Raw genomic sequence first — 161617 nt, 5'->3', positions numbered from 1 at the left:
AACGCCGCAGGGGTTGGCCGTCTTGCCACACCACCAGGTCCACTGGCTGTTCCAGTATATCCGCCGCTTGTACGTCCGGGTCCGTACTGGCCAGGTGCAAACGGCCCTGAAACAGCTTGGAGAGGCTTTCGGTCAGCGCGAAGCTGACAACTGCGAAGTGATCTGAGGGGAATTCGCCTACACGGGCGGTGAACTGCAATCCGCTTGCCTGGGGCATGACTTCGGTCCCTGAAGAATGAACATTTCCGTTTCAGCCGGCACCATCCAGGTGCAGGCTCCGGTCAAACCGGGCATTTAAGCCCGGGCGACGGGGAACAGTTTAATACAGGCTGCGGGGTATGCGGTACCCCGAGAGCAGCTGCTGTGTGAACGGGTTGATATTACTGGCCGCATGCAGGCGATATCGCATCTCGCCATCGTCCACGGTGAACTTCACATCCACTGCATTGCTGCTGACGCCGGCAATCTCCGCTTTATCCAGCAACCTGAACAGCGCCCAGGGGCCGCTTTCGGAGATACTTCTGGGTGAGCGGTTCACCTGAATCGGCACCAGAGTGATGCGACTTTCCACAGAGTCCCGCAGGGTGTTGGGCCACACCAGCGGTATGCTCTGGCGTGGGCCGTGGGAAAACTCCACCAGCTGGCCGTCGATATTCACCACCGCCCGGCGTTTGTTGTTCGTCAGGTTCAGGGGCTCCAGGGCGAATTCTACGTCCAGAGTGCCGCTGCGGGTGAAGAAGGCCTGGCGAATCTGCCTGGCGCGATCCAGAGACGCCACCACGTCGCGGCGCACCAGGCTGGCCCGGCGGGCATCGCCCACGTGTTCCGGGTGGTCTTCCAGGAACAGTTTCAGATTATCGTTGTAGAAGGTTTCCAGGATGCCATCCGGCGCAAAGAAGCGCTCGAAATCCTGCAGGGCAGCATCACGACCGGCGCCTGAGGTGAACGGGTAATGGCGGGCCAGGGTCTGCTGGAACGGCTGGTAAACTTCCCGGTACCACTCTCGCTCTAACTGAGCCACTGCACGGTCCAGCACCACCCGCCAGCTTTCCGTGGCCAGCCGGTTGAGCACGCGGTTCAGCGGCTCAGGCTGGTGGTTGGCCATGCGCTGCAGGGTGAAGATGGGGTCGGCACCCTGCAGGCCCATGCGGGCACGGGCGGCGCCGAGCGAGGCTTTGCCGGCATCCGGGGATTCCTGAATGTTGCGCAGGTATTCATGAAGTTCACCCACCACCTGCATGATTTCATCCAGGCCAGAGGGCTGATCACCCTGTTTGCGGGTCAGCCGGTTCAGGTCGGCGAACTGGCGCTCGATGTCCTGCAGCATACGGAAATGCGGCGACTGCTCCAGCAGTTTGCGGGCTGCTTCAGCTTCACCGTCACCCACCGGAATCAGGCGGGTATTACTCTGGACCTGGCCAAGGAACCGGGCCAGGGGTTCGTGGCCGCTGGTCAGGCTTTCCAGAATGCGTACACCGTGGTTCAGGTCTTCAAACCGGTGGACATCCAACCGGCTGATTGCCGTGCGCCACGCTTCGGCATAGTTCTCGGCGTACAGCGTTTGCAGGCTGGCCAGCAACTCCGCTTCGTCTGCCTTGCTGAAATCCACATCATTGCGCCGGCCCAGCACCCAGGCATCCACCAACGCCAGTTCGGTTACCGAACCGGATTTGAGCAGGAACCACTTCTCCAGGCCTTCGCGGGTCAGCAAGGCTGGGATGGACAGCGGATCGTCTGCGGACGGTAATTCATCACCCAGCGGTTCGCCGTAGGCGTCCATGCGGGTGAACACGGTGGCGAAGGCCGGCCCGGAACTGCGCGCCAGCTCCAGCGGTGCCTGGAATTCCCGGTTGGCTTCCCCCTCCAGATCGCGGTAGACACGATCTGGCGTGCTGATCCGGCCCAGCTCGTGCTGCGCCCACTGCACGCTGCTGCGGAACGGTGCCAGTGCCATGGTGGCGGTTTGGTCGCCCTCGGCCGCCATGCCGGCCAGGTTGGTATGGGCCATGGCGTATTGCAGGTGGCCATAGAGTCGTTTCTGCACCTCCCGCTGGCCGGGGAAACGGTTCTGCCAGTAGCTGCGCATATAAGCGGCGACAAGGTCACTGCGCCGGCCGCTGGCGTCGTACAGCATACGCAGCACCCGCAGGTGTTCCAGGCGTTCGGTGCTGTTGTCCGGTGCCCGGCCCATTTCTTCCATCACGCCAAACATCAAGGTTGGCAGGTACTGATACGCCAGCATATCGAGGTAGGCGGCATCCACTTCCGGCCCCACTTTGTGGCCCTGATAAAGGCCCATATCGGCCACCAGGCTCCACTCGTTACGGTAGTCACCAAAGGCCATGGTGGCCTCGCGCAATTCATCCAGTGGTTGCAGCAGGTTACGGCCGGTGCTGTCAGGCTCATAGCCCACCGGCTGCCAGTTGTTGATAAAGGCGTTTACCCGGTTTTCCACCTGGGCTGCGGCATCTGCGTTCTTGATGAAATAGTGCTGCCAGCCGGCAGTCATGCCGGCACCGGCACACACTGCCACGGCGGCGGCCACGGCCACTTTGCGACGGCGTTTGCTGACCACCTTGCGGTTATCGCCGGCCAGGCCCGCCTCTGGATAAATCACCTCCGCGAACAGCCCTTTGGTAAACAGGCTGACCGACTGACCACCTCGCTGGGCCGGTTGGATGGGGCTGGTCATCCGGTAATTGTGGGCAGCGGCAGAGACAAAGGCATCTTCCGGCACACCTTCCTGCAGCACCGAGGTGAAATAGGTCCCACGGACCAGGGCAGGCGTGGAGAAGGCATCGGCCGACAGCAGGTCGGTCAGGAATTGCTCCATGGTGGTTTTCAGGCCCGCCAGCTGACGGGTGAATGAATAGGCCGCGGCCCGCTCTTCGTTATCGCGGGTGTCCGCGAGCACATCAGGCAGGCGCTGGCTCAGCTCATCCACCATCTCGTTGTAGCGGTCTGCGAACTGCTCCAGCCACTGATCGTGATCCTGCTGGCCATCCAGTCGGAAGGTGAAGCCCAGCGCCTTGTCTTTCTCGGCTTTTGACAGGGTACGCACGAACGGTGCGAAGCCGTACATCAGGTCCATTTTGGTGAAGGTGACATACACCGGCAGACGCGAACCCAGCTGTTCCATCAGTTCCCGCAGGCGGGTGCGCAGCAGGATGGCGTGGGCTTCCCGCTGTTGGTCACTGGCGGTGCTCAGGCGGGCCAGATCCACGGCCAGAATCACGCCGTTCAGCGGGCGCTGGGGACGGCTGCGCTCAAGCCAGCCGATAAAATGGTTCCACAGCCGGTTCTGGATTTCGCCGGTGGCGCCTTCGCCCTGGTTCTGGCTCAGCAGTTCGCCGTCCGGGTCGATCAGTACACCGTTATCGCCAATCCACCAGTCAAAACCGAAAGGATTGCGGTCGCCCCGGTTATTTCGGGTAACGTTGGTGAGGGTATAGGTTTGCCCTGCCCGCTGAATCAGGCTGGTCTTACCGGCATCCTCCAGGCCCATCACCAGGTACCAGGGCAGACGGTACAGGCCTTTGCGGCCGGGCAGATTGCTTTTCAGGGCCTGCAACTGGCGGTCCAGCAAGCGCTGCTGCCGGCGTTCCATGGGCAGAATCGGATCTTCCTGTTCCCGCTGTTCCTCGGCCTTGGCTTTGTTCACCTTGCCCAGCCGGCGCGCCAGGGCCATACCCCAGAACACCACCACCAGCAAAATCACACCAAGCGTCACCAGGGCCCGCATCTGCCAGGCCATCAATGGGTATTCTCCGCCAATTTCCAGGCGAGGGCCGAGCCACCAGGTGGCCACCAGCAAGGCGATGACCGCCAGCGCCAGGGTGACCGGTGCGGCGTTACGAAGATGAGGCAGTAGCCAACGACCAATGAGTAAGGCTTTTCTCCACATGGTTTCCATTCCTGCGTTTAATGCGTGCGGGCGTTACGCCAGTCGTTCCAGTTGTTTGATCAGGCCGGGTTCCCAGTCTTCCAGAACCAGGCCACGGACCTGCCCCTGCAGGTCCTGAATCTGTTGCGCGGCCATGGCTTTCAGGCCGGTTTCTTTCAGCAGCTTGGCACTGGCCAGGCGCCAGTACAGCCGTTCCCGGGGCTCCCGGGCATCGGCCAGGCCTTGTTCAAGCAGCTCCAGTGCCGCGGGCAGTTTGCTCTGCCTTGCCAGTTCAACCGCGCTGTCCAGCGCCTGCTCCCAGGGATTGGCGCCACTTCCGTTGCCTTTGACCGTCGCGGGTGCGGTGTGCATCCAGTCCGCGGCATCGTCACTGAGAAAGGCGGTGCCGTCATTGAAGGTCAGCTCTGCCAGTTCCGGCAGCCTTTCCACAAAGGCTTTCAGGGCTTCCCGGATGGCTTCGGCGCAATCGCTATGGCCCAACGCCAGCGCCGCCCGGGCACTGAGCCAGTGGCCATCCAGCCAGAACGGGCTGACCGACAGGCTCTGTTCGATGCGCTGCCAGAGTTCGTTATCCGGGGTTTTATCCAGACTTTCCTTGTACTCTGCCACCCGGTCTGCACTCACAGCAGCCAGGTCTGTTCGCTTGCCATCCCGGGTGGGCGGCAGGCTGGTGATGCTTTGCCAGATGGCGTGGCGGCGCATCTGGTAACCCAAGGGGTTTTCCGGCTCAGCGCCGGTGAGCAGCTCAGCCACTTTCAACAGGCTCTGGCGGGTTGCCCGCTCATTACTCGGGTCCAGGGTCAGGTTGCCCAGTGAGGCGCTTGCGGGAGTCGTTGTCGCCGGCCTGTTCGGTGCCGCCGCTGCCGGCTGGCTCGGGGCGGCTTGCGACTCCCCGGCACTGGCCTGGCTGCCCGGCTGGTCTGGCCTAGGCAGTTTCTCTGCCGCCCGCTTCAGATCAAACAAGGCGTCACCCGGCAGGTATTTGGCTTTGGCCTGGTCATCCAGCTTGTCGATCAGGTCCAGGCAGTACTGGCGGCCATCACCCACGCTGGCATCAAAACTCAGGCTCTCCACACCTTTGAGCGCGCGTTGCAGCATCTGGGTAAACAGCATCTTTCGGGCACGCTGGCCCTTGGCGCCGGGGTAGGGCCAGGCGTGCTCCCACCAGCCATCCAACACCCGATGCAGCAGGTACAGTGACAAGGCAAAGCGTTCGCCGTCACCGCTGCGCTGCAGGCTGAGCATCAGAAAACCCAGCACCTTGATGTCTTTGCTGCGGTCTGCCAGCAGCTTGAGGGCCTCGCTCTCAACCTTGTTCCAATCGATGTCGTTGTGGGCCAGAGAACCCACTTTCATCACTTCGTCTTCCAGGAACTCCAGGACCGGGTCCTCGGCCAGGCTGTCGCCGGTACAGCTTTCCCCCGGAATCGCACCGAGTACCTGTTCAACGTATGGGTGTTGTTCAATAACCTGCATCGTTGCCCCCTTACCAGCCACAGGCCTGACGCAGTGGCCGGATCGCTTCTGCATAACCGGAAAGATCAAACAGCAAACCATCCAGCTCCCGGGCTTCGGCGTGAATGCGGGCGTCCGGCTGCCCGACGATTTGCTGCACGATGCGGATTGCCGGCAAGCCCCGGCCGGCACTGACCACCAGGCCTTCATCCCGTACCCGCCAGTAGGCTCGCTCAGTGCCCAGTGCCACCTCCACCCGCTCCCGGTTGATGGGTTCCGGCAGCATGACGGTCAGTTCGGTGATGTTGTTGTGGCACTGCAGCGCCAGCACCGGGCGCGGCGGCTGAACCCCCATGGCAGACACGGTGACCAGATGGCCCGCCGCGGCGCCGGTATCCCGATAGGTCACCCCGGACGCATCCTCACCACTGGCCTGGGCAAAGGCTCGGCGCCAGCGTTCGGACTGGTTGACCTCCGGCACCCGCCGACCCTGCCCGTAACGGGCCAGTGGGGTAGCGAATACTTCATCAAAGCAGGCCAGCCGTTCCAGCCGGTTGGCTTCTGCCGTGCAGGCCTCGGCTTCCGCCAGGCGGGTGTCGGCGAGCGTGACGGTGCTGGCCAGCAGCATGGCCAGGCCAAACAGCCCGGGTTGGATTCGGTCTTTCAGGGTCATACGTCAGTTACCTGATACTTCAGACATTTATGGGCCAGGGTACGTTTGGGCAGACCCAGGCTTTCAGCAGCCTGGGCACGGTTGCCGCCGTACTGGCGCAGTCGTTCACGAATAATGGCGGCCTCGAAGGCCTGGGCGGCGGCTTTCAGGTCGCGGATGTCATCCGCCACCGGCACCCCCAACATGGTTTTCGGTTCAACACTGGCATCCATGGCGGGGCCCGCATCAGCAAACAGGTCATCCAGGCGTAACACTTCCGGCTGGATGTCATCGCCGGCGGGAGTTTGCAGGCAGGCCAGCTCGACGATGTTGCGCAGTTCGCGCACGTTGCCGGGGAAGTTGTACCCGGCCAGGGTGTGCAGCGCATGACTGCTGATGCCCAATGGGCCACTGCCTTCGCGTTCGGTGTACAGGCGAATGAAGTGCCGGCTCAGGGCTTCCAGATCTTCCGTGCGTTCGCGCAGCGGAATAACCCGCAATGGAAACTGGCTAAGGCGGTAGAACAGGTCACGGCGAAAGCGGCCGTCTTCGATGCCTTCCTGCAGGGGTTGGTGGGTGGCCGCCACCAGCCGGAAGTCGGAGTGCTGTTCATCCCGGGCGCCCAAGGGGCGGAACTGGCGGCTTTCCAGAACCCGCAGCAGCTTGGATTGCAGGGCCATGGGCATGTCGCCGATTTCATCCAGGAACAGGGTGCCGCCATTGGCCTGGGCCAGCAGGCCTTCTTTGGCCTGGTCGGCGCCGGAGAAGGCACCTTTGGTATGGCCGAACAGTTCGCTTTCCAGCAGGGTGTCCGGAATGGCAGCACAGTTGACCACCACCATAGGACCATTTGCCCGGTCGGACATGTCGTGGATGCCCCGGGCCACCACGTCTTTGCCGCAGCCGGTTTCACCCTGGACAAGCACAGACAGCTGGCTGCCGGCGGCACGCACCAGCTGGGCCCGGAGGTTTGCCATGGCTTCGGAGTTGCCGACCAGGGTATGGGCCAGTTGTTCACAGCGCTGGCGCAGGGTTTCGGCATCGTGCAGGTGGTCCAGGGAGCGTTTGAGCAGGCGCCGTTGCCAGACCTGGTCGCGGGTTTGCAGTTGGCTGATCCACTGATGCACCAACAGTTGTTTGATGCCGGCATACAAGGGCTGGCCGACGATGCCTTGCCAGTCGGGGTGGTCGCCGCAGAGAACGAGGATGCCCAGGGTGCGGCCGTCTTCACCGGCGAGGGGTTCAAGCCAGAGGCTGCTTGGGCGATCGCTGGCATCGAACAGGGTCTGGAAGCCGGGGTGATCCAGGCGGTAGCTGGCCGCGCGGGTTAGCTCTCTGGGCTGGCCGGTTTGCAGCACGTGGGCGAAGGGGTGGCTGAAGTCGCTGCAGTCGAATTCGATGGTGTCGCCCAGTTGGCCACAGTGGAGGGTTCGGCCGCTGAGGTCGAGTTCGAGGGCCCAGCATTTGGTGAGGCCGAAGGCTTTTTGGAGCTGGCTGGTGGCGGTGTTCAGCAACGCAGGCAGGGTGTCCTGTTTGATGAGTGCCACCGCCAGGTCTATGCCGGTGTGCAGTTCCTTCTGCATTCTTCCCATGCTTTCCATCCCAAAATAATCACTATGGAGATTGTCGCCCGCGCATCCTGCGGGATGGCTTTCCAAAACACGCTGTGAATCCCCCTTCGGGGTCCAGCCAGCAATCACAGATTGCTGTCGTTCATCTATCGCATGAAGCTTCGCTTCATAATCGCTCTGATTCACCCCTGTACGCTCCGCTCCGCCATCCATGGCTCCGCAGGGTTTTGGAAAGCCACCCCGCAGGCTACGCTCCGTTCGAGTTAGATGTCAGTCAACTATGCCTGTGAACTTGTTGTCGCTCACACCCAAGGTGACCTTGGCCACCGGCTCCCTTGCCGCCAGTTTTTCCAGCAGCGCCAGGGACACCGGTGGCAACAGCTCGCCTTCGATGATCGACTCCAGCATCCTTGCGCCGTTTTCACTTCTGGTGGCGCGGCTGCGGATGGCTTCTACCAGGCCATCTTCCAGTTCCACGTCGGTGTGGTAACGGGCTTTGATCTGGTCGGCCAGGCGCTGGAGTTTGTCGCCGACGATGCGGTTGAGGGTGTCTTCTCCCAGCGGCAGGTAGGGCACCACTTCCATTCGCGCCAGCAACGCGGGTTTGAAGAAGTTGGCCAGTTCCGGGTACAGGGCTTCTTCGATCTTTTCCGGTGCTTCGGCGTGGTTGACGATGGTCTGGTAGCCGAGGTTGGAGGTGAGGAAGAAGACGACGTTTTTGCAGTCGATCAACCGACCTTCACCGTCCGCCAGTTCGCCTTTGTCGAAGGCCTGGTAGAACAGGTTGAGGACTTCCGGGTGGGCTTTTTCGACTTCGTCGAGCAGCACAACCGAGTAGGGCTTCTGGCGGATGGCTTCGGTGAGGATGCCGCCTTCGCCGAAGCCGACGTAGCCTGGGGGTGAACCGATCAGGCGGGAGACGGTGTGCTTCTCCTGGTATTCGGACATGTTGATGGTGGTGAGGAACTGGCGGCCGCCGTAGAGCAGTTCGGCCAGTTGCACCACGGTTTCGGTTTTGCCAACGCCGCTGGGGCCTACCAGCAGGAAGGCCCCCATGGGGCGGCCCGGCTGGCGCAGGTCAGCGCGTGCGGTGAGCAGATGCTGGTGCAGGCAGTCGATGGCGGTGTCCTGGCCTTTGATGTGGGCCTGCAGGTACGCCGGCAAGTGGGTGATTTTCTCCAGCTCGTCGGTGGTCATGCGGTTGACCGGGATGCCGGTCCAGTCGGCGATGACTTCGGCCACCTGGCGGGCGTCCACGCGGGCGTGGACCAGAGGTTCATCAGCTTGCAGCTCGGCCAGTTCCTGTTCGATGGCAGCGGCTTCGCTTTTCAGGTCCGGGCGTTCTTCGTGCTCGGTCTCGGCCAACTCAACAGCAGCGTCATCGGCGGTTTCGGCTTCGGCATCACCCAGCAGCAATTGTTCGCGGATGTCGACCAGTCGGGCCACCAGGTCGCGCTGGTCGTTCCAGCTTTGTTCCAGGGCTTCGGCTTCGGCGGTCAGGTCAGCAATCTGCTGTTCCAGGGCCTGTTCACGTTCGGAATCCACGGTCTGGCCCAGGGAGTGTTCCCGGCTCAGCAGGTCCTGCTCCATGGCCAGTTGGTGCAACTCGCTGCGCACGTGGCTGAGACGGCGCGGCGGTGTGCTCAGGTTCAGACTGACCCGGGCGCAGGCGGTGTCCAGTACGTCGATGGCTTTGTCCGGCAGCTGGCGGCCGGCCAGGTATCGCGCGGACATTTCCGAGGCGGCTTTCAGGGCGCTGTCAGCGACCAGTACCTGATGGGCTTTTTCGTAGACGGTGCGCAGGCCACGAAGGATGTGGACGGCTTCGCCCGGGGTCGGCTCGTCCAGGGCGACCGGCTGGAAGCGGCGGCTCAAGGCCGGGTCTTTTTCGAAGTATTTCTTGTACTCGCGCCAGGTGGTGGCGGCGATGGTGCGCAGCTCGCCCCGGGCCAGCGCTGGCTTCAACAGGTTGGCGGCGTCGGAGCCTCCTTCGCTGTTGCCGGCACCAATCAGGGTGTGGGCTTCGTCGATGAACAGGATGATTGGCGTAACAGAACCTTTAACAGCTTCGATAACGCCCTTCAGGCGCTTCTCGAATTCGCCTTTGACCGAGGCACCGGCCTGCAAGGCACCCATGTCCAGGGTCCAGAGTTCAACGGTTTTCAGGCGGTCCGGCACGTCACCGTTGACGATCCGCAGGGCCAGGCCTTCCACCAGGGCGCTTTTGCCCACGCCGGCATCACCCACCACAATAGGGTTGTTCTTGCGGCGGCGGCAGAGGATGTCGATCATCTGGTCGATTTCGGCATCCCGGCACACCACCGGGTCCAGCTTTTCTTCCCGGGCCAGCTTGGTGAAGTCGGTGGCGTAGCGTTTGAGCGGGTCCATATCGGCTTCGACGGCAGGCTTGGTGGCGCCGTTCTCGGTCAGCTGCGGGCGCTCGACGGAACCTTCGGTGAGGCGGTCGAATTGTTTGCGCAGCTGTTCCCGGTTGATGTCCACCAGGGCCTGGGCCACCCGGGGCATCAGGTAGCGGTCAGCGTTCATCAGCAGGGCCAGGAACACGGCGCCGGAGCGCAGTTCGGTGTGGCCCAGCTCGGTGGAGGCCAGCAGCCAGGCGTCCTGCATCAGCTCTACCAACAGCGGCGAGAACGAAGGGTAAGGCTCGGCGGTTTGCGGCTCGCCGTTCAGGCTGTCGCCCACCAGTGGCTGCAGTTGCTGATGATTGATGCCGGTGTGTTCCAGAATCTGGCGCACGTCAGAGAACGGCGTTTCCAGCAGTTTGAACAGCAAATGGGCCGGGGTAATCTCGGCGCCCTGGCGGCTGATGCACTGGGCGGCGGAGGATTCCAGGGCCTGGCGTGAGATGTCGTTAAGGCGCCCGATCAGCGCCGGCAGTTCTACCCGAATCACAGTAATGTCCTTATTTCGGTAGTTGGTCCAGTACGCTGAGCACATCCCTGATGCGTTCGTTCAGCGCGACGTTGTACAAGTGGTAAATGCCCGCCATGGCGGCAATAAACAGGCCGCCAATACCCCACAGGGGCAGGCCACTGCGCAGTCGGTTGTGGGCTGGAGCTACGTTCTCCGTGGCGTCGGCCAGAGGCTGCGGGTCCCGGTCGGCGCGCAGTTCACGGAGTTGCTCATAGAGGCCGCGAACAATCCGGTCGTACTCATCCCGGCCGTTCTCCATTACCTTGTAACGGCCTTCAAAACCGAGGCACAGGCACAGGTAAATGAAGCCCAGCATATCGCGGTAGCGGGTCGGCTCTTTCTCCATCCGGGCGAGGATGGCAAACACCTTTTCCCCGCCCCAGGTTTCATTGTGGAAACGGGACAGCAGGGAGTGCTGTGACCACACACTGTGGGCCCCCCAATCGGTACCCAGCACCGCTTCGTCGATAAACGAGCAGAGCACGTAGCGATAGGCCACCACCGTCGGGCGCTCATAGCCCTGCTCGATCAGCTCCCGGTCGATGGCCGCCACTTCGTCGACCACTTGCTGGTACAGGTTTTCCACGTCCCGGAAATCCGCCAGCCGGCGTACCCGGATCACCAGGCCCAGCAGTGGCGTGGCGGCGTCGATCAGGCGGTTTTCTTCCAGCCCTCGCAGCTGGAAGCCGGCGTTGTCGAATTCGGTTCGGGAGCCACTGTTGCCGGCGTCCGCAAACAGAAGATCACTGAATGCACTGTCACCCGAATCCCTGGTGTTGTCTGGCCTGTCCATTACCGGTGCATCTGCCATGGTTTAGCTCCTGATTGCCCAGAATTGCATTTCCAGCCCGGGGAAGCTGCCGGCCACGTGGAAGGCAAAGCCACTGGCGTTGTCGAGCATTTGCCAGGCCTGGCTCTGGTCGTCCAGCCGGAAGTAGACAAAGCCGGCGTGGTACGGCAGCTGGCGCGGCGCCACCGGCAGGGCCGACAACGGAATACCTGGCAACTGCAGGCTGATGAGGTCGCGAATCTTCTCCACCGACGCCACTTTGCACTGCTGGGTGAACTGCTTGCGCAGGTCGTCCAGCGGCATGTCGGCCTTCACCGCCAGGATGAATTCGGCATCCTTGATGATCTGTACATCCTGCACCGGTGCCACCGTCAGGCCGTACTGGCGCTGCTGCAGCGTGATCGACAGGGCTCTCGGTTCCAGCACGGTACTCAGGGCCTGACGCAGCACCTGCATCAGCGGGCTGAAGCAGGCTTCCGGCAGGTCGTGGTCATAGGGGGTGAATTCCTTGGGCAGCCGGCTTTCGTCGGTAAAGGTCACCAGCTCACCACACAGTTCCAGCAGGGCTTCGTACAGGCGCTCCGGATGCAGCTGGCGCAGCCGGGCCAAGTGCATGAATTTCGGGTGCGCCCGGTTCAGCATCTGCAGCAGCATGAAGTCAGACACATCCGCCACACCGCCCTGCCCTGGCGCACCTACGCGCTCGGCGATGTTGCGGGCCCGCTCCTGCATCAGGCCAGCCATTTCGCCGACGAACCGCTGCAAGCGCGGGGCTGAACGGACGCTGAGCATGGTGGGCAGGAAGTTGGGGTCCATCACCAGGCTGCCATCCGGGCGTTTTTCCAGAATCCGGCCGATGGCCACCGAGGCATAGGCACTGCGATCGTCCCGCTCCAGCATCAGGCGCGGCGCAACCCGGCCCACGTCAATGCTGTGGGCGTCGCCATCAATGGAATGCAGATCCCGGATTTCCACGGTCTGGGCACGAAAACGCCCGGCCACCGGGGCATCCGGCCACTCCACTTCCGCCAGGGTATCGCTGCCCAGCGGCAGCGCCAGATACACCACCTGATTGGCCACCGACGCATCGGTGATTTCCAGGGGCTCCGGCATCACATCGTCCTGGGGCAGGTTGAACCGGGTACCATCCGGAAACAACCCGGAAGCCCGCACCAGGCCAACCCGGCCAAAGCTCAGGTACTCGCCGTTCAGCTCCAGATCACTGAAGCCATACAGGTAGTCCGAGACCGCCAGCGCCCGCTCGTTGATCTGGTGTTCCAGATATCGTTGCTGCTGCTGGAAGTGCTGGGGCTTGATAAACAGCCCATCACTCCAGACGACTCGATTGGTAGCTGCCATCAGGTATCTTCCGAACGTCTGAGTTGTACTTCCCGCTCACGCAGGTTGACCAGCAGGTGGTAGGTGTCGCCGATCGGATCCACCCGGATGACCTTTTTCCACTGGGACAGGTTCGGGTACGCATAGAAGGCGATAACGCCAATAAACCGGGTGTCCTTGCTGATCTCGAACGGCGCTACGTACTTGAACTGGCCCGGCACCAGGGTGTAATCGCTGTGGTCCACGTAGTTGCGGCCCAGGGATTTTTCCAGGTCGTTCAACAGTTGATCAAAGTCGCCGGCCATCAGCAGGGAGCTGTCCCGCAGCTCGATGATCTGATAGGCAATCGGCGTGGGCGCCAGGGATTCGTTGGGGTTCACATCCGGCTCGGCCAGCATGGTCAGCGCCACTTTGCTGGGCAGCTCTTCCGGATAGCCCACGGGAATATCGGGGTCCCACAACACCTTGGCGGTTTTGGTCACCGCGTTGTACGGGGTGCTGCACCCCACCATCAGCATGACAATAGCCAGCAAGCTCCATTTGCAGTACTTCATGAAAGGCTCTCCCTCTGTAATTGGCGCAAGTGTTGGTCGTAGGCCTGGTCGAACACCTCCTGAAAGAGGCGTTCAAATCCCTGCTGACGACTGGATCTGAGTTCCTGGTAATAGTGTTGGTACATGTTCCAGGCCCAACGGCCTTCGTCTTCGTTGTCTTGCAGGCCACGGCGGTAGCCGTGGAACCGGCGTAACAGGGCCTCCGGTGAGAAGGCATAAAGAATTGCTTCCAAAGCTTCCCGAATGGCTTCGCGAGTGGCCTGCTGGTGATGGTTCAGGCTCTCCAGGCTCTCCCGAACCGCAGCAGGAGCAGACAGATGCACCGGGCTGCGCTCGGCGGCAAACAGGGTCTGCATGGTGCCGGTGTAGTCGTCACCCAAGCGCAACGGGTTGTCTTCAATCGGCTGCAGACGGGTGCGCAGGGCACGGTGCCGTGAATCTTCACCCTGATGCAAGGCCAGCAGGCCTTCGACCGTGGCTTTCAGGGTCTGTCCGGCTTCCTCCAGGAACAGACGCATTTCATCGCTGTCGGCAAAATCGATGTCGGCTTCCATACCACGCATCAGGGGGGCACCGCTGATGTGTTGCCGGCTGGTGTCTTTGGCTTCCCGGCTGTGTTCCCTGAACTCTGACATTCCCTGTCGCTCCTGTGTGTCGTGCCCGTGCTTGCGGGCGTTACGGTTCATTGGCAGGCCCATGGCCACATCCCGGTTTTCCCGGTATTCATCGCTGACCTCGGCCGAGCGGGCAAACCAGGACTGGTCACTGGCCAACAGCTCGGCGGCTTCTTCCGCAGGCTGACGGGCCGTTTCCTGCCAGGGCGCCAGCGGGTCGTCGCTCATCGCTTCTCCCGCCGGAGTATGCAGTCCCTCGAGAGGCTCCCGGCCATCCGGCATCCTCTGTCCGGTTTCTGCCCGCAACAGTGACTCTTCCTCCACATCCACCAGCTGCCGGTCCTGCCCGGAGCCTTCTTCCAGCTCTGAGCGGTCAACCGCGTCAGCGTTCAGCTCTGCCCGCATCCGGTAACGGCCGATGATGAGGGTGTCACCATGATTCAGCCGCGCCCTGCGGCCCCGGCCCACAGGCTGGCTGCTGCTGTTGATGTAGGTGCGGCCACTGCGGTCAATCAGGCAGAAGCCACCATCCAAGAAGCGAACCTCGGCATGGCCGGCTACGGCGCCGGTGCGATGGGGCGACAACCGCCAGGTGTCGTTGGCCGCCGTGCCAATCGACCCGCCACCGGTACCAAAACTGTGTTCAATGCTGGCACCACCGCCGGTTTCGGTCGGGTTGATGATCACCAGGGTTAATGCTGTCCGGTTTGACACCTGTCTGGCTCCTTGCCTTATCGTCGTATCTGGATGCGCACCGCCGGCCGCTCACGGGCCCGGTCCGGTGTCACAAAGGAATTCCAGCCCAGGCGCACATCCTCACCCAGCTGCATGGGCCGGATATCCTTGGGCCGCATTTGCAGCTCCAGGTCGTAGGCCAGTTGCTCCCGGGTGGTGAATTCCACCAGCTTCACCAGTCGCTCATGGTCCCGGCCGTTGGGCAGGAAATCCGCAAAGCGCTGCCGGCTCAGGTTGCGCAGGCGCAGGATGAACTTGCCGCTGCGGTCCCGGATGCTGGAGCCAACCGAGGTGTCCTGGCCCAGGCTGGCATTGGCCTGGCCCAACCGCGTTTGCTGGTCTTGCCCGATGGCCACCTTGCGCAACACCCACTGCTCGATGCTGACTTCTTCCAGGTCGAAACAGTGTGCGACAATGCCACTGACCACTTCCGGCGACCGGCTGCGGCCCGCCATCTGGCCGGCGTAGGCCAACATCTTGGACCAGTTGACCGGTGTGGCTTCCCGCAGGCGGCTGTCACCCAGACCGACCAGGGAAAACACCAGCTCGGAAAAACCGTCGCTGGCGCCGGGCTGAAACCGCACGTAATACCGGTACTTGCGCCAGGCCCGGTGGAACAGAGTGACCAGTCGGTGATTGAAAAAATCCAGAAAGTGCCGGCGCACTCCCAGGTTCTGGCCCGCTTCCCAGGCCAGATCCTCCAGGTAGTAACCGGGCAGCGGTGACTGGGAACCGTGCAGGCCCAGAAAGCTGACTTCCATCTGATAAGGCGCGTGCTCGTGTTCCGGCGACAAGGCCGAGACCACATCGCTGCCCGGAAAGCCCAGGCCGGCCGAGGCCGAAAACCGGATACGCTCCTGCCGGGGCTCGCCACTGCCGGAGCTCTCCAGATCGTCACCATGGTGCCGGTGAATCAGATCCACCAGCTGGAAAAAACTGTAACGCCGCGCGTTGCCGAGGACAGGTTCCAGCCCGGCTACATCAGCGGCTGCTGACCTTGCTGTAACGTCCATGTATACCGTTCCTGATTGTCTGTATTCACCACTTCCAGCTGGTGAAAGGCATTGATACTCGCGTATAGCGCAAAAAACTGGCTCAGTACCGTGCCGAACAGGTACAGATCCCCTTCACTGCCGAAATTCTGCTGATCCAGCTTCAGCACCGAACGAATGCCACGCACCGGCAAGCCGCGAACCATGCGGTCCACCGGCTGAGTGATGATCTCACTGATGCCCGCCAACCGTTTCTGGGACACCCGCTCGGCCTGCCGGTCAACCAGCGCACGGAAGTCGTATACCCGCAGCACCGTGCGCAGAGCATCCACATTCAGCATCGACAGGTAGTTCAGGGACAGATTGGAAATCAGCGTCCACAACAGGCTGCCGTCCAGCGTTGGCCGCAGCGTGGCCGTGGGCCGGGTAATGTTGCTGAACGAGGCAAACGCCGGGGTAGTCTCAGTGGCCATGCAGATCTCCCCCACGGCCAGTTGCTGGGGCAGCTGCCGGTTGGTGCAGGTCAGCGTCAACGACACCGCTTCCTGGCGGTTCATGCATTCGGACTCGTCGCCCCGGACAAACGAGATGTAGTGATCAAAACCATCACCGCGAACGCTTTCACGGGTCCCCACCCGGTAATACAGCGCCGTGCGGCCACGGTCCCGCTCCACCTCGTGCTGGAAACTCTCGAACGCGGTGTACAGCCGCGGTTCACCCCGGCCGGAACGCCCCTCTAGCCAGCCTTCCACTTGCTCGATGCTGAACACTTCAAAGTGCTCCGGGCAACGGCTGGACGGGGAAATACGGTACTCGGTCTGCCGGCCATTCAGGTCCACCGGCTCGCCTTCGTGGCTGAACAGGTTCACCGCCGGGGTGCAGTAGAGCTGCAGGGAGTCCCGGGTGACCCGAACATCGGGCGGCAAAATCCGGCTGAAATGGAAACGCAGGCTGATCTCATCGGCCTGCACCGCCGGCAATCGGGACTTGAGGCCCGCGATATCGATAAACCGGAACGCCTCAGGAAAGCTCAGGTATTCCTGGATGATGCGGTACCCGGCGTAGGCGTTCTTCGGATACGGCAGAATCGCTTCATCTGCCGCGAACCCCACCGGCTGCAATAGCGACGATGGCAGGTTGTAAACATTCTCACCCACCACCAGTTCCATGCGGCTGAGGTAGTGGTTCAGCCACAGATACAGGGTTTCGGCGGTGTGGTTATCACCTCCTAGATAAAACCGCAGGCTGTCCAAACCCAGGGCATTCAGCGGCTGATCCGTGTGCAGGGCCAGGTCGACGCTGACGGAAGACACTTCCCGGGAGTGCTCGGCGTGAGCATCGGCCACGCTGACCGGGAAGATATCGACCGCCCGGCAGGTACGGAACCGGCATTGGGTCTGGCGGCTGGCCTCACCCAAGGGGCGGCTTTTGATTTCAGTATGGCGCTCAACGGTTTGCCGCTCGCTGATGGCGTGCAGTTGCGGGTCAAAGCGCATGATGGTGCAGCTGGGCACCGGCCGCAGGTAATTGGGCCAGAGCATGTTCAGCAGCGAATGGGTCAGCTCTGGAAACTCGTCCTCAACCTTTTCCCGCAATTTGCCGGTCAGGAAGGCAAAGCCTTCCATCAACCGCTCCACATCCGGGTCGGTGCTTTGTTCGGACAAAAAGCGGGTAAGCTGCGGATGTGCCTCGGCAAATTCCCTGCCTTGCAACCGCAGAAAGCTCAACTCATCCCTGTAGAACCTGTTCAACTTCATTTTTTTACTGCGCCTTGTCTGTGCTTTGTCTAGCTCCGAGCCAGCGTTTGGATAGTCTTTCCAAAAGACGCTTCAAGCCTATTCATGGGACGCTTGGGCTCCGCTCCTCAATGCTAATTGCTCCTGCGTCGCATTGAGGATCCAGTGCCAGCCATCCCTGGCTGGCCCGTGAAGAGCTTTCGCTCTTCACCCATGGCTCCGCACACTGTTGGAAAGACTATCCAAACCCTGTCTCTCATCCCTGTATTCAAAGCCTTTACAGCCTTCACCGTCACCGGAACCACCTAAGCGAGAGTTTGCCGGAGGGGGTGGGGGACAATTTTCTGGCGGGAAAAAAGATGTCTGAGCAAAGCGAGTTGTTTTTTCCCAGAAGAAAATTGTCCCCCACCCCCTCCAGCCCCCACGGGCTAAAGCAACCAAGCCTAAACCACCCGGTAATACCGCTTGTCATCCAAAACCAGGTCAATGGTGGTCCGGTCGTCACTCCCGGCAACCTGCAAGTAAACGGTCACCTGAAACTTCAACTGCAGCGGGTCCGGGCCCGGCGGCAACGCCACCACATCCACCCGCTTGACCCGCGGCTCAAACTTCTCGATGCACTGACGAATCGCCCCGCGAATCTGGATACTCAGATCCTGGGTCCCCAGAGTGGCATCATTGAAATCCAGCAGGCCAAGGTCCGGTACGCTAGCGCTGTTGCCCGGATGAGCATTCAGCAGGCGTACCAGGTGGCGCTTGATGGATTCCACCACATGGGTCACTTCACCCATGCTCTGCCCCGCCGGGGCGGCGGCCTGTTCGAGTCGTTCAAACAGGCTGCCGGTATTGCGAACGCCGTCAGTGCCGGTGTCGCCGAACACGGATTAATCCTTGTCCAGGCGGCCAACCAGCGAGAGTTCGAAGTTAGCCCCCATGTACTTGAAGTGCGGGCGCACCGCCAGCGATACCTGGTACCAGCCCGGATCGCCTTCCACCTCAGATACTTCTACCCGGGCGGCGCGCAGTGGGCGACGGCTGCGAACTTCCGCCGGCGGGTTTTCCTGGTCGGCCACGTACTGGCGAATCCAGGTGTTCAGTTCCCGCTCCAGGTCCTGGCGTTCTTTCCAAGAGCCGATCTGCTCGCGCTGCAGCACTTTAATGTAGTGAGCCAGGCGGTTCACGATCATCATGTACGGCAACTGGGTACCCAACTTGTAGTTGGTTTCCGCTTCCTTGCCTTCTTTGGTGTTCGGGAACTGCTTGGGCTTCTGCACCGAGTTGGCGGAGAAGAAGGCGGCGTTGTCGCTACCCTTGCGCATGGTCAGGGCGATGAAGCCTTCTTCCGCCAGCTCGTATTCGCGGCGGTCGGTGATCAGCACTTCGGTGGGAATCTTGGCTTCCAGCTGGCCGAAGGACTCAAAGGTGTGCACCGGCAGGTCTTCCACTGCGCCACCGCTTTGCGGGCCGATGATGTTCGGGCACCAGCGGTACTTGGCGAAGCTCTCGGTCAGGCGGGTGGCCAGCAGGTAGGCGGTGTTGCCCCACAGGTAATGCTCGTGGTCGCCTGAAACCTCTTCCTTGTAGTTGAAGCTGCGCACCGGGTTTTCGGTGGGATCGTAGGGTACCCGCAGCAGGAAGCGCGGTGCGGTAAGGCCCAGGTAGCGGGCGTCTTCGGATTCCCGCAGGGAGCGCCACTTGGCATACTTGGGACCTTCGAAAACGGCGCTCAGTTCCTTGATCGCGGGCAGTTCCTGGTAGCTGTCGACACCAAAGAACGAGGGCGCAACCGAAGACAGGAAAGGCGCGTGGGACATGGCGCCCACGGACGACACATACTGCAGCAGCTTCATGTCTGGCGTTGATGGACTGAAGGCGTAGTTGCCGACAATGGCGCCCACCGGCTCACCACCGAACTGGCCGTATTCTGCGGCATAAATGTGCTTGTAGAAGCCGGTCTGAGTCACATCCGGCGCAAACTCGAAGTCTTCCAGCAGTTCCTGCTTGGTGGCGTGCAGGATATCGACCTTGATGTTCTCGCGGAATTCGGTGCGGTCGACCATCAGCTTCAGGCCGCGCCAGGACGATTCCAGTTCCTGCAGCTTGGGTGCATGCAGGATTTCATCCATCTGGGCGCTGATCTTGCGATCCAGCTCGACCACCATCTGGTCGACCAGGGCTTTGTTGACCGGCTGGCCTTTTTCGTCGCTTCTCAGCAAATTGGCAATAAACGTTGCCACCCCTTTGCGAGCCACATCGTAGCCTTCGTCGGCCGGCGCCATACGGCTATTGGCCATGACCTGGTCCAGCAAGGACCCTTCTGCTACGGATTCGGAGGCAGCAGATTGCTGCACAGCAGTATCAGACATACCACATCCCTTCAGTACGTGATTGATAATCGGTGTTGGTTACCGGATTCCGGTGGTGCGCTTACTCGCCGCCTTCGGTGGCCAGTTCGAGCTCGGCCAGCAGTTTTTCCCGGGCGCTGTCGTTGTCCAGCAGTTCCTGCAGCTTGGAACGGAACGAGGGCACGTTGCCCAGCGGGCCCTTGAGGGCAACCAGGGCTTCACGCAGCTCGATCAGTTTTTTCAGCTCGGGTACCTGGCGGGCAATGCTGTCCGGAGAAAAGTCGTCCAAACCCTGGAATTCCAGATTGACCGGCAGGTCATCGGCATTCTCTTCGAGCTTGTTGGAGACCGAGGTAGACAAGGTCAGACCGGCTTCCTTCATGACAGAACGGAAGTTGTTCTTGTCAACGGAAATGGCTTTGCGGTCTTCGATGGGGGTTTCTTCAGCATGGCCCTTGAAATCGCCAACCACAAACATCTTCAGCGGCAGCTCGGTTTCAGCCTGCTGGTCGCCGGTGGCGGGGACATACTTGATATTGATGCGCTCTTTCGGCGCGACGGAACCGTCTTTGGCAGACATGGCGTGCTCCCTGTGCAATTCATTTGCAGTGTTGTTCAGTCCTTGATGCCTGCCGTCCTGGCAGACAACGCGTCAAACTGTACACAGGTGACCTGGCATTCTCAAGCAAAAACTGGCCAGCAATGGCCCAAACTGTGCTATCGGGCAAACTTTTGCCAGGTAGCCCTGTTGCCGGACCGAATGCAGTTTCAGTCAATGACGGCGCTCCCGGCCAAGGCTATACTCGCAATATCCTTCCAGGAGACAACCATTTACACCAAGGAGACACACCATGAGCGACCTGAAGGCGAAGTTTGATGAAGCGGTAAACTATATCCAGACCGCCGAGGGCGATTTCAAACCGTCCAACGAGCTGAAACTGGAGTTCTACGCCCTGTATAAACAAGCCACCGAAGGCGATGTCTCCGGCAAGCGCCCGGGCATGATGGACTTTGTAGGCCGCGCCAAATACGACGCCTGGGAGAAGCTGAAAGGAACCTCCAGCGATCAGGCTATGCAGCAGTACATCGATAAGCTCGACTCACTGAAGTAATACCCCTGGGCTGTGCCCGCCCCTTTGGCGCGCGCAGCCCTAAGCCGCAGGAAAATACCGCCTTCGGTTTTGCGCCGTTCAAACGTTTGTCATATGATGCGCGCAACATAACAACAACAAACTTTCCGAAGAGTACACACCATGGATATTACCCAGGCGCTCGAGCAGTCACGGCCCAGTATGGTCGGAGATGTACAGGCCGCCATCCGCAAACGCCAGCTGAATCAGCGGGCCGAGCAAACCTACCTGCACTGGATCAGCCGTTTTGTGCTGTTTCACGATCTAAAAGACCCGGCTCACCTGGCGGCAGAAGATCAACTGCTGTTTCTGGATTATCTGAGCAACAAGATCCGCGTATCTCGGGCTAGGCTTAACCAGGCCACCCAGGCGCTGACCTTCTTTTACGAGGATGTACTTGGTAAGACAGCCACCCCGAACGCAGCAGTCGCCTGAACGGGCTCGAAGTGGCGCCGGGGGCATCAGCGCCCGGTCATATTGACGTTCAGAGTATCGTAGGTGCGATTCTCCGGTGGCCGGATCGAGTAGGTGTTGCTGTGGGTCTGGCCCGGGATGAGCTTGGGGTTGCTGAACCGGATATCCACCGGAATTTCGGAGCGCCCGAGATCGGTGCGGCTGTCTCTGGGCTGCAACGCCAGAGGATCAAGATAGAAATCGTCGTCACTGGCGGTTTGCACGGGAACGCCTGCGGCCGGCGCTTCCAGCCCGCCCTCAATGACCGTATTGGCCAGGGTTTCCTCTTCGATGGAGTGGAACGGAATGGTATCAATGGTGGAACGCTGCTCCAGTTCAAACACCGGCGTTGCGTTGCTGGCGCTTTGACCGTGTGCAGTGGCAGACATCAGCCCCAGAGATAGCACCATGGCAGCCATGGCTACCGGGCATGCCCATTTTGAACCGGTGTGAGACTCTGACGAATTCATCGCATCAACCCTGAATGATCTTCCATTGCCCTTTCGGGTGACAATTTTTGATCAGTCTATCGCCATTGGTGACGCTTTGCTCAACCAAAAGACGATTCTGTGACGATTTTCACTTGCCAGTGCCTGCCGGCTGATACCGAATCCCAGTGATGACCACCGTCTTCCAGCCCTCTGGCGTTTTCACCGACACCTCATCGTCCAGGTGCTTGCCAATCAACGCCCGGGCAAGCGGGGCATTGATACTGAGATAGCCCTTGGCCAGGTCAAACTCGTCGGCCCCGACCAGCCGGTAGGTCTGCTCTTCACCATCCTCATCCTCGATGGTGACCCAGGCCCCGAAGAACACCCGGCTCTGGTCGTCCGGCAGCCGGTCGACCACGGTGAGCTCGTCCAGGCGTTTGCTGAGAAAACGTACCCGCCGGTCAATCTCCCGCAACTGCTTCTTGCCGTAGATGTATTCCGCATTCTCCGAGCGATCCCCCAGGGCCGCGGCTTCCCTCACGGCCTGGGTGACCTCCGGGCGCTTATTCTTCCACAGGTACTGCAACTCCTCCCGTAACGCCTGCTCGCCGTCCGGTGTGATATAGCGCGGTCTTGGAGCCGTCGAACCTTCGGTCTTGCTCATCAGATCAGGGATTCCGGGTTAAACAGAAAATTCAGGGCAAAAAAAACCCCGTGGGTCACGGGGTATAAGGCTAGCGCTGTGCTGGAGGGAGAAGCAAGCAACTTTCTACCTGCTTCTGCATCTACAAACTCCATTCTACAGAGCGGGCATTACCCGGCGGTGGCCACGAAATTACCTTTTCGCAAGGCTGAAACCTGGCTGATCGGCTGAAATTAGGTTGTACACTCTAGGCGCCGGAGATAGCGTGCGAGTTAATCAACACTGACTTTTCGTTTGGAGACAAATCCATGAACACCAAGAAACTCATGAACCTGGCCCTGGAAGGTATCGATAGCCTGGGCTTTCGCCTGGACAGCCTGGGCATCACCAGCAAACTGAATCGCCACAACATCGCGGCCTTTCTGATGGCTGAGCAGAAGCATCTGGAAGGGGAATGGGACAGCATTCAGGCCAAAGTGGACCGCCGCCGCTCCCAGTTCGAGCATATCAGCGGCCTGGTCGAAGCCCGCGCTGGTGCACTGATCAGTCCGGTGGTTAACCGTTTTCGCGCCAGTCAGTAAGACTCAGGCGCTACTGGTTTCGGTAGAGGACGACCTATCGTTCTGGGTTTCCTCTGCCTGCTCGGCCGGTGCTGCCTTGATCCGCTTGCGGATCCCGGTATAGGCGGGCATCCGCACGGTGACCGTCAAGCCAGGCGGTTCCTCTCCCTCATGGGTATCACTGAGCAAAATCTGGCCCTGGTGGATTTCCGCCACCGCACTGACCAGGCTCAATCCCAGGCCGTTGCCCGGCAGTGACCGACTCTTGCCCACCCGATAGAAGCGCTGGAACACCTGGCCTTTTTCGTCGTCCGGTATACCGATACCGGAATCCTGCACCTCAAACACCGCGCCCGCGCCATCGCGGCGAACCACAACCTCGATGGAACCGTGCTCCGGTGTGTATTTGATCGCATTGTCGATCAGGTTACTGATCATCTGGAACAGCAGGTCCCGATCACCCTCGATCATCACGCCCTGCTCCAGCGACTGGGCGAAGGATTGCTCCTTGTCTTCCGCCAGGGCTTCGTACAATTCACAGGCATCACTGACCAGCTCGTCCAGGGACACCACTTTCATATCCGCTGAATTCCCCCGGGTTTCCAGCCGGGCAATGCGCAACAATGCATTGAAGGTTGCCAGCAGCTGGTCCGCCTCAGCCACTGCTCTGCCTACCTGTTCCCGGGCCTCATCGTTGTCCACGGCAATCAGGGTGTTCTCAAGCTGGTTGCGCAGGCGGGTCAGCGGGGTGCGAAGGTCGTGGGCGATGCTGTCTGACACATGGCGAATGCCTTCCATCAGGTAAACAATGCGGTCGAGCATCTGGTTCAGGTTTTCGGCAAGCTGGTCAAAATCGTCTTCGGTACCCCGGGTGGGTATGCGCAGCGACAGATGGCCATTCATGATTCGCCGGGAGGTGTTATTGATCACTTCAATACGGCGCGTGGTACCGCGGCTCATCAAAAAGCCGCCCAGCAACGCCAGTGCCAGGGTGATGCCCATGCCCCAGTTGATGGCGGTTTCGATCACCCGCTTGAGGTTGGTGAGTTCTTCAACATCCCGTCCCACCAATAACTTCAACCCGCCCTGGACCTCAAAAATCCGGGCGCGGGCAAGCCGCTCCGGCCCCTGCCAGCCCACGGAGGAATCCAGGGTAAAGTTGATCCAGCCGGTGTCAGACGAGCGACTGCCCCCTGGCCAGGTTTCAATGTTACCGGCCAGTTTGAGGAAGTCGTCTGTGGTGAGAAGGTAGATGGATTTGGCGTTGGGGTCGCGGGCGACGCGCTCACGGATGATGGTGATCAGTCCGTTCACGCCACGCCCACGGTACTGCTCCGCCAGACCGGCAATTTCCGCTTCGATGGTTTCATCGGTCTGGGCGGTCATGAAGCCGGCCGTGCGCCAGTAGATGAATGCCAGCAACAGGAATACCGATGTGGCAAACACCACCATGTACAGCAGGGCCAGCTGAAAAGAGGATGTCCTGAGCTGACTAAGCAGTTTCACGCAGCATGTATCCCGCACCCCGAACCGTCTGCAGCAGGGGCGTGTCGAATTCCTTATCGATCTTGGCCCGCAGGCGGCTGATGTGCACGTCAATCACGTTGGTCTGGGGGTCAAAGTGATAATCCCAGACTTTTTCCAGCAGCATGGTCCGGGTGACCACCTGGCCGGCGTTACGCATGAGATATTCCAGCAGACGGAATTCCCGCGGCTGAACATCAATGTTCTGACCGGCACGCTTGACGGTCCTGGCCAGCAGGTCCATCTCCAGATCGGCAACCCTCAGCACGGTTTCCGTTTCCGCCGCCTGGCGATTGCGTCGAATCAGAGATTCGATACGGGCCAGCAGTTCGGTAAACGAAAAGGGTTTGGTGAGGTAGTCGTCACCGCCGCCACGCAGCCCTTCTACCCGGTCATCCACATCGCCCAGGGCGCTGAGGATAAGTACCGGGGTCTGATTTCCCGTTGCCCGCACAGTCTTGATGATGGACAGGCCATCCATGCCAGGCAGCATGCGGTCCACAATCATGATGTCGTACTCTTCACTGGCCGCCATCATCATGCCTTCCTTGCCGTCGGCCGCATGATCCACCACGAAGTCGGATTCTCTCAGTCCCTTCAGCAGATAATTTGCTACATCCCGATCGTCTTCGATTACCAGCGCTTTCACCGGTGCTCCTCCTGATAGCGGATTACATTAACTCTTAGGGTACGAAGAACTCCGGAAACCAGCCAGTTACCATCTTGTAAGAGGGTGTCGCCTATGACGACGGTCAATTTGCCGACCTGAACCAGCTCAGAGTGTCCTCCGTTTCCAACGATGGCCGGTATTCCGCACTCACCCAGCCGTGATAGCCCATTCGATCCAGCGCTGCGAAAACATTCGAAAAGTTAATCTCTCCGGTACCGGGCTCATGCCGGCCCGGATTATCGGCAAACTGGATGTGGCCAATCCACGGCAGCAGGCACTCCATGGTACGAATCACATCGCCTTCCATAATCTGCATATGATAGACGTCATACTGCAACCGCACATTGTCCGCATCGAGTTCTTCAATCAATGCCATCACCTTGCCCGTGGTGTCCAGCATGAACCCCGGCATATCCACCCGGCTGTTAATCGCCTCAAGGCACAGGGTCAGGCCCGCCTCGGCAAAGCGATCAGCGGCATACTGCACGTTCGCCACCAGCGTCTCCCAGGCGGTCTGCTCATCCAGCTCTGCCGGCTTCAGCCCTGTCAGGCAGTTCATCTGGCGATTACCCAGCGCCCGGGCATAGGCTATGCCCTGATCCACCCCGGCACGAAATTCCGCAACACGATCCGGCAGACAGGCAATGCCCCGCTCACCGGCCTGCCAGTCGCCGGGCGGCAGATTGAACAACACCTGAGTCAGGCCATGCTTCTGCAACTGCTGCGCCAGTTCTTCGGCCGGCCAGTCATAGGGAAACAGATACTCTACTGCAGTGAAGCCCGCCGCCCGCGCCCGGGCAAAACGCTCAAGAAACGGGACCTCGGTAAACAACATCGACAGATTGGCAACAAACCGTGGCATTGTCCGCTCCTTAGTTCTTTGAGTTTGAAGTGTCTTCCTTCGGGCCCCGGCCCAGCGACCCCAACAAGGTGCCGTTCAGGTGCTCCAGCTCCAGCAACAGGCCACTGTGGTCCACATCACTGTGGCCATTGGCCGCCAGTGACAGATACTCATTATGGGTCTGTTGTGCCAACGGCAACGTCAGCCCCTCGGCCCGCGCCTCATCCAGAATCATCCGCATATCCTTCAACTGAATCCGCGCCGGCGCCCCAGGCGCAAAATCCCGGTCAATCATCCGCTGGCCATGCAATTCGAGAATCCGACTACCGGCAAACCCACCCATCAGCGCCTCCCGCACCGCGGCTGGGTCTGCCCCACCCTTGGCCGCCAGCAACAACGCCTCGGAAACCGCACCAATGGTAATCCCCACAATCGCCTGATTCGCCAACTTCGCCAACTGCCCGGCCCCCACCGGCCCGATGCGGGTACACTTACCCAACACCTCAAACACCGGCCGGGCCCGCTCCACATCCGCCTCAGACCCACCGGCCATAATACTCAACCGGGCCTCAGCCGCGCCCAGGGTACCGCCCGACACCGGCGCATCCACAAACCCCGCCCCCTGCTCCGCCGCCAACCCGGCCAACCGCCGCGCCAGCGACGGCTGCACCGAACTCATATCAATCACCAACGCCCCGGATTTCAGGGCCGTCAGAGCGCCCTGGACCACCAACACGTCTTCCACCACCGAGCCGTTTTCCAGCATGGTGATCACCACGTCAGTACCGGCAACTGCCTCAGCCGGAGTCCCGGCAATCGTCGCCTCGCCGGCAAAAGGCTCACACTTGCTCGCGGTGCGGTTCCACAGGGTCATGGGGTAACCGGCCGTCAGCAGGTTACGGGTCATCGGCGCGCCCATTAGGCCGATGCCGAGGAAGGCGATACGCGGAAGGTTGTTAGTCATGTTGAGAATTCCACTCCAAAGTCGGAAGAAGCGTGTGGGTGGTTTGCTCCAAAACCTTGCGGAGCCATGGATGGCGGAGCAGAGCGCACAGGGACGTATTCACAGCGTGTTTTGGGGCAAGCCACCCACACGCTTCCGCCCGAATGTTCGATAACTTGAATGTGAAGCCATTATACAAACAAAAACGCCACCAACCGCGAACGGTGGTGGCGTTTCAAGCCAAGCCAGGTGGCGTCAATCAAGCCGCTTCGATCATCTGCGCCTTGATCTTCTTCATGGCATTCTTCTCCAACTGCCGAATGCGCTCCGCCGACACGCCATACTTGTCTGCCAACTCATGCAGCGTCGACTTGCCATCGGTCAGCCAGCGCTCTCGCAGAATATCCTGGCTGCGCTCATCCAACGCCGACAACGCCTGCATCAACCGGCCATTGGAGTCTTCAGACCAATCGGCGTTCTCCAGCTGCACCGCAGGATCACTGCGACGATCTTCCAGATAGTAAGCAGGCGCCTGGTAGCTGCTGTCATCGTCGTCATCCATCGGCCCTTCGAACGAAGTGTCGTGGGACGCCAACCGGCCTTCCATCTCGCGCACCACCCGGGGCTCTACCCCCAGATCCTTGGCGACCGCGTTCAACTCATCGTGGTTCAGCCAAGCCAGCTTCTTCTTCTGACTGCGAAGGTTGAAAAACAGCTTACGCTGGGCCTTGGTCGTCGCGACCTTCACAATACGCCAGTTGCGCAGAATGAACTCATGGATCTCGGCTTTTATCCAGTGCACCGCAAACGACACCAGACGCACGCCATACTCAGGATTGAAGCGCTTGACGGCCTTCATCAGGCCCACATTACCTTCCTGGATCAAATCCGCCTGAGCCAGGCCATAGCCGGAATAGCTCCGGGCAATGTGAATCACAAAGCGCAGGTGAGACAACACCAACTGACGGGCGGCTTCCACATCGCCATCGTAATGGAGTCGTTCCGCCAGCTTACGCTCCTCATCCACTGAGAGAACCGGAATGCGGCTCGCCGCCTGAATATAAGACTCGAGATTGGCACCCGGAACCAGTCTGTCAGCCAGCTGTAAACTCGTACCCATGCATTAACCTCCGAACCTGACAGCCGTAAAATATAACAACTTTTAATTAGACCGCCAAGAACTTGATTAGTTCCCGAACTTTCCAGTAAAACGTTACAAAACAACAACCTGAAAAATTCGCCGTGGCTGTTCTGACTACCAAACTACGCCAGAACAAGCTCTTTTTTCAATACGGTTTTCCCGTTACCCGGATCACCCGCCAGCAATATCGCCCGGTTCAATGTCATCCAGATGACGCTTCACCGCAAGCCAAGCGCCTAGCCAGCCTAGCAGCATTGCGATGATAATCAATGCCAATGCACCGTCAAAGCCCGGCCCCTGCAGCGAGAATTCGCTGCGGTAAAGGCCTGCCAGGCGTTCAATGGGCCCGTTCAGCCACCACAAAGAGAGCTGGATCAACAACCAGGCAACCACCCCACCTCCGAGGCCAAACCAGGCCCCGGTGTACAGGAACGGCCGGCGGACAAAGGCATCGGTTCCACCCACCAGCTTGGCTACCAGAATTTCATCCCGCCGGTTTTCAATCGCCAGGCGCACGGTATTGCCAATCACCAGAATGACCGCCGAGCCAAGCAACAGTGCCAGGGCCCATACCGCCCGGGCCAGAATGTCGGTCATGGCATTGAGCCGCTGCAACCAGCCAAGATCCACCTGCACCTGCTCAATGCCATCCATTCCATCAACAAACCGCACCAAAGCCTGCACGCCATCAGCGGAGCGGGCACTGTCCTGGGGGGTGATCAACAAGGTATGGGGCAACGGATTGTCATCCAGAAAATCCAGGGCATTGTCCAGGCCGGACGATGCGCGAAACTCCTCCAGGGCCTGATCCCGGTCCACCAGCTGAACCGACAGCACCCGGCCATCGTCCCGAACCTCTTCCGCCAGCTCCCCGGCTCGCTCCAGTGCGACATCCATGGCCAGGTAGGCGGTAACCCTGGCGCTGCTCTCCCAGCCGGCACTGACACCCTGCAAGCTGCCTAGCAGCAGCAACAGTGCGACGGGCAGGGCAAGGGCCACGCCCATCACAGTCCAGGTCATCATACTGGCCACCGGTGTTTGCCAAAGACGCCGGGCGGAATCCCGTGCCACCTTCCGGTGATGCTCCAGATAGCTGCGGGCCTGGGCGTTCACCGGAGACTTCCCCCGATTGGCAGCCCCGCGCCGGTTATCCTGCTTGTGCCGGGGTTCAGTAGCCACTGACACCTCCCGCTGCCGGGGCATGCCCACCGGCAATCAGCTGACCATGATCCAGGGTCAGCTTTCGCCGTCCCATCTCATTGATCAGGGCAATGTCGTGGGTGGCGATCAGCACGGTCACGCCCACCTGGCTGAACTCGGTGAAGAGGTGCATGATGTCTGCGGATAGCTCCGGGTCCAGGTTACCGGTGGGCTCATCCGCCAGCAACACGGGCGGTTTGTTCACCACAGCCCTGGCAATGCCGACACGCTGTTGTTCACCGCCGGATAACTGCAGCGGGTTCATTTTCTCCTTGTTCAGCAGCCCCACCTTATCCAAGGCCGCCCGCACACGACGGCCGATATCATTGGGCGAGGCGCCCATCACTTCCAGTGGCATCGCGACGTTATCGAACACCGTGCGATCAAACAGCAACTGGTGATTCTGGAACACCACGCCGATATGCCGGCGGATGTAGGGGATCTGGCGCCGTGGCAAACTATTCAGGCGCTGGCCACCGACGATCAGCTCACCGGCCGTCGGCCGCTCCATGACCATGATCAGCTTCAGCAGGGTACTTTTGCCCGCGCCGGAGTGCCCGGTCAGAAACGCCAGCTCCCCCCGGTCCAGGTGAAAATTCACCTGGCGCAAAGCGGTGTGGTCGCTGTCATAGCGTTTGGTAACTTGGCGAAACTCGATCATTTCGGGCGCGGGCTCCGTAGCCGGTGCTTCAGTCGTCGAACAGGGCGTCGACAAAGGTTTCCGCATCAAAACTGCGCAGGTCTTCGGCCTGCTCGCCCACTCCGATAAAGCGGATAGGCAGCTGCAGCTGGCGGGCAATGGCAAATACAATACCGCCTTTTGCGGTGCCGTCCAGCTTCGTCAAGGTAATACCGCTGACGCCCACCGCCTGCTGGAAGACCTGGGCCTGGCTCAGGGCATTCTGGCCGGTACCGGCGTCCAGCACCAGCATCACTTCGTGGGGCGCCGATTCATCCAGCTTTTTCATCACCCGGACAACTTTGCTCAATTCGTTCATCAGGTTGTCTTTGTTCTGCAGGCGCCCGGCGGTATCGGCTATCACCACATCGGTACCCCGGGCCTGGGCAGACTGGATAGCGTCAAAGATCACCGACGCACTATCGGCACCGGTGTGCTGGGCCACCACCGGCACGTTATTGCGCTCTCCCCACACCTGCAACTGCTCCACCGCCGCCGCACGGAAGGTATCACCGGCCGCGAGCATGACGGATTTGCCTTCCGCCTGGAACTTCCGGGTGAGCTTGCCAATGGTGGTGGTCTTGCCAACGCCGTTCACGCCGACCATCAGGATGACGTAAGGCTTGTTGTCGGTGTTGACGTCCAGTGGTTTGGTGACGTCCTTCAGCAGGCCGTGCAGCTCGTCGCGCAGGGCCTTGCGCAAAGCTGCACCGTCCCTGAGCTGGTTGCGTTCCAGCTTGTCGGTGAGCGACTCAATGATTTCGGAGGTGGCCGTGACGCCCACATCGGCCATTAACAGGGTGGTTTCGATTTCTTCCAGCAAGTCCTCATCGATCTTTTTGCCCACTGAGAACAAATCCGCCAGACCGCCGGTCAGACTGGCACGGGTCTTACCCAGGCCTTTCCTGATTCGCTCGAAAACGCTGATCTGGGGTTCGGGCTCCGGTGTCGGCTCCGGCTCCGGGGCCAACTCGGCGGTCGGGGCTGCCATAGCGGGCACTGCCTCAGCCGCAGGTGCCTCGGGCTGCACTTCGGCGACCGGCTCTGCCGGAGCAGCTTCCGGCTCTTCCCGGGCGGGTTCCGGTTCCGCTGGAGCCGGGCCCCGGGCTACCTCTGGCTTGCGCTGGACCACCGCTTTCGGCCGGGGGGCACGCTTGCGGTTGCCGGCGATGTCCAGCACAAAGAACAGAACAAGAAGGGCCAACAGGCCGATTGAAATCCACTCTGCCGTCATAGTCTTACCATCTGTCTGAAAAGGGCGGGCGAAAATAAAGCGCACATTCTAGCAGACCTGCAGGCCTAAGTGAGGAGCTGGCCCATTATCCCCTGACGGCCGCTTTCCGGTACCATAATCGCCCACGATTCAACCTGTTCAGAACTCCGGAGCACAGCCATGGCCAGACGCAAACCGGCAAACCGCAAAACCGGCCCGACGCCAGCGGGGCGCGCGCCTTCCGGCGGTACCGGGGAGCTGCGCATTATCGGGGGTGATTGGCGCAGCCGAAAACTGCGATTTCCGGATGCCGGCGGTGTTCGCCCAAGCCCCGCCCGCACCCGCGAAACCCTGTTTAACTGGCTCAACTTCCAGATTGCCGGCAGTGATTGCCTGGACCTGTTTGCCGGTTCCGGGGCCCTCGGCCTGGAGGCGCTTTCCCGTGGCGCGGCCAGCGCCACGCTGGTCGACCATACCCCGGCACTGGCCACCGCCTTGCGGGACAACCTGCGGTTACTGAGGTCCGACAAAGGCGTGGTGGTGTGTCAGGATGCCGAAAGCTATCTTGCCAACCGGCAACGACCACCGTTCGACATCGTGTTTATGGACCCGCCCTTTCGCCAGGGTTGGCTGGAACGATTGTTTCCGCTACTGGAGACCGGCCAATGGATCAAGCCGGGTGGCTGGGTGTACGTGGAGCATGAGAGTGAACGGGCAACGCCGCCAGTACCCGACGGCTGGCAGTTACACAGGCAGAAGACCGCCGGCCAGGTGACCTACAGTCTGTATCGGGTTAACCCGGACGCGGATTAGATCCGCGGCAGCAAAACAAAAAAGCCAGATGAGCAAACCCATCTGGCTTTTGGGGTGCCTGAACGGCGATGCGTCAGGCGACCGGGCGCAGCGAATAGGCCCGCAAATGCGCCGCGAACTCTTCCAGATAGCGAATGCCGCTGGCTTCCGCCTCTTTGCACCATTCCATCAACGCCTGCAGTTTGTCCTGGGGTTTCAGCCCACGCTGACGCCACAGCCGTTGCAGCTCGTGGCTCTTCTCGTAGATCTGCCGCAGAATTTCGTGGCGCTCCAATACCGTTTCCAGCTGTTCTTTGTCCTTGGGCTTGATCAGCGTGACTTCCCGGGACAACAGCTGCCTGAGCTTGCGGTAACGGGGACGAATCTCGTCATCCATCAGCGACCGCTGCTGGCGCAAAACCGGTTCCATGACCCGCTTGCGGTACTGACGCATGATATCGAAGCGGCTGTTGGTAATGGCCTGAACGGTTTCCACATCCACCTCCTGCTTGCCCGGAACGTAATGAGCAATCGGCCGGTAGCCCTTCGGCTTGGCAAGACCAAACAACTGGAACAGGCGAATATAGCCCCAGCCGATGTCCACCTCGTACCAGCGGCGGGACAGCTTGGCCGAGTTTGGATAGGTGTGGTGGTTGTTGTGCAGTTCTTCACCGCCGATCAGGATGCCCCAAGGCGAGATATTGCGGGCATTATCGGCACATTCGAAATTGCGGTAACCCAGATAGTGGCCAACGCCATTAACCACCCCTGCGGCCCATACCGGAATCCACATCATCTGTACCGCCCAGATCCAGATCCCGTGGACCCCAAACAGTGCCAGATTGAGTACCGCCATCAGCACAATACCCAGCATTTTGTAGCGGCTATAGACGTTGCGCTCGATCCAGTCTTCCGGGGTGCGCTGACCGTAACGCTCGAGAGTTTCCGGCGTAGCCGCCTCGGCGTAGAGCTCCGCGCCCTCCAGCAGCACCTTGCGAATACCCAGAACCACCGGGCTGTGGGGGTCTTCCTCGGTTTCACACTTGGCGTGGTGTTTACGGTGGATGGCGGTCCACTCCTTGGTATTCTGCGCGGTGGTCATCCACAACCAGAAACGGAAAAAATGCCTGAGCACCGGATGCAGATCCAGGGCGTTATGAGCCGAATGGCGATGCAGATAAAGCGTAACGCTAACGATGGTGATATGGGTGAGCACCAGGGTGACTGCAATCAACTGCCATACCGAGAGGTCAAGGAGACCGTTAAACCACATAAATTATCCTCAAGAATTCATCAACTTCGAAAGGCGATACTGCGGGGGGAGATTCGCAAACACTCGAAGGGAACGTATAACGATAACTTTAGCGTACAGCTGTACGCATCAACAACACCGTTTGGCGGCTTTTTTGTTACTGTTTACACTTATGGCCCTGAAACACGTCTGCCAGTGGAGGCTTCGTGCCCGAATTACCCGAAGTAGAAACCACCCGCCAGGGCATTGCGCCCCACTGTGAAGGCCAGGCCATAACCCGGGTGGTCATTCGCAACGCCCGGCTACGCTGGCCGATTCCCGAAGATCTGCCCGAGCGCCTGCAAGGCCAGATCATCCGGGCCGTCGACCGCCGGGCCAAGTACCTGTTTCTGCACCTGGATGCTGGCACCGTCATTGTCCACCTGGGCATGTCCGGCAGCCTGCGGGTGATCACCGACAACAGCCCGGCCGCCACCCACGACCATGTTGATGTCTGCCTTGGCAATGGCCGCACCCTGCGCTTCAACGACCCCCGGCGCTTTGGCTGCTGGCTGTGGGCCGACGACTGCACCCTGCACCCGCTGATCCGGGATCTTGGCCCGGAACCGCTGTCGCCGGAATTTGGTGGTGCCTGGCTATTCCGGCTGTCCCGGGGCAAACAGAGCCCGATCAAATCCTTCATCATGGACAATCATGTGGTGGTCGGGGTTGGCAACATCTACGCCAACGAAGCCCTGTTCAAAGCCGGTATACACCCGAAACGAAAGGCGGGCCGAATCAGCCTGGACCGCTATCACCGGCTGGCTGAAGCCATAAAGGAAACCCTGAGCGCAGCCATCCTGATGGGCGGCACCACCTTGCGGGATTTCGTTAACAGCGACGGAAAGCCGGGGTATTTTGCCCAGTCATTACTGGTATACGGGCGTGGTGGTGCCCCCTGCCCGGAATGTAACACCGTGCTGAAGGAAATCCGAATGAACAATCGCTCCACCGTGTACTGCCCTCGTTGCCAGCGCTGAAACTGCAAACCAACATCACACAACTCACACAATACAAACAAAAACCGTTTGAAATTCAGGCAATATGATTCATAGTTAACAGAGAATTAACAGGAGAGAACCGTCATGACCCGCAAGATTTCCCGCACTCTGGTTGCAACGGTGGCAGCCTGTCTGCTGGCTTTTTCATCATTGGGCCACGCCAGAACAGTCGATGAGAGCCCCTCAGCGCTGGCCATGACGGCCGATGCGGTTCTGCTGCGACCTGCCCTGCTGGCCACCACCATTGTTGGCAGTGCCGTCTATCTGGTATCTCTGCCATTCTCTGCCCTCGGCGGCAACGCCGGTGAGGCTGGCGAGGTGCTGGTTGTTGGCCCGGCCAAGGCGACCTTCGTTCGCTGCCTGGGCTGCTCACGCACCGGCCGCAAGTCCGAAACGGTTGAACAAGCCGCTGACTGAGCCTACTCCGGCGATCAGTAGAATCCCGGCTTGCCAGCCGCCGGAATCTGAGGCAGCCTGAGGGAAACCCTTCAGGCTGTTTTTGTTTATGGTGGATTGGTCAACCCTCGATACCGTGTTCCTGGATATGGATGGAACACTGCTGGATCTTCACTTCGACTCGCACTTCTGGCTTGAGCACTTGCCCAGACGTTACGCCGAGCAGTACGACCTGCACCCCCAACAGGCGAAAGATACCCTGCTGGCCATGATCATGGCGGAACGGGGCTCACTGAACTGGTACTGCACCGACTACTGGAGCGAACGACTCTCGGTGAATATCAACCAACTGAAGGCGGAAGTCAGTGATCGCATCGGCTACCGCCCGCACGTGCCCGACTTTCTGTCTTCGTTGCGCCAAGCCGGCCTGCGCTCGGTGATTGTGACCAACTGCCACCCGGACCCCCTGGCACTGAAACTGGAACGCACCGGACTGGACAAACACGTGGATGCCATCGTTTCCAGCCATGAATTCGGCAAACCCAAGGAAGATCGTGATTTCTGGCGAGACCTCGGCAGAAAAATCCCGTACCGGCGAGACAAAACCCTGATGGTGGACGACAGTTTTCCCGTGCTGGAGAGTGCCTGCCAGGCAGGCATCGGCCAATGCCTGGCCATTCTTGAGCCCGACAGCACCCAGGCACCCAATGCCCAACACCCTGAGATCCCCGGCATTCGCCATTTTGATGAAGTGCTGCCATCACTGCGTTCGCAACAGCCCCTGCCATCCCGATGACGAGCCGGTTATAATCTGGTTAACACAATGCCCGACGGCAGGTGCCAACCCGGTGAGGAGATATGACGGCAACCAGCGCTGACGAACAAAAGGTGCGGCTCGACAAATGGCTCTGGGCCGCGCGCTTCTACAAGACCCGTTCCCTGGCGAAAGAAGCCATCGAAGGCGGCAAGGTGCATTACAATAGCCAGCGAGCAAAGCCCGGCAAGATTGTCGAAGCTGGCGCCAGGGTTACCTTGCGCCTGGGCTGGCAGGAAAAAATCGTGATCGTGGATGAGATAAGCGACCGGCGCAAGGGCGCTCCAGAGGCCCAGAAGCTTTACCACGAAACCAGTGACAGCGTGAAAAAACGCGAAGAACTGGCCTGGCAGCGCAAGACCATGCAGGCCGCCCAATTGCCACCCGCCCGCCGGCCGAGCAAGAAAGACCGCCGGGACATTCAGCGGTTCCGGGACCAGAACGGCCTGTAAAACCGGATCACACCAAAGCTCGTAAAGAGTACGCCCGCCTCAATGACCCTCCGCGCGGGCAGCACCATCAACCCCACAGACAGCGTCAGGAGACACCATGGCATCCCGAGATCAATTCCAGCGTTTTATTTTCGAACACAGCCAGGTTCGGGGTGCCTGGGTTCAACTGGGTAACAGTTTCAGTGACATCAGCACCCAGGCCCCTTACCCCGAATCCGTTCGCCGTTTACTGGGCGAATCGCTGGTGGCCAGCGTGTTGATGAGCAGCAGCCTGAAGTTCAAGGGCACCCTGTCCTTGCAGGCGGCCGGCGAAGGCTCGTTGCGCACACTGATGGCCGAGTGCAGCCACGACCGCCATATCCGGGGCCTGGCCCGCCATGACGATCAGGCCGTTACCGGCGATACCCTGAACGAACTTCTGGGCGCCGGCCGCATGGCCATCACCATCACCCCGGACCAGGGCCAGCGCTATCAGGGTGTGGTGCCCAGGGAAGCCGATACCCTGGCCGGCTGCCTGGAAGAGTATTTCGAGCGGTCCGAGCAGATTGCCACCAGCCTGTTCCTGTTCGCCAACGAAGACACCGCCGCCGGCCTGATGCTGCAGCGGTTGCCGGGTCATACCGAAGAAGACGATGATTTGTGGAACCGGGTCAATCACCTGGCGCGCACTGTCGAGGCCGAAGAGTTGCTGACGCTCGACAGCGAAACCCTGCTGCACCGGCTGTTCCACGAGGAAACCGTGCGGCTGTTCGACCCCGAGCCGGTGGCCTTTCACTGCAGCTGCTCCCGGGAGCGCACCCTCGCCGCCCTCGAGGCCATCGGCAAAGACGAGTGTTACAGCATCCTCGACGAGCAGGGCAGCATCAACATGGACTGCCAGTTCTGTCACGCAAACTATCGCTTCAATAGGAATGACATTGATCACCTTTTCACCGGCCATACGTTACACTAAGCAGTCACTCAACTTGCCCGGAAGCCGCATCTGGCGCGGCTTTCAGGGCAGTCGTTTTTTACCGGCGTCTCTGGCATAATAGCGCGCCTGAATTGACCCGATTGCTCAGATTTCCGTCAATTTTTTCGGGGGGACGGCCTGAGCAATCACGAAGACATCCCGAGGGCGAGGTCGAAGTGAGCAACACTTATAATGATCTGAGTACAGCAAGACTGGTTGAAGTGGCACTGGCCAGAAATGAGGGACAACTGGCAGCCAACGGTTCCCTGGTGGTCACCACCGGCGAACGTACCGGCCGGTCTCCCATGGACCGTTTTATCGTCGAGGAGCCCAGCACCGCTGACGACATCCATTGGGGCCCGATCAACCGCCCGTTCGACGCCGACAAGTTCGACGCCCTCTGGGATCGTGTTGAAGCCTACATTGCTGAAAAAGACAGTTTTGTCTCCCACGTTCACGTCGGCTCTGACCCCGAACACTATCTGCCGGTCAAAATGACCACGGAAACCGCCTGGCAGAACCTGTTTGGCCGCAACCTGTTTATCCGCCCGGATGACTACAACCCGGCCGACAAACAGGAATGGCAGATCCTCAACGCCGCCAACTTCGAGTGTGTGCCCGAGCGTGACGGCACCAACTCCAACGGCTGCGTGATCATCAACTTTGCCAAGCGCAAAGTATTGCTGGCAGGCATGCACTATGCCGGCGAAATGAAAAAAGCCATGTTCTCTGTACAGAACTTCCTGCTGCCGGAAAAAGACGTGCTGCCGATGCACTGCTCCGCCAACGTCAGCGAGAATGGCGAAACCTGTCTGTTCTTCGGCCTGTCCGGCACCGGCAAGACCACCCTGTCTGCCGATCCGCACCGCTTCCTGATCGGTGACGACGAGCACGGCTGGGGCCCCGGCACCGTATTCAACATTGAAGGTGGCTGCTACGCCAAGTGCATCGATCTGAGTCAGAAGAACGAGCCCATCATCTGGGACGCCATCCGTTTTGGTGCCATCGTTGAAAACGTGATGATCGATCCGGAAACCCGTGAGCCGGATTACACCGACGTATCCCTCACCGAGAACTCCCGCTGCGCCTACCCGCTGGAGCATGTGGAAAAGCGGGTTCTGGAGAACCGCGCCGGCGAGCCGTCGCACATTATCTTCCTGACCTGCGACATGACTGGCGTTCTGCCCCCGGTATCCATCCTGAGCCGTGAAGCCGCCGCTTACCACTTCCTGAGTGGTTACACCGCACTGGTTGGCTCAACCGAGATGGGCTCGTCGTCCAAGCTGAAGTCTACCTTCTCAACCTGCTTTGGTGCCCCCTTCTTCCCGCGTCCGGCCGGTGTATACGCCGAACTGCTGATGAAGCGGATCGACGAGTTCGGCAGCAAGGTATTCCTGGTCAATACTGGCTGGACCGGCGGCCCCTACGGCGAAGGCAAGCGTTTCAGCATTCCGACCACGCGCGCTATCATTGCCGCCATCCAGAATGGCGACCTGGACGACGTGGAAACCGAGTATCTGGACACCCTGAACCTGGACGTGCCCAAGCACATCCCTGGTGTCGACACCGAGCTGCTGAACCCACGCAACACCTGGACCAGCCCGGAATACTATGACGGCAAGGCCCAGGAGCTGATTGCCCAGTTCGTGGAAAACTTCAAGAAGTTCGATGTGGCAGATGCCATCGTCGAGGCCGGCCCGAAACTGAGCTGAGCCTGACCCGAAAAAAAAGCGCCCTGCGAGAGCACGGCGCTTTTTTTGTCGCCTGAAACCGAAGGGACGGATGCCCCCGGAGATCAGGTGGCGTAGAACAACAGTGGCACAAAGGCTACCAGCAGCAGCGAAATCCCCATGGCAATCAACGGCATGATGATACGTTCATGGCGCTGGTAGAAGGTTCCACCCTCACGCTGAGCAGCCAGCACCTCGGCCTCGCCCACCACCTGGCGGGTCAGCAGGTGATTGAGTGCCACCGGCGGGCTCAGGTAACCCAGTTCGAAGGCCACCAGCGTCACCATCCAGAAGTGTATCGGGTGAATACCACTGGAATAGGCAATGGTGGCTACGGTAGCAGTGACCAGAATCACGGCACCGAAAGCATCCATGATCATGCCCAGGATCACCAGAATCACCACCATCAGCAACATCGCGGACCAGGCGCTATCGAAGGCCTGCGGGAAGGCTTCCATGATGTGGGAACGCTCGATGACACCACCAATGCTGACCGAAAGGCCAAGGAGCAACAGCAGTGCTCCGATTTCGGCGGTGGTGTCGTTGGTTGCGCCACGGATGCTGCGCTCCAGCCCCGGGTGGCGAGCCTGCCCCGGTTCCGGGCTGGTCCGCTTCTTCAGACTGACATGCTCATAGACCAGAATCGCCAACATGATCACCGGCAGCAACCGGGGCGCGGAGAACTCATCCATCTTCACGTCCAGGGCGAAGCGGTATAGCAGAACGACACCGGCGATCACCAGTGCGTAGGGCAACAGTGGCCGGAGCGCCCGGAATGAGGCCGGGAAAGCCTGAGCGGTCGGCGCCAGGTCGAATTTGCTCTGGCGGTTGACCGACATCGCCACCAGACCAAACATGGTCGCGGTCAGGACAAATACCCAGATACCCCAACCGAACAGTTCGTCGGTCGTCACTTCCCGGTTCAGGTAGGCGATCACCACCACCAGCAGACATGGCCTCAGAACCACGCCCAACGAACCGGACATGGCCGTCGCCGCCAGGGCCAGGTGTCGCCTGGCGCCCGCGGCCCTCAGTTCGCTGTAAATCACAGCACCGGCGGCGATAACAAAGATCCCTGAAGCACCGGTATAGGCCGTCGGCACAGCAGCAACCAATACGGCAACAACCGCCAGCATTTCCGGGGGCATTCGCCAGGGCCGGAACACATTGAACACGAGGGTCGCCAGACGAGTCTGCTTGAGCATCATGCCAACCCAAACGTACAGGCCGACGTTCAGAAACATGTCCGACAGCTCCATCATCTTACCCAGGTAGATACCAATACCCGAGGAGTGGCCGATCATCGCAAAGTAGGTGCCGGAGATCAGGCACATGACGGTATACAATGGCACCGCAAGGAAGGCCTGCCCGAGCCGACCACCCTCCTGTAGATTGGAGGGCACCCGGAACAGCCGATACAGGCTGGCCAAGGTGAGACAGGCAAAACCAACAATCCACAAGTTGTGGAGCATCAGCTCCTCGCCTGAAACCGCGGTACTGCTGCCCAGGCTGGATTGCCGGAAAATGGCACTGGAGCCCAGCAGCATGGCGTTGGCAATGGTCTGCAGGGTATGGGAAACGATGTAATCCAGCCGGGTTTCCATCGCCCGCATGGCGATGTGGTGTCGGGTCAGGGTTGCTGTAACCGCACACAGCATCACCAGAATCACCAGGATATAACGCTGGCCCGCCAAGCCGAAGGCGATCAGATCGGCCACGAACAATTCCACCGCACGATAGGCTTTCACCCCGGGCGTCAATTGATCCTGCAACTCCAGATAGCTGGCATGGGACGCCTGACACTCACCAACCGATCGCTCGATGGCCAGCCGGACATCCGCCGGATTTTTCTCATGGGCACCAAGTAAAGCCGCCATGGGATCGTCGTCCGGAGGTGCCGCAGCCATTTCCTCAGCCACGGCTGCATCGATATCCCGGTCGGGATTACACTCCGGTTGCACCGGATCCATGCGGAGTTTGTAGTAACCACTCCAGAGCTGCTCACCGCCGCGCAGCATCTGGTTATGGATATCACTACTGGTCGAGAACAACACCACAGCCAGCAGCAACAGACACGCCGGCAAGGAAGAGAACCATTCCAGCCCGGAACGTTGCAGACCACCCTTAGTCATAAAACTTACCCTGGAATTTGAAGGAGTTACAGCAGATCATCCAGATCCATGGTTTCGACCGGCGCCCGCTGATCATCCCAGAAGCTGCCGAATTGACCGATGGGGGTTCGGTGGCCGGTGTTCTCAACCCACAAACGATCAGAAATGGCCACCAGCATGTTGCTGGCCATGGCATCAACAAACCGCCATTGTTCGCTGGACGCGTCATTCTTCAACGATTCGGCGTGGTCCCGGATCACCGATTTGATCAAGGCTTCGTCGTTCTTGTTTACTGCGGCGATCGCGTGGAAAACGTGGCCGAGCCTGACGCCCGCCTCTTCGCCCTGCTTGCTGGCGATAGCCAGTCGTTCAAAGGCGTCTTCACCTTCCGGCTGGGTGCCCGGAATCATGGCCCAGACCGTTGCCCGCAGCCCCATCGGTGCGCCCCACCATTTCTTGTTGTCCAGGCATTGGGTCGCCCGGCCAACCACGGAACCGGTGTTGAACGGCACACCAATTGAGGACGATGCCTGTATCTGGGCATTCAATGCCTGCAACCCGGACAACAAGCCGGCCAGGTAAATAAATTCATCCAGATCGTCTTTGAATTTGGGGCATTCCCCGCCATCCGGATCACCGTAATGGGCGTGGTGATGCTGCCAGCCCTTCAGGTAACGCTTCGCCGCCTGGGTATGGGCCCGTTTCTGCCGGATCATCGCATCCTGGGCCTCACCGGCGTTCATGGAATACATTGCCCGCGCCGCAGCCAGTTCATGCTCCCGGGCCTGCTCCTCCGCACAACCGCCCGCCGAGAGGTACAACATAACCGCCAGCTGGTCCGGTTCGCGGGTCACGCGGCCAAACGACATCAGCAGTGGGGCTGTCGCCTCACTCATGGAGCAACCCATGGCCAGGTCATCCGATTCCAGCAGGTAAGGCACCGTGTGATTGCGCGAGAACCCTTGCATCACATCACCGGTGGTTTTGTAGATCATGTGGTTGACGGCACCACAACCGGTGAGCACCAGGCTGGCACCAACAGCGGCCACCAGCCCACGAATTCCGGAACCGGCTTTGCGGAAATCATTCATAGCATCAACACCCTTTTATTCTTGTGTTATTCAGAAAACATCAGCGCCTGGCGCCGCCAGAATCGTTTTGTTACATCCTGTAACCGGCCATGCATTATGACCAAACCGGGCTCCGGTTTATGAGACCAACCCCGCAAATGACGCCTGCGGCCACAGTTCGTAACCGAACAGGGTTTGCACATTTCGGCCAAAGCCACTATAGATTGCTTCGATCGCAGGGACTGCCTTGCGGTCAAACACAATAATCAGAACGAAATCAAACAGGAGTATCCGATGCGCAAACCAGAGCTTGCCGCCGCCATTGCCGATAAAACCGGCCTGACCCGGGAAAAAGCCAGCGAAGTTATCAACGCGTTTACCGATCAGCTGTCTGCGGCAGCGGCCCGGGGTGAAGACACCACGCTCATTGGCTTCGGCACCTTCAGCATTCGCTCCCGCGAGGCTCGCACAGGCCGCAACCCGCAAACCGGCGCCACCATCCAGATCCCCGCCAGCAAGACCGTCGGGTTCAAGGCCGGCAAAGCCCTGAAAGACGCGATCCGTTAACCGGATCCGGCCCGCCAACCGGCGGGCCAGCTTCTGCCTGACAGGCCCAGCAACGCCCTTCAGACTTAAGACGCACACTCCGAACGCGAACCGTCCACCCGGCAACGAATGGCACGCATCAGTTTGATCGCACGCTCGTCATACACGCCATCCTCCAGCAGAGACAGCCTCACCTGGCGCAGCATCCGGTCGTACTCGGCCACATCTTCCTGGGGCGGGTGCATCCATACCTCTTCGGGAATGCCAGCTTCTGCCTCAGCGATGATCTCGTAGGCCTGATCAATCCGTTTGATCGATTCATCACGCACCATCTGGCCGGCATCATCCGGGAAACGGTCGGTATGGATAATCACCTGAAAGTTCATATATGCCAAGGCGTACTTGAAAACACCGCCCTTTTCGTTGACGCCCTTGTACAACTCCAATGGCTGATAGGCCACGGCAGGCGCATAGGCCAGATCGACACTGCCATTGTTGAACTTGCCAGCGAAATTGGCGGAATTGGAGCCCACCACTGACGCACCTACATGGCGAACCATGCGCACCGACGCACTGTCATAATCCAGGGTGGCGATGCGCTTGCCCTGGAGCTTTTCAACCGAGTCGACGTTGCGATCACGGGTGTGGAGGTAGATGGCACCACCGGGGAATACACCGGCCACCTCGTAGGGTCCTTCAACCAGGAACTGGCGCGCCTGGGGTTGGCTCAGGGTGTTGTACAGCAGGCGCATTTCCTGCTCGCCAGGGACGGCACCCATGGCCTCCAGGCTGCCGGTAAATTTATTGAACTCTCGGGCGCGGGTGCCCGTGAGCAGCACCGCGTCGCACTGGCCTGCCTTGAAGTCTTCGGCGGCAACCTTTTCATCGGTGTAAGCCCGCAGGTTCAGCCTGATGCCTCGCTGCATGGCGACCGGCTGGAACTCTTTGGTAATGGCAAACAGCGGGCCGTTGGCGCCCACGGGATCGAACACGCAAAAGCTGCGCTCGAGAATCTCGGTTTCGGCTTTCGCCAAAGCAGGGGTTACCAGGGTGGCGCACAAAGCAGCCGCCATGGCAATACGGCGGGATAGACTGACTGATTTCACGGGATGACTCCTGAATTATTATTGTCGGACACCGCCACAGCGGGCCGCCGGCATTTTTCGTCGTCCTTTTAATGACCATAAGTGGCCGAGCCATAGAATACGTTGGCTCAGGTGCCTCCCTTCAAGGGTTTTTCAGCAAAAACAGGGCAATCTGTGATGGCATCGACAGAGGTTGGCTAACCTCTGCCGCATTTTCCGCAGTGTCACTACTGCCAGGCGGTCCGTCCGCCAACCAGCGTCAGCTTCATTAACCCCGGCAGCTCACATCCGAATCGAGGGGCATGGTGTCCGGCTGACACCAGGGTAGATGGGGACGGCACCCAATGGCCTTTGGGGTCGAAAATGCACAGATCTGCAGCCAAACCCTCAGCCAGCGCCCATTCCCGGCCCAAAACCCGGGATGGACCAAGGGTCAGCGCAGACAGCAGATCCGTCATCTCAAGCTCACCAGCCGCCACCAACCCCAACCCCAGGGACAACACGCTCTCGATACCGGACAGACCAGGTTCGGTCGCCGGCAGTGGCGCCTGCTTGGCGGCGCTGTCGTGGGGCTGATGCTGGCTGACGATGGCATCAATCACACCCTCGCGAACGCCTGCCAGCAGCGCCCGGCGATCAGTCTCGGAACGCAGCGGCGGGCGTACGTGAAAACGGCTATCAAAGCCCGCCAGTGCGTCTTCGGTATAAACCAGCTGATGCATGGCGACATCGGCAGTCACCTGGATTCCCCTTTTCCGGGCCTCCGCCAGCATCTCGACGCTGCGGCCACAGGACAACTGGCTCAGGTGCAGTTGTACCCCGGTCTCCTCCGCCAGCAACAGCATTTCCATAACCGCAGCCGTCTCCGCTACTTCCGGGATGCCCAGCAGGCCCAGGCGAGTCGCTACCTGACCGTCGTGAGCGTAGCCGTCCGCGGCCAGAGCCTGGTTCTCCGGACTGAACATCACTGTCAGGTCAAAGGTCTGGGCATAGGCCATGCACCGGCGCAGAATCCGGGCATTGCGCACCCCACGGGAACCGTTCCCCACTGCCACGCAACCGGCGTTCTTCAGGCCCGCCATATCACTGAGCAAGTCACCTTCCAGGCCACGGGTAATCGCTCCAACGGGCAACACATTCACCACACCACGGGTTGCAGCACCTTCACGAATCAGATGGGTCACGGCGCTGGAATCATTGACCGGAGAGGTTTCTGGGCTGGCGCAAACCGTGGTGAAACCACCGTGGGCGGCTGCCCGGGTTTCCGAGGCAATATTGCCCTTCTGACCATTACCGGGTTCCCGAAGGTTGCAACACAAATCCACAAACCCCGGAGAAATCACACAGCCACTGGCGTCAAAGCTCTGGGCCGCTCCGGGCTGCTCAGCATCCGACCCGACTGCAGCAATCTTGCCATCACGAACGAGTAGCCCGGGATTGTCGGTCAGTCGCCCATTAGCGTCGAACAGGGTGCCACCGGTAATCACCAGACTGGTGCTGTTGTCTTGCTGGCTGCCATTCATGCCCGGGTTCCCTCTCTGTCGATCTGTCTTTGCTGTCGCTCTGCCATTTGCCCGCCCATTGCCATGGACATGACCGCCATCCGTATGGCGATGCCGTTGGTCACCTGGTTCAGAATCACCGATTGGGGACCATCCGCCACCGCCGACTCGATCTCCACACCCCGGTTGATGGGGCCCGGATGCATCACAATGCAGTCGGGCCTGGCCAGTGCCAGCTTCTCCTGATTCAGGCCATACAGTCGGTAGAACTCCCGCTCGCTGGGCAGCAGTGCCCCTTCCATACGTTCCTTTTGCAGCCTCAGCATGATCACCACGTCCAGGTCTTTCATACCACGGGCCATGTCATATTCCACGGTGCAGCCGAGATCTTCCACATCCCTGGGCAACAGGGTACCGGGGGCAATCACCCGCACCTCTTCTGCGCCCAGTTCGTTCAGGGCTCGAATCTGGGAGCGGGCCACCCGGGAGTGTAATACGTCGCCAACAATCGCCACTTTCAGGCCTTCAAAACGCCCCTTGTGCTGACGAATGGTGAGCATGTCGAGCATCGCCTGGGTTGGGTGGGCATGCCTGCCATCGCCCGCATTGATGATGGCCACGCCCGGGGTCACGCTTTCGGCAATAAAGTGCGGCGCCCCGCTCTGGGAATGCCGCACCACGAACATGTCGCTGGCCATGGCCTCCAGATTGAGCAGGGTGTCAGACAGGGATTCCCCCTTAGAGGTGGCCGAGGTGTTGATGTCCAGGTTCAGCACATCAGCAGACAGACGCTTGGCGGCAAGCTCGAAGGTGCTGCGGGTGCGGGTACTGGATTCGAAGAACAGGTTAACGACCGTGCGGCCCCGCAACAGCGGTACCTTCTTGATACTGCGTTCGCCCACCTCGATGAAGGAATCGGCGGTATCCAATATGTCGGTCAGCAGCTCCCGGCCCAGGCCGTCCAGGGTGAGAAAATGCCGCAACTGACCATCCCGGGTCAGCTGCAAGTGGTTCGGGGAGGGATCGTTTGCGGTCATGGCTCGCCTGTCGTCAATTGGGGTGTTACTGCCTGGAGTCCTGAAGTTCGATACGCAACGGGTCGGGGCCGCGCAACTTGATGCGCTGATGCGCTTCCAGCGCCAGGGAGTGGCCGACCACATCGGGCTGAATCGGCAGTTCCCGGGCACCCAGGTCAATCAAGGTGGCCAGTATGATACTGGCAGGACGGCCGTAATCGAAGATCTCATTCATCGCGGCACGAATGGTCCGCCCGCTCATGATCACATCATCGATCAGGATAATGTCCCGGCCTTCAGTGTCGAACGGCAGGCTGGACGGCTTGACCTTCGGGTTCAGGCCAATGCGGCTGAAGTCATCCCGATAGAAAGAAATATCCAGCTCACCAAACGGCTGTTCAATACCCAGGCGTTTGCCAATGACATCGGCCAGCCAGACGCCACCGGTGCGAATACCAATCAGCACGGGGTTGTCGATACCACGCTGCTCCAGAATCCGGCGTAATCCGGTTTCCAGTTCATCGAGCAACTGGTTGATATCCATCAGTGCGGTCATCAGAGCCTCATCATTCAGGTCAGCCGGCCTGTTCCCGGCACCAGGTTTCCAGTATCAGTACCGCGGCACGGTCATCTACCCCGCGGCGACCAAAATCCCGGCTGCCACCGGCAGCCATCACCTCACCCTTGGCTTCAAAGCTGGTCAGTCGCTCATCCACCATGTCGACGGGCACATGAAAACGACCGTGCAGGCGCTTGCCGAATTTGCGGGCCCGCGCGCACATGTCGTTCTCGGTGTCATCCATATTCAACGGCAACCCTACCAGCACCACATCCGGTTGCCATTCTGCCAGAAGTTTCTCAATCTGCTGCCAGTCCGGGATGCCGTCCCGAGCCGGGATCATGGCCAGGGGCTGGCCGGTACCGAGCAATTCCTGGCCGGAAGCAACACCAATGCGACGGGTTCCAAAATCAAAGGCCAGCAGCCTGCGATTACCTTGCTCAGGCATGGCCCACCGAATCGCTGAGCTGGTTCAGATCAACACCGATCAACCGGAGTACCGCCTCATAGCGCTTGCTGACTGGCGTCCGAAACAGGATATCGGTGCTGGCCGGGCAGGTCAGCCAGGCGTTGCTGCCCAACTCTTCTTCCAACTGCCCTTCACCCCAGCCCGAATAGCCCAGGGCCACCAGAAACTCGTCCGGCCCCTCATCGCGACCGATACTCTCCAGGATATCCCGGGAGGTGGTGAGCAGAACGTCATCGGTCACCAGTGCGGTACTCTGCCATTGCCGGCCCGGCGAGTGGAGCACAAAGCCCCGTTCCGGCTGCACCGGGCCACCGGTGAACACCGGCAGGTCCAGCTCGCCGCCATGCATATCCAGCTGTTCCAGAACTTCCCCCAGATGGATATCCAGCGGCTGATTGATCATCAGCCCCAGGGCCCCTTCTTCGGAATGCTCACAGAGGTAAATAACACCGCCATGGAAACGGGGGTCGGCGAGCCACGGTGACGCCACCAGAAAGTGGTGCCTGAGATTACCGTCGGTTTGCTTGGACGCTGTCATCCGGATGTAAGCCCCCGCTGCTGGAACGACCAGGTACGTATGATCTCCAGTTCGTCCACTTCCTGCTGCATCTCTTCCGGGAAGGGTGCAAAGGGCGCGGCCATGCGCACAATGCGAATGGCGGCATCATCAAGTACCGTGCTGCCGGACGACTGGAGTATCGCTACTTCCTTGATTGTGCCATCTTTGCGCAGAGAAACCAGCATACGCAGATTTCCGTAGATTCCGGCCTGCCTCGCTTCAGTCGGATAATTGATGTTACCCACCCGGGTAACCTTGTTTACCCAGTTCTGAACGTACCAGGCATTGCTTGACCTGAGGGTGGAGGCCGCCGTCACCCGCATGACCCTGGGCTTGCGGGCATAGGCTTGCTGCTGGGCATCAAACCGGGCTTCCAGGCTGGCAATTTCCAGGCTCCGCTCCATCAGGCTTTTGCGCTCACTGCGCGGCAACGGTTCCGGCTCGGGTTCTGACCGGTCTTCGGGCTGCTCTACCTGCCGGCTCGCGGTCGTTTCGGTCTGGACCACCGCACGCTCTTCCCGGGGTTGCGGTTGCGTGGTGGTCTGGGGCTCAGGCTGCACCTGGGCCATTTCAGGCTGGCTGATTTCGGCTGGTTCCGGCGTGGTCATCTCCATGGCCTCTTCTTCCGTGCCACTGCCCCGCTGGCTGGTCTGGGCCAGAAAATCCGCCTCATCCGGAGCCTGCTCATCATCAAACTGCGAGAGCGTAATCTCCATGGTCTGGGCAGACGAACGGGGAGACTCCGGAGCAAAGGTAATGCCCAGAACCACAATGGCATGCACCGCCAGCGCCATGAAGAGCGTGAAGGACAACCGGTCGAAATCGCTTACCTGAACTGCCATTACCTTTCCTGAAAGTTTATCTGCACGTGCCTGGAGGAAGTCTGACTCAGCTCCGGCCCAGGCGCCGATCAATGGCATCCATCAGCATGCCGGCAATGTCTATGCCAAAGGCCGCATCCAGCTCACGGATACAGGTTGGGCTGGTGACATTGATTTCGGTGAGGTAGTCGCCGATCACATCCAGCCCGACAAACATCAGCCCTTTTTCCTTGATCACCGGCGCTACCCGGGCGCAGATTTCCCGATCCCGCGCGGTCAGTTCGCGCCCCTCTCCGCGCCCCCCAGCTGCCAGGTTGCCGCGATTTTCACCCTGGGATGGAATTCGCGCAAGGGCGTAAGGCACCGGCTCGCCCTCAATCAGCAGAATCCGCTTGTCGCCGTCGGTGATTTCCGGAATGAATTTCTGCGCCATGGCCTGGTGGGCGCCATGATTGGTCAGGGTTTCAATGATCACCCCAAGGTTCGCATCGTTTTCCTTGACCCGGAAAATCGACCGGCCGCCCATGCCATCCACAGGTTTCATGATGATGTCGCCATGCTCAGCATAGAACTCCCGGAAACGCTGGGAGGAACGGGTGACGATCAACGGCGGCGTGAGGTCCTCGAACTGGGTGGCAAACAGCTTCTCGTTGCAATCCCGCAGCGTGGCCGCCGGATTGACCACCAGCGCACCCTGTTGCTCAGCAGCCCCCAGTATATAAGTAGCCATCAGGAACTCGCGATCCACCGGCGGATCCTTGCGCATCAGAATCACATCCAAATCACCCAGAGCCCGATCCTGGCTGGCGCCAAAGCTGAACCAGTTTTCCGGGTCCATATGCACAGTGAGATCGCGGGTGTGGGCACGGGCCTGGCCGCCCGCCAGATACAGATCGTGCTGTTCCATATACTCGATCTGCCAACCGCGTTTCTGCGCCGCCAGTAACATGGCCAGCGAACTGTCTTTCTTGAAGCTGATGTCTTCGATAGGATCCATCACGATCCCGAGCCGGACTGTCATCAGAGTCTCCTGGAATTTCGATGTGAAAACACGAACCGGTCAGCAGAGCGAACCAGCGATAAAGTGCTATGCTGGAAATGGTATTGTACCCGAGCCTTGATTGCACCCGGTGAAATCCACAGTTAAATCCGTGACGGCACAGGCAGAAGTACATTTGGTCACAAACTAATACTTTTTAACCGGCCATCGATACTCTATAAATGAGCGGGGTTTATAGAACAACCTTAAGGTTTGTGTTAAAACCCCCGTTTGAAAATAACGACAGTCGCTAGAGCGCAAGGCAGTTGGACAATGGATGACAACTTCGAGAATCTGAAGATTATGGTGATTGACGACAGCAAAACCATTCGTCGCACCGCAGAAACCCTTCTCAAAAAGGTCGGTTGTGAGGTCATCACCGCCACTGACGGCTTTGACGCTCTGGCCAAGATTGCCGATTCCCAGCCGGACATCATTTTTGTTGATATCATGATGCCCCGACTGGATGGCTACCAGACCTGCGCACTTATCAAGAACAATTCCTCTTTCAAAAAGACGCCGGTTATCATGCTCTCGAGCAAGGACGGCCTTTTCGACAAGGCAAAAGGCCGGATCGTTGGCTCGGACCAGTATCTGACCAAACCGTTCAGCAAAGATGAGCTGCTCAATACTATTCGCCAGTACATTCCACAGGCGCAACAGTAAACCTGCTGACACCAGTAATTATCGAGGAAAACATGGCCCGCATTCTGATTGTTGACGACTCGCCAACAGAAGTTAAAAAGATTTCCACTATCCTGGAAAAGCACAAGCACGAAGTGCTGACCGCCGACAACGGTGCAGACGGCGTGGCCAAAGCCCGCGCAGAAACTCCGGACCTGGTTCTGATGGACGTGGTCATGCCTGGCCTCAATGGCTTTCAGGCCACCCGCCAGCTGACCCGCGCGCCAGAAACCGCGTCCATTCCGGTTGTGATTGTCACCACCAAGGATCAGGAAACCGACCGCGTGTGGGGAACCCGCCAGGGCGCCAAGGGTTACCTGGTCAAGCCGGTTAACGAAGATGACCTGATCAAAACAATCAACAGCCTGATTGCCTGATCCCTAACCGTGGAGTAAGCATGTCCGCCCAGGCCGCCCCTTTCGCCGTTCTGACGGATATCGCCCAGCGCAGCCGGTCATTAGCCGCCGGCCTTCCGGAACAACAGGAAGCCGTTGAACTCTGGAACGGCATCGGTTTTGTTCTGGCGGGTGAGCGCTATGTCGCACCCATGGGTGAAGTCACCGAAATCCTGCACGTCCCCCGGTTTACTCATATTCCGGGGGTTCGCTCGTTTTTGATGGGTGCTGCCAATGTTCGCGGCCGCCTTTTGCCCCTGGTTGATCTCGCCGGCTTCTTCGATGTTCCCCGATCCTCCCGCAATATGCGCGAGCGTCGGGTTCTGGTCATTGAGGAAGGCGACGTATTCAGCGGCCTGGTGGTCGATTCCGTGCTGGGCATGCAGTACTTTGCAAAAGACAGTTTCAGGGCGACTCCCGAGGGAGTACCCGACAGCATTCGTCCGTTCGTAACCGGTGGTTACGAACGCAACGAGGAGGTCTGGAAAGTGTTCTCTGCCGCCGACCTGGTGGAAGATGAGCGTTTTCTCGATGTCGCACAGTGGTAAGGGTGTGAGCACTGGCAGGAACATCACCCTGACCGTCTGAAACCCGTTACAAAAACTTGCCATTTCCAGAAAGAAAGAGGCCGGGAGCCAGAAAATGAAAAACAGAGCCGGAAGACTCAGCATGGGACAGGGGGGCAACAGACTGGTTGCCGGCCTGATCGCTGCGCTGATTGCACTCACCGTCCTGCTCGTTGTGGTCCTGTTCATTATTAACAGGGATAGCCAGAACGACCAGGAATACATCGCCAACACCGCCGAAATGCGGGTGCTCTCCCAGGAGATCGCGAAGAACGCCACCGAGGCCGCCGGCGGTACCGCCGAAGCCTTTGACCAGCTTCGTCGCTCCCGGGATGACTTCCAGCAGCTCTGGTCATTCGTCTCAGAAGGTAATCCGGCCACCGGCCTGCCTGCCAGTGAAATGGCCCAGCGCAGTGGCGTTCAGCAGAACTGGAACACGGTTCGGGACAACGCTGACAGCATCCTGTCTACCCGGGATGCGGTACTCGGTCTGCACGAAGTAGCCCGGACCCTGAACGAAACCATTCCCCAGTTGCAGGTGGAGTACGATGACATCGTACAGATCCTGCTGGACAACAACGCTCCGGCGGAACAGATCGCCCTGGCCCAGCGCCAGTCGCTGCTGGCAGAGCGTATCGTGCGTTCTGTTAACAACGTACTGTCCGGTGACGAAGACGCGGTTATCGCCGCTGACCGTTTCGGCCGTGACGCCAGCCTGTTTGGCCGGGTACTGGACGGTCAGCTTAACGGCAACCCCGCCATGGGCATCTCCCGGGTAGCCGATGAAGACGCCATCTACGGCCTGGAGGCGGTAGACGAACTGTTCGAATTCGTTTCCCAGAACGTTGATGCGATCCTTGAAGCCTCTCCCGACCTCTTCAAGGTTCGTACCGCTGCCAGCGATATCTTCCAGAACTCCGAGATCCTGCTGTCTGAACTCTCCGCTCTGGCCGACGGTTTCGCCCGTCAGTCCAGCTCCCGCTTCATCAGCCCGACCCTGGCCTTCTTCCTGCTGGCAGCCATGGTTGCCATCGTAGTGGTCATCGGTGTGGCTCTGTATCGCGATGCCCAGGCTCGACTGTCTGCGACTCAGGAGCAGAATGAACAGAACCAGAACGCGATCCTGCGACTGCTGGACGAACTCGCCGACCTGGCGGATGGTGACCTGACCACCGAGGCCACGGTAACTGAGGACTTCACCGGTGCCATCGCGGACTCCATCAACTACGCGATCGACCAGATGCGTGGACTGGTCCAGGCGATTCGTGGCACGGCGGTACGGGTAGCGTCAGCCGCGCAGGAAACCCAGGCCACGGCCATGCACCTGGCCGATGCTTCCGAGCACCAGGCACAGGAAATTGCCGGCGCCTCTGCCGCGGTTAACGAGATGGCGGTATCCATCGACCAGGTATCGTCCAACGCCGCCGAATCCTCAGCGGTTGCGGAGCGGTCGGTTGCGATCGCCAAGAAAGGCGCGGAAGTGGTACAGAACACCATCCGCGGCATGGACAACATCCGTGAGCAGATCCAGGAAACTTCCAAGCGGATCAAGCGACTGGGTGAGTCCTCCCAGGAAATCGGTGACATCGTATCGTTGATCAACGACATCGCCGACCAGACCAACATTCTGTCCCTGAACGCCGCCATCCAGGCCTCCATGGCCGGTGACGCGGGCCGGGGCTTCGCGGTGGTTGCGGACGAAGTTCAGCGACTGGCGGAACGCTCCTCTGCAGCAACCAAGCAGATCGAAGCGCTGGTTAAGACGATCCAGTCTGACACCAACGAAGCCGTTATCTCCATGGAACACACCACCGCCGAGGTGGTCCGTGGTGCTCGCCTGGCACAGGATGCGGGTATCGCCCTCGAGGAAATCGAGAACGTATCCATGTCTCTAGCGGAACTGATCCAGAACATCTCCAACGCGGCACGTCAGCAGTCGTCCTCTGCGGCGCACATTTCCAACACGATGAACGTCATCCAGGAAATCACCTCTCAGACCTCGTCCGGTACCAACGCAACCGCGAAGTCTATCGGTAATCTGGCCGAGATGGCGTCTGAACTGCGGTCCTCCGTTGCCGGCTTCACGCTGCCAGACGAAGAGCTTGCAGATCAGGAGCAAGAGGAAGACAACGACGTTCCGGTGATCAGCTGATCACCGGCCCGGGGCGAATGACGGTTTATGGCTCAGATGCATAACCAGCTGTCACCCGCCGAAGGTATTTGGGCACTGCGCCGACTCCCGGATATGGACGAGGCGCAGTTCAGCCAGTGGCAAACCCTGCTGGAGCATCGCACCGGCATCACCCTGACGGCCGAACGCCGTTCGTTCCTGGAAACCAATCTGGGCATACGAATGCGGGAAATCGGCTGCAGCAGCTACCAGGCCTACTACGAGAAAATCGTCAACGGCCCGGATGCCGTCAGGGAATGGGCAACACTGGTTGACCGTCTGACCGTTCAGGAAACCCGGTTTTTCCGGGATCCTGACGCCTTCCGGCTGGTAGCAGACTATGTTCTGACCCGCCCCAGGGAACAGTTCAGAAAGCGCGCCCTGGAAGCTTGGAGTGTTGGCTGTTCAACCGGCGAAGAGCCCTACACCCTGGCGATGATCCTGAACGAGTGCATGGGGCAGCTGGCGCTGCAGCCTCTGTTTGGCGTCACCGGCTCCGACATCAGCCAGCCCGCCATCGAAAAGGCACGCCAGGGCCAGTTCAATGCCCGCAAGCTGCTGGGCATGGACGAAGACATGAAAGCCCGGTATTTCCGTCCATCAGAGAGGAATACCGTTGAGATTGTGAACAGCATCCGTGACCGCGTCTGTTTTACCAGGCTCAATGTCCTGGACCTGGACAAGGCACCGATGCACGGCATGAACATTATCTTCTGCCAGAACCTGCTGATCTACTTCCGCCGCTGGCGCCGGCGGGAAATTGTCAAACGGCTCGCAGAGCGTCTGGCACCGGGGGGGTTACTGGTGCTTGGCCAGGGTGAACTGACCGACTGGCAGCCACCGGGCCTGCAGAGGGTTCCCTCGGAACATGTGCTGGCGTGGATCAAACGTCAGTCCGATGAAGAATAACCGGAGTGGTTATGGGCAATCACCATGACAGTATCGCCCTCGACTGGGTTCGGGGCGAAATACAGGACACGCTGACCCAAGGCCAGCATGCACTTGAAGCGTACGTCGATAATCGTGACGATACCGCGCGCCTGCGCTTCTGCCTGAACTACCTCCATCAGGTACACGGTACCCTGCAGATGGTGGAGCTCTACGGTGCGGCATTGCTCACCGAAGAGATGGAAAAGCTGACCCAGGCCGTCCTGAACGAAACCGTCACCAATGTGGACGACGCCGTTGAAGTACTGATGCAGGCCATCCTGCAGTTGCCCCAGTACCTCGAACACCTCGGCAGCAGTCGTGACGATTTTCCGATGGTGTTGCTGCCGCTATTGAATGATCTCCGGGCCGCCCGTGGCGAAGCCCTTCTGTCGGACACCTCACTGTTCAAGCCGGACCTCAGCCCATCCCGAATCCGGGTCAGCAGCAAAGTCTCCGAACGGCTGCATGACCCCAAGGTGCTTGGCCATCTGCGCAAACTGCGGCAGATGTACCAGTTTGCCCTTGCCGGCGTGGTGCGGGAGGCCGACCTGGCCGCCCATTTCGATTACATGCAGAAGGTCATCCAGCGACTGATCCGCCTATGCCAGAAAACTCCCCGCGGTGAACTCTGGAAAGCCGCGAGCGCTTTTGTCGAGACCCTTCGGGCCAACGTGAACCCGGTCAATACCGCCGTTAAATCCCTGTTGCGGGAGCTGGACGCCGAGATTCGACGGCTGACCGACGAGCACGCCGATATTCTGCAGCAGCCAGTACCGGAAGCCCTGTTCAAGCACCTGCTGTACTACGTGGCACGGGCCCGTGACCTGGACAGCCCGCAGGTCAATGCACTCCGGGACGCCTATCAGCTAACCAGCGCGTTGCCGTCCGAAGACGACGTTGACGCTGCCCGCACTCGCGTGTCCGGCCCGGGCCGCGATGCCATTCATTCTGTTGTCAGCGCCCTGAACGAGGAGCTGGCCCGCCTGAAAGATCAGCTCGACCTGTTCGTGCGCGCCGAACTGCGCCAGAACACCGAGCTTGACGAACTGCTGCCGGGCCTTCGCCAGGTTGCCAACACCCTGGCCGTTCTGGGCCTCGGCATCCCCCGCAAGGTGGTAACCGAACAGGTTGAACTGGTCGAGAAACTATGTCGCCAGGCCGAGCCCGCCGACGATGGCACCCTGATGGACATCGCCGGGGCTCTGCTCTATGTAGAAGCCAGCCTTGCCGGCCTGGACAGTGACCGGCGGACTGACGTTGAGTCGGGCAGCCAGGATGACGAACGCCCCAACATGGGCAGTCTCGAGTTGGGCGACGCCAGTGAAGCCCTGCTCCGGGAGTCGCGCAACACCCTCGAGCAGGTCAAGTCGGCCATCGTCAACTTCATTGCCTCGCAATGGGATACCCGGGAAATCGACCATGTTCCCAGCCTGTTGCACAGCATTCGCGGCGGGCTCAGCCTGGTACCGCTGGATCGCGTGGCAGACATGCTGGCCTCGGCTGAGCGTTACGTTTCCGATGTCTTGCTGAGTAACAAACAGGTGCCTGACTGGAAACAGCTAGACACCCTGGCCGATGCCGTCACCAGTATCGAATACTATCTTGAGCGCCTGGCGGAAGGCATCAGCGACAACGATTCCATTCTGAGAGTGGCCGAAGACAGCCTGGCCGGGCTTGGCTTCCCGGTAGGACAGGAGCCAACCTGGAACCTCGACCAGCAGGCGTCTGAATCCACCTCCGTGCCGGTTGTGGAAGTTCAGGAGCCGGGAGAAACGCCGGATGCGGCCAAGGCATCAGATGACGAGCTGGTTGATGACGAAATTCTGGGCATTTTCGTGGAGGAGGCCGAAGAGGTTCTCCAGACCATCCATGAATTCTACCCCCGCCTGCGCCAGAGCCACGACGATCGCGAGGCACTGACCGAAGTGCGCCGCGCCTTCCATACGCTTAAAGGCAGTGGCCGTCTGGTAGGTGCCTCCAGTATCGGCGAACTGGCCTGGTCGGTTGAGAACCTGCTGAACCGGGTGATCGATCAGACCATCAAGCCAAGTGACGACCTGTTTGCACTGGTTGATGAAGTTAACAGCCGTATTCCATCACTGATTAACGAATTCAGGGATGGCCACAGCAGCGGTGACGTTGCCGAACTGATCGAACGGGCCGAAGCCCTGGCCACCACTCGCCGGGCCGATGCTGAGGAAGCCCCTGCACCAGCTGAGTCATCAGAAGCTGCCGAAGCCAGTGCCGGACCTGAAACAGCACAACCGGATGAACCGGTGACGGAAGAGTTTGCGGAGCCCGCAGCCACCGGGGCCAGTGACAGTGATGACCTGATCGACGATGAGATTCTGGAAATCTTCATCGAAGAAGCCGGGGAGGTGCTCGACACCATCCGCGAATACCTGCCGATGCTGCTGCGCCAGCACGACGACCGTACCGCCCTGGCGGAAGTGCGCCGCGCCTACCACACCCTGAAGGGCAGTGGCCGGATGGTTGGCGCCGAGGTGATCGGTGAATTGGCCTGGTCTGTGGAAAACATGCTCAACCGGGTTATCGACGGCAGCATTTTCATGAACGACGACGTTGCCCAACTGGTACAGGACGTGACCGATGCCGTCCCGGCGCTGGTTACTGACTTCGAGCAACGTCGCCCCGCCAGCGTCGATACCTCGCTCATGCAGGCCCGGGCAACCGCCCTGGCCAACGGCGAGATTCCGGACGCCACCTCCATGCCCCCGGCGGAAGCCGAGATAGGTGATGAAGGGCAAACAGCCCAGGATACCGGTCTGGAACACGCCGAGCCCGAATTCGATGCGGTCGCCGGTGAACCAGATCAGGACGTCGATCCCGTTCTTCTTGAGATTTTCGAGAACGAGACCGAAACCCATCTGCAAACCCTCAAGGATTATCTGGTCGCAGCCGGTGACAAGACTTCGGCTGCCTACACCGATGACCTTTCCCGGGCCCTCCACACCCTCAAGGGCAGCGCCCATACCGCCGGTATCGCCCCGATTGCCGAGGTTATTACGCCGCTGGAACGCTTTGTTAAAGAGTCCAGGGCCCAGAACAAACGTGCGGACCGGGACGTGCTGGAGCTGATCGAACAGGCCAGCCGCTACCTGACCGAGGGCCTGGCCCAACTCAGAAGCAACCCGCAAGGGTCGCTCGAGGGTACCGATGAATACCTGGCAAGACTGCAACAGATCAGCCAGCAAACCCTGCTTTCACATGCCATGTCTGACGACGATCAGCAGTCTGAGCAGGCGCCGACGCAACTGGTTCAGCTGTTCCTCGGTGAAGGTCTGGACATTGTTCTGGACGCAGAATCGATCCTCGACGACTGGGCACAGCACCCGGAGCGCACAGACTCACTGGCCACCTTGCGTGAGGAACTGGAACAACTGGCCCGGGGAGCCTCGGATGCCGGTCTGACAGACGTAGCCAACCTGGCCGCTGCCCTGACCCGCACCTACACCGCGTTCGCAGAAAACCAGCTGACACCGGGCGATGACTTCTTCGCCACCGTTCGCCCAGCCCAGGAACAACTGATCAACCTGATGGATCAAGTGGCTGCCGGTCTCGCCACCGAACCCAGCGACGGTTTGATCGAAGAGCTCGACGAACTGGCCAGCGCATCATCGCAAGCCAGTCAGGAACCAAGCGAATTCGACCAGCAGTTCACCGAGGATCTGGAAGAAATCGACCTCAGCCTCGAACTGGAAGAGCTGGACCAGGGCGCGCCCGAATCCACCGGGAGCGAGCAGCCACCGCTGCCGGAACTGTCCTCGGATGACAGCGATATTGACGAGGAACTGGCGGAAATCTTCCTCGAGGAAGCCCGCGACCTGATCAACAGCACCGCCGATGCCTTGCAGAGCTGGAGCGAAGATACCGGCAACCTGGACATCCTGCGACTGCTGCAGCGTGACTTGCATACCCTTAAGGGCGGAGCACGGCTTGCCGACATCCCCTCGGTAGGCGACCTGTCCCATGAACTTGAAAACCTGTTCGAGGGGCTGACCGAGCAGAAGTTTGCCGTCACCGACACACTGTCTGATCTGCTGTTCCGCTGCCATGACCGTCTGGCAAGCATGGTAGAGGCCCTGGAAACCCAGGAGCCACCACGGCCGGCACCGGATCTTATTGCCGAGATCCACGCCTACATCGATACCGCGCGGGGCTCACGGCCGGTCACCGACGTCAGCCTCTCTGACACCGCAGAGGTGTCCGAAGACCAGGAGTTGCCGCAGCCCGAAGCTGACGAGGCACCCGAAGAGACCACTGCGGAAGACGAATTACAGGCCACAGACCTTTCACACCTTGATCCTGAGTTGGTGGGCATTTTCCTCGAGGAAGCCTATGACCTGATCAACTCCACCGGCAGTTCGTTACATGCCTGGAGCGAAGATCCATCGGATCGTGAGGTTGCCGCTGTCCTCCAACGGGAAGTACACACCCTCAAGGGTGGCGCCCGCATGGCCGGTGTCGACGCCATCGGTGACCTGACTCACGTGCTGGAAGACCTTTTCGAGAAAGTGGCGGAAGGCCAGCTCGACGCCAGCGGCGAAATGACCGACCTGCTGTTTGCCTGCCACGATCGTCTGGCTCAGATGGTTGAACAGGTCGCCACTCAGAAGCCCTGCCCGCCGGCCGATGAATTGGTTCAGCAGGTGGAAGCGATTCTGCGGGGCGAGACCCCGGCGCCAGTACAAACCTTACCTGCCGAAGAGGTGGAGGAGACGGCAGAGCCAGGCGCCGAGTACTGGAGTCCTGAAGCCATCGCCGAGCCCGGCACTGACAGCCATGAAGATCCTACAGGTGCGCTGGCAGCGGCCTCCGACGACGACCTGATTGGCATTTTCCTGGACGAAGGCCTGGAGATCCACGAAGCCATCACCGAATGCCTCGACCAATGGCGTGAAGAACCGGACGAACTGGCCGGCATCACCCGATTGCAGCAGGAACTGCATACCCTCAAGGGTGGCGCCCGCCTGTCTGATGTCGACCCGATTGCCGACCTTGCCGAGGCCTGGTCGGACGCGCTGGATACGCTGGTCTCCGGCGGTAACGATCAGCAAGCTCTGCTGACGCTCAGCGACCGGGCCCTGGCCAGCCTCAAGTCCATGCTGGATACCATTGAAGCAGGCCAGAAACCGAAGTCTGCCAGCGACCTGATTGCCGACTTCCAGGCCGCCGGCCAGGTTTCTGACGACCTGGCGGAGGCCCCGGAGGCATCCACCGAGGCCGACTCGGAAGTGGTCGATCCGGAAGTGTTGGAGATCTTCCTGGAGGAAGCCGGCGAGATCATGGACCAGCTTGAGCAGCTGCTGGATGACTGGCGCAAAGAGCCGGCCAACCATCATTTTAACCAGGAAGCGCAGCGCGCCCTGCACACCCTCAAGGGTGGTGCCCGGTTGTCGCAGCTCAGCGAATTGGGAGACAAGGCCCACGCCTTTGAAACCCGTCTGATTGACCTGGGTGGAAATGCTCCGGACGACAGCCAGTGGCAGGCGATTACCGAAGACCACGACGCTATTATTGGTTTGGTGTCGGCTATCCGCACTCGCTTTGAGTCGGGTGCACCGGTTATTGCACCGTCACAGACACAGCCCGATTCACCGCAGCCAGAGCCGGCATCTGAGCCGCCAGCCGAGGTACCGGCCCCGCAACCAGAAACGCCCGCCAAACCGACCCCGGAGCAGCCCAAGCCAGCAAAAGCAGCGGCCAAGATCCGTAACAAGGCGGCAGAAGCCCAGCGAGCGGCCCAGGAAACCATCCGGGTGTCTGCGCCATTGCTGGACGAACTGGTTAACCTGGCCGGCGAGACCAGTATTACCCGGGGCCGCCTGGAGCAGCAGACCAGCGATTTCAGCCACACCCTGGATGAAATGGCCGCCACCATCGAACGTTTGCGTGAACAGCTGCGCCGGATGGATATCGAAACCGAGGCCCAGATTCTGTTCCGGGCCGAACAGGAACACGGCCCAGACTACGGCGACGACTTCGATCCGCTGGAGATGGACCGTTACTCCTCCATCCAACAGCTGTCCCGGGCACTGTCCGAGTCATCCTCTGACCTTGCCGACCTGAGGGAAACCCTGGCCGACCGGGTACGGGATACCGAAACCCTGCTGGTGCAGCAGTCCCGGATCAACACGGAACTCCAGGAAGGTCTGATGAAGACCCGGATGATTCCGTTCGCCTCGATGGTGCCACGCCTGCGTCGTATCGTGCGCCAGATCAGCGGCGAGCTGGGCAAAAAAGTGGACTTTGACGTTCGCAACGCCGAAGGCGAAATGGACCGCAATATCCTGGAGCGCATGATTGCGCCCCTGGAGCATATGCTGCGTAACGCCCTGGACCACGGCATCGAAACTCCGGAAGAGCGCAAGAAAGCCGGCAAGCCTGCCACCGGTGAAGTGACATTGTCACTGACCCGGGAAGGCGGCGATGTGGTTCTGCGGATGATCGATGACGGCAAGGGTATCCCGGCCGATGTCATCCGCGACAAAGCCGTCCGTCAGGGGCTGATGCGGGCCGATGAAGACCTGTCAGAGCGGGAAATCCTGCAGTTTATCCTGCAACCCGGCTTCTCCACCGCGCAACAGGTTACCCAGATCTCTGGCCGTGGCGTGGGTATGGATGTGGTCGGTAGCGAGATCAAGCAGCTGGGCGGCAGCCTGGATATTGACTCGGCCCTGGGCCGCGGCACCACCTTTACCGTGCGCCTGCCGTTTACCGTGTCGGTCAACCGCGCCCTGATGGTGGCTACCGGCGAAGACTTCTATGCCATCCCGCTCAACACCATTGAAGGTATCGTGCGGGTCAGCACCTACGAGCTGGAAGAGTATTACAAGCCGGATGCACCGATGTACGAGTACGCCGGCCAGCAATACCGCCTGCAGTACCTGGGCAGCCTGCTGAACAGTGACCACCATCCGAAACTGCAGGGCCAGGCCTTGCCGTTACCGGTGATTCTGGTGCGAGGTGCCGAACAGCCCATGGCCTTGCAGGTGGACCACCTGATGGGCAGCCGGGAAATCGTTGTTAAATCCCTGGGCCCGCAGTTCAGTACGGTGCGCGGTGTGTCCGGTGCCACCATTCTGGGTGACGGTAACGTGGTGGTGATTCTTGACCTGCCAGCGATGATCCGTTCCGACATTCTGTCCGAACGGCAACGCCTGGCGAACCTTGAAAAAGCTCGGGAAACCAGCCGCTACGAAGAGAAGATCACCACGGTTATGGTGGTGGACGACTCGGTGACCGTGCGCAAGGTTACCTCTCGATTGCTGGAACGAAACGGCATGGAAGTCATCACCGCGAAGGACGGTCTGGATGCAGTGGCCCAGCTTCAGGATCATCGCCCGGACATCATTCTACTGGACATCGAAATGCCGCGGATGGACGGTTTCGAAGTGGCCAGTTTCGTGCGCCACGACGACAACCTGAAGGAAACGCCGATCTGCATGATCACCTCCCGGACCGGGGAGAAACACCGCGAGCGGGCATTGTCGATCGGGGTCAACGAGTATCTGGGCAAACCGTTCCAGGAAGCCGAGCTGCTTGACACCATCAAGCGGCTGACCGGGAATCAGTGATGGCCGGCCAATCTGGCCGGCCCGGGGTCGGGATTGTTTCCGATGTGGTCCTGCAACGCCATCGGTTGCAGGCCGCCACCGGTAAATTCGGTCTGGAAGTGTCATTTTCCGGCGATCCGTCCCGACTGATGGACTATCCGGAATTCCCGGATGCGTGCCTGTGGCTGGTCACCCTGGAAGACGAGGCAGACCATCCAGCGCTGTTTGATCATTTGCTGGAAAATACCGACGCTCCGGTACTTTTCGGGGTTGATCAGGCGCCTAAACCCGGCAGTACCGACTATTTCCGTTGGGAACGACGGCTTGTGGACAAGCTGGAGCAGCAACTTGGCCACCTGGAGGCACTGGACACCGCCAGCGATCTGGAAGAATTGGTCGAGACCACACCGGCGCCTCATTCGGCACCGGAACTGCCTCGTTGGATTGCCCCGGCGGTGCCAGGCTCATTGGCAGAGGATGTCTGGGTGCTGGGCGCTTCCCTGGGCGGACCCGCTGCCGTCAAAACGTTTCTGGACAATCTGCCACCGGGATTGCCGGTGGGCTTTGTGTACGCGCAGCATATTGATGGCAACTTCACCGAGGTACTGACCCGGGTTCTTGGGCGACATGCCCACTACCAGCTCAAGCGGGCGGAACAAGGCTACCGGGTACGAAACGGTGATGTGGTGCTGTTGCCGGTTGAGCGGGAATGGACGTTCGACACGCAGGGCCAACTGACAGAACGCAACACTCCCTGGCCTGGTCCCTATGGCCCGTCCATCGACCAGGTCTTGCTTAACGTCGCCGATTACTACGGCAAGCGTTGCCACGCCATCCTGTTTTCCGGCATGGGCAACGATGGCGCCATTGCAGCGCCCATGCTTAAAGCCTACGGCAGTCGCATCTGGGTGCAGGAAAGCAAGAGTTGTGGCAACAGTTCGATGCCGGATTCGGTCGCCGCTACCGGCTGCAGCAGCTTCTGCGGCACACCGGAGCAACTGGCGAAGGAACTGGTGAAAACCATTGAGAACAACTGCCTGCTCAAAGGCCGGCAGAAACGGGATTCCGCCTGAGGTAACACGTCATGAAAGAGAACAGCCAGTCCCTCTCCTGTGTCATGATTCCGGTCAGTGACCGGCAACTATTGCTACCCAACGTGTCGATCGCGGAAGTGGTGGACTTTAACAGCACCGACGCCGGCGCCAGTACCCCGGAATGGCTGGTAGGCTTTCTGGACTGGCGTGGCCTTACCCTGCCGGTCATATCCTATGACGCGGCCAACGGCGGGATCCTGACCGTACCCGGAGACAACCGGGGCAGAATCATTGTGCTCAACACCATCGGTGATGGCCATCAGCAGGCCCCGTTCATGGCGTTGGTCACCCAGGGCATTCCCAGCCAGGCCCGACTGGTGGAAGAGCAAGTCCGGAAACTGGACGGCGAAGCCGGACCGGCCGATCTCATGCAGGTGGAAGTCGACGGCGAAGCCGCCTGGATTCCCAACCTCGAGTACCTGGAGTCACTGGCGCTAACCGCCAGACACTGATGACCACCTGGTCACAGCCGTAGCAGTACAGCCTGCAAATGTTATAATGTTGCAAACTTTGCAGGATCCAGACTATGCCCGAACGCGCGCTTCCTTATCGCCCGCACAACCACGAGGCCTGTGTCAGCCAGGCCCTGGCGGATGCCCGGGCCATTTGCCGACAACAGAATGCCCGCCTCACCCCCATCCGTGAACGGGTTCTGGAACTGATCTGGCAATCTCACAAGCCCCTCGGGGCCTATGACATTCTCGCCATGCTGGGCACCGAGGGCCACAACGCCGCCCCACCCACCGTGTATCGGGCCCTGGATTTCCTGTTGCAATACGGTCTGGTGCACCGGATTGCCTCCCTGAACGCATTTACCGGCTGCACCCATGCCGGTGAACACCACCGGGGCACTTTCCTGATCTGCCGGGAATGCGGAAACGTGCTTGAGCTGGATGCACCGGACGTCACTCGCGCGGTAGAAGCCGCGGCGGCTGACGTAGCCTTCCGGCCCGAAGAAATCACCATGGAAGTGGCCGGTCGTTGCCCCCGGTGTCAGGGAGAACCCGACCATGCCTGATGCCCTGGTGCGCCTGCATCAGCTGACCGTACAGTTCGACGACCGCCCGGTGGTGGACCGTGTTGAGATGGCTGTTCGCAGGGGCGACATCATCACCATTATCGGCCCCAATGGTGCCGGGAAGACCACCCTGATCAAAGCCGTTCTGGGTATCCAGAAACCCAGTTCCGGCAAGGTCTCACTCGCTAAGGAGCTGGTCATTGGTTATGTGCCCCAGCATCTTTCACTGGAGGCGACCCTGCCCCTGAGCGTGCGCCGGTTCATGCTGTTGAGCGGCCGCTCCGGCGCAGAATGCGAAGCTGCGCTGCAGCGCACCGGTGTCCGGCACCTGCTGGATGCCTCCGTGCATCACCTGTCAGGCGGCGAAAAACAGCGTTTGTTGCTGGCTCGGGCACTGGCACGGCGACCGGACCTTCTGGTGCTGGACGAACCCGCCCAGGGCGTCGATATCAACGGCCAGGCGGCCCTGTATGACCTGATCCGCCAACTCCGTGATGAGCTGAATTGCGGCGTGATCATGATTTCCCATGACTTACACCTGGTCATGGCGGCCACCGACAAGGTTATCTGCCTGAACCAGCACGTGTGTTGCAGCGGTTACCCGGCCGACATTTCTCACGATCCGGCGTTTATCGAGACCTTTGGCCACCAGGTGGCAGAATCTCTCGCGGTCTATCACCACCATCACAACCACCGCCATAACCTGCACGGTGACATTGTGACCAGCACAGACGTTCAGGGAGCCTGTGACCATGAGCATCATTGATTCTGTGCTCGGGGATTTTTTCTGGCGGGCACTGCTGGGTGGACTGGGTGTTGCACTGGTAGCCGGCCCCCTGGGCTGCTTCGTGGTCTGGCGGCGAATGGCGTATTTTGGCGACACCCTTGCCCATTCCGCGTTACTCGGCATCGCCCTGAGTTTCCTGATCAGTGTCCCACTGAACCTGGGCGTAATCATTACCTGCGTCACCATTGCTGTCGCTCTGGTCTTGCTCTCGCGTACTCGGGCCTTGGCCACCGACACCTTGCTGGGCATTCTCGCCCACAGTGCACTGGCCATCGGCCTGGTTACCCTGAGTTTCATGCCAGATGTGCGGGTTGACCTGACTGGCCTGCTGTTCGGTGACCTGCTGGCCATGAGCCGCCAAGACCTGCTGTGGATCTACGGCGGCGCGGCTTTCGTGTTGACCCTACTGGCAATACTCTGGCGCGGGCTGTTGATGAGCACCATCCACGAGGAGTTGGCCCGGGTGGAGGGAATACCCGTGGAGCGTTTGCGGTTGGCGCTGATGCTGATGTTCTCCCTGGTGATTGCCGTAGCGATGAAGATTGTCGGGGTGCTGCTGATTACTGCCCTGTTAATCATTCCTGCGGCCACCGCCAGACGCCTGGCCAGAAATCCCGAACACATGATGGCGCTGGCGGTGGTATTCGGCTTTATCGCTGTGACCGGCGGCCTGACGCTGTCCTGGCACCTGGACTCTCCAGCAGGGCCATCGGTGGTGGTGACAGCCTTCCTGGCTTTTTTGCTGGTGTACGGTACCGCCCGGAGTGCCAGCCGATAAACGATTCTGTCTTTCGAAAGCACCGGAGCTGGTCTAGAGTAATCTGGACACACTTTAGGTAACAGCTCCAGAGGCTTTCAGCATGGACAGCGACCTCTCTGACATCCCTGATCCGGGCCCACGCCGGCGAGGCCTCTGGCCCGGGCTCTGGGGCCCGGTGGTCATTCTGGTCTGCGGCGTTATTCTGAGCTTCCTGACGGCCCGCCTTGCCTCAGACATGGCTCATCAGCTTGCCCACCAGCATTATCAGGCCCTGCACCAATCCCTGGTCAGCCAGGTGGTCGTCCATCTTGCCCGGCAATCGCAGGCAGACGACCAGCTTCAAAAGCTCCGGGATACCCTGGCAACCGGACTTCATGACGGCATCAGTCTCAGGATCGATACCCTGGAGCGCCACACCAAGAAACCACTGATAAAGCTGGGCAGCACCCGACATCCGGCGGGTAATGACGCCCTGAGAACCGAATTGCAGACCAACGGCAGGCACTGGATGGTGACCACCTGGCCGGATTCCCGGTTGCTGGCTTCGCCGGCACGGCGTATGGGGTGGCTCGTTGGCGCCAGTGGCGGGATGATTACCGCCGTGGCAACGCTGCTCGCCCTGGCCCTCTGCCGGCAGGCTGCCCGGAAAGACGACAACGGTCATCGGTTGGCCGGGCTGAACAGGATCGCTGATCAACGGATCACCAACTTGCAGGTCGAGAAAAACGTGCTGCGCCAGGCACTGAATGATAGCGAATCCCGCAGTCGGGACCTGGTCGCGCTGTCGGGAGCCATTGTCAGCGAACTGGATGAACAGGGGCAGATAGGATTCGTATCGGCACAGGTAGCAGATGTGCTGGGACTGGCGCCGTCAGATCTTATCAACCGGCCGTTCAGCGAACTTTTAGCCGAGCCCGACCGTGAACGGTTCTACCAATGCCTGGCCGCAGCCCGGCAAGAGACCACCCTGGCCAGGGTAGATGTGAATCTGTTGCACCGCAGCGCTGAGCGAACGGTCCCGGCGGTGGTGCGGGTGATGGTACTGAAGGACCCGATCCACGGAGTGACAGGCTTCAGACTGAGCGCACTCAATATTGCCAATGGCTACAATGGCTGAACCTGATCCAGCAGGCGCCCGCTCTCCACAAGTTCGAGAAACTCTTCCCCCAGCCGGTCACTCTCAGCAATGGATGCGCGCCAGGATCGTTCACGGCCTGAGTCGTCACCAAGGTACTTTTCGAAGTCTTTACGGTCTGGCAGTTTGCGGTCCGGCAGGCTGTCCAGATACGCCCGGGACGGAGAGACCAGCAGCACATCCTGCAATCGGGTGGCATCGCCCCGGCGCCACGGCAAGGTCTTGTCAAACCAACCCGGCACTACCTTGTCGGTAAAGTGCGGGTACAGGATGATGCCCGGTTGCTGGTAGGGCAGATCTAGGTGGTAGTCCAGCAACCCGCCATCCCGGTAGACGCCATCCGGGGCTCCGGGAATATTCCGAACACCGGACATAACCAGCGGAATCGAGGCTGAGGCCAGTAGCGCAGGCAGCAGATTGTCCGAGGACAGCGCCACTTCATGGCTGGGAAAATCCACCAGCTTGGACACCGGCGTCCTGATGCGGGCATCGTGCACGATACCTCGCTCCATGAATCGGCCAAGGTGGCGACGACTGACCATGTTGGCGCTGATTGCACTCATCAGGCCCAGACCCAGGCGGCCCCTGGCGTCGTGTTCCAGCAAGCCCAGGCTGCGCACAACCACCACATTAAGCCGGTACCAGGGGTGGTTGAGGATGAACTCCTCCCGACCGCCCAGCAACTCTTCCAGAAACAGAACGCTTTTTCGAGATACCTCGGCGGCACCGACACCTTTGGCAAAACGCTGGCTGGTATAGAGTTCCGCCAGCCTGGCCAGTTGGCCTTTCGGATCGTCGGATGAAGCAATCGCCGCGAACCGCCAGCTGCCGATGGACGAGCCGATCAGCACCCGCTCTTGCGGTGCCCGGGGTAACCAGTCACCGAAGATGGCCTTGTCCAGACCGCTGATTCCCAGGGCTTTCGGGCCACCGGCGGCACCGGGTATCACGTGGACATCAGCCGGTGTTAACGGCTTGTCCCTCAGGCGCTGAAGGGCCCGTCGCCCAGCCCGGATGGTCAGCGCCGGTGTTCGGATCTGGATTGCGGTCATCACGTGTTCCTGCTTACGGTTCTGGTCGGAGTCCCGGGAGTTTATCGAAACCTGCAGTGGCCAGCCAATAACTCCGTGCTAGACTTGAGCCATCAGTGTTTCAGGGAAGTATGCCAGCCATGAGCTGCAGGAGTAGGCTGTGAACCTTTTTGCCTCGCCGGATACCATGGCGACCAATCCAACCATTGCAGTATTGGGTTTCAAACGTCAGCTGGTGTATCACCTGCACATCTGGGCCTTTATCGCCGTGGCACCGCTGGTGATGGTGCAATGGCAACACGGTAACTTTCTGCTGTCTGCCCTGCTGATTCTGTTCTGTGTCAACGCAGCGATGGTGATCCTGTTCCTGCGCTTACGCAGCGTCTATTTTCTGAAAGGGCGACTGTTTCCGATTCTGGCCGTGGTCTGCGCGGCCTACTCGACGTCCATTAACGGTCACGCCGGTCTTTACTGGGCCTATCCGGCAGCTATCGCACTGTTTTTCCTGTTACCGCTGAAAGAAGCCATTGTCTGCAATATCATTTTTGTCAGCGTCATGGCCGTGGTGTCATTCCTTCAGTTTCCCGAAGCCGATTTCTGGCGGATCACCTTCTCCCTGGGGCTGAACTGCCTGTTTGCCATGATCTTCGCCTGGCTGGTGGGCAGGCTCCAGCAGGAGCTGACCCGGCTGGCCACGACTGACCCGCTCACCGGCTGCCTGAACCGGTCTCAGCTGGCCGACATCCTGAACAGCCAGATTCAGCTGCGGGAGCGCTATGAGAGGGTGTCCAGCCTTGTGCTGATTGATCTGGATTATTTCAAGACCATCAATGACCGCTGGGGGCACCTGGCCGGCGACCGGGTGCTTAAGGAAATGACCATCCGGCTGCGCAAGCGACTGCGGGAAAGTGATCAGCTGTTCCGCATTGGCGGCGAAGAGTTCATGGTCGTGTTGCCGGAAACCCGCCAGAAAGATGCCGACACCCTGGCCCATCAGTTACTGACCAGTATCAGTGCCCGGCCATTTCTGGATGACATCAAACTGACCGCCAGTGCCAGCGTTGCGGAGGTGTGCCGTGGTGAGACCTGGTCGGTATGGCTGAACCGTGCGGATCAGGCACTCTATGACGCCAAGGCAAAAGGGCGCAATCAGGTGGTCAATGCGCCCGGCTATCGAACGAACCGGCCCACGCCTCGGGACCATCAACCCCGACCAGCGACACCAGCACTGCGATTTGAGCAATATCAGGTTTCTACTAGCCCGGCACGGAAATCCCGGTAAGCGCTGAACACGTCCCAGGGCGATTCAAAGTGCGGGTAATGGCCGACGTTCCGGAGGCTGATGACGTCCGGGTTCCGAATCAATTCCCGGTAACGCCTCACGGTGGCCGCGCCTGAGACCGGATCAGCAGCGCCGGAGATCAGCCGCATCGGCTGCCGGGCATTCTGCAATGCCCCCACCCAGCGATTGCGATGGCAACGCCGTTCCTCCATGAACTGTATCAGTTCGTGCAGGATTCCACGGCCATTATTATAAGTGAGAAGGTACCAGAAATCTTCCAGATCCTGCTGGGCCGGAGGATTCCGGTCGCCAAACAGCCGGCGGAAATTCCGTTCGAAGCTCCCCCGGGTAAGCCCCCGGCTGATCAGCCCACCCAGGGGGCTCTTCAGAATCTTTTGAATAAACAGCGGGCTATGCACCTCGGGGAACAGACCACCGTTCAACAAACACACGCTGGTGATTTCGAAAGACAGTGCCCCTTCCTGGTCCCTGGCCAGCAGCTCCTGAGCAACCGATGAGCCGTAATCGTGGGCGAACAGGTGCACCGAATCCAACCCCAGCCCTTCAATCCAGCCCTGGATCAGGTCCGCCTGGTCCTCGATACTGTAGACATAATCGCGAGGCTTGTCGGAAAACCCGAAGCCGAGCATATCGACAGCCAGCAGCTGATGGCCGGACGCCAGCATCGGCCATAGCCGGCTCCAGTCCCAGCTCGCGGTCGGAAACCCGTGCAGGAGCACCAGTGGCGAACCTGTGCCGGCCATGCGACTGAAGATGGCATGGCCATCGTAGCTGAACCATTTACCAGCCTGCTGCCAGGCCTCGAGGGTGTAGATATCCTGACGGCCGTCCGCCCTGATTTCTGATCCGGGTATCACCTGTTCCATTCGCTCATCCCGACATACTTGCGGAACCAATCACTTTAGTGCAAAGCCGGACTGGCTGCCAGATGGCTGAACAGCTGCCGTGAACTGGTCCATAATGGGTGCACGGACGTAAATCGTGGCGATGGCCCGAGAATTCCCTTAAGCTTGCGCTCTTTATCAGACACAAACCGGAAACGATTATGACCTTACCTCTGGACGACCTTGCTGGTCACTACCGCGCCATCATCGAAGGCCTCGGCGAAAATGCCGACCGCGAAGGTCTTCAGGACACTCCTATGCGGGCCGCCAAGGCCATGCAGTTCCTGACCCGGGGTTACCAGCAGGATCTTGGCGACCTGGTCAACAACGCAGTGTTCGAATCCGCCATGGACGAAATGGTGGTGGTCCAGGACATCGAGCTGTACAGCATGTGTGAACATCACATGCTGCCGTTCATCGGCAAATGCCACATCGCCTATCTGCCCCAGGGCAGGGTATTGGGCTTGTCCAAGTTCGCCCGCATTGTGGACATGTATGCTCGCCGTTTGCAGATTCAGGAGAACCTGACCCGCCAGATTGCAGAAGCGGTAGAAAGCGTTACCAATGCCAAAGGCGTAGCGGTGGTTATCGAGGCCCAGCACATGTGCATGATGATGCGGGGCGTGGAGAAACAGAATTCCCGCATGAAAACCTCGATGATGCTGGGACAGTTCCGGAAATCCCAGGCCACGCGCACCGAATTCCTAACCCTGATTGGCAACAATCGCTGAACCAGACGCCAACTAAGGAGGCATCATGACAACCATGACTGGTGATCACCTGGCCCGTGTCAGGATCAAGAACCTTCTGCTCCGCGCCTACATCGGCATCAAGGAAGAAGAGATCAATAACCAGCAGGATGTGGTGATCAACGTCACCCTTCGCTACGATGCCTCCGCCGCGATCGATCAGAACGAAATTTCCGCTGCCCTGAACTATCGCACCATCACCAAGCAGATCATCGGGCATGTTGACGGTAACAGCTTTGCCCTATTAGAGCGCCTGACCCACGAAGTTCTCGAAATCGTGATGGAACATCAGGCCGTGCAGTGGGCACAGGTAGAAATCGACAAGCCCCACGCGTTACGCTATTCGGAATCGGTCTCTATCTGTCTCGAGGCCCACCGTTAATTCTTCGAGGTCAGCCCCGATGCCCAGCAATGCCCCTGACCAGATCCGGGATATTCTCAAATCTGTGCGCACCATTGCGTTGGTTGGTGCCAGCGAGAAAACCAACCGCCCCTCCCACGAAGTGATGGAATACCTGCAGCGCCAAGGCTACCGTGTGATCCCGGTAAATCCGCGCCTGTCCGGCCAGCAAGTGCTCGGTGAGACAGTGTATGCTGACCTGGCAGCACTCCCGGAACCAGTAGACATGGCTGAGCTGTTCCTGGCCCCGCAACGTACCGATGCAATGATTGACCAGGCTATTGAACAGAAGATTCCGGTACTCTGGCTGCAGATCGGCGTGATTAATGAGTCCGGTGCCGCCCGCGCCGAAGCCGCCGGGCTGAAGGTGGTCATGGACCGCTGCCCGAAACAGGAGATCCCGAAGCTTGGCATTAGGCCCATCGTCGAACAAGCCTGACTCCGCGGACCCGCAATCACCGCTGCTCCAACCCGCTTCCGGAGTACCAGACCCAATGGGGCATGGCCAAACAGGATAACTATGGCTCATAATCAAGCGCGATTGGCCGTTAAACCTGTTCAGCCTGTCTTTTAACGATCTGGAGTACACTTTGGCAAAACCCGAAACCGGTACCAGCCTTGTTGTGCGATGGCTTATGAGCCCGGTGTTTGTACTGGTCATTTTTCTGGTTTTTCTTGCCATTGCCGCAGGCCTCCGAGAGGGGCTTATCCAGCAGGACAACCGTCAGATCGAAGCCAACCTCCGTAATGAAGCCAGGGCGCTGACGGATAACCTGGAGCGGGAGTTCCTGGTACACGTTCAGGCCATCGGGCGCATGGCCTATCGACTGTATGCCCAGCCCGACACCCCGGAATCTCGCTGGCGCGTGGACGCACGTAACTACCTGGAAGATTTTGGCGTTTACCAGGCCATCGAGTGGATTGATTCCAATTACATCATCCGATGGCTGGAACCGCTGGCTGGCAATCAGGACGTGGTGGGTTATAACGTGGCGTTCAACGACCAGCGCCGCGAAGCACTGTATAAAGCAGCAGCCACCGGTGACTATGACCTGTCCGGTATCATCGATCTTCGCCAGGGCGGCAAGGGCATGGTGATTTATTACCCCGTGGGCGCTGGAGACACCAATAACGGCTACATGGCGGGTGTGTTCAGGATGGAAGTTCTGGCCGAGCAGTTGCTGACCAGCCGGGTACTGGAACACTTCCAGATAGAAATCCGGGACTCCGGAGAGCCTGCCTACGTTCTCAATTCAGATACCGAGATTGCCCGGAGCTTCAGTTTCACCGTGCCCGTGCAGTTCCCCACTCTGGATTGGACCCTGACGTTACGCCCCAATCAGTCCTGGGTAGACAGCCAACGCAGCTCCTGGCCGATGCTTACCTTCGCAAGCCTGGTGTTTATGGGCCTGCTTACCAGCCTGACCACGTTGCTTGTCCAGTTGATCCTCAAGCGTAACCAGGCGCTTTTGAAAACCCGCAGGGAGCTGGAGCGGGAGATTGACCAGCGTATCGCCATGCAGGTGGACCTGGAGCGACTGGAATCCACCGATACCCTCACTGGCCTGGCCAATCGCCGGTTCTTCATGGAAGACCTGGCCCATACCCTGAACATTGCGGACCGGCAAATGCGCCAGGTGGGGCTGGTAATGATTGACCTGGACCGGTTCCAGATGCTCAACGATTCCCTCGGCCATCAGTTTGGCGACGAACTGCTGATAGAAGTCTCTGAGCGGCTGAACAGCCTGAGCAATGAGCGGATTCTGGTGGCCTACTCAGGCGGCGACGAGTTCATGATCTGCCAGCAACACGTCGACGACATTGACGATGTGATCCACCTGCTTGGCCAGATCAAGCAGTGCTTTGCAGAACCATTCGAGGTTCAGGGCGATGCCCACAGCATTACCGCCACCATGGGTGTCGCCGTGTATCCCCAGAGCGGACTGGACGCCGACACCCTGCTCCGGAATGCCGATATTGCCCTTTACCGTGCCAAGGAGCAGGGCCGCAATACTTACCAGTTCTACACCGAAGGCATGCAGGACCGTGAGGTGATGCGCCTGGAGCTGGACAAGGATCTGAGCCAGGCCCTGGCCAACGACGAGTTTGTGCTGTTTTATCAACCCCAGCTGAACCTGCAAACCGGTGAGATCAACAGTGTGGAGGCCTTGATCCGCTGGCAGCATCCCCGCCGCGGGCTTTTGGCACCCATCGAGTTCATCCCCCTGGCGGAAGAGAGCGGTCGGATTACCGAGATCGGCCGATGGGTGGTGCTTGCCGCCTGTCGCCAGCTCGCCAATTGGCGTGGCACAGCTTGCGAGCAATTGAGGATCGCGGTGAATCTTTCAGGCCGGGAGCTGGATGATGAATCTTTGGTGGAACATGTACGGGATGCCCTGTTATCGGAAGAAGTGGACCCGAACATGCTGGAAGTGGAGCTGACGGAAGAGATCTTCATCCAGAACATTGAACACAACCTGAATCAGTTGTTGCGTCTGCATCAGCTGGGGGTTCACCTGGCCATTGATGATTTCGGCGTGGGCTATTCGTCCCTCGGCTATTTGCGGGATTTCCCGGTAGATCTGCTGAAAATTGACCGGTCGTTTATCACCGATGTGACCGAGCGCCATGACGACGCGGTCATCACCCGGGCCGTGATCAATCTTGCCCACAACCTCGGCATTCAGGTGGTGGCCGAGGGCGTGGAAACCGAGGAGCAACTGAACTTCCTCAAGACGCACCGGTGCAACCTGGCCCAGGGCTATCTGATCAGTCGGCCGATTCCGGCTGAAGACCTGGAAACGGCCCTTGCGGAGGGCATTCTGTTTACCGGCCAGACAGTTAAATCGGGTTTGTAATTGCGGCTTCTGATCCCCAAACTTCTCTTTAACTTTTTCTTTGAGTGATGTTTATGTCTGCCAGATATCTGACTCCGGAGCAGGATGCCAGGCTGCGCCGCTGGGAGCGTTGGAACAAGAATTATTTTATCTTTGCGTTTGTCGCACTGATTGTGGTGTTGGTGTTCAGCAGTCAACTGGGCATTTCCAGCGGCGATGATTGGGGTTCGCTCGGGTTTTTGCTGGTGTTGCTGGTGGCTCCGATTGTGGTGTTGCAGTTGCGGCTTCAATGCCCGGCCTGTGGCGTTAAGATTGGCTGGCAGGCGAAGCTGATGGCGCCTGATCAGTGTAAGTCTTGTGGTGTGTTTCTTCGCTCTAAAAACCCCTCTTCCTGATATTCTGCCTGAAAACCTTTGACCTGTGAGTTGGTCCAAGGTTTTAGTCTACCCTCAATGTAGCGAGTGAGCCGCGCTGGCACGGGGGTAGCCCTTCCGAAAACCGCTGCAAGTACATCCCTGTACGCTTGCTCTCCGCCATCCATGGCTACGAGCATTTTCGGAAGGGCTACCCCCGCACCAGCACTCCGCCAACTTTAGTCGTGGATTCTTTGTGCATCTGCGAATTTGGGTGAGTGATCTGCCATGAAAGTCAAAGAACTGGCCAACGCCGCCAACGTAAACCCCGATACTGTCCGGTTCTACACCCGGGAGGGTCTGTTACAACCCACCCGCAACCCGGACAACAATTACCAGCAGTACGATGCCGAAGATCTGCGCCGGCTGCGGTTTGCCCGTAAAGCCCGGCAGTTGGGGTTTTCACTGCCGGAGATTCGGCAGATTCTGGCCCGGGCCGATGATCATCATTCGCCCTGCCCGATGGTCCGGGATGTGTTTCAGCAGCGGTTGATGGCGGTGGAGCGGGAGATTGCGGAGTTGCAGCAGTTGCGCGCGCGGATGATTTCGGCGTTGTCGGCCTGGCAGGAGATGCCGGACGGGACGCCGGATGGGCATACCATTTGTCGGTTGATTGAGCACTGGGACGATCCCTCTGCCGAGTCTTGTTGCGAGGAGTCAGAATCATGAGTGATGCACCTGAGTTGAAACCGGCGCTGTCAATTTCCGGGGCGACCTGCCAGGGCTGTGCCAGGAAGATTCGTAATGCCCTGGAGCCGTTGACCGGCAGTACCGAGCTGGTTGAGGTCGATATTGACGCGCAAACGGTGGCCTTGCCTGACGGAGTGGATCTGGTCGAGGCGGCGCGGGTTGTAACGGAAACGGGGTATCCGGCAGAGCCTCTGGCGAGTTCAGAGCCTGCGTCTTGTTGCGCTTCAAGAACAGCCTCTTCGCACAACCGCACTTCCGGCGCTGACCAAGCGCCCGCCGAGTCGGCAACTGAACCTGGTCAGGCAGCCGAAGCAGCGAAGGATGATCAGACTGCGCTGTCGGTTTCAGGGGCAACCTGCGCATCCTGTGTTGCCAGTATCGAGAAGGCGTTGCTGTCTGTGCCGGGGGTGACCCATGCTCATATGAACCTGGCGGATAACACGGCCACGGCCAGCGGCAAGGCGGAGCCGGATGCGCTCATCAAGGCGGTGGAATGTGCCGGCTATGGCGCCAGTGTGATTGAAGATGCCGACACCGCTGATGATCGCCGACAGGCGGAGGATAAAAAGCAGTACAAGGTGCTGCTGGTGAAGATGGCCATCAGTCTGGGCCTCGGCTTGGTGTTGATGATCTGGGGTATGGGTTTCGACACCATGATGGTGACGGAGGCCAATCAGCTTACCTGGATCAATTTCGGCATTCTGACGCTCGGTGTGATGGTCGCCACCGGCGGGCATTTCTTTACCGGGGCCTGGAAAGCGTTCAAGCACCACAATGCCAATATGGATACCCTGATTGCCCTGGGCACGGGTACGGCCTGGCTGTATTCCATGGTGGTGTCGAGCGTGCCGGAGCTGCTGCCGGAGATGGCACGGCATGTGTATTTTGAGGCCTCAGCCATGATCATCGGCCTGATCAACCTGGGCCAGGCATTGGAGCTGCGGGCCAAGGGCAAAACCTCCGAGGCGGTGCGGCGGTTGCTGGACCTCAGGGCGAAGACCGCCCGGGTGATTCGCAACGGCGAGGAGCAGGATCTTCCCGTTGAGCAGGTTCGCAAGGGCGACCACATACGGGTTCGGCCTGGAGAGAAGTTGCCTGTCGACGGGGTGATCGTGGAAGGCAGCACCCGCATCGACGAAAGCATGCTCACCGGCGAACCCATGCCGGTGAGCAAGGCGAAGGATGATGAGGTGTCGGCGGGCACCCTGAACACCCACGGTTCGATCATTTACGAAGCTACCCGTGTCGGCAGCGAGACGGCGCTGGCGCAGATCATCAAGCTGGTGAAAAAGGCCCAGGGCTCGAAACCGGCCATTGGCCGGCTGGCCGACAAGATTTCCTCGGTGTTCGTGCCCACGGTCATGCTGGTTGCCATCGCCGCGGCACTGGTCTGGTACAACGTGGGGCCGGAGCCGGCGGTGGTTCATATGATGATAGCGGCCACCACCGTGCTGATCATTGCCTGCCCCTGTGCTCTGGGCCTGGCTACGCCAATGTCGGTGATGGTGGGCGTCGGCAAGGCTGCCGAGCATGGCGCGCTGATTCGCCAAGGGGATGCGTTGCAGACCGCCGGCAAGATCGATCTGGTGATTCTGGACAAGACCGGCACCATCACCGAGGGCCACCCGGCCGTCACACGGATGACCGCCGTTGATGATAACGATAACACCCTGTTGGCGCTGGCAGCCGGGCTGGAACGCCACTCCGAACACCCTCTGGCAGAGGCGATACTGAAGCGGGCCAGCGAAGATGGCGTAGAGCCTGAAACCGTGACGGATTTTGAAGCGCTCAACGGCAAGGGCGTGCAAGGCCAGTTCGATGGCCAGACGGTGCGCCTCGGCAACCGGCGCTGGCTGGAGGCAGAGGGCATCGACGTGACCAATCTGGATTCGGCTGCCAACACCATTACCGAAGAAGCCGGTACGCCGTTGTTTCTGGCACTGGGCGCTAAGGTGCTTGGCGTAATCGGGGTAGCCGACGCCATCAAGCCGGATTCCGAAGCCGCCATCCGACGCCTGCATGACGCGGGCATCAAGGTGATGATGGTCACCGGGGACGTTGATGCCACCGCCAAGGCCATCGCCGCCAAAACCGGTATTGATGACTACCGGGCCGAAGTACTGCCCGAGAACAAGGCCGAAGTGGTCAGCGAGATGCGCGGTAAAGGCTACACCGTGGCCATGGTCGGCGATGGCATCAACGACGCCCCGGCCCTGGCGGCCGCAGATGTCGGTTTTGCCATTGGCACCGGCACCGATGTCGCCATTGAAAGCGCAGCCATAACCCTGATGCGCGGCTCCCTGCACGGCGTGCCGGATGCCATCGAGATTTCCCGGGCGACAGTCACCAACATCAAACAGAACCTGTTCGGGGCGTTTGTCTACAACACAATGGGTATTCCCGTGGCTGCCGGCCTGCTCTACCCTGTCTGGGGCATTCTGATGAGTCCGATCCTGGCCGGGGCTGCCATGTCCTTGTCGTCGGTGACGGTGGTATCCAACGCCAATCGACTGCGCCTGTTCAAAACCAGCCACGTCCCGGCTCAGCAAGAGGAGCGGAACTGATGGAGACAATTCTGGTCAACGCCGCAGGGCTGGCCCTGATGGCTGCCGTGGTCTGGTGGTTCTGGTTATCTGACAGCAACTCCGGCCCGAACAAATGATTCTGTTTACACATGCATGACTGAGGTAACCGCCATGAAAAAACACACCTTAGCCCTTGGCCTGGTGGCCGCCCTGGGGTTCAGTACCACAGCCGTCGCCGGCGGAGCCGCCCACAGCATTCACGTCTATAAATCGCCCACCTGCGGCTGCTGTGGCGACTGGATCGACCATCTGGAAGAAAACGGGTTTGATGTCACGGCCACCGACACCAACGACATGGGCAAGATCAAGGCGGAGGCCGGATTGATTCCGGGCCTGGGCAGCTGTCATACCGCCTTCGTAGGCGACTATGTGGTAGAAGGGCATGTACCGGCGGATGACATCAAGCGCCTGCTGAGTGAAGCGCCGAAAGCCACCGGAATCAGCGTTCCCGGCATGCCCATCGGCTCACCCGGTATGGAAATGGGTGATCGCAAGGACCACTACAAGGTCATCCTGTTCAACAAGGAAGGTCAGACCCGGATATTTTCCGAGCACAACTGATATCGCTCAACCAGAGATCAGGATATGGGCGCGCAGCTGATCCGGCTACGCGCCCATGAACCTTGCGGGTCTGTCTGTTTTTTCTACACTGTCGCCCTGGGCTGTTCTATTATGGGAGTCAGCGTCAGAAACAAACACTCGCAGGGATTCAGCTTGAGCCTCAAAACCCGCCTTCTCGGCCTCGCATCGTTACTGATCATTCTCGCGGCATCGGCCTCTTGGCTGGCTTACCGGGAGTTGTCGGAAGACATCATCGAACGCTGGGGTAAGCAGGTTACTGAAATTCAGGTGCGTTACGACAGCGCCCGACTGTTGCAGTCCCTGGAACGGGAAATCGGCCTGGCCCGGCAAATGGCGCAATCCTCTACCCTGCTGCAATGGGCCGCCAGCCCGGACAACCCCGAGCTAACCTCCGCTGCCATCCGCCAGATGGAAAGCTTCCGCAATAACTTTCGGGACAACAGTTACTTTGTTGCCCTGCGGGAGAATGGTCACTATTACTACAACAATGCTGACAATCAGTATGCCGGTGACCAGTTCCGTTACGTACTGGACCCGGAGAAACCGGATGATGCCTGGTTCTTCCAGCTGATCGAAGAAGGCCGGGATTTTCACCTGAACGTGAACCCGGACCAGGAACTCGGGGTTACCAAATTGTGGATAGATGTGCTGATGCGTGATGAGAGCAACGAGATTCTCGGCATGGTCGGTACTGGTCTCAATCTCGATACCTTCCTGCAAGACATTGTCGACATTGGCCAAGAAGGCATCACCACGTTGTTTGTGGACTACAACGGCGCCATTCAACTGTACCGCGACCGCAATTACATCGACTTCGCCAGCATTATCAAACCCGAAGGCCAGAAGAACACCGTGGACCTTCTGTTTGAGGATCGCCAGGACAAACAGCAGATCCTGGGCATGCTGCAGATGCTCAAACAACGCAACGGTGAGGACGGCGCGGTGGAAAGCGGGTTTGTCACCATTGATGGCCGCAAGCACCTGGCCGGGGTGGCCTTCCTGCCGGCCATAGGCTGGTTCGAAATCACCTTGCTGGATCTGAACGCCCTGGTGCCAACCAGCTACCTGTGGCCTCTGGTGGCCGTCTTCCTGGTGGCGCTGCTGGTCTCGCTGATCGCGTTCCACCTGATCATTCAGTCACGCATTCTCAAACCGGTATTGAGCCTGGAGTCTGCGGTAATGCGCCTGCGGGAGGGGCGGTTTGACCTGCCCTACCTGCCCAAACCGGATAACGAAATCGGCCGGCTGGTGGACCACTTTGAAAAGATGACCCGCACGATGCGGGATACCACCGCCGAGTTGGAGCACAAAGTCGCGAAACGCACGAAAGAACTGCATCGGCTGGCCCGGGTGGATGCCCTCACGGGCCTGAAAAACCGCCGCGGCCTGGATGAAGTCATCGAGCAGGAAATCCAGCGGGCCGAACGCGAGGGTAAGGGATTCGGGCTGATCTGGCTGGACATCGACCATTTCAAAATCATCAACGACACCCGTGGCCATCAGGCCGGCGACGACATTCTGTGCCGGGTGGCGCTCTGGCTGAAAGCTGCCGTTCGCCCCTACGACCACCCGGGCCGCTGGGGTGGCGACGAGTTTGTGGTACTGCTGTCCCCCTGCGACAAAGACACCCTTGAACAGATCGCCAACCGGGTGAGAACCAGCGTGGAGCAGGAAAGCCAGCGTACAGGTACATCGGTCACCATCAGCGTAGGTGGCTATTTCAGCCAGCCTGGCGATGACATGGACACCTTGCTCCGTAACGCCGATCATGCCCTGTATCAGGCCAAACGAGGGGGGCGTAACCGGGTTTGTATCCACGCTGCCACCGGCGAAGAGACACACCCGGCCTGACAGATCTGACTCCCACCTGCATAACCGTTATACTCCGCTGCATCACCCATTTTATAGCCAGGTCTTTTCTACATGCTCAATGCCGACGCTCTCAATCAGTTGCGCCAGCTGAAAACCGATATCAAGCAGAACAAGGTGGTCTTCCCGGGCACGGTCAAGCCCACCAACGGGCGCTTTGGCTTTGTGGCTCTGGATGAAGGGCGGGATGTGTTCCTGCCACCGGAAGAAATGCAGAAGGTGCTGCCCGGAGATCGGGTGAACGTCACCGAGCAGGAAGTGGAAAAAGGCAAAACCCAGGGCGTGGTGGACGAGCTTCTGGAATCGCACCTGACCACCTTTGTTGGCCGCTACCTGATCAAGGGTAAAGGCCACTTTGTGGCGCCGGAAACCCCGGGCATTAACCGCTGGATCTTCATTCCACCGAAAGAGCGCATGGGTGCCGAGCCCGACGACTTTATTTACTGCCAGATCCATCGCCACCCGATCAAGGACGGTAAAGGTCAGGCAAAAGTCCTGCGAGTCATCGGCAAGGCCGGCCAACCGGGCATCGAACGGGCGTTCACCCTGGCCAATTTTGACCTGGCGGACGCCTGGCCGGACGAGGTTCAGAAACAAGCCGATGCCGTGAGTGAAGAATCCGTCGCGGCCCACACCGAGGGCCGGGAAGACCGTACCGAGCAACCCTATGTGACCATCGACAGTCCGGGCACCCAGGACATGGACGATGCCCTGATGGCCACGCCCAACGCCACTGGCTGGACGCTGTCCATTGCCATTGCCGACCCAACGGCGATGATCGAACCGGGCAGTCCGGCCGAGGACGAAGCCTTCAACCGGGCCACCGCCATCTATTTCCCGGGCGAGCCCCTGCCCATGCTGCCCGACAGCATCAGTACCCGGCTATGTTCGCTGATGCCGGATGTACCCAGGCTGGCTTTGGTGTGTGACCTGCAGGTAAATAACGACGGCAGCCTGGGCGATTACAGCTTCCGTCAGGCCATGATCCGCTCCAAGGGCAAGCTGAGCTACGAACTGGTCTCCCACCTGATCGAAGGCCGGGAAGACGACGAGATCAAGGCTCTGCCAGACGAGGTCGCCAACAGCCTCGACCAGCTGCATCAGGCCGCCACTGCCCTGCGTAAATGGCGCGCCGAACACGCACTGCTGAGCCAGGACCGGCCGGAATTCCGCCTGCGCCTGGATGAAAACAAGCGTATTCGGGTGATTGAACCCTCGGTGCAAAACGAAGCCCACCGGCTGGTGGAGGAATGCATGGTGGCCGCAAACCGCTGTGCCGCAGACTTCCTGACCCAGCAGGGCAAAGGCCTGTTTATCCAGCACCCGGGCCTGCGTGACGACCGCGCCGACAACATCCGGAAATTGCTGGAAAGTCATGCGCCGCACCTGGCGGAGCACGACGCCAGCACCGCCGAAGGCTTCAAGGCGTTGATGAAACACAGCGATCAGCCACAGGCCGAGGTACCGGTGAAAGCCATCCTGTCCCGCCAACTGGCCCGGGCCGAGCTGGGCTTTGACGCCGCGCCCCACCAGGGTATGGGGCTGGACGCCTACACCACCTTTACCTCGCCGCTGCGCAAGTTCTCGGACTTCTACGTGCACCGGCTGATCAAAGCGGCGCTCTGGAACACTCCGATCAAGCCCCTGAACAGCCAGCAACTGGAAGCCCTGCAAGCCACCCAGATCCGCGCCCGCCAGGCCGCCAACACACTGGAAACCTGGCTCAAGGCCGACTACGCCAAGACCCTGCCGGAAGACCCCATGGAAGGCACCATCAGCCGCACAATGCCCTCCGGTTTCTTCGTGCGGCTGGACAGCAACGGGCTGGAAGGCTTTGTCAGCTGCAAGGATCTGGAGGGCAAGTACGGTTTTGACCCGGTCACCCTGCGACTGGTGCATAACAAGAACGGCCGTATCTTTCAGCTGGAGCAACGGGTTACCGTCAGCTTCGCAGGAGTGGACGACGAACGCCGGCAAATCAATTTCAAGCTGATCAAAGCTGAAGAAATCACTGGCGCCCAGGAAACCACAGGCGGCTGATCCATCCAAGCAGCGACCGCGCCGTGCGTTGCAGACTATCCAGACGCACGGTGTTTTCTTTCTGGAAAAGTGCTGAACAGCAGGGATAATCAGCGCTCAATTCAATATTTTACGATATTTTACAAAGTCACCCGTTCTTGATTTTCGTTATTAATTCAAAGCAATAATCTACCACAGCCCTCCGTTTCACCTGCTATCCCCCTGTTGGCCTGAAAAGCTCTATTCCAATATTCGCATCATGAAGTATTTGTAACCTGAAATGTCGACCGCGTCACATCCGGCGACAGTCGATAGATCAGGCGCGTCACCGAAGGAGGCGCGCCATTACAGTCAGGGCCTGAACAATGAAGAAATTCCTAGACCGGGGGCGGCTAACTGCAGCAACGTTGGTACTGGCAACGTTCGCGTTACCTGGCTGCATGGTCTATCAGATTGACCAAAGCTCGCTTGATAGGGACGCCCGCGCTTACCAGCAGCTCGCGCCTTTCCAGACCGAATCACCGGTTCTTACCCCCTGGCTCACACCGGCATCGGACGATCTTCCAACCGTGGAGGTGGTGCAATCCCAGGCAACCCAATACAACGATATGTCGGGGCTGAATTTCGTTGCGAGCATTTTGACGCTCACATTGATCCCCGCCGTTGGATCCTATGACTACACCGATACGCTGACCGTCGCCTGGGAAGGCGAGACACTGGCCAATAGTTCGGCGAACTATGCGGTCAAGGAATATATGAGTTTGTACTTTCCGACCCCCATGCTGTTTATGGGGTCACTGTATGGCATGGGCGGCCTTGACCTGGAAGACACGCAGAACACCATTGGTGTCATACATGCACGCAATATAGCCGATGCCATTGCTCGTCAGCAGCCGTTGTACGAGCGAGTACCCCAGAACGATCCAGAGGCCCTGGCCAACTTCGTGCAGTCTCGTACCGCTCCGTTATTCCACCCCCGCGCAACCGCTCAAATTGCTGCCCTGGCTCCAGCAGACAACCCCATGGAATATCACCAGCAATACGCAGACCTGTCAGGGTACGTCAATCTGCTTCCCTTGGAGTGGCAGGCCTGGCTGATCGGCCCGGATGGTCTGAAAGGCTGGCAGATTAAAGCCGCTTTGGACAACGGTGAGGACGAATCTGAGATGTTACGCAAAGTGGTCAGCAGTTACCCGGAGGAGCTGGCCGAATGGAATCGTACCGCCCGTCAAACCGAAGCCCGATACCGTGAATGGTTCAGCCACACCAACCCAGCACTGGTCTCGAACCTGCTGGAAGCACAGTCACAGCAAAGAGCCCAGTGGCCCTATTACGCCAATATGACCGAAGAACATCATCAAATACTGATCGAAAACGGTGTTCCAGACAGCATCGTGGCCTACATGAGCAACGCAGAACGCTCCTCCGAACTCGTCGCAGCAGCAAAAACCGGCCCATTGCAGGATGCCCAGGGCCGCATGCTAACCGAAGAACAACTACTGGAACGCCTGGTGCGCAACGACAACAACGGACGTTTTATGAGCCCCTACACCAGCGACGGAGTGCTGGCCGAATGGGTCAATCTGGCTAACAATGCAAACATGGGCGCAACCGCTGGCTCTGCTGTTGGCGCCGTAGCCGGGGCCTACGCCGCCAACAAGGCGCTGGACTTTGTTCCTTTCGGGCTGGGCGGATTGGTTGGCGGAGCCGTCGGTGCCGAAGTGGGTAAGGAAGTTGGGCGGGAGAGCGCCATCTCCGCCTCCGGCGGCTGGGAAGCTATCAAGGCCTCCTCTGACCTCAGTTTCGATTCACTGACCGATATGGCCCGCTACCTCAAGCGGAAGTATGGCAGCACCGCAAACTTTACGGATGCAATGCGGGCCGCCACACAGATTTACCCGGAGCTCAGTTCCGTACTGGCTTCCACTAATTAACCGGAGACGTTTTATGATGAAGGGAACCACCAAGGCACTGTTCACCGGCATGGCAGCTGCCTCTCTGTTGCTGGTTGGCTGCGCGAGCCAGATTGATAACACCCGCGGTAAAGCCACGGTTTACGAAGATGCCTCAACCACCGGTCGAGTGGGTGGCGTGGGTATTGAAAGCCAGGACATTGTCGCCATTACCGATCAGATGATGCGGGACATGCTGGCCAACCGCATGCTCGCCGGGCGCGACATTCCGCCCCGGATCATCATCGACAACGCATACATGCGTAACGAGAGCTCCTCGGTGGTCAACACCAACATGCTTACCGATCGGCTGCGCATTGAGCTGAACCGGGCCTCCAATGGCCGGATGGTCTTCGTTGGCCGGGAATACGCCGGCATGGTTCAGCAGGAACGTGACCTGAAACGCGACGGCGCGGTGGATGGCGGCACCATTCGCTCCACCGTAGCCCAAGCCGGTGCGGATTATCGCCTGGCGGGCCGCATCACCTCCCTGGACGCCTCCGATCGCAGCGACGGCACCCAGTCTCGCTATAGCCAGATCAGTTTCGAGATGGTGGATATGGAACTGGGCACCATTGTCTGGAGTGGCCTGTATGAAATGCGTAAGGCGGGCCGAGACGATGTGGTTTATCGCTGAGTTCAAACCAGCCGTTCTGGCCACGGCGGTGCTGTCGGTCGGACTGGCCGGCTGCGCCACCGGGCCGAAGACCTTCGACCGCGCCGGCCTAACCAGCGAGCAGGCCGCGATCGTGGCCAGCAAGTCGACGGTCATCCGGCAGGATTACCAGAATCTGTATGAGGAAGGGCGCCGTAACGAGGTCCTGAACCTGATGGAGATCGGCCTGAAGGCGTACCGGGCAGGTGACGTGAACGAGGCCCGGCGCAGCCTGGACCGGGCCCGGGTGATCATCGAAAGCGTGTACGCCGACGATGAATCTGCCCGTAAAGCCCGCAGTATCTGGTACGAAGAGGCGGAAAAAGACTTCAAGGGCGAACCCTACGAACGGGCCATGGTGTATCTTTACCTAGGGCTGATTTTTCTGGAACAGGGCGATTACGGCAACGCCCGGGCCAGTTTCATCGGTGGCCTGCTGCAGGATGCCTTTGCCGAGGAAGAGCAGTTCAGCTCTGACTTTGCAGCGCTGATTTACCTGGCGGGCTGGGCGGCCCTACAGATGGACAGCCAGCAGCTGGCGCAACAGCACTTCACCGAACTGCAGGCCTTCCGCCCGGATGCGCCTGTCCCCAATGGCGAGCACAATGCGCTGCTGATTGTCGAAACCGGTACCTCGCCCCGCAAGCTGGGTGATGGCGTCGGCCACTATCAATTGGTGTACCGCCGCGGTCGAAACTTCAGTGATGTAGGCGCACAGTGGCAGCACGGCGATCAGTGGGAAACGGTGTACCCGATGGAAGACATTTACTTCCAGGCATCCACCCGGGGCGGCCGCGCCATTGACCGTATTGTGGAAGGCCAGGTGCAGTACAAGGAAACCACCCGCGATATCGGCACCAACCTGAGCGATATCAGCCAGAACAGCCTGTTGGCCGGCGCCAGTGCCTCCGCCGGGGGCGTACTGGGCGCAGGCTTTGCTGCAATCAGCCTGGTCAGCGTAGCCGCACAGGGTATGTCTGCTTCCGCCAACGTGCGGGCCGATATCCGTTACTGGCAGTCGCTGCCCGACACCCTGCACATCATCCCGGTGTCGGCCGAGCCCGGCCAGCGAGTGACCGTGCGCTTCCTGGATGCCAATGGCGACGCCATTCCAGGCATGACCGATACCACCGAATTCAGATTCGACGGACGGGGGCGAGGACTGGCCCTTGCGACGTCCCAACGGCCATAACCCGGCCGCCAAAAGGAGAGAGACCATGTTTCGAAACTTGATTGCTGTAGCCGCCGCCGGCTTGATCGTTGCAGGCTGCAATACCTTACCTGCGGATTCGACCGATATCGCGGAACGCACGGCACCGCTGGAATACAACACCGTGGTGTTCACCGATTACAACCTCAGCCGCACCTGGGACGACGGCATTCGGGACGCCGGGCGCGTTTACCGTTTGTCGGTTGAAAACCACGGCCAACGCCCTACCGAAACAGGGACCACCGAGGTATTCGCGGTGCTGCGTAACCACACCGATTTCGACTACCAGATCGAGGTTCGCACCCAGTTTTTTGACGACTATGGCGTACCGGTGGATGCCCGCCCAACCTGGCAACGCTCGACCATTCCGGCCAACAGCGTCAGTGCCTACAAAACCTTGTCCACTACGACCCAGCCACTGAAATATCGCATTGAAGTCCGGGAGATCAACTGATGAACCGCTCACTGGTTGCGGGCTTGTTGCTTGGGGCGATGCCCATGGTGGCGCTGGCGGCTAACGATCACCCGGCTGCGCCCATGAAGGCGCCGCATCAGAAACCCCTGACCGAGCAGGATCTGCGGGCCGAGGCCAACGCCTCCCAACGCACCGAATCGGCCGAGGCGATTATTGAGCGCTTCCGGGCAGGTCTGGGCAATTCCAATCCAAGGATCGCTGTTTTCTGGAACCGGGCCTTTAACGATCAGGTCAGCGACTGGGCCAGCCAGCGCCGGGTTGTGGTCTCAGAGCAAGGCAGTCTGCACGGCAGCATTCCGGACGGCAACGTGAACCTGGACGGCAAAGCCCGTGGTGCAGCCCAGGTGGAAACCCGGGGCGCACGGCGTTCTGCCCCCATGGCACCGGCGTTTGATCTGCAGGCCGGATTGGTCTCCCAGCTGACCCGAGCCGGCGCCACCATTGTCGACCGCGATGCCATCATGCGCATTACCGACAATGCCCTGGAGAACGGCGATTTCTCACGTCTGTCCCCTGACCAGGCGCGACTTGAAATGCGGGCGCTCAGCCAGCACGCAGACTACCTGATGGAGCTCAGCCAGGTTGCCGGCAATGAATTCACGATTCGCGTTCTCAACGTCACTAACGGCGCTATCCAGGCCATGGTCAGTTCTAATGGCGTGCCCCCAGCTACCGACGCCGATCGTCGGTGGATTGCCACAGACCGGGGTTTTGAGAAGCGGGAGCGACAGGTTTCCCTTAGGGATGTGGGCCAGGAACTGGCGCTGCAAACCCTGGCAGAACTTTAAAACCGGGGACGTTGGCACCACGTATATCTAAAGAGGATAGAATAAGGGAGGTGCACCATGACCATCAGCCCCCAGGAATTTCTGAAGAAATACGGCTTCGACAAAGACAAGGAAGAGCGTGATCACAGTCTTCGTGAAAATGCGATGGATCACGCCAAACACCTGAAGCGCCCCCATGCCGGGACGCCTCACGATTGGGAAGAATGGGAGCGCTACAAGCGCGAACATCCGGATGAGGTGGAAGACGAAGACGAGTCCTGACCCGTTTCGTTCACGTGCTCTCAGCCAGCGCCTGACTCAGGCGCTGGTCCTTGCTTTGCCACAACTCTCCCAGCCATTCCTTCACATTCCGACGATGTTCGGCATCGCTGGAATAATCTCGACCTTTCAAGTGCTCCGGAATTAACTGGGTGCTGATATCCAGCTGGACCTCCGGCACCCGGCCACACATGAAATCCCAGAAGGTAGGCGCGCCGTTGGGGTAGGCAATGGTTACGTCTACCAGGGTGTCGATGGAATCGCCCATGGCATCCAGCACAAAGGCGACGCCGCCGGCTTTCGGCAGCAACAGGTTCTGGTAGGGTGATTTCTGCTTGTCGTGTTTGGCTTTGGTAAAGCGTGTGCCTTCGACAAAGTTCATGACGCTTACCGGGGTGTAGCGGAATTTTTCACAGGCCTTGCGGGTGGCTTTCAGGTCTTCACCGCGTTTTTCCGGGTGTTTGATCAGGTACTCCCGGGTGTAGCGTTTCATGAATGGGAAATCCAGGCCCCACCAGGCCAGACCAATCACCGGCACCCAGATCAATTGTTGCTTGAGGAAGAACTTGAGGAATGGCGCCCGGCGGTTAAACACCCGCTGCATGGCAAAGATATCCACCCAGCTCTGGTGATTACTGAGCACCAGATACCAGCTTTCCCGTTTCAGGTTGTCTGCACCGGTCACCTGCCAGCGGGTGCCGTGGGTCAGTTTCATCCAGCCGGTGTTGCAAGCCACCCAGGATTCTGAGATCCAGATAATGACCTTGGTGCACAGCACCCGGAACCCCTTGTGCGGGATGATCAGTTTCAGCACCGCCGGAATGTACAGCAGCAGGCACCAGAACAGGGTGTTGAGCCCCAACAGAATGGAGTTGAGCACGCCAATGATCGGGGCAGGCAAGAAACTGAGCATGAGGATCCTGTTTTCATTGTAGTTACGGGAAGGCCGATATCATAACAATGAGATACAGGATTGGGCAGTGGCCTGAAGTGACCAATATGCCGGCCAGATGTGACGGTTTTGCCATGGTACCCGAGCAACCGCCCGCCTATCCTGTCGGGAACAGTGACTGACGCACCAACGGAAACACACATGCTTAACCCCGTGAAAACTGCCCTCAACCTGACCTCTGACCTGGCTCGCCAGGGCACCCTCTATGCCGGCAACGCCTTTGACCGGGTGTTTCGTGCCGCCAGCCTGGTGCAGGCGGGCCAGACCTCGTTTGAAACCCTCTATTCGGACGGATTGGTCAGCCTGCGTTACTACCCGCCACTGAAAGAGGATTTCATTGAGCTGGACGATCTGGTGATTCCGGTGGAACGCACAACCCATCGCACACCGATTGTGATCATCCCGCCCCTGGCAGTGAACATGCTGATCTACGATCTGTTCCCCCAGCGCAGTCTGGTGCGTTTTTTGAGGGCGAAGGGATTCGAGGTGTATCTGATTGACTGGGGCATTCCCAAGCGGGAGCACACCCACTACAACATGCATACCTATGTGGCGGAGTTGCTGCCGGCCTATCTGAACCGGGTGCGGGAGCACAGCGGCGAGCAGGAACTGTCGCTGCACGGCTGGAGCATGGGCGGCATGTTCACGCTGTTCTACTCTGCCCTGAGCAAAGATCAGCACATTCGCAATGCCATTGTGCTGGGCCTGCCGATCGACAGCCATGCCTCCGGTGCCATCGGCTGGATGTACCAGCGCATTGCGGATGTTGCCGGTGTCGTACGCAAACGCACGGGGTTTCAGTTGCACAGTATGAAGCCGCACTGGTTTCACACCCCGGGCTGGGCCAATACCATCGGTTTCAAGCTGAGTAATCCGATTGGCAGTGTGATGGGTTACTGGGAGCTGATTGTGCGCCTGGGTGACCGTGAGTTCGTCACCAACCATGCCACTACGTCGGCGTTTCTGGACCGGATGGTGGCTTACCCCGGCGGGGTGATTCAGGACACGGTGGTGCGGGTGTGGATTGATAATCAGCTGGCGAAGGGGCAGATCCAGATCGGCGAGGACTTCGCACGGCTGGAGAATGTGAATGCCAACTTACTGGCGATTGCCGGCCAGGAGGACACCTTGGCGACGCCGGGGGCGGCGAAGCGGGTGATGGACCATGTCAGCTCTACTGACAAAACCTTTCGGGTGGCGCCAGGTGGGCATATGGGGATTCTGGCCGGCAGCAAGGCGCCCAAGGCTTCCTGGCTGGAGCTGGCGGATTGGCTGGCTGCTCGGTCTGGCTGACCCGTTATCGGAGTCTGTCGGCAGGGGTTGGAGAGAGGTTCCAAAACGGAAAACGTGGTTTTCCTGATGGTTTTGGAACCCCTCTCCAACCACTGCCTTCGCTGACTGTTTGATATGCCTATTGAAAGCTGCTTTCAGGTATTGAGAGCCTTGAGACTCTCTGGAAGTTGAGAAAGGCTTTGGATTACTGCTGACGGCTCTATGTCCCAGTCTTCGAAAACCCTGTTTTCATCCCGCTTTACCCAAATCGCTGACAACCCGGCCGCTCTGGCACCGATCACATCCCAAGCGTTGCTGGATACCAGGCACAGGGGGCTATCCCAGGCGCCGGTGGCGCGGCGGGCGAAGGTGTAGACGGCGGGGTCTGGTTTGAAGCTTTTGATGTCATCTACAGAGACCAGGCTATCAAACTGGTCCAGCAGGTTGTTGTGGCCGAGGACCTTTTCCAGGGCGGGGTAGCTTCCGTTGGAGAAGGCAAACAGCGGGTACTGGCCTTTCAGGGCCTGCAGGGCTGGCAAGGCATCGTCAAACGCGGGGAGGGACAGGTAGGCGGCCATGAGTTGGTCTTCCCGCGCCTTGCTCAGCTCCAACTGGTGCACGGCCATGGCATAGCGCAGCGCCTGGCGGGTGCATACGCCGAAGTCTTCGTAAACTCGCATTAGCCCCTTCCGGAACGAAAACTCCAGCTGTTTCTCCCGCCAGAGCCCGGCAACCGCCGCTGCCTGCTCGCACGCATCCTGCTCAAGCAGCCGGGACATGCCCATCGGATCTACTAAGGTTCCATAAACATCAAACGCCAAAGTGGTTTTCATGTTTGCTCCTGTCCCGGGGAAGTGCGCCTCAATATTGAACGATTACTCAACTTAGACCAACCGGACTTTAGTGGCAAAACCGATCAACCAGGCCCGACTCTCTGGTGACTTGGCCTTTGCTCTCGCCTAAACTGCCAACCATGAAGCCCGTTGATATGTTGAACCTGGACCTGAGATCACTCGCCACCTTCGTTGCTGTACTCGACGAGGGCGGAGTGTCGCGCGCGGCAGTTCGGTTGGGCGTTACCCAATCGGCGGTAAGCCATACTCTGGAGCGTTTGCGCCAGGCCTTCGGCGACCCGCTGTTTGTGAAATCCGGGCGGGGCATTGTGCCAACCGACTATGCCTTGCGCACCGGGCCCCATATTCGCCAGCTCCTGGACGACCTGCGCACCCTGCCCTCCGGGCCGCCGTTTGAGCCGGCGACGGCGGAATTTACATTTACCATCGCGGCCAACGACTACCAGCGGGATCTTTTGTTACCAGGTTTGGTGAAGACGCTCCGGGAGCAGGCGCCGGGTATTCACTTGCAGGTCATTCCTTCCGGTATTCCCAATGCCGATCTGCTGCGCAAAGAAGCTTGTGATCTGGTGATCAGTCCGTTTGCGCCGGAAACCACAGATATCATGCAACGGGGTTTGATGGCGGACCGGATGGTGGTGTTTTACGACCAAAACAAACGGCAAGCACCGTCAGACCTGAAGGATTACATGAACGCCGACCACATCACCGTGCTATTCGCCACTGGCGAGAAGCCCGGGCTGGACAGCACCATGGAGGCACGGGGGCTGAAACGGCGCAGCGTGGTGACGGTCTCCAACTTCTCCGGCCTGCCGGAGTTTCTGCGCGGCACTACCCTGCTCGCGTCTGCCCCTGAACGCATGAGCACCCAGCTGATGCGCGACTTTGCCTACGTACCTTTACCCTTTGAATACAACCCCTTCACTCTGCTCATGCTCTGGCACCGCCGCCACCAGACAGACCCCGCCCACCGTTGGGTTCGCAACCAGGTGAACTCCGTGGCCGCCACCATGAACGGTCTTCACGATTAATCAATCGATCTCATTCATGTATGACATGAAAGGTTGAGCCGTTATTTTTATCGCCTTGTCGGCCTAGACTTCACGTTAGCAGCAGGTCGGCAGGTGTGGGGGTGTCCTTCCGAAACACGCTCCTTCGGCACGTCCATGTGACGCTTGGGCTCCGCCATCCATGGCTCCGCACAGTTCCGGAAGGACACCCCCACACCTGCCACGCAACCATCATCCTGGCCGTCAGAATCTTAATGCTCGCACTCACCAGTATTTGGACAACCATTCTATTAGCCTCAGCCGTTGCTCTGGGTCCAATGGCTATCGATATGTACCTGCCTGCGCTGCCTCAGATTGGTGCCGACTTTAATGCCGGTACTGATCAGGTTCAGTTCACGCTGAGTGTTTATCTGATTGGTTTTGCCCTTGCCCAGCTTGTTTGTGGACCTTTGGCAGACCGGTTTGGACGCAAACCCGTCATGATCGGCGGAATGCTGCTGTTTGCACTTGCAAGCATTGGTTGTGCCCTGGCCAGCAATATCGAAACCCTGCAACTATTCCGATTCCTGCAAGCACTCGGCGGTTCCGCTGGCCCAGTTCTGGCGCGCGCCATTGTCCGCGACGTCTACATCCCCAGAGACGCAGCGAAAATCCTCGCCCTGCTCGCGGGCATGATGGCTCTGGCACCGGCAGTGGCACCCACCTTCGGAGGTTTGATTGTGGCCACCATGGACTGGCACTGGATCTTCATCGTCATGGCCGTGTATGCCTTGGTCATGGTCGCCGTCATCGCCTTTGGCATCCCCGAACCCCTGCGCCCGGAACACCGCCAGCCGTTCCGATTCTGCCACCTCATGCGCAACTACCGCCGCATCAGCACCGACATGACCTTCATCGGCTACACCCTCACCAGCGCGGCTATTTATGGTGGCCTATTCGCCTTCCTGTCCGGCTCCGCCTTCGTGCTGATCGACGTTCTGGGCGTCGCCCCCGAACACTTCGGCCTGTACACCGCCATCACCGCCGGCGGATACCTGCTCGGCAACATGGCCTCCATCCGCCTGGCAAGACGTTACCTGCCAGACCAGATCCTGCTCTACGGCCTGGCCACCACCCTCACCGCCGGCGCCACCATGGCCTTACTCGCCTACCACAACGTCTACAGCCCCTGGGCCGTGGTGCTACCGCAAGCCCTGTTCATGGCCGGCACCGGCATGGTTCTCCCACAAACCATGGCCGGCGCGTTAGCCAACCACCCCACCATGGCCGGCTCCGCCTCCGCCCTCCTCGGCTTCGTCCAAATGGCCGCAGCGGCCGCCGCCGGCGCCCTCGTCGGCATCCTCCACGACGGCACCCCACTGGTCATGGCCACGATTATTGCGATATGCGCCGGGCTCGGCTTGATTGGTTACCTGTTTCTAGTGCAGCGATACCCTGCACCAGGTTTTGAAGCTCAGAGTGCTGGATCAAACTAACAAAGCCTTTTGGACAAAGTATTCGGGAATCTTCAATGACCTGAATACCCGCAAGAAAGTCGAGGGTTCGGGTAGGGGATTGCCTTCCAAAACCTTGCGGAGCCATGGGTGGAGCGCGGAAGCGCTTCATGGGCTGGCCATGGATGGCCAGCCCAGGACCCTCAGCGCGACGCAGGAGCAATTAGCGCTGAGGGGCGGAGCAGAGCGTACATGGATGTATTCACAGCGTGTTTTGGAAACAAGCCCCCTACCCGGACCTGCACCGAGGTTAAAGCTATGCACGGATTACGGAAAGGGGATGAAAACTCATCCAAAGTAAGCTACACAGAGTAGATTGCAGAGATCCAAAACCAAAAGACAAGGAGCACACCATGAGCAACGTCACCCTGGACGGCAACCCCATCGACGTCAGCGGCGAATTCCCCCAAGCCGGTGAAAACGCCGCCCCGTTCACCCTCACCAACAGCGGCCTGGAAGAAGTAAAACTCGACAGCTGGCCCGGCAAACGCAAAATCCTCAACATCATCCCCAGCATCGACACCGGCGTCTGCGCCGCCAGCACCCGAAAATTCAACGAAAAAGCCGGCAGCCTGGACAACACCGTCGTCCTCGTCGTCTCCGCCGACCTCCCCTTCGCCGCCGCCCGCTTCTGCGGAGCCGAAGGCCTGAACAACGTTGAAACCCTCTCCACCTTCCGCAACTACAGCTTCCAGCAAGACTACGGCGTAGCCATTCAAGACGGCCCCCTTGCCGGTCTGTGCGCCCGTGCGGTGGTGGTCCTCGACGAGAACAACAAAGTGCTGCACAGCGAACTGGTCAACGAAATCAAAAACGAGCCGAATTATGAAGCGGCGCTGAAGGTACTGTAAGCCTCTCCATCAGGGGCCCACTGCATAACTTACGCCTAGACTCTCGACTACCCCTTCAGAGTTTGGGCTGAGTGTGCGGGCAGGTCTTTCTCAAACCTTGCGGAGCCATGGATGGCGGAGCAGAGCGTACAGGGACGTATTCACAGCGTGTTTGAGAAAGACCTGCCCGCACACTCAGCACGCACCAAAAGCCAGAGCTGTTAGAATCCACGCCCAGAATCCAAAACCCAAGGCACCGACCCCCAAGTGCAGAACCAACCCCAAAGCCCAAGCCTGGCCCGCCAGCTCTACCAAATGACCTGGCCCATGCTGTTCGGCGTGCTCTCCCTGATGACCTTCCAGCTCACCGACAGTGCCTTCGTCGGCCAGCTTGGCCGTGACCCCCTCGCCGCCCTGGGCTTCACCGTGCCCATGCAACAACTGGTCAGCGGCATGTACGTGGGCCTCGGCATCGCCACCACCGCCATCATCTCCAGAACCCTGGGCCAGGGCGACAACCTCCGCGCCCAACGCCTTGGCGGCCTCGTCGTCAGCATCGGAGCTAGCCTGGCGCTGATCCTGTGCCTCTCAGTCTGGCTATTACAAACCGAGATACTCAACTTCCTCGGCGCCGAAGACCAACTCCGGCCAACCATCCGGGAATACTGGGTGCCCTGGCTTATGTCCGCCTGGCTTGGCGCCTTGCTCTACTTCGGCTACGCCGTCTGCCGGGCCAACGGCGACACCAAGTTACCCGGCTACATGATGATCGCCACCAGCCTGCTCAACATTGCCCTGGACCCACTGTATATCTTTGTCTTCGGCTGGGGCCTGCCCGGGGCCGCCTGGGCCACCATCACCGCCTTCGGGATCGGTGCCCTGGTGGTTTTCCCGGCATTGGTCAGGCGCCAATGGCTGCGCTTTGACCTGCTGCAACTGCAACTGGCGAACGCAACCCGGCAGCTCGGTGGTATCATGGCACCGGCCATGGTCAGCCAGCTGATGCCGCCCCTGTCCGCCATGCTGGCCACCTCGCTGGTGGCCGGGTTTGGCTCCGCCGCCGTCGCCGCCTGGGGGCTGGGTACCCGGCTCGAGTTTTTCTCCATCGTGGTGGTACTCGCACTGACCATGTCCATGCCGCCGATGATCGGCCGCATGCTCGGGGCCGGCGAGCTGGACAATATCCGCAAACTGGTGCGCATTGCCGTTCGCTTTGTAGTGGTCTGGCAACTGGTGCTGGGGCTGCTGTGGCTGGCGGCATCCGGGCTGGTCTCCACCCTGTTCAGCCGGGATGCGGATGTTCAGGTCATCCTGCTGAGCTATCTGCTCAGGGTGCCTCTGAGTTATAGCGGCCTGGGGGTCTGTATGCTGATGGTTTCGATCAACAATGCCCTGGGATTACCCATGCGGGCACTGTTGATCTCAACCCTGCGGCTGTTCGCCTGTTACCTGCCCCTGCTTTGGCTGGGCGCTCAGGTGTCCGGGCTCACCGGATTGATGACCGGGGCCCTGATCGGCAACCTGGCAGCCGGACTGTTGGCGTACAGTCTGTACCGCCAAGGAATGACCCGTTTGCGACAAAAGTACCCGGCCACTTGACGGTTAACAATGAATTAATGTGCTAGTCTTCGGTAATCTGTTTTAGCTATCACGCCCGAGCCTGATCGCTGCGGGCGGATGAACAATTAACCCAAATATTCCTTCCGGGCTACCGGCCTCGCTATGGTACCAGGACTCATCATTTTGCTGCCGGTGCTGGGAGCGTTTGCTTCCTGGTTACTGAGCCGCCTCTCTGCCGGCACCAGCGTCCGTGCTCACGCACTTCTGGCTGCCGTTGCACCCTTTACCGGCGTCCTTTTGCTGGCAAGCCATTGGCCGCAGGCTTCAGACCAGAACGCGCTGGTCACCACCGTGCAGTGGATTCCACAACTGGGGCTCAACCTGTCGTTCCGGCTGGACGGCCTGAGCTGGCTGTTTGCCACCCTGATCACCGCCATTGGCTGCCTGATCATTCTTTACGCCCGTTACTACTTCGATGGCAAAGCCACTGCCCCGCGTTTCTTTATCCTGATCCAGCTGTTCATGACCGCCATGCTGGGCATCGTACTGTCTGAGAACCTGCTGTTCATGTTGGTGTTCTGGGAGCTGACCAGCCTGGTGTCGTTCCTGCTGATCGGCTTTAACTGGTCCAGCCGGGGCGCCCGCCGGGGTGCCCGAATGTCACTGGTGATTACCGGTGGCGGCGGCCTGGCCCTGCTGGCCGGTATTCTGTTGCTGGGCAACATGGCCGGCAGCTTCCAGTTGTCCGATATCCTCTCTCAGGGCGAGACCCTCAAGCAGCATAGCCTGTACCCGCTGATGCTGAGTCTGGTGCTGCTGGGGGCGTTCACCAAATCCGCCCAGGCGCCTTTCCACCTGTGGTTGCCCCACGCCATGGCTGCCCCCACGCCGGTCTCCGCGTATCTACATTCAGCCACCATGGTCAAGGCCGGGCTGTTCCTGATGGCGCGATTGCACCCGGCCCTGGGCGATACCGAGCTCTGGTTTGCCCTGATCACCGTCACCGGCATGGTCACCCTGATGGTGGGTGCCTTTGTCGCGATGTTCATGCACGACATCAAGGGCCTGCTGGCCTATTCCACCATTTCCCATCTGGGCCTGATCACTCTGCTGATTGGCATGGGCAGTGAAATGGCTATGGCGGCGGCCCTGTTCCATCTGGTCTGCCATGCCCTGTTCAAAGCCCCGCTGTTTATGATGGCAGGCTATGTGGATCAAGCCACCGGTAGCCGAGATATGCAATTGATCAACGGCCTGTGGCGCTGGATGCCGGCACTGATGATTGTCACCATCGTGCCCGCTGCCGCGATGGCTGGTTTACCGCTGATGAGCGGCTATCTGAGCAAGAAAATGCTGTTTTCCGAAAGCCTGCTGGTGACCGCACCCCACTGGGCGGATGTGGTCATCCCGGCCTGGGTCACCGTGGCGGGTCTGTTTTCGGTGGCCTATTCGGTGCGCATCTTCCACAACGTTTTCTTTAATGGCCAGCCACGGGATCTGCCGGTGTGGCCGCCAAAGCGTAAGCCTGCCGCCGCATTGTTGCCGTTGGCCATTCTGGCGACATTATCGTTGCTGGTTGGCCTGATTCCCCAGTGGATCTACGACCACCTGGTGCATCTGGCGGTGCTGCAGACCACCGTGTCTCATTTACCAGCCTATGATTTCAGTGCCCTGTCCGACGCCCACACCCCTGCCATGATGAGTCTCGTCGCTATGCTGGGCGGGCTGGCGGTTTACAGTGCCCGCAAGCCGTTGTTCGCCATTCATGCCCGGTTACCGGAGGTGGACGCCAAGGACATTTTTGAAACCGCCATGCAGCTCACTATTCGCTTCTCGCAAACGCTGGTTTATCGTCTGGAAAACGGCTCCCTCCAGCGCTACCTGGCACTCATCCTGTTAACCACCGTCGCCCTGGTGGCCCGGAGCCTGAGCGGCCTGGAACGGTGGCGCGGGCCTGTGCCAATGACCGCCCTGGACCCACTGGTGGTGTTTGGCATCAGCATCCTTTGCCTGTCTGCCGTGGGCGTTGTGCTGTGTCATCGTCACCGCCTGCCGGCCCTGTTGCTGCTGTCGGTCACCGGCCTGTTTGTCACCCTCGCCTTTGCCTGGTTCTCCGCGCCGGACCTCGCCCTGACGCAACTGTCGGTTGAAGTGATGGCGGTGGTGATCATGATGCTGGCCCTGTCGTTCTTACCCCAGAGCTCACCCAAGGAATCCCGCTTTCCCCGAATTGCCCGTGATCTTTTTGTGGCCCTGGCCGCCGGCGGCGGTGTGGCCGCGTTCACCTTTGCCGTGCTGACCCGCCCGGTAAACTCCATTTCCGACTTTTTCCTGGCCAACAGTGTGCCCGGAGGCGGCGGCACCAACGTGGTGAATGTGATCCTGGTGGATTTCCGGGGGTTCGATACCCTGGGTGAGATCACGGTACTGGGCATTGCCGCCGTGGCGGTTTTCGCCTTTACCCGCAACCTGAACCTGAAAAAACGGGTGGCGGAATCCGGCCACTCCCATTGGGTAGCCGAGCCCCATCCGGTCATCCTGCAGATGGTGGCGCACATGGCTTTGCCCATTGCCCTGCTGGTATCGGCGTATATTTTCCTGCGCGGCCACAACATGCCAGGGGGCGGTTTCATTGCGGGATTGGTCACGGCCGTTGCGCTCACCCTGCAATACATGGCCGGTGGCCTGGTCTGGGCCCAGGCGCGCATGCGTACGCACTTCCGCTCGCTCATTGGTGCGGGGCTGCTGATCGCCCTGCTGACCGGTGTTGCCAGCTGGGTGCTCGGTTATCCGTTCCTGACCACCACCTTTGTCCACCTGCACTGGCCGCTGATTGGCGAGTTTGAACTGGCCAGCGCCCTGCTATTTGATCTGGGTGTTTACACCACCGTGGTGGGTGCAACCCTGCTGATTCTCGCGAACCTGGGCAAACTGATGACCATTGCCGGCCCAGGCAAGGAGGTGGGCTGATGGAACTGATGATCGCAGCCGCCCTGGGGATCCTGACCACCTGTGGGGTATTCCTGGTTCTGCGTGCCCGCACCTTTTCCGTGGTGCTGGGCCTGACCTTGTTATCCCATGCCGTCAACCTGTTCCTGTTCAGTATGGGCCGGCTCACCACCGGCGCCCCGGCCATTGTCGGCCTGACCGAATCCAGTGCAGACCCGCTGCCCCAGGCACTGGTGCTGACCGCCATTGTGATCAGTTTCGCGATGACCGCCTTCGTGGTGGTGTTGTCCCTGAAAGCCGCTGTGGAACTGCGCAATGATCACGTAGACGGCGAAAACCCGAACGAGGACCGGCAATGACCCACCTGATGATTCTGCCGGTCGTCATACCCATGCTGGCCGCCGCCTGGTTGCTGGTAAACCACCGGGCCAGTATCGGCCGCCAGCGGGTGTGGAGCATTCTGTCCACCAGTTTGCTGGTGGCGCTGGGCGTGTGGGCGGTTATTGCGGCTCAAATCGATTACCACACCTACTGGCTGGGCAACTGGCAGCCGCCCTTCGGCATTGTGCTGGTGCTGGACCGGCTGAGTGCCATGATGCTGCTATTGGCCGCCTTACTGGCCCTGTTCTGCGTACTCTATGCCAGCCGGGGCAGCGACCGGGAGGGTTCCCATTTCCATGCCCTGTTCCAGTTCCAACTGATGGGCATTAACGGTGCCTTCCTGACCGGTGATCTGTTCAACCTGTTCGTATTTTTCGAGATCCTGCTGCTGGCTTCCTACGCCCTGTTGCTGCACGGCGGCGGCCGGGCCAGAAGCCGGGCGGGCTTGCACTATGTAATCATCAACCTGCTCGGCTCTGCCCTGTTCCTGCTGGCCCTTGGCATTCTTTACGGCCTGACCGGCACCCTTAACATGGCCGACCTGGCGGTGCGGATTGCCGCCGCCAGCCCCGATGACCAAATCCTGCTGAAAGGTGCCGCACTGCTGCTGATGGTGGTGTTCGGTATCAAGGCCGCGATCCTGCCACTGCTGTTCTGGCTGCCCAGGGCCTATTCGGCCTCCAGCGCACCGGTGGCGGCATTGTTCGCCATCATGACCAAGGTGGGCTTTTACGCCATGGTGCGGGTGCTTCTGATTGTGTTCGGGCTGGACCCGGCACAGCCCCTGAATGCCGGGGTGTTCCTCTGGCTCTGGCCCCTGGCGCTGGCCACCCTGGGCCTCGGCGCCATTGGCGTGCTTGGGGCGGCCAGCCTGCGTACCATGGCCGCCTACCTGGTGATTATGTCCAGCGGCTTGCTGATGGCCAGTTTTGCCATGGCCGAAACCACCGTATTGGCCGCCAGCCTGTTCTACCTGCTGCACAGCACCTGCCTGGCGGCGGTCTTTTTCCTGCTGGCCGACCTCATCGGCCGGCAGCGGGCCGACGGCTACGATCTGCTTTCGGTGACCGCTCCCTTGACCCATCGCTGGACCCTGGGCACGCTGTTTCTGGTGGCAGCGGTCAGCATGGCGGGGCTGCCGCCCTTCTCTGGGTTTGTTAGTAAAGCCTGGCTGCTGCAGAACGCCATCACGCACCCGCACTACCTTTGGCTCTGGGGCATTACCCTGATTGCCGGGTTATTCATGATTGCCGCACTCAGCCGAGCCGGCTCCGGCTGGTTCTGGAAACCGGAGCCGTTCACCGGCCGCCAGCGCCGCAAGCTGGACCCGGCGCGCGTGGCCACGGTATCCGTGCTTATTGGTATCAGTGGCGCCCTGGCCCTGTTTGCCGCGCCGGTGATGGAGTATATGACTGCAACCGCAGGCCAGCTCTATCATCCGTCGGCCTATGTTGAGGCGGTGCTTGGTGAGCCTGCCACGATGACGGGAGGGCGAGCCCCATGAACTGGTTACAGCGCTGGGTGCCACACCCCCTGTTCGCAGGCTTTCTGCTGCTGTTATGGCTGTTGATGAACGAGTTCAGCTTTGCCCACCTGTTGCTGGGCGCGGTGCTGGCGGTGGTGATATCCCGGGTGACCCAGCCGTTCTGGCCGGAGCGTTCAAAGGTCAAGCATCCGGGTAAGTTGCTGCGCTACCTTGGCCGGTTGTTGATAGATATCCTGAAATCCAACCTGATTGTCGCCCGGCGCATTCTATTCTATTCGCGGCAGCTGGAGCCTGGGTTCTTCACTTACCCCCTTGCACTGACCGACGATTTTGCCGTAACCATGCTGGCCAGCACCATTTCGCTGACCCCGGGCACGGTCAGCGCTCACTACAATCGCGAAGGCCGCTGCCTGTTGATCCACTGTCTGCATCTGGAGGATGAAGCAGCGCTGATCAAGGACATCCGCGAGCGTTACGAGCTGCCGTTACAGGAGATTTTCGATGATTGAATGGGCGGTTAACCTGGCGATCACTGTGTTTGCGATTGCCATCCTGCTGAACCTTTACCGGTTGGCCATCGGGCCCGACATCGTGGACCGGATCCTGGCGTTAGACACCCTGATGATCAACAGCATTGCGTTGATTGTGCTGTTTGATATCCGGCTGTCGCTGGGCATTCTGTTTGAAGCCGCCATGCTGATTGCCCTGATGGGGTTTGTCGGAACAGTGGCGATGACCAAGTATCTGTTACGGGGGGATGTGATCGAATGACTGCGTCAACCATGCCGTTCGTTCTTGAATTGGTGATTTCGCTGTTCCTGGTGGCCGGCGCCTTGTTTGCGCTGATTGGCTCTGTTGGCCTGGCCCGCTTGCGGGATTTCTTTATGCGGCTGCATGGGCCCACCAAGGCCAGCACCCTTGGACTGGGCTGTTTGCTGATCGGCTCGTTGCTGTTTTTCAGTTTCCAGCGCGGCGCGCTTTCTGTGCATGAGGCGATTGTGACCGTTTTCCTGTTTGTGACTGCGCCAGTCAGCGCCCATATGATGGCGAAGGCCGCCCTGTTCCGGGGTGTGGATAAGGGCGGCCCAAGCCGGAATTACCCGGACCGTTAGCCGGCAAACCTGGACCGGAAGCTCTCGGGCATGGGGGTGACTTCCCGGGTTTTGTAGTTGAAGAATACGAAGCCGTACTTGGCCATAGCCACCGATTGGCCGGTGTCGGCTTTGGTAACCCGGAACACGAAATCGCCGCCGTATTTGTTGAAATCCATCAGGCCCACTTCGAAGCGGAGCATGTCCGGGTAGAAGGATTCGCCCTGGTACATGGTGGCCAGGTCGGTGACGATAATGCCAGTGCCGTTCTGGTCGGCTTCTTCGATGCCGTGTTCGACCAGGAATTGGGCGCGGGCCTCGGAGAGCATGGAGATCAGGGCGTCGTTGCCGAGGTGGTTGGCGCCGTTGATGTCGGTGATTCTGACGGGCATTCGGGTTTCGAAGCTGAAGGCGTTGTCCGGGAATTCGAGTTTGATTCTTGCCACGGGGGTGTCCTGATCGAGTTCAAGTTTGGTCTGGGCCGGATGATACGCTTTCAGTTGTGACTTCTCATCTTGTGTTGCTATCGGGTATCTTGCTTCTAGTTCCTGCGCTTTTTGTTTCGGAGTAAGCGGCGCTTGGGGCTGGGCTTTCCAGAACACGCTCCTTCGGCACATCCTTGTGACGCTTGGGCTCCGCCATCCATGGCTCCGCACAGTTCTGGAAAGCCCAGCCCCAAGCCCCGCCCAGACTTCCTGCGTGCACCCAATAAAACGTCATAATAAGAGTTACTTATGGATATTCGCCCGGCTGCCACTCTGGTTCTTACCCGCGATACCGAAAACGGCATTGAAGTGCTTCTGCTGCAACGCACCTGGGAGGCCATTTTCCTGCCCGGTTACTATGTGTTCCCCGGCGGAGCGGTGAACGAGCAGGAGTCGGAGGCGCAGCCGCACGCCGTGGGTGTTGAAGACGGGGATATCAGTCAGACCATGAGTCTGGACGAAGGCGGTGCCGACTATATGCTGGCTGCAGTACGGGAATGCTTTGAGGAGGCGGGGATTCTGGTGGCTCAGGACGGCAGCGGTCAGCTCATCAGGGCGGATCATCCGGTTCTTGGTGAGCGTGAAGCATTGTTCCGGGATGAGGTGTCGCTGGCGCAGTTGTGTGAGAAGCATGGGCTGGTGGTGCCCCTGGATCGGTTGGCGTATTTGAGCCATTGGGTGACGCCGCCGGGGCCGCCTCGGCGGTTTGATACGCGGTTTTTTGTGGCAGTGGCGCCGGAAGGCCAGGTGGCCGGGCACGATGGTCAGGAGACGATTGATCATGTGTGGATTTCACCGGCGCAGGCGTTGGAGGAGCATCGGGCGGGGCAGCGGTTGTTGGGGTTGCCGACGATCCGTACCTTGCGGGTGTTGTGTGATTTCAGTTCCACCGCCGAGTTGATGCGCTATGCCCACGCCAATCCGCCGGAGGCGTTCCCGACCGATCCCTGGCCGGCGCTTCGCAAGGGTAAGCCGGTGATGCTGGAACCCAACGCGCCGGCTTACGATGAGGCAGTGAAGCTGGACCCGGAGGGGGAAGGCACTACCTGGGCGGAAATCGTGCCGGGGCAACCAGTGGAGGTGGCAGCCGGTGTGATGCGGTTGACGGCCCCGAACCCGGGGATGATGACCGGGCCGGGCACGAATACCTATATTCTGGGCTTTGAGCGGTTTACGGTGATTGATCCCGGGCCGGCCAATGACGCCCATATTGACGCGATCCTGGACGTAACCGGCGGGGTAGTGGATCAGGTGCTGGTGACCCATACCCACCTGGACCACTCACCGGCAGTGTCGGTGCTGAAGGAGCGAACGGGATGCCGGGTGTTTGGCTGGCCGGCCCCGGAAGGCGCCGGGCAGGACAAGTCCTTCAAGGCGGACGATGAGCCGGAGCATGGCGACCTGATTGTCAGTGAAGCGGGCATCCTGAAGGTGATCCACACACCCGGACACGCCTCGAACCATCTGTGTTACCTGCTGACGGACCAGGAGCTGCTGTTCTCAGGCGATCACATCATGCAGGGGTCGACGGTGGTGATTAATCCGCCGGACGGCGACATGAAGGCCTATGTGGAATCCCTGTACGAGCTATTGGAGGAGCCTGTGCGCTTTATCGCGCCCGCCCACGGCTTTCTGATGGGGCAACCGGAGGCGGTGATTGATTACCTGATCACCCATCGGTTATCGCGGGAGCACAAGATCTTCCGGGCACTGGAAGCCCTGGCACCGGTTTCGCTGAAAGACCTTACTGCGAAAGCCTACGACGACGTGCCCGCGGCCATCCATGGACTGGCTGCGCGATCAGCCCTGGCGCACCTCCTCAAACTTGAGGCGGAACACCGGGCCTATCAGTCAGACAACCTCTGGCATACTCACTAAGCCGGATACCGGGCTACTTCTTGGCGATGATCCACACCGCGTGCACGATGCCAGGAATGTAGCCCAGGATGGTCAACAGTATGTTGATCCAGAAATGCTTGCCCAGCCCCACCTGTAAAAAAACACCTAATGGCGGTAACAGAATCGCAACCAGAATTCGCAAAAGGTCCATTTAGTTCTATCCTCGTGGCACGTATAACAGTCATATCTCTGAAAGATAGCAGTGTTATTACATTCAACCACATCGGGCCATTACAGATGGGCCCGTGATCATGAAAGTGGCATTAAACCTCTGTCACAGCGGTATTCATGAACCATACAGGGCCCTATCCTTGGGGCCACTGGACAGGTACTCGAGGACTTATGCTGTTTCAAAGGCCCAGACACTCCACAATCCGACATTTTCCGATCTGGCTTTTCGCTGCCACCCTGCCAATGGTCACCTTGGCCGACACCAACGATTCGTCTGTGCTGGTGGCCCAACTCGCAGAGGATGAAAACGTTGAGGATGTGGTGCGCTCTGAACCCCGCCGCAGTCCAGGCGAAGATAGCGACGCCAGCGACGACGAACAGGAACCATCGGCGCCAGACACCGACCAGCAGACACAAAAGGTCAACACCGTGGTGGTGCCCGTTACCCGCAAGATTGCCCCCAATATCGACCTGAAAGAGGTGGCCCCGCTGCCGGAACCCGAGCCGGAACCGGAAACCCTGCCGGGGGCGGAACTGTCTGCAGAGGAACTTCAGGTAGTTCAGGATACTGCACAAGGGGAAACGTCTGCCCCTGAAGACGAGGCCGACGCGCCGGTAGAACCCCGGCCGGCCGAAAGTTTCACCCTGCTTGGCAAGGAAGTGCTGCCCGGCACCTCGACGCGGCTGGCCTGGTCCCCCCAGATCCAGATTGCCGGCCTGTCACAAATTACCCCTGTTCTGGTGGTCAACGGCGTGAATGCTGGGCCAACCCTGTGCCTGACTGGCGCCTTACATGGCGATGAGCTTAACGGCATCGAGATTATTCGCCGCACCATGTACGACCTGAACCCCGAGAAGCTCAGCGGTCGGGTGATCGGTGTGCCGATCGTCAATCTCACCGGCTTCCAGCAGGGCAGCCGGTACCTGCCGGACCGTCGGGATCTGAACCGCTTTTTCCCGGGCCGCAAGGACGGCAACCTTGCCGACCGGGTGGCCTACTCGTTGTTTGAGAATGTTATTCGGCACTGCGACATGCTGGTGGACATTCACACCGGTTCCCTCAAGCGCACCAACCTGCCCCAGCTGCGGGCCGACATGAACAATCCAGACGTGGCGGAATTCACCCGTGGGTTTGACCGCATGGCGGTGGTGCACAGCTCCGGCTCCCCGGGCATGCTGCGCACGGCAGCCGTGCAGGCAGGTATCCGTGCCGTGACCATGGAAGCCGGGGAGTCGTTGCGGATTCAGGAACATCAGATTGAAGCCGGGGTGAACAGCCTGAATAGCCTGCTGGAAAAACACAGCATGATTTCAAGGATGTTTGTCTGGGGCGATCCGGAACCGGTCTATTACAATTCCACCTGGGTGCGCGCCGAGCATGGCGGCATTCTGTTCAGCGAAATTGATCTGGGTGCCAACGTATCCGAAGGCGAGGTACTAGGTTATGTGGCGGACCCAATTACCAATGAGCAACACCCGATACGTTCCACCTCCAACGGCCGGATCATCGGCATGGCGGTGGATCAGGTGGTGATGGCCGGCTTTGCCGCCTACCACATTGGTACGGAGGCAGAAGTGCCGGGAGAGTAGTATGCTAGGGGTTTTACTCGACAGCATCTGATCCACAGGAGCCCATTTGTCTTCGGAAAACTCCGGCATTGTGTCCCGAATTCCCGGCCTGGCCTATGTGGGCCTGGTGCTTACACCGCTGTTCTGGGCCGGCAATGCCGTGGTGGCTCGGGGCACGGTTGAGCATATACCGCCCCTGTCCATGTCATTCTGGCGTTGGGTGATTGCCCTCGCCATCCTGATGCCCTTCGGGCTTCCAGGCATGTGGCATCATCGCCGGGTCATCCGCGCACGCCTCGGTTCCATGCTGGCGCTGGCCACCTTCAGTGTGGCGGCGTTCAACTCGCTGCTGTACTACGCCGCCATCACCACCACCGCCACCAACATTGCCCTGATTAACGCCACCATCCCCATTTTCGTGGCCCTGCTGGCGTGGATTCTTCTGGGCGACCGCACCCGGCCGGTGCAGGCCCTGGGCATCGCCCTGGCCATCGCCGGCATTCTGACCGTGGTGGCCCGAGGCGAGCTCTCGGTTCTGACCGGCCTTCAAGCCCAGCCAGGCGACCTGATTATGGTGGCGGCTGTATTCAGCTGGGGTCTGTTCTCGGTTTTGCTCAGGCGGCAGGCGGTGCCGTTACCGGCCCTCACTTTCCTGTCCACCCAAATTCTTCTGGGCACGCTGGTGATCCTGCCGTTTTACCTGATGGAGTTGTTTTTCTTTGCCGGCGGCTTCGATCTGACCCGAAATACGGCCATGCCGCTACTGTATTTCGCCATATTCCCCGGTATCCTTGCCTACGCATTTTGGAATCACGGCGTGCATGCAATCGGCCCGGCCAGGGCCGCCATATTCATGTACCTGACACCGGTATTCGCATCGATACTTGCCGGCATGTTTCTGGGTGAGTCGCTCGGCGTATTTCATCTGATAGGGGGCCTGCTGATTCTCGCGGGCCTGGTACTGGCCACGCAAACCGGGCGCCGACATGCTACGTACCCACTTCAGAGTCAGGAACAAAACGGGAGAAACACATGATGAATGCCACCACCAGCATCAGGCGAACTCGTATCATTTATGGTCTGTTGTTGATGATCTTGGCGCTCGGCATGCCTGCATTGGCGTCTGCCGAGGCCTGTGATCCGGAAGACCATGAATGGGTGCCCAGCCGCTATTACCCGGCGGGGTCTGTGGTGTTTCACAACGACAACTGGTACGAGTCCCGTGAAATCCATGAAGGTATGGAACCTGGCATCACCTTCGACTGGAAACGCCTGCACTCAGTACCCGATTGCGGCGGCGACAACCCACCGCCGCAACCTATAGAGCCATCTGACGTGGAAGAAGGCGTTACCCAGACGGACAGCGACACGGAGTACTGCGAGCGCCCGGAACAATGGCTGTTTGCTGAGAGTTATTCGGTCGGCAGCCAGGTGAGCCATGGCGGCAAGATCTGGGAAGCCATCCGGGATACCAAGGGCGACATGCCGGGTATCAAGGAGCCACCGCACTGGAAGCTGGTAGAAGACCACTGCGCCATCCAGTCGCAACCGGCGTTATAAGCCAGCCAGCGCTGCCTCGATCCGGACAATGACCTGTTCCAACACGGATCGGGGGCAGCCGATGTTCAGTCGCATGAAGCCACTGCCTGGTTGCCCAAAGGACAACCCCGGGTTCATGCCCACGCCGGCGTCCTGCACGAAAAATCGTTTTAGGCCAGCATCATCCAACCCCAGGCTGCGGCAGTCGAGCCACATCAGATACGTACCTTCCGGCGCAGCCACCTCAATACCCGGCAATCGCTGTGACACCGCGTTGGCCACAAAATCCCGATTGGCCTGCAGATAGCTAATCAGTTCATCCAGCCAGCCGGCACCATGACGATAGCCCGCTTCAAAACCGGCAATGCTGAACGGGTTGCACTGGGGCAGGTGCATGGACTCAAACACCGCTTTCATAGCCTTGCGCCGTTCCGGGTCTGCAATCACCAGAGCAGACAGACCAAGACCCGGCATGTTGAAGCTCTTGCTCGGAGCCACCGCCGTGACCAGCGCATCGTCTTTTCCGGTCAATCTGCCCAGGACGGTATGTGGAGTAGCATCCGAATAAGTCAGATCGCAATGTATCTCGTCTGAGAGCACCACCAGGTTGTGGCGCCGGGCAACTGCAAGAAGCTCGTTCAGCTCCGCTTCCTTCCAGACCCGGCCGACCGGATTGTGGGGGGAACACAACAACAGCACCCTGGCGTCCGGCCGGGCAGCGCATTGCTCGAGATGCTCCAGATCCATCCGGTACTGCCCGGTCTGAGAGTCTTGAACCAACGGGCTTTCGATCACTTCACGACCGCTCTGACGTACTGAGCTGAAGAAAGGCGGATACACCGGCGGCTGGATAATTACACCCTCGCCGGGTTCGGCATAGGCCATGCAGGCGGCGTTCAGGGATGGCACCACCCCCGGCGCCATCAGTATCCACTCCCGGCGAATGTGCCAGTCATGGCGCTCCGCAAACCAGTCGATCATTGCCTGGTACAGGCTGTCAGGAAACAGGGTATAGCCGTAAACCGGGTGCTGTGCCCGCTCTGTCAGAGCGCGGGTGACCGCCTCGGGTGCGGCAAAGTCCATATCCGCCACCCACACGGGAATGACATCGTCCCGGCCAAACACCGCCTGGCGGGCATCAAATTTGACCGCGCAGGTATTTTCACGGCAAACAGGCTGATCAAACGCACTGGCCACAAACGAACTCCCCGACAGGTTGAAAGGCTACCGAAAGCTATTGTGGTGGCCCGGGCCAGCCACCGCAACCAACAGTGACCGTTGGCATGGCTGGCGTCTCCCGCTTTGGTCGAACCCCGGCAATTTTTGCTTGCCGAAACCGCCCGATACTTGCGAACCTAACCGTTTATTGACGGTTGTCGTCCCGAACGTTTGTCGGAGCTCTCCCCATGATCGGCCAGATCCTAGCTACCATGCTGCCGGTGTTCCTGATTGCAGGCTGTGGCGCCCTGTATGGCCGCTACCGCACGCCAGACATTCAGGGCCTGAATGTTCTGAACATGGAACTGTTCGTGCCCATGCTGGTGTTTGCCGTACTGGCCGACCAGCAGGCGCCCCTGCAGGACTACGGCTGGCTGGCCCTGGCGGCAACGGTGGTGGTGCTAGGCTCCGGCATCCTGCTGTACCCGGTTGCACGGGTGCTGAATCTGAACCTGAAAACCTTCCTGCCACCGATGATGTTCAACAATTCCGGCAACATGGGGATTCCGCTGCTGGTACTGGCGTTCGGCGAGGCGGCCCTGCCGGCCGCGATCGTGCTGTTCATCGTCGAGATGCTGCTGCACTTTTCGGTTGGCCTGTACATGCTGGACCCTCACACCTCAATCATCCGGCGATTACGGCTACCGATCGTGTTCGCCAGTATTGCCGGGCTAACGGTTAACTTCAGCGGCGTTGCCCTGCCCGGCTGGCTGCTGGAAACGCTGAACATGCTGGGTGGTGTGTGCATCCCGCTGATGCTGTTTGCCCTGGGGGTACGGATGCTGGATGTGGACTTCCGGGACTGGAAACTGGGGCTGATTGGCGCTATTACCTGCCCGGTAAGCGGTTTGCTCCTGGCCTGGCCAATGATTGCCCTGCTTGACCTGCCGGGGTTACAGGTGGCCTGCCTGTGGGTCTTTGCGGCCCTCCCGCCTGCCGTGCTGAACTACATGGTAGCGGAACAGTATCAGCAGGAACCCCATGCGGTGGCATCGCTGGTATTATTGAGCAACCTGGGTAGTTTGGTGGTCATGCCCATTGTGCTGGGCCTCGTGTTTTCCGCCGGCTACATCTGAACGGCTCACCACTCCACATGGATGAATAACCGATGTCTGAAACGGTTGCGGTAGTGCGCGCTGCCCGCCCGAACTTTCTCCTGCTGGCACCACTGTGCGTGGGGCTGGGCCTGGCCGTTGCCTGGCAACAGGGCCAGCCTCCGGCACTGATCGACACCCTACTGGTGTTTGTGGGTGCCTTGCTGGCCCATGCAGCGGTCAACCTGCTCAATGAGTATGACGATTTCCAGTCCGGGCTGGACCTGATCACCCGGCGTACCCCTTTCTCCGGAGGCAGTGGCGCACTGCCCGAAGTCCCCTCCGCAGCGCGGCGGGTATTGTGGGCAGGGCTCGGCACCCTGGGGTTGGTGGTCGCCATCGGCGTGTATTTCCTGTGGCTTCGAGGTTTGCCCATGTTCGTTCTGGGTGCCGCCGGGGTGGTACTGGTGCTTACCTACACCCGCTGGATAACCCGTTCGCCGCTGTTATGCCTTTTAGCACCGGGCGTTGGCTTTGGCCCGGTGATGGTACTGGGCACCCTGGTGGCTCTGGGTGCCCAGCTGGACGCTGCCGCCCTGATCTGCGCGGCCGTCACCCTGCTGCTGGTCAGCGAGCTGCTGTTAATCAACCAGATCCCGGACGCGAATGCCGACCGGCAGGTTGGCCGCCGGCATCTGGTTATCACGCTCGGGCCGGAAACCGCCAGTAAGGTGGTGGCAGGCCTGCTTGCCGGCAGCTATCTGCTGGTTTTAAGCGGCATCCTGACCGGTATTTTACCGCCCCCCACACTGATCGCCCTGTTGCCGATGCCGGTTGCCCTCTGGATCAGCGTGCGCTTACCTTACAGCCTGAATAACACAGGCGAACTTAACCGCCTGCTTGGTGCCAATGTGGCCACCCTGCTGTCTACCCTGGCGTTACTGATGGCCGGGCTCAGCCTTTGAACCGGAACACGCTGACCCTAGAGCGCAGCTGGCCCGCCAGTACAGCAAGATCCCGGCTGGCACCGGCCACCTGATCCGATCCGGCGGACGTTTCGATGGTGGCGTCGTGAATTCTCGCGATTTTACGGTTCACTTCTTCCGCCACTGAGCTCTGTTCTTCCGCGGCACTGGCGATCTGGGCATTCATGTCGTTGATCGACGCCACTTCTTCCTGAAACCGCCCCAGGGATGTTTCGGCTTCGGCGGTCTTTTCTACCATCACGCGGGCCAGCTCCCGGCTCCGCTCCATTTCACCGGAAGCCTCACCGGTGCCCGCCTGCAACCGGCCAATCATGTCCTGAATTTCCCGGGTTATTGGTTAAGTGGAGAGACTTAAGATTGACAAAATGAATGGCCTTATTACTTTTGCAAGATTTTGTAAATTATTTCACAACCTGTTAACGCCTCCTCTACTGAACCGCCCGTTTTGCTTGCAACTGTCTGGACTTTGGCCGATGGTTAGAGGTAAATCTGCCTGTTTTGGTAATGATATGGAGGTCTGCCCATGAGCGTTCTGTTTCTTGTTATCAGTGCCCTGGTGCTGATCTATTTCAGCATCGGAGGCAAAACCGCCGCGATTGTGATGTCGGTTGCCACCCTTGTAGGGGTCGCCAATGACGGCTGGCACATCCTCAGCTTTCTGATTGGCGGTGTGTTGCTGGCACTGGCATTGCTGATCACCCTCCCCGGAGACCTGCGCCTGGACAAGTTCAGCCGGCCCTTGCTGGGTTGGGTACGCAGCCGTCTGCCCAAGCTCTCACCAACAGAACAGGAAGCGCTGAATTCAGGCTCCGTTGACTGGGATGGAGAACTATTTTCCGGCAAACCGGAATGGAACAAGTTGCTGGACGCCGCACCGGCCCACCTGACCAGCGAGGAGCAGGCGTTTCTCGACGGTCCGGTGGAGGAACTGTGCAAGATGCTGGATGACTGGCAGATCACCCACGAACACTACGACCTGCCGGACAAAGTTTGGAAGTTCATCCGTGACAAGGGCTTCTTTGGCCTGGTCATTCCCAAGGAAGACGGCGGCCTGGGCTTCTCCAACACCGCCCACTCCGAAATCGTGATGAAGATCTCCACCCGAAGCGTGTCTGCGGCGGTGACCGTGATGGTGCCCAACTCCCTGGGTCCGGGTGAGCTGCTGATGCACTACGGCACCGACGACCAGAAGCAACATTACTTGCCGCGCCTGGCCAAAGGTAAGGAGATTCCCTGTTTTGCCCTGACCTCTCCGGTAGCCGGCTCCGACGCCGGTGCCATTCCGGACAAAGGCATCGTCTGCAAAGGCGAATGGGACGGCAAGGAAGTGCTCGGCCTGAAGGTCACCTGGAACAAGCGCTATATCACACTGGCCCCGGTGGCTACGCTGATTGGCCTGGCCATCAAGGTCTATGATCCGGACAAACTGCTGGGCGGCAACGACGACATAGGCGTCACCTGTGTGTTGGTGCCGCGGGATACCGACGGCGTGAATGCCGGCGCCCGCCACCTGCCGATGAACACCGTGTTCATGAACGGCCCAACCTGGGGTACCGAGGTATTCATCCCCATGGAGCAGGTGATCGGCGGCCAGGACATGCTGGGCAAAGGCTGGAAAATGCTGCTGGAGTGCCTGTCTATCGGCCGCTCCATCTCCCTGCCGGCTCTCGGCACCGGCGCAGGCAAACTGGCCAGCCTGGCCACCGGCTCCTACGCCTATACCCGGGAACAGTTCGGCCGCACCATCAGCCAGTTTGAAGGCGTTCAGGAAGCCCTGGAGCCCATCGCCGGCTACACCTACATGATGGACGCCGCCCGCCTGCTGACCGCCGGCATGCTGGACCGGGGCGTACGGCCTTCCGTGCCATCCGCCGTACTGAAGTACCGCAATACCGACCTGATGCGGGAGGTGATCAACCACGCCATGGATGTAGTCGCTGGCCGGGGCGTGATCACCGGCCCCCGCAACTTCCTGGCCCGGGCCTACCAGGCAGTGCCCATCGGCATTACAGTGGAAGGCGCCAACATCCTGACCCGCAGCCTGATGATCTTCGGCCAGGGCGCCATTCGCTGCCATCCGTTTATCGTGGAAGAAATCGAAGCCGCGGGCATGGAAGATGAAGACAAAGCAGCAAAACAATTCGATGGCATCTTCTACCGCCACCTAGCCCACACCACCCGCAATGCCCTGCGGGCGTTCGTACTCGGCCTGAGCAAGGGCTGGCTGGAAACCGCGCCACGCCAGGGCGACATCCAGAAATACTACCGCCAGCTGGGCCGATTCTCCGCTGCCTTCGCATTAATGACCGACGTCACCCTGCTGACCGTCGGCGGCGGCCTGAAAGCCCGCCAGCGCTTGTCTGGCCGCATGGCCGACTGCCTGGTCCAGCTCTATTACGCCACCGCCGTAATCAAGCAATGGCATGAGGAAGGCTACCCGGACGACCAGCGAGACCTGGTGGAATGGTGCCTGCAAACCTGCCTGCACGACCTGCAGGATTCCATGCGCGATGCCATCATCAACTTCCCGGTCCCGGCCCTGCGCTGGCCGCTGCGTTTGCTGGTGTTCCCCCTCGGCGCCACCGGCCTGAACGGCCCGGACGACAAGCTGGGCGCGAAAGTGGCCGCGACCATCGTGAACGACACCCCGGTGCGCCAACGCATCAGCCGCGGCACCTTTATCAACATGGATCCCGACGACCCGCTGGGCCGCGTACTGAATGCCTATAACCTGGCCAACGAAACCGCCGAGATGCGCCAGCGCCTGCACGAAGCCATCCGCACCCGTGACGAAGACGAGCTGGACGGCATCGCCCTGCTGATGGGCCACCAACGCAAGGAACTGGTGGACTGGGCCTGCGCCCAGGGCATCATCAAGGCGGACGAGTGCCCGAAAATGGAAGAAGCGCTCACAGCCCTGTATGACGTTATCCGGGTAGATGCCTTCGACGCCGATGGCCTGAAAGCCCTGGCCAAGGGCGCCAAAGGCAAACGCAAAGTCGTCGAACGACCCTCGAAAGACTGATCATCATTGAGGGGCGATTACTCGCCCCTCAATCCTCCACGAATCGCCTCATCCACCAACCACCGCCGCAACGTTTGAATCCCACGCTCCCGCCGGCGACTGGTCTTCCAGGCAAAGTAGAACTTGTCACCTGTCACCACCGAATGCGCGGGCAACCGAACAAAATCCGCCGAATCCTTGCGGGTACTGAGCATGTAGTCATTCGTCAACGCGATGCCCTGATGAAAGCGCGCCGCCTCCAGCGACAACAGCATATGGCTGGAATGCAGCAGCCGACTGGACGCAGGCAGCTTCATACCGGCCTCCTGAAACCAGGCCTCCCAGTCACCGCCCTGCCTGTCGTAAATACTGTGAGTCGACAGCAACGGAAACCGGGCCATCTGTTCCGGCTCTATCGGCTGCTCATCCCGCCGCTCTGGCTCCGTATCCCGCCCCAACTCCCGCCGTATACGCTGCCAATAATCCTGACTGCACACCGGGAACAACCGCTCCTCATACAGCAGATCGTAACTGTAGGCCCGCGAATCCCGGTGAATCGTAATAAAACAATCCGCCACCCGATCCGACAACACCGGATTCTCACTACTCATCTCCAGAGCCAGATCAATCTGCGGATGCAAACGCTGCAAATCCGGCAACCTCGGCGCCAGCCAGCGCACCGCAAACGAACTGAACACCGACAACCGCAACCGCGACTCCTCATGCCCCAACAGTTGCTCACTGGCCCGCTCGATCTGCAACAGTGCCGTACCAATCGCATCCAGATACTGCCGCCCCTCATCCGTCAGCGTCACCTTCCGTCCGGAACGCCAGAACAACCGCTCGCCCAGGTAGGTCTCCAGCTGTTTGATCTGGTGACTGACCGCACTCTGGGTGATCGACAGTTCCTCGGCAGCCGCCGAAAAGCTGTTAAGCCGGGCAGCGGCTTCGAATACAGGGAGGGCTTTGAGGGGCGGGAGTCTCATTGTGGCTCACTATCGAATTTTCTAATAGATGGGGAATATTGATCATTTTATCGGATAGTTAAGCACGCCTAGAATCCACTTCCAAGGTACGAGAGTGGGTAGGCGGTAGGGCTTCCGAAAATGCTTGTAGCCACGGATGGCGGAAAGCAAGCGTACATGGATGTACTCGCAGCGGTTTTCGGAAGCCCTACCGCCTACCCACTCCTGCACCAAACCAGCGGAATTCAGGTAGGAAAAGGAGCACCAACGTGTCAGGCAAAACCGTCAACAGCGCCATTCTGCTGCTGGTCATCGGCAACGCCATGGCCATCCTCTCCGATGTATTTATCAAAATGCTGGAACCCGGCGCCCCCGTCTTCCAGTTCGCCTTCCTGCGCTGCCTCCTGACCCTGGCCTTCCTGATCCCCCTGGCCCGCAAACTCGACCGCCAGAACCTCTTCGGCGGCCTGAAAATCCACGCCATCCGCGCCCACATCCACCTGGTCGGCATCGTCTGCATGGTAATCGCTCTCACCAACTTGCCGCTGGCCACCGCCAACGCCCTGTTTTACGCCGCCCCGATACTGGTGATGGTGCTCTCCGCCTTCTTTTTCCGGGAACAACTCACACCCCTGAGCGTCACCGCCGTCTTCAGTGGCTTTGCCGGCATCATCGTCATCCTGCGCCCGGTGGAATTCAACTGGGCCGTGATTGCGGCCTTGGGCTCTGCCTTTGCCCTGGCCATCAACGCCGTAATGGTGCGCCAGCTGCCCAAAGAGCAGACCACCGTCCACAAGCTGTTCCTGAACTACCTGCTGATTGTGCCGGCCGCAGCCGCCCTGGCGTTCTGGGAAGGCGCCGCCTGGAACCCGCAGATCCTGATCAGCGCTGCCGGTTCCGCCCTGTTCATCCTGGGGTACAACATCACGGTATTGCTGGCCTACCGGCAGGTGGATGCCAATCAGGTCACCAGCGCCGAATATACCGGGCTGATCTGGGCGGTTGCCATTGGCTGGATCTGGTTTGGCGAGGTGCCGGACCTGTGGTTCCTGGCCGGCAGTCTGATGATTGTGGTGCCGCTGGTACTGATCGGCCTGCGGCACCGGCGCCGCTCCCCGGCACGGGGCTTCAACCCCGCGACTCGGGAATCAACTTCGGAAAGACTGATTGCCGAACCTACCGGCGGGTCTGGTCAATAAGGATGTGTGTATCACGAATGATCCGGGCGGCCCGATACTCTGCCGGCATCCGGTCGTTGTACCCCAGGGATGACCGGTAGCCACTGTGATCATTGCGGTACTTCGGCTTGTAACGGTAATGGGAGTGCTTTTTGCCATAGTCCCGGCGGTCATACCGATGCTTGTGGCGATTATCCCGATAACGGTTGTCGCGGTGGCGATCATGGTACGACCGGCGGTGCTCGGCCCGCAGCATTTTCTTTTGATGCCCCGGTGGCAGCGCCTTGCCCCGATCCAAATGCTTCTGAATACCCGGCGGATGTCCGTGACCACGGTAGCCGTCTGCCTGGGCAATACCGGCAAAGCCCAGGGCGACAATCAGGGTACTGCTGATCAGAAATCGTTTCATAGTGACTCTCCCGTCCATACCGACTGGCACCATGCTAAACGGAAACATTCCGTGAAGCCTTGCCACCAGATTAATGATAGGAAGGGAGATGTCAGTGCCCAACGGCCTGTTTTGCACAAGCTTTACATGGGTTGACGTTTAACTGTCCAAAGCCTCGACAGGCCCGGAACGAGTGAGGTGAGATTCAATTGAAAAGGTATGGCGGCAGTCATCCCCCAACGCCCGCAGGGACTCCGCCAGCCTGAGCAGATATTCGGAATTTGGCCCACTGGGGCCAACCGCTGCGGCAATCTGGGCGGCAATGTCGGCTTCCGGGGCCTCGCCCAGAAACGCCTCGTTATCCTCGGTGGCGATATACACCAAGCCCTCGGCATGGCTGCCATCATCAAAGGTCATGGTGGTGCTGAAGCGCAGGTAGCCGTTCTTTTCCCGTACATCCAGATACTCGAAAACATTGGGTGATACCCGGAATGCCATGCCCCGGCAGACCGCTCCGGGTTGCTCGATCAGCGTGACCACCCGGCCAGGGGCCTCGGGCGTACCACGATGGTCATGGGACCCCTGCCAGAACCGGCGTGCCCAACCGCGAATGGATGCCGGCCGCTGTTCCAGGAACGGGAAATCCACCTTGTAGATCAAAGAGCCGTAACCGAACAACCAGACAGAGTCGATGCCGTCAAAGTTGTAGCGGGTACGATTGTGATCAATGGTGTTGGCGGGCATAACAAACCTGCAGAGGATACAAAAGCCTGATTCTGTCAGGCGCCTTGAGTGCTTGCAATAAAGCCGGCGATACCGGTCAGCACGATTTCCGCCGCCATGGCAGAGAGTATCAGGCCACTGATTTTCGACATGATGTTCAGGCCGGTTTTACCCAGCACTTTCTCCAGGTAGCCCGACAACCGCAGCAACACCGCCAGAATCAGCAAACCGGACACCAGGCCCAGCAAGCCGCCAGCCACTTCGTGCACGGCTTTCAGTTCAGCACCGTAGACCATGATGGCACCGATGGTGGCCGGGCCGATCATCACCGGAATGGCCAGGGGCACCACAGCGATATCGTCGCGGTCTTCTTCCGGCAGGCCGGTGGCATGGTTGCGGGTGCCGCTGGTGACCAGGCTGATGGCGGTGAGGAACAGCAGGCTGCCGGCGCCAATACGGAACGAGTTCAGGGTAATACCAATGGCGCTGAACAACAGCGGCCCGGCAAAGAACAGCACCACACCCAAAATGAACGCCGAAACACAGGCCCTGCGAATGATCGACGCCTTCTCCGCCGCCGGTAGGCCGCGGGTCAGCGCCAGGAACATGGTGACCACAAAGAACGGTGCCAGCAGGAACAGGAAACGGATGGTACTGCTGAGGTAAGTGGCAAAAAACGTTTCAAACATTAAAGCAAATCCGGCCAGGGGTTAAAGCCGGTAAGCATAGCGCCTGTGGGCAGATTCTGCCGTAAGGAAGAGAACCTATTGGCCGGCGGAGCGGATCAACGCTTCTTGATGGAGGGCTTGCGCGGCTTGCCGGGTTTGCCCTTCGGGCCGGTCGTGTGCCCACTGGCCTTCGGGCCACGGCCAGGTTTACCTGCGGGCGGTTTGCCGGTGCCTTTGCCAGTTCCTTTTCCACCTCGACCGGGGGAAGGTTTACCTGACGGTTTTGCGCCAGCCCTGGCCGGTTTACCACCGGCACCCGGGCGGGCACCTTTGGGACCGGCGGGTTTCTTGCGGGGCTTGCTGGCCGCCGGCTGCGTTGCTTCCGAAGACGAATCCCGGATGGCATCAAACAGTACCGCCAGTTCCTTCTCCGTCAGATCCCGCCAGGCGCCTACCGGCAAACCCTGCAGGCTGACGTTCATAATCCGCACCCGCTCGAGCTTGGTCACCTCATAGCCAAAGTATTCCGCCATCCGGCGGATCTGACGGTTCAGGCCCTGCACCAATATGATCCGGAAGACAAGCCGGGAGACTTTCTCCACCTTGCAACGCTTGGTCATGGTCCCCAGAATCGGCACGCCGTTGCTCATGCCTTCCACAAACTCCCGGGTTACCGGCTTGTCGACGGTCACCAGGTATTCTTTCTCGTGGTTGTTGCCAGCCCGTAGAATCTTGTTCACCAGGTCACCATTGCTGGTGAGGAAAATCAGGCCCTGGGAATCCTTGTCTAGGCGGCCAATGGGGAAAATGCGCTCGCTGTGGCCGACAAAGCGCTGGATATTGTCTTTCTCCGCGCTGTCGGTAGTGCTGACAATGCCCACCGGTTTGTTCAGGGCAATGAAGACCAGATCTTCCTCGTCCCGGGGCTCCACCACCTGGCCGTTCACCTTCACCACATCGCCCGGCAACACCTGATCACCCACCTGGGCCCGCCGACCGTTGATGTGCACGTTGCCCTGTTCGATGTAGCGGTCAGCATCCCGGCGCGAACACATGCCGCTCTCGCTGATGTATTTGTTCAGTCGGGTGGATGTCCTGTTGACCATGAAGCCCTGCCAGATGCGGATGATGAACGGATAGCGTGCAATGCAATCCGCGCATCATCCCATCGGGATTGGACGACGGCAACTATCGTTGGCCGCAACCCAAGGTTCAGCACCATGCCAGGAACAACCACTCCTTGCAACCTACCCAATTAGGGTATAATTTTGCCCAATATGGGTATTAAATTGCATGGGCGCCTCGATGATCTCAACAAACCCCGGCCATTATGAAGACACCAGCATTGCCGACGCACTTTTTTCCAGTACCCGTCAGAAAGTGCTACGTCTGTTTTTTTTGCAACCTGACAGAAGTTTTACGATGGGTGAACTGATTGAGCAAGCCAAAGCCGGCTCAGGAGCAGTCCAAAGAGAAGTCGCCCGACTGACCGAAAGTGGACTTGTGAACGTCCAGTATCGGGGACGACAAAAGAGCTATCATGCCAACATGGCGTCGCCAATATTTGGCGAGCTGAGCGCATTGATTGTTAAAACCCTGGGGCCAACGGAGATTATCAAGAAAGCCCTTCAACCGGTTGCCCATGAGATTGAACTGGCTTTTATCTATGGGTCCGTAGCCAAACAAACCGACCGAGCTGATAGCGATATTGACGTATTTTTGGTGTCTGACACACTCTCACTCGAAGATATCTTCAGCGCTTTTGAAGGAGCAGAAGGTGAATTGTCCAGACCAATTAACCCGACACTCTATTCAAGGGATGAATTTGAAAAGCGCCGCAAACAGGACAACCCATTCATCAGAAAGGTATTGAACGGGCCAGTTTTATTATTGAAGGGAATCATCGATGAACAAGGAAGCATTGGACAACCTGGTCCAGATCAGAAAACTTCACCACGAAACACCTGATACCGAAGAGATCAGTGGCTTGGTTCAATCCGGCTCCATCCGGCTCAAAGACGCTGCACTGGAATCACTCAGTCTGGAGAGCCGCTTCGATCTCGCCTACAACGCTGCGCATGCCTTGGCGTTGGCAGCTTTGCGGTATCACGGGTATCGATCAGATAGTCGTTACCTGGTGTTCCAATGCCTGCAGCACACACTCGACCTGCCCTCGGCAAAGTGGAGAGTTCTTGATCAGGCCCACCGCAAACGAAATCTAGCCGAGTACGAGGGTGTCATCGACGTGGATAAGAATCTCGTTCTGGGGCTTCTCAAGGTAGCGGAAGAAATTCACGCCTTGGTTAATTCTCTGGATATTCGTCGCTGACAGAGACTGAACGCTTTAGGACCTGGCCACCGGCGATAGCACCCTCCGGTGGCCAGGAAGTGGTCAACCCGCCAATGCCGGCTCGCCACCCTGCTCCATTACCTCCGCCGCTTCACACACATACTGCTCGGCATCAAAACGCTTGGTCTGCTGCCGGAACTGCCAGGTAAAGCCCGGCCACAGGGTGGTGTTCTTACCATTCTCGTTCACGTACCAGCTCTTGCAGCCGGTCTGCCACACCGAATCGCCAAGCTTGGCGTGAATCGAGGCGTTGTACTGGCTGACGGCGTCTTCCCTCACTTCCACCGTCTTCCAGCCCCGGTGCTGCATTTTTTTCAGGGCATCCAGCACGTACTGAACCTGGGATTCGATCATGTACACCATGGAGCTGTGCCCCAGCCCGGTGTTCGGGCCCATCAGCATGAAGAAATTGGGGAAGCCGGCTACCGTGGTGCCCTTGTAGGCTTCCGCCCCTTCGCGCCAGGCATCGAGCAGGTCCTGGCCGCCACGGCCAAAGATCATGCCCCGGGGAATCGGCTCCTGGGCCTTGAAGCCGGTGCCATAAACGATGCAGTCCACCTGGCGCTCCGTGCCATTGCTATCCACGATGGTGTTGCCTTTCACCTCACGGATGCCATCGGTGAGCACGTCCACATGATCCTGATCCAGCGCCGGATAGTAATTATTGGAGATCAGCACCCGCTTGCAGCCGAAATGGAAATCCGGCGTCACCTTCTTGCGCAGTTCCTTGTCTTTGATCTGACTGCGAATATGGCGCCGGGCCTGCAGCTCACCGATTTTCAGTATGCGCGGGTTACCGACAAAGCCCAGCACCCGGGCTTCCAGCGTCCAGTAGATGCTCTGACGAAACGCATTCAGGGTCTGCGGCACCTTACGGAACATCATCCGCTCCAGCGGGCGGATTTCCCGGTCCGGCTTGGGCATAATCCACGGTGGCGTGCGCTGGTACAGATCCAGATGGGCGGCATCCTTGGCGATCTCCGGAACAAACTGGATGGCCGAGGCTCCGGTGCCGATCACCGCCACTCGCTTGCCACGGAAATCATAGTCGTGGTCCCAGTTCTGGGAGTGGAAGCTGGTGCCGGTGAAGGTGTCCATGCCCTTGATATCCGGGTAGGCAGGTGTACTCAGGCCACCCATACCGGATACCAGCACCTGGGCGTGCAGCTTGCGGAACCTGGGCAGGGTTTTGTCGCTGCGATCCAGGACATCCCCGGGCTTCAGGTTGCTGGTTTGCATATAGGCCCAGAGCTTGGGGCTGTCGCAGGTTTCGATGGTCCAGGCCCCGGTTTTGTCATTCCAGCGGGCACCAGCCACGTGGGTATTGAGCTGGATGTGTTCGAGCAGGCCGTACTTTTCCGCGCAGTGGCGCAGGTAGGCTTTGATTTCCGGCTGGGGCGCGAACATCCTGGTCCAGTTGGGGTTCTGTTCGAATGAGAAGGAGTACAGCGCAGATTGCACGTCGCAGGCGCAACCGGGGTAGTGGTTTTCGTGCCAGGTGCCGCCGATGTCGTCGCTTTGTTCGAGGATAACGAAGTCGTTGAAGCCGGCTTCTTTGAGTTTGATGGCCATGCCGAGGCCGGAGAAGCCGGTGCCGATGATGGCGATCTGTGCGGTTTGTGTCATTGCTGCACTCCTGTGTGGCCTGTTTGGCCTTGCCTGTTGTTGTCTGGGTGGTCATTATTGACCGGTAGACACATGTATACTCCCACAGGTAGACACTTGTATACTCTGGTTCGGGTGTTTGGCCCTGGGTGACAGATTGTTGGCCTGTGTGGCCTTTAGTTGGGTGCCTGGTTTCGTGTGGCCTCCGGTCTGGGGGGCAGTTGGTTTGGGGCACGCTTTCCAAAAACCGCTACGAGCACATCCATGTGCGCTTCTCTCAGGCCATCCTTGGCCTTCGAAATTTTTGGAAAGCGTGCCCCAAACCAACTTTCAGACTGTTATGACGGCCGTCTCCCAAACTTGGCTGTTAGAGCCGCATGCATACTCAAGCGTTTGATAGGCAGGCACCAAGGCGGTCTTACTCCGCAACAGAAGAGGAAGATATGAACACACTGGCCGGCGGAAAACTGAAACTGGTACAGGCCGCTCTGCGGTTGATTACCGAAACACGGAGCCTGACATCACTCGGGCTGCGGGAGCTAGCCCGTGAGGCTGGGTTGAATCCGAATACCTTTTACCGGCACTTCAAGAGTCTGGACGAGTTCGGGCTGCAGGTACTGGGGTATATCGCCGAGGACATGAAAACCGGAGTGCGGCAACTGCGGCAGATGGCGGACTCATCCGAGCAGGCATCCCACGACACCGTCACCTTTGTGTACCACTACTTCCTCGCCAATCCCGCCGCCACCACGGTCGCCGTCCGCGAACTGCACGGGCCCTCGCCGGTGTTACGCCGGGCGCTGGAGGCGCAGCTGGATGCCAGTGCCCGGGAGATGGCGGAGGATATTCTTGAGCGGGGATTGGTGCCGGGTGTGGAGGCCGCTGTGGTGCATGAGGTTTCCCACATGACCATCCGCTATATCCTGTTCCGGGCCATGGATTACATTGAGAAGCCCGAGCAGCGGGAAAAGATTCAGCAGGAAACCGAACGGTTTATCAACCGGCAGTTCCGGGGGGCGCTGGTTGAGTCCCAATCTGAGGAAGACATTATCAACTTCGCCAAGTCCCGATAATTTAGAAGGTTTGAGACCTGGCCAAACCCGCCTTCGTGCACTAAAGCACATCGTACAATAAGTAACACAGTATCGCTTTCTGTCTGTATGGGGTGTATCTATCTTCCGTCACCATAGCTCGTCACATGGAAGATATTACTTATGATTCGGAAATTCTCAGCGCTTTGCGCCGCCGGTTTACTGCTTTCAGGATGCGGCGGATCCGATTCCGATGAGTCCTCTGCCAACCTGCCCACAATAACCAACGCACCCCAAATGGCCGTCGCCGGCTTACCGTTCCAGTTTCAACCGGCCCTCTCGGGCAACGCCTCCGCTATCCGGTTCTCGGCCAAAGGCCTGCCAGACTGGGCGTCACTGGACAGAACCAGCGGTGTGATCACCGGCACCCCCGAGACCGGCGATGTCACCGCCTACCATCCGTTCCAGCTGGTGATCACAAAGGATGGCCACAGTCAGTCATTTGATGCCGCTCTGACCGTCGCCCACACTGCCGAATTTCAGCCTCGGCAGGCAGTGGATTTCCGGGCAACGGATTACGATGGCGATCTGCGGCCCCTGCGCAACGATCTGAGCAACGGAAACCTGGCCGGTGAAGTCATGTTCGCGCAGTCCCACACCGTCAAACCCAATGGTAATTATGACCGGGACGCCGGTGACGAAACTCGCAGCCACTACAAGCCTCGGCTGGTGGCCTTGCGCGAGGCCTTGCTGATGTTCACACCGGAGGCGTCAGAAACACCAGTAACGGTGCATGCCCAACTTCACCAAAATGGAGCCCCCATTGGAGAGTTGGCCCTTGTTCATCCAAATGATCTGCCAGCCTCAGACCACGAAGGCAGGCATCGAATCGAGTATTCAACGCGGGCCTGGAGCACCACGCTGCCGTGGAACCTGGTCCGCAACGGCTTGTCGGTAACTTTTATCGTCAACAAGGGTGCACCCGATGAGCGTTCCGGTACCCTTGCTGCTGCGGATATCGATATCGGCGAAGCCAGTCAGATCGTATTTCAGTCGATTCGGCTGGGCATGCTTACCCATGTTGATCACAATAACGGCCATTTCACCCTGCGCGATCCGGTAATGGCGGCCACCGATTATTTCCAGACCATGCCGGTTTCCAAGATGATCATGGCCAGTTACGCCGATATGGAACTGGACCGGGTAATCATCGCCAACGGCAAGATCTACGATTCTGTCAGCGACAGCGAGGGCGGCGTATACAGCGGTGATATGCGTGAGAACGTGGCGAAATCACAAGTCAGTGTTGGCATCAATCAGGCCAATTACGGCGTAACCAGCAGCAACATGAGCCAGCGCTATGGCCACGTGTTCAAGCAAATTACCAATCACCATGCCTGGGGCAACTATCAGAATGGCCGTCAGGGACATGGCCTCAGCGGTGGTAACGGCATTGGCACCCTCTATGACAGCTGGGGTAATGAGGCAAGCCATGAGTGGGGCCATGCCTACGGCCTGGGCCATTATCCGGGCGCCAACCTGACCGAAGACGGCCGATGGCAGCGGCATCATGCTGATAGCGGCTGGGGCTTTATTGCCCACCGGAACCGGATGCGAGACAACCTGTCCCACAACAGCTGGTCAGAGGATAAGCTGCCTCACGGTTCCCACTTCCTGGGACGGATTCCCTACCGTTACGACTCCATGTCTGGCGGTGGCGGTGGAAATCGTTTCTCCCACTACACTCATTACACCGGCTATACCGCCAGAATAATCCAGAACGATCTGGCGCAGTTCCCGATTCCGGATACCAGCTACGCCACTGGTTATAAAATGTGGAACACGGAAACCGGCCAGTATGAACCCCATATGTTTACAGATGGAATACAGCCCCGGGTGCCCTTGCAGGTGGGTGTGCCAGTAGCCACGTTATTAGGTGGGTATGATCCGGATGGCAGCAATGCGGTGATCTACCCGGTGTTCCACGGAAACTACGGCAACGTGTTCGAGTTACCAAAGCCCACGCCAACGGGCGACAGCTGCTGGCTTACCGTCCGCAACGGGGCAAACCAGCAGAAACAGATCGCCCTGGCAGCCGGCCGGCATACCAACGCCACCATCAACCAGTTCCATGTGAACCTGGAAGCCGACTTCCGGCCAACGGAAGCCACACTGAACTGCCGCCGCAATGGCTCAGTGGCTGAGCTTGCCCGCACCAGCTTTGATGGCCAGATTCCTGAGCTGCCCCCGGCTGCGATCGTGGGCCAGGAACGCGGTTTCAAACAACTGGCAGCGCGGGAAATCGCCACGCTTAACGAGACGCTCGGAAATCTGGCAGACGACGCCTTCCCGCTTGTCGATGCCAACACTCAGGTGCTGCTTGCCAGCTATGACAGCGCTGAACTCATCAACGCCCTGAGTAATCAAGCCAAACAGGTGTTTCAGGCGCTTCAACAGCGCCAGAAGCACGTATCCTCAGCGCGGGCTCTGATCACCAGGCTGGAACACGGCAATGCCAGCCAGACGGAAATACGAGGCAAATTGACCGATTTCCTGATTCAAAAGGGCTACATAAGGACGGCAGAGGATATGGAGCTTGAAGGAACCGTGCTCCGCAACGGCAACCAGCAGATAGGCCTCATCCCTGATGAAGACGGTTATCTGCCCGTGTTTAACGATGCAGATGAGCACCCGGACGCCGCCCGTTGGCTGATGTCGGCCCGCGGTAGCCTGCACCCGGTTGATAAGCCATGGCTCTGCCTGGCGCCCACCAGTGGGCGGCTCGGCCTTGCCCAGTGCGAGCCTTCGCAAGAGAACCAGCAGTGGCGGCACCGGGAAGACACCACCTTGCAGAACCTTGGCTCAGGGCAATGCATCGATTACGCCTGGCACAATCAGACCGTCCTGATGTACGGATGCCATGGCAACGGCAACCAGCACTGGCATGGTGTTACCGTATCCGGAATCCCGCTGCTCGCGGCGCTACCGGGCCATATTCTCCAGACGCTTTACCAACACTAAGACAGATAAAGGGCCTGCTCGCCAGGCCCTCTACTTCGATTACTCTGTGGTATTAAACACGTAGGATGACACAGTACCATCGCTGTTGAACCGCACCACCAGGTCCGTCGTTTCTGCATCACCAAAGGCAGACCAGCGATACTTGCCATAAGTCCAGGTGCGCTTGCCGTCTTCCACCCCGGTGCGCCAGGGCTCGCCGAACATATCCTGAATGTCCGCCCGGGTGGTTTCACCAATGCGGATCTGGTCCACATTGTGGGTCGCAAAATCGCGGCCTACCGTCGCGCAGCCCACCAGGGTCGCCAACAACAAGGCCATGCCAGCCAGTTTCAGATGTCGAGCCACTGCCATATACAACTCCTTTTTCGATGGTTGAGTCATTACTGAACACAGCATAGCGGTTCTGTAAAACTGTGCGATTAACAACCGGATAACTTTCACCCACAAAAAAGCCGCGGGGCCTGAACAGGCGCCGCGGCAAGCAGGATCGAAGGGATACGTCGATCAGTACAGCTTGGCGAGGGATTTCTTGGCGAAGGCTTCCACTTCGTTCAGCCGGCCTTCTTTCACTTTCACCAGCCACTCCGGGTCTTGCAGCAGGGCCCGGCCAACCGCAATCAAGTCGAACTCGCCGTTGTTCATTCGCTCTACCAGCTCGTCGATGCCGGACTGCTCCACGGCTTCCTGCTTGCTGGCGAAGGTGCCGCTGATGAAGTCTTCGGTCAGGCCCACGCTGCCAACAGACATGGTCGGCTTGCCGGAAAGTTTCTGGGTCCAGCCAGCCAGGTTCAGGTTGGAGCCTTCGAATTCCGGTTCCCAGAAGCGGCGTGTGGAGGCGTGGAAAATATCGACGCCGGCCTCAACCAACGGCTTCAGGAAGCGTTCGAGCTCTTCCGGGCTGTTCACCAGTTTCGCTTCGTAGGCCTGCTGCTTCCACTGGGAGAAACGCAGCATGATCGGGTAATCCGGGCCGACGCGGTGGCGCACTTCTTCGACGATTTCCACCACAAAGCGCAGACGGTTTTCCAGGCTGCCGCCGTATTCGTCGTCACGCTGGTTGGTGCCTTCCCACAGGAACTGGTCCAGCAGGTAGCCGTGGGCACCGTGGATTTCCACACCATCAAAACCCAATGCTTTGGCGTCCTGGGCGGCGTCGCCGAAGGCTTTGATCACGGCCTGGATGTCTTCTTTGGTCATAGCCTTGCCGTTGGGCTTGCCTGGGGCGAACAGGCCAGACGGGCTGTATCCGGGGACGGACGGATCCGGCTCGGTGCCTTCTTTACGCACGGCACCCACGTGCCACAACTGCGGGAAAATGGCACCGCCAGCTTCGTGAACAGCATCGACCACTTTCTTCCAGCCGGCCAGGGCTTCGTCACCGTAGAAAGCCGGTACATTCGGGTAACCGTTGGCCGCCGCGTGGTTCACAATGGTGCCCTCGGTGATGATCAGGCCAACGCCGGCTTCGGCGCGGCGGCGGTAGTAGTCCACCACGTTCTGGCCGGGGACGCCCTTGGGCGAGAAGTTACGGGTCATCGGAGCCATGGCTACGCGGTTACGCAGCTTGAGGTTGTGAAGTTCAAACGGCTCAAACATAGGACCAAGATTCATACTCATGTGATGTGCAACCTCATTAATTTGGTTTCGTTAAGCAACCCTATTAAATCCGGTTTCAAAATGCAACCCTATTCGGTACACTCCCTCACATGGCCAGAAAACGTTTTGATGACTCCAATTGCTCCGTCGCCCGTGCCCTGAATGAAGTGGGGGACTGGTGGTCCCTGCTGATTGTGCTGCACGCCATGTACGGCACCCGCCGGTTTGTGGATTTTCAACAGCAGTTGGGCATTGCCAAAAACATTCTGTGCGACCGCCTGGCACGCCTGGTTGATAACGAAGTGCTTCGCAAAGTAGACGTTGGCGAGCACGGCTCCCGCTTCGAATACCGCCTGACAGAGAAAGGCCGGGATCTGTTCCCGGTGGTGGTGGCCCTGCGCCAGTGGGGCGACAAATGGAACCCGGCACCTGATGGGCAGCCGCTGGACCTGCGCGATCGTGATACCGGTAAGCCGGTGCAACCGGTTACCGTGCGCAATGCCGAAGGCCAACCACTGTCAATCCGTGATGTGTTCGTTCCAGACAATGCTGAAAGCGACAGCAAAACGGCCTGACCATAAGGGCAAACCGCATTCTCCGGAATCTCCCCGATTTTTTTTGAGCTGAATCAAGAGCCACACCAAACCAGATCCGCTGCCCGCCATTTCTTGCGCTAAATCAAGTTTCCCCGGCCCCGCTCCATTACATTGAGTCCATCGAGTTTTAATGGATAAGGAGATGGCTATGTCTCGTAGTTTCAAATTGGGTGTTCTGGCAGCGGCCGTGATGGCAACTGCACCGGCCGTTCAGGCTTTCGAAGCGGGTGATTTCATTCTGCGTGCGGGTGTTGTGCATGTGGCGCCGGATGATTCCAGTGACCCACTTTTAGTGACAGGTTTTGGCCCACTGGCTGGCAACCGCGATCTGCTGGCTGGCACTGAGGTTGGCGTTGATGCCAATACCCAGTTGGGTATTCGCGCAACCTACATGTTTACTAATAGTTTTGGTTTAGGCGTCTTGGGTGCAACGCCTTTCAAACACGACATTAAAGGTGAGAGCTCTCTGGCTGGCGCGGGCAAACTGGGTGAGACCAAACATCTCCCGCCAACGATTACGCTCCAGTACTTCCCGATGCCCAGCTCATCAGCCTTCCAGCCGTTTGTCGGTGTGGGCGTTAACTACACGACTTTCTTTGAAGAGAAGACAACCGACACGCTGACAGGTTTCGTCGACAGCACCGCCAACGCCGCCTACGGAACGCCCCAAGGAACGGTTACCAGTACCAAGCTCGACCTTGATGACAGCGTAGGTGTCGCATTTGAGATTGGTATGGACTACATGCTGAGCAAAAACTTTGGTTTGAACGCCGCAATCTGGTGGGCAGACATTAATACGGATGCAACCGTGTCAGCTTTTGCCGGCGATACCAAAGTAGCCGAAGCCACTACCGAAGTCGAAATCGACCCCATGGTCTACATGGTCGGTTTCACCTACAAGTTCTGATCCCACGTACCCCTGGCAGCCTTCTGGTCTGTGGGCTGCCAGCTGGTGCGTTCTCCTGTGCGGGGCTGTTTTGCAGCCCCGCTTTTTTATGTCTGGAGAAGAACCGGGGAGATCAGGCGCTCTGGCGCTGAGCCGGGCGGCCCGTTCTGCCCTGCCCCTGGCCACGTCCTTGTCCTTCGCCCTGACCACCGCGACCACGGCCACCACTGCGACCGGCCGGTTTCGGGCCAAAGCTCTTGCCGTTACCACCCTGCGGGCGGCGGCTGCGGGCCTTGCTCGGATCCGCCTTGGCTTTGGGCTTCAACGGCAGGTTGTTCTTCGGCTCAAAACCTTCGATTTCCTTGCGCGGCAGCTGCTTTTTGATCAGCCGCTCAATGCCTGCCAGCATCTTGCCTTCATCGGCGCTCACCAGAGACAACGCATGACCACTTTCGCCGGCGCGGCCAGTACGGCCGATGCGGTGCACGTAGTCTTCCGGCACGTTGGGCAATTCAAAGTTCACCACCTGGGGCAGCTGCTTGATGTCCAGGCCGCGGGCGGCGATGTCGGTAGCAACCAGCACACGCACTTCGCCGGCCTTGAAGTCTGCCAAAGCACGGGTACGGGCACCCTGGGACTTGTTGCCGTGGATAGCGGCAGCGGTAATGCCGTCTTTTTCCAGCTTCTGGGTCAGGCGGTTGGCACCGTGCTTGGTGCGGGTGAATACCAGTACCTGTTCCCAGCCATTGTCACGTACCAGCTTGCTCAGTAGCGCTGTTTTCTGGCTCTGATCCACCGGGTAAATCGACTGAATAATGCTTTCAGCCGAGGTGTTTCGGGCAGCCACTTCCACCTGTACCGGATTGTTCAGCAGGCCTTCGGCCAGGCCGCGGATCTCGTTAGAGAAGGTGGCAGAGAACAACAGGTTCTGACGCTTGGCCGGCAGCAATGCAAGAATCTTGCGAATGTCACGGATAAAGCCCATGTCCAGCATGCGGTCGGCTTCGTCCAGCACTAGGATTTCCACTTCGTTGAAGCGCACGGCGTTCTGCTGGTAAAGATCCATCAGGCGGCCCGGCGTCGCCACCAGTACATCAACGCCTTTGCGCAGCTTCATCATCTGCGGATTGATTTTCACGCCACCAAACACTACGGCAGCTTTGGTAGGAACGTATTTGCTGTACAGGTTCACGCTGTCGTGCACCTGCGCTGCCAGCTCCCGGGTGGGCGTCAGAATCAACGCACGGGGGCCTTTGCCATTGCGCGGGTTATCCGCCAGGCGCTGCAAAAGAGGCAGGGTAAAGCCGGCGGTTTTGCCGGTACCCGTCTGGGCCGCAGCCATCACATCCTTGCCAGACAACACGGCAGGAATCGCCTGCAGCTGAATCGGAGAAGGGGTGTCATAACCCTGATCGGAAGTGGCACGGACCAGCTGCTCGGACAAACCGAGGGAAGAAAAACTCATATAAAATATACTCTTGATTGATTCTGCCTCCACGAACACCGGATGCGGCGAATGCGGGCAGATGCCATGAACATTCATGGAATAAAAGACGACTACGGTCACACGCCGATATCGGGGTGACGTCCTCTCAAAGGTCGTATGGAGGTTCGCAAAGCGGCAAAGAGCCAGAAACTGCGGAATCCCTAGAGGCAGGATGCAGGCACGGTAACAGAGGGCTGGTGAAATAGCTATAGGTGGTTTTGATTAGCAGGCTTGTATTTTCTGGCGGAGAAACGGAACTCTCCCGAAGGCCACCGGTCACTAGCTGCCGTGCGCATTTAAAAACCTTTCGGAATCCGGAGATACCATGCTCAGTGTTGGCGTTGGCCCTGTCAGTTTTTCCATCGGGCACCTGTTGCTGGTCCTGGCTTTTATTGTTGCCCTGATTGTCGGGGGCATCACCGGCCGCAAACATGGAACACCCATCGCCGGCACTCTGGCGGATATCTTCGTGGTCGCCATGCTCAGTGCCCGCATCGGGTTCGTGATTCGCTATTACGAGCACTACCAGGGCGACTGGCTGGGCATGATTGATATCCGCGACGGTGGCTTTGATATGGTCACAGGCCTGGTCGCTGCCCTGGTGTTTGCCGGCTTCCTGATGTGGCGCCGGGCCAGCAGCCGCCGGGCGTTGGGCACAGCCATGGCGGCCGGCCTGCTGACCTGGGGCCTGACTGGCGGCGCCATTCAGCTGATCAACCAGCAACTGAAAGGCCTGCCCGAGGTGGCCCTGACCGACCTCAACGAGCAACCGGTCGATTTGAGCGCGATCGCCAATGGCCAGCCTACCGTTGTAAACCTCTGGGCCACCTGGTGCCCACCCTGCATCCGGGAAATGCCGGTGCTGGAGGAGGCCCAGAAGCGTTACCCAAGCATCAATTTCGTTTTTGCTAATCAAGGCGAGCATCCGGAAACCATCCAGAGATTCCTGTCTGAACAGAACCTTGAGTTGCACCATGTGCTGAGCGACCGGCAGGGCCAGTTCGGTCGGGTGACCGGCAGCCACGGCCTGCCCACCACCCTGTTCTATAACGCCGAAGGCAACCTGGTAGACAGCCACATGGGTGAATTGTCCCGCGCCAGTCTGGCCCGCGGCCTTGAGCGCTTCGACTCCCGCTTTCTGACACCTGCAACTGAGGTTTCTTCCAATAATTGAATGAATCCCTGAACCGTACCGTTGATCAGGCCAGCCAGACGGTCAGGCCAACGGCTATAACGCTGGCGGTGGACAAAGCGATTAATGACAACGCCAGGCTCCAGCGCAACGACGCATCCCGGGCGCGGTAGCCGGTCAAACGCTCCATGATCAGGGCGTTGGCCGCAAACGGGGTGCCGAAGGCCGTGATACCCCAGCCGGTGACCATGGCAAAGCCCAGCCCAAGGACTGCGCCAGGTGGCCACGCAGGCCCCAGGATACCGCCAATCAGGGTACCGGTGAGGATCGGGTTGGCACCGCCCAGCCCCGCAATGAAGAAGCTCCAGGGCACCAGTGCCGCCAGTACCGGCCACGCCCAGCCCGGCAAGCCCATATCGCCGGCCACCTGCCCCAGCACCACAGCACTGATCACCGAACCAATAAAAGCGGAACCACCGACAATAGCCAGTTCATTACTGACGTTGGCCATTGTCGGCGGGCGAGGCGCCCGGCCGCCAGACCAGGACAGCGCCCAGCCGATGATGACCGCCGCCAGGCAGCTCAGGGTAACCGAACGGGCGTAACTGAATTCATAGACATGGCTGAACAGGAATACTCCGACACAGATACCCAGGATAATCCCGCCAAACCGTAACCAGGCTGCAGCCCCGGCGGTGTCTGCGGCTGCACCCGTTTCAAGCTGCGGTTCCGGCTCGCGCCAGAGAAAACCCGCCAGAAGCACCAGCATGGCGAACGGCAGTGAAAGGCCAATGAGCTGAGCACCGCCAAGGGTAGGCAGAAGCGTCAATGTCAGTGCTACGGAGATGGATAACGGAGACCAGATTGGTGATACGCCAAAGCCCCGAAGCACCGCCCGGGTGCTGTTGCGGGTGGCCGCCGAATCGCCGGAACGGCGGATTCGCTCGGAGATCAGGCTACCAACTACCGCCACGGAGCCGAAGTTGAGTGGTACCGACACCAGCGCCGTGCCGAACGCCAGGCTCGCATACCGGGTACCCGGCTTGCCGCTGAACAGACTGATGGAGATTCGCTGCAGATCCCGGGAACCGGCCAATACCGACGACAACAACATCACCGACAGAATCAGCCCGGCCAAACGGGTCATGTTCCCGGCCGCCCCTTCCACCAATCCGGGGTCACGGCCAAAAGCAAAGGCCATCGCCAGCACCGCCACCGCAAAGACCGCACGAGGCACCCGGCGCATGTCCTGCCAGCCAAGACTGACCGCCAGGCTCACCGCCACCGCACCCAGAAATGCCATACCCGGCAGAGTCGCCAGAACAGCAGAGAGTAAAGCAACATAGGCTAACGCGGAGCGAAGTGGCAGCACGACCGTCTTCCCGAACAGATCAAAGGAACCTGAAAAGACGATCTATGTTAAGGAAGCTACCTTCACCGCGCTATCAGCAATTATGAGGATGGCCATCAAGCCAGCCCATGCTCCCGGGCACTGGCCTCCAGGCGAGCCTGCTCCTGTTTCAAAAGTTCTCTGACCGCCGTTAACTCGGCAATCCGGGCATCCACCAGGGCCCCCTTGCGCGCCATTACCGCCGCGCCCTGCAGACAGTCGATCCGGTCTGAACGAACGGCATCCAGCAACTCGCGGATTTCACTCAACGAAAAGCCCAGTCTCTTGAGCTGCCGTACCATCGATACGCGTGCTACTGCCTGCTCCGGATAATCCCGATAATTGTTGCCGCTGCGGCCGACCTCGCGAATCAAACCCTGCTTTTCATAGTAGCGCAACGTATCGCGGCTCACGCCAGTGCGCCGTTCCAGTTCCGATATTCTCATGCCAAGCACTCTCCCTGTTGACCCTGGAGCATACTCCATACTTTAGGCTGCGTTCGGCTCAATGAACAAGGAACGCACCATGACCATCCTGATCACCGGCGCCAACGGTTTTATTGGCAAATACCTGTGCCTCTCCCTGTTGCAGCAGGGGCATGAAGTCCAGGCACTGATCCGCTCCAAATCCAGCCTGAACCAGCTCACCGGCTTTCTTCAACAACAGGGCGCCACCATGGAGCGGTTTTCCGCACTGGAAGGCGACCTCGAAAAGCCTGATCTGGGGCTGGTCGCCTTGCCGGACCGGATCGAATGCCTTGTGCACCTGGCCGCCCGGTTCGCCTGGAACCTGCCCGAGCAGGAGGCCCGGCACACCAACGTTACCGGCAGCCTCCGGGTGGCGGAGCTGGCCCGTCAACTGCGCTGCCGGTTGGTGTTTATCAGTGGCTTCATGCTGGCAAACACCGGGCATCTGTCACGGCTTGGAATCAATCGGAGCCATCCGGAGCAGACTGACTGGAGCCGGGTGTACCGGCGGGCCGGTGGTTATGAGGCCAGCAAACTGGAATCCGCCTTCCGGTTGCGGGAATTCGTCGCAAGACAGGGCATGGATGCGGTCGAGGTACAGCCGGCGACCGTTGCCGGCCACTGTTCAACCGGGGAACTCGACCCGGCCCAACCGCTATATGGTTTACTGGAAAACCTCTACCACGGACGACTGGCCATGATCCCGGGGTCGCCCGAGCACTGGTTGCCTTTGATTCCGGTGGACAGCCTGGCCCAAGTGATTGCGGCAGCCTGCGTGGCCAATCATGTGCCCGACACGCTGTTGGCGCTGGACCAGAACACGCCAAACCTGGCAGCGCTTTTACAGGCAGCGGCGCACTCTCTGGGCAAGCCGGGGCCCCGCAGGCATCTTCCGATCGGCGTGATGAAAGCGTTGCTGACCATTCCGGGCCTGCCCGGCCTGCTGAAAGTTGCCCCGGAATCGCTGGCCTTTATTCAGACCTGCCGATTCGATACAACCGTGACAGAGCGATTTCTGGCACAACAGCAGGTGACTCTGCCCCCGTTCCGGCAATATCTCGAATCAAGCTGCCGTCACTACCTGAAGAGTGAGGTTGGCTCCGGGAAGCTGACAACCCACGGAGCCTGACTCAGGCCCCGAACAACGCCGAGCGCAGCGGTTTCAGGAAGCCCGCCTTCTCCGGGCTGGCCTGCTGGCTGCGCCGGCCATCAAACTCCAGGTAGCCGTCTTCGATGGGTTCGAAGCGCAGGATTTTCACATCCTGCAGGTAATTCTGGGACGCCTTCCAGGGCCCGTGAGTGCCCTGGCGCGGCAGCCGGTCTTCGGCACGCTTGATGTAACCGGCATCCAGCGAGCCCAGAATGGTGTCGTTGCCCAAGCTGTTTTCGGTGTCTCGCGGCACCACCACCTGATAACCCTTGCGATCCATATGGTTGATCAAACGGCACAGGTATTCACTGGCGATATCGGCCTTGAGGGTCCAGGAGATGTTGGTGTACCCGAAGATCATGGCGGAATTGGGCATGCCTTCCACCATCACGTTCTTGTAGATCACCTTTTCCTTCAAGACCACACCCTGGCCGTCCACCCTGGGCTGAATACCACCCAGCATCTGGATGTCCAGGCCGGTGGCCGGAATGATGATATCCGCTTCCAGCTCCTCACCGGATTTCAGGCGAATGCCCGTGTCGGTGAAGCGTTCAATATGGTCGGTTTTGATCGAGGCAGTACCCGCCTTGATGGCATCAAACAGGTCGCCGTCTTTCACCACGCACAGGCGCTGATCCCAGGGGTTGTAGTCGGGGGTAAAGTGGCGCATATCCGCCTTACCCTTCAGCTGGCTCTTGATCACCGACAGGAACAATCGGCGCATGGCCTTCGGGCTCTTGCGGGAACGCTCGTAGAGCAAGCGCGAGATGGAGATATTCCGGGCCCGGGTCAGCCGGTAAGCGGCTTTCTCTGGCAGCACCTTCTGCAGCGCCAGAGTGACCTTGTCGGTCGATGGCAACGGCATCAGGTAGGTGGGCGAACGCTGCAGCATGGTCACATGGGCGGCTTTTTCCGCCATGGTGGGGACCAGGGTAATCGCGGTCGCACCACTGCCAATCACCACCACCTTCTTGCCGGTGTAATCCAGATTCTCCGGCCAGTGCTGCGGGTGCACCACCTGGCCTTTGAAGTCTTTTTCGCCTGGGAAATCAGGCTTATAGCCCTGATCGTAGTTGTAGTAACCAGTGCAGCCCACCAGGAAACTGGCCGTGTAGGTCTCCGCCTCGCCGGTTTTTTCGTTCACCGCCGTCAGATTCCAGCATTTTTCCTCACTGGACCAATCGGCGGTTTTCACCGCCACACCGTAGCGGATGTTCCTTTCCACATCGTTTTCCCGGGCGGTATCGGCCACGTACTGCTTGATAGAAGCACCATCCGCCAGCACCTTGCCACCGGTCCAGGGCCGGAAGTTGTAGCCAAAGGTGAACATGTCGGAATCGGAGCGAATGCCGGGGTAACGAAACAGATCCCAGGTACCGCCCAGAGACTGTCTGCGCTCCAGAATGGCGAAACGCTTGCCAGGACATTCCCGTTTCAGATGGCAGGCCATGCCAATGCCGGAAACCCCGGCGCCAATGATCAGGACGTCATAGTGTTGCTTACCCATAACCTGCTCCCTCGGATTCGGATCCGTTTATTGTTGGTCACGTCAGTCCGATCACGATAGCCCAGCGTAGTGCACCCGGAAATTGGCCATCAAGGTCCGAAATCATGGTTGTTTGAGTCAGTCGCTGTTCGGGCATCCTCCCCCAGCTTGAACTTCAGGGTTGAGGGGCCGGAACGAGGCACACCAGGAATCAGCGGCTTAAACTGGGTCGAATTCATCCACCGGGGCCCCCACATGCCATCATCCATAGTGATCCTTGGCGGAACGTCGCTCGATACCATCATCCACCTGAACCAACTTCCCGAACCGGTACCCCAGACCATCTGGCCTCAACGGGCATATCGAAGTGTGGGCAGCACCGGCGCCGGCAAAAGCCTGAATCTGGCCGCCCTGGGGCATCGGATAATCCTGCACACGTTGCTGGGCCGGGATGCAGAAGCAGAGACGATCCGCCAGCAGTTGGCAAAGCCCGGAATACGCTTGCTGGTGGAGACCACCGACACCTCAACGGAACAACACGTCAACCTGATGACCGCCGCCGGCGAGCGCATCTCACTTTTCGTGCAGCCACCCGCAGAGCCAGAAACCGTAGACTGGCAGCCGGTGCAGAAGCGGCTGCCCGAAACCGACCTGGTAGTGGCCAACATCCTTGCTTACGTCAAACCCGCTCTGGGCTGGCTGCGCGAATCCGGCCGGCCGGTTTGGACAGACCTTCACGACTACGATGATTCGGACTCATACCATCAACCGTTCATTGACGCCGCGGACGTCATCTTCCTGGCCAGTGACAAGCTCCCGGATTACCGGCGCACCATGGAGCAGCTGATTCGAGGTGGTAAATCGTTTGTGGTTTGCACCCACGGTTCCGCCGGAGCCACCCTTCTTAGCAGCGACGGAAGATGGCTGGAGCAGGCGGCTATCAGGGTGCCTGACGTGATTGATACCAACGGTGCCGGCGATGCCTTTTTCAGCGGCTTTCTACACCGTTACCTGCAGGGCGGAAACCTGAAGACGTGCCTTCGTGCCGGGGCCATGGCCGGAGCCTTGTGCGTAACCAGCCAGGACCTTGTGAGCAACAGACTGACCCCGGAAGCACTGGCCTGAGCCACGCTGCGCTCAATCTCCAGGCCTGAAATCCGGATACTTCTTCTGCAACTGGTACAGCCGGATGATCGTAATGATGTTGGTGACCAGCACCATGCCCTCAGCCAAGGTGCCTCCAACAGAACCAATCACAATGTTATTCAGCATCCAGCAGAACGCCGCCAGCCCCAGCACAATGCGCAGTGGAATGCCCCTGAGCAGGAACATGCCGATGGTGCCCAGTACGGCCGCCGCCAGCGGGAATACATCGGTCGCAGTTCGCCAGGTCGCCCAGGCCACCAGGGCATTAACCGTCAACATCGCCGCCAAGATCGCCCAGTTGCCCTTATACTTCCTGGCCAGGGCGATGCGCACAATCACCAGCACCGTCAACGCGGCAGCGGTCCAGCTTTCAAAGAAGGCAAACATCAGGGCGAAGGCGACGTTGGCGGAGATCAGCAGCACCATCAGCCGGTCGTCGTTCTTGTTGGCGAAGCCGGCAATGCAGAAGGCCAGAGCGACCAGACCAAACAACTGGCCGAGGCTATCGGTAAGGCTGAGTGAGGTCATAAATTCCGGCATAGGAATTCCGTTTAGCCCAGAACAAGGAGGGAGGGCCCTATTGGCGAACCAGCTGGTTACCGCCACCCAGCTGGATAAGCCCGGACGAAAACTGATCCATTAATTGCTCAGCGCTGAAGTCCTGTTCTCTCAGCTGCGGATTGAGCGCCCGGCTGAATTGCCTGAAATCGAGGGCCTTCCAGTTTTCCGGCGCCAGCATTCGTTCGACCAAATGCACATTGTCGGCTGTCGCTGGCTCAAACTGGTAGCGCAAGGCCGCAGATCGCCGGCCCTCAGCAAAGTCGTAACCATGGTGGTAATCGTGAATGAGCAACAGCGCGAGGCCTCCGCCCATAAAATGGCGACCAAGGCTCACCATCAGATCACCCCGGTGAATGGCTGCCAACGCCCTGGGCTCCCAATCCACACCGCCAACAATCACATCCTCGCCGGGCGTCCGGCCAGCGTTTCTGGCGGCTTCAATGGCGCCAAGCGCCATTCCATCACTGGCATTCCAGATCGCGGTGGTTTGCGGATAGCGCCGGAACAACACCGACATTTTTTCGCTGGCCTGCTGCTCACTCCACTCAGCGAGCACCAACTGCAAGAGCTGGCCATTACCGATACTGGTGGCGTTTAGCAAACCCTCGTTTCGATCCCTGGCAGCGGAAGAATCCTGCGTTCCGGTCAACGCCACCATCGGCACCGGCTCCCCGGCCTCAACCAAACCACGCTCCACCGCCCGGCGCTCCAGCAGCCTGGCCAAGGTTCGGCCAGCCTCGACGTTGTCAGGCACCACATGGCCAATCCAGCTATCCAGCGTCTCCCTGGGCATTCCCACTGCGGCCCGTGTAGCCTCGGGCACATCCGTGTTGAAAGAAAACACTTTCACACCCTGCCCATGGGCCTGCTCCAGTATCTGAGTGGTGACAAGCTCTTTGCACATGATGATCAGGTAATCCGGTTTCTCCTCAGCGGTGACGATTTGCTGAGCCATGCGCAAGTAGCTGAACCGATGCCTGTCAGTATCAAACTGAATCTCGAGCTCAACATCCAGATCAACCGCCACCTGCTCCATAAAGCCCGCCACCATATGCCAGAAGCGCGAATCGTCTGGAGACAGGAACGCCACACTTGGCCGTGTGCCGGCATCGGCCATGCGCCCAAAAGAGCAAACAATGAGACTGATCAGCAGGACTGCGCGCAATGCCATGTAACTCCCTAACCACTGGACTTCTGGGTGATCAGTATAACGAACATTCCAATATCCGAAGACCGTAGAATACCAACCTGATCACAACCGGTACTGAAGGTCAGCCGAATTGGCGGATAAAGTCATTGCCCATAGCTTGCTAACCGAGAGATCATCGGTCAATAATGCGCCAATGCCGGAAGATCACCATGGAAAACTACCTCAAGCCCACCGAGTTCTTCGATTACGACAAGCCGGAAGTCAAAGCCTGGATTGACCAGCAACTTGAGGGTGCGCCCAATGAACCGGTAGAGCAGGTCAAGGCGCTGTACCTGGCGGTCCGTGACAGCGTCCAGTACAACCCTTATGTGTTCCAGACCGACCCAAACACCCTGTCTGCCAGCTACGCGCTGGAATCCCGCGAGAGCTACTGCATTCCCAAAGCGGTGCTGCTCGGCGCAGCTGCACGATACATCGGCATTCCCAGCCGTCTGGGCCTGGCCGATGTACGCAATCACCTGTCCAGCCCCAAGCTGATCGAGTGGCTGCGCTCCGATATTTTCCGGATGCATGGCTTTATCGAACTGTACCTAAACGGCCAATGGGTTAAAGCCACCCCCGCCTTTAACAAGCAGCTTTGCGCGCTGATGAAAGTAGAACCGCTGGAGTTTGATGGCGTGAACGATTCCGTGTTCCAGGAGTTCACCGAAGACGGCCAGGCCCATATGGAATACATCAACGACCACGGCGTGTTCGATGACGTGCCCTTTGACTTTATCGTTGACGGGGTCCGTTCAGCGTACGGTCATCTGTTTGAGGCCGACGAAAAACCCGCCCGCGTTGATGGCAGCCTGGAGCAGGACGTCACCAGCAACCCATAAAAAAACCGGCCACCCACTTCCCGTGGGCGCCGGCTACAGGGGTCAGCCTGAATGGTCAGGCTTGGGTGAACAACTTACTCGGCTGAATTACGGATCAGGAAGTCGAAAGCGCTCAGGGCGGCCTTGGAGCCCTCACCCATCGAAATCACGATCTGCTTGTACGGCACCGTGGTGGCGTCGCCCGCAGCGAAAACACCCGGAATCGAGGTCTCGTTACGATCATTTACGATGATCTCACCGTGCTGGCTCAGCTCGATATCACCTTTCAGCCACTCGGTGTTCGGCACCAGGCCGATCTGCACGAATACGCCTTCCAGCGCCACGTGGTGTGACTCACCGGTGTTGCGGTCGGTGTAGGTCAGGCCATTCACCTTGCCGTTCTCACCGGTAATCTCGGTGGTCTGGCCAGAGGTGATGATTTCAACATTCTTCAGACTGCGCAGTTTCTTCTGCAGCACGTCGTCGGCACGCATTTGCTCACCGAACTCAATCAAGGTTACGTGGCCAACAATACCGGCCAGGTCGATCGCCGCTTCCACGCCGGAGTTACCACCACCAATCACCGCCACGCGCTTGCCCTTGAACAGCGGACCATCACAGTGCGGGCAGTAGGCCACGCCCTTGTTGCGGTACTCTTCCTCACCCGGCACGCCCATCTGGCGCCAGCGCGCACCGGTAGACAGAATCACCGTGCGGGCTTTCAGGGAGCCGCCGTTCGCCAGCTTCACTTCATGCAGGCCACCGGTCTGTGCCGCCGGAATAAGCTTCTCCGCGCGCTGCATGTTCATGATGTCGACTTCGTATTCGTTAACGTGCTGTTCCATGGCCGCCACCAGCTTCGGGCCTTCGGTGTAAGGCACGGAGATCAGGTTTTCGATACCCATGGTGTCAGCTACCTGGCCACCAAACCGCTCGGCCGCAATCCCGGTGGAAATCCCCTTACGGGCGGCGTAGATGGCTGCTGCAGAACCCGCCGGGCCGCCGCCAATCACCAGCACCTCAAAGGCGTCTTTCTGGTTGATCTTCTTGGCTTCTTTCTCGGCGGAGTTGGTGTCCAGCTTGGCCACAACTTCTTCCAGCGTCATCCGGCCCTGGCCCCAGGGCTGGCCATTCAGGTACACGCTGGGCACCGCCATCACTTCACGCTGCTCGACTTCGTCCTGGAACAGGGCGCCATCGATGGACGTGTGCTTGATGTTCGGGTTCAGCACACTCATCAGGTTAAACGCCTGGACGACATCCGGGCAGTTCTGGCAGGACAGGGAGAAATAGGTTTCGAACTCGAACTCACCGTCCAGTTCCTGGATTTGCTGAATCACTTCCTGGGAAGCTTTGGACGGGTGGCCGCCCACCTGCAACAGCGCAAGGACCAGAGAGGTAAACTCGTGGCCCATGGGAATACCGGCGAAACGCACGCCAATGTCCGTGCCCACACGGTTGATGGCAAACGACGGACGACGCACATCAGCCGAATCTTCAGTCCGCAGGCTGATTTTCTCGGACATCGGCTCGATTTCTTCCAGCAGCTGCTTCAGCTCCTGGGATTTTTTGCTGTCGTCGTAGGCTGCCACCAGCTCAATCGGCTGCTGCAGCTTTTCCATGTAGGCCTTCAACTGTCCTTTGATATTGGCGTCCAACATGTTCGGTATTCCCCTTTATGTCGTGAAACTAACTGTCTGAATTCAAGAATGAATCGTTATCTGAAGTTGCGGGTACGATAAGGGCAAGCCGGGGCCTTCTCAAATTGATTGACCCAACCCATCCGATAGCTCAGACCTATACGATTCCATAAAGTCGATTGATAGATACAAAAAAGGCCCGCTGTGCGGGCCTTCTTGCAAGTTTCACCCGTACAGGGAAACTTAGATCTTGCCAACCAGGTCCAGAGACGGAGCCAGAGTTTCTTCGCCTTCTTTCCACTTGGCCGGGCAAACTTCGCCAGGATGGTTACGAACATACTGGGCAGCCTTCACCTTGCGCAGCAGGTCGTCTGCGTCACGGCCGATGCCTTCAGCAGTGATTTCCATCGCCTGGATAACGCCATCCGGATCGATCAGGAAAGTAGCGCGGTCTGCCAGGCCCTGGCCTTCACGCATCACACCGAAGTTGTTGGTGATGGTGCCGGTCTGGTCGCCTACCATGTAGTAGTTGATCTTGCCGATGGTGTCGGAAGTGTCGTGCCATGCTTTGTGGGTGAAGTGGGTGTCGGTAGACACAGAGAACACTTCAACGCCCAGCTTCTGCAGCTCTTCGTACTTGTCAGCGACATCGCCCAGTTCGGTCGGGCAAACGAAGGTGAAGTCGGCCGGGTAGAAGAAGAAAATGGCCCACTTGCCTTTCACGTCTGCTTCAGAGATTTCAACAAACTCGCCCTGCTTGAATGCGGTGGCGTTGAACGGTTTGATTTCGCTGTTAATGATACCCATCTCAGAATAACTCCTGTTGGTTCATTTGGGTTTAGGCTTGAAAACGGTGCATAAGATACGGCTTTGGCCCACTGGGTGAAAATTGATTATTTCCAAACCCGGAATAGGCTTAACCTATCTATGGGGCCTTATCCCGCAAGTTCAATCTTTCGGAAATCCAGAATATTTTCTTTTGGTGACGATTTGATGGCCGCCACCTCGGCCCGCTTGTTCGCCAGAATGTAGGCAAAACAGGCGAAGTAAAGGCCGATCACCAGCGCTCCAACCCATTGAATACGAAGGAAATCCAGCTGGAACAGCATGGTCAGCAGCACCATAACACCAAAGTTCACGATCACGTAGTTCATTCGGCCCATACGCCGGGCGGTCAGGTTCAGGTTGTCGGTGTACAGTCGAATCAGCGAATCCAGTGAGTTCACCACCATCAGAACCCCCACCGAAATCATGGCCAGGTTGGTCATCGCCGTAATCTTCAGACCCTCAGCGTGGTAGTGGAACAGCACCGAGAACCACACACCGATAGCGATGGACGGCACCACCAGCATGGCAATCAGCAACTGCCAGGTTTTGATACCGCTGACGAAGCGAGCCGTAAACTGGCCAATCATGATGCTCCAGGAGAACCACCAGAACAGGTAGAACTCATGGTAGTCGTTGATCGGCAGGGCAAATCGGTGAATGTTGGTAAAGTATTCCCCCAGCATGCCTGCGGTGCCGAAGAAATCCGCCGGTGAGCCCTTGCCCAGGGCAAAGGCCCGCAGCCACATGCCGGCAATCAGGGCAATGAACAGCACACTGGAACCGACACTCAGAATCCGCACATACTTGATCTTGGAGCTGGAGTACACCGCCAGGGCGATGGCCACAAACACAATCACATAGAACGCTGGCATCACGGTTTCACCGTCGCCCAACTGCGGCAGATACCAGGGCAGGTTCACCAGCAACAGGTACGCCGTGAAGGCACAGGTACCGATGATCACCACGTTATTGATGATTTTCACCACCGGAATCTCGAAGAACTTCACCCTCGGCTCGATGATGGCGAAGTAAAAACAGGTCAGGAAATAGAAGCCCCAGATCAGGAACGCCCAGAAGCCAAACTCAATGGCCAGGGGATTGGCGAACCCGTATTCCGGGCTGGCAGAAAGATCGGCATAACTGCCAAATTCCGTCAGCGGGAACATGATCAGCCCCACATCCAGGCCCGAGGTGAACAGAATGGCAATGAACGTCAGGGTGCGAACCGGCGTCACGCCGATGCACTGTACGTCCCACCATTTGTACAGAATCAGGGCAATGGCGGCGAAGGTGAAGATCAGGCCTGTGGATAACCAGAGTGTCATGCGCTGAGCCTCCGGTTAGTTGTTTTCAGTTTCGTGCACAGCATGGGTGTTCCTCCTCTACTTTTTAAGCGCTGCTTAATTCGAATCGGACACAAACCCCCGCGTTTTCTTCTCGTTACGGGCCAGGACTTGCCTATCTGACGCCCAGGAAACGACCAGCACAGCCGTCGCGTTGATAGGGAAATCCTGATGGTTTGCTAACCCCGGAGGTGTTGCGCCCCCGGGGCCGGGGCTTCGGGCGCTAGATCAGCACCCGTTTCGCTTGCCCCGGTCGTTGGTGTGCCTGCCACTGCTCATCCATATGGACCGGCACATCCTCAGGTTGCAGGGGCTCCTTGCCCCGGATCAGGTCGGCTGCCCGCTCGGCCACCATGATGGTGGGCGCATTCAGGTTGCCATTGGGTATGGTCGGGAAGATGGACGAATCCACTACCCGCAAATTATTGAGCCCGTGTACACGGGTGTCTGGCCCGACTACCGCCATTGCGTCGGTACCCATCTTGCAGGAACAGGACGGATGGTAGGCGCTCTCCACCGCCTGGCGCACAAAGGCATCGATTTCGTCATCGCTGTGCACAGCCACGCCGGGCTGGATTTCCGCACCCCGGTAATCGTCCATGGCGGGCTGGTTGATGATCTCGCGGGTCAGGCGCACGCAGTCCCGGAAACCCTCCCGGTCGGCTTCGTGCTCCAGATAGTTAAAGCGAATGGTTGGTGCCTGTCTTGGATCGGCGGATTGAACCCGAACATAGCCCCGGCTTTTCGGCTTGTTGTGGCCGATGTGCAGCTGGAAGCCGTCGCCATCAAAGGCTTCCTTACCGTCGTAGCGCATGGCCGCCGGCAGGAAGTGGTATTGCAGGTCTGGCCACTCAACACCCGCCTTGGAGCGGATAAAACCGCAGGACTCGAAGTGGTTGGTGGCGCCCAGCCCGTCTTTGCGCAGAATCCAGCGCACGCCGATCTTGAGCTTGTTCCACCAGTCCAGTTTGCCGTTGAGCGACACCGGCTGTTTGCAGCGGAACTGGAAGTAGAATTCCAGGTGGTCCTGCAGGTTCTCACCCACGCCGGGCAGATCGTGCTTGACCTCAATACCGGCCTGTTCCAGCACCTCTCGTTTGCCGATGCCGGACAACTGCAGCAGATGGGGTGAACCTATGGAACCGGCAGACAGAATCACTTCCTCAGCGGCATTGGCCTCGTGCATCTTGCCGCCCTGCTCGTAACGCACACCGGTGGCGGTTTTGCCCTCAAGAAGGACCTTATGGACCAGGGCGTGGGTCACCACCGTCAGGTTCGGTCGCGCCATGGCCGGGCGCAGGTAGGCGTTGGCGGTGGACCAGCGGCGACCGTTCTTCACGGTCATGTGCATGGCACCGAAGCCTTCCTGCTGGGCGCCGTTGTAATCCGCCGTTTCCAGGTAGCCGGCATCCACACCCGCCTTGATGAACGCCTTGTACAGCGGGTTACGCATGTTGTTGCCGTTGTTGACCCCCAGCGGGCCGGTGTCGCCCCGGTAGTCATCGCCGCCAAAGGCCCAGGTCTCCGCCTTTTTGAAATACGGCAGTACGTTCTGGTAATGCCAGCCTGTGGCACCCTCGGAATCCCATTCGTCAAAATCCCGGGCGTGGCCACGCACATACACCATGCCGTTGATGGACGAGGAGCCACCGAGCACCTTGCCCCGGGGGCAGTGCATGCGGCGGTTATCCAGATACGGCTCCGGCTCGGTCTCGAACTGCCAGGCGTACTTCCTGGTGTTCATGGGAATGGACAGGGCCGTGGGCATATGGATGAAGATGCTTTTGTCGCTGCCGCCGGTTTCCAGCAGCAGCACCTTGTGGCGGGCGTCTTCGGTGAGGCGGTTGGCCAGCACACAGCCGGCCGAGCCCGCGCCCACAATGATGTAGTCGTATCGGTTTTCTGTCATACGCGCTCTCCTCTGTGGCCTGCGGGCTTAAAACGGGGCGTCCAGATCCTGCATCCCGATATAAACGGACTTGATCTGGGTGTAGTGGGCAATGGTCTCGCGCCCGTTTTCCCGGCCAATGCCAGAGAGTTTGTAGCCGCCCACCGGCATTTCCGCCGGCGAGGCGCCGTAGCTGTTGATCCAACAAATACCGGCCTGGATCCGGTGAATCACTCGGTGCGCCCGGCGGATGTCGTTGGTGAACACTCCGGCAGCCAGACCGGTATCGGTATTGTTGGCCCGGGCAATCACCTCGTCTTCATCGCGGAAGGTCAGCACCGACATCACCGGCCCGAAGATTTCTTCCCGCACGATGGCCATGTCGTCGGTGCAGTCGGTGAAAATGGTGGGCTCCACGAAGTAGCCGCCTTTGGCATCCTCCGGCTCAAACGCCCGGCCCCCGTGGCTGAGCGTGGCACCTTCTGCGATGCCTTTACCGATGTAGCCCATAACCAGATCCTGATGCTTTTTGGAGATCAGGGCACCGAAGTTGGTGGCCGGGTTCATCGGGTCACCGGCTTTGATGTTCTTGCGGGTGCGCTCAAGCAGGCGCTCTATAAAACGCGGATAGATGTCTTCGTGCACAAACACTCGAGTGCCGTTGGTACAGATCTCGCCCTGGGTGTAGAAGTTGCCCACCATGGCCGCAGAAATGGCGTTCTCCAGATCCGCATCGTCGAAAATGATCAGCGGGGATTTGCCACCCAGCTCCATGGTCACGTCTTTCAGGGACGAAGCAGCCGCCGCCATCACCTTCTTGCCGGTGGCCACTTCGCCGGTGAACGACACCTTGGCAATCTCCGGATGATGGGTCAGCCACTGGCCCACCTCGGCCGCGCCCTGCACCACGTTGAACACGCCCGCTGGCACGCCGGCCTCGATGAAGATTTCCGCCAGCTTCACTGCGCCCATGGGTGTTTCTTCCGACGGTTTGAAGATCATGGCGTTGCCACAGGCCAGGGCCGGCGCGGACTTCCAGCAGGCAATCTGGATCGGGTAGTTCCAGGCGCCAATACCGGCACAGATCCCCAGCGGCTCCCGGCGGGTATAGTAAAAATCACCACCCAGATCCTGCTGGTTGCCCTCGATGGACGGCGCCAGGCCGGCAAAGAACTCGATGGCATCGGCACCGGTCACCACATCCACCGCTTCCGCTTCCTGCCAGGGTTTGCCGGTGTCGCGCACTTCCACCGCTGCCAGTTCGTCATTGCGATCGCGCAGCAGCGCTACCGCTTTCAGCAGAATCCGGCTGCGCTCGATAGCCGGGATGGCCGCCCACTGGGCAAAGCCGGCGCGGGCACTTTCAATGGCGGCCTGCTGCACCGCCTCATCCGCTACTTCCACCTGGTAGATCACCTGGCCGGTGGCCGGATTCACCACCGGGAAGGTCTCACCGGAACGGTTGGCCAGAAACCGGCCGTGGACAAAGTTCTGAACAACAGGAACAGATGCAGACATAAGCGGTTGGTAACCTCAATTCGGTGTCTTCAGGCCTTGTGGGCCATGGAATTCGCGTTGGCTCAGGCGGTTGCCCGAGCCAGTGTCTTGTGAACAAACTGCTTGCAAAGCCGCTCGCCGGCTTCAAAGCTTTCGGCCGGGTCCAGGCTCAGGGCGCTGCGCAGCCAGAAGCCGTCAATCATCGCTGCGGTTTGTCGGGCCGCTTCCGTGGCCTGCTCCGGCGGCAACACCTGGGCAAACGAGTAGCGCAGGTTGCTGTACAGCCGGGCGTTGTTGATCTGCTGCAGCCGCTTCAGCCCCGGCTCATGCATGGAACGGGCCCAGAAGCTGAGCCAGGTTTTCGCCGCCAGCGCCGAACGCTGGAACTCGGAAAAGTTGGACTCAATGATGCAATCCAGCCGCTGGGCCGGGGAACGATCGGTCTTCGCCATGCGCTCCCGCAGCTCCTTGCCGAGCTGATCCAGCAGGTAACGCAAGGCCGCCTCGATCAGCCCCTGCTTGCCCCCGAAGTAATGGCTGATGATCCCGGACGACATCCCCGCCCGCTTGCTGATGCTGACAATGGTGGTGTTCTGCATGCCCAGCTCGGCAATGGACTCCATGGTGGCGTCGATCAGTTGCTGGCGACGGGTGTCTTTGATTCCAACTTTTGGCATGGCAGGCGCGCGCTTTTCCGTATCTTTTTGTTAATTGAACGTTCAATTAATAAAAAGGTTACAGAAATGAGAGGAAGGATTCAAATATTCCGATCCCGGCTACTGTTTCAGGCGGTAATCCGGATCGGTCCAGCACTTGGGTAATGCCTCGCCCGAGGGGAATGCCAGATCACTTTTCTCATAGAATTCAGGATCCTGGGCTTCCTCCCCGTAGTGCATACTGCCCTTGATCCGGCTTTTATGAGGGTTGAACAACGCCTGGGTATCCAGCACTTCAATCAAGTGCCCGGTGGATCTCTCTGCCACAAACATAACGGCCTCCTTTGCTACCAAAAGCTTAGACCATTGGCAGGGCTCAGGTTCTGTCAGATAGTTTTACCGGGAAGAGTCAACATCGAAGCTCGTGACCGCTAGCCTGATCGGGTTCTTCAAACGGCGGCATTGGATGTAAGCAGCCAGTCTTTTATCGACTCCAGCGGGGCTGGCCGGCATAGCCAGAAGCCCTGCAACATATCGGCCCCCAGGGTTGCCAACAGTTGGGCGGAGGCCTCGTCTTCCACGCCTTCCGCCACCACCAAAAAACCCAGGCTGCGGCCCATGGTGATGGCGGTCTCAGCGATCGTTCGTGAGCTGTCACTGGTACAGATATCCTGCAGCAGTGACCGGTCCAACTTGATTTCATTGGCCGGCAGGCGCTTGAGGTACGATAACGACGAATAGCCGGCCCCGAAATCATCGATGGACACCTTCAGGCCCGAACTGGCAAGCCGTTCCAGCGCCTGCAAACCTTTTTCGGGGTCGTCCATCGCTGCTGTTTCCGTAAGCTCCACGATGACATCGCCGGCCTGCAAGCCATAGGTCTCCAGGGCCGTAGCAAACAGTTCATCCAGGCCTGGAGACAGCAGGTCCCGGGCCGAAATATTGACCGACATGGTCAGCCCCGGACATACGCTTTGCAACGACTTGAGGTCTGCCAGGGCCTGGTTAACAACCCACCGGGTAAGGTGTTTGATGACCCCGGTCTTCTCCGCCAGCGGTATAAACTCATCCGGCGGCACCCAGCCACGCTCAGGATGAAACCAGCGCATCAATGCCTCAACGCCGACCACCTCACCCGTGGAAAGGCGAGTCTTTGGTTGGTAATACAGCTCGGTTTGCCGGTTCTGAATGGCCTCTCGCAGGTGCGAAATCAACGTCAGCCGGCTTTCATCGTAGATGTCGTACTTGCCGGAATAGAACCCCGTCTCGAATGAGCCCCGGGGCGTCATCTCCATCGCCACGTGGGCATTGCGGATCAGCACACTGGCCTTTTTACCATGATCGGGGAAGCTGGCGGCGCCGTATTTCAGGTGCGGATCAATCGCCAGGTGATCCAGTGCTATCGGTTGCGCCAGTTGCTTGAGGGCGCTGTCCAATGCCCCAAAATCATCACCCGCCTTGCGGGCATCCACAAGCAGGCCAAAGCTGTCTCCGGAAATCTGATACACACGCTCAGTCCTGCACAGGCTATCCTGGGTGGCATGCACCATCGGTAACTGCCCTGCCAGCATGGTCATCTGTTCTGCCAGCCGCTTAAGCAGCCGCTCACTGCGCTCAAGGCCCAGGGTCCGGTTAATCTCCTCCAGGCCGGTGGCCGGGTCATGGGTCATGGCGTAAGTCAGGCGGTCCTGGGCATCACGGCGCGCCTTTTCCTGGCGCAGAATATCGGCCTGGGCCTGAATCTTCTGCTCCCGTTCCCGGTACAAGCGGTCCGCCAGGGCCAGGGTAAGAATAAACGCCTCCAACCCCGAACCAATCTGCATGGCGTAATTGGTAAAGAAGTTCTCAGGAAACACCCCCAAAGCCCGACCTGCCGTGGCCATGACACCCACGGTCAGCGGAGACCATGCGACGGTAAAGAATATGCCAGCCCGAACCCCGGCGGCCCAGCTCACGGGCCCGGCGATCATCAACAGGGAAAAGAACACAAACGCCGAGACAGCCGCCAGCAGTATCCCCGTTTTGTAGTCCAGAAACGGTACCGCCAGAAAGTACAGAACCTCGAAAATCAGCATCCCGATCAAAGCGGCCCGGAGCCGGGGGCTGTGGGAACGCACCCGCAGGAATTCCATACAGAACAAGATTGAAAACATCGCCAGGAACGGGATGGACAGCATCAGCACCTGGGCATGGACCGCCGGAAACGAAGGGTAGATGTGCTGAAAGCTGAAGCCGCGGATTGACGCGAAAAACACCAGGTAACCGAAGATCGCCAGGCAGTAATACAGATAGAGCTTTTCCCGCAGAGTAAGAAACACCGCGAGGTTGATCAGAATGATCACGGTGAGGCTGCCAAAATAGAAAAACTGCAGCTTTTGCTCGGCCCCGGCGGATTCGTAGAACTGATTCTCACGCCAGAGACTGAACGGCAACACCATGGTGCCTTCAGTGGCAACTCGGATATAGAGGGTCTTTGCCTCTTGCGGGGCAAGCTGGAAACGCAGCAGGCTGTTGGGGTGGTCGACGTCACGGGGGTAAAACGGCCGGCGATCTCCGGTCTGGAATGTTCGAACCAACTCACCTTCGGCGATGACATGGAAGGTTACGTCGTCGAGTTGGGAGTATCCGAGTTCGGCAATGAGGCTGAGGCTGTCTGGGGTATGGTTAACAATCGGAACCCGCAACCAGTAGGCAGACTCGGTAATACCCAGGGTTGCCCGGCCGCTGGCCTAAACCTGCCATGCGGCATCGGGCAGCGCCCGGATTTCATCCAGCGTGGCGCGGGCGCTGGTGTCCTCCCAGTATTGAAACTGATGGCCGATGGCGGCGCCGGGCATGATGGTTACCGGCTCCATAGCTGCAGTGCTGATCGGCCAAACGATCAGGAACAGCACCAAACCCAGTATCCGCCATGCCTTGCAAGGGATCACCAACAGCAAACTCCCCAAACGGACGACACACCCTTTTAGTTGTTATTTGCATTCAAGTCTAGCAAGACAGCGCAGGAACGGAAGACGTCTGGCGGTATTTTGTGTAGTAATTTGTGTCGCTTCACATAGCCAACCCAGGCGCAGCTAGCGGATGGCTGTCTCCTCCAAAAACTAACCCCGGCACCAGGCCGGGGTATATGTATACAGGTTTCCTGTTAGCGCCCGGCCTTCATAACTTCAGGCTCGGGAATCACAACCGACATGGCATTAACCGCCACCGGGTTGGCCGTACCACCAATCGGGCCAACCTGCTCGGCGGTACCAGCCAGGAGGTTGAGGGTGTACAGCATAGAGCCCGCACCTGCTGAGGTTCTCAGGGCCGCATAGGCGGTGCCGCTCTGGGCAATGTCCATGGCTTGCTGAATGGCGCCATCCATGGGCAACGCCAAACCGTCCAGCAAGCCATCACCCACTGCCACCAGGGCGCCGTCGTTAGGCACCGCTACCCGCGCCAGGCCGCTGTTTCGGGCATCGATCACATACTGGAAATCCAGGCTGGGTATCACGCCCTCAAGCTGCATCGGCGCTGCACGATAAGCCACCGCAACCGGTGCCGGCACAGGGATCGAAGAGCCATCACACACAACGACGACCGCGCTCCCGACGCCTGCTCATCAAGCTACGGGGGCGGGATATGGAAAGTTTCAGTTCAGGTATCCGAGTAACGCGACGGGTTGGCTAATAAAAGTATGTCCGCACGAAAGTGCCCTATTTGTCCTGCTCAATCGAGATATGCCGGTCTGGCGGCGGCAGGTTGGGTAGCATGGTCTCCACATCAACTATGTGGGTGGAAAAGAACGCTTCTGCGGCCTCAATCAGAGCCGTCTCGGTTTTGAGGATACCGAGATAGACGGGCCATTCGGCGTCGATCAGTTCGGTGCGGTACCGGTGCGGGTCGATGTCCAGCAACTGCGCCATAAACCGGAACTCCAGCTCGTTCATGACGATGTAATCGCACCGTTTGTGCAGAAACATGTCCAGCATCTGCTGAGCATTGTATGCATCATGGCGGCTCAGGTTGGTACCGACCCGCCGCTCGAGTTGATCACTGTACACAAACCATCTGCGCAGGCAAATGCTGCCCTGAAGGTCATCGAAGGAGCCCGGCTGTCGGCCCGGTTGCGCGAACACACGATCACGCCAGGTTAATACCGGCCCAACGGCGTGCATCCGGTTCGGCAGTGGCATCCACAGCGGGTTGGCGAAAACCGCATTGGCTTGCCCTTCTTCCAAGGCCCAGACCTGGCGGTTACGCGGCATCGGACGGAACGCGGCGGCGATACCGGCCTCCAGGCTGAAATCATTGATCACCTCGACCAAAATGCCCTTGTCCAGGTTGTCACCGTAATAGAACGGCAGAAAACCCTCGTCTGACCCCATAACCTGGAGTGTCTGAGACGAAGCTGGAAGCGCCCAGAATACGGCGATGATCAGAAGGCCTATTCTCATTGCATGCTCCTTCCAGTGATCGATTTAGGGGGCCATAGAAAGACCTTTTCGGCGTGCCGGAGCGCCAGCGAAGGTGCGCCCGCCGGCAGCCGCCGGTTATGTGATCTTAGCCTACTCTGGCAGGCCCCCGAACTCTGGCGCGTCACCAATCGCCCCCTCCCAGATCGCTCTGCTCGATGTGAAGATGTGCGCAGTTGGCGACACAGAAACTTCAGTATCCAAACACCCTGCAGGAACAACGAGCAGGCCTGCAAGTAGAGCGCTTGGTAATGCTGATCCACACGATCTACAAAAGCTTTTGTTGTGGCGAGTACCTGGAAGCGTAAAGGAAGACACAGCATCTGCACCCGCCAGCCAGGTCAGTTTAGCTGACTGCGAACATAAATTTGCCGCATGAGCAGATCCGGTATCTTTTTGACAATACTTACAATGACACAAGTAAAAGCTGTCGAAGTCTCCATGGACCTCAAATTTCACTATGCCACACAGGCAAGAACCAACGTGCTTAGTCATAGGATTCCCTTCTATGGCCGGCAGGTTATGCATTATTCGTAGTGGCTCCAGAGCCTGAGGACTTTCACCACTTGCTCGTCCTCTAGCACTTGGTAGACCAGACGATGCTGAATATTGATGCGGCGTGAATAGGCTCCCGCAAGATCACCAATGAGCTTCTCAAACGGAGGCGGCTTGCGGTATGGATCTTCTGCTATCAGCGCTAACAGATCCTGGGCTTTGGGTTTAAGGCCGCTGGAGGCCAGTTTCTTTGCATCTTTCTGGGCTTGCGTGGTGTAAACCAACTTCCATGTCACCAGTCCAGCTCCTCATCGCATTCATCCACGGGGGTATCCATCCCCTCACGAATAGACTCCCGCATAACAGGTACGGAAAGCAGGTAAAGTGTTTCCTGAATGGCCGACCAGTCTTCTTCCGATACCAAGACGGCTGTGTTCCGCTTACCCATGATCACGATTGGTTGGTGAGACTCGGCAGTTTCATCAATCAACCGATAAAGGTTGCTTCGCGCCTCTGTTGCAGTGATTCCGGTCATGACACACCTCTTGCGTGTTCAACTTTTCATCAGTGTACGCCATCAAGTACGTACGTCAAGGCGAACGCTTTTCGTAACACCGAAGCGCACCGGTGACTTTGGCATAGCGAAGCGCAGATAAAGGCATCCGAGTGAACTGCGCCGGGTTAGCTGCTTCCAAGCATGAACGCACGAAGCTGCCGCTCCTCTCGCATGACATAGAGGATGAGAACCCGCTTCTCATCCTCACGATAAAAAATACGACACGGTGGAACCACTACCTCTCTGTATACCGAATTGGGGAGTTCGGGAGGAATCCGCCCGGATTGGGGAAAATTTTCCAAACGCTCGGTCTTATCGAAAACTTCTTGGACCAGGTGACTTGCGGCAGCAGGGTTATCCAGAGCAATGTACTCAGCGATGGCATCCAGTTCTTGAAGGGCAGGCTCTGTCCAGATTACTTCAGCCATTTACTCATTTTCTCCCTGGCCTCACTTTGGCTGTACGTTCTTCCCTCAAGTACAGCACGCTCTCCTCGTGAGAGCCCCTCAAGCAGCTCAAGTCGGCGCTGCATAAACTCGTAATCTTGCACATCGACAAGGTATGCGGATGGCTGACCATGCTCGGTAATCAGTACCGGCTCTTTCGACAAGTGCAGATCTGCCAGAATCTTTGTGGCTTGGCGCTTGAGGTTCGTAACAAGCTCAACTTTCATGGACTCACCCTGAATCAGACTATTAGTGACACTATAGTATCACTCTCCGGGTGGCGCAATCACAGCTAACGCCAATATTAAGCGGCGGTCTTTTGGAGCGAAGCGGATAAAAGGGCGTCCGGTGGACGGCCGTCAGGCCGGGAACGTACTTGAATGTTTTGTTACAGCGATCTACGTCAACATTTCAATTTGTAGATATTACAATCGCTGATTTCCAGTTATAGGCAAAGACAACTTTACAGGCCAGACCATCAAATTTAATTCGGTTGGATTCGAGCTCTTTTCTGAGTTTCGAAAGGATCTCCCGCAACCATCCTCTTACCAATAAACCAGTGCCACCAATCAGCCCGACAACTAAAGACCGAATATTAGCGTTGCAGCGAACCAGTGCTTCGAGAGCATCTTCTACTGTTTCGACTGTCCTCGTATTAAATGAATCCTTCAGTCTTTCTATCCCAGGATCATGCCCAAACAAAACTTCTATAACTTTGAGAAGATCATCCTTCTCGGTATTCGACAATGCCAGATTAAATCACTCCATTGATTATCAGCTTTTCAATCCTTTCTTCTGAAACCCCTGCCGTTTTTATAATTAAAATTTGGTTGCTAACTTTTTCATCGACCAACACTATAAAAGATTTCTCAGGACCGAAAGCCCAATAACCTTTCCCTCTCGATGTATCGAAAACCCTTATGGAAGTTGGTTCTATATCGAAATCGATAACATGCTCTTTGGACTTCAAAAGGTCCTCAATATATGATTCAGGCTCAGACCCTTTACTCTTAATGCCAAATAAATAGATAGGCCAGTTTCTTATATCTAAACCTTCATATCCAGCATTTTTGCTTGTTAAAGCTTCAAGTGAGAGGTGTGAACGATCTGGAAACATGACAATGATACCCGGCCCACCTACGACCTTCGCACCTTGAAGTTCATCGAGAGGCACCTCTAGCCCACCCAGAACACCAGAGACCATGGACAAAGTTGGGCCGTATTCTTCCTTCTCGTATTCGTATTTCTCGACCTCCGCACTCCAAGCGGAGCCAATAGAAAACAAGGAAAGTATAGCTGCCAGTATAAACTGATATGTCATTGAAAATTCCTTTTCCAATTTTGGGCTAAACCCTACCGCACCCTGACTGTCTGAGCAACCTAAGTAGACATCAGATCTGAGGTATCATGCCACTCGCTGTAACGCGAAGCTTTGCGGCAACTTTGGAGCCGCGCAGCGGTGGAAAATCGGTCGCTGTGCAGCCGATTGTTAAATCCTTTTATGTACGCTATTCTGTCCATGGTCAACATTCTGTACAGGAGCAACCTTATGGATGCCATTAGCTACACAGCCGCTAGAACCAACCTAGCAAAAACCATGGAGCAGGTCTGTGAAGACCATTCCCCTGTGATCATCACCCGGAGCAAGTCGCAGTCTGTGGTCATGATCTCCCTGGAGGACTACGAGGCGCTGCAAGAAACTGCATACCTTCTGCGCGCACCCAAAAACGCACGGCGTTTGCTGAAATCCGTTGCCGAGCTGGAGCAAGGCGGTGGTCAAGAAAAGGAACTTCTTGAATGAAACTCATCTTCTCCGAGAACGCCTGGGAAGACTATCTGTACTGGCAGAAAACCGACAAAAAGATTCTTAACCGAATCAACAAGCTGATCAAAGAGACCAAGCGAGAGCCGTTCGAAGGTGTTGGCAAACCAGAGCCCCTCAAACACAGTCTCGCCGGGTACTGGTCTCGCCGGATCAACGAAGAACACCGAATAGTTTACAAAGTCACGGATGACGCTTTGCTTATCGCCCAGCTTCGGTATCACTACTGATTTAACGCCCAGAGTAACCGGACGGCTTTGGAGCGTCAGAGGAAAAGCCGGTCCGCGTTCACGCTATGGTTAGGCGTTCATTCATGTAGCCATGGGGCATAACTCAGTCCCACCAATACACCCTCGGGGCTCATGAACCTTGCGACTGTCTGTCCCCACGGTTCGGTACGAGCTTCGTGAACGAACTTTTGTCCATTCTCTTTCATTTCTTCCACTGCCGCCTCAACCGCAGCGGCACCCGCTAGCTCAAACTCAATCGTGGCGGTGGGCTCAGGAACACTCTCGGGCCATTCATCCTGCCCAAAACAAGACTGGGCAGCCATTGAAAGAGGCCATACGCCAAAATGGTTCGCCCCGGGGAATTTATCCATGAAGCGATAATCGTCCATCTTCTCCAGTGGCAGGCCAAGCATTCCTTGGTACAGCGACGCACTTGCCTCAGGATCCTTGGTGATTGAGGCAAAACCAGCGATGCACTTAATTTTCATTGGTTCCTCCGTGAGCTCATTACGCCTAACGCCGGCAATCACGCGCTTGTCGCGTGGATTGCATTGTTATGCCACCTGGACCAAAATATACCAATTATTGGTACTCGCAAGGTGGCATCATGCAGAAGAACACCAGCATTACTCTAGGCCAACATTTTGATGCGTTCATTGCGGAACAGCTCAAAAATGGACGATATAGCTCAACCAGCGAAGTTGTTCGTGCAGGATTGCGCCTGCTTGAGGAGTCCGAAACACGCCTGACTACGCTCCGCAAACTGCTTAAGGAAGGCGAGGAGAGTGGTTTTGAAGACTACTCCTATGATTCATTCATTCGCGAATTGGACAATGAAGAACACTGATGCCGAATTTCAAGCTTTCCAGGAAGGCCAAAGCTGACCTCAAATCTATCGCACTGCACACGGAGCGTGAATGGGGACGGGATCAACGAAACCACTACATTCTTCAATTCGACCAGTGCTTCCACCTTCTGGGTGCAAATCCGAATCTGGGACAATCTTGCGATGAGATTAGCTCAGGCTACCGACAGTACCCTCAGGGAAGCCACATCCTCTTTTATCGGCTCAATGCGGAAGATGTGGTTGAAATTATCCGCATCCTGCACAAACGCATGTTGCCTGAACTGAATCTGCTTTAAGGCATAACGCTTGCAGCATGCGCGCCTACGGAATGGAGCCGAAGGCGCAATGTAGAAGGCGTCGCCGTGCCTGCTCTTGTTATGGCTTTTTGGCATTTTCGATAGCATTCAGGACAGCAATATCGTCAAATGGCTTATCAAAGTAATCCGTTTGCTCCAGAATATTTTGGACACTCGTTGGAAGCTCAAGATACTTCTTTTTCAGGCCCCAAGTAGATTCACCAAAAACCAGTAATTTTATATTCTGCACAATCTCTTTTGGTGCACCGGAAATATCAGCACCCTCCAAAACAGCAATTGCGTAAGCCAATTCAGTCAGCTCTGGCTTTTCGCAAACTTCCGAAACAAGCGAGCTACGTGTGATAAGAAAAGCTCTAACATCCTCGATACTGTAGCCACGCAAATGTTTGATCACTGACTGATCGGGTAAAGGGCGGCTAGCCGCTACCTGTTCACACCGTTCCACTGCTTCTCCATATTGGGCGATTCTTTCAGAGATATACCGATGTGCACTAGCTTCGTCATTACCGCCAGCAAGAGCAGAAGTGGCAGCGAGCAGTAAAGGACATGCGAACTTGAAGTTGATCTTCATATTAGTAGCCCCCGCAACCATTATCCACGGCTTCCCAGAATTGGCGTTGCTCGTATGACAACCCTGCTCTGAGTCTTTGCATTTGGGCAATTTTAGATATGGTTTTTCTTACGATAGGCTGAATTTTGCTTATAGACTGCGCGAACAAAACCCAGTCGGTGGAATGAACGTTGAAGGTGACTTGCGCAGAGTTATTGCCAAGAAATATCGTGGTTAAAACACCAGCAGGTAAAAAAATCTCAAGCATGTTTCCATTGCGCTGAGCCTTCCTTATTGCCTCAAGTGCTTCCTGATCTTCAGAGTCGAGCTTCAAGCCCGAAATCGTAGGACAGTCCATTGTATTTTCTCCTTTCCATGGTTTTTCCGCAAACGGATAGTACCCAGTAACTTACACTCCGGCAACCACCGCCATAACGCCAGTGGTAATGGGCGGCAACGGAGCGCAGCGTAGTTGGCGTCCCGTTGACCACATTGTTAACCCCTGAGTTCAAGATCTTCCCGAATCACCTCCGGATGGCGGAAAGCAATCTCGATGAGCGCCTTTGCCGGCCCGGAAGGTTTACGTCGCCCCTGCTCCCATTCCTGTAACGTGCGCGGAGAAATATGGAGTACCTCTGCAAACTCTCGCTGCGTGAGGCCAGTTTTGCCACGCGCTTCTGCGACCTCGTTTGGCTCCACACGACTGACTCGTGCGGCTTTGCCCGCTTTCATTTCTTTAACGGATTGGAGCAGCTTGTTGCCAAGCTCCTCAGCACTCAGAGTCTCATTACTCATTTTCCAGTACCTCACGAATCGACTTCAGGATATGCGCGGGTATATTCTCCTAGACGGCCTTCTTGTAGATCACCAACAGCCAGATCTCGCCATTTGCCAATCTGGTGAAGTAAATGACTCGCACTCCACCACGCTTCCCTGAACCCGCCACCGACCACCGAACCTTTCTACATCCGCCGCTACCTGGAATGGGATCGCCAATTTCCCGATTGGCCGCCAACCAGGCAAAGAACGCGTTTCGTTCCTCCTCAGTCCAGATTTTTCTGGCATCTGCTTCGAATGTAGGGGTTTCGATGATGGTAAACATGAAGACAAATATACGTCATTGACGGAGTTTTGCAAAGTGGCAGGCGAAGGGGTTAACGCCTGGCTCACGCGCCGGTTTGGAGCCGTGTAGCGGCGGAGAATCGGTCGCTGTGCAGCCGATTGTTATGCCCTGTTCCCGATTTCGGATACAGCAGTCCACGGACGAATATTCTTCAACTGATCCTCTAGGGCATCTTCCGCAATCTCGGTGTCGTAGGCTGCCTGAGCTCGCAACCAGTAGCCGTTAGACAAACCAAAGAAGCGACAGAGTCGCAGGTCCGTGTCTGCGGTAATCGAACGTTTTCCCGCAATGATCTGGCCTATTCTCTGAGCAGGCACCCCAATTTCTTTGGCCAGGCGGTATTGAGAAATGCCCATCGGCTCCAGAAACTCTTCTTTCAGCAACTCGCCTGGCGTGACAGCATCAATGTTGCGCATGAGCCACCTCCTAATGGTAATCAACAATTTCGACATCTTCCGCGCCAGCCTTGGTCCATCGGAAGCAAACCCGGAACTGCCTGTTGATTCGAATGCTGTGCTGACCTTGACGGTCACCATGCAATGGTTCCAACATATTTCCAGGGGGTACTTTAAGATCATCCAGCTGGCTGGCAGCCTGGAATTGCCGAACTTTCCTCAAGGCAACTCGCTCAAAATCGACGAAGCGTCTGACGCGGCGTCCGCTTGCCAGCTTCTCTGTGTCCTTACACTTGAACGATATGATCATGGCTCAATAATGACGGGCTGCGTCAATAACGTCAAGCGTTATCATCTGACAGATAAATCCGGAGGAGAGCATAACGCTAGCCAGCATGCGCGGCTACGGAATGGAGGCGAAGCCGCAATGTAGTAGGCGTCGCCGTGCCTGGCCTTGTTAAAAATTTCTGACGTTTACCCCGACGGTGACATAAGGCGTGCAATTTCATTGCGCAAATTCTCTACGGATTCTTTTTCTGGGCCTGCAACGGCAAGATAGAGAAACGAAGACTCCCCCTTCTGGTCAACGCATTTAACTGCGGCCCTGTTGGGCCCAGAGTTACCGTATACATAGGTGCCACTACGAACAACAGCGGTAAAGTTTAGAGATTTGAGAGTCGAAACTCCCCTATCTGAGCAAATTTTTACATTTAAATTCAATACTTTGTGATACGACCAAAGCTGTGGAGGAGACTTATTGGACTGAGATAGAAGTGATTCTTGGTCGGCAGCAAACGATTTTCGAAGCCCAAGGCATTTAGTGAACCACTTTTCCTTGAAGTCCTTAACTGCCTCGTTCCGGTTCCACACCATTCTGTTCACGGGAACTAGAAGAGCATCCGCGACCACCACTTTTGCAAAAGCCACTGACTCAGATTTTGCAAAAGCCACTGACTCAGTCATAGCAATCATCTCATCATCAGGCACGCCATTCTGACGAGCCTGCATAATATTTTCTGCTAAATATCCGACCAGTTCGCACGAGGGTGTCTCGCGATCCTCTGCTAGCGTTGACATAGAGTGCAGTAAGAGGAAAGTAACAAGACCTCTATAAATAAGTGGCATTAGTCCAAGTTCCCATTTGGTTTTTAACGCCGAAGCACAGCGGCGACCTTGGAGTGGCGACGAAGGCGCCACGTAAAGGGCGTCCGGCGGCCATCGGCCGCGTACTGCTGCGACTTGTTATCAATTCTCGCTGGATGCTTGCAACTTTATTTGGCTAAGTAGGAGCTTGGCTTCCTCGTCTGTTGGAAAAAAATCACTCACGGGTTTGCCAGCTACGAATGTGTCCGCAGCAGATACAAAGGTGGGTGAATATCCGATCTTTGTCAGGCTACTTAAAATGTCCTGCTTTTGAACAAGACTAGTGCCACCCTCAAAATACCATCCGCCGCCCAACTCCAAAGGCTTTTCCATCCAGCCCCCATCCTTGGATATGTATGAGTGCCCGTCGTTTCTTCTGCAGTGAACTGCCAGTTTGTTAAAAACCTTATCTTCCTCTGCAACACCAATGATTTTAAGGATATATGCTGCTCGCATCATTTGAGAATTGACCTTTGGCTCACCCTGATAGAGACCCTTCCGGCCATTCTCGGGGGCAGACTCCATCCACTGGTGCATCAAAGATAGTAAAAATACTTCGACGGAATCTTTCAGGCGCATGATGTTCTCCTTTAGTATTTATAACGCCGGCGTAACGGGCCCGTTTGTGGAGCGCAGCGGAACAAACCGGTCCCGTTAACGCACTGGTTATGAATCACCGTTCTGCACGGACTGGTGGCTGATCCCAAAGCCTTTAAACACCCCTTTTGACAGCATTTTTATTCTTGGAAAAACCTGCCAAATAGCTCCACTACTCCAGATATGAACGTATACAGCCTCCAGGTGATTGGTTTCCAAAGGCTCATCAGGTGGTGCATTTTCAAGTGCGAGATTTGCGACAATTTCATCTGACGGATAGGACAATCCATGACCACTTGGAGCACCAGCAGAAATCAATAGCTCCTGAATTTCAGGTTTATCATGATCTCTCACTCTCCTTCTTATTTCCTCCCAAGCATCGCTTATCCCGTATCTAGTGTAGAAAGCCAAACCCATTTCGAAAGCCATGCGGGAGAAAAAGGGAGTTGTTGGAGTTGCATTCGCCAATGGTGCAACCAAAAATCCTGCCTCTCCCTCAGAATCTCCTTGATTTAACTCTGGAAGGCGTCTTGGTAGTTCGCCGGTGGGCCATTTCTTAGGGTCAACATTAAAAGAAGATAAGCTATCAATCAGCTGATCTATGTATTCTATATCACTTTTTTTGAAAGGGAGGGCATGGCCTCTTTTTCCATCCAGCCCAAAGTCTATATAAACAAAACAACCTTTTAAGTTATTGAAAGTATTAGCTTCGCAAGCATAAGCAGCTTTTTTCACTCGCTCAAATAGGGCGTTCGCACCCCTGCGAGGCTCTAAGGTCAATTGTGCTAAATCTAGAGCTACTGACTGATCACCTTTTTGCACCAGAAAATCTGGCGGGTTGTCACCTTCATCGTAGCGGTCAAAGGGAGCTTTCCCGAGGGCAAATCTTGCATCTGTACAAAACTTATCCAAATGAAGCTTTTCTTTTTGGACCTTTCCCAAAGGGCCCACCAAAGGCACTGTTACATACGGCCACTCATACGCGATTAAAATATGCTTATCCGAACTGTTGTCCGGCGAATGCCCTAGCATCGCCAGTAAGGCTGGGGCACCCCAAGGGGTTGAATAGGTGCTGACACCGGTGAGTGTCAGATCGATGTCCGGTGTAACAGGAACCATATGCATCGGAATGAATCCTTTTCCCTATTCATAACAGTTAATTCAACGACAAATGCCATCTATGCAAAACGCATATATTCCGCATTACCAACCACGTCATTCAGGAAAATTTCTTTTCTTATTAACAAGCTAGCAGATTCTGGAATTATTGCGCCGGAAAATAAACGTCAAATGTCGGTTTTTATGCAACACCCCAGTTCGCTTATCTACACTCCACCAGACTCAACTGTTCCATATTTCTCAACGAGTTAGAAGCTTTTCAGACCGCAGGTTCCAGAGTTATGCGACAGGTGTTGTCTATCTCCAATTATTCACATGCATCTTTGCTCCTCAAATCCTTCCCCTCAACCCTTCGCAAGGCCCGGCCCAGAGATTGAAAGTAAGCAAGAAACGCCCGATTGATGCTCTCCCGCTGTGGCCCCTGTGGATAAAGCCCCAACTGGGCCTCTTCGCTTTCTTTCGTGCCTCTCACCAGGAAGGCATTTTTTACGGGGGCGTCCTGAACGAAGGCTTCGAAGGCTCGGGCGCAAAGTTCTTCGGGCCGGCTGTAGTAATGCACACCGGCGGCTTTGTCGGCCTTGGCGGATTGCCGGAACAGGTCGCTGGGCTGCTCACCGGTGTTGTCCAGCAGGATGGTGCGGTAGCAGGCTTGCAGGCAGTCGTTCAGGGGGTGCGGGATGGCATCTTCGCGGGTTAGCCAGAGTGTGGAGCCAAATTCAGCTTTGGAAGTGTTTGGGAACAATTTGTCCGCTATGTAGTGGTCGAACGCGTGAAACCATTCATGGGCAATGCTGCCGGGCCCGGCGTTTTTGGCCAGGGCGAAGCTGCGGGTGGCGGGGGTGTAATGGGCGGATACGCCGGGGCGGCCACCGATGCCGTATTGCAGGGCCAGGCTGCCCCGCAGGGAGATCAGGCTTTCGGTGCCGCCGAGGATGGTCATCAAGTCGCACAGGGCGTCGTAGAACAAGGCGGCGCTGCGCT

The 161617-nt window shown here is 58.7% G+C and carries 158 protein-coding genes and 1 pseudogene (1 of these 159 running past the window's edge); 73 read left to right on the top strand and 86 right to left on the bottom strand.

The genetic code is table 11. The features are described from left to right. From ACTZWX_RS07680 to tssB, 15 genes and pseudogenes are all read right to left on the bottom strand, one after another. Nucleotides 1-217 (bottom strand): annotated as a pseudogene (locus ACTZWX_RS07680) (type VI secretion system tip protein VgrG); the annotation flags it as partial. Nucleotides 218-319: 102 nt separating this feature from the next. Beyond that, the gene (tssM, locus tag ACTZWX_RS07675) at nt 320-3913 is read right to left on the bottom strand and encodes a type VI secretion system membrane subunit TssM (RefSeq protein WP_444713408.1); all 3594 of its coding nucleotides are present in this window, start codon (nt 3911-3913) and stop codon (nt 320-322) included. A gap of 24 nt (nt 3914-3937) precedes the next feature. Continuing rightward, nucleotides 3938-5380, bottom strand: coding sequence for a type VI secretion system protein TssA (gene tssA, locus ACTZWX_RS07670; protein ID WP_444713407.1), 1443 nt, complete (start codon nt 5378-5380; stop codon nt 3938-3940). 10 nt (nt 5381-5390) lie between these two features. After that, on the bottom strand, nt 5391-6032 hold the full coding sequence (vasI, locus tag ACTZWX_RS07665; RefSeq protein ID WP_444713406.1) for a type VI secretion system-associated protein VasI: 642 nt from the start codon (nt 6030-6032) through the stop codon (nt 5391-5393). Next, complete coding sequence (locus ACTZWX_RS07660) at nt 6029-7594, bottom strand: sigma-54 interaction domain-containing protein (RefSeq protein ID WP_444713429.1); 1566 nt, start codon at nt 7592-7594, stop codon at nt 6029-6031. The genes vasI and ACTZWX_RS07660 overlap by 4 nt, the downstream gene beginning before the upstream one ends. Nucleotides 7595-7852: 258 nt before the next feature. Then, complete coding sequence (tssH, locus tag ACTZWX_RS07655) at nt 7853-10540, bottom strand: type VI secretion system ATPase TssH (RefSeq protein WP_444713405.1); 2688 nt, start codon at nt 10538-10540, stop codon at nt 7853-7855. Further along, complete coding sequence (gene icmH / locus ACTZWX_RS07650; RefSeq protein WP_444713404.1) at nt 10506-11327, bottom strand: type IVB secretion system protein IcmH/DotU; 822 nt, start codon at nt 11325-11327, stop codon at nt 10506-10508. The genes tssH and icmH overlap by 35 nt, the downstream gene beginning before the upstream one ends. A 3-nt stretch (nt 11328-11330) precedes the next feature. Beyond that, nucleotides 11331-12665: a type VI secretion system baseplate subunit TssK gene (gene tssK, locus ACTZWX_RS07645; protein ID WP_444713403.1), complete on the bottom strand. Its 1335-nt coding sequence runs from the start codon at nt 12663-12665 to the stop codon at nt 11331-11333. After that, on the bottom strand, nt 12665-13198 hold the full coding sequence (gene tssJ, locus ACTZWX_RS07640; RefSeq protein ID WP_072676015.1) for a type VI secretion system lipoprotein TssJ: 534 nt from the start codon (nt 13196-13198) through the stop codon (nt 12665-12667). Before tssJ ends, tssK begins: the two co-directional genes overlap by 1 nt. Continuing rightward, a complete protein-coding gene (gene tagH / locus ACTZWX_RS07635) occupies nt 13195-14526 on the bottom strand; it encodes a type VI secretion system-associated FHA domain protein TagH (protein ID WP_444713402.1) in 1332 nt (443 codons plus the stop codon). The genes tssJ and tagH overlap by 4 nt, the downstream gene beginning before the upstream one ends. Nucleotides 14527-14543: 17 nt before the next feature. Next, on the bottom strand, nt 14544-15560 hold the full coding sequence (gene tssG, locus ACTZWX_RS07630; RefSeq protein ID WP_444713401.1) for a type VI secretion system baseplate subunit TssG: 1017 nt from the start codon (nt 15558-15560) through the stop codon (nt 14544-14546). Further along, entirely contained in the window at nt 15524-17296 is a 1773-nt protein-coding gene (gene tssF, locus ACTZWX_RS07625) for a type VI secretion system baseplate subunit TssF (RefSeq protein ID WP_444713400.1), read from the bottom strand. The genes tssG and tssF overlap by 37 nt, the downstream gene beginning before the upstream one ends. A 422-nt stretch (nt 17297-17718) precedes the next feature. Then, on the bottom strand, nt 17719-18156 hold the full coding sequence (tssE, locus tag ACTZWX_RS07620) for a type VI secretion system baseplate subunit TssE (protein ID WP_152439379.1): 438 nt from the start codon (nt 18154-18156) through the stop codon (nt 17719-17721). A 3-nt stretch (nt 18157-18159) separates the two neighbouring features. Then, nucleotides 18160-19641, bottom strand: a complete 1482-nt coding sequence (gene tssC / locus ACTZWX_RS07615; protein WP_444713399.1) for a type VI secretion system contractile sheath large subunit — start codon at nt 19639-19641, stop codon at nt 18160-18162. A gap of 61 nt (nt 19642-19702) precedes the next feature. Next, nucleotides 19703-20200, bottom strand: coding sequence for a type VI secretion system contractile sheath small subunit (tssB, locus tag ACTZWX_RS07610; RefSeq protein WP_058090748.1), 498 nt, complete (start codon nt 20198-20200; stop codon nt 19703-19705). A gap of 271 nt (nt 20201-20471) precedes the next feature. Here tssB and ACTZWX_RS07605 point away from each other — a divergent pair, with 271 nt between their 5' ends. Beyond that, nucleotides 20472-20732, top strand: a complete 261-nt coding sequence (locus ACTZWX_RS07605) for an acyl-CoA-binding protein (protein ID WP_061331939.1) — start codon at nt 20472-20474, stop codon at nt 20730-20732. A 141-nt stretch (nt 20733-20873) separates the two neighbouring features. After that, entirely contained in the window at nt 20874-21185 is a 312-nt protein-coding gene (locus ACTZWX_RS07600; protein ID WP_444713398.1) for a site-specific integrase, read from the top strand. Nucleotides 21186-21211: 26 nt separating this feature from the next. Here ACTZWX_RS07600 and ACTZWX_RS07595 read toward each other — a convergent pair whose 3' ends face one another. Both ACTZWX_RS07595 and greB read right to left on the bottom strand, forming a co-directional pair. Further along, nucleotides 21212-21673: a hypothetical protein gene (locus tag ACTZWX_RS07595; protein ID WP_444713397.1), complete on the bottom strand. Its 462-nt coding sequence runs from the start codon at nt 21671-21673 to the stop codon at nt 21212-21214. A gap of 109 nt (nt 21674-21782) precedes the next feature. Beyond that, on the bottom strand, nt 21783-22298 hold the full coding sequence (gene greB / locus ACTZWX_RS07590) for a transcription elongation factor GreB (RefSeq protein ID WP_444713396.1): 516 nt from the start codon (nt 22296-22298) through the stop codon (nt 21783-21785). Nucleotides 22299-22585: 287 nt separating this feature from the next. On the opposite strand from greB, the gene ACTZWX_RS07585 reads away from it, so the two are divergent. Beyond that, nucleotides 22586-22858 (top strand): hypothetical protein, encoded by a 273-nt coding sequence (locus ACTZWX_RS07585; protein WP_444713395.1) that lies wholly within the window; start codon nt 22586-22588, stop codon nt 22856-22858. Nucleotides 22859-22861: 3 nt separating this feature from the next. Here ACTZWX_RS07585 and ACTZWX_RS07580 read toward each other — a convergent pair whose 3' ends face one another. The 8 genes from ACTZWX_RS07580 to ftsY all read right to left on the bottom strand — a co-directional run bounded on the left by ACTZWX_RS07580 (nt 22862) and on the right by ftsY (nt 31069). Further along, on the bottom strand, nt 22862-24343 hold the full coding sequence (locus ACTZWX_RS07580; protein WP_444713394.1) for an ATP-binding protein: 1482 nt from the start codon (nt 24341-24343) through the stop codon (nt 22862-22864). Then, a complete protein-coding gene (locus tag ACTZWX_RS07575) occupies nt 24330-25010 on the bottom strand; it encodes a winged helix-turn-helix domain-containing protein (RefSeq protein ID WP_444713393.1) in 681 nt (226 codons plus the stop codon). The genes ACTZWX_RS07580 and ACTZWX_RS07575 overlap by 14 nt, the downstream gene beginning before the upstream one ends. 103 nt (nt 25011-25113) lie before the next feature. Next, nucleotides 25114-25893, bottom strand: coding sequence for a hydroxypyruvate isomerase (gene hyi, locus ACTZWX_RS07570; protein WP_444713392.1), 780 nt, complete (start codon nt 25891-25893; stop codon nt 25114-25116). Nucleotides 25894-25903: 10 nt separating this feature from the next. Further along, nucleotides 25904-26836: an NAD(P)-dependent oxidoreductase gene (locus tag ACTZWX_RS07565; protein WP_444713391.1), complete on the bottom strand. Its 933-nt coding sequence runs from the start codon at nt 26834-26836 to the stop codon at nt 25904-25906. Between the two features lie 238 nt (nt 26837-27074). Next, the gene (rpoH, locus tag ACTZWX_RS07560; RefSeq protein WP_072676002.1) at nt 27075-27935 is read right to left on the bottom strand and encodes an RNA polymerase sigma factor RpoH; all 861 of its coding nucleotides are present in this window, start codon (nt 27933-27935) and stop codon (nt 27075-27077) included. 192 nt (nt 27936-28127) lie between these two features. Next, entirely contained in the window at nt 28128-29135 is a 1008-nt protein-coding gene (ftsX, locus tag ACTZWX_RS07555; RefSeq protein WP_444713390.1) for a permease-like cell division protein FtsX, read from the bottom strand. After that, a complete protein-coding gene (ftsE, locus tag ACTZWX_RS07550; RefSeq protein ID WP_061331947.1) occupies nt 29125-29817 on the bottom strand; it encodes a cell division ATP-binding protein FtsE in 693 nt (230 codons plus the stop codon). The genes ftsX and ftsE overlap by 11 nt, the downstream gene beginning before the upstream one ends. A gap of 28 nt (nt 29818-29845) precedes the next feature. After that, the gene (gene ftsY, locus ACTZWX_RS07545) at nt 29846-31069 is read right to left on the bottom strand and encodes a signal recognition particle-docking protein FtsY (RefSeq protein ID WP_444713389.1); all 1224 of its coding nucleotides are present in this window, start codon (nt 31067-31069) and stop codon (nt 29846-29848) included. Between the two features lie 159 nt (nt 31070-31228). Here ftsY and rsmD point away from each other — a divergent pair, with 159 nt between their 5' ends. Then, nucleotides 31229-31861 carry a 16S rRNA (guanine(966)-N(2))-methyltransferase RsmD gene (gene rsmD / locus ACTZWX_RS07540; protein WP_444713388.1) on the top strand — a complete coding sequence of 211 codons (633 nt, stop codon included), beginning with the start codon at nt 31229-31231 and terminating at the stop codon, nt 31859-31861. Between the two features lie 73 nt (nt 31862-31934). Here rsmD and ACTZWX_RS07535 read toward each other — a convergent pair whose 3' ends face one another. Continuing rightward, the gene (locus ACTZWX_RS07535) at nt 31935-33113 is read right to left on the bottom strand and encodes a DesA family fatty acid desaturase (protein ID WP_444713387.1); all 1179 of its coding nucleotides are present in this window, start codon (nt 33111-33113) and stop codon (nt 31935-31937) included. A gap of 185 nt (nt 33114-33298) precedes the next feature. Between ACTZWX_RS07535 and mutM the strand changes: the two genes are divergently transcribed. From mutM to ACTZWX_RS07505, 6 genes are all read left to right on the top strand, one after another. After that, entirely contained in the window at nt 33299-34111 is an 813-nt protein-coding gene (gene mutM / locus ACTZWX_RS07530) for a bifunctional DNA-formamidopyrimidine glycosylase/DNA-(apurinic or apyrimidinic site) lyase (protein WP_444713386.1), read from the top strand. Between the two features lie 105 nt (nt 34112-34216). Continuing rightward, nucleotides 34217-34549 (top strand): hypothetical protein, encoded by a 333-nt coding sequence (locus ACTZWX_RS07525; protein ID WP_444713385.1) that lies wholly within the window; start codon nt 34217-34219, stop codon nt 34547-34549. Nucleotides 34550-34637: 88 nt separating this feature from the next. After that, on the top strand, nt 34638-35324 hold the full coding sequence (gene yrfG, locus ACTZWX_RS07520) for a GMP/IMP nucleotidase (RefSeq protein ID WP_444713384.1): 687 nt from the start codon (nt 34638-34640) through the stop codon (nt 35322-35324). Nucleotides 35325-35386: 62 nt separating this feature from the next. Beyond that, complete coding sequence (gene hslR / locus ACTZWX_RS07515; RefSeq protein WP_444713383.1) at nt 35387-35794, top strand: ribosome-associated heat shock protein Hsp15; 408 nt, start codon at nt 35387-35389, stop codon at nt 35792-35794. A 97-nt stretch (nt 35795-35891) separates the two neighbouring features. Then, on the top strand, nt 35892-36746 hold the full coding sequence (gene hslO / locus ACTZWX_RS07510; protein WP_444713382.1) for an Hsp33 family molecular chaperone HslO: 855 nt from the start codon (nt 35892-35894) through the stop codon (nt 36744-36746). A 176-nt stretch (nt 36747-36922) separates the two neighbouring features. After that, the gene (locus tag ACTZWX_RS07505; RefSeq protein WP_444713381.1) at nt 36923-38458 is read left to right on the top strand and encodes a phosphoenolpyruvate carboxykinase; all 1536 of its coding nucleotides are present in this window, start codon (nt 36923-36925) and stop codon (nt 38456-38458) included. Nucleotides 38459-38541: 83 nt separating this feature from the next. Here ACTZWX_RS07505 and ACTZWX_RS07500 read toward each other — a convergent pair whose 3' ends face one another. Together ACTZWX_RS07500 and ACTZWX_RS07495 are read right to left on the bottom strand one after the other, a co-directional pair. Beyond that, a complete protein-coding gene (locus tag ACTZWX_RS07500; protein ID WP_444713380.1) occupies nt 38542-40608 on the bottom strand; it encodes a TRAP transporter large permease subunit in 2067 nt (688 codons plus the stop codon). Nucleotides 40609-40634: 26 nt separating this feature from the next. Next, complete coding sequence (locus ACTZWX_RS07495) at nt 40635-41678, bottom strand: hypothetical protein (protein WP_058090770.1); 1044 nt, start codon at nt 41676-41678, stop codon at nt 40635-40637. A 273-nt stretch (nt 41679-41951) separates the two neighbouring features. Between ACTZWX_RS07495 and ACTZWX_RS07490 the strand changes: the two genes are divergently transcribed. Beyond that, entirely contained in the window at nt 41952-42224 is a 273-nt protein-coding gene (locus tag ACTZWX_RS07490) for an HU family DNA-binding protein (RefSeq protein ID WP_058090771.1), read from the top strand. Nucleotides 42225-42289: 65 nt separating this feature from the next. On the opposite strand, the gene ACTZWX_RS07485 is transcribed toward ACTZWX_RS07490, so the two are convergent. From ACTZWX_RS07485 to gshB, 8 genes are all read right to left on the bottom strand, one after another. Next, nucleotides 42290-43309 (bottom strand): putative solute-binding protein, encoded by a 1020-nt coding sequence (locus ACTZWX_RS07485; protein ID WP_058090772.1) that lies wholly within the window; start codon nt 43307-43309, stop codon nt 42290-42292. Nucleotides 43310-43515: 206 nt separating this feature from the next. After that, a complete protein-coding gene (locus ACTZWX_RS07480; protein WP_444713379.1) occupies nt 43516-44811 on the bottom strand; it encodes a dihydroorotase in 1296 nt (431 codons plus the stop codon). Then, nucleotides 44808-45827 (bottom strand): aspartate carbamoyltransferase catalytic subunit, encoded by a 1020-nt coding sequence (locus tag ACTZWX_RS07475; protein ID WP_444713378.1) that lies wholly within the window; start codon nt 45825-45827, stop codon nt 44808-44810. The genes ACTZWX_RS07480 and ACTZWX_RS07475 overlap by 4 nt, the downstream gene beginning before the upstream one ends. Before the next feature lie 25 nt (nt 45828-45852). Then, nucleotides 45853-46362 (bottom strand): bifunctional pyr operon transcriptional regulator/uracil phosphoribosyltransferase PyrR, encoded by a 510-nt coding sequence (gene pyrR, locus ACTZWX_RS07470; RefSeq protein ID WP_444713377.1) that lies wholly within the window; start codon nt 46360-46362, stop codon nt 45853-45855. Nucleotides 46363-46381: 19 nt separating this feature from the next. Then, on the bottom strand, nt 46382-46813 hold the full coding sequence (ruvX, locus tag ACTZWX_RS07465; RefSeq protein ID WP_444713376.1) for a Holliday junction resolvase RuvX: 432 nt from the start codon (nt 46811-46813) through the stop codon (nt 46382-46384). Beyond that, nucleotides 46806-47372, bottom strand: coding sequence for a YqgE/AlgH family protein (locus ACTZWX_RS07460; RefSeq protein ID WP_444713375.1), 567 nt, complete (start codon nt 47370-47372; stop codon nt 46806-46808). The genes ruvX and ACTZWX_RS07460 overlap by 8 nt, the downstream gene beginning before the upstream one ends. Further along, nucleotides 47369-48235 carry an energy transducer TonB gene (locus tag ACTZWX_RS07455; protein ID WP_286921386.1) on the bottom strand — a complete coding sequence of 289 codons (867 nt, stop codon included), beginning with the start codon at nt 48233-48235 and terminating at the stop codon, nt 47369-47371. Before ACTZWX_RS07455 ends, ACTZWX_RS07460 begins: the two co-directional genes overlap by 4 nt. A 46-nt stretch (nt 48236-48281) precedes the next feature. After that, nucleotides 48282-49235: a glutathione synthase gene (gene gshB / locus ACTZWX_RS07450; protein WP_444713374.1), complete on the bottom strand. Its 954-nt coding sequence runs from the start codon at nt 49233-49235 to the stop codon at nt 48282-48284. 291 nt (nt 49236-49526) lie between these two features. On the opposite strand from gshB, the gene pilG reads away from it, so the two are divergent. From pilG to ACTZWX_RS07390, 12 genes are all read left to right on the top strand, one after another. Further along, nucleotides 49527-49919 carry a twitching motility response regulator PilG gene (gene pilG, locus ACTZWX_RS07445; RefSeq protein WP_058090780.1) on the top strand — a complete coding sequence of 131 codons (393 nt, stop codon included), beginning with the start codon at nt 49527-49529 and terminating at the stop codon, nt 49917-49919. 32 nt (nt 49920-49951) lie between these two features. After that, nucleotides 49952-50314, top strand: coding sequence for a twitching motility response regulator PilH (pilH, locus tag ACTZWX_RS07440; protein ID WP_011787171.1), 363 nt, complete (start codon nt 49952-49954; stop codon nt 50312-50314). Between the two features lie 20 nt (nt 50315-50334). After that, a complete protein-coding gene (locus ACTZWX_RS07435) occupies nt 50335-50880 on the top strand; it encodes a chemotaxis protein CheW (RefSeq protein WP_444713373.1) in 546 nt (181 codons plus the stop codon). A 94-nt stretch (nt 50881-50974) separates the two neighbouring features. Further along, nucleotides 50975-53050, top strand: coding sequence for a methyl-accepting chemotaxis protein (locus ACTZWX_RS07430; RefSeq protein ID WP_444713372.1), 2076 nt, complete (start codon nt 50975-50977; stop codon nt 53048-53050). A gap of 27 nt (nt 53051-53077) precedes the next feature. Next, a complete protein-coding gene (locus ACTZWX_RS07425; RefSeq protein ID WP_444713371.1) occupies nt 53078-53977 on the top strand; it encodes a CheR family methyltransferase in 900 nt (299 codons plus the stop codon). Nucleotides 53978-53988: 11 nt separating this feature from the next. Beyond that, nucleotides 53989-61596, top strand: coding sequence for an Hpt domain-containing protein (locus ACTZWX_RS07420; RefSeq protein ID WP_444713370.1), 7608 nt, complete (start codon nt 53989-53991; stop codon nt 61594-61596). Continuing rightward, on the top strand, nt 61596-62648 hold the full coding sequence (locus ACTZWX_RS07415) for a chemotaxis protein CheB (RefSeq protein WP_444713369.1): 1053 nt from the start codon (nt 61596-61598) through the stop codon (nt 62646-62648). The genes ACTZWX_RS07420 and ACTZWX_RS07415 overlap by 1 nt, the downstream gene beginning before the upstream one ends. 11 nt (nt 62649-62659) lie before the next feature. Beyond that, nucleotides 62660-63121: a chemotaxis protein CheW gene (locus ACTZWX_RS07410; RefSeq protein ID WP_342631403.1), complete on the top strand. Its 462-nt coding sequence runs from the start codon at nt 62660-62662 to the stop codon at nt 63119-63121. 74 nt (nt 63122-63195) lie between these two features. After that, the gene (locus ACTZWX_RS07405; protein WP_444713368.1) at nt 63196-63687 is read left to right on the top strand and encodes a Fur family transcriptional regulator; all 492 of its coding nucleotides are present in this window, start codon (nt 63196-63198) and stop codon (nt 63685-63687) included. Beyond that, on the top strand, nt 63680-64453 hold the full coding sequence (gene znuC, locus ACTZWX_RS07400; RefSeq protein ID WP_444713367.1) for a zinc ABC transporter ATP-binding protein ZnuC: 774 nt from the start codon (nt 63680-63682) through the stop codon (nt 64451-64453). The genes ACTZWX_RS07405 and znuC overlap by 8 nt, the downstream gene beginning before the upstream one ends. Continuing rightward, nucleotides 64440-65252, top strand: coding sequence for a zinc ABC transporter permease subunit ZnuB (gene znuB / locus ACTZWX_RS07395; protein WP_286252494.1), 813 nt, complete (start codon nt 64440-64442; stop codon nt 65250-65252). The genes znuC and znuB overlap by 14 nt, the downstream gene beginning before the upstream one ends. An 82-nt stretch (nt 65253-65334) precedes the next feature. Beyond that, nucleotides 65335-66351: a PAS domain-containing protein gene (locus ACTZWX_RS07390; RefSeq protein WP_444713366.1), complete on the top strand. Its 1017-nt coding sequence runs from the start codon at nt 65335-65337 to the stop codon at nt 66349-66351. Here the strand turns inward: ACTZWX_RS07390 and ACTZWX_RS07385 are convergent. Further along, nucleotides 66339-67421 carry a patatin-like phospholipase family protein gene (locus tag ACTZWX_RS07385; RefSeq protein WP_444713365.1) on the bottom strand — a complete coding sequence of 361 codons (1083 nt, stop codon included), beginning with the start codon at nt 67419-67421 and terminating at the stop codon, nt 66339-66341. The two genes, ACTZWX_RS07390 and ACTZWX_RS07385, sit on opposite strands and share 13 nt — an antisense overlap. A gap of 139 nt (nt 67422-67560) precedes the next feature. Between ACTZWX_RS07385 and ACTZWX_RS07380 the strand changes: the two genes are divergently transcribed. Beyond that, nucleotides 67561-68682, top strand: coding sequence for a GGDEF domain-containing protein (locus tag ACTZWX_RS07380; RefSeq protein ID WP_444713364.1), 1122 nt, complete (start codon nt 67561-67563; stop codon nt 68680-68682). On the opposite strand, the gene ACTZWX_RS07375 is transcribed toward ACTZWX_RS07380, so the two are convergent. After that, nucleotides 68646-69569 carry an alpha/beta fold hydrolase gene (locus tag ACTZWX_RS07375; RefSeq protein ID WP_444713363.1) on the bottom strand — a complete coding sequence of 308 codons (924 nt, stop codon included), beginning with the start codon at nt 69567-69569 and terminating at the stop codon, nt 68646-68648. The two genes, ACTZWX_RS07380 and ACTZWX_RS07375, sit on opposite strands and share 37 nt — an antisense overlap. 179 nt (nt 69570-69748) lie before the next feature. Here ACTZWX_RS07375 and folE point away from each other — a divergent pair, with 179 nt between their 5' ends. The 16 genes from folE (at nt 69749) to ACTZWX_RS07295 (ending at nt 87072) form a co-directional block, all read left to right on the top strand. Then, nucleotides 69749-70318, top strand: coding sequence for a GTP cyclohydrolase I FolE (gene folE / locus ACTZWX_RS07370; protein ID WP_444713362.1), 570 nt, complete (start codon nt 69749-69751; stop codon nt 70316-70318). A 25-nt stretch (nt 70319-70343) separates the two neighbouring features. After that, the gene (gene folX, locus ACTZWX_RS07365) at nt 70344-70718 is read left to right on the top strand and encodes a dihydroneopterin triphosphate 2'-epimerase (RefSeq protein WP_444713361.1); all 375 of its coding nucleotides are present in this window, start codon (nt 70344-70346) and stop codon (nt 70716-70718) included. A gap of 19 nt (nt 70719-70737) precedes the next feature. Beyond that, entirely contained in the window at nt 70738-71175 is a 438-nt protein-coding gene (locus ACTZWX_RS07360) for a CoA-binding protein (protein ID WP_444713360.1), read from the top strand. Between the two features lie 151 nt (nt 71176-71326). Continuing rightward, entirely contained in the window at nt 71327-73594 is a 2268-nt protein-coding gene (locus ACTZWX_RS07355) for a bifunctional diguanylate cyclase/phosphodiesterase (RefSeq protein ID WP_444713359.1), read from the top strand. 53 nt (nt 73595-73647) lie between these two features. Next, on the top strand, nt 73648-73968 hold the full coding sequence (locus tag ACTZWX_RS07350) for a hypothetical protein (RefSeq protein WP_444713358.1): 321 nt from the start codon (nt 73648-73650) through the stop codon (nt 73966-73968). Between the two features lie 246 nt (nt 73969-74214). Beyond that, a complete protein-coding gene (locus tag ACTZWX_RS07345; RefSeq protein WP_444713357.1) occupies nt 74215-74655 on the top strand; it encodes a MerR family transcriptional regulator in 441 nt (146 codons plus the stop codon). Next, entirely contained in the window at nt 74652-77240 is a 2589-nt protein-coding gene (locus ACTZWX_RS07340; RefSeq protein ID WP_444713356.1) for a heavy metal translocating P-type ATPase, read from the top strand. Before ACTZWX_RS07345 ends, ACTZWX_RS07340 begins: the two co-directional genes overlap by 4 nt. Before the next feature lie 132 nt (nt 77241-77372). Then, nucleotides 77373-77822, top strand: a complete 450-nt coding sequence (locus ACTZWX_RS07335; RefSeq protein ID WP_444713355.1) for a DUF411 domain-containing protein — start codon at nt 77373-77375, stop codon at nt 77820-77822. A 153-nt stretch (nt 77823-77975) separates the two neighbouring features. Beyond that, entirely contained in the window at nt 77976-79694 is a 1719-nt protein-coding gene (locus ACTZWX_RS07330) for a sensor domain-containing diguanylate cyclase (protein ID WP_444713354.1), read from the top strand. A 72-nt stretch (nt 79695-79766) separates the two neighbouring features. Then, nucleotides 79767-81752, top strand: a complete 1986-nt coding sequence (locus tag ACTZWX_RS07325) for a ribonuclease R family protein (protein ID WP_444713353.1) — start codon at nt 79767-79769, stop codon at nt 81750-81752. A gap of 344 nt (nt 81753-82096) precedes the next feature. Next, nucleotides 82097-83665 carry a carboxyl-terminal protease-like protein gene (locus ACTZWX_RS07320; RefSeq protein ID WP_444713352.1) on the top strand — a complete coding sequence of 523 codons (1569 nt, stop codon included), beginning with the start codon at nt 82097-82099 and terminating at the stop codon, nt 83663-83665. Nucleotides 83666-83678: 13 nt separating this feature from the next. Further along, the gene (locus ACTZWX_RS07315) at nt 83679-84320 is read left to right on the top strand and encodes a CsgG/HfaB family protein (RefSeq protein ID WP_444713351.1); all 642 of its coding nucleotides are present in this window, start codon (nt 83679-83681) and stop codon (nt 84318-84320) included. After that, nucleotides 84277-85530: a tetratricopeptide repeat protein gene (locus ACTZWX_RS07310; RefSeq protein ID WP_444713350.1), complete on the top strand. Its 1254-nt coding sequence runs from the start codon at nt 84277-84279 to the stop codon at nt 85528-85530. The genes ACTZWX_RS07315 and ACTZWX_RS07310 overlap by 44 nt, the downstream gene beginning before the upstream one ends. A 25-nt stretch (nt 85531-85555) precedes the next feature. Beyond that, nucleotides 85556-86002, top strand: a complete 447-nt coding sequence (locus ACTZWX_RS07305; RefSeq protein ID WP_058090802.1) for a YcfL family protein — start codon at nt 85556-85558, stop codon at nt 86000-86002. Further along, nucleotides 86002-86811, top strand: coding sequence for a hypothetical protein (locus tag ACTZWX_RS07300; RefSeq protein ID WP_444713349.1), 810 nt, complete (start codon nt 86002-86004; stop codon nt 86809-86811). The genes ACTZWX_RS07305 and ACTZWX_RS07300 overlap by 1 nt, the downstream gene beginning before the upstream one ends. A gap of 57 nt (nt 86812-86868) precedes the next feature. After that, nucleotides 86869-87072, top strand: a complete 204-nt coding sequence (locus tag ACTZWX_RS07295) for a hypothetical protein (RefSeq protein ID WP_444713348.1) — start codon at nt 86869-86871, stop codon at nt 87070-87072. Nucleotides 87073-87082: 10 nt separating this feature from the next. Here the strand turns inward: ACTZWX_RS07295 and ACTZWX_RS07290 are convergent, their stop codons facing one another. After that, on the bottom strand, nt 87083-87982 hold the full coding sequence (locus ACTZWX_RS07290; RefSeq protein WP_444713347.1) for an acyltransferase: 900 nt from the start codon (nt 87980-87982) through the stop codon (nt 87083-87085). A gap of 180 nt (nt 87983-88162) precedes the next feature. Between ACTZWX_RS07290 and ACTZWX_RS07285 the strand changes: the two genes are divergently transcribed. After that, nucleotides 88163-89314 (top strand): alpha/beta fold hydrolase, encoded by a 1152-nt coding sequence (locus ACTZWX_RS07285; RefSeq protein WP_444713346.1) that lies wholly within the window; start codon nt 88163-88165, stop codon nt 89312-89314. Between the two features lie 134 nt (nt 89315-89448). Here ACTZWX_RS07285 and ACTZWX_RS07280 read toward each other — a convergent pair whose 3' ends face one another. Beyond that, entirely contained in the window at nt 89449-90126 is a 678-nt protein-coding gene (locus tag ACTZWX_RS07280) for a haloacid dehalogenase type II (RefSeq protein WP_444713345.1), read from the bottom strand. Between the two features lie 140 nt (nt 90127-90266). Between ACTZWX_RS07280 and ACTZWX_RS07275 the strand changes: the two genes are divergently transcribed. The 10 genes from ACTZWX_RS07275 to ACTZWX_RS07230 all read left to right on the top strand — a co-directional run bounded on the left by ACTZWX_RS07275 (nt 90267) and on the right by ACTZWX_RS07230 (nt 100968). After that, complete coding sequence (locus tag ACTZWX_RS07275; protein WP_444713344.1) at nt 90267-91178, top strand: LysR family transcriptional regulator; 912 nt, start codon at nt 90267-90269, stop codon at nt 91176-91178. A 233-nt stretch (nt 91179-91411) separates the two neighbouring features. Next, the gene (locus ACTZWX_RS07270) at nt 91412-92632 is read left to right on the top strand and encodes a Bcr/CflA family multidrug efflux MFS transporter (protein ID WP_444713343.1); all 1221 of its coding nucleotides are present in this window, start codon (nt 91412-91414) and stop codon (nt 92630-92632) included. Between the two features lie 371 nt (nt 92633-93003). Further along, a complete protein-coding gene (tpx, locus tag ACTZWX_RS07265) occupies nt 93004-93501 on the top strand; it encodes a thiol peroxidase (RefSeq protein ID WP_444713342.1) in 498 nt (165 codons plus the stop codon). A 246-nt stretch (nt 93502-93747) separates the two neighbouring features. Beyond that, a complete protein-coding gene (locus ACTZWX_RS07260) occupies nt 93748-95079 on the top strand; it encodes an MATE family efflux transporter (RefSeq protein WP_444713341.1) in 1332 nt (443 codons plus the stop codon). 123 nt (nt 95080-95202) lie between these two features. Continuing rightward, nucleotides 95203-98010, top strand: a complete 2808-nt coding sequence (locus ACTZWX_RS07255) for a monovalent cation/H+ antiporter subunit A (RefSeq protein WP_444713340.1) — start codon at nt 95203-95205, stop codon at nt 98008-98010. Then, nucleotides 98010-98348: a Na+/H+ antiporter subunit C gene (locus ACTZWX_RS07250; protein ID WP_444713339.1), complete on the top strand. Its 339-nt coding sequence runs from the start codon at nt 98010-98012 to the stop codon at nt 98346-98348. Before ACTZWX_RS07255 ends, ACTZWX_RS07250 begins: the two co-directional genes overlap by 1 nt. Continuing rightward, nucleotides 98345-99874 (top strand): monovalent cation/H+ antiporter subunit D, encoded by a 1530-nt coding sequence (locus ACTZWX_RS07245; protein WP_444713338.1) that lies wholly within the window; start codon nt 98345-98347, stop codon nt 99872-99874. Before ACTZWX_RS07250 ends, ACTZWX_RS07245 begins: the two co-directional genes overlap by 4 nt. Further along, nucleotides 99871-100365: a Na+/H+ antiporter subunit E gene (locus tag ACTZWX_RS07240; RefSeq protein WP_444713337.1), complete on the top strand. Its 495-nt coding sequence runs from the start codon at nt 99871-99873 to the stop codon at nt 100363-100365. The genes ACTZWX_RS07245 and ACTZWX_RS07240 overlap by 4 nt, the downstream gene beginning before the upstream one ends. Continuing rightward, nucleotides 100358-100627, top strand: coding sequence for a K+/H+ antiporter subunit F (locus ACTZWX_RS07235; protein ID WP_058090815.1), 270 nt, complete (start codon nt 100358-100360; stop codon nt 100625-100627). The genes ACTZWX_RS07240 and ACTZWX_RS07235 overlap by 8 nt, the downstream gene beginning before the upstream one ends. Before the next feature lie 11 nt (nt 100628-100638). Next, nucleotides 100639-100968 carry a Na+/H+ antiporter subunit G gene (locus tag ACTZWX_RS07230; RefSeq protein ID WP_072678092.1) on the top strand — a complete coding sequence of 110 codons (330 nt, stop codon included), beginning with the start codon at nt 100639-100641 and terminating at the stop codon, nt 100966-100968. Here ACTZWX_RS07230 and ACTZWX_RS07225 read toward each other — a convergent pair. Next, nucleotides 100965-101393 (bottom strand): thioesterase family protein, encoded by a 429-nt coding sequence (locus tag ACTZWX_RS07225; RefSeq protein ID WP_444713336.1) that lies wholly within the window; start codon nt 101391-101393, stop codon nt 100965-100967. The two genes, ACTZWX_RS07230 and ACTZWX_RS07225, sit on opposite strands and share 4 nt — an antisense overlap. A 288-nt stretch (nt 101394-101681) precedes the next feature. On the opposite strand from ACTZWX_RS07225, the gene ACTZWX_RS07220 reads away from it, so the two are divergent. Continuing rightward, nucleotides 101682-103310 carry an MBL fold metallo-hydrolase gene (locus ACTZWX_RS07220; protein WP_444713335.1) on the top strand — a complete coding sequence of 543 codons (1629 nt, stop codon included), beginning with the start codon at nt 101682-101684 and terminating at the stop codon, nt 103308-103310. A 13-nt stretch (nt 103311-103323) separates the two neighbouring features. Here the strand turns inward: ACTZWX_RS07220 and ACTZWX_RS07215 are convergent, their stop codons facing one another. Beyond that, on the bottom strand, nt 103324-103482 hold the full coding sequence (locus tag ACTZWX_RS07215; protein WP_068351496.1) for a YqaE/Pmp3 family membrane protein: 159 nt from the start codon (nt 103480-103482) through the stop codon (nt 103324-103326). A gap of 191 nt (nt 103483-103673) precedes the next feature. Here ACTZWX_RS07215 and ACTZWX_RS07210 point away from each other — a divergent pair, with 191 nt between their 5' ends. Genes ACTZWX_RS07210 through ACTZWX_RS07200 form a run of 3 tightly spaced genes read left to right on the top strand, consistent with a single transcriptional unit; the run spans nt 103674 to nt 106631 of the window. After that, the gene (locus tag ACTZWX_RS07210) at nt 103674-105092 is read left to right on the top strand and encodes a succinylglutamate desuccinylase/aspartoacylase family protein (RefSeq protein WP_444713334.1); all 1419 of its coding nucleotides are present in this window, start codon (nt 103674-103676) and stop codon (nt 105090-105092) included. Nucleotides 105093-105138: 46 nt separating this feature from the next. Beyond that, nucleotides 105139-106107 carry a DMT family transporter gene (locus ACTZWX_RS07205; RefSeq protein WP_444713333.1) on the top strand — a complete coding sequence of 323 codons (969 nt, stop codon included), beginning with the start codon at nt 105139-105141 and terminating at the stop codon, nt 106105-106107. Beyond that, nucleotides 106104-106631 carry a carbohydrate-binding protein gene (locus tag ACTZWX_RS07200; RefSeq protein WP_444713332.1) on the top strand — a complete coding sequence of 176 codons (528 nt, stop codon included), beginning with the start codon at nt 106104-106106 and terminating at the stop codon, nt 106629-106631. The genes ACTZWX_RS07205 and ACTZWX_RS07200 overlap by 4 nt, the downstream gene beginning before the upstream one ends. On the opposite strand, the gene ACTZWX_RS07195 is transcribed toward ACTZWX_RS07200, so the two are convergent. Next, the gene (locus tag ACTZWX_RS07195) at nt 106626-107807 is read right to left on the bottom strand and encodes a MalY/PatB family protein (protein ID WP_444713331.1); all 1182 of its coding nucleotides are present in this window, start codon (nt 107805-107807) and stop codon (nt 106626-106628) included. The genes ACTZWX_RS07200 and ACTZWX_RS07195 overlap by 6 nt on opposite strands. A 209-nt stretch (nt 107808-108016) precedes the next feature. On the opposite strand from ACTZWX_RS07195, the gene ACTZWX_RS07190 reads away from it, so the two are divergent. Together ACTZWX_RS07190 and ACTZWX_RS07185 are read left to right on the top strand one after the other, a co-directional pair. Next, complete coding sequence (locus ACTZWX_RS07190; protein WP_444713330.1) at nt 108017-108904, top strand: AEC family transporter; 888 nt, start codon at nt 108017-108019, stop codon at nt 108902-108904. Nucleotides 108905-108936: 32 nt separating this feature from the next. After that, complete coding sequence (locus ACTZWX_RS07185) at nt 108937-109827, top strand: prenyltransferase (RefSeq protein WP_444713329.1); 891 nt, start codon at nt 108937-108939, stop codon at nt 109825-109827. Here ACTZWX_RS07185 and ACTZWX_RS07180 read toward each other — a convergent pair. After that, on the bottom strand, nt 109817-110161 hold the full coding sequence (locus ACTZWX_RS07180) for a hypothetical protein (RefSeq protein WP_444713328.1): 345 nt from the start codon (nt 110159-110161) through the stop codon (nt 109817-109819). The two genes, ACTZWX_RS07185 and ACTZWX_RS07180, sit on opposite strands and share 11 nt — an antisense overlap. A 210-nt stretch (nt 110162-110371) precedes the next feature. Here ACTZWX_RS07180 and ACTZWX_RS07175 point away from each other — a divergent pair, with 210 nt between their 5' ends. Beyond that, nucleotides 110372-112873: an acyl-CoA dehydrogenase gene (locus ACTZWX_RS07175; RefSeq protein WP_444713327.1), complete on the top strand. Its 2502-nt coding sequence runs from the start codon at nt 110372-110374 to the stop codon at nt 112871-112873. Between the two features lie 17 nt (nt 112874-112890). Here the strand turns inward: ACTZWX_RS07175 and ACTZWX_RS07170 are convergent, their stop codons facing one another. Continuing rightward, entirely contained in the window at nt 112891-113838 is a 948-nt protein-coding gene (locus ACTZWX_RS07170; protein ID WP_444713326.1) for a LysR family transcriptional regulator, read from the bottom strand. A 248-nt stretch (nt 113839-114086) separates the two neighbouring features. Between ACTZWX_RS07170 and ACTZWX_RS07165 the strand changes: the two genes are divergently transcribed. Then, complete coding sequence (locus ACTZWX_RS07165; RefSeq protein ID WP_444713325.1) at nt 114087-115016, top strand: DMT family transporter; 930 nt, start codon at nt 114087-114089, stop codon at nt 115014-115016. On the opposite strand, the gene ACTZWX_RS07160 is transcribed toward ACTZWX_RS07165, so the two are convergent. The 4 genes from ACTZWX_RS07160 to rluF all read right to left on the bottom strand — a co-directional run bounded on the left by ACTZWX_RS07160 (nt 114994) and on the right by rluF (nt 117880). Then, the gene (locus tag ACTZWX_RS07160; RefSeq protein ID WP_444713324.1) at nt 114994-115404 is read right to left on the bottom strand and encodes a hypothetical protein; all 411 of its coding nucleotides are present in this window, start codon (nt 115402-115404) and stop codon (nt 114994-114996) included. The two genes, ACTZWX_RS07165 and ACTZWX_RS07160, sit on opposite strands and share 23 nt — an antisense overlap. A gap of 138 nt (nt 115405-115542) precedes the next feature. Then, nucleotides 115543-116127, bottom strand: coding sequence for a gamma-glutamylcyclotransferase (locus tag ACTZWX_RS07155; RefSeq protein WP_072675945.1), 585 nt, complete (start codon nt 116125-116127; stop codon nt 115543-115545). A 35-nt stretch (nt 116128-116162) separates the two neighbouring features. Continuing rightward, nucleotides 116163-116795: a MarC family protein gene (locus tag ACTZWX_RS07150; RefSeq protein ID WP_058090830.1), complete on the bottom strand. Its 633-nt coding sequence runs from the start codon at nt 116793-116795 to the stop codon at nt 116163-116165. Nucleotides 116796-116890: 95 nt separating this feature from the next. After that, nucleotides 116891-117880 carry a 23S rRNA pseudouridine(2604) synthase RluF gene (rluF, locus tag ACTZWX_RS07145; RefSeq protein WP_444713323.1) on the bottom strand — a complete coding sequence of 330 codons (990 nt, stop codon included), beginning with the start codon at nt 117878-117880 and terminating at the stop codon, nt 116891-116893. 199 nt (nt 117881-118079) lie between these two features. Here rluF and ACTZWX_RS07140 point away from each other — a divergent pair, with 199 nt between their 5' ends. Together ACTZWX_RS07140 and ACTZWX_RS07135 are read left to right on the top strand one after the other, a co-directional pair. Continuing rightward, nucleotides 118080-118742, top strand: coding sequence for a nucleotidyltransferase domain-containing protein (locus ACTZWX_RS07140; protein ID WP_444713322.1), 663 nt, complete (start codon nt 118080-118082; stop codon nt 118740-118742). Further along, on the top strand, nt 118681-119103 hold the full coding sequence (locus ACTZWX_RS07135) for a hypothetical protein (RefSeq protein ID WP_420194797.1): 423 nt from the start codon (nt 118681-118683) through the stop codon (nt 119101-119103). Before ACTZWX_RS07140 ends, ACTZWX_RS07135 begins: the two co-directional genes overlap by 62 nt. A gap of 63 nt (nt 119104-119166) precedes the next feature. Here the strand turns inward: ACTZWX_RS07135 and ACTZWX_RS07130 are convergent, their stop codons facing one another. Continuing rightward, nucleotides 119167-120750, bottom strand: a complete 1584-nt coding sequence (locus tag ACTZWX_RS07130; protein WP_444713321.1) for a flavin-containing monooxygenase — start codon at nt 120748-120750, stop codon at nt 119167-119169. Between the two features lie 422 nt (nt 120751-121172). Between ACTZWX_RS07130 and ACTZWX_RS07125 the strand changes: the two genes are divergently transcribed. Further along, nucleotides 121173-121802 (top strand): TetR family transcriptional regulator, encoded by a 630-nt coding sequence (locus ACTZWX_RS07125; RefSeq protein ID WP_342631435.1) that lies wholly within the window; start codon nt 121173-121175, stop codon nt 121800-121802. A 141-nt stretch (nt 121803-121943) separates the two neighbouring features. Next, nucleotides 121944-124781 (top strand): M66 family metalloprotease, encoded by a 2838-nt coding sequence (locus ACTZWX_RS07120; RefSeq protein WP_444713320.1) that lies wholly within the window; start codon nt 121944-121946, stop codon nt 124779-124781. Between the two features lie 39 nt (nt 124782-124820). Here the strand turns inward: ACTZWX_RS07120 and bamE are convergent, their stop codons facing one another. Next, nucleotides 124821-125132, bottom strand: coding sequence for an outer membrane protein assembly factor BamE domain-containing protein (gene bamE / locus ACTZWX_RS07115; protein WP_052009733.1), 312 nt, complete (start codon nt 125130-125132; stop codon nt 124821-124823). 153 nt (nt 125133-125285) lie between these two features. Further along, entirely contained in the window at nt 125286-126398 is a 1113-nt protein-coding gene (locus ACTZWX_RS07110) for an NADH:flavin oxidoreductase (RefSeq protein WP_444713319.1), read from the bottom strand. 89 nt (nt 126399-126487) lie between these two features. Between ACTZWX_RS07110 and ACTZWX_RS07105 the strand changes: the two genes are divergently transcribed. Both ACTZWX_RS07105 and ACTZWX_RS07100 read left to right on the top strand, forming a co-directional pair. Beyond that, the gene (locus ACTZWX_RS07105) at nt 126488-126952 is read left to right on the top strand and encodes a winged helix-turn-helix transcriptional regulator (protein ID WP_152439460.1); all 465 of its coding nucleotides are present in this window, start codon (nt 126488-126490) and stop codon (nt 126950-126952) included. 169 nt (nt 126953-127121) lie between these two features. Continuing rightward, on the top strand, nt 127122-127880 hold the full coding sequence (locus ACTZWX_RS07100; RefSeq protein WP_444713428.1) for an OmpW/AlkL family protein: 759 nt from the start codon (nt 127122-127124) through the stop codon (nt 127878-127880). Between the two features lie 112 nt (nt 127881-127992). Here the strand turns inward: ACTZWX_RS07100 and ACTZWX_RS07095 are convergent, their stop codons facing one another. Next, nucleotides 127993-129324 (bottom strand): DEAD/DEAH box helicase, encoded by a 1332-nt coding sequence (locus tag ACTZWX_RS07095; protein WP_444713318.1) that lies wholly within the window; start codon nt 129322-129324, stop codon nt 127993-127995. Between the two features lie 346 nt (nt 129325-129670). Between ACTZWX_RS07095 and ACTZWX_RS07090 the strand changes: the two genes are divergently transcribed. Continuing rightward, a complete protein-coding gene (locus ACTZWX_RS07090; protein WP_444713317.1) occupies nt 129671-130519 on the top strand; it encodes a prolipoprotein diacylglyceryl transferase family protein in 849 nt (282 codons plus the stop codon). 25 nt (nt 130520-130544) lie between these two features. Here ACTZWX_RS07090 and ACTZWX_RS07085 read toward each other — a convergent pair whose 3' ends face one another. Beyond that, nucleotides 130545-131849, bottom strand: coding sequence for a hypothetical protein (locus ACTZWX_RS07085; RefSeq protein ID WP_444713316.1), 1305 nt, complete (start codon nt 131847-131849; stop codon nt 130545-130547). Between the two features lie 95 nt (nt 131850-131944). Then, the gene (locus ACTZWX_RS07080) at nt 131945-132313 is read right to left on the bottom strand and encodes a MerR family transcriptional regulator (RefSeq protein WP_072675930.1); all 369 of its coding nucleotides are present in this window, start codon (nt 132311-132313) and stop codon (nt 131945-131947) included. Nucleotides 132314-132392: 79 nt separating this feature from the next. On the opposite strand from ACTZWX_RS07080, the gene ACTZWX_RS07075 reads away from it, so the two are divergent. Then, nucleotides 132393-133463, top strand: a complete 1071-nt coding sequence (locus ACTZWX_RS07075; protein ID WP_444713315.1) for an SDR family oxidoreductase — start codon at nt 132393-132395, stop codon at nt 133461-133463. A 1-nt stretch (nt 133464) separates the two neighbouring features. On the opposite strand, the gene ACTZWX_RS07070 is transcribed toward ACTZWX_RS07075, so the two are convergent. Next, on the bottom strand, nt 133465-134991 hold the full coding sequence (locus ACTZWX_RS07070; RefSeq protein WP_444713314.1) for a flavin-containing monooxygenase: 1527 nt from the start codon (nt 134989-134991) through the stop codon (nt 133465-133467). Between the two features lie 234 nt (nt 134992-135225). On the opposite strand from ACTZWX_RS07070, the gene ACTZWX_RS07065 reads away from it, so the two are divergent. After that, the gene (locus ACTZWX_RS07065; RefSeq protein WP_444713313.1) at nt 135226-136095 is read left to right on the top strand and encodes a carbohydrate kinase family protein; all 870 of its coding nucleotides are present in this window, start codon (nt 135226-135228) and stop codon (nt 136093-136095) included. A 12-nt stretch (nt 136096-136107) separates the two neighbouring features. On the opposite strand, the gene ACTZWX_RS07060 is transcribed toward ACTZWX_RS07065, so the two are convergent. Both ACTZWX_RS07060 and ACTZWX_RS07055 read right to left on the bottom strand, forming a co-directional pair. Continuing rightward, nucleotides 136108-136656 (bottom strand): YgjV family protein, encoded by a 549-nt coding sequence (locus ACTZWX_RS07060; protein ID WP_444713312.1) that lies wholly within the window; start codon nt 136654-136656, stop codon nt 136108-136110. A 37-nt stretch (nt 136657-136693) separates the two neighbouring features. Then, entirely contained in the window at nt 136694-137848 is a 1155-nt protein-coding gene (locus tag ACTZWX_RS07055) for an ABC transporter substrate-binding protein (protein WP_444713311.1), read from the bottom strand. Nucleotides 137849-138036: 188 nt separating this feature from the next. On the opposite strand from ACTZWX_RS07055, the gene ACTZWX_RS07050 reads away from it, so the two are divergent. Then, the gene (locus tag ACTZWX_RS07050) at nt 138037-138708 is read left to right on the top strand and encodes a transglutaminase-like domain-containing protein (RefSeq protein WP_444713310.1); all 672 of its coding nucleotides are present in this window, start codon (nt 138037-138039) and stop codon (nt 138706-138708) included. Between the two features lie 74 nt (nt 138709-138782). Here ACTZWX_RS07050 and ahpF read toward each other — a convergent pair whose 3' ends face one another. The 17 genes from ahpF to ACTZWX_RS06965 form a co-directional block, all read right to left on the bottom strand. After that, a complete protein-coding gene (gene ahpF, locus ACTZWX_RS07045) occupies nt 138783-140348 on the bottom strand; it encodes an alkyl hydroperoxide reductase subunit F (protein ID WP_444713309.1) in 1566 nt (521 codons plus the stop codon). Nucleotides 140349-140570: 222 nt separating this feature from the next. After that, the gene (gene ahpC, locus ACTZWX_RS07040; protein WP_106693248.1) at nt 140571-141134 is read right to left on the bottom strand and encodes an alkyl hydroperoxide reductase subunit C; all 564 of its coding nucleotides are present in this window, start codon (nt 141132-141134) and stop codon (nt 140571-140573) included. A 128-nt stretch (nt 141135-141262) separates the two neighbouring features. Continuing rightward, entirely contained in the window at nt 141263-142480 is a 1218-nt protein-coding gene (locus tag ACTZWX_RS07035) for a BCCT family transporter (protein WP_444713308.1), read from the bottom strand. Nucleotides 142481-142721: 241 nt separating this feature from the next. Beyond that, nucleotides 142722-144407 (bottom strand): choline dehydrogenase, encoded by a 1686-nt coding sequence (gene betA / locus ACTZWX_RS07030; RefSeq protein ID WP_444713307.1) that lies wholly within the window; start codon nt 144405-144407, stop codon nt 142722-142724. A gap of 27 nt (nt 144408-144434) precedes the next feature. Next, complete coding sequence (gene betB, locus ACTZWX_RS07025; RefSeq protein ID WP_444713306.1) at nt 144435-145904, bottom strand: betaine-aldehyde dehydrogenase; 1470 nt, start codon at nt 145902-145904, stop codon at nt 144435-144437. A 62-nt stretch (nt 145905-145966) separates the two neighbouring features. Further along, a complete protein-coding gene (gene betI / locus ACTZWX_RS07020) occupies nt 145967-146560 on the bottom strand; it encodes a transcriptional regulator BetI (RefSeq protein ID WP_444713305.1) in 594 nt (197 codons plus the stop codon). 99 nt (nt 146561-146659) lie between these two features. After that, entirely contained in the window at nt 146660-146872 is a 213-nt protein-coding gene (locus tag ACTZWX_RS07015; protein WP_444713304.1) for an acetyltransferase, read from the bottom strand. A gap of 116 nt (nt 146873-146988) precedes the next feature. After that, complete coding sequence (locus tag ACTZWX_RS07010; protein WP_444713427.1) at nt 146989-149250, bottom strand: EAL domain-containing protein; 2262 nt, start codon at nt 149248-149250, stop codon at nt 146989-146991. Between the two features lie 18 nt (nt 149251-149268). Beyond that, on the bottom strand, nt 149269-149472 hold the full coding sequence (locus ACTZWX_RS07005; protein WP_444713303.1) for a hypothetical protein: 204 nt from the start codon (nt 149470-149472) through the stop codon (nt 149269-149271). 212 nt (nt 149473-149684) lie between these two features. Then, nucleotides 149685-150113 carry a DUF4394 domain-containing protein gene (locus ACTZWX_RS07000; RefSeq protein ID WP_444713302.1) on the bottom strand — a complete coding sequence of 143 codons (429 nt, stop codon included), beginning with the start codon at nt 150111-150113 and terminating at the stop codon, nt 149685-149687. A 124-nt stretch (nt 150114-150237) separates the two neighbouring features. Next, nucleotides 150238-150978, bottom strand: coding sequence for a substrate-binding periplasmic protein (locus ACTZWX_RS06995; RefSeq protein ID WP_444713301.1), 741 nt, complete (start codon nt 150976-150978; stop codon nt 150238-150240). A gap of 111 nt (nt 150979-151089) precedes the next feature. After that, nucleotides 151090-151491, bottom strand: coding sequence for a GFA family protein (locus ACTZWX_RS06990; RefSeq protein WP_444713300.1), 402 nt, complete (start codon nt 151489-151491; stop codon nt 151090-151092). 32 nt (nt 151492-151523) lie between these two features. Beyond that, nucleotides 151524-151787, bottom strand: coding sequence for a Txe/YoeB family addiction module toxin (locus tag ACTZWX_RS06985; protein ID WP_152439486.1), 264 nt, complete (start codon nt 151785-151787; stop codon nt 151524-151526). Then, nucleotides 151784-152026 (bottom strand): type II toxin-antitoxin system Phd/YefM family antitoxin, encoded by a 243-nt coding sequence (locus ACTZWX_RS06980; protein ID WP_444713299.1) that lies wholly within the window; start codon nt 152024-152026, stop codon nt 151784-151786. Before ACTZWX_RS06980 ends, ACTZWX_RS06985 begins: the two co-directional genes overlap by 4 nt. A gap of 146 nt (nt 152027-152172) precedes the next feature. Next, nucleotides 152173-152475 carry a type II toxin-antitoxin system RelE/ParE family toxin gene (locus ACTZWX_RS06975; RefSeq protein WP_444713298.1) on the bottom strand — a complete coding sequence of 101 codons (303 nt, stop codon included), beginning with the start codon at nt 152473-152475 and terminating at the stop codon, nt 152173-152175. After that, nucleotides 152463-152720, bottom strand: a complete 258-nt coding sequence (locus ACTZWX_RS06970; RefSeq protein WP_022990189.1) for a type II toxin-antitoxin system Phd/YefM family antitoxin — start codon at nt 152718-152720, stop codon at nt 152463-152465. Before ACTZWX_RS06970 ends, ACTZWX_RS06975 begins: the two co-directional genes overlap by 13 nt. A 527-nt stretch (nt 152721-153247) precedes the next feature. Next, a complete protein-coding gene (locus tag ACTZWX_RS06965) occupies nt 153248-153814 on the bottom strand; it encodes a hypothetical protein (RefSeq protein ID WP_444713297.1) in 567 nt (188 codons plus the stop codon). 228 nt (nt 153815-154042) lie between these two features. Between ACTZWX_RS06965 and ACTZWX_RS06960 the strand changes: the two genes are divergently transcribed. Together ACTZWX_RS06960 and ACTZWX_RS06955 are read left to right on the top strand one after the other, a co-directional pair. After that, nucleotides 154043-154294, top strand: a complete 252-nt coding sequence (locus ACTZWX_RS06960; protein WP_444713296.1) for a type II toxin-antitoxin system Phd/YefM family antitoxin — start codon at nt 154043-154045, stop codon at nt 154292-154294. After that, nucleotides 154291-154545 (top strand): Txe/YoeB family addiction module toxin, encoded by a 255-nt coding sequence (locus ACTZWX_RS06955; RefSeq protein ID WP_008938367.1) that lies wholly within the window; start codon nt 154291-154293, stop codon nt 154543-154545. Before ACTZWX_RS06960 ends, ACTZWX_RS06955 begins: the two co-directional genes overlap by 4 nt. Nucleotides 154546-154622: 77 nt before the next feature. Here the strand turns inward: ACTZWX_RS06955 and ACTZWX_RS06950 are convergent, their stop codons facing one another. Beyond that, on the bottom strand, nt 154623-155033 hold the full coding sequence (locus ACTZWX_RS06950) for a VOC family protein (protein ID WP_444713295.1): 411 nt from the start codon (nt 155031-155033) through the stop codon (nt 154623-154625). Nucleotides 155034-155152: 119 nt separating this feature from the next. Here ACTZWX_RS06950 and ACTZWX_RS06945 point away from each other — a divergent pair, with 119 nt between their 5' ends. Both ACTZWX_RS06945 and ACTZWX_RS06940 read left to right on the top strand, forming a co-directional pair. Then, nucleotides 155153-155392, top strand: a complete 240-nt coding sequence (locus tag ACTZWX_RS06945; protein WP_444713294.1) for a type II toxin-antitoxin system ParD family antitoxin — start codon at nt 155153-155155, stop codon at nt 155390-155392. Then, nucleotides 155392-155688 (top strand): type II toxin-antitoxin system RelE/ParE family toxin, encoded by a 297-nt coding sequence (locus ACTZWX_RS06940; protein WP_444713293.1) that lies wholly within the window; start codon nt 155392-155394, stop codon nt 155686-155688. Before ACTZWX_RS06945 ends, ACTZWX_RS06940 begins: the two co-directional genes overlap by 1 nt. A gap of 79 nt (nt 155689-155767) precedes the next feature. Here ACTZWX_RS06940 and ACTZWX_RS06935 read toward each other — a convergent pair whose 3' ends face one another. The 10 genes from ACTZWX_RS06935 to ACTZWX_RS06890 form a co-directional block, all read right to left on the bottom strand. Beyond that, entirely contained in the window at nt 155768-156280 is a 513-nt protein-coding gene (locus tag ACTZWX_RS06935) for a hypothetical protein (protein WP_444713292.1), read from the bottom strand. Nucleotide 156281: 1 nt separating this feature from the next. Next, entirely contained in the window at nt 156282-156617 is a 336-nt protein-coding gene (locus tag ACTZWX_RS06930; RefSeq protein ID WP_444713291.1) for a hypothetical protein, read from the bottom strand. Between the two features lie 137 nt (nt 156618-156754). Beyond that, entirely contained in the window at nt 156755-157054 is a 300-nt protein-coding gene (locus tag ACTZWX_RS06925; RefSeq protein ID WP_016914159.1) for a helix-turn-helix domain-containing protein, read from the bottom strand. 49 nt (nt 157055-157103) lie between these two features. Further along, the gene (locus ACTZWX_RS06920; protein ID WP_444713290.1) at nt 157104-157361 is read right to left on the bottom strand and encodes a transcriptional regulator; all 258 of its coding nucleotides are present in this window, start codon (nt 157359-157361) and stop codon (nt 157104-157106) included. A 122-nt stretch (nt 157362-157483) separates the two neighbouring features. Then, nucleotides 157484-157798 (bottom strand): HigA family addiction module antitoxin, encoded by a 315-nt coding sequence (locus tag ACTZWX_RS06915; protein WP_444713289.1) that lies wholly within the window; start codon nt 157796-157798, stop codon nt 157484-157486. Between the two features lie 10 nt (nt 157799-157808). After that, nucleotides 157809-158087 carry a type II toxin-antitoxin system RelE/ParE family toxin gene (locus ACTZWX_RS06910; protein WP_444713288.1) on the bottom strand — a complete coding sequence of 93 codons (279 nt, stop codon included), beginning with the start codon at nt 158085-158087 and terminating at the stop codon, nt 157809-157811. A 164-nt stretch (nt 158088-158251) separates the two neighbouring features. Continuing rightward, nucleotides 158252-158902, bottom strand: a complete 651-nt coding sequence (locus tag ACTZWX_RS06905; RefSeq protein WP_444713287.1) for a hypothetical protein — start codon at nt 158900-158902, stop codon at nt 158252-158254. A 120-nt stretch (nt 158903-159022) separates the two neighbouring features. Continuing rightward, nucleotides 159023-159499: a hypothetical protein gene (locus ACTZWX_RS06900; protein ID WP_444713286.1), complete on the bottom strand. Its 477-nt coding sequence runs from the start codon at nt 159497-159499 to the stop codon at nt 159023-159025. An 87-nt stretch (nt 159500-159586) separates the two neighbouring features. Continuing rightward, nucleotides 159587-160642 (bottom strand): hypothetical protein, encoded by a 1056-nt coding sequence (locus tag ACTZWX_RS06895; protein ID WP_444713285.1) that lies wholly within the window; start codon nt 160640-160642, stop codon nt 159587-159589. A 301-nt stretch (nt 160643-160943) separates the two neighbouring features. Beyond that, nucleotides 160944-161617, bottom strand: the 3' portion of a protein-coding gene (locus ACTZWX_RS06890) for a CLCA_X family protein (RefSeq protein WP_444713284.1). 130 nt of this gene lie beyond the right edge of the window; only the last 674 of its 804 coding nucleotides appear in the window; its start codon lies off the right edge, out of view; the stop codon is at nt 160944-160946.

This window comes from Marinobacter sp. NSM, from assembly GCF_052380025.1.
GTDB lineage: Bacteria > Pseudomonadota > Gammaproteobacteria > Pseudomonadales > Oleiphilaceae > Marinobacter.
The sequence above is the reverse complement of the archived record's forward strand: the minus strand, read 5'-3'. Positions and strand labels throughout refer to the sequence as shown.

Bases quoted from the DNA above. Each gene is read 5' to 3' on its own strand.
- ACTZWX_RS07130 (WP_444713321.1), bottom strand. From the start codon at position 120,750: ATGACACAAACCGCACAGATCGCCATCATCGGCACCGGCTTCTCCGGC.
- ACTZWX_RS06980 (WP_444713299.1), bottom strand. From the start codon at position 152,026: ATGACCGGAATCACTGCAACAGAGGCGCGAAGCAACCTTTATCGGTTG.
- ACTZWX_RS07230 (WP_072678092.1), top strand. From the start codon at position 100,639: ATGCCGTTCGTTCTTGAATTGGTGATTTCGCTGTTCCTGGTGGCCGGC.
- pilH (WP_011787171.1), top strand. From the start codon at position 49,952: ATGGCCCGCATTCTGATTGTTGACGACTCGCCAACAGAAGTTAAAAAG.
- ACTZWX_RS07135 (WP_420194797.1), top strand. From the start codon at position 118,681: ATGAACAAGGAAGCATTGGACAACCTGGTCCAGATCAGAAAACTTCAC.
- ACTZWX_RS06940 (WP_444713293.1), top strand. From the start codon at position 155,392: ATGCCGAATTTCAAGCTTTCCAGGAAGGCCAAAGCTGACCTCAAATCT.
- ACTZWX_RS07285 (WP_444713346.1), top strand. From the start codon at position 88,163: ATGCTTAACCCCGTGAAAACTGCCCTCAACCTGACCTCTGACCTGGCT.
- znuC (WP_444713367.1), top strand. From the start codon at position 63,680: ATGCCTGATGCCCTGGTGCGCCTGCATCAGCTGACCGTACAGTTCGAC.
- tssK (WP_444713403.1), bottom strand. From the start codon at position 12,665: ATGGCAGCTACCAATCGAGTCGTCTGGAGTGATGGGCTGTTTATCAAG.
- ACTZWX_RS07175 (WP_444713327.1), top strand. From the start codon at position 110,372: ATGAGCGTTCTGTTTCTTGTTATCAGTGCCCTGGTGCTGATCTATTTC.
- betB (WP_444713306.1), bottom strand. From the start codon at position 145,904: ATGTCTGCATCTGTTCCTGTTGTTCAGAACTTTGTCCACGGCCGGTTT.
- ACTZWX_RS07415 (WP_444713369.1), top strand. From the start codon at position 61,596: ATGGCCGGCCAATCTGGCCGGCCCGGGGTCGGGATTGTTTCCGATGTG.
- ACTZWX_RS07075 (WP_444713315.1), top strand. From the start codon at position 132,393: ATGACCATCCTGATCACCGGCGCCAACGGTTTTATTGGCAAATACCTG.
- ACTZWX_RS07525 (WP_444713385.1), top strand. From the start codon at position 34,217: ATGACCCGCAAGATTTCCCGCACTCTGGTTGCAACGGTGGCAGCCTGT.
- ACTZWX_RS07340 (WP_444713356.1), top strand. From the start codon at position 74,652: ATGAGTGATGCACCTGAGTTGAAACCGGCGCTGTCAATTTCCGGGGCG.
- ACTZWX_RS07500 (WP_444713380.1), bottom strand. From the start codon at position 40,608: ATGACTAAGGGTGGTCTGCAACGTTCCGGGCTGGAATGGTTCTCTTCC.
- ACTZWX_RS07375 (WP_444713363.1), bottom strand. From the start codon at position 69,569: ATGGAACAGGTGATACCCGGATCAGAAATCAGGGCGGACGGCCGTCAG.
- ACTZWX_RS07055 (WP_444713311.1), bottom strand. From the start codon at position 137,848: ATGGCATTGCGCGCAGTCCTGCTGATCAGTCTCATTGTTTGCTCTTTT.
- ACTZWX_RS06895 (WP_444713285.1), bottom strand. From the start codon at position 160,642: ATGCATATGGTTCCTGTTACACCGGACATCGATCTGACACTCACCGGT.
- ACTZWX_RS07240 (WP_444713337.1), top strand. From the start codon at position 99,871: ATGAACTGGTTACAGCGCTGGGTGCCACACCCCCTGTTCGCAGGCTTT.
- ftsE (WP_061331947.1), bottom strand. From the start codon at position 29,817: ATGATCGAGTTTCGCCAAGTTACCAAACGCTATGACAGCGACCACACC.
- ACTZWX_RS07185 (WP_444713329.1), top strand. From the start codon at position 108,937: ATGTCTGAAACGGTTGCGGTAGTGCGCGCTGCCCGCCCGAACTTTCTC.
- ACTZWX_RS06930 (WP_444713291.1), bottom strand. From the start codon at position 156,617: ATGGACTGTCCTACGATTTCGGGCTTGAAGCTCGACTCTGAAGATCAG.
- ACTZWX_RS07660 (WP_444713429.1), bottom strand. From the start codon at position 7,594: ATGCAGAAGGAACTGCACACCGGCATAGACCTGGCGGTGGCACTCATC.
- ACTZWX_RS07200 (WP_444713332.1), top strand. From the start codon at position 106,104: ATGATGAATGCCACCACCAGCATCAGGCGAACTCGTATCATTTATGGT.
- ACTZWX_RS07270 (WP_444713343.1), top strand. From the start codon at position 91,412: ATGCTCGCACTCACCAGTATTTGGACAACCATTCTATTAGCCTCAGCC.
- tssG (WP_444713401.1), bottom strand. From the start codon at position 15,560: ATGGACGTTACAGCAAGGTCAGCAGCCGCTGATGTAGCCGGGCTGGAA.
- ACTZWX_RS07480 (WP_444713379.1), bottom strand. From the start codon at position 44,811: ATGAATGGCAGCCAGCAAGACAACAGCACCAGTCTGGTGATTACCGGT.
- ACTZWX_RS07315 (WP_444713351.1), top strand. From the start codon at position 83,679: ATGATGAAGGGAACCACCAAGGCACTGTTCACCGGCATGGCAGCTGCC.
- ACTZWX_RS07280 (WP_444713345.1), bottom strand. From the start codon at position 90,126: ATGAAAACCACTTTGGCGTTTGATGTTTATGGAACCTTAGTAGATCCG.
- ACTZWX_RS07090 (WP_444713317.1), top strand. From the start codon at position 129,671: ATGCTCAGTGTTGGCGTTGGCCCTGTCAGTTTTTCCATCGGGCACCTG.
- ACTZWX_RS07600 (WP_444713398.1), top strand. From the start codon at position 20,874: ATGGATATTACCCAGGCGCTCGAGCAGTCACGGCCCAGTATGGTCGGA.
- ACTZWX_RS07490 (WP_058090771.1), top strand. From the start codon at position 41,952: ATGCGCAAACCAGAGCTTGCCGCCGCCATTGCCGATAAAACCGGCCTG.
- ftsY (WP_444713389.1), bottom strand. From the start codon at position 31,069: ATGACGGCAGAGTGGATTTCAATCGGCCTGTTGGCCCTTCTTGTTCTG.
- ACTZWX_RS07305 (WP_058090802.1), top strand. From the start codon at position 85,556: ATGTTTCGAAACTTGATTGCTGTAGCCGCCGCCGGCTTGATCGTTGCA.
- ACTZWX_RS07390 (WP_444713366.1), top strand. From the start codon at position 65,335: ATGGACAGCGACCTCTCTGACATCCCTGATCCGGGCCCACGCCGGCGA.
- ACTZWX_RS07220 (WP_444713335.1), top strand. From the start codon at position 101,682: ATGGATATTCGCCCGGCTGCCACTCTGGTTCTTACCCGCGATACCGAA.
- ACTZWX_RS07290 (WP_444713347.1), bottom strand. From the start codon at position 87,982: ATGCTCAGTTTCTTGCCTGCCCCGATCATTGGCGTGCTCAACTCCATT.
- tssM (WP_444713408.1), bottom strand. From the start codon at position 3,913: ATGGAAACCATGTGGAGAAAAGCCTTACTCATTGGTCGTTGGCTACTG.
- ACTZWX_RS07345 (WP_444713357.1), top strand. From the start codon at position 74,215: ATGAAAGTCAAAGAACTGGCCAACGCCGCCAACGTAAACCCCGATACT.
- tssF (WP_444713400.1), bottom strand. From the start codon at position 17,296: ATGAAGTTGAACAGGTTCTACAGGGATGAGTTGAGCTTTCTGCGGTTG.
- ACTZWX_RS07155 (WP_072675945.1), bottom strand. From the start codon at position 116,127: ATGCCCGCCAACACCATTGATCACAATCGTACCCGCTACAACTTTGAC.
- ACTZWX_RS06955 (WP_008938367.1), top strand. From the start codon at position 154,291: ATGAAACTCATCTTCTCCGAGAACGCCTGGGAAGACTATCTGTACTGG.
- ACTZWX_RS07180 (WP_444713328.1), bottom strand. From the start codon at position 110,161: ATGATTGGCCGGTTGCAGGCGGGCACCGGTGAGGCTTCCGGTGAAATG.
- ACTZWX_RS07275 (WP_444713344.1), top strand. From the start codon at position 90,267: ATGAAGCCCGTTGATATGTTGAACCTGGACCTGAGATCACTCGCCACC.
- tssJ (WP_072676015.1), bottom strand. From the start codon at position 13,198: ATGAAGTACTGCAAATGGAGCTTGCTGGCTATTGTCATGCTGATGGTG.
- ACTZWX_RS06920 (WP_444713290.1), bottom strand. From the start codon at position 157,361: ATGTTTACCATCATCGAAACCCCTACATTCGAAGCAGATGCCAGAAAA.
- greB (WP_444713396.1), bottom strand. From the start codon at position 22,298: ATGAGCAAGACCGAAGGTTCGACGGCTCCAAGACCGCGCTATATCACA.
- ACTZWX_RS07150 (WP_058090830.1), bottom strand. From the start codon at position 116,795: ATGTTTGAAACGTTTTTTGCCACTTACCTCAGCAGTACCATCCGTTTC.
- ACTZWX_RS07385 (WP_444713365.1), bottom strand. From the start codon at position 67,421: ATGACCGCAATCCAGATCCGAACACCGGCGCTGACCATCCGGGCTGGG.
- tssB (WP_058090748.1), bottom strand. From the start codon at position 20,200: ATGTCTGCCAAAGACGGTTCCGTCGCGCCGAAAGAGCGCATCAATATC.
- ACTZWX_RS06995 (WP_444713301.1), bottom strand. From the start codon at position 150,978: ATGAGAATAGGCCTTCTGATCATCGCCGTATTCTGGGCGCTTCCAGCT.
- hslO (WP_444713382.1), top strand. From the start codon at position 35,892: ATGGCATCCCGAGATCAATTCCAGCGTTTTATTTTCGAACACAGCCAG.
- tssH (WP_444713405.1), bottom strand. From the start codon at position 10,540: ATGTGCTCAGCGTACTGGACCAACTACCGAAATAAGGACATTACTGTG.
- yrfG (WP_444713384.1), top strand. From the start codon at position 34,638: ATGGTGGATTGGTCAACCCTCGATACCGTGTTCCTGGATATGGATGGA.
- ACTZWX_RS07495 (WP_058090770.1), bottom strand. From the start codon at position 41,678: ATGAATGATTTCCGCAAAGCCGGTTCCGGAATTCGTGGGCTGGTGGCC.
- ACTZWX_RS07110 (WP_444713319.1), bottom strand. From the start codon at position 126,398: ATGAGTATGAATCTTGGTCCTATGTTTGAGCCGTTTGAACTTCACAAC.
- ACTZWX_RS07125 (WP_342631435.1), top strand. From the start codon at position 121,173: ATGAACACACTGGCCGGCGGAAAACTGAAACTGGTACAGGCCGCTCTG.
- ACTZWX_RS07035 (WP_444713308.1), bottom strand. From the start codon at position 142,480: ATGACACTCTGGTTATCCACAGGCCTGATCTTCACCTTCGCCGCCATT.
- ACTZWX_RS07460 (WP_444713375.1), bottom strand. From the start codon at position 47,372: ATGACAGCGTCCAAGCAAACCGACGGTAATCTCAGGCACCACTTTCTG.
- ACTZWX_RS07065 (WP_444713313.1), top strand. From the start codon at position 135,226: ATGCCATCATCCATAGTGATCCTTGGCGGAACGTCGCTCGATACCATC.
- ACTZWX_RS06975 (WP_444713298.1), bottom strand. From the start codon at position 152,475: ATGGCTGAAGTAATCTGGACAGAGCCTGCCCTTCAAGAACTGGATGCC.
- ACTZWX_RS07320 (WP_444713352.1), top strand. From the start codon at position 82,097: ATGAAGAAATTCCTAGACCGGGGGCGGCTAACTGCAGCAACGTTGGTA.
- ruvX (WP_444713376.1), bottom strand. From the start codon at position 46,813: ATGCCTGAGCAAGGTAATCGCAGGCTGCTGGCCTTTGATTTTGGAACC.
- ACTZWX_RS07250 (WP_444713339.1), top strand. From the start codon at position 98,010: ATGGAACTGATGATCGCAGCCGCCCTGGGGATCCTGACCACCTGTGGG.
- ACTZWX_RS07070 (WP_444713314.1), bottom strand. From the start codon at position 134,991: ATGGGTAAGCAACACTATGACGTCCTGATCATTGGCGCCGGGGTTTCC.
- ACTZWX_RS07060 (WP_444713312.1), bottom strand. From the start codon at position 136,656: ATGCCGGAATTTATGACCTCACTCAGCCTTACCGATAGCCTCGGCCAG.
- ACTZWX_RS07050 (WP_444713310.1), top strand. From the start codon at position 138,037: ATGGAAAACTACCTCAAGCCCACCGAGTTCTTCGATTACGACAAGCCG.
- ACTZWX_RS07080 (WP_072675930.1), bottom strand. From the start codon at position 132,313: ATGAGAATATCGGAACTGGAACGGCGCACTGGCGTGAGCCGCGATACG.
- folE (WP_444713362.1), top strand. From the start codon at position 69,749: ATGACCTTACCTCTGGACGACCTTGCTGGTCACTACCGCGCCATCATC.
- ACTZWX_RS06970 (WP_022990189.1), bottom strand. From the start codon at position 152,720: ATGAAAGTTGAGCTTGTTACGAACCTCAAGCGCCAAGCCACAAAGATT.
- ACTZWX_RS07325 (WP_444713353.1), top strand. From the start codon at position 79,767: ATGCTCAATGCCGACGCTCTCAATCAGTTGCGCCAGCTGAAAACCGAT.
- ACTZWX_RS07405 (WP_444713368.1), top strand. From the start codon at position 63,196: ATGCCCGAACGCGCGCTTCCTTATCGCCCGCACAACCACGAGGCCTGT.
- ACTZWX_RS07100 (WP_444713428.1), top strand. From the start codon at position 127,122: ATGTCTCGTAGTTTCAAATTGGGTGTTCTGGCAGCGGCCGTGATGGCA.
- ACTZWX_RS07350 (WP_444713358.1), top strand. From the start codon at position 73,648: ATGTCTGCCAGATATCTGACTCCGGAGCAGGATGCCAGGCTGCGCCGC.
- ACTZWX_RS07310 (WP_444713350.1), top strand. From the start codon at position 84,277: ATGAAATGCGTAAGGCGGGCCGAGACGATGTGGTTTATCGCTGAGTTC.
- betA (WP_444713307.1), bottom strand. From the start codon at position 144,407: ATGACAGAAAACCGATACGACTACATCATTGTGGGCGCGGGCTCGGCC.
- pyrR (WP_444713377.1), bottom strand. From the start codon at position 46,362: ATGACCGCACTGATGGATATCAACCAGTTGCTCGATGAACTGGAAACC.
- znuB (WP_286252494.1), top strand. From the start codon at position 64,440: ATGAGCATCATTGATTCTGTGCTCGGGGATTTTTTCTGGCGGGCACTG.
- ACTZWX_RS07120 (WP_444713320.1), top strand. From the start codon at position 121,944: ATGATTCGGAAATTCTCAGCGCTTTGCGCCGCCGGTTTACTGCTTTCA.
- ACTZWX_RS06990 (WP_444713300.1), bottom strand. From the start codon at position 151,491: ATGACTAAGCACGTTGGTTCTTGCCTGTGTGGCATAGTGAAATTTGAG.
- ACTZWX_RS07245 (WP_444713338.1), top strand. From the start codon at position 98,345: ATGACCCACCTGATGATTCTGCCGGTCGTCATACCCATGCTGGCCGCC.
- ACTZWX_RS07410 (WP_342631403.1), top strand. From the start codon at position 62,660: ATGAAAGAGAACAGCCAGTCCCTCTCCTGTGTCATGATTCCGGTCAGT.
- ACTZWX_RS07475 (WP_444713378.1), bottom strand. From the start codon at position 45,827: ATGACCGCAAACGATCCCTCCCCGAACCACTTGCAGCTGACCCGGGAT.
- ACTZWX_RS07335 (WP_444713355.1), top strand. From the start codon at position 77,373: ATGAAAAAACACACCTTAGCCCTTGGCCTGGTGGCCGCCCTGGGGTTC.
- ACTZWX_RS07170 (WP_444713326.1), bottom strand. From the start codon at position 113,838: ATGAGACTCCCGCCCCTCAAAGCCCTCCCTGTATTCGAAGCCGCTGCC.
- ACTZWX_RS07300 (WP_444713349.1), top strand. From the start codon at position 86,002: ATGAACCGCTCACTGGTTGCGGGCTTGTTGCTTGGGGCGATGCCCATG.
- ACTZWX_RS07095 (WP_444713318.1), bottom strand. From the start codon at position 129,324: ATGAGTTTTTCTTCCCTCGGTTTGTCCGAGCAGCTGGTCCGTGCCACT.
- ACTZWX_RS07015 (WP_444713304.1), bottom strand. From the start codon at position 146,872: ATGTTTGTGGCAGAGAGATCCACCGGGCACTTGATTGAAGTGCTGGAT.
- ACTZWX_RS07605 (WP_061331939.1), top strand. From the start codon at position 20,472: ATGAGCGACCTGAAGGCGAAGTTTGATGAAGCGGTAAACTATATCCAG.
- ACTZWX_RS07255 (WP_444713340.1), top strand. From the start codon at position 95,203: ATGGTACCAGGACTCATCATTTTGCTGCCGGTGCTGGGAGCGTTTGCT.
- ACTZWX_RS07360 (WP_444713360.1), top strand. From the start codon at position 70,738: ATGCCCAGCAATGCCCCTGACCAGATCCGGGATATTCTCAAATCTGTG.
- tssA (WP_444713407.1), bottom strand. From the start codon at position 5,380: ATGCAGGTTATTGAACAACACCCATACGTTGAACAGGTACTCGGTGCG.
- ACTZWX_RS07595 (WP_444713397.1), bottom strand. From the start codon at position 21,673: ATGAATTCGTCAGAGTCTCACACCGGTTCAAAATGGGCATGCCCGGTA.
- ACTZWX_RS06910 (WP_444713288.1), bottom strand. From the start codon at position 158,087: ATGATCATATCGTTCAAGTGTAAGGACACAGAGAAGCTGGCAAGCGGA.
- ACTZWX_RS07210 (WP_444713334.1), top strand. From the start codon at position 103,674: ATGCTGTTTCAAAGGCCCAGACACTCCACAATCCGACATTTTCCGATC.
- vasI (WP_444713406.1), bottom strand. From the start codon at position 6,032: ATGACCCTGAAAGACCGAATCCAACCCGGGCTGTTTGGCCTGGCCATG.
- ACTZWX_RS06905 (WP_444713287.1), bottom strand. From the start codon at position 158,902: ATGCCACTTATTTATAGAGGTCTTGTTACTTTCCTCTTACTGCACTCT.
- rsmD (WP_444713388.1), top strand. From the start codon at position 31,229: ATGGCCAGACGCAAACCGGCAAACCGCAAAACCGGCCCGACGCCAGCG.
- ACTZWX_RS06925 (WP_016914159.1), bottom strand. From the start codon at position 157,054: ATGAGTAATGAGACTCTGAGTGCTGAGGAGCTTGGCAACAAGCTGCTC.
- ACTZWX_RS07235 (WP_058090815.1), top strand. From the start codon at position 100,358: ATGATTGAATGGGCGGTTAACCTGGCGATCACTGTGTTTGCGATTGCC.
- ACTZWX_RS07455 (WP_286921386.1), bottom strand. From the start codon at position 48,235: ATGGCAGTTCAGGTAAGCGATTTCGACCGGTTGTCCTTCACGCTCTTC.
- ACTZWX_RS06960 (WP_444713296.1), top strand. From the start codon at position 154,043: ATGGATGCCATTAGCTACACAGCCGCTAGAACCAACCTAGCAAAAACC.
- ACTZWX_RS07140 (WP_444713322.1), top strand. From the start codon at position 118,080: ATGATCTCAACAAACCCCGGCCATTATGAAGACACCAGCATTGCCGAC.
- ACTZWX_RS07420 (WP_444713370.1), top strand. From the start codon at position 53,989: ATGGGCAATCACCATGACAGTATCGCCCTCGACTGGGTTCGGGGCGAA.
- ACTZWX_RS06900 (WP_444713286.1), bottom strand. From the start codon at position 159,499: ATGCGCCTGAAAGATTCCGTCGAAGTATTTTTACTATCTTTGATGCAC.
- betI (WP_444713305.1), bottom strand. From the start codon at position 146,560: ATGCCAAAAGTTGGAATCAAAGACACCCGTCGCCAGCAACTGATCGAC.
- ACTZWX_RS06965 (WP_444713297.1), bottom strand. From the start codon at position 153,814: ATGACATATCAGTTTATACTGGCAGCTATACTTTCCTTGTTTTCTATT.
- ACTZWX_RS07435 (WP_444713373.1), top strand. From the start codon at position 50,335: ATGTCCGCCCAGGCCGCCCCTTTCGCCGTTCTGACGGATATCGCCCAG.
- ahpC (WP_106693248.1), bottom strand. From the start codon at position 141,134: ATGGGTATCATTAACAGCGAAATCAAACCGTTCAACGCCACCGCATTC.
- ACTZWX_RS07430 (WP_444713372.1), top strand. From the start codon at position 50,975: ATGAAAAACAGAGCCGGAAGACTCAGCATGGGACAGGGGGGCAACAGA.
- bamE (WP_052009733.1), bottom strand. From the start codon at position 125,132: ATGGCAGTGGCTCGACATCTGAAACTGGCTGGCATGGCCTTGTTGTTG.
- ACTZWX_RS06935 (WP_444713292.1), bottom strand. From the start codon at position 156,280: ATGAAGATCAACTTCAAGTTCGCATGTCCTTTACTGCTCGCTGCCACT.
- ACTZWX_RS07535 (WP_444713387.1), bottom strand. From the start codon at position 33,113: ATGTGGTTTAACGGTCTCCTTGACCTCTCGGTATGGCAGTTGATTGCA.
- ACTZWX_RS07425 (WP_444713371.1), top strand. From the start codon at position 53,078: ATGGCTCAGATGCATAACCAGCTGTCACCCGCCGAAGGTATTTGGGCA.
- tssC (WP_444713399.1), bottom strand. From the start codon at position 19,641: ATGTCTGATACTGCTGTGCAGCAATCTGCTGCCTCCGAATCCGTAGCA.
- hslR (WP_444713383.1), top strand. From the start codon at position 35,387: ATGACGGCAACCAGCGCTGACGAACAAAAGGTGCGGCTCGACAAATGG.
- hyi (WP_444713392.1), bottom strand. From the start codon at position 25,893: ATGCCACGGTTTGTTGCCAATCTGTCGATGTTGTTTACCGAGGTCCCG.
- folX (WP_444713361.1), top strand. From the start codon at position 70,344: ATGACAACCATGACTGGTGATCACCTGGCCCGTGTCAGGATCAAGAAC.
- ACTZWX_RS07585 (WP_444713395.1), top strand. From the start codon at position 22,586: ATGAACACCAAGAAACTCATGAACCTGGCCCTGGAAGGTATCGATAGC.
- ACTZWX_RS06945 (WP_444713294.1), top strand. From the start codon at position 155,153: ATGCAGAAGAACACCAGCATTACTCTAGGCCAACATTTTGATGCGTTC.
- ACTZWX_RS07295 (WP_444713348.1), top strand. From the start codon at position 86,869: ATGACCATCAGCCCCCAGGAATTTCTGAAGAAATACGGCTTCGACAAA.
- tpx (WP_444713342.1), top strand. From the start codon at position 93,004: ATGAGCAACGTCACCCTGGACGGCAACCCCATCGACGTCAGCGGCGAA.
- ACTZWX_RS07105 (WP_152439460.1), top strand. From the start codon at position 126,488: ATGGCCAGAAAACGTTTTGATGACTCCAATTGCTCCGTCGCCCGTGCC.
- ACTZWX_RS07160 (WP_444713324.1), bottom strand. From the start codon at position 115,404: ATGAAACGATTTCTGATCAGCAGTACCCTGATTGTCGCCCTGGGCTTT.
- icmH (WP_444713404.1), bottom strand. From the start codon at position 11,327: ATGGCAGATGCACCGGTAATGGACAGGCCAGACAACACCAGGGATTCG.
- ACTZWX_RS07565 (WP_444713391.1), bottom strand. From the start codon at position 26,836: ATGACTAACAACCTTCCGCGTATCGCCTTCCTCGGCATCGGCCTAATG.
- gshB (WP_444713374.1), bottom strand. From the start codon at position 49,235: ATGACAGTCCGGCTCGGGATCGTGATGGATCCTATCGAAGACATCAGC.
- rluF (WP_444713323.1), bottom strand. From the start codon at position 117,880: ATGGTCAACAGGACATCCACCCGACTGAACAAATACATCAGCGAGAGC.
- ahpF (WP_444713309.1), bottom strand. From the start codon at position 140,348: ATGTTGGACGCCAATATCAAAGGACAGTTGAAGGCCTACATGGAAAAG.
- ACTZWX_RS06950 (WP_444713295.1), bottom strand. From the start codon at position 155,033: ATGAAAATTAAGTGCATCGCTGGTTTTGCCTCAATCACCAAGGATCCT.
- ACTZWX_RS07215 (WP_068351496.1), bottom strand. From the start codon at position 103,482: ATGGACCTTTTGCGAATTCTGGTTGCGATTCTGTTACCGCCATTAGGT.
- pilG (WP_058090780.1), top strand. From the start codon at position 49,527: ATGGATGACAACTTCGAGAATCTGAAGATTATGGTGATTGACGACAGC.
- ACTZWX_RS07190 (WP_444713330.1), top strand. From the start codon at position 108,017: ATGATCGGCCAGATCCTAGCTACCATGCTGCCGGTGTTCCTGATTGCA.
- ACTZWX_RS06915 (WP_444713289.1), bottom strand. From the start codon at position 157,798: ATGCGCAACATTGATGCTGTCACGCCAGGCGAGTTGCTGAAAGAAGAG.
- rpoH (WP_072676002.1), bottom strand. From the start codon at position 27,935: ATGGGTACGAGTTTACAGCTGGCTGACAGACTGGTTCCGGGTGCCAAT.